Here is a 230,686-nt window from a genome sequence, read left to right as displayed (position 1 = left end):
TCAAGCATTGCACGATGTACTCCATGTCCAGCCGAATAAAAAGCTATTCATTCCTGGAGGAACCGGAGGATTTGGCGCTATGGCAATCCCCATTGCCAAATCACTGGGGTTATTTGTTATTACAAGTGGAAGTGAAAGAGGCAGGTTACGTATACTGTCGATCGGGGCTGATCAGTTCATCAATTATAAGACAGAGAATTATGCTAACATACTGTCCGATATCGATTATGTGATCGACACCTTGGGTACCAAAGAGATCAAAGCTGAACTGGGTATTTTAAAACCACAAGGGAAATTGGTATCATTGAAAGCCGGACCTAATTATCGCTTTGCGGTTGACAATCGTTTTCCCCTGTGGAAAAAAGCATTATTTGGTCTGGTGGGTGCTCGTTTAGATTCTTTAGCGCGCAAGAATCAAAATGAATATCGTTTTTTATTTGTGCAAGCCAATGGAAGTCAATTACAAGAAATCACTAAACTTGTTGAAAAAGAAAATATAAAGCCCTCTATAGATTCAACTTATACGTTTGGTGACATTAACAAGGCGCTGATTAATGTGTCGACGGGCCACTCCCAGGGCAAAGTGATTGTGACCTTCTAAGTAATTTCTAGTTCACATACTTTTCTATCGTGCTTCGGACTGCTCCGGGACCTGCCAGCATTTCATGAAACATGGCTTCAATCTTGTCGCCCAGACCAATTTCATATAATCGGACACCGAACAGTTTGTCATCTTCGAGGAGGCAGCGAACCTTGGAGGTCTGATCGCCCAGCTTCGTATTCTTCAAATATCCCTGCAACGTATCCAGTAACGGGTCCGGACTGAGTGTGAAGGGTTCTCCTTGATCATCCACTCCCAGCAAATAGCGACACCAGATCGCAATGGTCAAGGGAATAGCAGTCAAGTTCGCAGGATCAAGTCCTACTGTGCCAACATAAGACTTTATGGTTTCACCAAAACGGATGTTCATCTTTTGAGAGGTATCTGTTGCAATCCGCTGTGGCGTATCCGGAATATAGGGATTGGCGAAGCGTTCCTGCAATACCTCGTCAATAAATGGTTTCGGTTGAATAATACCGGGATCAACTACAACAGGCAACCCTTCCTTGTAGCCGATAGTTTCCACCAGACGACGTAATGTGTGATCCTTCATTTCATCTGCAATAAGCTCATACCCAAGCAGACACCCAGCTAGCGCCAGCGCTGTATGCAGCGGATTGAGACAGGTAGTGACTTTCATCTTCTCCACTTTGTCCACCGTATCCCGATTTGTGAAGATGATACCAGCTTCCTCCAGTGCAGGTCTCCCGTTCGTAAACTTGTCTTCAATGACCAAATACTCGCTAACCTCAGCATTGACAAAGGGAGCCGTATACGTATGCCTGGAGGTAACGATTAACTCCATATCGGCTAACCCCAGTTCCTGAAGAGCAGACTGTACTTGCAAGGAAGGGCGGGGGGTAATTTTGTCGATCATGGTCAGGGGGAAGGTTATTTTCTCTTCATTCTGCAGATAGTCTGCAAATCCTTCCTTTACCAGGTCTCTGAGAGTCCACTCCTTGGCGATGGCAATCATACTATCCTTTAACAGATCGCCGTTATGGGAGCAATTATCCATGCTCACAAAAGTCATTGGATGCTGCCCCTTCAGATAACGCCGATAGGCAAGCGAAGTAGCTATGCTCATCACATGCACTGGCTGTTCGGGACCATTCGTCAAATCCCTCTCCACAACAGCCAGATACTTGCCATCGGGCCCGGTCAGAGCGTATCCTTTTTCCGTGACGGTAAAGCTGGCCATCTGGAGGGACGGATTCTCAAATGTTTCAATCAGACGGAGGTAGTCGCCTGGACGATTCTGCTCTGCCGCGATTTCCTCAACGATGCTTGCGACCACGCTCTTGTGAAATCTTCCGTCTGCACTCATCAACACCAGTAAGGTTAAATTGTCGTAAGGCTTATAGGCTTTGTCGATCATTTCAAAATCAAAGGCTTCGGCTGCAATAATACCTGTATCCGCTTTCAAGTTATTCAGTAGTTGTTGCTGCGCATTGGCTATCAACCCTCGAAAAATATTGCCTGCTCCGAAATGCACCCATTGCGGTCGAAGTCGGGTGTTATGGGCTACAAGCTCCAGATCATATTTCGGCAATTCAATACCTGCTGCTTCCCAGGCCGCCTTATCTAAAAGGCCTTTCCGGTCAAGTTGGAGCATTTATTTCACTCCTTTGCCTTGAGAGAGACTATCCCAGACACCAAGCAAGTACATAACTCCCAGTGCACGGTCATACAAACCATAGCCTGGCCGACAATTCTTTTCTTCCCCCCATAGATGTCTGCCGTGATCTGGACGTACATATCCCTGATAGCCGTTCTCGTGATAAGCTCTAACTATTTCCGGTACATCGACGCTTCCGTCCTTCCCGCGATGTGACACTTCAATAAAGTCTCCATTCTCAAACACCTTGACATTACGAATATGCGCAAAATGAATACGATCATGAAACTCCCGAATCATGGCTGGTAAATCATTCTCAGGATTACTTCCCAGTGAGCCTGTGCAGAAGGTTAGACCATTATATGGACTGCTCACTGCGTCTAGGATGCGCCGGATGGTCTCACGACTCCGGACAATTCTCGGCAATCCGAAGATGGGCCATGCTGGATCATCAGGATGAATGGCCATCTTGATGTCAGACTCCTCGCAGACCGGGATGATGCGCTCAAGAAAATACTTTAGGTTGTCAAACAACTTGTCTTCTGTGACATCCGCATAAGCAGCAAAAAGTTCATCCAGTCTCGCCAACCGTTCCGGTTCCCAGCCAGGCATGGTGAACTTCCCAGCTCCCTTGAGAATCCGATCCACCATTTGGCGGGGATCATCAGTAATGGCAGCCTTTTCATAAAAGAGGGCATTGGACCCGTCAGGCAGTTCCTTGTACAGCTCTGTTCTGGTCCAGTCAAAGACAGGCATAAAGTTATAGCAAATCACCTTAACTCCCACTTTGGCTAATTTTCGAATGGTGTCGATATAAATGTCAATATATTGATCGCGGGATGGTAGGCCGATTTTGATATCATCGTGGACATTTACACTTTCTACGACCGCCGAACTAAAGCCCTTGCTCGTAATCTGATCAGCTACCTCCTGAATTCGCTCCATTTCCCATACTTCACCAGCTACCTTATCATGTAAAGACCAGACAATGCCCATAACTCCAGGAATTTGCCGGATATGGTCCAGCGTAATATTGTCGTTGCCTTCTCCATACCATCTCCAGGTCATATTCATAACGATACCTCCCTGATTATATTTCGTCTGTCTTGTATACAAGATTGAGTTGATCATAAATTATAGGGTTTGTTCTTGTCAATGATAATTATAAAGGGATTTATCACCTCAAAATGCTTTATAATAGTTCTAGATTTATAAAGTGAAGGTAGGAATGAAATGTTGACGAAAGAAGAAATCAAGCAGCTTTTGAAAAATGATATTTTGTCACTGACTTTAAAGCCGGGTACTCTACTGAGTGAGACGACTTTGTCAGAACGCTTCCAGCTGTCCAGAACTCCGCTACGCGATGTATTAAAGTGGCTTGCGCTCGAGTCCTACATTGATATTTATCCCAAGAAGGGGAACATTGTGTCCTATATTGATCTGGAGTCCGTTGAGCAAATTATTTACTTAAGAAGCGCATTGGAAAAGGAGATTATGAAGGAGCTTTCTTCGCAAATTACATTAAGCGATGTGCAGGAGCTGAGCGATATTCTGGACAGACAGAGAGCTGTGATCGAAGAAGATCATGCGACGGATCAATTTCTCAGTTTGGATGATCAGTTCCACCAAACCATGTTCCAATTGGTGGGGCGGGAGTTTCTTTGGCAGCTCATTCAGCAGTCAAATGTTCACTATATCAGATATCGCAAGCTGCATATGCTGGAAACAGGGAAGCTGATGGGCATCTGGCATGAGCACCAAGCTATGCTTGAATACATGCTGAATAAGGAAACAACCAAAATGGATGATCTGGTTCATCATCATCTTAGAGAGGATATCCATTCGCTCGATTTTCTTCGGAAGTTCGCTGATTATATCAAGAAATAAGGCGGCTAGCTTAAATTAACTTGTATGAATATTGAGGAAGTGGGGGAGTCATGGAGGCTGTTCTACGAGTTGGATATATCGGTGAAAGAGCGAGTAAGAAATGCGAGACTGCAGCAAAATTTATGGGCGGAAACGAGCTGGCCTTTGTCATTCCGTTTTTGCTCGTGAGTATTGTTATTTACCGTCAGGCGGTGGCCAAACTGGAGGAATTCTCACAGGAGTTTTCAGACTTGTATACATGTCAATTGAAAAAATACTGAAATATTTCTATGATTTAAGTGAAAAATGCCAGACCAATTCTAGATTATAAAGGGGGTAACCGTATGTGTAGATATGCAATATGCGGCCCATATAAAGATATCTTTGCCTGCTTTACCTGCAGGAAAGTATATAAGCAGACATCACGGTTTGAAATGCCGAAGGATGAATATGAACGGATTGTCCATGTCTGTCCGCAATGCCAGGCATCCATGCATGACATGGGTCATGATTTTCAGGCCCCGAAGCAAACGGATATCAAACAGTGGAAAAAGGTAGAGCTACTATATCAACAAGGATACACTTACCACTCCTGCGGCTGTGGTGGCCCCGGGTACAGACCCTCTCGGCTGATAGAGGTGCCTGAATTTCTGGAAACACAGCGAACGTTTGAGAATAAGGGAGAGGCGCTGCTGTACCGGCTTTTGCAAAGCTAGAACAAACGTATTTTGAAGCGTATCCAACAATTCGAAGAAGTCTACTCGTGGACAGGTTTTCTATCGGAATTTGTTTGATCGAGCAAAGCAGGTGTTGTAAGGTAGATCGACTTGGAATGAGATAATATTCTATGTCATGCAGCACCTGTCGGGTAATAAGAATTTCATCCCATTCATTGCTGCGAAATCGCGGCTTTTTTTATTTTAAGAAGTGATAGCGGAAATCAAAAAAGAACCTGGATAGTTTTATCAGGTTCTTTTATATTGCATATAAAACAGACACGATGATATAATCAGATTATCTTTTATAAAGATGTAGTAGACATAAATAACACATCTTACAATTAAATCTTACCATGCCGCTAAACTCTTGTCAAGTGTTTTTTTCTCAATTTAATGGTTAGGAGAGATGTTGAATGAATTCACTGGTTCTCGATTTTCAAGAAATGGATAACACTCAGCTTTTGCTTGTTGGTGGAAAAGGGCTACACTTAGGGGCATTAACCAAAATGGAAGGAATACAAGTGCCAGAAGGGTTTTGTGTTACAACAGTGGGATATCAAAAAGCGATCGAACAAAACGAAATGATTCATGCTTTGTTGGATCGGCTAACTACGCTTAAAGTAGAAGATCGAGAACAAATTTATGAAATCAGCAAGAAGATTCGACAGGCCATTATGGAAGTAGCCATTCCTTCCGATGTTGTGAAAGCAGTTGCTCACTATCTCTCCCAGTTTGGCGATGAATATGCTTATGCCGTGCGTTCTAGTGCGACCGCTGAGGATTTGCCGCATGCTTCTTTTGCTGGTCAACAAGACACTTATTTAAATATTATCGGCAAAGAATCCATCTTGGAGCATATCCGCAAATGTTGGGCTTCTTTATTTACGGAACGCGCGGTAATTTACCGAATGCAGAATGGATTTGATCACAGCCAAGTTTATTTATCTGTTATCGTTCAAAGAATGGTGTTCCCACAGGCTTCAGGGATTTTATTTACCGCTGATCCCATCACTTGCAACCGAAAGCTGCTCTCTATCGATGCCAGTTTCGGACTTGGAGAAGCACTGGTCTCTGGCTTAGTCTCTGCCGATTGTTATCAAGTACAGGAAGGGGAAATCGTCGATAAGAGGATAGCAACCAAAAAATTGGCTATCTATGGACGAAGAGAAGGCGGAACAGAGACTCAACAAATTGATCTCGATCAGCAAAGGACTCAAACCCTTACGGAACAACAAATTTTACAACTGGCACGAATTGGAAGACAGATCGAAGAACACTTCGGCTGCCCCCAAGACATCGAATGGTGTTTGGCTGATGATACATTTTATATTGTCCAGAGCCGGCCGATCACCACTTTATATCCCATTCCTGAAGCAAATGACCAGGAGAATCACGTGTATGTATCTGTCGGCCATCAGCAAATGATGACTGATCCTATTAAACCACTGGGGATATCTGTTTGGATATTAACAGGTGCCACGCCCATGTTTAGAACTGGTGGCGGAAGGCTGTTTGTGGATATCACGATGGGCCTGGCTTCACCGGCTGGCAGGCAAAATTTATTGGATGTTCTAGGGCACTCCGATCCGCTCATAAAAGACGCGCTTATTACCATCATAGAGCGGGGAGATTTTATAAAATCGGACCCATATGACACAAGCGAACCGGGGCCCGTTAAAAGCCATAAGGGTATGTCGTCTGCGGATATTTTGGAAGAAGCAGGAAACGACCCGGAAATTGTTGCTGTTTTGATTAAGAGTAGTGAGACATCGTTATCAGCATTAAAACATAATATCCAAACGAAATCAGGATTGGATGTATTTGATTGTATCCTGGAAGATATGCAGCAACGGAGGCAGCGAGCGTCAGAACTGAAAAATTTGAATGTGATTATGGCCGCCATGCATGCTTCAGCATGGATCAATGAAAAAATGAATGAATGGTTAGGTGAAAAAAACGTAGCAGACACACTTTCCCTATCTGTACCTAACAACGTCACTTCGGAAATGGGTATGGAGCTACTGGATGTTGCAGATGTGATTCGTCCTTATCCGGAAATAATTGAGTATTTACAACAGGTAAAGGATGATAACTTTTTGGATGAACTGGTTCAATTCGAAGGTGGGCAGCAGGTGCGTGATGCTATTGCTGTTTATCTCGACAAATATGGAATGCGATGTGCCGGGGAGATCGATATTACAAGAACACGCTGGAGTGAAAAACCAAGTACACTGGTACCTATGATCCTCAGTAACATCAAAAACCTTGATCCTGGCGCCAGTAAACGAAAGTTTGAGCAAGGGCGACAGGAAGCTTTGAACAAAGAACAGGACTTATTAGCCCGATTGAAACAATTACCGGGTGGTGAACAAAAAGCCGAAGAGACAAAACAAATGATCGACCTGATCCGGAACTTCATCGGTTATCGTGAATATCCGAAATACGACATTGTTAGTCGCTACTTTATTTATAAACAGGCTTTACTAAAGGAAGCGGAACGACTCGTACAAGCCAACGTTCTTCATGAAAAAGAAGATATTTACTATCTCGCTTTTGAAGAATTGCAGGAAACCATACGCACAAATAAACTGGATTACCAGGTCATCGACAAACGAAAAGATGAGTACAGATTATATGAAAAACTAACTCCGCCACGTGTTATCACGTCTGATGGGGAAATCATTACGGGTCAGTACAAACGAGAAAATATCCCTGCCGAAGCTATTGTAGGCCTCGCTGTTTCTTCGGGTATTGTAGAGGGGCGGGCACGTGTGATCCTGAATATAGAAGGGGCTGATCTGGAAGATGGCGATATACTAGTCACCGCCTTTACCGATCCTAGCTGGACTCCATTGTTTTTATCCATAAAAGGCTTGGTTACGGAGGTGGGTGGACTGATGACCCATGGAGCCGTTATCGCACGTGAATATGGCTTGCCAGCCGTTGTCGGAGTGGAGAATGCGACCAAACTGATAAAAGATGGGCAACGAATTCGCGTGCATGGAACCGAAGGGTATATCGAAATATTGTAATGGCTGAATACGCTAAGTAATAGCCTCTGTCATAATGGACGGTATTAAATGCAACCTGTCATGGATAAAAGGGCGATTATCCTGTCGTCCTTTTTATCCATGACACAAAGTACTCCCCAAAAATATCAACTGATTTTAATTTTGGGGGGGAATAATTTAAGAACTTATTTATTTGATGATCGAAAAAACACATTATTTAATGTGTAACAATAATCAGGAACCTTTAGGAGTTATCAATGGTTTCCCTTGCTGCGATCAACACAATGATTTATACATAGCTGATCCGATCTAAATCTCTTGTACTGCTGTGTGATTATTTATGATGATCTAATTTATGCGTGCATGCAGAGGAAGACACACCGAATTGTTTTTATTCAACAAAATCCAAAAGTGATTTCTATGATGTCCTACGTTATTGGGGTAAAGTGACAGACTTGACTTGAGCAGAGGTATTTCCGTAAATATCTTTAGCCAGCACGAGAATATGCAGCGTATCGGCCTGGGAGGCACCATCCTGTTTATATTTAGTAGTTGGAAGCGTTGCTGACCAATTGATTTTATCTTCTGTAATAACGACACGAATGCCATTGACATAAACTTTAAGCTGTGCGATATCGCTTTGATCTGTGACTGAACCTTCCAAAGCGAGAACATCATCCGTGATTAAAGCATTCAACTTAAGTTCAGGGGTTCCTGTTTCCTTGCGTTTAGAGGGTGGGAGAGAAGTTTGCGGGTTATAGGAAAAGGTTTCATCCTCAAGCGCTGGCGTGCGTGCTGCAATAGGACGGTTTTTGGTAGCCTGCTCATAGGAATAAGCGTAACGAAGCAGGTCGTTATCGCTGTATGCGGCACCTGCCATTGTCAGATTAACGGGCATTCCGGTATCCTTCATAGCGCCCATACTCACAGACACACTTGGGATCCCGTACTCGCGTAGAATAAAATTCGTATTGGAGAAATAGTTGCCATTCTCCCAAGCCTCCTCATAGGATGTTTCATTCACATCGGAGTCAGCTTTACCGATATTCGAATTTGCCGGGAATACAATAAAATCAAGGTTGTTTTGCTTCATCCAATTTTCAAAATCAATCTTTCGTACATTTTCAAGCCCCCGTAGTCCTTCTTGAAACTGAGGAATTTGTTCGTAAGGGGTGACGCCTTTCTTTATGGTTTCAATAAATATGTCATAGTGGCCAAGGTCTCTGCCACGTTTGGCATCTACCGAATCGGGTGGATTCGGGAAGACGGTTGCAGGGTCTATATTAGCCCATGACGGGAAATTCGGATCGTCCACACTTTTAAGGAATTCCTCAGCTGCATAGGGATTAAGCAGCCCGAATTCCTTTTCAGCCCACTTTGCCGGCATTAAACCACGTTCTTCAGGTGTTTTCGCTGTTGCCCGGTCCTTCTCGCTGTTGGCCTGCAAGGGGAAGTCAACTTCCACAACCTCAGCTCCAAGAGCAGTTAAATCCTTTACAGCTTTTTCCCATAATGCCTGTATCGAAGGTCTGAATTTGATCGGAGTTGAGGTTTCATGGTCCTTACCGATATAGATTTTCGGAACGCCAATGCGTTTGCCTTGCAAAGCTTGAATGTCTCGTAGCTCTAAATAGGACTTGGGACGGACACTGTTGACAGAAGGGAGCCGAACGGCTTTCTGTTCTCGCCAGAAATCACCCTTGGTAATCTTATCTTCTACAACGATCACGTCAAGCAAGCGGAGCATGTCCTCGACAGTCCTCGTATGTGGGACAACGACATCCCGTATAGGGAAGAGCGGCCAATTCCCCCGAATGGAGATTAGGCCTCGCGATGGCGTGTAGGCAATTAAACCATTGTTCGATGCTGGTGATCTTCCAGAGGATACCGTTTCTTCCCCCATGCCGAAGGCAGCGAAGTTGGCGGCTGTTGATACACCAGATCCGTTAGAGGAGCCGGAGTACCAGGCTGCAGCCAAATAATTTGGATTGTACGGACTTTCAGCACGGCCATAAACACCTCTTTGCATTCCCCCTGCTGCCATTGGCGGCATGTTGGTTTTACCAATGAGCACCCCACCGGATTTACGTATCTTCTCTACTGTAAAGGCATCCTCTTTTGCCATCAGGTTTTTGAAAGCCGGAGATCCAGAAGCGACAGTGAGTCCCTTAACCTTGTAACTGTCTTTAACCGTGTAGGGGATGCCTTGCAGAGGCCCGGTCTTAATACCTTGTGCCCTTAGTTGATCAGCCTGAGCAGCTTCTTTTAGTACGTCGGGGTTCAGAACAGGGATGGAATTCAGTCGAATGCCACTAGAATCATAGGCATATACCCGGTTAAGGTACAGGGCGGTGAGCTCGACACTTGATAGTGCTCCTGACTTCATTGCTTCCTGCATTTGAGCAATTGTAGCCTCTTGCAATTGAAATGTGACTAGAGAGGAGGCGGGGTCACTAGTTTTACTAGAGGATGAGGGTGAAGGAGCGGCGGATGCAAGCGGGCATCCCGTGAAAGTTAAAATCATACCAACTGCAATCCATTTGCAATAGTTGCTGACTACATTCCTTTTATTCGCTTTTAGCGTTCGTGCGCACATAGCATTTCACTCCTTAAAATTAGGTAGTATCAGGAATTTAAAAAGAGGGGGATGAGAAGGGCACCTTACAGTATAAATGTTTCTAATTATATTACTTATTTTCATATGAAATGTCAATTTTTGTAATGAGAAACACAAGGGAATTCGCTACTTTAAATGTGAAATCTAGTAATCCATGATTCAGATTGTTGCATCATCGCTGATTCAAGTTTTGAAATGAAAACGACACCGTTTTGGTGCCGTTTTTTCGCGGGAGGAGGCAATAGAGGCTTAATTCTAACTTAAATGTGTTGTAATAGTAGCATAAAGACGAAGAAACTTGAGATGAACATAAAAGCAAAGAGTTAAAGCAAAATACGCCTGTAATGACATAAATTCACCAACCAATAAACCCTTATAAAACAACAGAGATGTCGAGGGACAAGAACATATTCCCATTGAAGTCGCTATTTTAGCGGCTTTTTTATGTTATCGGTACAAGTTCTTGTCCCGAGCCAAGGACAAGAACTTGTACCGATTGCCGCAATGGACAAGAACATCATCCGATTGCCGATTAGGTGAATATCTAAATAATGTAGTTAAAACCTCAACAAGCAGTATATAGCCCCACTAACGCGTCCGAAGCTTTTTTTGCCGAGGCAGGAAATTCAGGGAAAATGGCGATAGCTTTACAGTCGAAAGTCGGTTAGCAAGATTCGTAAAAAGGGGAACATGAGGGGAGAAAAACAATGAAAGGAAGCAAACGCAGCAAGAACGACAGGCTGAATTGGGGGATTGGCCGGAGATCGAGGCGCAGGTGGGCAGCCTGTCTGCGCGCCGCGGTTCTGGCCCTTACGGTCATCGTACCGGTTTATCCGGCAGAACGCGCATCGGCGGCCTCGGCTACGATGGCCTCGCAAGGAGGGTTTACGCAGGATCAACTCGACGGATTGGCTTATCTGAACGAGACCCGGGCGAAGGTAGGCGTAGGCCCGTTGGAGCTGGATGCGAGATTGACGCAGGCGTCTCAGGCTCACGCGGCTTATTACAATACCACCCACTTCGAAGGATTGTCGGCCCATCGGGAGGAGCTTTTTAAACAATCCTGAAAATGAACCTTTAGGTGATTTAAGTATTTTATCCATGGAAGTTTTAGAAGGGTTCATTCATACCACTGCCTTGGGACTGAAACAGCTATTTACCGGATGGACCTATCAAAGTGAAAGTCGAGATGGATCCCTATGGAAAATCTGATACGTCTCACTATACATCATAAACAATATAATGAGGCATTGGCTAATTTTCACTGACCGGAGAACAGTTCGGATTTACTGCGCTGCCTGCAGAAGTCATTGAGGAGGCCATTTCGAACCCCGATAAGTATCCCATTGTTATTGTAAAAGAGGAGACGCCGGTTGGATTCTTTATTTTACATAAAAATTCCGAATACGCTAAAGGAAAGAGATACTCCCGTGCTATCTTAATAGGAGCTTTATCTATTACGCTGTAACATCAGGGCAAAGGCTATGCGCTGGCTTCTATGAACGCACTCACCCCGTTGCTTCAGCAGCTGGAACCAGAGATCAAGGAAGTAATGCTCGCTGTAAACGAGCAGAATGTTGCGACACAAAGGCTGTATATAAAAGCGGGTTTTTCGCGACACGGTAATTTGGAGGATTGGGACACACGGCATCCAGTTTGTTTTTCATAGAAGAATGGATTAAGGATGGGTGATATATACAGCGGAGAAATAATACAAATAAATTCTCTGATCTCGAGGTCAGACGTATGTATGCTGTCATTGCAAATGTAATAGAGGACAATCAACTGCGAACAGGAGCCAAGGTATACATTTTATATTGTCATGGAATGGCTGAAAGTCCCTTGGTATGGCATGGCCAAGGGAGGAAAAAGAATCGAGAAGGATATTTCCTACAAAACTCAGGTCACAGTGGGTACCAACATATCAGGCATCGGGTGCGCTGGTCATATAAACATCGGGCAGATGAGGATCGAAGAGCACAGACATCAGACATTGGATTTCATGTGGACCAACGTACAGGCTTTCGATCCTGCGGGTCACCTCAACAAAGAAGGCCTGACGAAGAACGAAGTCTATCACATTGCCAGCAACATCAAGTTTATTGAACAGAGAACCATGTTGGGTGAAAAGGAGAAGTGAAGTGAGGAATTCAGAAGGTAAGATATAAGGCCGAGATCGATGGGGAGTCTATCGTATTTATTATTGGCATGCGAGTAAATCGTCTGTGGGCGATAAATAAGTGGTTACCTGTTTCCAAAGCAATGGGACCGATTAGAGAACTATACATGAACAAAGAAAAGATCTGGGGTTTCTCGGGATTGGCTGGCGAGGTGAACCAGTACAACAGCAGCACGTTGATGTCCGCCCACCATCATCTGAAGTAGGAGCAGTTCATGCATATGTTATCAAGGACAAAAAGGAAGTCTATCAAGCGCTGAAGAGGTTTTGGCCAAAAGCACACCGTGCAATAAAAGACATGCGCCCTATCTGCGGAGAAGTAGGCCCCGTAAATATTGTCTAGACAAAACAGCGGTTCTCCGATATTGGAGAACCGCTGTTTAAAAATTGTAGCCGGCTGCGGATCGACCGTCGGATTATACAAAAATGAGGGCTATGATATTAATACAATGCTAAGTATCAACATAAATAAAGGAATTCCACTGTCGGATAACGCTACCGAATTTGCCATGTCAGCTGCCGTTGGGATTAGCGACAATTGTAATTTCATTTTGCAAGATAGCTCTTCTTAAGTCAGTTTCTTATCCGGTCTATAAATAAAACAGGGCGAACGAGTCTGGAACTGTAATCTTGAAAATAAATCGAGTCTTCCTTGTGTTGTCGCTTGCCAGCTCTTTAACCGTCTCCTTCTGCACCTTATGCTCCATCGTTTCTAACGCGTCACTTTCCACAAGCAGACATGGAATCGAGCCAGCGGTCATGAGGTAGCTTTCGCCGCATGACGTACAGTCGAATGAGAACTCCCTCGTCACAAGCGTTTGCTTGCACTGCGGACACGCCCAGTTAACGTCTGTTAATGGTCAAGTATTACTCACCGCTGCTCCTCCTTCAACCATGGCTAGGCTCTCCTTCGGTGCCGGAGGCATCTTCACCAAATGGACAATTTTGAATACTCTTCTACCTGCGACCATATCGGTATGATTTTGCGTGCCGGGTGCCTCCAGCCATTCCCATACTCGATCTTCCCCTTCTAAGGAGCCTTCAAGCGCATGCAGGCGGGTATCCAGAGCATCGTCTCCCGATTGTAATACATTGCCTGTAATATCCCGGATCAACGAGGTGTGAAAGCCTAGTCTTTGCCACTGCTCTTCATAGCGCGGCACGTCGGAAGCGCTCATAATATCCGCATACAAAAATGTCCCACCTGGCTTTAATACACGGTAGGTCTCCGTAAAGAACAGCTCAATATGAGGGTACAAATGCGAGGACTCGATGTTCAGCACAATGTCGCAGCTTTCCGTTTTAACAGGCAGCTGCTCCGCGTCGCCAATACAATAGTAAGCCTGCTCATATCGGTTATTCCTTTGGCAAAATTGAATATTGGACGGTGTCAGATCAATGCCGACCACGCTGCCGGTCCCATAGTTTTTGCATAGCTCGCTCACGTTGCCTCCCCGTCCACAACCGATTTCCAGAATATCCTTGCCTGAAACATCCAGGCCGCCAATAATTTCGCGAAGCAGCTGGATACTGCTGTGGTTAATACCTTGAGGGCCGCCCGGTAGTTCGTTATCGGATGCATAACCCCAGTTAATAAAGGTGGAAAATCTGGACAGTCTTTTCTCCTCAAGCGACCGGTTAATAGAGTCAAACATGCCGATGATCGCTTCCTTTTGCGCCGCGCCTTCGGCAAGCTTCTCCGCTACAGGACGGTCAATTAACATACTTGCGAGGCCCTCTTCCCAGGCGTATTCGAGGCCGCAGGTCTCGCAGATCAAACAGTTGTCCGTCTCATAAAGATCACTCTTGCATTCAGTGCATACCAGGGTAATACCGGACAAAGGCCAAGTCGTTTTCATATCTACATCTCCTCATCGTTTTAGCCGCTTGCGCTGCTATAATTATTTATCGCCTTTCTCCAAATCAAACGGACATTTACCAGAAGAAGGATCGGGACGAGCGCCGCCCCATAGCATAAGCCCTTCATCCAGCCTATTCATAAAGAAAAGTGGACCAAAATTCGTAATAATTTTCTGCATTCATAATCTTTACTCCCCATTTGTTGCTTTTTCTGATGCGCGATATTTTATCCTTACTTACCTGGCGCTAGGATGAACACTTTACCACGATCAATCCCCCCCTTTAAAATTTAGAATTAATTTCAAGAATATGAATTAAATATACAACTTTTATGCATATGTTTCCAGTTATTTTACAATAGTGATGAATAATCTCTGCCAACGTGTCGAGGGACAAGAACATTGCACCGTTTAAAGTCACTATTATATCGGCTTTTCGTATTATTAGGACAGCCAGAAAGAAATTTTCTGGTTTGCCTATTTTAATGGGTGTTTTACGATGGTGGTAGCCCGGAGAACGAGGGCGGCTTAGGGACAAAGAACCTGTACAAAATCCATCCAACGACCATGTTTGAGCTGGTTGTGGGCTATGACCTCGTATCACAAGCTAAGCTATGGGTTTGGAAACCAGGTGGGAATGCCGGTAAATCGAATTAGGGAGGTTTTTATGCAACCCGTTGTTGGAATTGATGTGGCGAAAGGATGTAGTGTTATTCAGGTCTTCAAAAAGCGTAACGAACCATATGGAAGGATGGAGACCCTCCAGCATGGTGAAGAAGGTTTCGAGCGGCTAGAGGAAGTGCCTAGCAAACTGAAAGAGGCAAGTGGTGTGGAGCCTGTCGTTGTCTTCGAGGCAACCGAACATTACCATCGAGGTTTGGCAGGATATCTGAAACGTAGCGGATGGATTCACTACATCATCAATCCTTTGCAAGCGAAACGATCCAAAGGCACACAACTTCGAAAAGTGAAAACCGATGCAGCAGATGCTTGGCATATTGCCGAGATGTATTACCGTGGGGATGTTAAAGCGCATCGCGAGTGGGAAGAGTCCTACAGTGAGCTTCAGCACTTGACCAGGCAGCATGAGTTTGTGACCGCTATGTACGTGCAGGCGAAGCTAAACAGCTAGAATTATTGAAAAATAAAAAAAAGTCCACTCCTAAGTCATGAACTGTGACCCGTAAGATGGACACTTTGAAAAAAGTACCCTCTTACGGGTCTTTTGCGTTTTAATCAGATTATAAAAGTTTGTGGGGATGTAGATTATGAAGAAAATCGGACGGGTTTTTACGGAGAAAGAGATCAAGGTACTGGAGTCGAATCCATCCGTTCTTCGCGTATCAGAGAATATCACGTATTCCCCTGCCTTTAAGATTGTGGCTGTACAGGCCAATCAAGCGGGGCATACACCCATGGAAATCTTCGTACAGACAGGATTTTACTTGGAACTGATCGGACAGGAGACGCCAAAAAGATGTCTGGAGCGTTGGTGGAAAACATATGCTTCTTCAGGTGAAGCTGGGCTGCTGGAAGAGCGTAGGGGAAGGGAAGCTCAGAAAGACCGGTTAGTCGTGAGCTATCGGCTGAGGAAAAGCTCCGTCTTGCCGAGGCTCGTATCAAGCTTTTGGAAGCCGAGAATGAACTCTTAAAAAAAGCTAGAAGCGCTCGAAAGGCACAAAGTTTGTAAGCTTGCTGAGGTAAGTACAAGCGGGTATTATCGCTGGTGTGCGGCGGAAGAACACCGCCAGCTTCGAGAGGCTGCCGATGAACGAGACTTTTTACTTCTGAAGGCGCACTTTGATGCACTTAGAGGGATGGCTGGCGCGCTGGTCATCAAAATGAGGTTAGAACGGCTTCATGGAATCGTTATGAATCATAAGAAAATTCGCCGTTTGATGCGGAAATTCAGACTCGTTGCTGTGATTCGTCAAGCGAATCCCTACCGTAAAATGGCTAAAGCGACGCAAGAGCACCGCACCTGCCCGAACCTCCTGAAGCGTCGGTTTGACCGGGGAGAGCCTAAAATGGTATTGCTCACCGACATTACTTATATGCATTATGGAAATGGCCAACGGGCTTATTTGTCCTGTGTAAAGGATGGTGCAACAAAAGAAATTTTAGCTCACTACCTGTCCTCTTCATTTGAATTGTCTCTTGTTCAACGAACACTGAAGCGGCTGTTTAATCGTTTGGAAGTACATCCGAAGGCTATCTTTCACTCTGATCAGGGATTCCATTACACACATCCTGAAGTTCGTTCCATTATCGCTAAAGCTGGGTTTAAACAATCGATGTCACGAAAAGGAAACTGTTGGAATAATGCTTCGATGGAGACGTTCTTCGGGCATATGAAGGATGAATTAGAGTTCAAGGATTGCTTATCCCTACAAGAGCTGCGAGTTCGTGTCAACGAATACATCACCTATTACAATACCGAACGGTTCCAATGGACATTAAAAAAGATGACTCCTGATGATTGATGAATAGGGACCCATTTCAAAAGGATCCACAAATGGGGTCACAGTTCATCACCAATAAAGATATGTTAATTCTATATATAGTAAATGTAACTTGACTAAATACATATGGATGGATTTGATAGATAAAAAAATCATGAGTTTTAACAATGAAAAAAATGACCTCTAAATCATTGCGGAGGGTTGGGACTGGCTATAAAAGCATTACAAAGCACAAACGCATAAAGCCAAAAGGCACCTGAAACCGTAATTTGGTTTTTGGTGCCTTTTGTATTAAGACTGTAGTGAGCCACCTCTTCGACGATATCACCTTACCGTAGACGCGATGAACTCCAAAATCAGCGAAGTGTCCACCATGATGGATCATATTGTTTAGTAGACCTCGCACGTGGTGGTAAGCGATCTAGAGATACAACCTGTGTTCTCCAGGAGAATGTCAAAGAGATAATAAAGCTTTAGAAAGCTAAAAGGAACTGCTTTTCCTATTTATTCATTTCAAAAACGAAAAATTATTCAGAGAATTAGTCAAAAAATCCAAATGTCTAAATTTTATTTGATAAATTGGATAGTTTATTGAAAATCATAACATCATTTGGGTATTCAATGGTTTACATTTTATTTACTGAATAATTAAATGCGATAAGGAGAACTCAAATAAAAACAGCCGTTTTCAGATGAAACACTATTAAAATGTGCATATGTAAACTAAAAGGTTTATTTTAATTTAAAAAATAATGCGAATGTGAAAAAAAGTTTGACATTTGTACACATGTGGTTTATTTTGTTAAATATGGGCATGTTGTTTTGAGTGCTCTTGTAGTTTTTCTTGGTTGCTTCTATAGAAAGGTGGACGTAATATGTCCCGAACGAGTTGAATCAATTCTAATATGGATCTTATTTAAACCCAAAGGAGCGTGAGCAACATTAACAAAATGCACTTATCAGATGATATTAGCAGCAGAAAAGGATCAGGAAATCTGTATTACTGGTAGACATATAGGCCCCAATTTCATTCAACATACCCCACATGATACACAGCCTGACTTCGGCAGCATGCATTGGGGGCATGCGGTAAGTGAGGATTTGGTGCATTGGGGGGGAACTTCCACCAGCCATCCCGCCGGGGGAAGGCGGAGCGATCTTTTCGGGAAGTACAGTGGTTGATAAGAACAACACAAGCGGTTTCTTCAGCGAAGAAGGATCAGGATTAGTTGCAATTTATACGAATGAGGGCAACGTGGCTAAGCCCGGCAAACCACAGGTGCAGAGCATCGCTTACAGCAGGGATAAAGGTCGAACTTGGATAAAATATGAAGGTAACCCTGTTTTGTTCCCAACGAAAACGCTAGACTTTCGTGATCCGAAGGTGTTTTGGTATGAAGAATCGTCAATGTGGGTTATGGTTCTTGCCGTAAGAGACCGCGTCGACTTTTACACGTCTTCGAATCTGAAGGAATGTTCTTTTGCAAGCGATTTCGGTTCCGATATTCCGGGTATCCATCGAGGGATATTTGAATGTCCTGAGGTATTTAAAATCCAAGTGGATGAGGATCCCAATATCACTAAGTGGGTTCTGATGCTAAGTGTCGGGGATAGAAATGGTGTGAATCCAAACGATTCAGAACCACCAGCAGGCGGTTCTGGCATGATGTATTTTATAGGCAACTTTGACGGTAAGGTATTTACAAGGGATGAAACGTTGGAATCATTCGATACGATCAAATGGATAGATTACGGGTCTGACTTTTACGCGGCCGTGACATGGGATGGTATTCCGAAAGAAGACGGACGAAAGATCTGGGTCGGCTGGATGAACAACTGGCGTTATGCCTCTAACCTTCCTTCAAAGGAATGGCGTGGCCACATGTCAATCCCCCGAGAGATTCAGCTTAAGACATATCCGGAAGGAATTCGCTTAATCCAAGTACCTATAAGAGAGTTAAGTCAACTCAGAAGACCGATTATGTCTCTGCAAGACTTAACGATTAAGCCAGGTAGCAACCGTCTTATCTGATATTTCTACTGCAAAGGCCGAAATTATTGCGGAATTTGAGATCGGTACTGCCGTGGAATTCGGGTTCAAGGTGCGTTCCTCTTCTACTCAGGAGACAACCATCGGATATGATGTCTTGAATGAGGAGCTGTTTGTCGATAGGACGAAGTCAAGCGCAATTGATTTCCATCCTGATTTTGCTGCAAAGCACCAAGCCCCCATGAAGCCAGAGCATGAACGGATAACCTTGAGCATTTACGTTGATTGGTCTAGTGTCGAGGTCTTCGGCAATAAAGGAAAAACAAATCGTTTCAGACATGATTTTCCCGGACTTGGAAAGTAGAGGACTAGAACTCTATGCCCTTGGCGGAAAGAACTAAAGGTCGCTTCAAATCAATGATCTGGTAAGCATCTGGGAAAATGAGACGGTTTTGACTTTAGCAATGGCTTGATTCGAAGAAATGGTTACAGTCCGGTTTTGGGCACCCGGATCTGAACTTGGTGCCCCAAACTAATTAACGAAGAATCACTCCTGAAAACGAATAAGGACTACAGCGTTGCGGTGGTCCAGGAAGTTTGACTCTATCTGTGCTGTCAGTCTGTAGTTCTTAGCTAATTGACACTAAATCAAATTCTCTCCCAAGGGGGTGTCTAATTGCGATCCAAGATATTACCGATGCAGTATCCGGCAATCACCTCGTGGCAGTGGCAGGCAAATACGTTTGCCGTCCTAGCCAATTACCCGCAAGCAAAGCCGTGGATTATGACACATTTCATTCCGCTGCAGCTCACCTTAAATGAGGGAAGTTCCTACGTGGACTTCTACCGTACTCCTACCTTTGAATTTTGTCCTTGGCTGCTTCGCCAACATTTAAGTCGTCAGTTGGTCCGAAATTTCAACAAGGATATATGCACTTTTCTGATGGATTGTATAGACATGAATAATTATATTTATTTGCTTCTTGATCAAGCGCAGTTTTTGGATATTGAATCTTTCTTCTCACATGACTCATTTATTTTTGGTTATGACGAGGAGAGGGATATATTTCATATCGCCGATTTTACATTCATGGGGGGGAAATACTCATTTAACGAAATAACATTTGAGCAAATGAGACGTGCCTACGAGGGAATCGATGATGATGGAGATTGGTTGTATGCGTGGAAGGGTGGTCTCTCTCTGTTACAATTCAACGAGCGAGCAGCTTATGACTTTAATCTAAACTATGTTATTGAGCACCTTAAGGACTATTTAAATGGAGAAAATCCCGCCGACAAATACAGAGAGTTGGGTTATATAACAAATCCATGTGTATGGGGAATTCGTGTTTATGACGAGCTGATTTTGGATATAACCCGCATACGCAGTGGACAAATTGAGGAAGATAATCGCCCGTTTCAAATGATCTATGATCACAAGATCTTGATGTTGGAACGAATTGACTTCATGAATCAAACTGGTGTTCTAGGGGAAAGTAAACAGCTCAAGGTTCGCTATCAGACGATTGCCGACGATGCTCTATTAGCGCGAAATTTGATTATCAAATATTCACTGACGAAAAACGAAGATAACCTCAAAAAAGTGGAAGTGTTAATTAGGCGTATTCAAGCCTGTGAGCGCGAGACTATCGAACTTATGATCTACAACTTGAGCCTTGTGTCAAACATAACTCCAATGGGCGTAGAGGAGGAGGTCTAACGTTGAGAAAACAAACCTGTTTGGAACGCATCCAAAACCTTATTCATCAAAAGATTCCGGACTACGATAAACAACGTATAAACGCTAATGCGTTACTTGAAGAGATATGGATCCAAATGAATTCTATGCAGATGATTACATTCGTCGTGGAGCTCGAAACCGAATTCGGTCTAGAGCTCCCGGACGAACTGGTAGGTAACATGGCAGGCAGTCATCTAACCCTTGGCGACTTGGCTGATCTTATTAAAAGTTACCAGGAACGCTTATAGCAAGCGGCACTTGATCATGCACACTCACAACATGCAGTCTGAAGCAATATGAGTTTGGATCAGGCTGATGCTCTGGCGAACGGCACGAATGCGCATGTTGAATCACTTGTCTAAGCATCTCCCATCGGGAGTGCCATAATAGACGGATCTGGGAGCGGTATTCCAGGATGGCCGCAGTCTTCTGTTTCAAACTGCACTTGGGAAGTGAAATGTAGACTGGATGTAGATTCCGAGCTAGGTCAATTTCCCATTTTATATCTTGACCATAGTTTAAATACGGTAGATCTTCGTAGTAAATCAAACGGGCAGAGACTTCCAGATCACTAATACTTCGTACAGCCTGTTCGGCCGCAACCCGCACGATACCGTGATCCACATGTCTTCCGATTGCAAGCGGAATATAAATATGATCGTAGTCTGTAAGACAGAGTCGTGTCAAAAGCACTTTTGTTGCCTCAGAAATCACGTCCAGCTCGGTCTCGTAGTCACTACGGAACAGATCGTCCAGCTTTTCATATGAGGGGGCACCGCTGCGATCTTTACGATAGATACATTCCTGCATGTTCAGATGAATCGTGTCCACATCGAGAAGATCACATGCACTAATGTCCTCTTCTCGCCGTACCTTCATCACGTCGGAGCTTAGTCCGAACTTTTTGTGCAGGATGCGAGCAAGTAGGGATAGATCTGTGCCAGTACCAGTGAAAACAGTTGCTATGGTCACATGATAGCCAGCACGAACAAGCAAATCGATATAATCGCCGCAAGAAATAATAGCATCGTCCAGATGGGCGGAGACAAACAGACAGTGGTGATTCAAGGCTTCAAACCCTCCCTTTAACAGTGATAAGTAATATATTACTATTATACCTTTCATTTATTTTTTTTGGAATTAAATAAAAAATCGAAACTACAAGTTGAAAGGATGACGTTTATGTTTGAAACATTAAAAAATATCATTGCAACTGTGCTCGAGGATGACTCGCTTCGTGAAACTCTCACAATGGAGAGCGACCTGATTAACGACGTCGAGTTAGATTCCCTACAGATGATAACGTTTATTCTCGGAGTTGAAGATGCTTTTGGGGTGGAGATCGTTTACGAGGACCTGGACTTGGCTTGTCTGCGCTCAATCGGTGCCTTCATGGCATTCCTAAAAGGCATGAATCAAGAGGTCGGGTAGTATGTTGCTTGCCAGCACCTTTGATTCGGAAACCTATTGGCGTGAAGAAGGGAGTAGCAGGTTGCCTTTTATTCCTGATCCTTCACGGTCGCGGGTCGTAATGGCTATGGATGAATTGCTGGCTTCCTTATGTGGCCCGGAGGACACACTGTTGACCCGCTTTGAGATGGATGAGGCGCACATGGATTATTTGGCGCACATCGGCTTTCATTTTACACAGCTTAGTGCGAATGTCCCAAGCCATGTACCAAATCTATTTCGCGCTTTGTACGAAGTTTCAGAGACCGACGAGCGGCTGAAGCAGTTTAGTGAAATGACTCCCTTTTCAGTCGTACCTTACGTTCACGAGCTTCTCGACAGGTACAACTATTCCAACAAGCTGCCCACCCTTCAAGACGTTAAACGGGTAAATTCTAAGTTGTATTCCGCCGATCTTGCTAAGAGACTTCTGGGCAGCTCCTATAGCCAGCCAGTGTTCAGCGCGGATGAATTGGCTGCAGTAGGGCTAGAGCTTATGGGGTTGTCGAATGGGGTCCTGTTAAAAGACCCCTTTGGCGTAGCTGGAAAAGGCAATATGCTGTTTAAAAACCTATCATCCTTGGAACGTGTAGTAAGCTATTTGCGCAAACAAGAGCAAGCCGGTTCCTCAACGGCGTTTCTTGTCGAGCCGTTCCTTGACGTGAAATATGATTTTTCCTGCCAATTTTCAATTGATGAGAGCGGGTCGTACCAGATCGTCGGCTTGCAGCAAATCATCAATCGACAGTTTGCTTATGTGGGGTCACAAGCGATGCAGGAGGAGAACAGTCATTCGCTAATACGGAACGGTTATTTCGATGTCATTGAGAAGCTTGCTTCCTCACTATACAAGGACAGGTACTTCGGCCATGTTTGTGTTGACTCCATGATACTAAAGGACGGGACAATCGTGCCGATTGTAGAAATCAACGCCCGTCAATCGATGGGACTGGTCAGTCATCGACTGGGCGAACGGCTGGAAAATGGGAAGCACGGGACATTTACGTTTCGAACGGTAGGCAGTCGCCATCGGTTTGATTACGGGCAGTGGCTGCGACAGCTGGATGATGACGGCGTTTTATACCCTAATCATACCGGTGAGGGCATCATTCCGCTTTCCCCGGCGTGCATGTTTGCTGGCTATGGGGAATCAGATTACCCACAGACATTAAGCGAAGGCAGTTTCATCAAGGGCAGGCTTTATCTGTTTGTAATCGCGCGAGATGTGCAGGAGCAGAAAAGTTTAATCGACAAGCTAAAGGAACGTTTTGAAGTCCAGGGAGGCAAGTGGTATGGATAGTCATTTGAAGCCTTGTGTCACTATACTTGGATCCGGTAACTCACTAGGTGTGTACATGCCCGCCGTACAGCTAGGCATTTACCTGGAGCGTTCCGGCATTTCAAACGAAGTCTGTGTGCTCGAAAATGTGTATGTCGACGGCTTAAAGAACAAAGTGCCGGCTTATCGTAAAGCCTTTCATGATAATTTCGCTATCGCTCGGAAGAGTGTGGAGTTGGCTCGCGATATTTCAGATTGCCTGGATCCCACCAAGGTACAGCTGCTGCTGGAAGAATGGTCCCGTGAGCGCCGGACGTCGTTCATTGCGTTGACTGGGTTCTGGATCCCGATTTTGGAACAATATGAACGGTTTGTTGGAACTCGGCTCGAGGTCGACATGCTTCATCTCGATGCTACGCTTTCGCCATCTTATTTGGTCTATGGATCTCGAAGCGAGCGGTACAACCACATTTGGTTTTACGAACCGACCAAGAAACGTTTTGAATTACAACTTCCGATGACGGACGAAGCACCGATCCCGTTTCGCCAGCGAGAAGAGAGAATGGTGGTCCATGGTGGCGGCTGGGGGATTGGGACCTACCCGCAGGCTGTTAGAGACCTGCTTGAAGGCGGTATGGAGCTGGATGTTCTGGCTTATTTTGACGAGGATATCCAGCCTGATCCACGCATTTGCTATTATCGGAACGACCCCTCGTGGAGTCCGTGGCTGAGGAATAGACGAGGGGAGTTCGGTTTTCCTCCATTTGCTCAGATCCAACATGGAGAGACTCCCATTTACTTAGACAGCGGAACTGTTCCCCTGCTATTTGAACGAATTCGCCGTTGCACAGCCATTGTCAGTAAGCCGGGGGGCTATTCCTTGATGGAATCGTTCGCCGCTGCGACGCCTATGGTTTTTCTTGAGCCCTTTGGAAGACACGAAACCGCCAATGCTGAATATTGGATTAAGCAAGGATTTGGCGTGTCCTTTACGGATTGGAAGACGCAGGGATTCAACATCGAGATATTGGAACGTGCTCATTGTAACCTACTACATGCCCGCGAGCGTTGCAAAACTTATGGAGGTGTAAATTATGCAACCCAAAACGAGTCGAAAGTTTGATGAGCGTGTGTTTAACGATCTGAAGCGTACAATTATGAATATGTCCCGGGTCAGTCGGCTTCGAGCGACCGATAGTCGCTATGCGATGGAGATCCCGGAAGATATCGGGATCAAGCTGAACAACGGGTGCAACTTGCGTTGCAAGCATTGCTACGAGTGGAACTCGGACGGCTTTCACTGGGACATGTCCAAGGAGGAGCAAGGTAAAGAAATCGATGTCGCGTTGGTCGATAAGCTCCTTGCCTTTACCCATGAGAAGAAGTCGAAAGTCTATCTTTGGGGCGGAGAACCGCTGTACCATAGCAAGTTCGATCAGATTGCGAATCTGCTGGAACGCGATCAGCGGACGACGACGATTTGTACAAACGCGATTCTTCTGGAGGAAAAGTTAGATTCACTGCTTAAGATCGGTGAGGGACTTGTTGTACTAGCCAGTCTGGAGGGATTCGAGGCTGAGAACGACGCGATTAGGGGCAGAGGGACTTACAAAAAGGTGGTTAGTGCCATAGAGCGTCTGCTGGAGTTGCAACGGCAGGGCATTTTCAAGGGCAGAGTATCCGTCAGCTTGACGATGAATGATCTCATGATTCCCAAAATGTTTGATTTTATGAAGTTTTTCGAGGAGATGGGCGTGGATTCGGTCTACTTTGTATATCCGTGGTATATCGCACCTGAGTCTGCTCAGGAAATGGACAATTTCTTCATCAAAGAGTTTGACTGGCTTGATCCAATCCGTCAGGGTAGCTGCAGTTGGAATTCATTCACTTATCATATCTCCGGCGAGAAGGTGGGGGCACTCAAGGAGGAGGTTCTCCGCATCTCCGAGCAAACATGGGGAAGCCGGGTTCGATTTATGCCCGCATTGGAGCAAGACGAGATAGAGGATTTTGTCACTGGCGTGCAGAGAACCGGGATGAATCGGAAGGAATGCTTGGCGATCTCCACCCGAATGGACGTATTGCCGAGCGGAAACGTCACTCCGTGCAAGTTCTTTCCTGAGATGGCGGTCGGCAACATTAGTGATGTGGATGTGAAGGAGGTTTGGAAGGGAGAAAATTTTGCCAAACACCGAGAGGTATTAGCTTGCGGACTGATGCCGGTCTGTTCCCGATGCGGGTTACTTTATCATTATGGCCGGTAAACGTTATCGTCCACCTTCTAGTTCGATTTAATTGTTAAGGAGGAGCGCAATTGACAGCGATCCATGTGGTGCAGTTAGCTAAAAACTTCACCTATTACACCAAAGAGGTCGGAATGCTTCATTCCATTAAAAACCTCTTTTATCGGAAAAGTTTGACGAAGGAAGCGGTGAAAAATATCTCCTTTTCGATCGAAGAGGGGGAAATGGTTGCTTTCCTTGGGCCTAATGGGGCAGGCAAAACGACGACGCTAAAGATGCTCTCTGGCATCTTACATCCAACTAGCGGCGAACTTACTGTACTGGGCTTCAAGCCTTATGAGCGAAATAAGGAATTCAAGAAGCAGTTCGCTATTGTAATGGGGCAGAAGAGCCAACTATGGGTTGACTTGCCTGCGGCGGAATCCATTTTGCTAAACAAATATATCTATCAGGTTGACGATCGGCATTACAAACAAACACTGAACGAACTCATCGAACTGTTGGACGTCAAGCACATTATGAATGTTCAGGTAAGGCGTTTATCGCTAGGTGAGCGTATGAAGATGGAGCTCCTTGCAGCGCTTATTCATAAACCGAACCTGCTTTTCCTGGATGAGCCGACGATCGGGCTCGATATTGTTACACAGAAAAAGGTGCGGGAGTTTTTGAAGTATTACAATGAACAGCATAGGACAACGATTATTTTGACAAGTCATTACATGAAGGACATCGAGGATCTGTGCAAGCGGACGATCATTATTAATGATGGCAGGCTCGTCTTCGACGGGGATCTGAAGCGAATCGACGATGTTTTGAACGACACGAAAATCATACAGTTAAAATTTAAGCAACACGTAGCGACTGGACAGCTGCAGTTGTACGGGAAGGTGCGTCAATCGGACGGATTTCATGCCACGCTGGAGATAAGTAAGGAGCGCATTAGCATGGCTTCCAGGGATTTGCTTGAACACTACCCGATTGAAGATATTACGATCGAAGATATTCCTATCGAGGAAGTCGTTGTATCCTTGTATCAGCGGGATGATCGGGTATCCGGATGAGTGCCTTTCCCAAATACGGACGCGTGTTCCAGTTAGGCGTTCAGTCTTCACTCGAATATCGATTTGACTTTCTCTTTTCCTTGATCAGTGCATTCTTTCCGATTCTGATCCAATATTATATTTGGTCAGCGGTCTATGGAAGATCGGAATCGTCGGAATTTTTCGGATATACCTACGGCCAAATGATTTTATACACGATAACGGCAGCCATCGTGACGAAAATTGTGACAACGGATATAGGTCAAAACGTGGCCACCGAGATCAAGGATGGTGGGTTGAATAAATATTTGGTTCAACCGGTCAGTTTTTTCGCTCTGAAGCTATTTACTATGCTGGGGCAAAAGATTTTCTTTTTTTCAGCCATGCTATGTATCTTGCTGTTTACACTCGTTTACTTGACCGGAACTTATGGTATACGGATTCCCTTGGCACATATTCTACTCTTTATGGTGGCAATGGTCATGTCTTTGTTGTTAAACTTTCTTATCTCTTATACGCTCGCGGCTGTTGCATTTATATTGTCTGAAATCTCCTATTTTTTTGAAATGACCGGCTTATTTGTCATCATTTTAAGTGGTGGTGTTTTTCCGATTGAGGTGTTTGGTAAGACCATAAATAAGATTTTAGACTACTTGCCATTCAAGTATACGATCCATTTTCCTGCGAATGTTATTAATGGCAGATTGTCAATGGACGAGGCAGTACAAGGAATCGGGATGCAGTTCTTCTGGATGATCGCGCTGCTTGCCTTTTCACGGATCGTATGGCGCGCCGGAATGAAGAAGTATCTCGGATTGGGGGGCTGACCGGTGAGAGGATGGCTGGGAACGCTTCGCAACTACCTAATGATTTACTTTTTGTTCATTAAGAACTGCTTTATTGCTCAAATGGAATACAGGACGAACTTCATACTCGGGATTGCTGTGGAAATCGCATACTTGTTTGCCAAGCTACTTTACGTCGTAGTAGTCTATGAGACGGACTTGCATATCGGATCGATCACGCCTGATGGTATCTTGATGTTTGTCGGCACATACACGATTATGACCGGTCTTTATTCCGGGCTCTTTTTCCCTAATTTCGTCAGGGTATCCGAGTATATACGCAGCGGGACGTTGGATCTACTCATGGTTAAGCCAATTTCACTACAGTTTTTGGTTTCGCTTCGATACATCGATCTTGGGATGCCAATTCCGAATTTCATCGCGGGTGGAACGATGGTTGTGATCAGTTGGAATGCATTAAATATCCCGGTAACGGCATGGAGTTTATTCTCATTTTTGTTTTACTTGGGGACAGCGTTGATCATTACTTACTGTCTCATGTTCATCCCAGCCTTGTTATCCTTCTGGCTTGTTAATACGGGAGGGCTGGCGGGAATTTTCTATTCCATTTGGGACGCCAATAATATGCCAATGCCGATCTATTCACGTTTCATCCAACGAATCGGCGTGTATTTATTGCCTTTTCTCGTCATTACGAATTTTGCGCCTATGATGGTGATGAATCAGCTGACACCTGCTTTGGCGGTATGGGGCGCTATCGTACCAATTGTGCTCCTTGTAATCGTTCGCTTCGTTTGGAGCCGGGCAATACGTAATTATAACAGTGCAAGTGGCTAAAGGCTGACAACTTAATTGAGGGAGGGAGGAATGACATGCATATGCTTCGTTGGCCGGCAACCGGCATTGCCTTAGTATGTCCTATTTGCAAGTCAAAGCTAAACACATCGGATCAGATGTTGGTGTGCGGGGAGTGCGCGGTCAGTTACTTCTTCGGTGATGGTGGTGTTCCGTTTATGCTGGCTGATCTGCAAGGGCAGGAAAGCGGGGAAACTGCAGTCCTCAAAAAGGATATCATGAAGATGTTCACTAACTATAATCGGTCCTTGGACGAGAGTGGCTTTTCCCGTTTCTCGACATTTATCAATTGGGGGTTCGCCTCCGAGTTCAACCAGGCCCCAGCAAGTGTCAATCGAAACTCCATCCGGCTTCTGCAGGAGTGCTTGGATGGTTTATATCTCGAGGATAAGAACATTTTGGAGGTAGCCTGTGGCAGGGGGGGAGGCGTAAGAGAGCTCTGTCGAAGTTACGGTGTGAGAAGCGTTGTTGGCTTAGATCTGACCGAAGCCAATATTGCATTTTGCCAATTGACCAATCGTTTCCCAAATGCCTATTTTTGTGTTGGGGATGCTGAGAGGCTTCCTATCGGTTCGTCATGCTGTGATTTTGTCCTCAACATGGAAGCGTCTGATCTATATCCATCGATTAAGTCTTTTTATGACGAGGTCTTCCGGGTGCTGAAACCGGGCGGGACTTTCGTTTATGCGGACGATTTGCCAACCTGGAAGTTTGACGATGGTGAACGGTATTTGCTTGAACTGGGCTTCGAGCTGCTTATATCACGCGATATCACGGGGGAAGTTTTGCTTTCAAGTGATCAAGTTCTAAAGAATCGCATAGCCGCTTTTGGAACTGAAGATCAGATGGATACTGCGATTTGGAAAACAATTGGTGTGCCAGGCACGTCCTTGTACGATGAAATGAAAAGCGGGGAACGCCAGTACAAGATCATGCATTTCCGAAAGCGGGCTCATCACAATGTATGAGAACCACGTGACGATCGTCGATTATTCCGTCTATCTCCCGAAGTCCCGTATCCATGTCACGAAAGCGATTCAGCAGGTGAAGGCTGACGGCGTTGAATTTCGAATGAGCGATTCGGAATACTTGAACAAAGGCTTTGAGCTGGTGCCCATAGAAGAGGAACTTGAATTGGAACAGATGATTGCTACCGTGTGTAGGCCAATTCTGCGCCGGGCTCTGCAAATGAATGTACAGATCGCGGCTGTCATGTTTGCTAGTGTAACGAATAATGAAAACGGTGAACGGAATCTTTTTGATCGCCTAGCAGATGAATTCGCCCTTGAGACAGTCCCATTTATCCCTTTGGAGGAATATTCTTGTTCCACGATGCACTTATCGTTGAGCCTGGCGTCGAACTACTTCATGGCCCCGCGTCAGCAAGGTGCAGGAATCTTGTTCATCACTGCCGACAGAGCTATGAATTCTTATGAACGGAGCGATCCGTTCATGGTGTTCGGTGACGGCGCGAGTGCTGCTTTATATATGATGGGGCAGCGTCAAGGACAGCAGACACTTGCTTCGGTTATGAGAGTCGACGGTCTCGTATACGATCTGTCTCCAGATCGTATTCAATTATATTACTCAACGTTTTATTTAGGGGTCAGACAGGCAGTAAGAGCAGCATTAAGCGAGTCCGGTATTCACATTGCTCAGATCGCCGTGATCTTTTGCACCAATCTGGGGCTACACGTATGGAGTATGCTGGCTCAAGTGCTGAGGGTGTCCCTGGAACGCTTCTACAATCTAACCCTCTCCAAGGACGGACATATTCATAACACCGATATCCTAAATAATATCGATCACGCTATCCGTTCAGGTTTCTTGAAAGAAGGGGACTTGTATATGACGATTTCCGTTGGCTTTGGAGGCTATTACGGTTGTGCGATTCATCGGTATTCCAAGAAGGTGAACGAGCTATGTATTTGACATTTCATCATGCTGAGGCAACTTTGGGATTAGAAAAGCCATGGGGACGGATAACCGATCTAATTGAAACGAATAGGAATTGGACCGAAGGAATTGACTTGCTCTGTTACTGTCATCAGACGGACTTTGAAACTGGTGTTAATGGCTGTGCTAAACTGAGACAAGAATTAGGGCTAAATGAGGTTATGCCCATTTCCGTCGGGCAGTCGGGTAGCCTTTCTCTATCTAATGCATTAACATTATTAGACTGGATGTTCAATAGCGTTACAAAAAATCATGCTCTTTGCGTCATTGCCGACTCATTCATTCCGGATCATATGGACAAACAAGGGAGTTGCTTGAGTATGACCGCACTGATCGGTGTATCGACTATGGCCGGTGATTATCGAGTTGAAAGCTGCCGTAAGCTTCCAGGCACCAACGTTAAAGCAGGAGCAAAAAGCGCAGTTGAACCGATCCTAAAGCTTGGACTGCACCAATCAGAGTTTACAAGCGATCTGGAGATGGAAGTCGTCACGTTCGATGCTGGAGTCTTCGGTGCAAGCCAACTGAAGTTACGACGAACATAATTTCCTCGTACCCACCATCTTACCAAGGCCATTTAGGAGAAGGATTGGTTTTTTCCATGCGCTCCATCGTGACCTCGGGATATTGCTTCTTGTCGAGGGACAAGAACATTGTGTCATTGAAGTCGCTATTTTAGCGGCTTTTTTATTTTATCGGTAAAAGTTCGTGTCCCGAGCCAAGGACAAGAACTTTTACCGATTGCCGGAATGGACAAGAACATAGTCCGATTGCCGATTAGATGTGTATCTAAACGAAAAGTGATTTAGTGAGAACCTCAATAGGCAACATAATGCAGGACAGTTTTCACATTTCTTATGGATTAAACGACTCGATAAAAGCTAAAAACGAGCGGTTAGGAATTAAGAAAGCGAAATATTGATAGTGGAACTACCTGCTGAGTTTCATATTGTTATACCTGACGGTCGAAGATTAGTCATTTTGGCCAATCACTTCAAGAGTAAAGGTAATCTGCCGACATGAACATAATACTTATTCGTCAGCAGGACCACTTAACATTGCCGGCTCTAAACAAGGTCATTCGGTCGTATTTCAGGCCGGTTCTTCTGACTCTGGAAAGAGATTAGCGGCAAAGACGGCAGATATAGTGTTTACTGGTCAAGAGAACCTGGCTACACGTTAAGCAATTAGGAGCTGTAACTACTCTTAAAAGTAATGACTGATCAAATTCGTTAAATCAGTCTAAAAATTAAATGGGGTTTTATCATCGTCACTGGATTAGTGGCTTTTATTTCAATTCAGTGTCGAGAAATGCTGAACGGCAAAATACTGGGGTTGTAACAAGTGTTATTTTAGGAGGATAGGACGACTTTTATTGTGGGATGAAGTTACAGGGAGTTGAAAGTGCTTTTTACCGATCAAGGGGTTCGGTGAATTTTAAAGTCAGATTTTGAATATTGAGAGTTAGTAAAAAAGGACCTCAGAAACTGAAAAATTTCGAGGTCCTTTACTGCGGATTTGGATTGAAAACGACGTTGACGGCAAGCATCATCTAAGAGGACTCCCAGCGGGTGACCTTTTTTTGTAAAATATTTACAAAAATGCGTAACAGGCAGGAAGCCCTTGATTGGGAGAAAGCGAATGCTATGAGTCTATGGAAAAAAGGCAATTCATCAACAACCACGTCCATGGGAAGAATAGAGGGAGATGAGCGTATTGTATCTAAAAGCATTTGATCTAGATTTACCTTATATAATTAATGATGAAAATGTTGAATCAATGAAGTGGGGCTTTTATAAAGTTTTATTTATCATGAAATAAATTAGAGATGTATAATTTATCAAATAATCTTGAAAATCGCAATGCTCGTTATGAGTGAATGCGTCGCTAGATATTTAGTCAAAATACGGGTTTTGTGAATATGTATAAGGAGAACCGCGTAGCAACGCGGGTTTATCGGTCCATATTATTCACAGCATTACGCATCTCTTCATCTGTTAAGTGTGTGTATACCATTGTTGTTTGAATGGATGAATGCCCTAATTGATTCTTTAATCTTGGGACATCGTTATTTTCAAGATGATATCGCGTTGCAAATGAATGCCTAAGCGAATGTGCTGTTAGAGAGGGCTTCCCAAAGGCAGTTGCATATTTTTCAATCAGCTTTTCAATTGATCGTTGTGTCAGACGCCGGCTTTTTCCTTTACGGCCTACAGGAGCTGCAATGAATAAATAATTTTCTTGTTTATCTGGTAAATATCTTGCTTCTCTGATCTCCAGGTAACTTTCTAGATCCATTAAAGCCTGCTTGCTAAAGTAAACGTATTGTTCTTTATCACCTTTACGTATCACTCGAACTAAAGCTTTATTCATATCTAAGTCATCCATATTAATCCCTGCAACCTCAGACAATCTAAGCCCTGAACCTAATATCAGCGAAACGATCGCCGTATCACGCTCACGATTAAACTGATGAAACGTAAAAATACGCTTGTTGTCTTTATATTTTTCACCAAAATCATAAGCTACAAATTTCCTAAATAATTCGAAATCATCTTTTCTTAGGATTTTTCCTTCAATACGGTTTGCAATGGTTTCTTGGCTTTCTTTGATAGCATTCAAATCCATTTTGGCCATTACATTTCGTTGAATATATGGCTTCAAGTCACTTGTTTCAGCCTTATTCTGAAGATAATCAAACAACGATTTTAGCGAGGATAATTTGCGATTTATCGTAAGTTTCTTGTTTCCAAGTTGATAATCCAGGAATGACAAGAAATTCTCCACTTCACGTATTGTTAATAACTCCAATGTTTCTAAGTTTATTTCTTTCCGACTTGATGAAGTTAGATTCTCGGCAATAAGCCAATCGAAAAAAATAATGTAATCATGGCAATAATTAAGAAGTGTTGTTGGAGATAACTTGCGTTTTTTGCTATCTATAAACTCTGTAACATACCAAGGTAAATCGGACAATTTTTCATCAATTCGTTGCATGTAGTGACTTTTCATCAGTTTATCCATTTATGTACGAACCTCCATGGTTCCATCATATCTTATTATTATTTATTCGTCAAATTATTATTTTACGTAATTATATTAACTTTAACTCAGTATTGCCCCTTCAGCAATCTTCTTGTAACCTCGAATAAATTTATCTTTTTCATTTGTCCTTGCTTAATGATGCTTATGAAACAATCGTTTCTGTGAGCATCAGCATAATAAAGCTCATCGTCATACTAATGTAGCTCTCAATCTAGTATTTCAGGGCGAGGGTTATAGTATCGTGGATGGAGAAAAGATTGAATTGAAAAAAGGCGACCTATTCTTAGCTCCTCCTTGCTCTGCTCATGAGCATTGCAACACTTAGCAAACAGAGGATGCTATTATTTACACGTTTCAAAATGTACCGGTTCTTACTTCAATGGGCACTTGGTTTTTAGAGAAACCGGTGGGTAATACACCTCGTCACATAGTCAAACCAGATACACAAATAAAGAATAACTAGAAAAGATTAGTTAATACTTTTGACCTGAAGAATGTAACCAAACTTTAAACAACATGAACATAGAACAATTTAGTCATTCAAATATACCTTTTAAAAATTATCTGAAAGGATTTAGTATTTGACGTTATGTACAAATTAGTTCTTGTAATGTATATACACTGGAGGATATAACTGATGAAAAATTTTAATGTTGCTATTCCAACTCCCTTTCGTGATGATGAGAGCTTATATTTAGAAGGATTCAATCCTATTGTTAAACATTTAACAGATAACGGGATAGATTCACTACTTGTGTCTGCTACGACAGGCGAACAAAATTCAATGAGCATTGAAGAGCGTATCCATATTATTGATTATTTTAATCAACAAAAATTTGAAAATGTTGAACTGATGTTTGGCGTATCAGCTACAACAACAAGAAATGCAATAAAACTGGTTAAAAAGCTTGAGGAATCTGTTTTTGATTCTATTCTAATTCAGTTTCCACCTTACATTCAGCCGACACAACAACAAGCTATTTCTTATATCAATGAGCTGCTACAACATACCACCAAAAACGTTGTCCTTTATAATAATCCTTTCCGAACAGGATTTGAGCTAAGTGCTGAATCATTAAAGACTGTTATTAACCAGAAGTACTCTAACCTTGTAGGACTTAAAGAAGAGAGTGATGCCAAACGTCACCATAATACTGACTTACCAGATGATTTCATCATGTTCGCTGGTGGAGATGTAAATCTTACAGAAAAGATAATGAATGGATGTAATGGACTTTCTAGTATGGTAGGAAATGTTTACCCACAAGAAATCAAACAAATTTTTAATGACTTATTAATGAATAAACCAGTAGACCTTTGGAAGATAAAACAATTAATTAATAAAGTTACAAGTGGTCAAGCCATCATAAACATAAAAAATCACTATAATTCTTTAGGTATAAAAGTAGGTGCTTGTCGTTCTCCTATTAACTAACGGGAGAAGTCCAAAAATTCGCTTAATTTAATTAAAATGTTTAAAAGTAACCGTCAAGTAGAAAACAACATTTTATTATGTTCTCTGCTTTACGGTTACTATTGTGGAACAATATGGAAGTGTGGCAATCCAAACAATAAATGAATTGATTACCTAATTTAGAAAAGCTTTAGTATTAAATACGGAGGATCTATAGCGATCATGGGTATTTCACAAAAAACCAATCAACTAGGACAACCGAAACCGGATCTAAAGCCTAGAATAGGATTACTTATTATAGGTATCATCCTAATGGGAGCCAATCTCAGAGCCCCACTAACATCAGTGGGTCCACTAATAAATTCTATACGTGACAGTTTAGGCATATCTAATATACTAGCAGGGACAATAACTACAGTACCTTTACTTACTTTTGCATTCTTATCCCCTTTTGCCCCTAAGTTAGCTCAACGTTTTAGTACGGAGTTTATCCTATTTATTTCTTTAATCTTATTAACCATTGGAATTGGAATACGTTCTTTTGGTGGTGTAATAACCTTATTTATAGGAACAATCTTAATTGGTTCATGTATTGCCATTGGTAATGTATTACTCCCCAGTCTTATTAAACATAACTTTGCACAAAATGTAGGAATGATAACAGGGATTTATATAGTCTCTATGAATTTATGTGGAGCTATTGGATCCGGTATAAGTATTTCCATCTCCTCATTATCAGGGTTAGGATGGTCAGGAGGTCTCGGATGCTGGGGAATCTTATCTCTTCTTACACTTTTCTTTTGGTTACCACTAATACAAAATCAACATAAATCTATTAGATTTGTACAAACTAAAAAGAAAGTTAAATCTATAAACTTATGGCATTCTAAACTAGCATGGAATGTCACGTTATTTATGGGTTTTCAATCCTTAATCTTTTATACCATGATAACGTGGCTTCCTGAAATTCTTGAACAAAAAGGGCTGAACACTCATGAAGCTGGCTGGATGTTGTCTTTAATGCAATTTGCTATGCTTCCTACTACGTTTATTGTCTCTATTTTAGCTGGACGTTTAAAGAAGCAGCATCCATTAGTACTGGTTTCAGTCATCTTGCTTATTGGAGGGGTATTCGGTATCTTACACGGAAGCACGATCCTTATTCCAATATGGATAATTATGGTTGGAATTGGAGTGGGATTTGCCTTTAGTTTAGCTATGATGTTTTTTAGTTTACGCACTCAAGATACGAATGAGGCAGCAGAATTATCCGGTATGGCTCAATCATTAGGTTATCTTTTGTCTGCTATCGGCCCTGTCTTATTTGGATGGTTGCATGATGTGACACATAATTGGAATACTTCCTTACTGATGTTAGTTTTAACTTCTGTTATTATCTTTATCACGGGTATAGGCGCAGGAAAAAATGAATATGTAGCATAGGGTACCAGTTAGTAAACAAGAAAACTTGGTTTTTAACCCAGTCTCAAAAACATTTGTTTTTGGGACTTTTTTGTAATTGGTATTAATATATAAAGGGGAATGGATAGTTGAAAACAAGAGAACTTCTTACTGACTGTCGCTATTTTATTGAACTAACGTTTCCCGTGAGTTGGACAAGATTATTAGAACTGAATGCTAATCCGTTGAATTTATGAATCCCAGTTCCAAATTTGGCGAGATCATTTCTTTATTTCCTGGGATCTTTCGAATTGATCCACTTAATCATTAAGTTCCCTGGAAATGATTTAGTTTCCTCACTCAAGCTCATGGAAGCGCTGCATGCTATTGTGCCGAACGGTACGACATATTTCTTGCAAATTACAATTAATATCTATTTTACATTACTTTCTCATAACCTCTTATCTACGAATTTCGCAAATTTCTTTCAAATGTAAAGTATTTGTGAAAAAATTGACTATCCTGCCCTTTAGTTTAATAAAAGGGCCTCTGTCGCCGTCGATGAAATCCTATCGGGAATGTAACAATGTTCTTGTCACCCGACAAATGATAAATTGTCAATTAGCTGGAGAAGATTATTTAAAAACACACCTAAAACAAAATGCAACTCACCTCCATCTAGAAGTAAATGAACTTTGCCAAATTATTTTCTGATCTTACTGATGAAAAATGGATATTTAGGGACCTTTTCGTATGATTTCCTATGTGAATGTGATATTTAGTATACTTATATATTCATTAAACTTGATTTTTGATGCGCATAATAAGAACGTGCATCGCTAATCCCTTCTGCTCTTCTGCATTACAGGTAAATAAGCTCTTCACTACAAATCCAGACGACCAAACTCCCAACCTAACTTTCCTCATCTCTTTTGTAATCTGTCGTGCTGATTGAGCACAACAAAAAAGAGATCAACGGTCGGAACACGTTGATCTCTTTTTGTCGTCTCACTCTGCTTTTCTTTTTCTACCGTTCTCGTCACTCGCAGACCGAGAAGATACAAACTCAGTATCCTCAGGGTTATGTGTCCCCCTCTGTTCTATTTCTAATGCCTACAGTTTTTTGGTGTTTGGATATACAATGTCACTGGATCATTTCAAACGGACAAAATGTATTTCTCCAAGCCTATTTTCAAACCGTCTTCATCATTACTCAATGTGACCCAGTCGGCAATTTTCTTAACTTCCTCTGGCGCATTCCCCATTGCAATTCCTAGGCCTGCGTACAAAATCATATCCATGTCATTATAGTTGTCTCCAATGGCCATCGATTCACGATAAGTAATATTAAATATCCCCTCGAGTTCCTGAATGGCATACGATTTGGACACCATCTCATCCATAATTTCCAGATAGGTTCCCTTGGATTTATAGACACTGATACCAGTAACTTCATTTTTGATTTGTTGTACAAGCCGCTCAACGTCTTCGGGAGGTCCCATGCATAAAATTTTGTGAGTATCATGATCTTCTTCTATATATGAGGAAAGCACCCTCTGTATGGGAGAGCCATTAATAATTCCCGCTTCCTGAATTACCCAAGGATTTTGAGTGTTATCAACGATCCACTGGTCATAGCCATATAAGTTAAAACTAATAGAAGGATAATGATCCGATACAATATCGTATATTTGTTTAATGCTCTTTTTCGATAAACAGATGCTATGGAGGATTTCCCTATTACAGCCCAATATTAGACCACCGCTATAACAAATGACGGGAGCGTTAATATTGAGCTCTTGCTGAAGAGGAAAAATGCTGCTTGGCATTCTCGCTGAAACGAGTACAAAAGGGATATTTCCTCCCACAACCTTTTGGATTGTATTTTTGGTGTCGAATGTAATTTGATGTTTTGAATTTAACAACGTCCCGTCAATATCGCTAAAGATTGCTTGTATCATGGCCCATGCTCCCTTGCGATTTTTTATCACTTTTCTTCCTCAAGCACCTTGATAACTTCTACTCCGCTATCCTGCAACATCAGCAATGAATGCTTCGGGGCATCCTGATTTGTAATTAGAATATCAATTTCGGAAAAATTCAGACCTTTAAACGGGCTTGTTAAATTAAATTTTTTGAAATCGGCAAGTAAAAATACTTCTCTGGCACGCCTCGATACCAGCTTTTTAACTAAAGCATCATCACGGTTCGCAAAATACACTCCGTCTTCCATAATGGCGGCAGCTCCTAAAAAAGCTTTGTCAAAAAAAACATCGTTCAACTGCATAGCCGTGTCGTAGTCATAAAAAAAACGGTTTTCATGATTAAATTTGCCCCCGAGCAAATTTATGTTAATTTCACTTTTTGCTGATAAAGCTTCTGCATTATCCAACGAGTGTGTGTAAACCGTCAGATTCTTGTCCAATTGCCCACAGAGCAGTTGAATGGTAGTCGATACATCCATGAAGCATACATCTCCGTCAGCGATATGCTCAGAAGCTGCTTTTGCAATAAGCATCTTTTGCTTTGTTGCTGAGGTTACACGTTCCTTATAGGCTCTTATTTCTTCTTTTAATAAGGGTAAGGCAATACCTCCATGGGTTCTGATAACCCCCCCTTCATGAACAAGCTTAATAATATCCCTTCTTGCCGTATCTCTCGAGATGTTCAATAAATCGCAAATTTCCGAATTTGATAATTGGTTACGGCTTTGGAGATACTCCATAATTTTTAAAAGTCGTTCCTCTTGGTAAATATAACCCCTCCCCCTTTCCCTATATTCATCATAAGCGATTACACGCTTTTTGTTAAGTGTTTATAAGTGTTTTTTAAAAGATAAGCAAATTGCTTATATTGTGTATTTCACATAGCAAGTCCCCGGTCCGCATGCACATCGCATTAAGAGTCCAGGGACTTTATTCATTTTGCCTATTTATTGATAAATTCAATCTTTTGACATCTGCAGTGTCGGTTTTTACTTTTCGTAGTTGCGTGTTTCTCGCACGTTTAGTTTGAAGTGGATTGATTATAAAATGCTTGCACTCCTCGCGTATTAAAATAGGAAACTAATCCACATCTAATCCTACAACCGGCTCCATAACACACTCCCTAATATTAAAGTTGCGGCCACTCCCACGATGGTTCCCTCATAGCTTCGCTTGTGATACGAGATCCCTGTCTCAACCAGCTCAAACATGGTCATTGAGGGCAGTGAGAGAACTGTTTTCACGACGGGCCCGCCCCAATAAAGTCAACGTTCTCTCGGCTACCGCCATCATATGGTGCCTAAGAAAAAAGGCCAACCAGAAATCTCTGATTGACCTAATAACACGAAATAAAGTCCTAGACTGTCGCTATTTTATTGAGCTAACGTTTCCCGTTAGTTTGACAAGATTATTAGAACTGAACACTAAATCCGTTGAATTTATGAATCCCAGTTCCAAATTTGACGAGATCATGTTCCCTCAGAAATTTAACTGCAATTTTTACTTCATCTAAAATTATTGGATTAAGTCCTAATGTATTGTGAGAACCGTATACCATTTTGACGTTGGGTATTCTTGCAATCTTTTCTAATGAATTCACTAAATCAACAGGGTTCGTTGAAGGATAAAAGGCATATATTGGCACTTCATCATAGAGCAGATCGCCAGTAAATAAATACCCTTTTGTTTCATCGAAAACTGAAATATGGCCAGGAGAATGTCCTGGAGTGTGATATATAATTAATCTTCTGTCCCCTAGATCGAATATATCATCATCCTTCAACAAACCTGTCGGCTTTCCTTTAAAGGGTTGGTATGTATCCGGATTAAACCTTTCTGGAGTAGGCAAGGTTATATCTCTTCTAATATTCTTCCTGATTTGCTCTATTGTTAAGCCTTGAATCCCGTTAATTAGCCAGTCTTCATCTCCTTTATGGACAAAGATCCGTTCAAATTCGCCATGGTTACCTATGTGGTCAGTGTGGACATGTGTCGTAATAACTTTTAGAGGTAAAGATGTCAACTGCTCTGTTATTCTTTTGATACTATCAATCCCAAGCCCTGTATCAATTAATACCCCTTCTTGATCTCCCAATAATAAAAATGAATGTACTTTCTCCCAATGTCCGTATTCACTAATTGCGCATGTATTATCATCAATCCGTTGCACTGTAAACCAACGATCTCTAATCATAGAAGCCTCCAAATTAGATTCTTTACGTCTTCTAAATTATACACTTAGCATTGAAATTTTGCCCGTTAGCTTAATGAAGCATCGTCAGTCTAAAACTTTATTTTCTTTTACCCGCCGCGATCTAATAACTAACTCCATTTGCTTATTCGTCAGGGGCTACACTAATCTGCAGTGGGTCGATCTGAAAATCCTCTCCCTCCTGGGAAAATTGTTAAAAAACTTTTCCAATGTTCCCTTGTAAGACAGGTAGGATAATAGAAATTCCAGTCGCTCTCCCCCTGTTAACGCTCTCCTGATCATAGTGTAGCCTTCCTCTCGCAAAAACCTACAACTTAAAATGGTTGCAATATGTCGAATGCTGAAGTAAAGTTTTTTTAAGCTCATTTCATATAGGAGGATAACAATGATTTATAGAAACGCTACTGTTGATGATATATCTGCTATAGTGGAATTACAAAAAAAATATCACATTACAACCATTAGTGAAAAAGACAAACCTGATGGCTTCGTAACAACCTTATTTACAGAAGAACAATTTAAGGAATTAATTGAAAAAGAAAATGGAATTACAATTGCATGTCATGACCAGAAGATTGTTGCTTATGTGATGGCTGCCTCATGGAAGTATTGGGCTAAGTGGCCTTTTTTTCAATTTATGATTGACGATTTGAAAGATACAGAATATAAGGGAACTACGCTTTCTACTGAAAACACTTATCAGTATGGGCCAATTTGCATTGATATGGATTACAGGGGGACGGTAGTACTCCGAAAGGTTTTTGATTTTTCCAGAATGCAAATGAGTAAAAAATATCCGATATTGATAACTTTTATAAACCACATCAATCACAGATCATACGCTGCCCACACCAAAAAGCTTGGTCTTGACGTGATTAAAAGCTTTGATTACAACAATAATACTTACTATGAATTGGGTTGTTACACATCAGAATGATTGGATGTAATTGTAATTTTGGACCATCCATAAGCCTATTTTACCATCTCAATACCAAACCTCATGGAAATCGCCCTTCAACTAGCCTACCAGGCCAGTTGAAGGGCGATTAGAATTAGAGATATTACCGATTAAGATCGAAACGACTAGCATTGAATCAGCTTAACTTACCGGTCAAAAATTGTGCCTCCCCCAGTCCAAAACTCCAATCATCATCATTATTTTCAACAATAGATACCATTAAATCGGTTGGTGCGATGCCGCATTCAGATTCTAACCTTTCAGCCAGCAAGGAATAGAGCTTTTGTTTCTTCTCTTTTGGCCGGGCTTTGCTTATTATGGAGAGAATAACTAGACTATCGGTACGGTTAAATCCTAGCCCAGTATCCTCAATAATCATATGGTCCGCCGGGTGTTCGTGAATGATTTGGTAACGATCTCGCTCAGGAACGTCAAAAGCTTCCACAACAACTTGGTGAGCAACATCCAAAAGTTTTTTCAGGCTTGCTTTATCTCGTCCTTTAATAAGATCAAAACGAAGTAATGGCATTTTAACTTCCTCCCTTTAATGAAAATTATTTTTCCCTATTTATTATCACCCATTCTAAATAAAAGAAAATTTCCGGACAAGAACACTGGCTTGATCAATGGTTTGTTTTACAATTGAAGCGGCAGGTTGGTCGCCTGCTAACCGAAGACCTTGGCCCGCCCAAAGTGACATATACTCGGGGTCGTTCGCTTTTGCAGCTGCCTGACGAATGTCCCGGGTCATCGCGTTTTGAATGGGGTAAGTCGGGATTGTTCCGGGGTACTGATGCATGTCAATCATAAATTTTGTTTGAATGCCTCTTGAAGCTCTTCCAGAGTAAGCACGTGTAATTTCAGTGGAGTCCTCATTTGACGAGAGGATTTTCTGGTTGTACGTTTCATGGGCGCCGCTCTCGGGGCAGGCTAGAAACGCAGTGCCCATCTGTACTGCGGCGGCTCCTAATGTAAGGCTTGCTACAAGTCCACGCCCATCCATGATTCCTCCTGCTGCGATGACCGGGATCGACACATGGTCAACGATCTGCGGAACAATAGCCATAGTGCCTATCAAAGCATGGGAAGGGTCTTTCATGAAGGTCCCCCTATGCCCGCCTGCTTCGCTCCCTTGAGCCACAATTGCATCTGCGCCAGCTGCTTCCAATTGCTTGGCTTCATCAACAGTTGTTGCAGTTCCAATGATGAATATTCCATGCTGTTTCATGGTTTGGATCACGTCTTGGGATGGTACGCCAAAAGTGAAACTAAATACAGGTACACGCTCCTCCAACACTACCTGTAGCTGCTCCTCAAATGATTCTGAAAACTTCATAAGAGATGGATTTTGAGCCGTGCCAAGTTTGATGCGGTATTTATTCAGATAATCTGTCATCTGGTAAATTGCTTCTTCCGAATCTTCTGATTGCTCAGGCACAAACAAGTTTACTCCAAAAGGCTGGTCCGTTCGTTGCTTGATCTTTTGGATCTCGCTACGGAGCTGCTCCGGTGTTAAGTATCCGCCCCCTAGGTTGCCTAGCCCACCGGCATTTGAAACAGCCTCTACTAATTCGGGCGTCGAAACGCCACCAGCCATCGGCGCTTGAAAAATCGGGTATCGAATTTTAAGAGCACGCGTCAAATCAGTCTCAAACACCTTTAAAAACCTCCTTTTATTGAAAATTAGATGAACTCGTGCCTTCAAAAAAGAACAGACCCTAACCTCATGCCGAATATATTGGGAAGGTCATACTGGCAGCATGACACCAACGACTTGCAGGATCAGCGCAATAATCAATGATAATAAAATCTCAGACTTTTCAATTATATTCGTTAATAGCATCCAATCTTTTGAACAGTTTATTAAACTCTTTTAATTTAGCCTTATCCTCGACTTTGATCCCTGAACAATAGAAAGAAATATTACCGTTGCCTTCATCTAAAGAATTCATTTCTTCCAGTGCTTTTTTTAGATTTTTTGCAGTACCATTATTTCCATCAATTATATTAACATCCGATGAAAATAATTTTCTAAATATATCTTTATAGTAAGAAAAGTGAGTACATCCTAAAACAATAGTTTCATACTTACTTAAATCATATATAGATAATTGTTCTTGAAGATAAGGCAGCACTATTTGCTCGTTAAACTCAAAACTTTCTGCAAACTGAACTAATTTCGGAAGAGGTAATAAATCAACAACATGTTCGTTATCTAATTTAGTAATAAGATTTTGAAGTCTTTCTTCCCTTAGAGTCAAAGCAGTAGCAGTTACTAAAACTCGTTTATCTATATTTTTTTTGTTTTAACAGCTGGTTTTACGGCAGGCTCCATACCAATGATTTGAATACTGTATTTTGCCCTTATTTCTTCGATTGCTGCGCTTGTGGCAGTATTACAAGCAATCACTATCGCTTTTACTTTTTGCTGGCTAATAATTTCTATAGCATCTAAAACATACTTTTTAACTTCATCTTTCGTTTTGTGCCCATATGGAACATTTATTGTATCTGCGTAATACATATAATCTTCATTAGGTAAAACTTTTAATGTATCATACAATACAGTAATGCCTCCAATACCAGAATCAAAAAACCTATTTGCATTTCTATTCCTCCAATAAAGGAATCAATTTATATATCTAACGGTTAATTCAAAATTAATTCACCAATTCCATTTGTATCTGGTTCCAATGTAAATTACCCAGGATCTAACTAAGCTCTTGATTAGGATGAATACGAGCATGGTTTAAATTTCCTATCGCTCCTTTTTGACTTGAAATGACTGCACCGGATAGCAATATTATAGCAGCAACAACAAGCACTAAAGTGGCAAGAAGTAGTGATAGGCTCTTCGGGATCCCCAGGTTATGAAACCTGCACCAAAGGCAGCGATAAGGTAACCCAAGTTATTACTCCCTGCCAAATATCCGGATTCCGTAGCGGATAGATGAGCTTGTGATTGCATCAATGGAAGTATGGAAGTATATGAAAAACGTCCGATTCCCATTGCAATAATGAGCATAACTAAACCACCGATCATGGTCTTTGTGGAATTAAACAATTTCGCATTTTTAGCTCCTGAATTCTCCATGAGACTGACCTGTCACCCTTCTAAATTCAATTTACCTCTCAATACATCAATTAATATGAACATAAATCCTAGTTAACATTAAAAAAATCAATTCCTATAACAAGAAATGACGGTAGAAACCATCCGGGATTTACCAACTTTTGAATCTTCAAATTCTATTGTTTTCCTAAAAAATCCAACATTAGTTCTCCATTTTCATATGCATGTGTTTCCAATGCAAAGTGCCCAGTATCTAATAAATGAATCTCGGCTTTAGGTAAATCTTTCTTAAAAGCCTCAGCACCAGCCGGAATAAAGGAAACATCATTTTCACCCCAGACTGCTAGCAAGGGCGGCTGATATTCACGGAGATACTGTTGAAACTCCGGGTACATTTTTACATTATTTTGGTAATCAAAAATTAAATCCAATTGTTTCTCATCATTTCCCGGCCGGGACATATAAGCAATATCTAGAGTATAGCCATCTGGGGAAACTTGACTTTCCTTTGTTCCATCAACATATTGGCCCTTGATTGTGTTAGGCGCAAATGCTGTCCTATAACTTTCCCTTTTTTCTTTAATGGAAAGTTCGCATATGCATGTTGTGAAAAAACCTTTTATATGTCCTACTCCGTTTAATCCAACGACATCTAATAACTTCATAACTTCACTCCTCGCATAGGGATTTTTTCGTCTTTTAGAGAGCTGGATTAAACCAGTTAAAGGATACATAGAATCAAATGCATATTTATACATTTTGAGTTGTAGTACTTGAGTCATAATGACGCACGCTTTTCAATAAAAAAAGAGCAACTTAAAAGAAATCATACGGGACTCGATTGAATCCTGTAATGAAATCTTACAAGTGCTCTTTTGCCGCCTGGCTAGAGCTCGATGCAACTCTTGTCACATCTCGCATAATGATTCATAGTCATACGTTTAATTTAATTATTTTACCTAGTCTTGTCAAGATAATATCCTTACTTCGGTTTAAATTCAAAACCGACCCTACCTTCTTCCTTTTTCCAGACAAGTGCGGCCTCGAAAGTTTTGTCACCTTTTTTGAATCCCTTAATAAGGTTTGTCCTCCCTTTCCCCAAAAACCTCTTGATCTGCGTTTCTGTTATGGTTTTACCCAATACTTTTTTAGAAAATGAAAAATCGCATCGCGGCCTTGCCGAGCAACTATAAGCCGCCCCTTTATCTATAACATCCTCTTTGCATTTCGGACACGGACCAAGACCTAAACCTCCAGAAACCTTATCCGCTTTTTCAGTCTGCTCTTTACTCTCCATACTTTTTGCTGTAAAAGTCCAAGTCATCGAGTTTCGAATTGCATCATCGACAATTTTTTGCGACAATCTTTTAGCCTGCTCCATAAACGATTGCGGGGACGCATTGCCTTGCCCGACATCATGAAGTCGTTGTTCCCACTTGGCTGTCATTTCTGCGGATGCTAATATGTTGTCGCCTAAAGCATCGATCAATACAATCCCCTTGCTTGTAGCATAAACCATGTTTTTCTTTACCTCAATATACTTGCGGTCTTTAAGAACTGAGATGATACCGGCACGCGTGGCCTCCGTGCCCAATCCTTCTGTTTTTTCAAGAATTTTCTCTAACTCTGTGTCTTCAAGATGCTTTCCAGCCGTCTTCATTAAAGTAATCAATTGCCCTTCGGTGTATCGCTTTGGAGCCTGAGTTTTTCCTTCTTTTACAAGTAATTCTTCAACTGTTCCTGAGTCGCCTTGCTCCAATGGAGGTAATACATCTGGTTCGGATTCTTCCTGAGAATCAGAATCATACAGAACTTTTCGCCAACCTTCCTGCACAATAAGTCTTCCTTTGGTGAGAAATGTTTCTTGATCACCTACGACTGTAATTAAGCGCGAATAATCAATAATAGCCTTATCATAATGCGCAGCTATCAGCCTCTTGACAATCAGCTCGTATAAATTACGCTCTTCTGGTTTCAATCGTCCGATTTGGGGGATCACTTCTGTTGGAATGATCGCATAGTGATCACTTACTTTTGCCGCATTGACAAATCTCTTATTATTGGCAATAGATTGTATGGGCAAAGGAAAGAAATCCTTGAATGATTCTTGACGACTTAACTTTGAAAGAATCTCAGGAAATTGCCTGGCTTCTTCAGGTGTTACATAAGCCGAATCCGATCTCGGATAGGAAATGTATCCTTCCAGATAAAGCTGCTGCAGCGCATTTAAACAATTTTGAGGCGAATATTTATAAATTTGATTGGCAACTGCTTGCAATGAAGATAAGTTAAAGAGCTGTGGCGGTTGAAATTCTTTTCGCTCTCTCTCAATTTCATTGACTGATGCCAGCTTATTTTCACAGTTTCTTTTGACGGACTCCGCTTCATCCCGACTTGCAAACCGTGTTTGCTCCTCCCGAAACCATGTGCCTTCATAGACAGTATCATTTATTAGGAATTTGGCTTTTAATTCCCAGAACGGTTCCGGTTTGAAATTCTGAATTTCTTTCTCGCGTGCTACGATTAGCGCCAATGTCGGACTTTGTACACGCCCAGTTGAGAATACTTCTCTAATTCCTCTACGCTGGAACAGAAGTGAATATACCCGTGAACCATTCATTCCTACGAGCCAATCAGCGCAAGAACGGCTAACGGCTTCATAATATAAGGACCGGGTATCCTCTTCACCTTTCAAATTCATAAAACCTTGTTCGACGGCTTTGGGTGTTAACGATGATATCCATAGCCGTTTCATAGGTTTGTTCACTCCAACAAGCTGAACCGCTATGCGGACTATGTACTCTCCTTCCCTCCCGGCATCCCCGGCATGGACGATTTCTTTGATATCTGGACGCATTAAAAGGGATTTAATCACTTGAAATTGCTTGGCTTTAGAAGGAGAAACGCGATGTCTAAATTATTCGGGTAATATCGGCAAAGTGTCTAGACTCCACTTCTTAAGACTAGGATCGTATTCCTCTGGAGGCACCAATTCGCAAACATGACCAACAGCCCAAGTCACTAGGGCTCCTTTTGGAAATGTATCGTTCGGTGAGATTTCAATATACCCTTGTTGTTTTTTTATGTTTAAAAGGTGAAGCCAACTTCGCCCCTTGATCCGGTTTTTCCGCAATAATAAGTTTCAATATGTCACGGACCTTTCTGAGAGAACTATAAATTGATTATATCAGCAAATCGGTTCAATTTCATGACTTAGAATTATATACAGCAAAATGATAATAAGTGGTATGAAATAGTTGCTGGGCTTCACTCCCTCTTTTTTTATATCCATTCTTAGGTAAATTCAATTTTCTTTTCAGACATCACATTGAATCTTGATAATTAGGGCTTTCTTAGCGGATCATGTTTTACGATGTTACGAGCAAATGAACGGCGAGCCTTGACAAAAACCATTGCAAAAGAGGCAAAAAGAGACCCCGAAGTCTCTTTTCAGGTTCATCACCAGCAGTTGTGTAAGCGCAAAATAGCCCCCACCTTGTTCCCAAGATGAGGGCCTGTTAGTCTTAGTTTGATTGAAATAGGCGGCACGTCAGTGGGAGCGAAGGCGACCATGGCAACAATTCGTCTAGCTCAACCGGATCTTTCGGATTCGCAAGCTGCGGAAGCTGTTCGAGCAGGTCCGTCAAATACTTGAAAGGATTTAGCCCGTTTTTCTTCGCTGTTTCAATGACACTGTAGATCGTTGCACTGGCTTTTGCTCCGTGTGGCGCATTGGAAAAAAACCATTTTTTTCAATGATAACGAGCGAATACCAGCCGCTTCCGTCCGGTGAAGAATAGACGGTCGAGTACGCAAACCACATCGCCCCGGCATCGTGTCCGCTGTCGATATGCAATTTCACCTTCAATTTGTCATTAGTCCTATTGGCGATCCGCCAACATTTTAACTTTATCTTGACTAGCTTAAACCATGCTATTAATAGTAAACAAAGTAACGAATTTCACCGATAATGTTACTTTGTTTACGGGATATCTTAACTCTGTAAACAACGTATTCAGCGTAGTGGTGCCTTTACAATGAGAGGCATCGGATAACCTTGCTAGGTAGGGCTTGCTGAACGGGTCACATTTTACAGTGGAACGAGCAAGCGGACCGCGAGTCTCAACCACAGCCATTGCAAAATAGACAAAAAGAGAACCCGAAGTCTCTTTTCGAGGTTCATCACCAGCAGTTGCAGCCCGATCACGGTCTCGCTCGTCGTCTGAAGGTGTGCTCGAATACGGCCAAACCCATAACTGCGCTTGCCTTCGCCGAACTTGCCTTCCACCGCATTGCGTGCGGCTGCATCCGTCTTGGCGATTTTCTTTTTCTCCTGCTGATCGGCTGACGGACGACCCAACTGCGGTCCGCTTAAGCGAATTCCCTCTTTGCAGAAGCGCAAGTTGTCGCGGGTTCGATAGATCTGGTCGGCCAGCACCGCTTTGGGATAATAACCAAATCTGGCGCGGTAACGCTCTACGGCGTCCTGCAATGTCTGCCCTTCGTTGTAGCTATCCCACGACAGATGCTCGCGGAAAGCGTAGCCGTTCACCACGCTAATCGCCAGCTTCTCTCCGAACTCGACGTTTGCCCTGGCTTTGCCGCGCACGATCGGTCTGACATGTGGCTGTGCGATACTGACAATCCGATCCGATATGCTGTGTGTCCGCTTGTCATACATCGTTTGCTGCTGACGATAAAGCTCTTGAATGGCCAGCAGTTCCTTGTACAAACGCCGCGGCAGGCCGCTCGTCATATCGGCGAGTTCGGCGATCATGCGCAGATCACGGGAAACGAACCTGAGCTGCTTGCCGATCGCTTTTCGCATCGCGCGCGGCTTCACGCGCCGCTGCTTGGCAACCGCCAGATAGGCTTTGCGGGCACGCTCTCGGTATGTTCTGGGCTTGCGGGTCTTTCCACGTTCCGGTTCGTGCAGGATGTCGATGATCTTCTCCAGCTTTTCTCTGGCCTGATTCAGTAACGACAAATCCGTCGGGTAGGCGATATCCGCCGGCGCGCAGGTAGCGTCCGGCAGCAGTTCGCCCTCGTTCGTCAGTTCCATCTGCTGTAGCTGCGTTTCTGAAGGCTTACCGGACGCTGCGTCAGTTCCGCTGCCAGGTTCATCGTCGTCCGATGAATCATCCGACACTTGCGCGCTTCTTCCAGAGCGATCCATTCATTCACTTCATCCAGAATTTCGCCACCCAATCGCTTGCGGAAATGCGTCATGAGAGAATGATGAAACGGACGGCGGTACCGATATTCCGGCAGACCGAGGAAGTACTGCAGATACGGGTTCTCCAGAATCTGACGAAGTGTCTCCCGATCATCGGTGCCAAGCCGCTCCTGGATGATGAGTGCGCCGAGCGCGATACGGATCGAAACGGCTTTTTGGCCCTTGAGGCTTTTCTTGAAGTTTTTCGCATACTTCTCTTCGAGCATCCACCACGGAATCATCTGGGCCAGCAGCACCCAGCGGTTATCTTCTGCGAGCTTTCCGCCGAACGGCAGAAAAAAGTCGACGGGCAGGTTCATCTGGTTCTCGGTTCGCTGATACAATCCTGACGCCTCCAAGTGCACGGTTTTTCACGGGGCTGCCCCGTTTTCCTTCGACATAAGAGGCCCTAAACCCTTGTGCCTGTTGGAGTTTTGATTCGTTCAGCAAGCCCTAGGTAAACCGTGTCCTATGGGCATCGGCGCACGTGTTTAGACTCCGATGCCGCGAGGCTCATTGTCAAGGCGAATACGTTGTTTACATGTCTTCGATGTACACGCCCTTGATAATCAAGGATTTTCTAAAAGCGAGTTGAGATAATTAACGAAAATATACGCTAAGTATTAAACGGATTAATGACCCTTTGGCGGCTCAAACATCATATTGTTTAACTGGTTCACAAAAATACCTTCGTTCGGGCCCGGGTTGTTTCGAAATACTTTCACTTCTTCCACTAGAACCTCGTCCGCATCCGTACCAAGTACCTTCATCGTTTCATCAATGAATGATGCTAGTAGCATAGAGCTCGGATCGTTATTGAAATACGTTTGAACCCCTGGCGGCGCAATTTCCAGGATTTTCACCGATGTGTCTTTAAGCATGTACCGTTGGGATAGCGTATAGGAATGGAGCGCTGCTTTCGTCGCACTATAAACAGCAGCACCCGCCAGTGGCACGAATCCAAGTGACGAAGTCGTGTTGATAATAACCGCTTCTTCTTTGGACTTCAAATGCTCGAGTATCTACATAACTTTTCACAAATAGTATATTGTACATATTTTTTAGAGAGAATGCCTGTTTTAGAACCTTCTCTTTGTTCTTATTCAAAAATTTAATTGTACAATTCTCTAGGGCCTGTACGCAAACCTATTTGAGCCATAAACGAATTGAAAGCAGCGTCAAAAAAGCCATGAACATGTTCGCTGTTTTTTCATAGCGAGTGGCCAAGCGTCGATAGTTTTTTACTTTGTTGAAAAAGCATTCAATTAAGTGTCGCTCTTTATACGTTTCAGAATCTAACGGGCGCTTTACCCGCCGATTGCGTTTGCTTGGGATAACCGGAGTGATCGCTCGGCTTTGCAAAAGCTCCAGAATGGCATTGGTATCGTAGGCGCGATCAGCCAACACTTCGCCCGGGCAGAAGTCCAGTTCATGAAGAAGGCGATAGCCGGTGACAGAATCGTGGTCTTGTCCTGGCGTCAATTCGAAACGCAGCGGATAGCCGAGCGCATCCACCATCGCATGAATTTTGGTAGTTAATCCTCCGCGCGAACGTCCGATTGCTTGCCGGTCCTGCCCCCTTTGCGCCCGCTCCATGTTGATGGACGCGGACGATGGTGGCATCGACCATGACCTGCTCCCAATCCGGCTCGATGGCGACATGCTTCAGTATTTCACCCCAAATATTCGCTTTTTGTAGCCGCCAGAAAAAGCTGTAGGCTGAAAACCAAGGGCCATAGTAACTCGGTAAATCCCGCCATGGCGCGCCCGTTCGAGCAACCCAAAGCACGGCATTGAGCATCTGGCGCCGATCCTTGGGCGGACGTCCTCCCTGTTTTTTTCGGGCTGGGGGCAACAGGGGGTCAACTATATTCCATTCTTCATCCGTTAACTCGTATCTTCGTCTCATGTGCCTTATTTTACTAGATTTCTACGAGTTGTACAGTTTGCGTACAGGCCCTAAAAAAATCGGGCTGAAAAAACGCATTTTTCAGCCCGATTTTGCTTATCTTTTTTTAAAATCCACCTTAGTTCTTACCGCCATAGCCCTTATAAGTAGAGTAAACTGCATCTGCATATTGATTGGCCAGAATAGGACGGCCATAAGAATCTGTAGCTCCCGGATACCAGTAATCTCCTCCGTTATAGTGTAATAAGCCGTTATATATATTGCCGAATTTAATAATCTTTTCATTTAAAATCAGGGCGCCCAAGTATACCTGATCTTGTTCACTGCCGTGATTATAAGCAGGGACAAATTTTGAACTGAATTGAGATAAATAAGCATTACGTGTGTTTGGTTCTACCTGCATCAATCCGTCGCCGGCTGATGGACTGCCTGGTAAGCCTGCTCCAAAGCTGCTTTCCTTTTTGATCACAGCACTCAGCAATAAAGCAAAATCTCCGCCTTTACCGAATTTATCGCCCGCATTCATTGTGTATGTCCATATGTGGCTTGGAACTTCGGAAGGCTTTGTTACTGAAGGACCTGTTGGCGGTGTTGTAGGTGGCGTAGTTCCGCTGCCGCCTTTCTCCCATAAAGCAGGAACAATAGGTGGTTCCCAACCTACGAGGGAAGTATGTGCCTGACGACAGGTATAAGTACTTCCACTATATGTTACTGTCTCATTTACTGCATAGGCAGTATTTGGTGCCCATGCTCCCCTAGCGGCTGCGCTCACCGGCAAGACTGCGCAAAAGGTGGATAAGAATACTGCTAAAACTACCAAAAGTGATGTGGCTTTAAAAGAAAACTTTTTGCTAGTCATTTTCAAACCTCCTTGTATTTTTCTTCTGATATTTTCCTGTGTTGCTCATTTTCAACATTTATCAGCACTATTTCCCCCTTTGTTTTCACAAATACTTCAAGTTCATTCCATAATTAAAGCGCTTAAACAAATGATTACAATTCTGGTAATACAGAAACATGGAAATAATTCCAATAGGACGTAGGTTCTACTTTCTTGAAATTTTTGATTAGACTGGAAAGAGGCTAAGTCTACAGGTCATTAAAGTCAACCTAAAAACTTAGCCTCTTGATTTCATATTAAATTTTAAATAAACTTCAGTCTTCACATACCATTGTCTGCAAAGTCGATGAGACTACTATTTATTATTGCTGCTACATCCTTTTTGTAATCGTGTATAAAAAAATGATCCCCGTCAAACATATGAATTTTACAACTTTTGGACGTATAATCATGCCATTTTGCAACGTCAAAAATAGTGGCTCCCTTTTCTCTTTTTCCCCACAATACACTTATATCGCAGTCAAGCTTAGTGTTTTTTTCAATGTGCCTGTATGTGTCAGTAATTCTAAAATCCGCTCTGAGTATCGGTAAAAACAACTCCATTAATTCATTGCTTTTCAGAACCTCTTTGGGCGTGCCTCCCAGCTTAAATACCTCATCCACAAACTCCTTATCCGGCAAATCATAGAGTACCTTCTTCTTACTTACAAAACCCGGAGGATATCTGCCGGAAATAAACATATGGACAGGATATGGATGTCCGAGCTCCTTTATTCTATAGGCAAGTTCATATACAAGTACACTGCCCATACTGTGGCCAAACAACGCATAAGGTTGTTCTTCAAGGTTGCTTATGATAATACGTTGTATATCTTCAAGCGCTTCCTCAACACTTCCGTAAAACGGTTCACCAATCCTGCTGCCTCTTCCCGCAAGCTCAATCGGGAAAAGCTCAATCCTATCATGCAAGTATTGTTCCCAATATTTATATACTGCTGCAGAACCTCCTGCATACGGCAGACAAAACAATTTAATCTTATCCATTATATCTACCCCTTATATCTGAACTATTGGTTGATCTCTTCCAATATTTCTTTAATAATAGCCGCATTTTTATCTATATATCCTGTACTTAACATATCAAAATGACTGCCAAATCCGTTATATACTTTGAACTCTCCCGTTGTTGCCTCTCTCCATCCTTCACATAAATCAGCTTCACCTTCATTGTCTTGCTGCTGTGATATAATAAGATGGATATTGGAGTTTATCTGTCCCGAGTTTATAACACTTCTAGTGTATTTATGATAATTTCTCATTCTTTCAATGGCCTTTTCAATAACTGCCTGGTTATCTCCAAACATGCCTTTTATAAGTTTCTCATTTTCTTCTATAAATTCTTTATCCTGTTGCTCAGCAAGTTTCTTAGCATCTTCGCTTTCTTCCTCAATAAGGACAAATGATTTAGCCGAATCCAGAAAGATTATATCGGATACATGATGTCCAGTTTCAAATAATACTTTAGCAACTTCAAATGCCAGATTACCTCCTGCCGAGTAACCAAATAGAATATATGGGCCCTCGGGTTTGACAGAAGTAATTGCCTTCACATACTCCTCCATCCTGCTCTCATTTTCTATAAAGTCAAAGGAATATATGGAATAAGCATTCATTTGTTTTGATAAACTACCATAAGCTATTCCATTTCCTCCTCCTGGAGGGAATGCAAACATAAGACTCTCCATTGCTGAATTAAAATGAATTGCCGGACTTGGTGTAATATAATCATTGGCGTACGTATTGTGTATAAAACGGGCAATTTCCTTTATGGTTGGGGCCATATAAAAGTCTTTTAGTGGTACCTCAACATTTAACTGTTCATAAATTCTGCTTATAAGGGATATTGCCTTCAGTGAGTATCCTCCCAGTTCAAAGAAGTTATCATTCACACCAATTTTTTGTACTCCAAGGGCATCATGCCACAGCAGTGCAAGCTTCTCCTCAACTTCACCGCAAGGCTCTACATACTCTACTGATGTAGCTAAAGTACCGTCATTTTGGGGTAAATTATTCCGATCTATTTTGCCATTGGCTGTCAAAGGCAGCTTTTCCAGCTGAACAAAGTATTGTGGTATCATGTAATCGGGAAGTTCTTTTAAGAGAAGCGCCCTTAAATCTGATATTGTAAATTCACTTTCCCCTGCTATATAAGCACACAAATACTTGTTGCCCTCCTGGTCTGTCTTTGCAATTACCGCAGCTTCTTTTATTGAAGGATGCTTTAATAGCTGCACTTCTATTTCCCCAAGCTCTATCCTAAAGCCCCTAATCTTTACCTGATGGTCTACTCTGCCTATAAATTCGATGTTTCCGTCAGGAAGCCACCTTCCAAGATCACCGGTACGATACATTCTTTCTCCAGAGCTGAAAGGATTAGCTACAAATTTTTCCGTAGTCAATTCAAGTTTGTTCAAATAGCCTTTTGCCAGCCCATCTCCAGATATATATATTTCACCAGTTGTATTAACCGGTAAGATATTCATGTCTTCATTAAGTATATATATCTTATAATTCTGCAATGGCATACCTATAGGTATACTTGTTAGATTTCTCACCTTCTCACGGCTTAAATGGTAATAAGTTGAATCTACGCAGCATTCTGTTGGACCATAAACGTTTGTTATAGTAGGGTTATTATCTTTAAACCGATCATAGAAACCTTGTATACCTTTACATGAAAGTTCTTCCCCTCCGATAATAAACTGCATAACTGAAAGACTTTCGCCAGGACTGGCAGTATCTGTTAAAAGCTTTATATGTGCTGGTGTTCCGTCTGAAACAGCAATTGAATTCCTGTTATAGTACTTTAGAAGGCCCTCACCATCTAGCCTTGTATCCTCAGGAACTATAAACAGCGTATGGCCAAGGAGAGAAGCCGCAAATATTTGTTTTACAGATGCGTCAAAAAAGTAAGGGGACACAAGGGCAACATTTAAATAATTATCATAATTTTCATAGACAAGCTTTCTTAGTCCATAAACCAAGTTAACTACACTTCGATGCTCTATCATTGAACCCTTCGGAACTCCAGTAGATCCCGATGTATAAATGATATAAGCTAAGTCCTCTGGTTTATTTATTTTATCAAGGTTTTCAGCACTTCCAATGTATATTTCAGGGGAATCAAGCAGTAATATATTACCGTAAAACTCTGCTTTATCCGCTAAATGTGATTGCGTCAACAGCATAGTTGCATTACTATCTTCCAGTAATTTTTTTATTCTTAGTTCAGGAAGTTTGGTTGAAATTGGTAAATAGACACCTCCTGCTTTTAAAATTCCCAGTATTCCAACCTGCATATCTACGGATCTTTCTACCATTATTCCAACTATGCTGTTTTGCTTTACACCATTACTTCTTAGTGCTCTGGCAAGCTGATTTGCCTTTTCATTGAGCTGCCTGTAGGTTAATTGCTTGTCCTCAAACACTACAGCTACATTATCAGGTGTCCTTTCCACTTGGTCTTGGAACAGCTCATGTAGAGTCTTATCCCTAGGGTATTCTGCCTTTGTATCATTAAAACTATTTAGTATTTGCTGTTTTTCATCCTGAGATAGTATATTTATTTCGGACAGCATCTTTTCGGGGTAAGCTGTGATCTCTTCCAGTACATTGATGAAATGGACCCCAAGTTTTTCTATTGTCTCTTTCTTAAACAGACGAGTAGCATACTTTAACCCAAATACAATATTATTCTGGGTCTCTTGGGCGTTTAGGGTCAAATCAAATTTGGACGCCCTGAACTCATTATCATAGGGCATGAACCTTAGCCCATTCATCTTAAATTCTGATGCCTCTTTATTTTGCAAGACAAACATAGTATCAAACAGCGGATTTCTGCTCAAATCCCGCTTAATGCTAAGCTTCTCCACAAGTTCCTCAAATGGGTAATCCTGGTTTTCATAAGCCCTTAGAGCATTTTCTTTTACTACCATCAAAAACTCGCTGAAATTCTTTTTACCTTGAGGGTAATTCCTCATAGCTAGGGTATTGACAAACATGCCTATGATGTCCTGCAAATCTGTATGTGGCCTTCCTGCTATAGGGCTTCCAATTACGACATCTTCCTGTCCGGTGTATTTGAAAAGAAGCACATTGTATGAAGCTAGAAGCACCATATACAGTGTTGCTCCATGATCCACGGCAAGCTTGTTCAGTTTATGTGCAAGTTCCCGGCCTGTTTCAAAACTGACCATATCGCCTTCAAAACTCTGTATAGCCGGCCTTGGGTAGTCTACCGGCATATCAAGTACTGGTATTTCTCCCCTAAATGCCTGGAGCCAGTATTCTTCTTGTTTACTGATTGTGCCGTCAGCAAACAATTTATTCTGCCATACGGAATAGTCCTTGTACTGAATCTGAAGTGCTGGAAGATTCATTCCTTCATACAAGCTTATGAATTCTCTTACCAGTATTTCATCCGACACCCCGTCAGATATGATATGGTGTTTATCAAGCATCATGACATGCCTGTCTTCTCTAATTTTTACGAGCCCTGCTCTTAGTAAAGGAGCCTTGCCAAGGTCAAATGGCCTTATGAATTCATTTGCTGCTTCTGAGGCTTTTTCTTCGCCGGTTTCCATGTACATGATACTAAATTCCACCTCATCATGGACCTTCTGCACCGGTTCACCATCTACCATATGGAAGGAGGTCCGGAAAGCCTCATGCCTTTTTACCAGCTGATCTAAGGCTTTCTCAAAACGTTCTATATCAATACTGCCTTCTAACAACATAAACTCTGGCATATTGTATGCCACCCTTGCTCCTTCAAGCTGATTTAATATATACAGCCTTCTTTGGGAAGACGACATAGGATAGTATTCCATTTCTCCAGTGGGCTGGATAGATTGATAAATACTCTCTTGGGCTTCCTGGATGTACTTGGCAATTTCTGCAATTGTCGGCAGCTTGAATATCTCCTTAAGAGATATATTTACATTGAACTCTTTGTGAATTTTGGCTGCAAAGTTTATTGCTTTTAATGAGTGCCCCCCAAGCACAAAGAAATTATCATTTCTCCCTATTTTCTCAACCCCCAGGATATCCTGCCACAATTGTACAAGCTTCTCTTCCACTTCACCTGAAGGTGCTTCATACTCTACTCCAGTATTTAAATGAGCAGCAGGGTGGGACAAGTTCTTCCGGTCTATCTTACCATTGGCTGTCAAAGGCATTTCATCCAGCTGCATGAAGTATGCCGGGATCATATACTCGGGCAATTCTTTTGAAAGGCATTCCCTTAGTTCAGTTATTGTCAGTTCATTTTCCCCAACGAAATATGCACACAGATCCTTGTTCTTCTGTTGGTCTTCCTTTACAATAACCACAGCTTCTTTTATTGAAGCATGTCTTAATAGCTGAGCCTCTATTTCTCCAAGTTCTATTCTAAATCCCCTTATCTTTACCTGGTGGTCCATCCTGCCTAAAAATTCTATATTCCCGTCAGGCAGCCATCTTGCCAAGTCCCCAGTACGATACATTCTTTCTCCCTTTATAAACGGGTTAGATACAAATCTTTCTGCAGTAAGCCCCGTCTTGTTTAAATAGCCTTTGGCAAGACCATCCCCAGATATATATAATTCCCCAGCGATACCTATAGGATTTACTTCTAATTTCTTACCAAGTAAGTATGCTCTGGTGTTTGGCAAAGGACGGCCTATGGGGATATTATCCAATCTACTAAGCCCCGCCGCAGTAATCAAATATTCCGTAGAATCCACACAGCATTCGGTAGGACCATAAACATTTGTGATGCAAGGTTGCACATCCTCAAATCTGCTTAGGAAGTCTTTTACTGCATCAAATGGAAGAACATCTCCGCCTATAATAAAATGTCTCACTTTTAGGTTATTATCTATAGGAGGAGAATTTAACATCATATTTACGTGTATGGGCGTTCCATCCGAAATATCAATCCTATTTTCACTATAGAAGTCCAGCAGCTTTTTACCGTCTTTCCTTGCTTCCTCCGGTACAATGTACAATGCATGCCCCATTAGCAGTGCTGCGAAAATCTGCTGCACCGAAGCATCAAAAACATAAGGGGCAATGAGGCAAACATTCAACGGTGATTCATATTTGCTATATATTCTCTGGAACAGACCCTCTACCAGGTTTAATACACTCTTATTATCAATGCAAACACCTTTAGGGTTTCCCGTTGAGCCAGAGGTATAGATGATGTACGCTGTATCACCAGGCTTATTTATACATTTTATATTCACATCGTTTATAAAATTATAATCATAATCAGATAAATCAATAATCTCACCATCGAAATCATCACGATCCATAAGATGATTTTGTGTGAGTAAAATTTTGGCCTTGCTGTCCTCCATCATATACCTTTTTCTTTCCAATGGATAATTAGGATCTACAGGAAGGTACGCCCCCCCAGCCTTGATTACTGACATTATACCTATAACCATTTCAGGCGAGCGGTCCACCATTATGCCTACAATATCATCAGGCTTTACTCCCTTTTCTCTTAATGCCCTGGCCAATTGGTTTGCCTTTTGATTCAGTTCTCGGTAGGTTAATTGTTTACCTTCAAAAACCACTGCAATATGATCAGGAGTCTTTTTCACTTGCTCCTCAAACATTTGGTGTATGGTTTTATCCAGGGGATATTTGAGAGCAGTATCGTTAAAGCTGTATAATACTTGCTGTTTTTCTTCCTGTGATAACATTTCGATTTCATAAAGCCTTTTTTCGGGGTATGCTGCAATTTCTTCCAGCAAATTGATGTAATGAGCCCCAAGTCTTTCAACTGTTTCTTTCTTAAACAGTCTTGTACAGTATTCGAGTTCAAAGGCTATACCATCCTCAGTCTCAAATGCATTTAAGGTGATGTCAAATTTTGATATTCTGCCTTCTATCCCTTTGTTGTACGGCTTGAAGCTTAGATCAGACGTTATGAGCTCTGCTTTTCCAACATTGTATATGGTAAACATGGTATCAAAGAGGGGATTCCTGCTCATATCCCTCCTTATGTCCAGCTTATCCACTAATTCTTCAAACTGATAGTCCTGATTGTCGTATGCTTTCAAAGCATTTTCTTTAACTTCTTTCAAGAATTCAATAAAAGTCTTTTCTCCTTGCGGGTGGTTTCTCATGGCCAGAGTGTTTACAAACATACCTATGATGTCTTGAAGGTCAGCATGAGGCCTTCCAGCTATAGGACTTCCCACAATAATATCTTCCTGTCCAGTGTATCTAGATAACAGCACATTGTATGCAGCAAGAAGCGTCATATATAATGTAGCTCCATTGTCTGATCCAAGCTTGTTAAGTCTAACCGCAAGCTCGCTATCAGCTTCAAAGCTGATGTAGTCTCCTTCAAAGCTTTGTACTGCGGGTCTTGGGTAGTCGGTGGATAAATCCAGCACAGGGATCTCTCCCTGAAAGGTCTGGAGCCAGAATTCCTCCTGCTTACTTATGGCAGCTCCTGCAAACAATTCCCTCTGCCAAACTGAGTAGTCCTTGTACTGTATACGCAGTGGAGGAAGTATTTTCCCTTCATATAAGCTTATAAACTCTCTTACCAGTATGTCGTTGGACACTCCATCCGATATGATATGATGCATGTCAAACACCATAATATGTCTGGCTTCTCCAATCTTTACAAGTCCAACTCTTAATAGTGGAGCCTTTCCAAGGTCAAAGGGCCTTATGAATTTCTCCACTATTTCGGGAATCTTCTCTTCACTGGTTTCCAGGTACATGATACTTAGGTCCGCCTTGTCATGGACTTTCTGAGACAGCTCTTCCTCGATCATATGGAAGGAGGTTCGAAAGCTCTCATGCCTTTCTATTAGACTATGAAAAGCCTGCTCAAAACGTGCTTTATCAACAGTACCTTCCAGCAATATTATGCCAGGTATATGGTAGGCGATTCCAGCTCCTTCAAGCTGGTTTAATATATATAGTCTTTTCTGGGCGGAAGGTATGGGATAATATTCCATATCCCCAGCACGTTGAATGGACTGATATAGGCTCTCCTTTGAGTCTTCAATGTAGCTGGCAATTTCTAAGATGGTTGGTGTCTTGAATATTTCCTTAAGAGGTATGTCTACATTGAACTCTTTGTGAATTCTTGCTACAAGGCTTGTTGCCTTTAACGAGTGTCCTCCGAGCATAAAGAAGTTATCATTTCTTCCTACCTTCTCTATTCCCAGGATGTCCTGCCACAGCAGCGCAAGCCTTTCCTCCACTTCACCTGAAGGCGCTGCATACTCTGTTCCTGTATCTATTCTTCCATCAGGCAGCGGCAGCGCCTTTCTGTCCAATTTTCCATTTATGGTTAACGGTACTTTTGCTATCCTCATAAAATAGGATGGAATCATATAATCGGGCAGCTCTTTAGATATAAGCTCCCTTATTTCGGTCACTGTCACTTCTCGGTCAGACACTATATAAGCGCAAAGATACCTGCCTACACTTGAATCTTCCCGGTCAATGATCACCGCCTCATTTATATCAGCATGCTTCAAAAGGGCTGCTTCTATTTCCTCAAGCTCGATTCTATACCCTCTTATTTTAACCTGGTGGTCTTTTCTGCCGGCAAATGCAATATTCCCGTCAGGAAGCCACTTTGCAAGATCTCCTGTTTTATACATCAGTTCTCCAGGCATAAATGGGTTCGGTACAAACTTTTCCCTGGTAAGTTCCGGTTTTTTCAAGTATCCTCTCGCCAATCCTGCCCCGGAAACACAGAGTTCACCCTCAACACCTATGGGCTTAAGATTATTGTTTTCATCAACTATAAACACCCGGGTATTGGTAATAGGTTTACCAATAGGTACCGACTTATCGGCCGTCTCACAATCATCTGCTTTCCATACCGTTGCACATACGGTTGTCTCAGTAGGTCCATAAGCATTTATATATGAAATCCTGTTGCTCCATTTCTTTAAAAGTTCGGGAGTGGAAGCCGAACCTGCTGCAATTACCTTCTTTAAGGAAGTTACTTTTTCCGGGTCCAGATTTGCCAGATACGGAGGTGGTAAAGTAGCAATAGTTATCTCATTTTCATTTAGGTATTCTTCAAATCTTCGATAGTCATTGATAATATCGCTTGAAGATATATATAGTGTTGCTCCTGCCAATAGTCCCATAAATATTTCCCAAACTGCAGCGTCGAATGAAATTGATGCAAATTGAATAATCCTATCGCTTTCACTTACATTTAAGCGGGTCTTGAAAAACGCCTCCAGATTTGCTACCCCTTTATGTTCTACCATAACCCCTTTAGGTTTTCCTGTAGACCCAGATGTATAAATGATATATGCCAAATTTTGCGGTGAACATACCACTTCCAGGTTCATAGGGTTTCCGGCATAAAGGCTTTCATCTTCTATGTCTATATACTTCCCGTAAAACTCCACTTTCTCCAGGAATTGCTTTTGGGAAATCAGCCCCCCTATCTCGCTGTCCTCGAGTAAATATTCGATTCTTGCCTTAGGGTAGTCAGGATCTATAGGCATATATGCCCCTCCGGCTTTAAGTATGCCAAATATACCTATGACCATCTCCAGTGAGCGTTCTACCATAATACCCACTATGCTGTCTGGTTTAACTCCCTTATCCCTCAACACTCTTGCAAGCTGATTTGACTTCTCATTGAGTTCCCTATAGGTTAGCTGCTTACCCTCAAACACCACTGCCGCATTGTCAGGTGTCTTCACCGCTTGTTCCTCAAATAGTTGGTGAATGGTCTTTTCCCTGTGGTATTCCTCCGTTGTATTATTGAAGCAGTGTACTATTTCTTTCTTTTCCACTTCGGTGAGTATATCAATATTCCTAATATGCATATCGGGACTATCGGTTACAATTTCTATTACCGACTGAAAATGTCCCTTGATTTTTTCTATGAAATTACCATCATATACCAGTGAGTTGTAACTGAATTTAATAGATAATTCCTTACCGCCATCAACGAGTATCCCAAAATCATAATTCGTCTGCTCGAATATTTCCATTCCAACTACATTTAAAATGCCATTACTGGATGAAGCATTAACCGCTTCATCCATAGGGTAATTTTCAAAAGCCATAACATGATGTATCAAGGCATCTTTCAAGCATGTTTTTGACTGCACATCCGCCAGAGGATAGAAACTGTACCGGTCAGATTCAAGCACCGATTGCTGCATCTCTTTGATCAGTTCGGTAAAAGTTTTATCCTCATCACAACTCACCCTTACTGCAACGGTATTTATAAATAAACCCACCATGCTCTCAATTCCCTGTATTTCATGAGGCCTTCCCGATACCACCTCACCAAACACCACATCATCGGTATTGTTATACCGCTGTAATAATATCCCCCATATGGTCTTTATAATGGTACTCATGGTTGTATTGTTTTTGGCTGCAAACTTCTCAAGATCGCTAGTTATTTGTTCAGATATTTTAAACTCCGTTTCTTCAATCCTGAAATCATCACTTGCAGACCTGCCGTTTTGGGGAAGGACTGTCTGATGCTCGTAACCTTTAAGATAGGTTTCCCAGTAATCTGCGGCCTCGTTCTGATTTCTGCCTTCCAACCATTTGATATAGCGGCTGTAAGGATATACCTTTCCTGACTCCGGCTCCCGGCTATTCATCAGGGCTTCATAGTTTTCCATAAATTCTCTAAATATATTTGCGAGACTCCACCCATCAATAATGATGTGATGAAAGCTCCATACCATGTTATAAGATTGGTAGCCTGTTTTAATTACACTTAATCTTGTTAAAATATCCCTTGATAAGTCAAAGCCCTTTTTTCTGTCTTTAACCCTGTATTCTTCTATATACCTATCCCTTAGTTCTTCGGCAAGGGAGGTAATATCCTCATAGCTGACAGACAGCTTTCTTTCCTTCATGACTACTTGTAAGGGCTTGGCTACATTTTCATACAAAAAAATTGTTCTCAAAGCGTCATACTTTTCAATAATGATATTAACGCTCTTTTCAACACAATCAATGTCCAGGATGCCTTTTATAGAAAGTGATATCTGCTCAAAGTAGGCGTCTGAATTTTTATCCATCATATAGTGGTACAATATCCCTTGCTGCATAGGAGTGAGCCGGTACATATCTTTTATGTTTTGTTTCTTCAAATCACTCATAAGTACTCCTCCTTAAATACAAACTCTTTTTATTCGAAGTTATTCAATACGTCTTCAAACTCATCCATATTCAGATCGTCTACTGTAAAATCACTGAGTGTAGCTTCTGAATAGTCCATTTCTGCACAATGGGTTATTATGTTTACTAAATGCTTTTTAAAACTCACCGCTACCCCTTCAATAGTACTCTTCTCATACTCGCCCTGGTTGTAGCTAAAGTTTAATTCCAGCTTCCCGCCTTCTACAGTTCCGCCGTTAATATCAATACAATACTCACTTTTATAGTTTGGTCCTGTAGACTCTCCGGCAGGAATATCAGACACTCCAAATAAATTGTCTACATTATCCTGGTTGAATTGACCGAGGTAATTGAAGCTTATTTCAGGGTTTAGATTAAAATTTAAATCGGCTTTGTTTTCCGGCAAGGTAAGATATTTTAGTATGCCGTAACCTATCCCTTTGTTAGGTATCTGCCTGATGTTTTCTTTTACCGATTTGATCATGCGGGAAATATCGAGTTGTCCGCTGACATCTAACACCACGGGATACTGGGTGGTGAACCATCCCACGGTCCTGCTTATGTCAATGTCTTTAATGATTTCCTCCCTGCCGTGCCCCTCCAGACTGATCAGAACCTTATCATTTCCGGTCCATTCCCTCACTGCTAATCCCAAGGCGGTAAGCAATATGTCGTTTACTTCTGTGTTATAAGCATGGTTTACCCGCTTTAGCATCTTCTCAGTCTCTTCAATACTCAGCTCGATCTTGACGCTATTGTTATTCATATACCTTCTTTCTTCAATCTCTCGGTCTTTTGGAAGCGGTATTGTTTCAGTTTTTTCCAAATTGGTCCAGTAATTTATTTCTTTTAATAGTTCAGGGCTATTGGCATACTCATCAAGCCTCTGTGCCCAATCTTTGAAAGAGTCGGTCTTGTTGCTGAATTTTATTTCATCATTGTTTAGCGCCTGTCTGTATCCTATGTCCAAATCTTCCAGTATGATTCTCCACGATACCCCATCAACTACAAGGTGGTGAATAGCTATTAGCAGGTGGTCCCCTTCTTTAGTCTTAAACAGACCAACCTTAACTAAAGGACCGTTATACAAGTCCATGCTCCTCTGAATCCTCGACGCTTCCAGCTCTATTTTTTCCCGGTAATTATAGCTGTCCCTAAGGTCTACAATTTCCAATGAAAAATGTTCACCTTCAAGGTTTTTGTTGTATTGGAGTATATTTTGATCCTCTATTTTTACCACTGTTCTAAAAATATCGTGGTGCTCTACAAGCTTTGACAATACTTTTCGAATAATAGCTTCTTCAAATCCGTTACGCCCATATATCATTATTTCCTGATTAAAATGATGGATATCCTTGCTGTCTTGTTTATACAACCATCTTTGTATAGGTGTTATCGGTACTATGCCTTCTACCGGGCCTTGATGAATTCTTCGGCTTGTAGATTGTATATATTCGACGAGTTCCTCAATTACAGGATGTTTGAATAAGTCCCGCATTTCGAGCTTTAGCCCATGGACGTTAAGACGCGACATTACCTGTATGGCTTTTATTGAGTCTCCTCCAAGGCTGAAGAAATTATCTTTTACCCCGATGTTTTCAGTTTTTAGTACGTCTTCCCATACTTTGGCCAGTATTTCTTCTCTTTCGTTTCTAGGAACTACATGCTCTACTCCGGTATTAATATTCCCCTGTGGTTCAGGCAATGCTTTCCGATCAATTTTACCGTTGGCATTAAATGGCAGCTGTTCCAGCTGCATGAAATATGCTGGTACCATGTAGTCAGGTAGTTCGTTTAAGAGATGCTCCCTTAGCTCGGAAATGGTCAATTCATTTTCCCCTACAATATATGCACACAGGTACTTCTTCCCTTGCTGCTCTTCCTTTGCAATAACCACTGCTTCCTTAATAGCAGTGTGCTTCACCAGATGTGCTTCAATTTCTCCAAGCTCTATTCTAAAGCCTCTTATCTTTACCTGGTGGTCGATCCTGCCCATGAATTCGATGTTCCCATCAGGAAGCCGCCTTACTAAGTCCCCTGTGCGGTACACTTTTTCGCCGGGAATAAACGGGTTAGGTACAAATTTTTCTGCTGTCAGTTCAGGTCTATTCAAATAGCCCCTTGCAAGACCGCTTCCACCTATCACAAGTTCACCGGCCACTCCTACAGGAGTTAATTGGTTGTGCTTGTCCAGTATATAAAGGTATACATTCTGTAAAGCTTTCCCTATAGGTACTGTTATAAGTTCTTCTGCTATTTTCTTTGTTATACTGTAACCCGCTGCATATATCGTGGACTCTGTAGGCCCATAGATATTTTCCAGAGATGTGTTCTCTGAGACATCGAAAAGCTCATGGACAAGCTTTTTGGGCAGCGCTTCTCCAGCAGCAAAAATATACCTGAGAGTTGATGGCAGTTTTATACCATTATCTTTTAAAGTTTGTACCATTATATTCAGCATTGATGGTACAAAGTTTACATGGGTTATCTTATGCTTGTTTATTACCTCTACTAACTCCATAGCTTCCTTTTCCACACCTTGGCGTGATATTACAAGCTTTCCTCCGTTGAGGAACCAGCCAAATATCTCAGCTACGGATACGTCAAAGGTATAAGTTGTTTTAAATAGAAAAGCGTCTTCCGCTTTAAGCGGATACATGGCCTGGAGGGCTGTAATTATGTTTACAACGCTAGTATGCTCAATCATTCCACCTTTGGGCTTCCCTGTCGAACCTGATGTATAAATGACGTACGCAAGGTCCGAGGGTTTGTTTACATTTTCAAGCTTTGAGTTCTCTTCATTTAAATATTCTTCCTCCAGATATATAATATCCGCATCAATCTGCTTATTTTCCATAAAGGTCCTGGAGGTCAAAAGGATCTGGGAACCACTATCGTCCAACAAATACTTTATCCTTGTATCAGGATAATTAGGATCTATCGGCAGATACGCCCCTCCAGCTTTCAATATGGCAAATATCCCCACAATCATCTCAAATGAACGTTCGGCCATAATTCCTACAATACGGTCAGGCTTTACCCCTTTGTTCCTCAATACTCTGGCCAAATGATTTGCCTTTCCGTTCAATTCCCTGTAAGTCAAGTGCTTGTCTTCATATACCACAGCTATGTTGTCAGGTGTCCTTTCCACCTGCTCAGCAAACAGCTCATGTATGGTTTTGTCCTGCGGATAGTCTTTCTTAGTATCATTAAAGTCTATCAGCAACTGCTTTCTTTCTTCATGACTTAATATAATAAGCTTGTCAACTGACCCTTTGGGGTTATGGATAAACATATTTAAAATATTAATAAAATAGTCTATACACTCTTCTGCCTGTTTTCTTTCCAATACTTTGTCCGAGTAGATCAAGCTTATATTAAGATCATCGAATGTATTACTTACTGTAAAGTCAAGACTTGTATTGGTTGCTTCATATTCATCAACTGAAATTCTATCTTTAACATCACCGATTTCTTTGTTTATTATCTCGTTATATATATGAAAATCCACATAATTGAATATGGTATCAAATAAAGGATTTTCCTCTTTGTTTTCTTTTCCGCCCAGGATATTTATGATCTCAAATAAAGGCAGTCTTCCATAAAGCTTTAAGTTTATTAATTTCTTTTCTGCAACTTTTATCAATTCCTCCCATATATCGATTTTATCAAAACACATTTTGACGGGAACCGTATTTAAGAAGCACCCCAGCATCTTATCTCCATCTTCGCATACAGGTCTGTTATTTTCTACCAAACCTACGACAAAGTCATCCTCGTATGAAAGCATATTGAGCATATAAGTGTATGCAGCAAAGCAAAGTGTCTTTAAGCTTACATCATATCTTCTGGCAGTACTTCTTAAATCACCTAAAAATTCCTGACTTAAATGGCGTGTTACATGGTCTACTTTATAAGATTTTTTTGTTTTTCCATGAATATTTGCAGGCATATTCAACCTTTTATATTCACTTAATTCCTCTCTCCAATAATTAATTACTTCCTGGTTGTCCTTAATTGTCATTTGGTCTGCTATATAATCTTTATAGCTGCATTTAAGCCGTGTTGGTATATAATCTTTTTCTTGCTTAAGCTTAGAGTATAGGTTTGAAACTTCCGTAATCAATGAAGCAACACTCCAGCCATCCAGGATAGCATGGTGGAATATCAGAACCAGACAAATATGGTTTGCGTCAAGTTTGAATATTCTTATCCTCCAAAGGGGCTTTGATATATCAAACGGATTCGCTCTGTCATTTTCCAAATATTTGTTTATATACTCAACCTGCCCTGTCCTGCTAAAATTCATGATATCTATCTGCTCAATATCAAGACTACTGCCCTTGTAAACAATTTGCACAGGAGTTTCAAAATCTTCTAAATTAAAAACCGTCCTTAAAATATCATGTTTTGACGTCATTAGAAGCATCGCTTCTTTAAATGCTGGGAAATCAAAGTCTTTGTCATTCAGATGAAATGCAAATTGGTCATGATAAACTGCATTTTCATAGTCTTTTTTGGAATGATAAATCATACCCAGCTCTATGTGACTCATCGGATATATATCTTCCATGTCCGAAGGTAACTTTTCTGAGAGAGTTTCATTCATCAATATTCGCTGTTTAAATAACTCCAGTTCTTCCCTTGCTTTACCCATCTTACTGTTAAAAGCTTCCGTATCTTTTACTTTTAAGAATGCAGACAATCTCTCAATATCAGGATTCATGTATATATCCCTGACTTGGATGTTTATATCCAACTTTTTGCATATTGTGCTGACTAATGATATTGCACGTATAGAATCTCCGCCTATTTTAAAGAAGTTGTCCCTTATTCCTACCTGTTTTGCTCCAAGCACTTCCTGCCATATTTCAACCAGTTTCTCTTCCACTTCATTCCGCGGCGCTACATATTCTGTTCCCGTACTCATACTTCCGTCAGGCTCGGGCAATGCTTTCCTGTCTATTTTTCCATTAGGGGTCAATGGCAGCTTTTCCATCTGCATAAAGTAAGAAGGGATCATGTAGTCCGGGAGCTCTTTTGACAAGTGTTCCCTCATCCCCTGTACGGTTATTTCTTGATCCGGTACGACGTACGCACAAAGATACTTATTTCCGTCAGCTCCTTCTTTGTCCAATACCACTGCTTCTTTTATTGTTTCATGCTTTAATAACCGGTTCTCTATTTCACCCAGTTCTATCCTGTAGCCTCTTATCTTTACCTGATGGTCGATCCTGCCCAGGTATTCTAGGTTGCCGTCAGGCAGCCACCTTGCCAGGTCACCTGTCCTGTACATCCTTTCACCCGGTGCGAATGGGTTTGCTGCGAATTTTTCTTCTGTAAGTTCCGGTCTGTTCAAGTACCCTCTTGCCAGTCCATCCCCTGCTATACATAGTTCTCCCGCTACTCCTATCGGCTGCAGGCCCTTTTCCTTACTCACAACATATAACTTAATGTTATCTATGGGCTTTCCTATTGGTACAAGCTCCAATTCTTCTTCCGTGGAGCAGCCAAAGTAGGATACATCTACTGTTGCTTCTGTTGGTCCGTACAGGTTATGCAGGCTTGTTCCTTTTTCTTTGTACAGCAGCTTGTTGAACTTTTCTACTTGCTTCAGGTTCAGTGCTTCTCCACTGGCAAATACCTGCTTTAAGCTTGCTATTTCCTCTATTATCCCCTTTTCCTCTACATACTCTAAAAATACACTCAACATGGATGGTACAAAGTGCATTGTGGTAACTTTATTTTTTTCGATTGCCTTCACGATTTCTTCCGGATTTTTTTCTCCTCCCGGTATCAGCAGGCAGACTTTGGCCCCAGTAAAGCTCCACCACAATAATTCCCATACCGATACGTCAAAGGTATAGGGAGTTTTCTGCAGGATCACATCACCTTCAGCTATCGGGTATTGCTTCTGCATCCAGTTGATCCGGTTGATTACGGAGTAGTTCTCTATCATTACCCCTTTGGGTTTGCCGGTAGAACCGGATGTATATATTACATAAGCCAAGTTTTCAGGTTTACTAATTAACTTTGGATTTGATACATCCCCAGTAAATAGTTCCTGATTTTCTATGCTAATAAATTCAGCATTTCTGTAACTACCTTTAGCATTTATAAATTTATCCTGTATCAGAATAATTTGGCTGCCACTGTCATCAAGCATAAACTGGATCCTGTCTTCAGGGTATTCAGGAGCTATGGGTAAATAAGCCCCCCCAGCTTTTAGGACAGCCATGATCCCTATGATCATTTCCGGGGAACGTTCTACCATAATTCCCACTACACTATCAGGTTTTATTCCCTTTTCTCTTAATTTTCTGGCCAGTTGGTTTGCCTTTTCGTTTAGCTCCCTATAAGTCAGCTGTTTATCTTCAAACACTACAGCAATATTATTGGGTGTCCGTTCCACCTGTTCCTCAAAAATCTGATGGATGGTCTTTTCCCGAGGGTATCCTGCTTTTGTATTATTAAATTCATATAATATTTGATGTTTTTCGTCTTGTGACAGCATATCAATTTCTAATAGCCTTTTTTCAGGAAAGGCTGCTGCCTCTTCCAATACATTAAGGTAATGGGCAATAAGCCTTATAACTGACTCTTTCTTAAACAACCTGGTAGCATACTCCAATTCAAATGCAATACCGTCCTCTGTTTCCTCAGCGTTTAAAGTCAAGTCAAACTTGGATATTCTTACTTCACTGTCATAGGGCATAAACCTTAGCCCATCCATCTTCACTTCTGATGCCTCGATATTTTGCAGTACAAACATAGTATCGAAAAGTGGATTTCTACCCAGATCCCTTTCCAGGTTAAGCTTATCTACCAGTTCTTCAAATTGGTAATCTTGGTTTTCGTAAGCCCTTAAGGAGTTTTCTCTTACTTCATTAAGGAAGTCCACAAAAGTCTTTCCACCTTGAGGGTGATTCCTCATGGCTAGCGTGTTTACAAACATACCAATAACGTCCTGAAGATCAGTATGCGGCCTTCCTGCAACGGGACTTCCAACTATAATATCTTCCTGTCCGGTGTACTTGGATAAAAGGACATTGTATGAAGCTAAAAGTACCATGTAGAGCGTGGCACCATTATTCACTGCAAGTTTGTTCAGTTTAACAGCAAGCTCCTTGCCTGCTTTGAAACTGATCACATCTCCCTCAAAACTCTGTATAGCTGGCCTAGGGTAGTCTAGCGGCATATTAAGCAAAGGAATTTCTCCTTTGAATACTTGGAGCCAGTATTCTTCCTGCTTACTAATTGTCCCATCAGCAAACAGCCTGTTCTGCCATACGGAAAAATCCTTGTACTGAATCTTAAGTTCCGGAAGTTCCTTACCTTCATACAGGCTCATAAATTCTCTTACCAGTATGTCGTCAGACACCCCGTCAGATATAATATGGTGCTTATCAAACATCATAATATATCTGTCTTCTCCAACTTTTATAAGCCCAACCCTAAGTAAAGGAGCCTCATCAAGGTCAAAGGTCCTAATAAATTCACTGGCTATTTTCGCAGCTCTTTCCTCATCGGTTTCCATATACATAACACTAAAATCCACATTGCTATGGACCTTTTGTACCGGTTTACCATCTATCATATGGAATGAGGTACGGAAAGACTCATGTCTGTCAACAAGCTCCCTAAAAGCCTGTTCAAAGCGCAGTTTATCGAGTTTGCCTTCAATTAGCATAATACCAGGCATGTTGTATGCCATCCCAACTGCGTCAAGCTGGTTTAGAATATACAGCCTTTTCTGGGCGGATGAAATTGGATAGTACTCCATCTCCCCAGCCGGCCCAATAGAATGAAATACACTCTCCTTTGCAATCTTGATGCACTCGGCAACTTCAGACATATTTGGGCTCTTAAATATTTCTTTAAGCGGTATGTTTACATTGAACTCTTTGTGAATCCTGGCAATAAGATTTGCTGCCCTTAAGGAATGTCCCCCCAGCTCAAAGAAATTGTCGTTTCTTCCCACTTTCTCTATACTAAGGATATCCTGCCACAACCCCGCAAGTTTCTCCTCCACTTCACCCAAGGGTGCGACATACTCTATTCCAGCATCGATATTGCCGTCAGGTTCGGGCAATGCCTTCCTATCTATTTTGCCATTGGGAGTCAGCGGCAGCTTTTTTAACTGCATAAAATAGGATGGTATCATATAGTCTGGAAGGTCCTTTAAGAGATGTCCCCTTAGTTCTGCTATTGTTAATTCATTTTCCCCTGCCACATAGGCACACAGATACTTGTTTCCCTTCTGATCTTCCCTTGCAATAACCACTGCTTCCTTTATTGAAACGTGCTTTAGCAGTTGTGCTTCTATTTCCCCCAGCTCTATTCTAAATCCCCTTATCTTTACCTGATGATCTACTCTTCCTAAAAATTCCATATTCCCATCAGACAGCCATCTGGCCAGATCCCCTGTACGATACATCCTTTCCCCTGGTATAAACGGGTTAGGTACAAATTTTTCAGCTGTCAGTTCGGACCGGTTTAGATATCCCCTTGCAAGCCCTTCTCCCCCTATGCACAACTCACCCAAAACCCCTGTAGGCTGAGGTCTCAAGTGTTTGTCAACAACGTAGTATTTTATATTTTGCATTGGCTTTCCGATAGGTACACTCCCGGATTCCAAATAGCTTCCCTGTCTCTTTTCGTAATAACTGGAATCTATGGTGGACTCAGTAACCCCATAGCTATTAACAACCCGCAGTTTCTCTCCATACCAGGATTGTAATCTTTCATAATCTTCCACAGAGAGAGTATCTGATCCAAGTATAAGCAACTTGAGGCTATCAATAATCAAAGCATTATCATGGATATAATCCATAAGAGGAATAATCAGTGCCGGTGTGGATTCAAAGATGGTTATTTTATGGGTTTTAATAAGTGAATATAATCGTGCAGGATCGTATCTCTCCTCGGATGAACAAATAACCATTTGGCCTCCGTTGAGCAGCGTTCTCGAAACATCTCCCACAAATACATCAAAAGAAAAACTTGCGATTTGCAACAGCTTTACATCCATATCCGCAAGCCTATATTCCTTTTTCCATGCGTAAGATATGTTGACAAGACTTCTATGCTCTATCATGATCCCCTTTGGCTTTCCTGTGGTTCCTGATGTATAAATGACATATGCTAAATTACAAGATTTATTAATGACAGGAAGATTTTCTGTTCTCCCGTTGTAATTCACACAGTCATCAAAGCTTATAATATCAAGATCAAATTTAATTTTTTCTTTATGATGTTCTTGCGTAAGAATAATTCCAGCCAAGCTGTCATCGATCATATATCTGATTCGTTCTTCAGGATATTCGGTGTCTATGGGTAAATACGCGCCTCCTGCTTTAAATACAGCAATTACACCTATTATCATTTCTATGGACCGGTCTACCATTATAGCTACTACACTGTCAGGTTTTAATCCCTTGTCCCTTAAGATCCAAGCCAGTTGATTGGCCTTTTCATTAAGTTCTCCGTAAGTCAAGTATTTATCTTCAAATACTACTGCTATGTTATCAGGCGTCTTTTCCACTTGTTCTTCAAATAGCTCTTGTATGGTCTTATCCTTAGGATATTCTACTTTTGTATCATTGAAGCCATAGATTATTTGCTGTTTTTCCTCCTGGGACAACATATTTATTTCCGACAACCTTTTAAACGGATTTGCGGTTATCTCTTCCAACACGTTAAGGTAATGAGCCGCCAACCTTTTTATAGTCTCTTTTTTGAAAAGCCGAGTACAATATTCAAAGCTAAAAGCCATACCATCTTCACGCTCTATTGCATCAATGGATAGGTCAAATTTTGATATTCTATACTCTAGCCCGTTATTAAAAGGTCTGAAGCTTATACCAGGTACTGCAAATTCTACCTTAGAGGCATTTTGCATGGTAAACATAGTATCAAACAGTGGGTTTCTGCTCATGTCCCTCTTCAAGTTAAGCTTCTCAACCAGTTCTTCAAATTGGTAATCCTGATTGTCATAAGCCCTTAGAGCGTTTTCTCTTACTTCATTCAAGAATTCTACAAAGGTACTATCTCCCTTGGGGTAATTTCTCATAGCCAAGGTATTTACAAACATACCAAGGATATCCTGCAGGTCTGAATGTGGCCTTCCGGCTATAGGGCTTCCAACGATTATGTCTTCCTGTCCGGTGTGCTTAGACAGCAATATGTTGTATGCCGCGAGCAGTGTCATGTAAAGCGTAGCCCCATTATCCCTTGCAAGCTTGTTTAATTTATTCGTAAGCTCACTGCCTGCTTCAAAGCTAAAAAAATCCCCTTCAAAGCTTTGTATTACAGGCCTTGGATAGTCTAGCGGCATATTCAGTACAGGTATTTCTCCCTGGAATGCTTGGAGCCAGTATTCCTCCTGGCTGCTAATTCCGCCCTCATCAAACAGTTTATTCTGCCATACAGCGTAGTCCTTGTACTGTATCCGAAGTGCTGGAGGGTTGTTTCCTTCATAAAGATCCATAAACTCACGAATCAGTATGTCCATGGAGACACCATCGGATATAATGTGATGCATATCAAACATCATAAGATGCCTGTCTTCTCCCGTTTTTACAAGCTCTACCCTTAGCAGAGGAGCCTTGCCAAGATCAAAAGGTCTGGCAAATTCCCCAGCATACTCTGCGGCTTTTTCTTCGTTAGTTTCAAAGTACATCACGCTGAATTCCACATGGTCATGAACCTTCTGGACCGGGTTACCATCGATCATGTGGAACGATGTTCTAAGAGTCTCATGCCTTTTTACCAACTGCCTGAAGACTTCCTGGAAACGCGCTGTATCAATGCTTCCTTCCAGCAGCATAATACCAGGCATGTTGTATGCTGTCCCTGCCCCTTCAAGCTGGTTTAGTATATACAGCCTTCTTTGTGCAGATGACATAGGGTAGTATTCCATTTCTCCTGCCGGTTGGATTGACTGATATAGGCTCTCCTTTGAGTCTTTAATATATCTGGCAATTTCTAAGATGGTTGGTGTCTTGAATATTTCCTTAAGAGGTATGTCTATATTGAACTCTTTGTGAATTCTTGCTACAAGGCTTGTTGCCTTTAACGAGTGTCCCCCAAGCATAAAAAAGTTATCATTTCTTCCTACCTTCTCTATTCCAAGGATATCCCGCCACAACAGCGCAAGTTTCTCCTCTATTTCTCCCGAAGGTACTACGTATTCTACGCCGGTATTAACATTGCTATCGAGCACAGGCAATGCTTTCCTGTCTATTTTTCCATTAGGGGTCAATGGCAGCTTTTCCATCCGCACAAAGTAGGAAGGGATCATGTAGTCCGGGAGCTCTTTTGACAAGTGTTCCCTCATCCCCTGTACGGTTATTTCTTGATCCGGTACGACGTATCCACAAAGATACTTATTTCCGTCAGCTCCTTCTTTGTCCAATACCACCGCTTCTTTTATTGCTTCATGCTTTAATAACCGGTTCTCTATTTCACCCAGTTCTATCCTGTAGCCTCTTATCTTTACCTGATGGTCGATCCTGCCCAGATATTCTAGGTTGCCGTCAGGCAGCCACCTTGCCAGGTCACCTGTCCTGTACATCCTTTCACCCGGTGCGAATGGGTTTGCTGCGAATTTTTCTTCTGTAAGTTCCGGTCTGTTCAAGTACCCTCTTGCCAGTCCATCCCCTGCTATGCATAGTTCTCCCGCTACTCCTATCGGCTGCAGGCCCTTTTCCTTACTGACAACATACAACTTAATGTTATCTATGGGCTTTCCTATAGGTACAAGCTCCAATTCTTCTTCCGTAGAGCAGCCAAAGTAGGATACATCTACTGTTGCTTCTGTTGGTCCGTACAGGTTATGCAGGCTTGTTCCTTTTTCTTTGTACAGCAGCTTGTTGAACTTTTCTACTTGCTTCAGGTTCAGTGCTTCTCCACTGGCAAATACCTGCTTTAAGCTTGCTATTTCCTCTATTATCCCCTTTTCCTCTACATACTCTAAAAATACACTCAACATGGATGGTACAAAGTGCATTGTGGTAACTTTATTTTTTTCGATTGCCTTCACGATTTCTTCCGGATTTTTTTCTCCTCCCGGTATCAGCAGGCAGACTTTGGCCCCAGTAAAGCTCCACCACAATAATTCCCATACCGATACGTCAAAGGTATAGGGAGTTTTCTGCAGGATCACATCACCTTCAGCTATCGGGTATTGCTTCTGCATCCAGTTGATCCGGTTGATTACGGAGTAGTTCTCTATCATTACCCCTTTGGGTTTGCCGGTAGAACCGGATGTATATATTACATAAGCCAAGTTTTCAGGTTTACTAATTAACTTTGGATTTGATACATCCCCAGTAAATAGTTCCTGATTTTCTATGCTAATAAATTCAGCATTTCTGTAACTACCTTTAGCATTTATAAATTTATCCTGTATCAGAATAATTTGGCTGCCACTGTCATCAAGCATAAACTGGATCCTGTCTTCAGGGTATTCAGGAGCTATGGGTAAATAAGCCCCCCCAGCTTTTAGGACAGCCATGATCCCTATGATCATTTCCGGGGAACGTTCTACCATAATTCCCACTACACTATCAGGTTTTATTCCCTTTTCTCTTAATTTTCTGGCCAGTTGGTTTGCCTTTTCGTTTACTTCCTTATAAGTCAGCTGTTTATCTTCAAACACTACAGCAATATTATTGGGTGTCTTTTCTACCTGCTCTTCAAACAGTTGATGTATAGTCTTATCCTTAGGATACCGGACCTTTGTATCGTTAAAGTCATATAGTATTTTCTGCTTTTCTTCCTGTGAAAGCATATCAATTTCTGACAACCTTTTTCCAGGATAAACCGTTATCTCTTCCAGAACATTAAGGTAATGGGCTGCAAACCTTTCTACAGTCTCTTTCTTGAACAGCCTTGTGGCATATTCCAAATCAAATGCAATACCTTCCTGGGTTTCCCGAGCATTTAATGTCAAGTCAAATTTGGATATTCTAAATTCATTTGTATAGGGTATAAACTTAAGCCTATCTATCTTCAATTCTGATGAGCCGGTATTTTGCAATACAAACATAGTATCAAAAAGAGGATTCCTGCTCATATCCCTCTTTACATTAAGCTTTTCCACCAGTTCTTCAAACTGGTAGTCCTGATTTTCATAAGCCCTTATAGAGTTTTCCCTTACTTCCTTTAGAAACTCAGCAAAGGTCTTTTCTCCCTGGGGATAGTTCCTCATGGCTAAAGTATTTACAAACATACCTATTATGTCTTGTAAATCTGTATGAGGTCTTCCAGCTATAGGGCTTCCCACTATAATATCTTCCTGCCCCGTATACTTAGACAGCAGTATGTTGTATGAAGCAAGCAATGTCATGTAAAGAGTAGCCCCATTATCCCTTGCAAGCTTAATAAGTTTTCCCGTAAGCTCACTGCCTGCTTCAAAACGGATAAAACCTCCGTCAAAGCTTTGAACCGCAGGCCTTTGGTAATCTACTGGCATATTCAGCACAGGAATTTCTCCATTAAATTCCTGGAGCCAGTATTCCTCCTGCTTCTTTATTTTGTCCCCAGCAAATAGTTCCTTCTGCCAAACAGAATAGTCCTTGTACTGTATACGGAGGGAAGAAGGGTTATTTCCTCCATACATATCCATGAACTCATGTACCAGTATATCCATGGACGTACCGTCAGATATGATATGGTGCATGTCAAACATCATGACATGCTTGTCTTTTCCCGTTTTCACAAGGCCTACTCTTAGCAGCGGAGCAATTCCAAGATCAAACGGCTTTATAAATTCTTTTACGATTTCCCCCACTTTTTCTTCGTCAGATTCTAGATACACTACACTAAAACCCACAGGATCATTGATCTTCTGGACGGGTTCACCCTCTATGAAATGGAAAGATGTTCGAAGGGTCTCATGCCTATTTATAAGCTGTTGGAAGGTCTTCTGAAAAAGCTCCAGATCAATACTGCCTTCAACCAGCAAGCTGCCTGGCATATTGTATGCTGTCCCTGCTCCTTCAAACTGATTTAATATATACAGCCTTCTTTGGGCTGATGACATAGGGTAGTATTCCATCTCTTTAGCAGTTTGGATGGATTGATATATACTCTCCTTTGCTTCCTTCATATACCTTGCTATTTCCGCTATAATTGGAGCCTTAAATATTTCCTTAAGAGGCATGTCTATATTGAACTCTTTGTGAATTCTCGCTACAAGGCTTGTAGCCTTTAAAGAGTGTCCACCTAACATAAAGAAGTTGTCATTTCTTCCTATCTTCTTAATTCCAAGGATGTCTTGCCAAATCAGTGCAAGCTTCTCTTCAAATTCGCCTATAGGCGCTTCATACTCTATTCCCGTATTTATATTACCTTCGGGTTCAGGCAATGCCTTCCTGTCTATCTTGCCATTAGCTGTCAATGGCATTTTTTCAAGCTGCACAAAGTATGATGGTACCATGTATTCGGGCAGTTCTTTTAAGAGATGCTCCCTTAGTTCTGATATTGTCAGCTCATTTTCTCCCGCTATATATGCACACAGGTATTTACTGCCCTGATGGTCTTCCTTTGCAATCACCAAAGATTCCTCAATTGAAGGATGCTTTAGCAGTTGTGCTTCTATTTCACCAAGCTCTATCCTAAAGCCTCTTATCTTTACCTGGTGGTCTATTCTACCCAGGTATTCCATTTCTCCATCAGATAATAACCGGACCAGGTCTCCAGATCTATATAACCTCTCTTCCGGCTTGTACGGATTTTGAACGAACTTTTCCTTTGTAAGCTCCGGTCTTCCAAGATATCCTCTGCAAACTCCGTCTCCTCCTACACAAAGCTCTCCGGCTACTCCAATGGGAACAACTTTCATGTTCTTATCCATTACATATGTTGTAAGGGTTGGTATAGGCCTTCCTATGCTGCTCACATTAGATCTAATTTCTTCCTCTTCTATCTCTTTATATGTGACATGCACTGTTGTCTCGGTTATTCCATACATATTGATGAGTCTAGTCTGCGGGTACTTCTTTCTCCATTCCTTCAACAATGCAGGCTTTAATGCTTCCCCTCCGAATATGACATATCTTATCTTAAGTTCTTTTTCTTCATATGATACTTCTTCATTGGCTATATTATAGAAGGCTGAAGGTGTCTGATTTAATACGGTCACCTTCTCATTCCTTAGAAGTCTCAGATACTCTACATTGCTGCGTGCTGTCATTTTAGGAACTACCACCAATCTGCCCCCATATAACAACGCCCCGTACATCTCCCATACGGAAAAATCGAAACTCATAGAATGAAACATAGTCCATACATCATTTTCGTTAAAATCAAACTGCATTTTACTGTTAAATAACAGCCTTACTATGTTTCTATGCTCTATCATTGCCCCTTTGGGTTTACCTGTAGAGCCTGAGGTATATATTAAGTAAGCTAGATCGGAAGGTTTATTTACCTCCGATAAGTTATATTGTTCATCTGAATATTCCTGCTCATCTTCTAAATTTATTACTGTACCTATTGATGTATATTTGTCTATAAAATGTGATTGGGTCAACAGGATCACTGCCCGGCTGTCTTCCAGCATATGTCTTATTCTTTCCTCAGGATAATCTGGATCTATGGGAAGATATGCCCCTCCTGCTTTTAATACCCCTAGGATTGCTACTATCATCTCAAGTGAGCGTTCTGCCAGAATACCTACGATACTGTCCGGTTTGACTCCTTTAGCCCTTAATACATGGGCCAACCCATTTGATTTTTTATTGAGTTCACTATATGTAAGCTTTTTACCCTCAAATACCACAGCTACATGATCAGGGTTCTTCTCTGCCTGCTCTTCAAAAAGCTGATGGATAGTCTTGTTTTTAGGATACTGTGCCTCTGTAGCGTTAAAGGTATATAGGATTTGCTGTTTTTCTTCCTGTAACAGTACATCAATTTCCCACAACCTTTTTTCAGGGCATGCCGTTATCTCTTCAAGAACGGAAATGTAATGGGTACCAAACCTTTTTATTGTCTCCTTCTTAAACAGCCTGGTACAATATTCAAGGTTAAATGTTATACCTTCTGGACCCTCTACCACTTCAAGCATAAGGTCAAATTTTGCCTTTCTGCCTTCCAGCCAGTTGTTGTATTGTTTGAAGTTTATACCCGATGCTGCAAATTCTGTCTTGTTTGAAGTGCGCAGTGCAAACATAGTGTCAAAAAGAGGATTCCTGCTCATGTCCCTCATGAGATTAAGTTTTTCTACAAGTTCTTCAAACTGGTAGTTCTGATTTTCAAAAGCCAAAAACGCATTTTCCCTTACTTCCTGCAAGAATTGGACGAAGGTCTTTTCTCCCTCAGGATAGTTCCTTATGGCCAAGGTATTTATAAACATACCAATGATACCCTGCAGGTCAGCATGGGGCCTTCCGGCTACAGGACTTCCAACTATGATGTCTTCCTGTCCAGTGTATCTGGACAGGAGTACGTTATATGCAGCCATCAGTACCATGTATAAGGTAGCTCCATTATCTGTTGCAAGCTTATTTAGTTTGACTGAAAGTTCAGGGTTTATTTCAAAGCTTACAGCATCTCCTTCAAAACTTTGTACCGCCGGTCTTGGATAGTCAGTAGGCATATCCAGTACCGGTATATCACCCTTAAATGTCTGGAGCCAGTATTCTTCCTGCTTCTTTATTGAGTCTCCGGCAAACATCTCCTTCTGCCATACAGAAAAATCCTTGTACTGTATCCGTAGTGGCAAAAGGGTCTTCCCTTGGTACAAATCCAAAAACTCACTCATAAGTATATTGACTGATATACCATCTGATACTATGTGGTGCATGTCAAACATCATAACACGCCTGTCTTCGTTCGTTTTTACAAGTCCTAATCTCAGTAATGGAACTTGGCTAAGATCAAAGGGCGTTATGAATTCTTTGACTATTTCTGCTGCTTTTTCTTCATCCAGTTCCAGGTACGTAATACTGAAATCCACGTAATCATGAACCTTTTGTACTGGTTCACCCTCAACCATATGAAATGATGTGCGCAGAGCCTCATGTCTTTTTACTAGCTCCTTGAATGCCTGTTCGAAGCGTACTGCATCAATGTTTCCTTCCAGCAGTACGACGCCTGGCATGTTATATGCAGTACCTGCTCCTTCAAGCTCGTTTAGTATATACAGCCTTTTCTGGGCAGATGACATAGGGTAAAATTCCTGCTCTCTGGCAGAAGGTATTCCAGAAAAGGCATTTGGCGTATATTTTGAAACATCTTTTCCTTTTTCTTTTAGCATCGTCTCAAATAGCTTTCTTTTTTCTGGAGAAAGAGATTCTATTCTTTTCATCAAATTATCCATAACTTCGTCCCTCTTCTCTATTTCATCTCTTTTAATTCCTATTTATAGATTTTCAATCATGCTTAAAATTTCTTCGATTTCCACTGTATCGTTAAGTCTATTTTTAATACTTTTTGCTATTGCCGAAATTGTAGGACCCATAAACACTTCTTTTAATGCAAATTCTATGTCAAATTCTTTATGAACCCTTGATACAAGATTGGTTGCCTTTAATGAGTCTCCTCCTAATTCAAAGAAGTTATCATTTACTCCAATCTTCTGGACTCCAAGGATTTGGCTCCATATCAGTACAAGCTTCTCCTCAATTTCACCGAATGGTGCAGCATAGTCTACCCCTGTATTAATATTTCCATCAGGGGCAGGCAGGGCATTTCTATCTACCTTGCCATTCGCTGATAAAGGCAGTTTTTCCAACTGTACAAAATATGAAGGGATCATGTAGTCTGGCAGATCTTTGGAGAGATACTCCCTTAATTCCGGTATTGTCAATTCACTTTCTCCAACTATATATGCACAGATGTACTTGTTCCCTTGGGGGTCTTCCCTTGTTGCTGCCACAACTTCTTTTATTGAAGAATGTTTTAGAAGCTGAGCTTCTATTTCTCCAAGCTCTATTCGGTATCCGCGGATCTTAACCTGATGGTCTATTCTGCCCAGGAATTCGATATTCCCGTCAGGCAGCCATCTTCCCAGGTCTCCTGTTTTGTACAGCCTTATCCCCTTTTCTTCTCTGAAAGGATCTTCAAGGAATACATGGGCTGTTTTTTCAGGGTCATTTAAATAACCCCTTCCTACACCTGTTCCAGAGACGCAGATCTCTCCTTTTACTCCGATAGGGCACAGGTTCATGTTTTTATCTGTTATATATAGATTCATATTTTGTATAGGCTTGCCTACAGGAATGTTCTCTCCTTCATGAGCAGCTTCCATAGTATATAGAGTAATATCGTCCGCTGCCTCTGCAGGTCCGTAGGCATTAACTACTTTAGTATTTGGACATAGGTCAAACCATTTCCTTACTATGCCGGATTTTACGGTTTCTCCCGTTATCAGCAAGTAATGAAGTTTTTCCAGTTTATTCCCTGTGTTTTCCACATACTCAAGCATTAAAGCAAGGTATGAAGGTACCACCTCAAGGACCGTTATGCCATCTTCTATGATCCGATTCGTAAACCTTGCAACATCCTTTACTATTTCATCTGGATAGATGATAATTTGAGCTCCTATGGTTAGGGCTGCAAAGAACTGCCATACAGATACATCAAAGTATTGAGGCGAGTTCTGGGATATTATGCTGTTGTTAGTTATACAAAGTTCCTTTATTTCCGCATGGATGTGGTTTATCATGCCAAGATGCTCTATCATAGCTCCCTTTGGTACACCAGTTGAACCAGATGTATATATAACATAGGCCAAACTATTTATGTCTATATCTAGATCTAGGTTTTCGCCACTTTCAGCCTCAATCTCTTTTTCACACTGGTCAAGGTATATAATTCGGCCTTTATAGTTCTCACTAAGCTGCTGGGTCACATAATCTGATAAGGTCAACACATAGGCAGCTTTAGATTCCTTAAATATATCAAGCACCCTTTGTGTAGGGTATTTTGGATTTACAGGTATGTAAGCCCCCCCTGCTTTCCATATACCAAGTACCGATTCTACAAATAAGGGTCCCCTCTCCAGCATGACAACTACGGCTTCTTCTCTACCAGTGCCAGCCTTTAGCATGTACCTTGCTATCCTGTTTGCCCTTTGGTTGATCTGGCCATATGTAAATCTACGGCCTTCATACGCTACTGCTATATTGTCTGGACGTACTTTCGTCTGCTGCTCAAACAGGTGGTGTACCGTCAGGTGATGTTCAAATTCAACCTTCGTATCGTTAAAGCCGTATATTATTCGCTCCTTTTCTTCTTGGGATAACATATTGATTTCTGATAGTTTTTTTTCAGGGTTTGAGGTTATCTCTTCAAGGATATTAAAGTAATGCTGAACAAGCCTTTCTACCGTCTCCTTCTTAAACAGACGTGTAGCATATTCCATCCATAATATTATATTATGACCATCTGGTATCAACTGGAATGTTAGGTCAAATTTTGATGTTTTACTTTCAACCGGATATTTGGAATACTTTAATTCACCACGATGTTCCATAATATGCTCATCAGAAGGAACAATATTAAACATAACAGTAAATAAAGGATTTCTGCTTGAATCTCTCTTTACGTTAAGTTTTGTCACAAACTGATCAAACCTGTATTCCTGATTTTCATATGCTTCTAAGGAGCTTTCTTTTACTTCTTCCAAGAACTCAGTAAAGGCCTTATTTCCCTCTGGGAAATTCCTTAATGCCAGGGTATTTATAAACATCCCCAGTATTCTTTCAGTATCAAAATGAGTTCTTGCCGCTATAGGAGTACCAATAATTATGTCTTCCTGTCCTGAGTATTTATACATTAGTGTATTTAATGCCGCAAGAAGTATCATATACACGGTGGCTCCTGTTTGGGAGGAAAGTACATTTAATTTATCCATCAAATGACTGTCTAAATCAAATAGCAACCTATTTCCTTCAAAGCTTTGAAGGACAGGCCTAGGATAATCTGTAGGCATATCAAGGATAGGAATTTCACCCTTGAACCTATTAAGCCAGTATTCTTCCTGCTTTTTGTAAACCTCAGTGCTAAACAAGCCATTCTGCCACTGGGCAAAATCCTTATATTGCACCTCCATTGCCGGAAGGCTTTCACCACTTAATATAGAAACTATTTCATCAAAAGTCCTGATTATTGAAGTTCCATCCGAGACTATATGATGTACATCAAGCAAAAGTATTTGCCTGCTAGCATGGATTTCTATAAGACCTACTCTTATTAAGGGTGCTTTGCTTAAATCGAACGGTCTTACAAATTCATCGATTATTTTCTCTACTCCGTCTTCCTCAGACTCAAAATATTCTATAGTAAAATCAACTTCATCTTGTATCCTTTGCACAAGCTCCCCATCAATCATCTCAAAGGATGTCCTAAATGCTTCATGCCTTTGTATCAATGTTTTTAATGCTTCCCCAAGGGCAACCCTTTCAATCCCACCTTCAAATAAAATTCCCACAGGTATGTTATACCCAATGTTGTTACCCTCAAGATTATTAATGATATACATCATCTTTTGTGCAGATGAGGTTTCATAGTACTCTTTTTCAGAAACTTTAGGTATTCTTTCAAGCTCAGCCTTACCCATATTTAGGGAACCCTGTTCTGAAATCTTTCCCGATTCGTATAGCTTTGATATCATTTGCTCGGAAAGATCGTATATGCTGGAACCCTTAAGAAGTTCTACTATGGAAACAGGTGTTTTAAAGGCAACCTCCATCCTGTTTTTTATTTCGGTGGCCATTAATGAATCCATCCCAAAAACAGTTAGTGGTTGTTTGGTACTTAGATCCTCAGGATTATAACGCAAAACCTTCGCTACTATTGTTTTAATATGCATTTCAACGATATTCTGCCTGCTCTGTATTGGAGATGAAATAATATCCTCCAGGATATCAACATCCACCTTTGATTTATTTATATTCTCTTGTTGTCCTGACTCATCTTGCAAAAGAGTTTTAAGCACATGTGGAGAACTCATGGGTGAGAACCATTTTTCCCCAAACGTTTGCCACGAGAGTATAGGTAGAACCACAGACTGTGCAACAGCTTCTCCAACAAGGTGCTCCATAGCCCTAATTCCCTTTTCTACCGTTACAGATTCTATGGATTTTTGTATATAATACTCCGGATCACGTTCCATAAACCTTGCAGCCATTCCAACCTCTGACCATGGTCCCCAATTGATACTCAGTGCAGGAAGTCCTCTCGATAAACGATAATGTGCAAGTGAGTCCAAAAAGGCATTCCCAGTTGCATATGCTCCCTGGCCTGGTGAACCAAATACAGAAGCAACTGAAGAAAATAAAATAAAGAAGTCAATAGGCCGTCCCTCTGTCATACGGTGAAGGTTCCATGCACCATTTACCTTAGGCGAAAGGACCCTATAAAAAGTCTCATCTTTACTAACCTCAAGAAATTGATCATCCGTAATACCAGCAGAATGTACAACACCTCGAATAGGAGGCCTTTCTTCCTTATCAAAATCTTTAAAAAATCCAGCAAGCTTTTCCTCATCAGTTACATCCACTGATCCAATATATACTGTTGCCCCCTGGGACTCCAGCTTACGAACAAACTCAATCCTCTCTGCAAGGCTGCTGCCTGGCTCTACATTGTTCCATTCAGAACGTTTTGGAAATTCTCCGCGTCCAAGCAGTACCAGATGTCTTGCTCCCTTGGCAACCATCCACTGGGCTGTAATCATACCTATGCCACCAAAAGCACCTGTAATAACATAACTTCCATCGGGGCGAAGATGTACGGGTACTTGATGCTGCATATCAATCCGCAGTTTATCGATTCTTGCTGCAAGTCTATTCCCATTACGGAAAGCAATTTGGTTCTCTCCATTACCTAAGACTTCTTTTAACAGCATTTCCATTTCACCCGCATTGGCCTCTATGTCAAGGTCTACAAGGCCTCCCCAATTTGAAGGCAACTCATGGTAACCTATGACGGTGCCAAGGCCCCATACCAACGACTGTAAGAATGCAGAATTTGGAGTAGCCCTGTTGATCATTTGGGCTCCTCTTGTAATAACCCACAGCTTAAAATTTAATCCCAGATTTGTGGTTGCTTGTACCAGGTGTTTTAATACAAACAGGTTTTCAAAACAAGCTTTTTCTATAGCTGTATTGCTAACTTCCTGGATCTCAAGGATATTGAGGCTCCACATATATACAATACCTGTTAGCTTCGTTTTAATTTTTGAGAATTCATCAAACAACGCTCTAAGATCCTCAATGCTTCGAGGGTTTATATATATCTCACGCTCTTCATACTGCCAACCAAAATCCTCACCAGGATATACCATAAAGCATTCTTCTCCCCTTTTTTCAAGGAGATTTGCCAGTTCTTTTCCTGCTGCTTTATGATCCACAAAAATAAGCCATGCTCCAGAGTTAGCAGCAGCTGTGCGGGTATCAACTTCTTCACTTTTTAGAAGCTCCCAGTTTATCTCATAAAGATAATCCTTAACTCTTCCAGCATCAGACCCTCCACTATTTCCAAGTTCCTTAGTTCTTATGCCCAGTATTTCGGCGATTAGATTTCCGTCCTCACTATATAGACGGATGTTGGCGTTCAAATTATTATCTTTCCTATCTACCAACTGCGTATGACAAAGCATGACAGGCTCCGGCCTTCCATAAAGCTGCACCCTGTCTATTCCTACAGGTAGGAATGATTGGCCTTCGTTATTTTCATCTTCATTAAGTGGTGCAACTGCCGCAATGGTAACCTGGAAACAGGCGTCCAATACCGCCGGGTGAAGACCGTAGATAGAGCTATCAATCTCCAGTATTTTAGGGATCTCGATCCTGCCAAGAGCTTCGTTATCACCTTTCCATATCTTGTCTATACCTTGGAAATAAGGACCATAATGGAAACCCATTTGATAGAAGGTTTTATAACATACTTCTTTTCCGTATTCTTTGGTACAATTGCCAAGTATTTGAATCAACTCATCTTTAGCAGTGATCTTTATGTTTTGCCGTTTTCTTATTGTGCCGGATGCATTGCATGTCCAAGTCTTATCTTGTCCCGGTATCCTGCTTGAAATCTCGAATTTTGCGGTTTTTGGATCCAAAACCACCTGCACCACAGGTGATACTCCTTGATTTAAAAATAAAGCATTTTCAAACTTTATATCTTCAACTGTATAAAAACCCTCTCCAAAATAGCTTCTGGCACAAGCCATTCCCAGCTCTACATACCCTGCTCCGGGGAAAACTTCTATACCTTGTATTTTATGATCAGAAAGATACGTCATATAGGTAGTATTAAGTTCAATCTCCCATATAGGGCTGGAAGTTTTCAAACGGCGTCCTAAAAACTTGTGCTTATTTTTTCCCTGCCTAAATTCACTTGATTCCTGCGTTTCCATCCAGTATTTATCCCATTGCCATGGATAAAGAGGGAGACTTACAAACTCACCTTGGTACCGGTAAATCTTGTTCCAATCTATAGGGTATCCCAGTGCATATAGATTCCCTAAGTTCTCCAGTATTGAAACCTGTTCGTTTTCATTTCTTTTTATAGAGAACAACTTCTTACCTTCAACGTTTTTAGCTGACAGACAATTAGAAATAGAAGCTGCTAAAACAGGGTGAGGGCCCACCTCAATAAATAAGTTATAATTCAACGAAATCATTTCATACATTGCTGCTTCAAAACGTACCGGCTCTCTTACATTTTTATACCAGTAATGTCCATCACACTCTGTACCCGTCAGCATTTTCCCTGTAACCGTGGAATATATCGGTATCCCGGCAGGCTGGGACTTTATTCCTTTTAATGCCCCCAATAGCTCCTGCTCATATGGTTCCATTTGGTAACTGTGATACGCTACATTGACCTTTAAAAGCCGCGCAAAAACCCCCTTATCCTGCAACTGTTTTTGGATCTGCTCAAGGGCATCAGGATCACCTGACAAAGTTACCGAATTTGGGCTATTGATTGCTGCCATTGAAACACCTTTTATGTTCTCATCCAGCAGGGCCACAACTTCTTTTTCTGGTAAACCTACCGCCAGCATTGTGCCCTTGTTTACTGCTTTTTGCTGTGCACGGCTTCTGTGAATACTTACCAACATTGCATCTTCAAGGCTGTAAATTCCTGCAACATATGTAGAAGCCACTTCTCCAACACTGTGTCCTACCACCGCATGGGGTATAATACCCAAGGATTTCCATACTTCAGTCAAACCCACCTGAACAGCAAAATTGGCAGGTTGAGCAAACTGGGGCTGGTCCAGACGTGAATTCTCCTCATCGGCGAGAAGTTCCTCCAGTAGAGACCATCCAGCATACTGACGTGTAAGTTTATCGCATTTTTCTATCATATTTCTAAACACAGGGTCTTTTTCAAGGAGCTGTCTGCCCATAGCCCACCATATGGGCCCCATACCTGTATATACAAAAACAGCTTTATTGTACTTTCCTGCCTCAACATTTCCCGCAGACATCCCCTGGCGTGCTTGTCCTTTAATATACGCTTCCAGGTTTCCTGCAAGTTCTTCCTTTGAAGATGCCGAAACTGCTAGTCTATAGTCATGATGGGTGCGCTTTTTGCTCATCATGCTTCCAATATCATATAAAGAAATACTTTCTCCACTTCCATTAATAAAATCAACATACTTTTGCGCATAGTTTTTTAGCGCCTTTTCTGAGCGCGCAGATATGGGAATCATATATGGCCATCCGGTATTTACATTAACTTCAGGAGTACCCTGTTTTTGGAGATCTGTAGCTTCCTCCAAGAGGATATGGGCATTTGTTCCTCCAAAACCGAATGAATTTATGCCAACCAATGCGGGTTGCGGCAAAGGCTCCAGGGTCTGAGGAATTCGTATACATAAATCGTCAAAGGGAATTTTAGGGTTTGGATTCTTAAAGTGCAGATGTGGAGGTATTTGCTTATGCTTTATGATTAGTGAAGCTTTTATCAGTGCGGCAACTCCTGCAGCGGCCTCAAGGTGGGCAATGTTTGTCTTAACAGATCCGACAATACACTTTTTATCTTTTGGCCTGTCTGTTGAAACCACTCGTGCTATTGCATTAGCCTCAATAGGGTCTCCAACCGGAGTGCCGGTGCCGTGAGCTTCAATATATGTTATATCTGAAGGTGATATTCCTGCCTTTTTGTATACCTCCTTCATTAAGTTTTCCTGAGCCTGCCCGTTTGGAACAGTAATCCCGTCTGTGTGGCCGTCCTGGTTTACACCCGATCCACTTATTACGGCATAAATCCTATCTCCGTCTTCGATAGCATCTGACAGGCGTTTTAAAACCACAACGCCGGCTCCTTCTCCTCTTGCATAACCGTTTGCACTGGAATCGAAAGTTTTGCACCGTCCATCGGGAGATAAAAAACCACCCTTACTTTCCGCTATGGTATACTCAGGTGTAGCTATAACACTTACTCCGCCTGCTATTGCGAGATTACATTCATTATTCAATAAACTCCCGCATGCAAGGTGTGTTGCAACCAAAGAGCCCGAACACGCTGTATCTACAGACAAACTTGGACCTCTGAAATCATATATATATGAAATCCTGTTGGACAACATTGTCATCATCATACCCGTTGCCGAATGTGTATCTAAACTTTCAACCGATTCGTTTTTAAATTGTATTGCTTGATAGTCAAGGGTGAAGCCCGCTACAAAGACACCGGTATTGGTTCCTGCTAGCTTGGCCGGATCCAAGCCTCCATCTTCCATTGCTTCCCATGATGTCTCCAGCATCAGTCTTTGCTGTGGATCAAGAAAGGCCGCTTCCCTTGGAGAAATACCAAAAAACAAAGGGTCAAACTCATCTATTTTATCTAAAAATCCACCATGACAGGTGTAATGCTTGCCTGGCTTTGATTTGTCAGGATCATAAAACTTTTCTAAATCCCAGCGGCCTTCGGGTAAATCGGAAGTCATATCTTTTCCCGCAGTCAATGCTTCCCAGAACTCCTCAGGCCCCCTTATTCCTCCTGGCAAACGGCATCCTATTCCTATAATGGCTATTTTATCCATAACTTTCGACCTCCAATACTTTATTTATATTCTCTTGAATAGCTTGTCTGATAATTGAACAACCCTGCTGCAAAAGTTCAAGCTCGATGGTTAACGGAGGCATAAGTTTTATAACACTGTCTTTTCTTCCTGCGCTTTCGATGATTAAACCGTTTTGGTAACATTCCTCTACTACTTTTTGCGTGATTCGCTCATCCTCCACATTGGAAAAATCAATACCCCAAATCAAACCTGCACCCCGAATGGTCAGGCCCTTATGTAATGACAAAATCTGCTTGGTTAAATATTCTCTTACAAATGCTTCCTTATATTTCACAGACTGTTCCAAATTATTCATTTCCCAATATTCCAACGCAGCTGTAGCTCCAATGAAAGCAAGCTGGTTTCCCCGGAACGTACCGTTATGCTCACCAGGCTTCCAGACATCAAGTTCCGGTTTCATCAGCAGAATAGACATGGGAAGGCCATACCCGCTGATTGACTTGGAAAGCAGTACAATATCAGGGATCATCCCGGCACGTTCAAATGAAAAGAACGGTCCGGTGCGTCCGCAGCCAGCCTGAATGTCATCGCAAATCAGTAGAATACCGTGTCTGTCGCTAAGTTCCCTCAGCCTGAGCATCCATTCGGGTGAAGCTATATTTACGCCGCCTTCCGCCTGAATGGTTTCAAATATAATAGCCGCCGGTTTTTCGATTCCCGAGTGACCGTCGTTTAGAACGGCTTCCATGTATTCAATAGTATCGAATGAGTCAATTGGACTCTCGGAGTATGGGAAAAAGGTAACATCGGATAATACTATGCCGGAGGAAGATCTTTTCTGAATGTTGCTGGTAACAGCCAGACTCCCCAGCGACATTCCGTGAAATCCTCCCATAAACGCAAATATACCAGTCCGTTTAGTGAATGGCAGTACCAAGATACGGAAAAATTTCTTCCCCAATTACTTCATGTCTTGAGAAATAAGTGATGAGTCTTTCGTATCCGTATTTATCCTTTATGTGTTCTTTTAAAAAGTCCTGATCGATCATGTTTACACTCAATGATAATACAGTAATATGAAAATAATTCCAATAGGTCATAAGTTCTACTTTACTTGAAATTTTTATCAGGCTGGAAATCTTAAAATGAGAGCAACGTATTATAGCAAGGAAGCCACCTACATTTTTTGAGCGTGTATCGGGTTTGTAGAAGTAAAAAGGTATCCTTCTAATAAAAACTTCTTTAGTTACAGGTTGGTAAGCAATATTATCGTCAACGCTCCACTACCCGCCGGATATATATCGCTAGCTCCAGAAGTTTGGGCTTACCGGACGCGCTGGGGTTATGGCGGCAGCCGCAGGACCGATCGATGAGGATCGGACGGATTGACGCGGCATCAATGCGTCAAAGTCAAGAGGCCGCTGAAGAGCTTTCGTAAGCTTTTTTCTGTTGCGGACGGAACCACGAGGCAGCAAGAGCGAGTAGAGAAGTCCCTATTAGTGCGATGATGACCCAGCGGTAACCGTGAATGACGAAAGCAAAATCAACGGCAGAAATCACATTGTTCTTTCCGGAATACAGCACGTTCTTCAGGTGGGCTGGCAGCGCTGCGCCGACGATGGTTAAAGAAAGAGCCGTACTCAGCACTTGACCCAAGTTATATAGCATGGACCGCAGTCCATTCGCCACCCCGCGGCTTTGCTCCGGAACGCTTGACATGATCTCCGTCGTATTGGGGGTAAGGAATAAACCGGTCCCGACCCCGATTAACAACATGCCGCAAGCGGTGACCCCGTAAGAGAAATTTCCACCGACCACGAATAGGAGTAGTAGTAGTCCTGCTATAGAAATAAGAATTCCAAGTGAGGCCAGAACTCGAATGGCCGCCTTCTTAGTCAACATGCCAGCAATCGGAGAAATGACCAACATCCCTATCGTAATTGGAAGGATCCTTAGACCGGCATTAAGCGCGTTTTGGTGGAAGGCAAATTGGTAATAGAGAGCGAAGAGCAGAGCAACCGCCGTACGGGCAAAAGAATTAAAGAATGTAGCGATGTTCCCCATACTGAACGTCCAGCTTTCAAAAAGGCTTAAATCTAGTAGAGGTGATGCTGAACGATGCTCATGCCATAAAAATATAGTAGTAAATATGGCGAATATCGCAAAACCTCCGATCACCTGCTTGTCTCCCCAGCCCAGTTCTCCCCCCTTGGATAAAGCAATGATTAGACCCGCTAAAGCGACAAAGATCATGATGCCTCCATATCCGTCCACTTTTTTATGGAGCTGCGCTAGGGGCTTCACCCTTAGAATCCAGAGCCCCCAGATGAGAGCAATGATCCCGAAGGGAACATTAGACCAGAACACCCACCTCCAGCCTCAGGCGGTCGTGACCACGCCGCCGACGACCGGGCCAAGCACCTGCGCGACGGAAGCGGACAATAAATTCAGACCGAGACCGGTGCCCAGCTGCGATTGGGGAAACGCATCGGTAATCAGCGGTGTTGTGTTCGTCACTACGAGCGCTCCTCCGGCAGCCTGTACGATCCGAAGAAGGATTAGTACCTCTACATTAAAAGCATAACCGAGTAGTAAACTGGATACGGTAAAGATGGCCATTCCTATTAAATACATTCGGCTTCTTCCGAAAATATCCGAAATTTGTCCGAAGATTAAAATCAGGATAGTGTTTACCAGCATATAGGAAAGTAAAATCCAGCTGGAAGCTGCCGCATTCGCATGAAATTGCTGGCTTAATTCCGGCAATGCGACATTAAGCGTTCCGATATTGACCAGAACCAGGAACGCTCCGAGACTGGTTACAGATAAGACATACCAGGGGTACATCCTGTCGGACTTGGGACTTCTCTTTTGGGTCATAGAGACCAACCTCCTGAAATAAAAAAACGACCCCTGGAACCTGATAAATCCAAGGGCACATCTCCTTTGGGTTCAAACTTCAGCAAAGGCAGAAATGATTTCCTGTGTTGTCCGAACACGCCCGATGCGTGGAAAAATAAAATTTTTCACGTGATCGTGCTCGGCTTGAGAAAACCCGGTCATGGCATCGATCGCCAAAATCAGCTGATACCCATTCATAAACGCTTCCCGCGCGGTCGTATCCACGCCAAGCCCGGTAGCGATGCCGCATAAGACGATGGTGTCGATTCCCCGGCGACGCAACTGCAGGTCGAGCTCCGTTCCGTAAAAAGCTCCCCATTGCTTTTTAGTAATGATGTGGTCTGTTTCGGCGACCCGCATTTCCGGGACGATTTGATCCCATCCTTCAGGCAGATTCAGTGGTGGTGCAGGCGAATCCAACTTCGGTCTCGGGATATCCTTCAGATCTTTGCTAGATACCCGGACCAGGGCAACCATTGAGCCTTGCTCACGGAAAGCATCTGCCAAGGCGGCAGCGTTAGATACTACCTGCTCGGCGGAATAAGGGGCGTATTGATTACCAAGCCATTTTTGCAAATCAATGACAACTAACGCTGTTTTTTGCGGATCCAATAATTTTTCCATTCTATATGTTCTCCTCACCCTTTGGATTTGACCTGAAGTTTAAAATATTAAACATTTGGTCATTTGACTTGATGTCTTATATTTTGTACTATGATTCAAAAATAGTCAAGTGGGGAGACATTGTTTATGAGTGTGACAAGGGAAGAGGTTTTAAAATCGGCGACGAGGCTTTTTAAGGAACGGGGTTTTCTTTTAACGACGATACAGGATATTGCCGAGGATTGCGGTATTGCCAAAGGATCCGTCTATAAATTTTTCCCTTCCAAGGAAGACCTATTCAGCGAGGTGTTTGATCAATGCCATAACGACTATTTTGATCAAGTCGATGAGCTGACGCGCCTTCCTGGACTCTCGCCGGAAGAGCAGTTTATACAGCAGATCATTCTTCGATTCCGTTATTTTATAGAATACAAGCATATTCTGGTCGAATTTACGGAGCTCCCTATCCAACAGGATCCCAAGTTCCACCCCCTTAGACACAAGGTTAGAGGGCGGCTCATCCGATGGCATAGTGAGTGTTTGCTGCATGTGTACGGCGAAGAAATCCATCCGTATCTGTGGGATTTGGTTTCCATCTATCGAGCGATTCTGAAGGAGTATCTATTTTGGATTGTTTATGAAGAAAAGTCGTTATCGCTCGAGGAAACGGCAAAGTTTATTTTTGACAAGCTCAACGTGCTCGTTAAGCATATGATGGCTTCCGATCCGAAGCCTCTGCTGAAACAAGCTTCGTTCGAGAGGTATTTAAACTGGGGGCTCGGGAACCGCCAAGGGGAGAAAGAGCAGATCCTTACCGAACTGTTCCGGGAGATGGATTCGGCCCTTAACATTCTTTCGTCCAGCGCCAAGCATCGTTCGGAGCTGAGTGAGCTTTGCCATTTTATCCAGACGGAGGTTAGAAAAGCGGAACCGAATCTCCCGTTGCTGCAAGCTTCGCTCTATTATTTGGAAAGAGAGAAAGAGCTCAAAAGTCTGGTCATCCAGTTGAGGAATATTATTTATTCGGGTATTTAGAACGATTCGAAGTCCAGCACAGATTCAGGGCGACGGTTATGCACTTACTGACACCGACCGTCGCTCTATTGTTTGGCTCATTAGGTGTGGTTAGTTCCAATTATTATTTTCCTAAGATGTAACGGTCAATTCCTTTGCTTTTTGTTATTAAGGAGAAGATTGCTGATATGATAGCTAAAATAACAATCAGTCCGCCAACCCAGGAATTTGTCGTGACAGAATAATGGTTTACGATCAGTCCCCCAACCATTGAACCTGCTGACAATCCTAGAAAAACATCTATTTTTATAAATATTCCTGTATATTTATTGATTTTCCATTTTGTGATACTTGGAATTTACAGGACAATTGACTATCTGTTGTTAATGCATCAAAACTGATGCCGGCAATTTTATATTCAGTTGGCACAACGGTTGAATCATCATCGCACAATGGTGCCATAAACAAAACAGACTCTCCATCTTTTTCAACCAACTTGAAAATTTTAATTTCGTTATAGTGACGTAAAATACAATAAAATTGGTCATTCTCTCTATAATGGTCAATAAAATGAAATGGCTGGAGATTCCCCTCTGGATCTACTATGACTAGCGACTCAACTCTCCTATTCGTCCCAGACATGTATACACCTCTATCAAATTATTTTAGCATTTGTTCCTTAAGTTCTTCTGCTAAACTCCTTGATCCTGGGAGCCCTTTAAGATATTTCAGCGGGCCATTCATCGACCAGTCCACTCTCTTTAATTTTCTTACGGCTTTTTCTATTAAGGCGTAGTCGAACCGCTTATTTTGATTGTGTACTGCCCTATCCAATATTCCAGATCCTGCGATCGACAAAGCATCCAAACAAACGATATGTGTCAGTCGATAGTCCTTGTAATTGCTCCATTCGTTTTCAAATGTTTGTCTAATAGAATCAAAATAACTCAAAGATAAAGATAGTTTTTCTTCTTTGGATAAAGAAGCAATTCGCGGTTCTTTTGTCAGATAATGAAGCGTCTTATATAAGTTTTGGAGCGTGATATGCCTATCTTTATTTCGTTTCCCGATTATACTCCCAATACTAAAAAAGGGGCTACTATTCTGAACCATTAATTCGGTAGCGACCCAACTTAGCTCATCTGAATCTCTGCGCAGAAATCGACTTAAAGACGAACCAATTCCTTTTGCTTTCGTATTGATGACATCAAACAAACGAATTTCTTCGTCTTCGTCTAAGCAATGAAATGCTAGAAATGGCACATTAAGCTCAGAATTGGTTTCTTTAATGTACTTTGTTATCCCACCCAAGCGATGTTGGCCGTCCATTAAAGATGCTTTACCTTTGCAAATTAATCTTCCATACGAAGATCTAAATTTATCATACGCTACAAATTCTCATTGTGAATTGGCATTGAGTAGAACGGGAGTAAATAAAGCATCGTCCCCTTTTGATAAATAAAGCGAAAAATCGTGGCACCGTTTGGGATCTACTGGTCTCTGATATCCTTTCCCAGATGGATCGTTATACGGCTTGACATATGTTAAATTAACAGCAACTGAAGCCGTTACATGACCTAGGTATGCTACCTTACCGCGCATTTTATACTGCAGAACATTTTCGATGACTGACTGTGTCGGTAAAACATTCATATTTTAACTTAGCTCCTTACCACTTAAATTAAATTATACCCTAAATATAGATGTTTTAGTTATTAAAATCAATATTTCAGATGTTATAACAGTATGTTAGTTTTTGGTGTTCTTGCCTAACCTAATATTGGAGGCGAGTAACATGTCTGAACTGAAGACAATTATTGGTTATAAAATCCGCGAAATCAGAAGAGCGAGATCATTGTCACAGGAGCAACTTGGCGAAAAAGTAGATATGTCACAATCCTATATCGGCGAAATCGAGCGTGGAGAAGTGAACGTTTCTTTAGAGACATTGGATAAATTAACGAGGGCTTTGGATGTGACGATGCTGGAGTTACTAAGATTGGAGAATATTCAACTAGACAGCATACGTTCAAATAAAATGACCGTCATTCAACTGCTTCAGGAACTGCTAATTCAAAAAAGCTTAGAGGAAATCAGCATGATTTATCGGATTACAAATGACATTTTTGAAACAACCGGGGGTACAAAGAATAAATAAAAGAAGATGTCATGGTCTTGGAGAATCGCGTGCTGTTTATTGTTGGTGTCTAGGGACAAGCTTACCGCCGGTGTCAGCACACGATCACGCTTTGATCGCTTGCTGTAGCCGGGAACTGAGAATGTAGTCTGCAACTGGCTCTTCATCCCCCATTTAAATAAGCCGCCAAGATACCCAGACGTTACCTTGCTCTACACCAACCTGGTAACAACCTTGTTTCCTTGATCGGCCAGTTACGGATTTACTTGCATTTTTATGGTAAAAATAGAAGGCTCAATTTTGATTTTTGTCCCAGTCCAAGAAAACAACTAATAACAATAAATGAAAAAAGCCGCAAAAGTCGCGGCTATTGTGAAATACACTGTCAATACAAAGTATTACCACGAATCTTATAGAATTCGGCAACAACCAGTGGCTGAAATACAGTTTATAATAATATAGCTTCTTGCTCTAAACGCTTGCCCGTACACAACATCTCTCGAATTAATCCGTGAAACTAGGAATTATCCGTGTTTTCCAGTAGCTGCTCCAATTTGACTTGATAATCTGCAGTGAAGGTTTCTGCCCAATCCAAATGCTGATGGAAAGTAGTCTTATCCATACGATAGGGTCGTAGTTGTGGAAACACTGATTTTTGCAAATGCCGGAATATTTGGAACCCTCCCCAATCGATGTCGCCCCAAAACTGAACTTCAATCTGAAGACCATTTTTATCAAATTTATCTTGGATTTGCCGAAGAAAAAATCGTTTATCCGGTCCTGGAAAACCTCCAAGATAAACAACAATGATCTTCTTCTCTAACAAATTACCAATTCTCGATAACGATTGGATATATTCATGAAATACAGTTTTATTTCCAATGATAAGAATGCGTTCAGCCCTCAAATCTATCACGCGGCCTGCTTTCATTAATTGCGAGTGAACCGTCACACCAAAGAATAGTCGCTCCGGGAGAGATTCACCCATTTGTAATTCAATTCCGTACAAGGCTTGAAGTAACAATTTAGTTTGGACATAATCTTTACTTCAACTGAGATAAATTTGTCAATACTGACTACTAGATCAAAGTTGGAGGAATAAGCACATGGTGACCTGAAGCGGATTATTGTCAAAACAAGAATTACGTCAATTCGTAAAAGAGCATAATTTTCAATCGGCAGAAGATATTCAATGGACATTAAAGGAATTATTTGCAGATGTACTTCAAGAAGCATTAGAAGCCGAACTGGATACGCATCCCGGTTATGAGAAACATGATGTAAAAACAAACAAACGAGAAACAGCCGCGACGGCTACAACAGTAAGAAAACCGTAACCTCCGAATACGGTGATGTAGAATTTGAACCTGTAGTCGTGAAGAAAAATCAAACGAATGTGACCGGCATTGAGGAGCACATATGTATGCGAAGGGTATCAGTACACGGGACATTCAGGATCATTAGAATAAGTCAATATCTCCGAAACGCTGGCTGATTAATTCTCGGTACTGTCCGTTCTCTATGCGTAATTCGTCCAAAGCATCTTTATACGTACTTATAAGCTGTGTTAAATGAGTAACCTTGGCTTGCAATTCCCGGTGCTCCTGGGCTACAATCTCAGGACTTGTAATCGTTGGTTCTCCTTCAGAGGCCGAGTCTAGGATTAATTGTATTTCCTCATTCAATTTGGTGAACCATTTTTCCAAATATTCCTTATAGGAACCCGTCCACAACATTCGCGAGCTTTTCAATCTGATTCGCGGGCGTTTTGCAATCATATCGTACACATCTGATTTTGAAAGACGCGATAATCGCCCCTTTTTGACATCATTTAAAAGCTTTCTTTTTACTTGTGCACATTCCCATGCCAAGTCGCTGCTACTGAAAGAAACCGGACGAGCCAATTTACTTTACCTCCCCACTTAAAATATAACAAAGCACTTCTGCATTAGTTGGATTAGGCTTCTCTTTAGACTGTTCACGAAAGTATGCCTTTGCTTTCTTAAAGAGCAATGAATGCAGTTTTTTCGCCTCATTTGGCGGCATTTTAAATTTATTTACCCAGAGACTTCTTTCTGTTTTGTTCAACCGTTCCTTTATATCCTCAGCCTTCTGAAAAACCATTTTTCGTTGTCCTGTGGACTTGAAATTTTTCTCTGCATCGAGACAATAGTAATAATACAACATTTCACGAAATATGTCGGCCTTGTGCACATCTTCTGTATCCTCATCAGGACTATAATCATCACATGCTCTACAATGCCCGGGTGTATGACCACAGTTTAGCAAGACATGTGCATTACAATTATGCGTATAACCACCTACGTTAACCTCGTGTAACTCACCTTCCAAATCAATAACTTTACCTTGGAAACGTGGTGATTCCTCTATAATTTTCTGGGTTAATTTATATGCTTCATCTAGCTTTTGAGGCGTGACCTCAAACTTAGATGAAATTTCGGTTATCTCATCAATGGCTACATATTCAGTAGACGAAATTCCAGCCCCTTCTGTCTTATCAGCATCCTCCCCTTCCGGTTTCTTTCTCCAAACGCCTTTTTGAAGTAGATGACCAAACTTTGCAACTTCTTCTGCAGGCATTGTTTCCGTATAAGGCTTTTTTGAGGAAGGATGACTATGTCCGGCCTGCCTCTCTAGTAGCTCATCATTGTCTCCTAAGATACGCCGATAAGTAAGATGGAGCGCTCTTAGATTATGGGGTGTGAAATATGGCTTCCTAAGTTCAGGCCATAACTTCGATTGAATGCGAGTTAAAAAATTATACAGTCCGCTAGTTCGTATAGGGCCATCATTATGTTTTGAAGCCAGTAAACGAAGTTCCGTAAGGCCATCCCCACCCCACTCTCTTGGAAAAAATATAGGTTCTGATGGGGCAAAATGAATCAATTCGTTAAACCATCTTGCAGCATCGCTCTTCACTAGAGCGTGATGAACCCATTCATAGCCGTTTCGATCGGGTTGATTGCGAATGGTCTTGGTTTTGTGAAAACGAATCCAGGAATTATCCTGCGAATCTATAAATAAAGCATTCTGAAGCAAATTAACTATTTCATGAGGCCTTGCTGCAGTTGATAACATCAACAGGCAAGCCCGCCTATGACGAAAGTCCATCAGAATGTTCTCGTTAATTAAAGGAGTTTGATCGTTCATTAAGGTCTGCACAAGAATATAAGCTTTGGACATACTAAATACTCGTCCATGATCTTTTGACATAACACGTCTAGGTCTTGGCATAATCCGTTCTATGTTGTATGAAGCATTTGTAGTTCTTATAAGCCACCTAAGCCAATGTCGAAGCGCCACTCGGAAAAACGTCTTATCTTCTTGTCCCTTCATCTGGCCAAAAATCTCTGTGTATACTTCTGATATTGAATTCTCGCTTATGTCAGTAAGACCTTTTGATCGACATTTGATTGCAAAATACCGGATGTACTTGACTATCGCTTTCCAATAATTTATGCTGATAGTTTTTTTACCGTATCTGAAAAGTAAATTTCCTTCATCGTCGTAATAATCATCAGTTATTGAATCATTCACACGTTGCCTCAAGTAAGAAAATGCAAAGGTATAGAGACTCTCCTCAAACGGCGTTTGGGTTGGATATATTCCCGCGGCTATCCAGAGACTTCTTTCCGCTTCATCGCAAGGTATGACCGGTTTATTTTCAATCAAGGAATCTGTTTCTTTAGCTAACATCTTACCTAGGAGGGTTAAACTACTTCTATGATATTTTAGCGATCTTACTTGCTTTTGCTAATACAGAGGAAGTAATAATATGATTACCCTCTAACCCTTCCTTAAGGGCGTAACCTGCGAACCATAAGCAAACTACAGTTCGAAGCAAAGGAATCCTTTTCTTTGCCTTTTGTAGTTGTTATTCGCTATCCATCGGATACAATACCGGATAGTATTTATCGTAAAGCGCATCAAAGTACTCAAAATTCGGTAACTCGGGAAAAGGAAATTTATTGAATTCGGTCTTGGTTGGAAATACGATCTCTAAAGGCAAACTGATCCGTTGTAAAAAGGCAAGCAGTAATACGTAATCTCTTTGGGTGCCGGGTAACTTGAAAAATATTGTGGGTTGTACCAAATCCGTTAAGGAGCTTGATAAAATAGGTTCAACCCGTCCCCAAGTCTCTGCCGATCTGTATTGTTCATACTCCGATCTTGTCAGATGCTCTCTACTCTCGAATTGTCCCTTTCGCCTTACAGTAATGGGTCCAAATCTCAGGGATTGCCAAGCTAATATTTGCGACACGATTTCACCTCTTTCCAATCTAAGCTCAGACTAGTCGACTGATAACCTCTATTTGAATCTGTTCGTCACTATAGCCGAAATGCCGAATCATATCCCCAAGCAACGCTATTTGCGTAGCTAATCCGGCCGCCTTGGCGTTTTTGGTTGTAAAATCCCGACTGCCTCGCATCATGTTCCACATGTCCTTGGTTAATCTGGCCAAAGTATGAAATGCCTGTGCTGCTTCACTTTTTCGTATGGCGAAATGATGACAGGAAAAACACTTTGCCTCAAAAAGGCAAGCCCCCTGTATTAAACATCTTCCTACACCTGTAGGAGCTGGAAGCCCGAATTTTGCAAAGAATTCATCTAAAGATAGCTCTTCAGATCCCAAAGCTTTTATCAATTCGTCAGGCTCAGTTTGTTCGCTGGCAAGTGCTTCGAAGATTCGCCAAATAAACCGTCCCGCAATCTCACCATCCTGATATTTCTTAATAGTAGCAAATAACAATGCTTGACGGGAGAGATTACTTCGTAAGTATCGATTCAGCATGGTTTGATTTTCATGACCTGCAGCAAGTCGTGCTAACTCACTGTTCCCGGTTTCGATTGCAATGTGAGTTATGAGATAGTGTCTGTAACCATGAGCCTTCCCTTTTTTATCTCCATGTCCAATAAATTCTGCTATCTTGTCAAAAAACCTATATATTTGTCTTTCATTCAAAATACAGGGATATTTCTCCAATTGAAAAAGATGCACATACGATGCATCCGCTCTTTCGTTCCGTATCGGTCGGAAGGCTTTATCGCTCGATCTTTTCTGTAAAAATTCGACCGCTCTAAGACCTGCAGAATCAATTATAGGAAATTGGCCGTTACGATGTTTAGCTTTCTCAATACCTGAATATGGGCTGTATAATCCTACCGCTGATGGAGCATTAGGCAATGGCAGCATACATTCTTCAGCCTGAAGATTGAGCAGATACGTTTTACGCACCGGTGATGAGGCAATAATTAACCAAAAAGCGCGACATAAAACTTCAACATCATCTTCGGGATGATAATTTTCAATTGCTTCCTTCATGAGCATCGGGAAGTTTGGGTCATCAAAAGCGAGGCCATCACCGGAATATGTTTCTTCTTGGGCCTCACGATGAATTCCAGAATATAAATCACTGGGCCAGTCAACGTATGTTGGAAAAAATGTATGAGAACCTTTCCCCCAATCAAAGAATAACTTTATGTGTAGAAGATTGTTCCCGGTATACTTAGCTGAAAACTCCTCTCCATCGTTATTCTTTGAAATGTAATCAAACAAATCGAGAAAATCTTCATACTCGAGAGATGAAGCATCCGACTCCCCGTGCTGGTCAAGCCATTTGAAAAATTTATGCAAAGCACTGCCCGCTTTACGAATATAATAGTCTAGCGAATTACTTCGTTTTAAATGCTCGCGAAACTCACGTGCGATATCCCCCCACTTTGGATGCTCACAGCAATCGTCAAACAGTATTCTTTGCCTACGTCTTCCTGGTTCATCCGAATATCCAAGCTCAAAAAGAATGTCCTTTAAACACTTGGCGTTATAACGTTTGTCGTTCGGACGCATTACATCCGCTAACGCTATATCTTCTTCCGTGAAATCGCCCAGCGGTTTCATAACACCTAGAAGGTGTATAGATAGTTTGTTGAACAAACCTATACGGTTTGAGTCTTTTTTGCGGATGTTTTCTGCTTCTGAATTTTTGAGGAGGCCCATTTTGACGGGGAAATCCGACAGATTAACACGACCTCTGGTTGACAGGTAACAAACCAAGTCGTTTCGACGATATTGTGCTACTACATCATTTCCCTTGCAAAAACCTGTATGCCAAGCCCAGAAAATGACATACCATAGGTCTCGACTGTCGCGATGCCGAAAGGTTGGTCTCTCTTCAGGCGGTACAGCTAACCAGTTATCCGGGGCCGGAAATGTAGTAAATAATTGAAGGACGGGATTTTTTATAGAAGAAAATACTTGATTCACATGATTCAAACGCAGCGTGTTTTTTAAAAATTTGCGAAATTCCGATAATGGAGTCCATTCTAGTGTCATTCCGAGTCCTCCTCATGCGCGTGGATTCCCTCTGAGATCTCCGCCTGTCGCATAAATACCCTCCCTAAATGATCTACTTTACCTTTTTCTGTGTCATTATTTGACTCAGGTATCTAATGAATATATGTATCGCGCGTAATCACGACAGAAGAATGCCCCAACCACTTGCTGATCTCTTCGAATGGTCTGCGATATCTTAGGAGAAGTGATGTCGCGAATAAGTGTCGGAAGGTGTGTGGATAGTAGGAACGTAGGTCTACGCTTCCCCCAGTTCGTTGAAATAAGTCATCAGCCAAATTATTATACTTACTGTAAACGCCTTTCTTACTTAATGGCTTCCCTTTTGAATTGTTTGACTCTGATACAAATAGATAGCCATGATCTTCACTTGTGTAATAAGACAAAAGTTCCCGCCGCTGAAGAAGTGCCCAATACAGAAGATCAGTGAACTCCTCTTGTGTTGGAAATCGGATATTTTTCCTGCTAAATGGATCAATTGTTTTGTGAGTTATCAACGCCACGTCCCTGCAGGAAGCCTTCGTTTTCCATCCCGTATCAATGACCCAATTCCCCCGCAACCCGCGTTCTTTTACAAACTGCAAGTTCCCGGAAAGAGACTCGGTTAATTCCTCTCTTGCTGTATGATACACGTTTAAGTTGGAAGGAATTGTTGACGGCTCAATTCGAATCTCAGCTGCTTCACCAGGGCGTAATCCAAAGTAACGCAATATCGCAAAGAGAAGAAGATCCAAAGCATTTTCATACGGATCGATCAATTCAAAGAACATGTCTGCTTCGGTCTCACTAAAGACCTTGTCGTGGTTAATGGGAGAGGCTTGCCTGCTCTTCCCTCCTCCAGGTCCTGCAGTACCGGAATCTCGAGCAATATTTTCCACATCAAACACTATCCGCACCCTACTACCCGCAGTACCCGCTATTAATGAATGATTATCTCTTATTTCTTTTCTCGGAACCTGCTCTAATGGCAGGTATTTAAATCTTGTTGTTCTATCACGCAAGAACTTCAGATATGCACATGCAGTATAGATGATCGGAGCAAGTGCACCAGACGGGTACTCACACCAGTTGGTTTTCTTTAAATCGTTATGACTGCTTCGAATTACGGTTGATAGCTTCCCTTCTGCCATTGCATGTTTGTTAAGGGGGATATTCTTTAACATAGACCAATGAATCCCGTGAGTCGCCACCTTTAAATCTTCAAATGGCTTGTAACCTTTTGGAAAACATCGAAGGTAATCCGCAAATCCCAGTAATATTACTTCAATAGGATACGGTCTTACCTGCTTTTACTTCGATATTATGGATATGTTCAAAATCTTCCTCTAGCCTCCAGAACATCATGTAATCCAAGAACTTTTTCAGATTCTGGGCATGCCCTGTAACCGTATTCATTTTTAGCTTTTCCGTTAATAATAGATTCATTAAAAATGTTGTAGCTTCATGATGAGTACTATGATTTGGTTTAACAATAGCGATCACTTGGGTACCTTCTACTTGATGTATGTAATGTAAACCATCAATGTTAAGGGATTTGTAGTATCGGGCATACCCAACCAATCGCATTGTTTCCCCCATTAGCTGTGCTATGCTCAGAAGCTCTTTATACACACACTCCCCCCCTCTCCCAAGCATTTTTATTCATTCCTCTGTATAAGTTGAGTATAGAGGGACCACCCCCACCTCAATTGTGTTTCCATAATTTTCTTTAATTCTACACAATACGTTGCATTCTGACAACAATAATTCACCCCCTATCCATAGATAAGATAAGGGGTTTCGAGATTTACATTATTTACTTCCCATTTATCAAAAGCTCAATTCCAGAATCAGATACAATACCGATGCCATTTCGAATGATAAGCTATTTGACTATTCGATTTGCTTGGAGTGACTACAGGACTCACGGGTATTCTGTATTAACAAGAGTCAGTTGTTAGTTTTCTTCTTTACCTGAACAGGTACATTAAAATCATCGACGTTAATATGTCCAAACCCGCCTTTGGAGTGGTCAACCACCTTTATATAAAGCTCCTCCCCGATATAATCCGTCGCATCCCAAATCTTACGTTGATATTCCTCATAATTGGTCGCTGTCTCTTTAAATAACTCTTTGTCGTCCGACGCCCGAACCAGCGCAACATACAGACGATCTATATCCCGGCCTCCGCTGATAAGGAAGTTGATCTTACCGTTCCCACCAAGGACGAAATTTTGAGATCTTAGCGCTCCTGTTAAGCTGTCGCCGCCGGCTTGCTCGTTGAAGCCCCACAAATGGTAGCTGCCCGGAATTTTATGCGACGGGTTGAAGAAAATGTTGTCCCAGAAGAACTGGGTATTGGTCACATGGACATTCTGGAAGGCGTCTCCTTCCGTCATCCATCCTGTTAAGTCGCCCGTAGCAAAATCATGGTTAGGCAGCTCTGTAATATCCTTATACACAGAATTATCCCACTTATCGGGTACATAGACCGGAGCAGCCGGTTTACCCGTTAAGGCATTCATATCCCATACTTGCATGGATTTGATATTGATATCGCCATCGGCCCAGATCTGTAAGCCTAAGGAGTCGTATCTGCCTACATAGACACGAGTTGTCAGCTTCTTCTTGTAATTTGCAAAGGCTTCAATGACCGAGCGATCAAGAAAGATATGGAGTTTCAAGTTCTCTCCTTCAAGATCTACATATCCTCCTTGAATGCCGTCTACACGCACATCCGGATCAATGCTGCTCTTGGTTCGATCCACATTAAACGTCCCGTTCTTCTTGTCGTAGTAAATGAGCGTCTCTTCTTGGCCTTTTTCCGAGCGTCGCACCTTGAGACCAAATTTCTGGGCTTCACGCGGATCAATCTCCATCACAATCTCTAGCATGTCGCCTTTGACATTCTTAATCAATTGATTGGCACTCTCCAAATTTTTGTCCGAAAAATCAACCCATTTTTCCCCTCGAAGGCTCTGCAGTTCTTTAATCGGTTCGATATGCAATTTATCATACTTATCGAGGCTTAGGGAAACCGGCAAAGATAAATTATGAGCCCATCCAGATTGATATTCGGCTTGCGGTGTTCTTACATTTTGCACCATAGAGAATACGACCGTTCTTCCGTCGGGTGTGACCAGACCGCTCTCTGCGGTTAAATAGCCGTCACCTACATCCATTTTGGAGGGTGCCTCCTGATCAGGAATAAATTTAAAGTTATCCCGGTCCCAGGTCCCGATCCAGTAAAAGACCTCAACATCTCTTTGCACATCGTTCGCTGGAGGAACATGCTCCGGCTTTTCATGGGGATTAATCATGAAAATATATTTTTGCTTGCCCGTACTATCCGTGCCTAACGGCAATAACACTGGTAGCTCCCATACCGTACCCAACTCCGGATAACGGCTTCTGTCACTAACGTATAACGGCCCCTTATATTTCCAATTGTACATATCATCGGATACATACACCAAAGCTGTGCCGCTGCTGAAGTCTGGAAGACCAGATGTCACTAACTGATACCACTTGTCCACCTCTTTGTCGTACCATATAAACGGATCGCGGAACTCGTTGTGGATGCCTTTTCCGTTCTGCTCCGTTACCGGTTTAGGATATTTCTCCCATTTTTCCAAATAGGGATCGGACAAATCCGCCGGAGTTGCCAACCCTGTTCTTTGGTTCGGCGACAAGGAGTCGTTGCCAGCGGTATAGAACAGAACAGGATTGCCGTTTCGATCATACGCTGCACTGCCTGACCACGTGCCGTCCGGATCTAGGGTGCCCGCTTCGGGCGCAAGAGCAGGTCTTACATTTTCCCAGTTCACCATATCGTCACTCACCCAATGCCCCCAGTGGATTTGATGCCAGAATGGACCTTGCGGGTTATGTTGATAAAATAAATGGTATTTGCCGTTATAGTAAATCGGTGCATGTGCTTCATTCATCCAGTTTTGCGGAGGCATCGCGTGGTACTGGGGTCGGTGCTGATCTCCGTCAAACACACTTGGATCCTCATCAATGTCCGCAATCGGAATTTTCGGAATTGAACCTCCATGAAGCGCCTTCACGCTCTCATATCCAGCAAGTATCTCCTGGTTCGTAAGGGCTTTATTATGCAGCTTCACTTCATCTAGGAGTCCGCTGAACATATTGAAGGAGAACACCCCTGCTAACTCTACAGGTTTATTATTTTTCCCGATGATCAGGCTTTCGGTAGATGGTGTGATCGGAACGTTGACGGGGGTTGCTTGGGAAGCCACTTCCTCACCGTTTAGATATAACTTAATTTTTCCATCTTCTTTACTGAAAGTAGCGGCCACATAATTCCACTTGTATTTTTCCAACGGGTGATCCTTTACCCATACCTGAATCCACTGACCGCCGATGCCTACTTGCATCGACCATGTACCGTGCCGATACATACCAAGAGAAAAGCCTTCCGCTTTATCCTGGTCGGATTGGTTTACGATCGCAGACAGCTTGTTTCCGTCTCCCCACTCATAGCTACGCGGTGCAACCCAAGCTTCGATGGTTAACGCGTCGCTTACAGGCACAGTAACGTTTGCATTGACCTCAATATAATTCGAGGATCCATCGAACAATAAGGCGCCGCCTTTTATTCCACGCGGAGTCCATCTCGGATCCTTCGATGCCATATACCTGGCGTTGTTAAATACATAGTTCACATCGTGCCTAAGATTGTGTACTTTCTCCAACGCTTTCTTTCCTGCGCCTTCATCAAGGTTTAAGTAGAAAATAGTCCCCCTACCACTTGCTTGGAAACTATCAACGGCAATGCTGGCTTCATTGGAATGATCGACAACCTTTACATAGAGCTTCTTGTTGTAGTGTTCTTGCACTTTCCATGAGATTTTCTCGTTCGCGCTGACATTCCCGGTTTTCATAAGCAATGTGTTGCTGTTCGCATCGAAAAGTGCAACATATGCATTTTCCGGTTTGAGGATATCCAAAACAGTAAAATTAATTGTTCCTGTTCCCTGAAGCGTGAAAGTATTAGAAGTGATGGAGCCCTTTCCTTGCAAGGAGGATTTGGCATAAAAGTTCCCTTCTTTGCTCGCATGAGCTTCATCAGTCACTTCAAAAGCATCTTCCTCAACCGTCCAGCCATCGAGATTTCCGGTTTCAAAGCTTGGATTATCGATTTCATAGCGCTTGAAATCCGGCTTGATATCCGTCGCAACAATTCCTTCAGCTGGCTCCGACTCATGGTACATGGAGAATGCGTCCGCAAAAATGACTCCCCAATCCGAGGTTGCATTATCGACGACCTCCACATACAGTTTCTTGCCCAATTGTGTGGAAAGATCCGCCTTGTATTGCACCATATTGGCAAGCCGCATGCCCTGCGCAGGATCCGGGAAGCCAACGTCGGCGAATGCGCTATTTCCGTATCGGGCAATAACTTGTCCCGTATCGACTTCCACAATATTTATAAATACCTTGTCTGGGTTCTTTGCACCGCCAAGCTTGAAGCTGATCCAGCCGCTTCCGCCCAGCTCGAAAGTGCTGGAACGAAGTACACCTGTCGCAGATTCGTCATACTTCCAGCCGTTTAAATGATAAGCTCCTTCCTGGTTATACGGTATTTTTTCTGCCCACCAAGTCGTTTCGTCGGTTACGCTATTCGGACCGAACGCATCGCCTTTGATAACGGTCCATCCCGTCAAATCTCCTGTTTCAAATCCAGGATTCCGGATTTGATAGACTGAATCTGTAACTGACAATCCCATGTCATTCTTAGGAATATTCTTGATTTGATAAATCGCATCCGTAACCGATGATTTCACATCATTCTTAGGAATGAGCGTTTCTCCAGCAACAGTTCTATTTTCGGACGCGACAGAGATTCCCGGAACAACAAGCTGGAGCACCATAGCCCATATAACCATTCCCGATATCCAACATTTTCCTCTTTTGACTTTCCTCATTCTCGAGCCTCCTTCGAAACTTGTTATACTTGCGAACATCGATACCTCATTTCGAAATGCTCTCCTTGTACAAAGATGAATAGTCATGAAGAAGGGAGAATATGAATGAAACGTTTCCAAACGGAGGAATGCAAAGTTTCTTGATCATTTGTGCATACCCCATTCGTAAGGAGCGCCTAAACAACCGTCTTACCAAACGGACTGCATATCCCATATATCCAAGGATTTAACAAACGGTTCTCCATCTCCCCAAATCTCGAGTCCCAAAGCATCCATACGGCTCGGATATACCCGGGTTGTCAGGCTTTTCAATCCGCTTGCATAAGCTTCGACCATGGAGCGGTCCAAATAAATGTGAAGCTTCAGATTCTCCCCAAGCAGCTCCAACTTACCGCCTTGAATCCCTCCGCACTTTTCTCCAGGATGCAGGGTCGTTTTCGAGCGGTCGACCATGAGCAACGCTTGATTCCAATCATAATACAGCAGAGTTTCTTCCTCTCCGTCCGGCGTACAACGGACCTTGATTCCGAATTTTTTGGCGCTGCCGGGCTCCAATTCCAATTGAATCTCAAGCATGTCACCATGAACATTCCTAAGCTGCACATTAGTTTCAGCCAATGACTGGTCCCGAAGCGATAGCCGCTTAGGGCCACGCAGCGATTGAAGCTCCTGAATCGGCTCTATTCCCAGACGTCCGTCATCCCTCAAATACACGCTTAACGGCAAGCCTCCGTTATGAGCCCAACCCGACTTATATTCCATCTCGGAGGTCCGGTCGCCTTGGGCTATCGTAAAGACGATATTTCTGCCGGTCTTCGGATCAACCATTCCGCTCGGTCCGGTAAAATGGAAATCCCCGACATCAATCAATTGAGGCTCTTCTTGATCGGGGATGAACGAAAGATTTTGCTTGTCAAGTTGTCCGATCCAATAGAACACCTCGACATCCGCTCCCTTCCCCACAGGGCTGACAAGCAGCAGATGTTTGTTCACTCCCTGCTTGTCACTGCCAAGGGGAAGAAGCACAGGGAGCTCCCAGATGGGTCCAAGGTAAGGAAACTTCTGAATATCCGCTTTAAAAAACGGCCCTTTATACGTCCAATTCAGCATATCCTGTGACGCAAATGCCAGTGCTGCTCCACCTTCAATTCCGGACCCGACCAGAGCATACCAGCCGTCATCGTCCTTCCATACGAATGGATCTCGGAAATCCCCAAATGCGCCCATTCCCTTCTTCTGCACGATCAACGGCTCTGGATGTTTGACCCACTGAACCAGATCCGGGTTTCCGTCAAGGGTATAAGTGCTTCGGGCAAGCGCTACGCTCTGATTCGGAGAAGCGCTGTCATTACCTGCCGTAAAGAACAAGACAGGAAGTCCGTCAGCATCATAGGTTGCGCTTCCCGACCAGATCCCGTCCGGTGCGAGCTGATCCTTTTCGGGCGCCAGGGCCACGGGTAGATCACGCCAATGCACCAAATCCTGACTTACCCAATGTCCCCAATGGATCTGATGAAAGAACGGCCCCTGCGGGTTATGCTGATAGAACAAATGATATTGCCCGTCAAAATAGATCGGTGCATGAGGTTCGTTCATCCAATGGGCCGGCGGGCTAACATGATATTGCGGTCTGTGCCGATCAAGTAGCAGTGGCGTTCGGTCCAGCTTGATCTCGTCATAGTTTAATTGTGGCCGGATACCTTCATGAAAGGTATCCAGCACATGCCGATAAGAAGCGGCCACTTCTTCCGCGCTCAGCGCCCGATTATAAATCTTGAGTTCATCAATGATACCGCTAAACATGTGCAGGCTGAACACTTCCGCCAGCAGGCTGCTATGGTTATTCTTGCCGATAAGAAGATCCGTGTCCGCCGCCTCAGCCAGGCGGGAACCACGAGGCACGGCAGCTGAAGCGATTTCACTGCCGTTTAAATACAGCTTGATTTCCCCTTGGTTCCCATCGAACACAGCATTCACGTATGACCATTCATTCTTGGGCAGTTCATGGCCGTCCGGCGACCAAAGTTCCTTCCAGTCTCCTCCTTCCAGCCCGACTTGGAAGGACCAGGAACCGTGACGGAACATGCCGAGCAGATAACCCTGCTTGCGATCCAGGTTGTAGCGGTTCACGATGGCGGACAATTTGCCATCATCCCCCCATTCATAGGAGCGTGGGGCTACCCATACTCCTATGCTTAACGCTGATCGATACTCTGGCTCGGTGTTCTGATTTCCCTCATCGAACGAATGCGCAATGTAAGTCGAATAACCATCGAACAGAAGCCCATTTCCAATTACCCCCTGTCTCCACCGTGGAGGGCAAGGTTGAGTAAACTCCGCTTGGTTAAACACGTACTGGATATTATCCTGGACTTGGGATACGCTCTCCAGAGCGCTTGTACCGGTTCCTTCATTGAAGGCCCAATACATAATCAATCCCCGATTATCGGTTGCATGGCTCATACTTCAACCCTCCTGGATGTCTGCTCCGTTGGACCATTAGGAATATGAATGGAGTTAAGAGCATGCATATAAAACGAGTTCACTACAACTTCCCCTGATTTCGCACTTATCTCAAAACGATCCATCGGAGCATCAGGGAATATTTGATCCGTCAGTGCAACCAAGCCCTCATTCGCGTACACTTCAACCGCGTTGCGATCCAGCCAGATATGCAGCTTGATCTTCCCATTCTCCGAAACCATTCTAGCACCGTGCTTGCACGCAAACGACGGGTGGAAATCACTCAGGCCCGATTTCGAGCGGTCGATGAATAGCCATTGGCGCACAGGGTCATAACCGATAATAGTCTCACTTTGCCCAGAGGACTTCATTTTAATATGAACCTCGTCTTCGGAACGAATGTCGATATCCGCTTCAATTTCAAGCAGAACATCATTCGTTTTTTGCGTAAACGGCACCTCTGGCGTAACCTTAACCTCATTCCAGCAGAGCGTTCCTTTCCGCAGCTGCTCTATTTCCCGAACAGGCATTTGGGTCAGAACTACGCCCTCGTCTCGACTGGTCAATGACAAGACGCGAGGCAGAGTCATTGTGCCTCTCCAGGCCCCGGTAGGCGTTTGGTTAGCATATTTCCAGTTGCTCATCCATCCGATGATCACACGCCGTCCGTCCTGCTCAGCTATATCCGACCAGGTGACCCCCGCATAATTGTCCCGGCCATAATCCAGCCACAGGATATGATCGGCCGGATGGTCATTGATGAACGTATTTCCGTCGAACTCTCCGATAAAGTATTGCGTGCGTGAGCCTTCTGGACAGTTGGGATTATCTCCGATGCTTATGATAAGTACCCATTTGGAATGTCCGCTGTCATCAACCGGCAATTCAAAGAGATCAGGGCATTCCCAAACTCCGTCATGCGAGCCTTCACTCTTTCCGAATTCGCCTGACAACGACCATTCACGCAAATTGTCGGAACGATAAAACCGAACGTGGTCTCCCGCGACAAGAGCCATAATCCAGGATGCACTTGGCGAATGCCAGAACACCTTGGGGTCCCGGAAGTCGACCAGATCATGCTCGTCGAGTATTGGGTTCTCCTCATATTTGTGCCAAGTTCGGCCTTTATCGCTGCTGTAAGCCAGGCTTTGCCGCTGGCGAGGTTGTTCGGTCTCCGGACAGCTGTCTGCATGAGTGAAGAGTGCGATCAATCCATGGGAACCATCGAACAGTCCGCTGCTATTATTCCAGTCAACCACACAGCAACCGGAGAAAATAGCGCCATGCTCATCCGGGAACAGAGCGATAGGCATATGCTCCCAATGAACCAGGTCTTGGCTTACAGCATGACCCCAGTGCATTGGTCCCCATTGGTTACTATAAGGATGGTGCTGATAAAACAGATGATAGACTCCCTCGTAATAGACTAATCCGTTGGGATCATTCAACCAATGGGAGTGAGGTGAAAAATGAAAACCCGGCCTAAATCTATCATCATCGTGCTGTTTATTTGTCTCGATTATCTGGGTAATTTCATCTGTCGTCGGCATAGATTGAAGAGCCCCTTTCCGTGTGGTTACTAATGCACCGCCGGCATTAGCAAAAGTTAGCATACCGATGATTTGCTGTTTGGTCAGCTGATTCAAATAAACACCGGCTTTCAGTATCTTATATAACAAGCAGCCCAGAAAAGCGTCGCCGGCTCCTGTCGTATCAGTGGCCTCTACTTGAAAACCCGGCACATATCCGTCATGATCAGCTAATCGGTAATAGCAGCCTTTTTCCGCTAAAGTTACGAAGATCCCGGCGATGCCGAATTGCTGTTGCAGCTCTAGCGAGCCTTTTTCCACATCAGTTGTACCCATTATAAAGTGGAGCTCATCTTCCGATATTTTCAGGATATCTGCATACTTCATGCCCCAAAGGATATTCTGTTTCGCTTCCTCTTTACTCTCCCATAAAGCAAACCGGATATTCGGATCGAATGAAAGCAGGACTCCTGCCTCTTTAGTCTTCACAACTGCCGCTCTTGTTGCCGTACGGGCCGGCTCATGGGTCATCGACAAAGAACCAAAGTGCAGTGCATGGCAGTTTTCAATCCTATCGAACGGGACATCCTGCGTGCGCAAGTATGTATCCGCTCCTGGTTTCCGGTAGAAGCTGAACGATCGGTCTCCGTTGTCATCCAGATGAACAAATGCCAGCGTTGTATTGGCTTCATCTGTAAACGTAAGCGCAGACACGTCGATGCCGCCGTTCATCAAGGTATCGTGCAGCAAGGAACCGAATTGATCATCCCCAACTTTGCTAATCAATGTCGCTCTAGCTCCTAAACGGGATAGAGCAGCTGCTACGTTAGCCGGAGCCCCTCCAGGATTGCATTCAAACTGCTCGTTGCCTCCCGTGGTACGACCTGATGGCGTAAAGTCTATCAATACTTCCCCAATGGTTATTACATCAAGCACAGTTTTCTCCCCACCTATCGTTTGATTATTTATTTTTTAAATTTGCATTATATCGATCCAACCCTTTTTGATAGATCTCCATTAATTCGTTCAGCCCCATCTTCTCGAGTGTCTTCACATAGCTGTCCCACTTTTCATCTACCTCGCCATCGACGATGAACTTGCCTCTTTGGGTATTTACATATTTAATAAGTTCTGGCTCAATCCGATTGATTTTATCTAGTTCATCCGGTTCAAAGAAGATGCTCGGATAGTTTTCCTTTTTCATATATGGAATGTAATATTTCTCCAAATACTCAGCACGCTTCTGAGCTCGGGGTTCCATATCAACAACTTTTCCGAAGTCATCGAAAGTAATGACGCCCGGATTTCCTGTGCCTGGAGCCACTTTTTGACGGAATTCACCTGCGGAGACTCCCTTGGGAAGCGGCAGGTTCACCAATTTTCCTTTTTCGTCCTTCTTGAATACGACATCCAACGGACCCCAGTGAATTTGAGCCGCCATGTAAGGGTCATACTGTTGATCGATCCAACGCATCGTCATTGCCGGATAACGGTTCTCCTTTGTAATCACGAAGCTACCTCGTCCCGGACCGCCGCCGTTGTTGCGACCAATCATTTGATCTCCATTTGGGCCTTTAAGCGGGGGCAGCAGAGCATAATCCTTACTACGCTCCGGTCCGACAACTTCTTCGACTTCCCACCAAACGTAGGAGCCGAGCGTTTCATCTGGTGTTTTGCCTTTTGCTAAATACTGAGCGGCATCCTGGGTGAACGATTCAGGGTCAATCAGCCCCTGCTTATACCAGTTATCATGAATATATTTTAATGCTTCCTTATATTGAGGTTGCGTAGCGGTAAAGATCACTTTACCTTCGCGGACGATCCGATGTTCCAAATTATCCGGAAGACCGAAAGCTCCGAATATGCCAGCAATGTCACTACACCACTGCATATGCATAAAGCTTAATGGGATTTCATCAGCCTTGCCATTGCCGTTCGGGTCCTTCGTTTTAAAGGCAATCAAAGCCTGCGTGTATTCGTCCAGCGTTTGAGGTAATTTTAAGCCCAGTTTATCGAGCCAATTTTTATTGATGACGTGAAAGAAGGGGTTGGTATCGAGCTTATTCTCTTCCCACGACGGCAGCCCATAGATGTGACCGTCTGGCGCTGTGATGGCTAGTTTAATATCAGGCCGTCGATCGAGAAGCGCTTTCAAATTAGGCGCATATTGATCAATTAAATTCTCCAGCGGAATAATGGTTCCGTCTTTACCGTAATTGATTAGAACGTAATCTGTGAATCCGGCTCCGTAAAAGGCATCTGGCAAATCTCCGCTGGCCAATAACAAATTTTTCTTCTCTGCAAAGTCAGTGTCTGGAATGTTTTCCCAATCAATTTTTACGTTTGTTTGTTTTTCCAGCCGCTTAAATATTTCCATTTTTGAGTAATCTGGCGCTAAAGCAGCTTTTGGGGATACCATCTTTAATGTCACCGCTTCTTTAACAATCGGAAGACCGGTTTTATTAAAATTTGCATCCTGATCCGGATTCACCGTCTGATTTTTTGACTCGCCACCGCCTCCCGAACATCCGCTAAGAGCAAACACTCCAGCCAGCATTAGAATTCCAGCCCTTTTGAATAATTTCATCGTACATAACCTCCTTATGTCAGTCCACAAGCTGAGAACTTCCCTTGTCCTTGTTATTTACTTGTCTGAATGCTGAATTTAGGTATTCTGTTGCACATTCCCCCCTTTCAGGCACCATGACAATGTTAGCCTTTGATCGAGCCGATCATCACGCCTTTAACAAAGTATTTTTGCAGGAAAGGATACAAAATCAGCAACGGTAGGCTGGATACCATGATGACACCATATTTGATAAGCTCTGTAACGCGCATCTTCGCTGCATAGGATTCCACGTCTATCATCATGCTCGAGTTGGCCTGATTCTGGACAAGAATGTTGCGAAGGACCAGTTGTAATGGATACTTGCTTTCATCGTTCAAGTAAATCAAAGCGTCAAAGAAACCATTCCAGAACCCGACAACATGATACAGTACCATTACGGCTATAACGGACTTAGACAAAGGTAATACGATGCTCCAAAAAAATCTGGTATTGGAACAACCATCAATGGAAGCGGCCTCCCACATTTCATCCGGGATGGTCGACTGAAAAAAAGTCCTTACGATAATGACATTGAACACACCTCCCGCTCCAGGAATAACAAGTGCCCAGATCGTATTCAGCATGTGAAGATCTTTAATCAGCAAATAGGTCGGGATCAACCCCCCACTAAAAAACATGGAAATCAGTAAAAACCACATTATTACCGACTTTCCTGCCAGTCCTTTACGAGCTAACGGGTAAGCTGCACATACGGTCACGGCAACTCCGATTAATGTTCCTAGACTCGCATATAAGATCGAATTGGCATATCCAATCCATATAGATGAATCGCTGAATATTCGCCCGTATCCATCCAGCGTAAAACCCTTTGGAAAGAACCATACTTCACCTGAGTAGATGAGATTGGGGTCACTGAGTGAAGCAATCAATACAAAATACAGCGGGAATAATACAAGCAACATAACTATGGTCAGCATGACGTAGTTGACGATGTCAAACCACATGTCTCCCTTGCTTTTTCTCTTTAATAATTGATTCAAAATGAACTCCCCCTTACCACAGGCTGGTTTCTGTCAATTTTTTTGCGATCCGGTTGACGGTGACTATCAGGATAATATTTACAACTGAATTAAACAGGCCAACTGCTGTAGAAAAGCTGTATTGTGCTTTTTGAATCCCGATTTCATAAACATAGGTCGGAATAATATTGGAGGTGGCATAATTCAAATCGTTCTGCATAAGGAAAGCCTTTTCAAAACCGATACCCATAATGTTACCGAGTGCGAGAATCAATAAGATGACGATCGTCGGCAAAATGCTTGGAATATCCACATGCATTACGCGCTTCCATTTGCTTGCTCCATCCATGATCGCGGCTTCATGCAATTCTGGATTGACCCCTGCCAGCGCAGCAAGGTAAATGATGGTAGCAAAACCTGTCTCTTGCCAAACCCCTGATAAAATATACAAAGGGCGGAACCACCCTTCGTCGGCCAAGAACATAATGGGGTCCCCTCCAAACCAAGTGATGATGTGATTCACAATTCCGCTGTTTGGAGACAGAAAAACATTAAGCATACCGACGAGCACTACGGTCGAAATAAAGTGTGGTGCATAAATTACAGTTTGTACAATTTTCTTGTATCTCTTGGCCAGCATCTGATTGAGCATAATCGCTATAATAATCGGAGCTGGGAAGCTAAATACAAGCGATAGAACACTGAGTGTAAGCGTATTAGTCATGATCGTCCAGAAGTTATAGGAATCGAAAAAATCAATAAAGTGCTTAAAGCCTACCCACTCGCTTCCCCAGATTCCCCGACTTGGTGAAAAATCCTTAAAAGCAATTTGTATTCCATACATTGGATAGTACTTAAATACGAGATAAATAATAATGATTGGCAGCAAAAACAGATATAGTTCATAGTCACGTTTGATCTGGTTCCATATTTTGCGATTTGGCTTGATCGTAGAATGATCCCACTCACTAGTTCTTGAATCCACCATTACACTCCCTTTCTTGTAAAAGAATATTTTCATTTTTGAAACGTTTCCAATTTATTAAAAGAAAAACGTCAGCCGGTGATCCATACCATAAATCCACCGAATGAGCTAAAGTTTTTCCAAAGTCAAAAACAACCTTGCCTAAGATAGCAGGAGACGATACATTTGCTGATCCAAACTTATTCCTTGGATCTTTTAACAGAGTAGTCTGATTGTCAAATGAAACGTTTCCAATTTATTATAAAAAAAAAGGCGAATTTGCAGATCCAGACTGAGATCCAACTGAATGAGCTGATATTTATACAATAAAACTCATGTCGTTTCGCCTTGCCTGAAGATAACGGGGAGACGATACACTTGCTGATCTAAAGTTATACCATCCATCTTTTGATACAGTAGTCTGATTGTCAGACGTGCCATCTCCTCCACTGGCTGCCTAATTGTAGACAATATCGGATGAAAATAACGATGATCCTGAATGCCGTCATAACCGATGACCTTTACATCTTCTGGAACTCGAATACCCTGCCTACCTGCTCTTTCTATATATTTGGCGGCAAACATATCGGTAATAGCGAAAATGCCATCCACATCCCGATGCTTAGATAGAAATTCGCCAAAATAGGCTTCGTCGTCCACAATAGGATCTGGTTTCTCGTATACAACATGGTCTACACCCAATTTTTTCGCCTCATCAATGAAACCTTTTCTTCGATTCATGGTTTCACTAAAAATTGAAGTTACACTTCCTATAAAGGCCGGTTTTTGGGCCCCTGCCTTAACAAGTTCCCTCAAAGCTAGACGGCCTCCCTCATAATTATCTGAGGTCACACAAGTGATTTTTTTGTTGAAATGTCTGTCAATACTTAGAATCGGAATGTCATTGCTTACGCTATTTTCTATATCATTGTAAGTAATGCCGACAATACCAGCCACTTTGTTTTGACGTAGCATATCCAGGTAATACAGTTCCTTTTCTGGCTTGCCGCCGCTATTACATAACATGAGCTTAAAGCCTTCCCGATCTAACTCATCCTCAATGTAATAAGCCAGTTCAGAAAAAAAAGGATGCCAGATACTTGGAAGCAGCAAGGCTACCATCTTGGATTTCCTCATTTTAAAATTTCGAGCGACTTCATTAGGAAAATAATTCAGTTCTTGTATAGCTTTCTCCACTTTCCTTCGTGTATCTGGTTTTACAGAGCCCGAGTTATTAATAACGCGGGACACCGTTCCCACAGCAACACCAGCTATCTTAGCTACATCTCTAATACTTGGCATTTAACCCCCCCATATCTCTTATGGGAATTATAATAGCACGAAGTTGGAAACGTTTCAATAATCTTTGAAGCGCTTTTTTTCTGACTTTTTTCACCCTATTTTCATTGATCGCTCCGGATCAACCGCCGAATTTGATACAAATCGCCCTCCATGCGGAATTCGCCTGGGGCCATTCCTGTATACTTTCGGAACACTTTGCCGAAATAATTCGCATTCGAGAAACCGGACTGTTCCGCCACCTGCTCCAATGTCAGATTTGCGGGCTCCAGCAGAAGCGCAGCCGCTCTTTCCAACCTCATACGAGTTAAATAGCGGCCGGGAGAGAGGCCAAGCTTGTGCTCAAACTCACGGGTGAGATGAAATTTAGAACATCCGGAGACCTCCGCCATGTCCTGAAGGCCAATGCTTCGATGCAGATTACTGTCAATGAAGGTCTTACAGCGTTCTACAATCGGAGGCAATGGGACGCTGCTGGCAAGAGTGACAAGATGACTCGCCAGTGACATGGCCAGTGAATAAGCAGCCCGTGAGCACTGATACATATCGCGGTAGCTGTTCTCAATAGCTTCCCGATAAGTGGCCCACAGGAGATGCTCCAAATCGGTCCCCGGCTCAATCTTGAAAATGTAGCCGTTTATGTCCAGCCATTCCTTGAGGAGATGCAGCGCCAAGTGTGACAGTTCGAAGTAAAGCACTTCCCATCTGGGAGAATCAGAGGGGAGACGGTAGATATGGTCGCCCGGAACATCAGCCAGAAAAGCATCCCCCGGCTCGAGGGAATGTCTCCTCCCCCCCGTTTCAATCTCACCGCGACCATTCAATGTATATTGAAGCACACAATGGTCTCCGGTACGGTTCCGTCCATCCCAGATATAATCATGCGAAGTAATCAGCTCATATCCAGCACCTTTTAACAAGATATAGGGCATAGGTGTTATAAAGTGAAAAGATATCGAGGACTGCTTCTCTTTCCCGTTTCCCTCCCCATGATTCACAGCAATATTTCACCCTCCTCAATTTATAAAGTTACTCTTGTTTCGGTTCTTCTGCACCTTTACGCTAATGATGAAGACGAATTTTCTATAATCAGTTATTTCATACGCTTACTAAATTATAACACTAAAAGGAGCACGATTTCACTTATGGGCATTCATTACGATGAGAAACGCATGGTATTTCACCTGCAAACCCCCGGTTCCAGCTACTGCATTCAGATTGTTCGCGACGGCTACCTTGGGCATTTATACTGGGGACGACGAATCGCCATCTACCAGGATTCTGTACCTTTTGATTTTATCGATCGGGGCTTTTCGCCGAATCCTGACCCTGCTGACCGAAGGTTCTCCTTGGACAACCTTCCGCAGGAGTATCCGGGTTACGGGAACGGCGATTTTGGCATACCCGCCTATCAGGTCGGCCAGTCTAATGGATCTGAAATCTGTGATTTCCGTTACCAGACTCATCGGATATTCGCCGGCAAGCCAAAGCTTCCAGGTCTTCCTGCCACTTACATCGAGAGGGAAGACGAAGCGGATACGCTGGAGTTTGTGCTTGAAGATGCACTGACCGGTCTGCGTGCTACCTTAATTTATACTGTCTTTAACAAATACGACGCCATCGCTCGGTCGGTTCGTTTCGACCATACCGGCTCCGACAATCTGGTCCTTCTTCGCGCGCTCAGCGCCAGTATCGATTTCAGAGATGACGAGTATGACATGTTGACCTTCTACGGTACGCATACCAATGAGCGAAATATTGCGCGGAGACCCCTTATGCCCGGCATCCAGAATGCGGAAAGCCGGCGAGGTGCCAGCAGTCCCCAGCAGAATCCGTTTCTGGCCCTGCTTCGTCCTGGCGCTGATGAAGACAATGGCGAGGTATACGCGCTCAATCTCGTTTACAGCGGAAACTTCATAGCCCAGGCCGAGGTTCAGCAGTACCGGACGACTCGGTTGTCGATCGGCATCAATCCGTTTGGCTTCTCCTGGCAGTTGGCTCCCGGAGAAAGCTTTCAAACGCCCGAGACCGTCATGGTATACTCTGCACAAGGCTTGGGCGGGATGTCCCGCGTCTTTAATAGGCTCTACCGCACGCGGCTCAGTCGCGGCAAATTTCGTGACGCCGAACGGCCGATTCTAATTAATAACTGGGAGGCCACCTACTTTGACTTTAACGCCGACAAGATCGAAGCGATCGCCCGCGAAGGGAAAGAACTTGGTATGGAGCTCTTTGTCCTGGACGACGGTTGGTTCGGCAAGCGGGACAATGATTTGAGTTCCCTGGGCGACTGGACCGTTGACCGTCGCAAGCTTCCGGAGGGGCTGGACAATCTGGCCCGGCGGATAACCGGAATGGGCATGCAGTTCGGTCTGTGGTTCGAACCGGAGATGGTCTCACCGGACAGCGAACTCTACCGGCGCCATCCCGACTGGTGTCTTCATGTGACAGATCGTCCCCACACGGTGGGGCGAAATCAGCTTGTTCTCGATCTGTCGCGGCGGGATGTATGCGACTATATTGTTGGAGCGCTGTCCGATATTCTGTCTTCCGCACCGATTACTTATGTCAAATGGGACATGAACCGCCATTTGACGGAGATCGGCTCTGCCCTGCTTCCGGCGGAGCGCCAGCGCGAAACGGGACACCGGTATATCCTCGGTCTGTACAGGGTATTGGACGAGCTCACTTCCGTCTTTCCGGATGTACTGTTCGAGAGCTGTTCCAGCGGAGGAGGGCGCTATGATCCCGGCATGCTCTATTACATGCCGCAAACGTGGACAAGCGACAATACCGATGCGATCAGTCGGCTAAAAATCCAGTACGGCAACAGTATGGTCTATCCGGCTGTGTCTATGGGCGCTCATGTTTCGGGTGTACCGAATCATCAAGTCAACCGGGTTACTCCTCTTGACACCCGAGGACATGTCGCGATGTCGGGAAACCTTGGCTACGAACTCGATCTTACCAAGATGTCGCCGCAGGAAAAGATAGCGATCAAGTCCCAAGTTGCGCTATATAAAGCAATTCGCCCCCTTATCCAATTCGGAGAATTTTATCGCATTTTAAGTCCGTTCGAGGGCAACGAGGTGGCCTGGGCCTTTGTTTCTGATGACCAGAGCGAAGCTGTACTTGCTTTCTTCCGAGTGCTGAGCCAGCCGGGTGAAAGGGTGCCTATTCTGAAATGCAAAGGATTGAATTCGCGTTACCTGTACCGCCATCACGAAACTGGAAAGATATACGGAGGTGACGAGCTGATGTACGCCGGTTTGACACTTCCAAGAATAAAAGGGGATTTTATCAGCCTGTTCTGGCGGTTTAGTAAGATCGACGAGCAATGAATGTATCAAAGCAAAAAAATTAGAAGTCCAACAGAAAGCAGGGCCTGAAATCATGAGATTTCAGGCCCTGCTCGCTATGCCCCTTCGCCGTGGTTATATTATTTTGAGAAGCAAAAATCAACTGGCAAATGTGCTGTAACAGCTTGCCGGTTCTCCGATAAATCCAAGCTACACCATCATTTTAAGTGAACACGAAGCAGTGGGGACACCGTCTACCACCCCAGCGCCTTCCATCGTCTCCACCGGTTTCACCATTTCCTGGTCGTCCGGGACCAACACTGGTGTGATCACCGGAAAGCCCGCCTGCTCGATTTCGGAAATATCAAATTCCAGTAGCTGTCCTTTCTTGATTTTGTCACCGGTCTGAACTCGTAGAGTAAACCCTCTTCCCATTTGTAAAGATCAATGGAGCGATAGAGCATGGCTCAGCCGGTAAGATTGGAACGTTGCGCTCCAAACGGCATAAAAGCAATCTTTCTGTTTCCATACTTTGGGGTCGCGACAATGATCGGTATACCCGGACGGAGGTCCGCTTATAACCGGGGAGGAGAACTTGTGTATACGTCCATCTCTCTCCATTTGAGCCATACACTGATAAGGCACTCGCTCCCAACTCTTATCATGTGTATTGCCGGTGTACCTGAGGTACAATCGCCCATTGTGTTCGATTGCACTGCCCGAGTATACTCCATGACTGTCAAAATCCCGGTCCGGTTTTAACGCCACTCCCCGGTTCGTCCAGTGAACGAGATCCCGAGAGCTGGTATGATACCAATATTTGAGACCATGCACAGTACCGAGAGGAAAACATTGATAGAACAAATGATACTCTTCATGAAAAAAAGCAAATCCATTCGGGTCGTTCAGCAACCCTGTCTCAGGCTGGATATGATACCCCTGGCGCCAGGGGCACCTTGCCACTCTGGCGGCCAGACCGGAGATTTCCTCCGTATTGGTATCTTCTAATCTTCTGTATCTCTCTTCTTTTATCCACTCCACAGCAACCTCCTTACTGCAAAATAGTTCCAAGCATGCTTAAACTTACGGTCGATCCGCTGCTTCGCTTGAAGTCTCCCCTGAGGCTGACGCATTTTTCCGCTTGCCCCAGAGCAGGGTGATGAGAAACGTAACCAGAAAGCTGATGCCCATGCCGATACAGAAATCAGCGATGGACTGTGGACGGATTGCGATAATACCGGGTAGCGCCGCCGGTCCCATTGAAATGGACAGCACATGTGCGTAAGCAATATAGGCGGAAGCCAGGCCGGAACCGATCATCGCAGCAATGAACGGGTAGCGAAGCTTCAGGTTGATTCCGAACATTGCAGGTTCGGTAATACCGAGCAGCGCGGATATGCCGGCAGCTGAGGCGATACTCTTCGTCTTGCTGTTGCGTGTGATGAGAAAGACGGCCAGCGTAGCCGCGCCCTGAGCGATATTCGCCATCGAGGCAATCGGAAGCAAGAAGGATCCGCCCGTCTTAGCAACGTCCGACAATAGTTGGGTATCCACAGCGAGGAAACTGTGATGCATTCCCGTTATGGCAATCGAAGAATAGAAAAAACCGAAAATACCTCCTCCAATGAAACCCGTCGTATCATAGAGCCAGAAGAGACCATCTGTCAGTCCGTTGCCCGCGGCGCGAAGGACCGGTCCAACAACAGCAAAGGTCAAGAGGCCGGTAACGAGGACAGACAGCAAGGGAGTCAACAGATTATCAAGATAAGATGGAATTACCTTTCGCAAATTTTTCTCGATTACCGATAAAATATAGGATACGGCCAGTACTGGCAGAACCGTTCCCTGATAGCCAACCTTTTCGATTGAGAAACCGAACAGTTGCCAGGTGGGTACTGTCCCATCTACAAGTGCCTGGCCGTAGCTGTAACCATTAAGCAGATCGGGATGAACCATAATCATGGCCAGCGCCGCACCCAAATAAGGATTTCCACCAAACTTGCGAGTGGCCGAGAAGCCGATCAGGATGGGAAGGAAAACAAAAGGAGCGTTGGCGAATAAATTAATAATGCTTGCCCAATCGGCAATACCAGGGTACATTTCGACCAGAGACCTGGGACCAAACAGATTGCTGGCAGTCAGAACATTGTTGATCCCCATTAATAGACCCCCGGCAACAATCGCCGGAATGATCGGAACAAAAATGTCGGAAAGTGCTTTCACAAGTCGTTGAAGCGGATTCATTTTAGCTGCTCCTGCCGTCTTTACATCGCCGGTGGACATTTCTCCGAGACCCGTAAGTTTGGCGAACTCGCCATACACGTTATTTACAATCCCGGCTCCAAGGATAATTTGATATTGCCCTGCTATAGAAAAAGTCCCTTTAACAACGTCCATTTGATCAAGCGCTTTTTGATCAAGCAAAGATTCATCTTCAAGAACGAGCCGCAATCGCGTCGCACAATGAGCAGCTGCCGTTATGTTTTCCTTACCTCCCAAGGCATCCAGGATGTCAGCTGCAACTTGCTTGTAATCCATATTTCTCTCCTCCTAATATTATGAAACCGGTTCCAATTTAATTAAAAAAATGCTCGTTACCGACATTGGCCGGTAATTTTTGTTCGAAAACAACTGCCCTCCTATTACTTTCTCCGAAGAAGGTTATTGCCCTACTTCACCACTTCTCGCTCCCTTCAATAAGCCCCTTTTGACCACCCGTAGGATTGGATAGACATACAACCCTTGCCATAGGAAAAAAATTGCTCAATTCAAAATGTTTGTTTTATATTAAATTTTGTAAGGGGGCTGTTATTTGATAATAAAACACTATCCATGTCATCCTCAATGGTAAGTTAATGCGATGGCAGGGTAAAAAATTGCCCCTTCATTAACACAAAAATCCACCGCAGAAAATAAAGGGTCGTTGCTGCTTCCAGCCCGGTTTTCCCTACACCCTGACCTGAACAGACTGAAACACGAGGATTAAATCCATAAGAGTGCTTGCCTGCCAATCGTCAATTAGATCATCTTTCTCCCGTGACCTTTGCCCTTTCAAGCTCAAGTTTCTCACGCTGCATCTTAAGTTTTTTCGTCTTCAACCATCCGTTTATGTTTATCTGGTAACAAATCCATATATTTACTCAGTACGTCCAACGCCTTAGTTTTATCGTGTAGCTCTACACTTACTTCATCCTTACCCTGCTCGACTTCTGAAACCAGAGTCCATCAATTTCATCACTGTTCTTAAAGAGACATAATTATATCTGTACTCCTTCGTTTCTCCAGTCTCTGAATCAAGAACCGGTTCTCCTTCTAATCCAAGAACGTTTCTTCCTTTTGACCAAACTCCACGTAATCTGTAATGTCTGCAAAAGCTATCTTCATGTACTCCATCAGTACGCGCTGAGCATTGAATCCTACCTCATCAATCATAGATTCCTTAGTAAAGTTTTCTGAAACTAACCAATCAAAAAACATAATATAGTCATGGCAATAGTTCAGAAGCACTGATAAACCTCCCCACCTATAAGTTCATCACTTTGGTCGTTTGATCAATGATGAAACTGAAATCACCTCTTGCAAGTGGTGAATTATATATTATTATACAATTTTATCTATGTATTCCATAAAAGAATTCTCCTTGGACGCAAACCATCATTCTGAATCCATTACTATAGAAAAAAGCCGCCATTAAGGGCGACTTTCTACATCCTATGTTCTGTCCTCCAAGAGCTTCAATCTTAATTTGATCGCCCACCATCAATAAAGGTTGTTTTTCAATCTGGGCACATTAATGTTCTCTAGGTGATAACGGGTTGCAAATGAATGTCTCAGAGAATGCACGGATAAAGCTGGTTTTCCAAAAGCTGAAGCATATTTTTCAATCAGTTTCTCATTGGTTAAGCAGAGATGCTCTTCATGAACAGCTATTATTGTCATCAGAAATTTTCGTCCATATCGAAATAGAAATCAGGTTCTCTCCCGTTTCCGGTAACTGTTTCTGGAACGGTACTGCTGCGGAGATCTTGCCGGATAACGTGCGGGAAAAGAAAACATATGGACCAGATGGGTAAACGGTATGGAAGCGAACAGAAGAAACGCCAGGATGATGTGAAGCTGAAACACGAAAGGAACCATGTGCATCAACCCGTATTGCGGATTAAAGGTGAACAGGCTGCGAAACCAAGGCCCGATGGTCGTACGGTATTCATAGGCCACCACAGTCGTATTATACACGATGGTCATATAGGTACCGATGGCTGCGATGATCAGGACTAAAATCACTGCAAAATAATCACCAAAACCCGCATGGGCCCTTACCCGACGGTTAAGGATTTTGCGCATAAGCAGAAGAACCAGACCGATGACGACCATCAGACCGGCAAAGCCGCCCCCCGCGATCGCAAATATATGATAGGTCTCATCGGATATGCCGAAGAAATGATAAACACTGCGCGGGATCAACACACCCATGATATGGCCAACAAACGCGAAAATGATCCCGTAATGGAACACAGTCGAACCGATTCTGAGCCATCTTTTTTCAAAAATCTCCGTGGAAGGCGCCGTCCAGCTGACCTGACGAAAAGCAAACCGATAGAGCAAGCCAAAGATCATCACCGTCAAGGTGAGATAGGGAAACACGACCCACCAAAAGATACCAGTCATCATTATACCTCCATTCCATCGCACGTTTTGTAGACAGGTAAGCCCGAATCGCTACGAGCCGTACCGTCCATGCCAAACAGGATAGGATAAGGCAGTTCATCCAGATCGGCGCTCTCCCGCTTGCTCTCCAGCATGCGAATTTCTTCTTCCGTAGGGACCTCGAAAACATCGGTCATCAGAAAGTTCAACAACCTGGAATAGGGACTGTCTTCAGACAGATGCTTCCGAATCCGCTCTGTGGCTGCGGCCAGCCGGAGTTCAAGCGCGCGTACATGAACATTGTCGGACCTTACGGCCAGTAGCTCGTACAACAGCGGAATGAAGTCGCACAGCTCCCCGCTCGGCATCATAAAGCCCGCATCCCGGACAATATGCTGAAGCAAAATCAGAGCTGCCCCACGTTCCCGACTGTCACCCAATTCATGAGCGGTCAGATAGAGTCCGGTCTTTTCCTTCCAATCGAACGTCCAAACATAAATTTCCTGAAGCTCCTTGGGAGGAACCGAGAAGATAGCCTCGGCCGCCTGGCCAAACCTGCTCGCCAGCTCATTATCTTTCATTTCCTCTTGGACAGCTGCAAGCAGTTCCTCCTTCATTTCCTGAAAATCCTCACCGGGATATCCTAGCAATCTGGCGCAGGCCGCCAGCAAAACGGGCTTATGTTCCATCATCCATGTCCTCCCTTGCGAAAAGATGTGACGTGACCGCGCTTGACGGGGTAATGGATTCAATGCTGCAGGCCCCCTGCTTGTAATGAAGCTCTTTCGCGCCATCCATTTCCCTCCGAGCGGTTGGGATCACAAACCTTTCGTTATATTTGGCAACAGCGAACAATCGGGTCATCTCTTCAATTTCCTCCACTGTAATTCCCGCCTCTCCCAAAAGCTGGCTGTGTCTGAGATCATCCATGCCGCCAACGGCTTGCTGCCGCCTATGTACACGCATGGCGGTCATTTTAAGCAACACTCTACGGATGACGGAGGTATCCCCTGCCGTAAGCAGAGATGCCAGATACTCCATTGGAATCCGCATTTGATCGACGGCGGGAATATAGTGATCGGTCTGAAGCTCGTCTTCTTCAATATGGTTCATAATCGGGCTAAGCGGTGGAACATACCACACCATAGGGAGCGTGCGGTATTCCGGATGAAGTGGCAGAGCAACCTTCCACTTCATGGCAAGCTTGTAGATCGGCGAGCGCTGTGCCGCATCGATCCAGGAATCGTTGATCCCGCTTCTTCTCGCCTCCTTGATCACTTCCGGCTCGAAGGGGTCAAGGAACACCGAAAGCTGGGATTCATACAAATCCTGCGGATTCTCCACGGAAGCTGCCGCCTTGGCTCGATCTGCGTCATAGAAGACGACACCGATATAGCGAATCCGGCCCACACAGGTTTCCGAGCAAATCGTGGCCATGCCCGCTTCTGTCCGCGGGTAGCAGAAATTGCATTTTTCCGCCTTGTGCGTATTCCAGTTGTAGTATACCTTGTGGTAGGGGCAGCCGTTGGTACAAAATCTCCACCCCCGGCAGGCGTCTTGATCCACAAGTACAATACCGTCCTCCTCCCGCTTGTACAAAGCTCCGGATGGACAGGAAGCCACGCAGGAAGGGTTCAGACAGTGCTCGCAAATGCGGGGCAGGTACATCATGAACGTCTTCTCATACTCCATGGCGATCTGTTCCTGAAGCTGCTTGACATTTGGGTCCAGCGGTACGATCTCGCTTCCGCCAGCCAGGTCGTCATCCCAGTTCGGGCCCCATTCCGGCTTGTCCATATATTCGCCGGTAATCAGTGATACAGGCCGGGCGACCGGAAGATGCTTCCGCTTGGGGCTATGAATCAAGTTATCGTAATCATAGGTCCACGGCTCATAGAAGTTGTCCAGACTGGCCATATTCGGATTGTAAAAAATATTCGCCAGCTTGGTGATTGGCCCCCCCGCCCGGAGTGCCAGCTTTCCGTTGCGCAGAACCCACCCGCCTTTAAATTTCCTCAGGTCTTCCCATGCCCGAGGGTAACCGGGACCCGGCCGGGTTTCCACATTGTTGTACCACATGTATTCCGTTCCGGGCCGATTGGTCCACGTGTTCTTGCAGGTCACCGAACAGGTATGGCAGCCGATGCATTTGTCCAAGTTCATGACCATGGCGACTTGCGCTTTAATCCTCAAGCCAGTCAACCTCCTTCAACGGTCGGATGATTGTCATCGTATCTCTCTGACTTCCTGTCGGCCCGTAGTAATTAAACCCGTAGCTCAGTTGGGCATAGCCTCCGATCATATGTGTCGGCTTCATCGTAATTCGAGTCACACTGTTATGGGTACCGCCGCGCTGCTTGGTGATAGAGGTACCCGGCACGCCAAGCGTGCGATCCTGGGCATGATACATATAAGCGATCCCCTCTGGAATCCGGTAAGTCAGCACCGCTCTTGCTGCGATGACTCCATTCCGGTTATATACCTCAATCCAATCGTTATCCTTGATCCCGATCGAAGCCCCGTCTTTTTCGTTCAGCCAGACGACCTGCCATCCGCGGAACAGCGTCGACATTTGATTGGTGTCGATGAACATCGTATGAATTCCCCATTTTTGGTGCGGGGTCAAATAACGGATCGTCATCGTTTTTCCATTCGCTGGCACTTCTTTCTCACCCTTAAAAAAAGGAACGTGCTCCAGCGGCGGCAAATAAAGCGGCAGCCCTTCACCGAAATCCAAAATCATCTCATGGTCCAGATAAAAGCTTTGTCTGCCTGTTAAAGTGCGCCATGGAATGCTGTACTCCGTATTTAAGGTAAAGGGCGAGTATCTCCGATTGTCCTTCTCCAAGCCACTCCAGACCGGAGTTGAGATCGTATGCCGGGGCTGAGCAGTAATATCCAGAAGTGTGAAAGCCTCTTCTTCCCGAGGTTTTGAGATGTCCTCCAGCTTTTTGCCGGTTTTGGTCTCTAACGAACGCCAGCCTTCCACGGCCCGTTCTCCGTTCGTGGCGCCAGACATCAGCAGAATCGCTTCGATTACCTGTTTATCCCGGAATAGATCCGGCTGTCCTTTGCCAATCCCCTCATGTTTCGATGCCCCCAGCCGCTCCATGAGCTGGCCGTACACCTTGTCGCCGGGAATTTTAATCCCCTTTGTTCCATAGCCCTTTTTAATGTTCGGTCCGATGGTAATCATTTTTCCATACACGTTCGGATAGTCACGCTTCACCAATAAAAAATGGGGCATCGTTTTGCCGGGCACTGCCTCCGTCTCTCCCTTGCGCCAATCGCGGATTTTTCCGTGAACTTGGGCGATTTCATCTGGACTGTCATGTCCGAGCGGAGTCATGAGAACATCCTCGCAGGCTGGCAAATGTTTCTCTGCCAATTGGGAGAACGTTTTGGCGATTTCCCGAAAAGCGTCCCAATCGCTTTTGCTTTGCCAAGGTGGTTCAATAGCTGGATTAAACGGATGGACAAACGGATGCATATCGGTCGTGCTTAAATCGTATTTTTCGTACCAGGTCGCTGCTGGCAGCACGATATCCGAAAACAGCCCTGAACTCGTCATTCTAAAATCCATGCTGATGAACAAATCGGTTTTGCCTTCCGGCGGAACATCATCCGTCTTCACCGTCTCCGGCCGCCACGAATGGCTCGGGTCCGTCAACACCTGATTGTCCGTCCCGATCAAATGCTTGGCAAAGTATTCATGCCCTTTACCGCTATCGCCAAGCAGATTGGACCGCCAGTTGAAAAAGACACGCGGGAAATTGTTCGGATCATTGGGGTGCTCCACCGCAAAATCTAGCTCTCCCTCTTTAACCATTCTCGCAATTTCCTGTACGGCCTCCTGATCGTCCGAAAACCCTTTTTCTCGAACCTGTCTGGCCACATCGATGGAGTTCTGGTTGAATTGCGGGAATGAAGGCAGCCACCCGAGCCTTACGGCCAGAGCATTGACATCCGCAGGATGCATATGGTTAAACCGCCCGCCCCAGGATGGTTTCTGCTCCTCATTGACCTTGGCCTCATAGCGGAACTGCTCCGTCGCGAAGTAGAAGAAGGAGGTTCCGTTTTGTAAGCGGGGAGGCTTGATCCAATCTCCTGCAAATGCGATCTGCTGCCACCCCTCCACTGGCCTCACCTTTTCCTGACCTACGTAATGGGCCCATCCGCCGCCATTTACTCCCTGGGAGCCCGTGAGCAGAACCAAATTCAGAATGGAACGGTAGATTTGGTCGCTGTGATACCAATGATTCGTTCCTCCGCCCATGGCGATCATCGATTTTCCACCTGTCTTGGCCGCATTTTCGGCAAACTCCCTCGCTACCTGAATGCAATGAGATTTCTTGACGCCAGTAATCGCCTCCTGCCAAGCCGGAGTGTAAGGCTTCGGATCGTTATAATCGACCGGATAATCGCCTTGCAGTTGCTGTCTGGGTACACCCACATGAGCCATCATAAGGTCATAAACCGTCACGACTTTGAGCGTCCTGCCTTCCACACTCGGCAAATGCTTTACAGGAACTCCACGCCGAACTGTCCCTCCCTCCGATTCCACGAAATAAGGAAAGTCAACGAGAGCCACTTCATCCGCCGCATCAATAAATGACAGCAGAGGATCCACTACTGTCCCGTCGGGATTTTCGAGATCCAGGTTCCACCTGTTGTCCTGATCCCAACGGAAGCCCTGACTGCCGCTCGGAACCATCGGCGCTCCAGATACGGCGTCCCAGACTACCGTTTTCCATTCAGCCAACTCCTGGGCATCGCCCAAGTCGGAGGCCCGGAGAAAGCGGCCCGAGCGAAGCGCATCGCCATGTTTCTCTAGTATCACGAGGAAAGGCAGGTCTGTAAATTTTTTCACGTAATCCGTAAAATAAGGGACTTGCTGATCCACGTAGAATTCTTTAAGAATGACGTGGGTCATAGCCATGGCAAGCGCGGCATCGGTTCCGGCTTTAGCCGGCAGCCAAATGTCCGCAAACTTTTCATATTCGGCATAATCGGGGCTGACTCCGACCACCTTGGTGCCGTTATAACGGGCTTCCACCATGAAATGCGCATCAGGAGACCGGGTTTGCGGAATGTTGGTCCCCCAGATAATAAAATACTTGGAGTTATACCAGTCGCCGCTTTCCGGCACATCTGTTTGTTCTCCCCAAACCTGCGGCGAGGCAGGGGGAAGGTCTGCATACCAATCATAAAAACTGAGGATGGTCCCGCCAATCAGCGATAGGAAGCGTGTCCCTGCCGAATAACTCACCATGGACATGGCCGGGATCGGGCTAAAGCCGACGACACGATCCGGACCGTATTGTTGAATGGTATGGATAATAGAACTGGCGATCATCTGACAGGCATCATCCCAATCCGCCCGGACGAAGCCGCCTTTCCCTCTGGCCTTGACATATCTGTCACGCTTTTTGGGATCACTGACGATGTTTTTCCAGGCCCTGACCGGGTCCTCCACAACTGCCAACTCCTCACGCCACATGTCGTACAAATCGCCGCGGATATAGGGATACTTCACCCGGATCGGGCTATAGGTATACCAGGAAAAGCTAGCCCCGCGCGGACAGCCCCGAGGTTCATACTCGGGGCTGTCGACCCCCGTGGTCGGATAGTCCGTTTTTTGTGTTTCCCAGGTGATAATGCCGTCCTTGACGTAAACATTCCAACTGCAGGAACCGGTACAGTTGACACCATGTGTCGACCGGACGACCTTGTCATGCTGCCAGCGGCCGCGGTATAGGCTCTCCCAATCCCGGGATCTGGGGCTCTCCTCGGTCCATCCCTCGTTAATGGCCTCTCCGCGTTTTAAGTATTTCAACGCTTCAAGCAGCTTGTTTTTATGTTCAGCCATTGCACAGATGCTCCTTTCCCTGCTGGTTTACCGGGTTAAACCTTTCCCCCGTCAGTTTAAAGCTGTCTTGTCCCAACTGAAGCTCTTCCATAAACACTTCCCAATCCGCTGCGTTGCAAGCCGCGATAATCAGGCGCTGAAGCTCGTTCAGATCCTGCAGCCGGCAGATTTGTTCTTGCACAGGCTGCGGCACTCCGCCGAATCTCATCTCAAGCAAGGCAAGCAAATCATTCCGATCATCCCGGACAAACTGTTCCGTTTCCACCTGATTCATCTGGTTCGCCTTCTTTCGTAGCTACTTTTCTACACTCATCTGCCGACCCTTGTCAGAATTTCATCATTTTAAAATAATCGGCAATCATCGATTTCTTAATCTTTTCCGCCGACTGTTTAAAAAAGGCCAAGACCTCCTCGTCGCCACCTTCCACCAATGCCCATAAAAATTTCCTGCTGGTGACCTGTCCCAATTCCTCTCCAAATCGGAGGTAGACGGTGATACCTTGAGCATCAGCCCGGCCACCCGCCTTCACATCATAAGGATGAAGGTGGAGCCTCTCGAGCTCTTGTACCAGTAGCCGATACAGCCTCGGCTCCACGGATTGAAGCGGTTTGTCGGGAAGCATCGCCGCCAGTGTATAGGTCTCATTTATCATGAAGCAGCCCCTCCACTTCTTTTTCCAGCATGTTCATTTCATCCCGGTTATGCAGTTCATCAACGACAATCAAAGCCTGAAAACGGGCAAGAAGCTCGCCTCCCACCTTGCCCTGCACCAGCAGTTCCTTAATCTCAGCGACAATTTCTCGCATTATTTGATGATCGCGAGTCAGAGAAATAATGACGTTCTTCAACTCCGGCTTGATGCCCACAGCTTCTACATATAATCCTTCCTCTTCGCTGGCCGCGTGCTGAAGCGTACGCCCCTCCCAATGCTCCACCGTGATGTAGGCAATTTCCTCCGCTTTGTCCAATTCACCTTTTTTTATACTTCGATTCAACAGCTCGGTAAGCTCTCTTGCTTCGCCTAAGGCCGCCTCATGAATCATCGAATGACTGTCCACATGTCTCAATGCGGGTCCTGACATGAAGCCCCCGCCTCCTTTCCTGTTGCTTTTTTTGAGAATTGATTTTCCAGCCTGTCGCCTTCACCTTCCCCGATTACGGAGTCAGAATGCGAAAGGTCGCTGAATATAGCCACATAATGGGTGGCATTTTGCTCGTTCGTGATCGCCGTTACGGAGAGCCACTCCCGAAAAACCTCCCCATTTGCCTTGCGGTTGACGATCTTTCCCTGCCATTTTCCGGTGGTCAGTAAAGTGTCCCAAAAGGCATTATAGAAAGAGCGATCATGGAAGCCGGAGCTGAGTATATTGGGAGTTTTTCCGATCACCGCTTCTTTGGGATATCCGGTGACCTCGGTGAAGGCAGCGTTTACGGTATGGATCACGCCCTTGGCATCAGTGACCATCACGGCATCGGCTGTGGACTTGATAATATCCGACGCAAACTCCAGCTTGTTGCTGAAAAATACCCACAGAACAAGTATCAGGCTGGCCAGCGAGGCTTCGGACAAGGCCATAAAGCCGATTGCGTAGTGGCCCGTCCACCCAAACAGCAGGGTAAGCAGCAGTGGAGGAAAAAAACCGCCCAGACCGCCCGCTGCAGAGACGATCCCGCTGGCGATGCCCCCCTGTTTGGAAAAGTAAAGCGGGACCAGTTTGAACACCGCGCCGTTCCCGATACCGGCGCACACGGCTACCATCAAACAACCCAACGTAAAAAGAGGCATGGTCAATCCGAAAGAGAGTAAAACTCCTGACAAGGTTAGGCCGGCAAACACGAACATAAGAACTACAAAAGGATTGGACTTGTCGGACAGTATCCCGCCTACTGGACGGAGAAAGGTAGCCAAGGCGATAAAACCCGCCGTCCTGAGTCCGGCATCCACCTTGCTTAATTCAAAATAGCTGACCAGAAAACTGGGGAGATAGATTGTAAAAGCTACGAAGGAGCCGAAGGTAATGAAGTAAAATATGCTGAAAAACCACAGCTTTTCGTTGCGATAAACCTGCTTGAGTTGATTCTTCCAGGAGCTTCGTACACGCTCTTCGCGCTTATCCCCTAAAAACAGATTCAGCAGAGCGAAAAGGGCAAGCAAAATCAAAAAAAGCTGAAGGGCTCTTGACCAGCCGATCGCATCAGCCACCCACGGTGCGCCAAAGGTAGAGATGGCCGTACCCAGGTTCCCGATCCCGTATATCCCATTGATGGTGCCCTGCTTTTCTTTGGGATAATATTGAGGCAGTGAAGTCACACCGATCGAGAACGTAGCCCCGCCTATCCCAAGAAAGAAGCCCCCAACCGCCAAATCCAGAAAAGTATTGGCCTGGCTCAAATAGTAGACAGGAACAAGCAAAATCAAGAAACTGACTGTATTCATCAGCCTTGCCCCGAAGCGGTTGGTCAGAATCCCCGCCGGAATTCGCAGCAAAGAGCCCAAGATTACCGGGATCGCGGTAGACCACGCTCTTTGCCCAGGCGTCAGCGGAATATCCTGACTTATGTAAGAAATCAGGGAAGAGATCAAGACCCAGGCCATAAAGGAGACAACCAGACTAAGGGTTTGCAATGGCAACTGAATTTTTTTTACCATGTATAGCTCCCCTTTGGAGATTATTCGAATTGCAACTATAGGATATAATATCCATTTTTGACAAACTTCTGGCCTTTCAAACATTTGATTTGGGGAGATAACAAATGACGGCTCACTTGCAACCTGTGATGGAAGGATGCTTGCCATGATCGGCTACGATGTGGAAAAATATTTTCGGAAGATGCTGTAGCTGGCGGGCAAAAATCAGGTCAACTTTTTATGTAGAGCAATTGCATTTGTATTTTATGAAGCTCAAGCGATTAATAGTTTTTCCACGTCCATGACCAGTTCTTCGCCTGTCATATTTGAATACTTTTGGCCAAATAGAAATTCTAAACCACTGTCTTTTTCTATTGTACAGGATGAAAAACTCCAACTTGACATGGTTAATCAAAATAGTAGGTTTCTATTGATTGTTACGCTGGAAAGATAAGCATCGTTTGCAGAAATGGGCATATACCCAGGTGATTTTCAAAATAAAAAAACGCTCTAGGTTATCCTAAAACGTCTTTTGAAAATAGAAATATTATCCATAGAGGTCAACATCAAATGATTAAAGTTTGAGCTTGTACCCGATGCTCTCTAACGGGTAACATCAAACTGTAATTAAGATGCATATTGTCAGAATAGTAACTAGCAGCAGTCCATCTTGTTCTGCCCCAATTAAAATATTATTATCGCTGTGTAGATATGGTTGCAATAATGTCGTTATCACCTTCTTTAGACTTGGAGACCTTAGCGCCCTTTTTGATCGCTTTAAGCGTGATTATGGCGTAAAGACGAGGCTGAAACTAATGAACGATCGAAATAGATAAACAGACTCATAGATTCATTTATTGGAATAAAGCAAGCAATTTGGCGGTCTTTTTAGACCACCTTTTTTATTCTCAGAAGGTCTTTTAAAACAATTTTTTTGAATGGCTGCTGAAGTCTGAAACTTCAAAGTAGAACCTATAAATCCTTGCGGACAAAGCGGCGCAGCCCGAGTCCAAAGAGCACAGCCGTGTAAAATGCCGCGTATATCAAAAAGGCTGTTGAAGGAATCTCGCCGATACCAAACGGTCCACTTGTGCTTACCGGGATGAGTCCATTAATATTCTCAAAGCTGAACAACACTGCCTGCATTTTACGCTGCAGTCCATCGGCAGGCATGATCAGGGACAGGACACCCGTTATATTGTTCAGGGTCTGCATGGGACCTGACTCCAGACCCACAGAGCCGATGATTTTTCCAACCATGCCACCGAGCCAACCAGCCCCATAAAGCATCGTCATGACGACACCATTCGCAACCGATGACAAATAGCCGGATCCGAACATGGACACGGTTACAAGCAAGGGAACGACTGAAGCAAATAGCAAAAAAGACTGCACCAGCACTACCGGATCACGCGGGATCGAAGCATGCACATCGGTGATCCACAAAATCAGGCTGTACAATACCAAGGCATAGATTACACCAAGCGAAACATAGCCCAGCCAGCGGCCCGTATACCATTTCCACCTCGGAATCGGCCGTGGCAGCATCGCCTGCATGACCCCCTGCTCCGCCTCACCCGCAATCGTGGAAAATGAGCTGAAAATCGCTAAAAAGGCGAGTACAAAACTTGCGAAGAAAAAACCGAGCATCAAAATGAACATCCCGAGCGTAAATTCCTGGATCATAGTTTCATTATTCGTACCGCCTGTGATCACCCTAGAGGTAGAATCTCCTGCGATGGCGCCGGCAATAAACCAAAATCCCAGCAGGAATACAACAGTTAATAAAAGTGTCAGCAGGAGGACCCGTTTGCGCAGTAGCTCCTTCCAGGTCATGGTCCAAATAATCCTCATTCCAGTTCCCCCCTATGATTCAGCCCTGCAACAGCCTTCATGAACCACTCTTCAAGCCGTTCTCGAACTTTGGTGACTTCATATAACGTCATCCCCTGTCCGATCAGCAACGTATTGATCCAGCCTGCCTGTTCTTCGCTCTCCAGTTCCGCTTCAAGCCAGACGGTATCATCTATGCCCCTCTCTCCTGTAAATCCGCCTTCGGCTTTTCCATCTGTTATTACTCGAAAGCTGAGCTCTGTCGTATCCATAAGCCAGGACAGCAAAAAAGGCGAAAATCCGCCGACTTTAAAACGCCAGCAGACTCGCTTCTGGAGCATTTCGGCTACCCGCCCATGGCGGAGAACCTGTCCGTTATTCAAGAGTGCCATTCTGTCGCATAATACTTCCACATCCTCAAGCAGATGGGAGTTTAAGAAAATCGTTTTCCCCTGCTGCTTCAGTTCCTCAAGTATATTACGTACATGCATTCGTCCAACCGGGTCCATGGCGGAAGAAGGCTCGTCAAGAAAAATCACGGCCGGATCATTCACCAGCGCGCAAGCCAGTCCAAGCCGCTGCTGCATGCCTTTGGAATAATGCTTAACACGGTCCTTCCCCCGCTGACCCACACCTACCATGTGCAATAGCTCAGGAACTCTCTTGTCGATCACCTGCTTGTCCAAACCGCATAATCGCCCATGCAACCGGACGACCTCATCACCTGTAAGCCATTCCTGATACCGGTACAGCTCGGGAAGATACCCGATTTGCCGTTTCGCTTCGAGCGTTCCGATGGGTGCACCCATCAGGGTTGCTCCTCCGGCCGTCGGATGGATGAGCCCGACCAGCATTTTCACAAATGTGCTTTTCCCGGCTCCATTGGGGCCGAGGAAGCCAAAGGCTTCCCCTTTCCCTACGGTGATGGTCACGTTGCGGCAGCCGCGCCCGTTGCTGTATTCCTTGGTTAATCCTTTAGCGTCGATTGTCGGCTTACTCATGCCTCAACCAGCTCCTTAAGCTTGTTCATGAAATCAAACTCTGACTCATAGGCGCTCCCACCTTCAAAGGAAAAGAACTGTCCGTCTTTGATCCAGATAGCGGTACGATTCGTCATTGAGCTGTACTTCATGTTTGTAACCAGAACCTTGGTTCCTCCAACGGTAATCTCAGAAGTTTCAGCACTTTTATTAACCACATATGGCATAGGAATGGAACCTGCCAGAATGCGGCTGCGCTTTACCTTCTCTTTCAGATCGGAAGGCAGAATCGGAAGCTGAAGAACGGCATCCACCGCTTTTTCTGTATCAACGGACGGATCTACCGTAATTTCTGGAGCCTGCATCTGTGTCAGAGTTGCCCAGTGGTCCTGATCGGTACCCAAATCGTAATTTACGCTTTCATGTGTACTAAACGCTATTTCTTTACCGTCCATCGACTCCGGCAGCAGCTTCGTTGCCCCTACACGCTGCATAGCTTTATTGAGCTCATCCACATTCAGCATCATTGTAATTTTTTGCGAAGGAGTAACGTACACACTTTCCTTCGTTCCGGCCACATTTACTGGAAGAAGCTGATATCCGAGCTTAGAGACGGCTTGTTCACGCGTAAAATCCCCCTGTACGTTTCCGCTTTCCGATGTAAACTGGCCAAAGGTGTTTTCTATGTCGGCCGATTTTCCCGGAACCAGCTGATTAAACATACCTTCGAGCGTGCTTTCGTCAACTGTAGCGATATCCTGCACCCGGAATTGATTTAAAAATGCCGCCAGCGCGTTATTTCCCACAGGGGTTGTAAGTACGACGCCAAAGATAACGGCTGTCGCCACCGCTGCGGCCCACTTTCGGCCCTTGCCTGCTCGCCGGCGGAAAGAAGCAACCGGAGCCGGAGCATCAACTTTCAAACTGGATTCCGAATCCTGAATTGCAACTGAGTCCGCTGGCGGCCTAAGGGCATCGGCAAGCCTCAGAACGTCCTCTTTGTCATTTGCGTCCCTGGTCTCCCACTTGGCGTTTACCGGCTCCATGGCCAGCTTCTGTAGCAACCTCTCCCAGGCTTCATGTGTACTTTTGTCAGCTTCTGAATGCTGCAATTTAGTTGTCATATCATTTCAATCCTTTCCGAATATTTGATTAGTCCTGCCTTGCTATAGCCTTGCTGGATGTGGCCTGCAGCTTGCGTGTCGCTCTTTGGAGCAGACTGCCTATTAGCGGCGACCTGACATTAAGCTCTTCCGCGATCTCCGCATAGCTGTAGCCGGAGTAGCGCAGAAGCAGCGCTTGGCGGTCTCGTTCGGGCAGTCTGTCCAGCCAAGCCTGAACCTCTTCCTGATCCAATCGACGCATCAGCGCCTCTTCGCCGGATTCAGAAGCGACTTCCCCTTCATACATTATCTCCTGCTTATTCTGCAGCTTTCTCTCTCTTGCTCTCTTCTCTAAATAATCGTATCCGATTCTTGTCAGTACCCGGTGTAGCCATGCCCCCAGGGTTGCCGGGTTGTCCGGCGGATTTCTGTACAGCCGCAGAAATACTTCTTGCGCCAGATCGTCGGCTGCTGCTTCATCTCGCACAAGCGCAGCCAGTTTTCTGCGTACGGTTGGATAATGCTCATAAAATATGTTGCGGAATGGTGAGGATTCCGGAATACTCATTTTGTAATTGCCTCCTTTTAAGCTGCAGCTATTAGGAAGACGAACCTTCTTCCTTTTTTGTATCATGCTCGGGAGATTTTCTTCGAATTTTTTTAGGCTGCACTTAATTGGACAGTCCGATGACATCAGGATTAAGAAATTGTTAGACATTAGAAAACAACTTTATTGTACAAAGAACTATTGTATTTCAGCAAAACCTATGCTAGTCGCTCTAACGAAATTTGTGTATGTACGTCGTACCGACTACATCCATCATTGTATTAATGATTCATTAAACCGGTAAAAAAGCTTTCCATAGCCACCTTTTCGGGTGATTATAAAAAGCTAATCTGCTTTGGAGCGTCTATAACGATCGCTTAAAATTTCCCAGGAAACTGTTTGACAATGCCTTTTGTCAGGTCCGCTAGAACTAAATACTGAACGACACTTAACTTTTCATTATTTAGTATGCATGGGGTTAATTGATATTGAACCTATGACTGGAATAGGAATGGAGGGAATATTATCAGTAACGATTACTAGTCAGTGTTATCACGTTGAGCGCCCTCCATCGTTTTTATTGCAATGTAAAACGCCCAATGTAACCGATAGATTTGAATTGACGGCCGAGACATTAAGTCTTTGTGCTGCTGAAATGGCTTTATGAGGGCACGAAGCACCCCCTGCCTCGACACGTCTCTCCTCAATGATAGTGTTCTGTGAATTGAGGGGAAATCCTTCAGAAAAATCAGTAGATTTCTAGAAGATTGTTATGATTCTTTGGAACTATTCTGCCAAATTAAAACCCCTTCTTTGTAGAAGGGGTTTCAAATATACGAACCTAGCTATTCATGCCATGATTGTTAAGTTGTTGGAAGCTATTCATGCCGTGATTGTTAGGTTGGATCGTTGCTGCACCAGTAGGGATGATTACGTTACCTAACAGAAACAATACTACTGCCATCATACCTAATGCCTTTTTCATCTTTTAACACCCTTTCTAGGATAGTTTTGTTCAATACATTATATTCATTCAGCTGTTCTTTAGTTGCATGAACACTAAATGAAACAAATAATGCATTGATTTTTTTATATCCAGTATCATCCTTAAGTTTATCAGACATTCGCAATCCCTTGAGGGATATATTTAATGCATTGTAAATATTACCATTAGTAAAGTGGTAAAGGGACATAAGATATAAATGATCTATATAATAACGAATATTGGCTTCCGTTTCGTACTCTCCATCCAGAGCGTCCAAATTAGGTTCAAATTCTTTTAATGCCCAATCAACGTTACAGTTATGTTTTAAAGCTGACTCCAGTATCGTAATAATCCCCGGCAACAACTCTTCTTCCTCGGCATTGTGTATAAATTGCACATATTCAGGAAGCGTCTCCATATTACCTTCCAGCAAATTCAAAACATATGTATTGGCATTTGCAATCATCCTCAAATGTGTTACATCCTCCTTCCCCTCATCGTCCAATCCAGATATCCATCCCAATTCAGAGTACTTTTCAATACAATCCCTTGCTGCTGAGTAATCGCCCATCTTTTGCAATGCGATACCTTTCGCCACCATAGAATATCCAAAATAAAAAGCAACACTTCGTTTAAGTCTTTTAGTATCAATTCTCGGCTGCCCTTTTGCTTGTCTAAGTTGGTCTTCCTCATAGAATGCGTTGATTGAGTGGTGGAGTTTATCCGCAATATGTACCATAGCATCCCAACCATCTAGTGAAAACTCTGCTTGCAGCATTTCATACAAAAGGTTTATGTCACTTATTGATTCTAAAACTGCCGAGTTAAACATATAGCTGCCTCCTGATTACATTTTTAACCAATAGTATATTATAATTGGGCAATGGTCAATTACGTAGTTAAGTGAGCTATTCACAAGTTGAATCTTCTCTGAATTTTCTCATATGATGTGAGACACTGAATCGGCTTAGCCCAAGTATTTTTGCATACTGTGCCTGTTTAAGTCTTGGACGCAGTTCCATTAAATCTTTCAGTCTGCCCCTTGTTATTTCAGACTTACGTTTCTTTACATTCTAATCTCTGTAGTAGTCAATTCTACCGCTGGCGTGGGGTGCTGCCCTCCTTTTAATCATGTGTACATACGATGCATAGAAAGCTTTCCCGAAAGTGCGTTAGCTGATCGACTGATCCCGCAAAAAGGTAAATACATACATTGGGAAGATCAGTCCGAGAACTAAGTTACCCAGACGGTTCGACTCATGTTTGAAACAACGCTACCATTTTATGATCTTTTACGATGCGTTCAGTGCTGTTATTTAGTGTAAAAACAGAGGATTTGAACGAAGGCAATGGGTCCATTTGGCCTGCTGCCTTCTCGTTATGATTAAGTTATCGTCTCTCGTTAGTCCAATCTAGACTGTTCTGAATCTTGTTCATCCTAAGCCAACCAGGAATTTAAAACAGAGGATTTTCTTCGAGTGGTTGTGTCTCACGTAGATCTCTAGCCTTCCGAACAGAGGGCGAGTAAAAAACGTCACTATGCATATGCTGAATTTTATCCCAGTTGCCAGGATTGGTCGTGTCTGGAGAGCGGTGCTCCAGAATGGCCTGATATAGAGCCGTTTTTTGTTCCAAATGGGCAACGTGCTGTTTGGCTTCTTCGAGCTTAATGAGCGCCGCTTCCTTATGCTCCATCATGAGTGTGTAGCGTTGCGGAATGGTCGAATCCCCTTCGAGACAGAAATCGACGTACATTTTAATGACTTCAATCGGCATCCCGGATTGCTTGAGACATTTGACGCCATGCAACCAGTTGATCGATTCTTCGTCGAACATCCGAATGTTGTTTTGATTGCGCTGTACGCTTGGTACCAGGCCTTTATCCGTGTAAAAGCGTACAGCGTGCTCGGTGAGTCCCGTTATCTGGGCAGCTTCTTTGACTGTATGCATGTGGAATCCTCCTTGGAAAAATAAAAATTTTTGAAGATGGCTTGACTTCGTGTAACACGAAGGCGTTAGGCTTATTGTAATGCAAGTCGACCGTAAGCGGAAGCCCACTGAGGTGCCCGATTTCCGAGTTTTGCGGCCGTTTGCGTTTTACATTTGGACAATGGGAGGAAATACAATGCAAACCGTAACATTAAACAATGGTGTGAAAATGCCGATCATCGGCTTTGGTGTCTACCAAGTTCCAGATGCTGAAGAATGCGAGAACGCTGTATATGAAGCGCTGATGGCTGGTTACCGCCTGATCGACACCGCCTCCGGTTATTTGAATGAGGAAGCGGTCGGTCGTGCGATTAACCGCAGCGGCGTACCGCGTGAGCAGTTGTTCATCACGACCAAGCTCTGGGTTCAGGATGCCGGCTACGAGAGTACCAAGCACGCATTTGCCAAATCCTTGAAGAAGCTTCAACTCGACTATCTCGATCTGTACCTTATTCACCAGCCATTTGGCGATTACTACGGTGCATGGCGTGCGATGGAAGACCTGTACCGCGAAGGCAAGATTAGGGCGATCGGTGTCAGCAACTTCCTACCCGACCGCCTGATGGACCTCATCGTTCATAACGAAATCGTACCCGCCGTCAACCAGATCGAAACGCACCCGTTCTACCAGCAAACAGAGAGCGCAGCTTTTATGAAAGAGCACGGAGTTCAACACCAGTCGTGGGCCCCATTCGCTGAGGGACTTAACAACATGTTCAAAAACGAAGTGTTGCTCTCGATCGCAGAAAAATACAACAAGTCCGTCGCTCAGGTCGTATTGCGCTGGCTTGTTCAGCGTGAAGTCGTTGTAATTCCAAAATCGGTGAGAAAAGAGCGGATCGTCGAAAACTTTGACATTTTCGATTTTGAGTTGAGCGCGGATCATATCGAACAAATCTCGGCCCTCGATACGCGGGAAAGTCTTTTCTTATCGTATCGCGACCCGGAAGTCGCCAAGATGATGGGCAACTGGAGAATCGATCTGTAAACCTTGATCGAACCATAAACTTATCACTCGTTTATCCTCATCTATAAAGAAAGGGCAGAGCGGTTTAAAGTGAACCCTGTCCTTTCTTTACTTGAATTGACCCTTGGATTCGCTTTTCCGCTTTATAAGATGCCACCTTTCGCTTAATCATAATCCCCCCTATTAAAGCAATAATTCTAGTCTGTTTCTAATAGAAGATTTAGACTAATTTATTCAACGAGCATCTCTGTTAGCGCAATTCTCAGCTTGTGTTCGTAACTAGATATTTTCGGTTTTGTCAGTTGGAAGCTGGGACACACAAATATCTACGCGAAGTGCCGAGGATTCCAAGGGAATTTTCCAAGCTTGGTGCACGCTGTTTGAGTTTGGCTAAAATGTCATAGTACTGTCTAATTCCCGCATCCAGATTCCTGCGTGTCTCTGTGCAAATTGTTGGAAGGAGACAGGCGCCTTCCCAGTCACCCTCATTACAGTATCAGTACTTAGATCTTCCGCTCCTTCCTCGCGAATTTTACGGTCGAGTCCGGTCATGATCTCAGCATAATCCTTGCTTATCCCTGCTGCTAACCAGCTGCGGGTGAATTCATCATCTGATATTGATTAGTCAAATTGAGAAAGGAAATGCGATGCCCTCTTTTGAGATCATTAGCAAGCTTGCGGAGCGATTAAATTGCTCTATTACTTTTCTCTTAGAAGAAGTGGCCTCGGAAACCGTTTCTCCTCCTCCCTCCATTCCTACTCAATTGGTAAGGGCGGAACAATATCTTGAAAGCAATTTGTTAAATGAGTTTCTAAACATAATAAAGAGTATAGAAATCACAGAGGAAGAAGCTGATTTAAAAGCCCAACTCAATAACAAAAGCAAGCGCACAAAAAAATGAGTGAATTGTATATTCTTATAGCTGAAGCTTATTATCACCAAAAAGATTTTGAGACCGCTTCGTATTACTACAGGCAAGACCTCCCTGCTCAATAACAAAAAACCTCAGGGCTTCTTCCAGATGGATAAGGTCCCTGGGGTTTAACCATTATATTTCCACTTATGGCTCATAGCGCTCCATAATGATGACCGCATTGTGGCCGCCAAAACAAAGGAATTGCCTTAAGTATCAAGGATTGTAATAATGCAACTTATTTGGGTAACGTACATCAGGTGTAACAACAATACATTCCCCCATCATGGTCAAAAAAGAGAAAGAAAAACCAGAAAAAAATCCTGGAATTTTTCCGCTTTTTCTTTAGGCTGTCACATCAAAACGCTTTGGCTGCCAATATGGCTTGCCGGATTGCTGATTCCTTTATGCTCTGCGCTTGGTCCGGCTGCTCACTGATACCTTCAACAAAGATAGCCTGCACATCGTCAATGCCCAGTAAATTCATGATAGCTTTTACATAACTATGGCTGTACTCTACATCTTTGAACTTCCCATGGGAGAGAACCGTGCCGGAAGCCTGAATGTGCATCACTTTTTTGTCCTGCTGCGTCCCAATCAAACCGGACAAACCCCGCAGCCCATTATCGGCTCGCTTAATAGTTTTTCCCGGAACTATAACCGCGTCAATGTACGCTTTCAGAACCGACGGGAAAGAATAATTCCATACCGGATTGACAATGACGATTTTATCCGCAGTCATGAATTGGTCCGTAATCTCGCGCATTCGCACCGCTTTGACCTTCGATCCCTCGCTCAGTTCATCGAAAGAAAGACCACTTGGTGGCTGCCCCCAGCGTCTTAGAAGATCGGCGTCGATTTGCGGAAGATCCATGCGATACAGGTCCAAATGAATGACCTCATCTCCTGGATTGGCCTCCTGATAGGTTTCGATAAACTGTTTGCCGACTGATAGGCTGTATGTACCGTCTTTTAAAGGATGAGCGGTTACGTACAATACAGTTGCCATGATAAATCCACTCCTATGTTATGATTAAAATAATTGAGGATACAATGCTATTAATAGCAATTCTAGCTATGCTGTTCGTGGATATGAAAGAGCTTCCCCTACTCCATGACTTCCACTGTCTGGTAAACATTCAGCAGTGGAACTTTTTCGAGTCCTATTGAAAATCGCTGAATATTATCATTACTAACTCCCTTCTTAATGTAATCATTATAGTTACAGAAAAAAATGAGTGTCAAGAAGGATCATGAAATGCAGACACCAATTTTTTGACTTTTATTGGCCGTTCATAAACTGCATGCCCCACAGGAAGACCGCTTTTCTCAAAGATGTAAAACAAAAAGAAACCGTCTTGGTAAATGGAAGTGCGACCCACCATTTACGAAAGGAACGGTTTCTTTGTACTATCACCTTGTTCGTGTTGTCAATGAGGCTGTCCATCGTTTGGACGATCAGATTTTCAGGGAGGCTTGCACACCTAAGTTTCTAAAGAATATGCGAGAATCTGGTCTTTCGTTAGACTCTTTCCTTTGTTCCAAATATCGCGTATTTCCTGTTCAATTAAAACATGTTGAAGATCAAGAAGCACTGCATTATGCTCCACGGGAAAATTCGGAACGGCAGCACCTCCGAAGCTTTCGCGACATTTCTCAGCAGCACTCAGAAGGATGACCGCTTCTGGATAAGCCTTCTTTGCCCATAAAGCTATAGCCAACCCTTCTATTCCGCGAGAGAGAATCCATGTCCCTTTGTAAATTTGGCTGATCGCAATGCTATTTTTGAAGCATTCAATGGATTGATCGGTCTGCCCAAGTTTCAAGGCAGCATAACCGAGGCTTTCGTACGGACCGGATACTTCCCATTTATCCTGAACCGATTCGAAGAAGTACACGCTCTCTTTTAGAAGCATGGATGCTTCATGATACTCCTTTTGTTCCAGCTTTAGCTTTCCGTAAGCATGCAACGAAGCCGCCAAATTCCACATGTCCTTCGTTTTCCTGGCAATATCAACGCTCTCCTTAACGAGAGGCTCGGCATCTTTCAAAAGTAGCTGGTTGATATAAATAAATGCCATGAGACGAAGAGAAGAGGCTAATTGTGCAGAATGGTTCAGATCACGGGCGAGCTCAGCGCTGCGTGCAGCTGAAACCATGGCTTCTTCAACGTTTCCTTGAACCAATTGAATGACGCCCCGCCCATGCAATGCTTTGGCAAAATCTCCACCAGGCAGTTCTTTATGAACGGTACTTTCCAGAAAACGATTAAGCCAAAAAATCCCCTCCTTTAATCTGCCTTCATGAAGCCAGAACCAGTAAAGGTTTGAAACCATATGAAATCCAATTGAGTTGGTATGTGCATCATTCTGATAACACCATTGCATGGCTGAGCGCAGGTTTGCATATTCTTGTCTCACTTCATCAAGGCAGGCATCACGCTCTCGAGTCCTGAACTTGGCCTCGGCACGATTCAAAATTTGGCTGTAATATTGAGCATGACGTTCAAGAAGAACATGTCTGTTACGGCCGTCAGTTTCTTCCCGCATCTTCTCGCCAGCATATTCCTTAATGGCTTCCAGCATGAAATAACGGATGTAGCGGTAGTCATCACTGGTTTCGATTGAGACGAGTGACTTGTTGACCAGTCCGGATAACAGATCAAGCATATCTTCCCGAGCAAGTTTATCATCACGGGTGGGCAATGTGGGTTCGCAGCTACAGATCCGCTCCACTGCCTCCAACGTAAACCCTCCCGAAAATACACTGAGCCTTCTCAGAAGCAGTTGCTCCTTGCCGGTTAGTAGATCGTAGCTCCAATCGATTGTAGATTTCAGCGTTTTTTGCCGAGGCACAGCATTTCGTTTTCCAGCAGTCAATAATGTCAGCAGACTCGCCAGACGTTCTTCCATCTGTTCTAATGTCAACATACTCATTCTGGAAGCCGCAAGCTCAATGGCTAACGGAATCCCTTCTAATTTTTTGCATATGGCACCTACAAGCTGCAAGTTTGCCAGCGTGGGTTGAAGCTTAGGAGCAACCAAAAGCGCACGTTCCATAAACAGTTGCACGGCTTCAAATTCCTTGATTTCTTCTTCGGAAAGCACCTCCAGCGAATACTCCTCACCTGGAAAGGATAACGGGGGAATCCGATAGACGTATTCCCCCGAAATGTTCAAGGCTTCTCGGCTCGTGACCATGATGCTTAGTGTTGGCGCAGCCATCAGGAGTGATTCAGCTAAAGCCGCGCATGCATCAATGATGTGTTCGCAGTTGTCGAAAATAAACATCATTCTTTTCTCGGAGATTACATCTAATATGGTTTGGAGATCAGTTCGATTCCCTTGATTTTGCAGTCCCATAGTGGATAACAGATACTGGCCCAAAAAATGATGATCCTTTACGGCGCCGAATTCGAACATCCAAATACCGTCCGGATACGTTTCAGCAAGCGTTGAAGCGACTCGAACAGCAAGTGATGTTTTCCCTATCCCTCCGGGTCCTACGATTGACACAAGGGAATGGAACTTCAGCTGTTCTTTCAGGTCAGCCATGGATTGGTTTCTTCCTATAAAGAGAGAAGGAGGCTTCGGTAACTGACTTTGCCTTGCAAGTGAAACGGCTTGCGTGGCAACCCGACCTTCCTGCGCGGAACCTTCGAACGAAGCAACGGTTTCAAACCAAGTGACATCAAAATCCGGAAACTCCCGTTTTGTTGCAGAGCGCACTTCCGAAAAGCGTTTTACTGCAAGCCAAAGCTCCTCAGCCTCTTTCCGCTGGGCTCCCTCCAGGAAGAGTCCTTCCTCCAAAAAGACTTGAATCAAACGTTTGAGGCTGCCAACGCTGGGAAGACGATCTCCGTTCTCCCACTGTTGAACGGTTCGTGGATCGACGCCAACTTGCCTTGCCAAGTCAACTTGCCGTGTTCGTTTGGAAAGGTTATGTCTAGCGGGCCTGGAACGAATTTTTTTAATCCAATCATGGGGCCAATCTTTCAAAGATTTTTCGTCTTCCATCTTATCACCTGGCTTCAATAGTTTGAGCATCTCTGACACGAACTAACACGAACTCATGTACATTCGTGTTCTGGATTTTAACAGATAGAATAAAGCATATCAACAAAAAGAGGAGGTAATCTACATGCCTTTAACGCGTATCGTCACGTTGGAAGGACGTTCGAGCGAAGCTAAAGCCCGTATTAAAGAGGTCGTCTCGCAAACGATCGTGGACAAACTGCAAGTGCCTGAAAATGATCGTTTTTTGATTATCGAGGAACACAACCGAGAGAACTTCAACTTTGATCCAAACTGTCTGGACATTGAAAGAAGCGATGGATTTCTCATTGTTCAAATCATTTTGAATGTCGGCAAATCGTCTGAAGTAAAAAAAGAGTTCTATGCGGCATTAGCTGAACAACTGCATGAGCAGTGCAACATTAGAACCGAGGATGTTTTTATCAATTTAATTGAAGTCACGAAAGACAACTGGTCTTATGGCAACGGCATCGCCCCTTTTATTGTTTAAATCGTAATTTTATTTAAGAAGGAGAGAAAATATAATTATGTCGACTATTCTTTATATCACTGCGCATCCTGGTAATCCTGAAGCATCTTACAGCCTTTCCGTTGGCGAGCAATTTGTACAAGCCTATCAAGAAAGTCACCCAGAAGATAAGATTGTGCACGTAGATCTGTATCAACGAGACATTCCGCATATCGATGCAGATGTATTGGAGGCATGGGGCAAGCTTCAAACGGGAGCATCGTTTGATCAATTGACTGCCGCGCAGCAAGAAAAAATAACCCAACTGAATCATTTGCTCGAAGAGTTTGTCACTGCGGACAAGTACGTGTTCGTTACACCCATGTGGAACTTTTCTTACCCTCCGGTATTGAAGGCATACATTGATTCCTTTTGCGTCAGAGCCAAAACATTCAAATACACGGAGAATGGCCCCGTTGGACTGCTGCATAACAAAAAAGCATTCCACATTCAAGCTAGCGGCGGCATCTATTCGGAAGGTCCTGTGGCAGAACGCGAGAATGGAAGCCGTCATCTGAAGACTGTTTTGAATTTTGTCGGCGTAACAGACTTTGATAGCCTGTTTGTGGAAGGTCTGTCCACGGCGGGAGACCGCGCTCCCCAAATCAAAGCCGAAGCAATTGAAAAAGCGCGCAATGCTGCGAAGAATTTCTAAGAGTATGTTTCGATAGCGATTGGAGATTAGTCAATATCGTGGCAATGGTTTGTTACATCACATTAATCTGAATAAACCCGGCACCGCCGATTTGACCAAGGGGGAAGAAAAATGAAAGTATCTTATCATGGACATTCCGTTGTAAAAATCGAAACCCACGGCACAATTATTCTTATTGATCCTTTTATTACAGGCAACTCCAACACCGATCTGGAAGCAGCCGACGTGCAGGCTGATGTAATCCTTCTGACCCATGGCCACGGGGATCATGTTGGAGATACTGTGGAAATTGCAAAACGAAATGACGCGCTGGTAATCGCATCGGCAGAGCTAGCGGATGTTCTCAGTTGGCAAGGTGTACGAACCCACGCCATGAGCATTGGGGGAGCTTATCAATTCGAATTTGGAAAAGTGAAATTAACCCAGGCTTTTCATAGCTCAAGCCTCGTTAATCTGGAGACTAAAACAATCATCTATACGGGAATGCCTACAGGGATTCTGTTCACAGCAGAGGGCAGAACGATTTACCACGCAGGAGACACAGGTTTGTTCTACGATATGAAGGTGATTGGAGAACTCAGCAATATCGATTTGGCATTTCTGCCGATCGGAGACAACCATACTATGGGTCCAGAAGATGCTGCGCTGGCAACTGAATGGCTTCAAGCGAAACAAGTTGTGCCGATCCATTTCAATACGTTCCCTCATATCAAACAAGACCCTCACTACTTCGCCTCGCTTCTAAAGGAAGGGGTAGGGAAAGTGTTGGAACCGGGAGAAGGGCTCGAGTTGATTCCCTGACCTGCTAGTTGAATTTAGTTATTTCCAAAAAATCAAAAGCGGGCGCTCTCCTCTGTTGGACGGCGCCCGCTTTTGATTTTTTGGATTTTAATGGTTAACTTTGGAATCAACTGCTCTTAAGAAGTATATTTTAGGTCTTAGAGGATAAAATATGCTTTATCAATAAAGCAAGGGGGTTAACTTGTGTTGTTAGGTTGGTTTAGAAACGTTCTGAGACCTGAAAGAAGGCGTAGACAAGATAGTGAAAAGTCCAATCAGCAAACAACTGACCCCATTAATCCGTCATTGCCCCAAACTCTGTCTTTACTCAAATCGAAACTCGGACAAGGTCCTGATTTTATCATTCGTAATTTTTCCGAAAATCCTGCCCATGCCGGTCATCTCGCAGTATGTTATATCGAGGGATTAATTGATCAAAACTTACTTTCCGATTTAATGGAAGGTTTAATTACAGAAAAACTCTCTGAATCTTCCTCTAAGCTTGGTGAAAATAGCACGGTCTCTCTATTAAAGAAGACAATTCCAGCAGGAAATATTCAAATGATACATTCGCAAAATGAGGTATATCAAGCCATTCTCTCCGGGAATGCTGTCATTGTCATCAACGGAAACAACTATGCTTTGGCAGTTTCCATCGCAGGCGGAGTAAGACGGGCTATTCAGGAACCCAGTACTCAGACCGTAGTACGGGGTCCTAAAGAAGGATTTACAGAGGATGTCTCAACTAACATTACACTGATCAGAAGAAAATTGCGGACACCTGACCTTAAATTTGAAAGTCACGTTATTGGACGATATACACAAACTAAAGTCATATTAGCTTACATTGAAAATGTCGCTAATCCAGAAGTAATACGGGAAATTACAAAACGGCTTCAATCCATTGATACAGACAGCATACTTGAAAGTGGCTATATCGAAGAATTCATACAGGATGAACCACTTAGTCTCTTTCCCACCATGCTAAACTCAGAGCGTCCGGATACTGTCGCAGGTAGCCTTTTAGACGGACAAGTAGCTGTTCTGGTTGATGGGACGCCATTCGCTCTGATTGCACCTGTAACTTTCTTCAATTTCTTTCAAACGGCCGAAGACTACTACCAGAGATATGACATTTCAACTTTTTTAAGGGCTCTTCGTGTGGTATCTTTTCTAGTCTCATTGTTGCTTCCCTCTCTATTTATAGCCTTGACGACTTTCCAACAGGAAATGATCCCCACCACGCTGTTAATTACGCTGATGGCTCAACGGGAAGGAACTCCTTTTCCTGCATTAATTGAAGCATTAATGATGGAATTGATGTTTGAAGTGATTCGTGAAGCAGGTGTGCGAATGCCACGGGTCATCGGACCAGCCGTTTCCATTGTAGGAGCTCTGGTTATCGGGCAGGCAGCGGTGCAAGCCGGACTGGTCTCAGGTGCAATGGTTATCGTTGTTGCCTTCACTGCTATATCGAACTTTGTCATCCCGTATTTTGGTATGGCTTCAGCAGTCAGGTTGTTGCGTTTTGCACTTATGCTACTGGCGGGGGCTCTGGGCTTATTCGGTATTCTGATAGGAATTATCCCCCTTCTTGTTCATCTTGTATCTCTCAAATCATTCGGAGTTGATTATTTTGTGCCCTACAGCCCCACCTTTAAATCTAATATGAAGGACCTTATCATCAGAGCTCCGTGGTGGGCTATGAAAACCAGACCTAGCGAAAAATCAGGCCATAACCAGACAAGACAGGCAGCTCACCAATACCCTGCTAGTTCGGATGAAATCAAAAATAATGACAAGTCTGATACCCAAAAATAGGAGAGATCAATGGTGCGGCAATTAAGAGTTAGTTATGTTCTGTTTATTGCAGGGTTATTACTTACAGGGTGCGTAGATCGTACAGAATTGAACGAATTAGCCATCACAACAGCAACTGGAATTGATGGCCATAAGGGCGACTGGATCAATACCTATCAAATCATAATTCCATCAGCTATGACGACTGGATCAGGTGGTTCTTCCACCGGGGCATCGCAAAGCGCTGTACATACCTTTTCTACACATGGAAAAACATTGAGAGAAACCGTTACGAAGAGTAGCCTGGAATACCCGCGTAAACTATATTTTGCCCAAAATAATATACTCGTTATTGGAAAAAAAGCAGCAGAACAAGGCATTGAAGAGATTATTGATATTTACCTCCGCAACCTTGATTCACGAGAAACTGTAAAAGTATTCATTGCCAACGGAGAGGCTCGTGATTTTTTAAAAAAGCTTGTACCACCAGAGAAAATTCCTGGTCAAGCTTTAGAAAAGATTATAGAAAGAGATAGCAAATTAGGATCAATCTACCCCGCAATATCCATGTATGAATTTATTTCGAAAATTAGCTCCGATAGTGGCGCAGCCGGAGTTCCAGAAATATCTCTTGAGGGTTCAGAGCCGGAGAAACTAGACTCTGTTGATGTTTTCAAGGAAACCTCCGCCAAAAATAAACTCAAGTTATCGGGTTTAAGCATTTTTCAGAAAGACAAGAGAGTCGGCTTTCTAAATGAAAAGGAAAGTATGGGGGTTTCATGGTTAAACAACCAGATTAAAAACACTACTGTAAACTATGTAGATGGGAATGTTACGTCCGCTTTCCTCATCCGGAAAGCCAAGATTAAGGTTACGCCAATCAAGAATTTAAATCATTATTACCTAAACGTTGACGTTAAAGCTACCGGTGATCTTCTGTCAGCCTCTTCCCAAAGAGAAATGAAAAATATGCAAAGTACACATCAATTGCAGATGCAAGCAGCAGAAACGATCAAATTGCAAATTCAGGAAGGCTGGAAAGCCTTACAGCAAAAGAATATCGACCTTATCGGTATTGGAAATAAAATCCATCACAAGTATCCAAAAGACTGGAAAAAAATAAAAGAGACGTGGCCTGGAGAGTTAGCAAACATGGATATAAAAATAGATGTAAAAATGAAGCTTGCACGTCCAGGATTATTCGAAAAATCTTTTAACGAACTGTTGAAATAAGATAAACAGGGAGAGGTGAATTGAAGCCATGCGTCAAAATACAATCCGACTATCCGAGTTGATCATTTGTATGTCTTTATTTGAAGTTGGAAGTACAACTTTGTTTTTAATGGGGGCTGAAGCAAATCAAGATGCTTGGTTAGTCATGTTGATAGGAGCTTTAGCAGGACTACTTCTGCTAAAGCTCCATCTTGTTATTCACCATCAAGATCCTGAATTAGATTTGTTCATGTTGTTTCGCCGTTACACTGGGAAATATGTGGGCACACTCATCAATTTACTTTTTGTGCTGTATTTTACATATGAAGCTTCTCGGAACATACGCGATTTAGGCGAGGTGACAGTAATGACATTGCTCCGCCAAACCCCTTTGTGGATCATCATCTTGATCACAATCGTGGTTGTATCCAACACGGTTCGTTACGGCTACAAAGCATTTTTCTTATTTTGCTTGTTCCTTTTCCCTTTTTTTGTACTTGGATACGCCATAATTAGTATATTAATTCCGGCAACTGGTCTCTTTCACTTGGAAAATTCCCTTCCAGTTTTAGAGGAAGGATGGAAACCCATATTTAAAGCCGCTATTCCTGAGCTTATCTCCTTTCCATTCGGACAAACTGTGTTATTTCTTGTATTTTATCCGCTCGTACATAAAGGCCGGAATCTCACAAAACCCGTTTTCTTTGCCTATATAGTGACCGCACTTGCTCTAACATTTATTAATCAATTGGATATTTTTGTTCTCGGACCTAAGATCGCCGCTAATAGCACACTTCCACTTTTGGAAACCGTTCAGTTGATTGAATTAGCAGATCTGTTCGAACGAATGGATGCCCTTTTCACCTTGCTTCTTTTTCTTGGCTTGATCATCAAAATGTCTTTATTTTTTAACGGTGCAGTGATAGGACTTGAAAAAATAACTGGAGTCGGATTTAAAAAATGGATTCTTCCCCTTGCTGCACTTATTTATGGGCTTTCTTTTTTGTCGCCTAACTATACTCATCACATGGTAATCGGTCGGAAATTTGTTCTTAATTCCTGGTTTCCTATTTTTCAAATTCTCCTCCCTTTGTTACTATTTGTGGTTATTGTCATCAAAAAAAGAAATCTAAAAAGCTGAGACCTTTTCATTTATGGAGTGTATCGATAAGGTACATCCTCGCTTCATAAGGACGCATTTCTATTTCAGACATGTTATTTGGATAATTGGATATTAGCAACTGCTTAGTCTCTGCCAGCTCTTTCTGAAGTGGGAGATGGGTTGTGTATTTTTGAAAATTACATACTACAAGTAGTTTGGCTCCTTTCAGCGTTCGAGTGTAAGCGAACAAATCTTTATTCTCGGGATACATCAGCTCATAATCCCCATATATGATCACTTCATGATCTTTCCTTAATCGGATTAGTTTCCGATAATAATGGAATATGGATTCAGGGTTATTTAAACTTTCTTGTGCATGGATATCCTTATAATTCGGGTTTATTTTAATCCAAGGGTTCCCTAATGTAAAACCAGCGTTGTCGGAAGCGTCCCACTGCATTGGTGTTCGAGCGTTATCACGCCCCTTTGCAAAGACTGACTCCATAACTTTATCTTCAGGGTATCCTTTCTCAATTCTATCTTTGTAGAAATTTAGTAACTCAATATCCCGATAGTCTTCAATTGGATATTGAACATTCGTCATTCCTAATTCTTCCCCCTGATAAATGTATGGTGTGCCTCGCATGCCATGAAGAAGGGTTGCCAACATTTTAGCCGATTCTATCCTGTATTCTCCGTCATCTCCCCAACGAGAAACGATTCGGGGTAAGTCGTGATTATTCCAAAACAAACTGTTCCAGGCATCCCCCTTCAGCTCTGTCTGCCATTTAGACAACACTTTTTTTAATTCTAGAAAATCTGGAGGCTTAAGATCCCACTTCCCTTTCCCCTCTTGTTCGTCCAAACTAATATGTTCAAATTGAAATACCATTGAGAACTCACTGCCGTCCGGGTTGCTATACAATTTGGCGATCTCTGGCGTAGCGCCCCATGTTTCTCCAACCGTCAGCAGGTCTCCAGCTTTTTGAAACGTCTCCTTGCTGAGTTCCCTGATATACTTATGCAGATTCGGCCCGTTGCTGGTAATTTTCAAATCTGGCTCTTTTCCGATTAAGTCAATTACGTCAAGTCGAAAACCGCCTACACCCTTGCTTATCCACCAATTGATCATTTCGTAAATCTCTTGTCGGACTTTTGGGTTTTCCCAGTTGAGATCCGGCTGTTTTACAGAAAAAAGATGTAAATAATATTGCCCTATCTCGGGTACCCATTCCCAAGCTGAACCACCAAAGATGGAACCCAAATCGTTTGGTGGTATTCCTTCAACGCCATCTCTCCAGACATAATAGTCATGGTACGGATTTTCTTTGCTTTTTTTTGCTTCTTGAAACCAGGGATGCTCATCGGAAGTATGGTTTAACACCAAATCCATTATGATTCGAATGTCACGCTTCCCAGCTTCATCAATTAACATCCCCATATCATCCAAAGACCCGAACATCGGATCAATATCCCGATAGTCCGAAATATCATAACCAAAATCATCCTGAGGGGATTTACAAACTGGTGATAGCCAAATTGCACCGACACCAAGTTGCTGCAAATAGTCCAGACGGGAAACAATTCCTTTCAAATCGCCGATTCCATCACCATTACTATCTTGAAAGCTCCGTGGATATATCTGGTATACAACGATTTCTTTCCACCAATTTTTATTTTCCATTGTTCATTACAACCCTTCCAATACACAAATAGTATTTTTATCTTAAGCAAGTCACAGCATATAATTACTCTTTTACCGATCCTACAACAATTCCAGTCACAAAATATTTTTGAAGCAGCGGATAAATCAGCAGCAGCGGGATGACAGCGACTACGATTTTGGCCGCATTTAAATTTTTGTTTGAAATTTCAGTCAAGTTGCTGAGTTGTGCTGAGTTGGTGCCGGATTGAAGAAGTTCCGCAATGTTCACATTAAGGGACTGAATATAAGTCATTAGCGGATAATTGCTAACTTGGGTCATATAGATCAAACCGCTGAAGAAATCATTCCACGTTCCCACGATACTGAATAGTGCTACCGTCGCCAGCGCAGGGATGGACACGGGAACATACACTTTAAACAGGACCTGGAGCGGATTCGCCCCATCGATGAATGCTGCTTCTTCTAGCGCCTTAGGTACAGCAGAGAAGAAGTTCATGACAAGGATGACACTGAATATAGGGACCGCACCCGGCAGAACAAGCGACCAAATTGTATTAAGCATATCGAGGTTTTTGATCAGTAGATAACTCGGGATCATCCCGCCGCTGAACAGCATGGCAAAAATCATGACATTCATATAAATGTTTCTGCCTCTAAATTCCCTTTTCGACTTGGAGAGCGGGTATGCCATTAAAATAATAAGAATCATGTTGAGAATAAGTGTAAGCACAACACGTAGAACAGATATGCCAAAGGAACGCCAGAACTGAGCATCATCAATAATTTTCGTATACGCTGCTGTTGTAAAATTGACCGGTACGAGACCTACAGCATTAGCTGACACGGCCTCGCTGCTGCTGAATGAAATCGCAACGATATTCCATAAAGGAAGAAGGCAGATCAATGCCAGCAATATGACGATGGTATTGATGACAAACCGGCCAATTCGATCTTTTAGGCTTACAGAATACGGCATAGGCTTTGCCTCCTTAGAATATTTTTCGGTCGGTGTATTTCTTGGCCAAATGGTTGGCGGATAATAGCAAAACAATACCGATCACTGACTTAAACAGACCAACAGCCGTACCGAAGCTATACTGTCGCCCAACGAGTCCAATCCGATATACATAAGTATCCAGAATATCCCCCGATTCATAGACAACCGGATTATACAGATTATAAATTTGATCGAAGCCGGCACTCAAAATATTGGTCAGACTCATCACTCCCATGAGCAGGATAATAGGCAGCATACCTGGCAATGTAATATGCCATACTTTTCTCCACCAGCTGGCTCCATCCATTCCTGCCGCTTCATACAGACCCGGATCAATCGAAGTAATTGCAGCCAAATAGACGATGGAACTGTAACCGAACTCCTTCCACACGTCTGTCCCAATAATCAGCGGCTGGAACCAGGTGTTGCTGCCGAGAAAATTAATATTCTCCAGACCGAAAAAAGCCAAAATTTGATTCACTATTCCATCCAAACTGAACATGTTAACAACCACGGATGCTAGAACTACCCAGGATAAAAAGTGTGGCAAATAAACAATTGTCTGTACGGATTTTTTAACGAATTTGATGCGGATCTCATTTAACAAGATGGAAAAAATGATAGCCATCATTGTTCCCAATAGAATCTTGGCAATGGCAATCACCAACGTATTACTAAAAACCTGTGCGATGTCCGGCAGCTTAAACATATAAATAAAATGCTTCAGCCCTACAAATTTGGAGCCAAACATCCCCTTGGCTGGTATATAATCCTGAAACGCCGTAATGACACCGACCATCGGAACATAGCTGAATACCAGTAAAAATAAAATCCCCGGAAGCATCATCAAATGATACATGGCACCCGTGCCCAACCGACCTTTTGCTCTATCATTTCCCTGTTTCATGGATGGACCCCTTTCCTGAAGAAAGGCTGCTTATCGCAGCCCTTCTAGCAGTTCATGATTGTTTATTTTTCGGATGTAGCTTCGTCTTCAATTTCCTGAATTACCTGGTCACCACCTTGTTTCTTCCAATTGCTAACGAAAGTATCGAAGTAATCCAGAGATTCTGCACCAGTCACGATTTTGATGAAAGATTCCTGCTCCATCTTGGTCAGATTAGCCCATGTCTGTTTCATGCTTGGTGTAGTGCCAGAGAAGGCGGGTGTCATCCAAACGAATTTGTTTTCCCGTGTCAGTTTGTCGATGAGTCCCACTCCGTTGATACGCGAGTGATATTTCGCCCAGGATGTTACGTTATCCGTATCCATATCGCTCAAGTAGGTTTGAATACTTTTAATATTGTTCTTTGATTCTGTTGTCCGGACCTGATCCAAACTAATCTCCCCTTTAATTCCGCGAACAATGTCAGAGTAATCATCCAGCAGCGAGGTAGCCGAGTTGACTTCAATATTAAAAGGTCTGGTAGAACCGTCTACGCCGTTCTCTTGATACTTGGCGGCTTCTGGCATAGATGTTTCCACATTTTTATCATTTGCCAATTTATCGTAGAAAAGGTTTACTATTTTAACGGCGAGTTCCGGGTGTTCATATCCTTTTCTCACAACGATAAACTGATTAGCTGGATTGGCGTGTGCCACGTTTACCTTTCCGTCTGCATCCTCCAAAGTGTAAGCCGTGAATTTCGCATTCTTATCCATCTGCTTCACGCTGCTCAGACCCCAGTCAGGAATATGCCATGGTCCAAAAGCAATACCACTTTGGCCGTTGGTGTACAGTGCCGTAATATCATCAAATGTGCGTGTTCCAAATTGCGGGTCGATGAGGCCTCTCTTGAACCAATCTGCCATGACGCCTAACATCTGCTTGGTTTCCTTTGTTGTCGAGCCATAAATAATGCTGCCGTCCTTCCCCTTCATCCAGTATTGAGGGAATGCACCCTTGGTGGAGGCAACTCCCAGCATGGTATAGGCAGAAGCATTATAGTCACTTGTATTCAGGGTGTTCACAAAGGGAATACCTACCGGTTTCCCGGATTGGCCAGGATCTCTTTTCAGGAATTCCTCAGCCGTTTTCTCCACATCATCCAGCTTGATGGCCCCGTCTCCGTCTGCGTCAAGTTGGATTCCCAGTAGATCCAGCCAATCCTGACGAACCCAGACCATGGTTGGCGCGGAATCTAGGGAAGTAGCCGGAAGTCCCATTAAACGTCCATCTATCGTTGCACTGTCTAATGCACGGCCCTCATAAGAGTCGTAAATGTTCTTGATGTTATCTGTGGCATATTGTTTGTAAATTTCCGTCATATCTTCAATCAGATCATTATCAACCAGTTCTTTGAGTTCATCCTTGGAATCAACACGCATCATGTCAGGCAGTTCCCCAGAGGCGATGGCGAGAGAAACCTGACGGCTGTAATCTTCTCCGTTGGCTTCAAATTGGTCTTTAATCTTAGCGTTAAACGTTTCTTTAACTAGCCGAGTATACGCGTTGTTCTCATACGTATCTCCAGCCGGCAGTTTCGGGTTGGCTGTAGTTACACGACCCATCGTTACGGTTATTTCGTCTTTATAGGCACTGAATGGGTCTCCCGGTGTTGCCTCATACTTGCCCGCTTCCTCCGCAGTGGGAGGGTTGGAGGAGCCCCCACAGGCTGCAAGGGTTGAAATCACCAGGGCAGACATCGACAGCGCAGCCAGACGTCTCGTCAACAATTTGCTTTTTATGAACCATTTAGTTCTCATCACATTCGATTCCCCTTCGTTCTGAATATTTCTCTATCATTGTTGTTTGCGCTTTCATTATAAAGCTCGGAGAAGACAAATCGAGATAGGGATTGAACGTCTGTTTGGATAGAGGAATGTATGCGGTTTCATTTGGGATCAAAAAGCCAATGTTGGCTTGTAAGCATTTATCCTACCTACCGACATACATTTGTCTATCCTTACTTACTAATCAAAGTGAAGAACAAAAAAAACCGGCAGCTCCTGAAACAGGAATCGTCGGCTTGATTAATGGAATTATAAACGTGCTTATAGAATTTATCGTATCACATTCATGATGGTCTTCAGCGATGGTTATGGAGTGCAGTCACCTCCACAGTCACTTGATCGCCCCCTTGTTTCTTCCATTCCTCGACAAATTGATCAAATGAATCGGTCGGTTCAGCGCCTAAAATAATTTTTAAAAATGTATCATGTTCCAGTTTTGATAGTTCACCCCAAGCCTTCTCCATCGTTGGAGTTCGTATATAGGTAAGGCTTCGAACTTTATGGATGTTTGGATCGAAAAAATTTCTTCCGCCTACTAGAAGCGAATAACCCCGCATAAAGCTGTTGCTGTGTTCATTCCAATAGGAAATACCATATTGATCATAAGGCTTCAATTTGGTTTGTTTTATTGTCGAAACCAAATTTTCCAGCAATTTGTATTCAGACTTGTCCTTGAAATCGGCGGGTGTTTTGGTTCCCATCAGAATATCCTGCGCGGCCTTTGTTTCAAATCGTGCTTCATCTGTCGGAGCTAAGAAATTGCGGCCCAGCATAAAACGCGTACCGTACTTGAACTCATCACGAAGGTACAGATTGTTAATTTTTATGATCGCTTCGGGATGAGCATATCCTTTTCGTACCACCAAGAATGAACTTGACGGATTATCCACCTTCACATGGTATGCACCGTTTGCATCCAGTGGGAGTGCGTATGCTTGCCAGTTCGCCTCCGGCTCGTTCTGCCAAGCGCTCGGAAGGGGCCAGTACCCAGCATAAAAACCTTGAAAGAACATCCCCGCCTGACCGTTAATAACTGTTTCTTCCGCTTCTTTGCGGAGACCCAGTTCTGGATCGAGAAGGCCTTTGGCGTACATTTCACGCAGTTTGACCAAGGCGTCCTTCGTTTCCGGTAGAACCGAACCGTATACAGGTTTTCCATCTTTGCTCAGCCAATATCCCGGAAAAGATCCATATGCTGCGAAGATTGGCGTTAGATCAAAAGAAAAAGCACTGTTGTTGAAATCGTTATACAGTCCAGTGCTTGAAGCAAGGCCAATCGTATCCCGCTTACTGTTTCCATCTGGGTCATTCTCCACAAAGGCCTTGGCGATAGCTTCCAGATCATCTACCGTTTTCGGCGGTTTCAGTCCAAGACGGTCCAGCCAATCCTGTCGAATCCAGAGCATGCTGAAGTCTTCCGCTGTCACAGAAGGAACAGCCATTATCTTGCCAGCGAAGGTCACTTGTTCCATAGCCAATCCGTTTGTGCTATCAATAATTTTTTTTATTTCCGGTGATGCGCTGCTATTGTATGCCTCGGTTAGATCTTCAATTTCACCAGCCTTGATCATCTCGTTCAGCTGCAGCTGATTTACAATCATGGCATCCGGCAGATCATTGCTGGCGATAGCCAGGTCGATTTTCTGACTCAGATTTTCCTTCGATACCTGCCATAATACCTGGACATCAATGTTAAGGTTTTGTTTAATCACCGTTTTCCATATATTCTTCTCAAGTGTTTCTCCTCCAGAGAGATCCGCGCCTGTTGGGTCTACCGCAAATCCCAGTCGGATGGAAACGGGATGTTCATATTTCCCAAATGGATCGGCAGCGGCAGTGTCCGAGATTGTTTTCGTTGGTCCCATTGGTGATTCCCGGAAGTATGGTTTGCTGAAATATACGGTCACTGCAATTAAGCTGACGACAAGAACACATGCAGCCATCTTCTTAATCATCGCTTTCCCCTCTTTCGCCCGGTTTATTGGTCATCTGGGAGAGTACGCTATTTATCCCCTCTGCCGAGGTGTCGATATTCGCTTGGCAGCAGACCTGTCAATTCGCGAAAAATTCGGCTGAAATATTTTTCATCCGTATAACCCACTCGCTCCGCAATCCAGAAAATCGTGTTGTTTGTATTCAATAAATACTCTTTAGACTTCTCTATTCGTATAAATCGGGAGTACTCATTAAAGGTTTTCCCCATCAGATCCTTGAAGCATTGACTGAAATAGCTTCGGCTGATGTTCAGTTGCTGGGACAGACCTGAAGCTGTAAAAGCTTGGTCCAAATCATTGTGCATGATCATAATCGCTTTTTTCACGGCGTCTACAATTTCCTGTGAATACGAAGTCTGTTCATCTGACTTACGAATGCCCTCAGAGGTCTGCTTGATCCACTCTTCTACCTCGTACCAGGATTGAAAAGAATGGATCATTGAGATTCTACCCAGCGTAGTCTGGGCAAAAAGGTGATTCCATTCCATAACTATAGAGTATAGCAATCCCATCAGCTGGCCTTTATGCAGTCTTAGTGATTTGAGCTGTTCAATCAGTTGGTTGTAGTAACTATCGTTGTGGGTCCATGGTGATAGGAACCAACTTTGCTTAATACGATCCATGTCTTCATCCTTCGGTTCTATTGGAAAAGAGTCCTCCACATCCATCGAAACGGCAATGACAGGATCATAAGGGTTGTATGCATAGAATAAGGACGTTTCTGTATAATTCATAATCCAGTTTTGGATTTGCGACCATGTTCGGTCTTGTACATCGGATATAACCAGCAAGGCGCCTTGGGGAACTTGATCCAGGGATTCCTTCAGTTTATGGAACAGCTGATCCTCTACGTCCATGGGTGCCGTCCACATCCAACAGTTCCGTTCAACCTCCCATCGGATCTCGTCTACATTGGATGTCAGTTCAATCGGCCAGCTCTGTCCTGACTTGCGATCCAGTGAAACAAGTGCATACACATGGCGATAATGGACATTGGTCTCACTTAGCAGAGGCAGCTTTCGTCTTGTATTCGCCAGTTCGTCAATCCGAGCATGTATTCGATGCAGCACGTGTTCGAATTGCTCCTTCTCGAGCTGAACTTTGGCTATATAGTCGATGGCTCCAAGTCTGAGCGCTTCTTGGATATAATCGAAATCTTGATGCAGTGTTAATACGACAATATGTAGTTCTGGATAGAGCTGCCTTGCAGCTCGCATCAGTTCAATACCTGACATCACCGGCATCGCGAGATCGGTCAACATCAGATCGACCGGTTGGGCTTTCAGAAAATCCAGTGCTTTCAACCCGTTACTTGCTTCTCCTACAACCTCCATATTGAACTCGTTCCACGGCATCGCAGAGCTTATTCCTTTTCGTACTAATTTATCGTCATCCACTATCAATACCTTAATCATCCTCAGACATCTTCTCCTTTGATAGGAAGTATGAGCAGTATACTTGTCCCTGTACCCAATTCACTTTCGATCACCAGTTGTGCTTGATCTCCGTACTGTGCCCTCAACATGCGGTGGACATAATTGAGTCCAATGCCCATCCCTACTTTTTTATGTTCAGTTATACGATTATTCAGAAGTCTTTGAATCGCTTCCTCGGTCATGCCTGCTCCATTATCCTGTATTAAAATATTCAGCGTTTTAGCAAGTGTAACTTCAATTTGAATAAAACCTTCGTCACTCAGTCCATGATAAAGTGAATTTTCAACCAACGGTTGCAAAATAAAACGAGGCACAGGTATTTGAAGCACTTGATCATCCGCTGAAATACGTACGTCAAATTCAAAGTCATATCGAATTTGCTGCAGGATTAGGTACTGTCTTAGCGCATCAATTTCCTCTTCCATCGTGGATACTTGCCCTAATTTACCCAAATTGTAATACAACAGCTTGTTTAAGGATTGCACCAACTTGTCAATCTCCCCTTGTCCGTTCATGACGGCCAGCCAGTGCACAGTATCCAGCGTATTCATCAGAAAGTGAGGATTGATCTGATATAACAATTTTTCCACTTCCAAATCTGCACGAATCTTCTCTTTCTGCTGCACTTCCTTGAACAGGTCGCCGATTTGATGCTGCATATTTGAGAATTCCCCCAATAGAAAATCAAACTCGGGAATTTGAGTGCGGGTCTGGCTGCCTGCCTTTTGTGGATTCTGAGACATTCCGTTAATTTCCGAATGGAACAGACCTAATGGTTTGTAAACCATCTTCCACAGAAGCCAAGCCAGAAATACGGTAAAGCCGAGAAAGAATAAAGCGACCAGTAATATTTGAAGCAACCACTGGTTTTTCTCCTGTTGATACTTAGCCTGCGAAATTACCGATATGACGCTCCAGTTCTGAGTGGAGTCCTCCTTAAACCAATGGTAATCACGGGATATTCCATCTTTTGCAGTACCTTTCGATATGCTGGAAAAATTCTCTCCGACCTTCATCGCTTCTGGAATTTCACTGTAAACAATGTTGCCCTCACCATTCAGGATTAAATGCGATAAAGCTCCTTTGTATTGATTGTAACCCAGTATATCCTGTGTAAGACGAAAGCCGGATTCGATGTAAATATATACATCGTCCCTTTGAGGCAGCTGTACCTTTCGCATAGCAGATAAAACAAGCTGATCATCAAATCGGTTCATACTCATATGGGGACCATAGTACGCAATGCCATATGATTTGGAAAGCACAGGCAAAGACTCGGGAGAAAAACGATCTTTGATGGGAAAGTTAGCGAACTGTGTAGTGCCTTCTTTCTGGAAATAGTATAAGGTCAGACCTATATTCGGATTAGTAAACGTTACGACATTTAACTCATTCTTTAATTCATCTCTAGCCTCAATCAATTCAAATATATTGGAGGAAGGCTTCAAGACTTCATCCAGTTTTTTGCCTAATGTACCACTATAGGATAATTGCTGAGTAACATGATTCAGGTTGGTAATTGAATTTTCCAGTGATGAAGTTACCTGCTGTAGATTGCTCCTAATTCCATCATTGATTTTATTCGCAAAAATGGAATCAATGGTATAGTAAGAAATTGCAAATATACTGATAAAGGGAATAAATGCGCTGAGAAAAAACAATAAAAAGATTCTTTTTTTAAGTGTCATTCCGACCCATTCTCCTTAGGTAAATGAAAGAGCAAGCCCCTGGTTATGAGCTTGCTGTTTATGAATAACAGCTCTATCAATTATCGTCTTCCTCATAGGCAGCGACCTATTTGAAAATTGGCGACATCTTAATCCGATTCAGATTGAAAAAATCAGGATACCTCCATCTCGGGGAGGTCCAATTCTGTTCATAATTATAGATTGATATTCAAATATGTCAAACGCTTTCATGGAATTCATAGAACTTATTCTCTCTTCCTCTTTGCATACATCGACTTGCCGTTTTTAATTGCTTATTGTAGTTGAATTTTCTGCATGTAAAAAAGACTCACTCCGTCTTCAACAAGTGGAATAAGCCTTCTAAGCTTTCAATAACATTTTCTACTCCTAATTCTTACAAATGTTGTTGTTGATCAGGATTGGATGCCAAAGCAACAAATAATTTCTCTCCTTCACTCAGCACTTGTAGAAATTGTTCTCTGGCCAAGTTGGGAGCAAACACCAGTAACGCGGCCTAACGATTCATATTTTTCCTTCTTACTAACGTTTAGCTGTAAACCTCTTGTTCCAGCACCCGATTTACAGCCTTGATAAAGGCAAGATAACCACCATCTGTATCGTGCCGATGAGGAAGAGCCAAAAGCATTGTCTCTTCAACCTGGTTATCGTCTAACTCATAGCTGTTTGTCAGGATTTCTCTGATCTCATCGACGGGTGTACCGAGAGCAAACTTCTGAGCTGCTTTATAGATATCATAGTTCTCATAGATATCATAGTTCTCATAGATATCCTTCCGTGTCAACTTCTGCAAATCGATAAAATCATATATTTTTTTAACGAAATACAGCACCGCCAGCACAATTGAGATCAGACCCGCAATTGTTAAAATTTCATTCATTCCCCATACCTCTTTCCCTTTCCACTCAGTTGACAGCTTAGCCGATGAAACAGACGAACATGGGAGTGCCCATCTCACATGCCAAACCTCCTTATCCTCTCTACTTCCGAATTCAGCGTAACATTTTCACCATTAGTTTAGGATTAGGGTTTTCATATAGGTATAAAGATCACCTTAAGATTTAGATGACAGATGAAAAATAAAGAGACCATGCTCCAAAAGAGCATGATCTCTAATTACATCATTATAATATGATTACCTAGCCATCATCTCCAACCTGAAGCATACGATAACCAACTCCGATATGTGTTTGAATAAACTTAGTTTGTGATGATGTTTTTTCTATTTTTTTTCTCAGCGTTGCCATAAACACACGCAGGGCAGGAATGTCATAGCTGTGGCTGCCCCAGATTTCATGCAGAATAAAATTATGGGTCAGTACTTTGCCTACATGTTTTGCCAGCAGGCAAAGCAGTTTATATTCGCTTGGGGTCAGGTGAATTTCTTCTTCACCAATCCATACGCATCCTGCTGCATAATCAATTCTCAAATTTCCATTAATAAAGCTGGAAGCATCCTTCAGGAGCTTATCACTGTCATTTCGAATTCTTCGTAAACTGACTCGAAGTCTGGCCAGCAGTTCTTCTACACTGAAGGGCTTTGTTAGATAATCGTCCGCTCCAGCATCCAGCGCATCTATTTTATCCCGATCTTCGCTGCGTGCGCTGACCACGATAATAGGCATATTCGACCATGCACGAAGCTTTTTTATGATATCTACACCGTCCATATCCGGCAGCCCCAAATCCAGAATCATTAGGTCCGGCTGCTTGGATACTGCTTCTAAAATCGATGCTTCCCCTGTTTCAGCCGTATGGTATTTATAACCCTGTGTCTCCAGGGTTGTCGTAATCAGCTTGCGGATGGGTTTATCGTCCTCCACAACAAGGATAAAAGGTTTATTCATGAACATTCACTTCCTCAGCTTGCAGGGTAAAATAAAAAATCGTCCCTTTAGGGACATTGTCCTTAACACCAATAGTACCTCCATGAGCATTCACAATTGATTTGCACAGAGAAAGCCCCAGCCCTAATCCACGGCGTCCGTCCCCATGAATGTTGTCTGCCGTATAAAACATCTCAAACAGTCTGACCTTGACTTCTTCTGAAGAAATACCGGGGCCATCATCTGAGATTTCTACAACGACTATATGTCTTTCGTGTCTTGCGGAAATCGTGATGTGAGAGCCATCTTGGGTATACTTGATTGCATTATCAATCATATTGATCAATACCTGAACAATAAGTCGGGAGTCCATTCGAGCCATCATCAATTCATCATCCAATTCCGTCTGAATGACATGCTTCACACTGTTGCGATTCACATGAAGCAGAGCCTCCGAAATGACTTCCTCCATTAATTCTGCCTGAAAATTAAGATTTAGAGTACCACCTTCGATTCGACTAATGGACAGCAAATTTTCTACTAAATTGATCAGCCACATGGAATCGTCATATATATCCGTATATAGACCTTTTTTTTGTTCCTCGTTTAGTACCTCTGAGTTTCCAAGAAGAATCCCCGCATTGCCTGAGATGCTGGTAAGAGGAGTGCGTAAATCATGAGAAATGGACCGAAGCAGACTGGCACGGAGTTGCTCCTGCTGGATTTGCATGGAGATCTCTTGTTGTCTTTCGTTCAGTTTTTCTTTCTCCAGCGCCAGCGCGCATTCTCCCAGCATGGCAAGCATTAGGCTATTTTCAAAAACTTCTAAAGGTTCTTCCTCATCCATTACAATAGCTGCCACCGCAAGAACCTGATCTCCTCCACGCACCGCATGATATAGACACTTAGCGCCAAAAAAAGTATCCGTCGTAGCTCCTGCACGCTTGTTGTTTTTATATACCCACTCTGCAACTGCACGTTCGTAGCCTCCTGTGTAGACCCCTGGATCAACTGCAGATTCTTTCTTTGGAAAAAACTGCGGCGCCAACAGTACCCCTTGGTCAACTGAATAGAAAATGACCATTCTGTCCAACAACTTCACCATTTGATGCGCCATTTCATTAATAATAGCCGGAGAGTCTTTGGCCTGTTGCAATTTCCGGCTTGTTTCCAGAAGCACCTCGGTACGGTAAGCTTTTTGCGCGGATTGCCGAGCCTGCTCTCTTACTCGCATAGTTAGTGTACTCGTCATGAAAGAAGCAGCCAGCATGACCAGAAAGGTGACCGGATAGCCTGAATCATAAGCCTGTAAAGAATAATAAGGCTCGGTAAAGAAATAATTAAACACAAGTACACTCATAACCGAAGAAATGGCGCTATACATTCTGCCCTTGGTCACAATTGCATTTAACAAAACCCCTAGAATGTACACGGTGATAATGTTAGCTTCTCGGAATTCCAAATACTTAAACCACAAGCCAATAATTGTGCACACAGCCAAGATAACAATGGTCTTGATAGTATCTGCCAACGACAGCATTGGGTATTTTTCGTAAAAAGGCAATCTTTTATATAAGGAGGACTGAGTATAGGGGATAATATAGATTTCAATATTAGGAAGCAAGGCCGTTAGTTTATCCATTACATTGGATTTTGCAAGCCCTCTCCTCTTGTAAGGGGAGCGTCCTAGGACAATTTTCGATACATGGCTTGTTTTGACATATTCGGCAATCTGTCCTGGAATATCGTCTCCATACATCGTTGCGATTTGTGCACCCATTTGCTCAGCCAGCCTAAGGTTTTCCCTTAACTCCGCTTTATTTTTTGATGTCAATTCTCTCACTTCTGGTGTTTCCACAAACAACGCGGTGAAATGACCATGAAAAGCTGCCGCCATTCTTGCTGCTGTTCGGATCACTTTCTTATTGGAAGCAGCCGAAGACAGGCAGACCAGAATATGTTCTTTCGTATCAGATTCATTTGTTATCGCCTGCTCACTGATTTGCTCCGCAATTCGGTTTAACTGACTTGCTGTATTACGCAAAGCAATTTCACGTAGAGCCGTCAGCTTCTCCTTGGTAAATAAATGAGCCTGTGTATTCTCCCCCTCAGGATAAATCTTTCCCCTATTCAAACGTCCTATTAAATCATCCGGTTCAATATCGACTAATTCCACCTGATCAGCACTGTCAAATACACTGTCCGGTATGCGTTCGTCAACGGAAATGCCAGTAATGGAGTAAACAATATCCGTTAGGCTTTCGAGCTGTTGAACATTCATCGTCGTATATACATGAATTCCTGCGCGAAGAAGCTCCTCGACATCTTGATATCTTTTTTTATGTCGGCATCCTGCCGCGTTGGTATGGGCCAAATCGTCCAATAATATAAGGTCAGGGCTTCTCTGGAGCGCTTGGTCCAGATCAAATTCCTTAGTTGAGGATTCTTTATTTGAAATTTTGATGTAAGGAAGAAGTTCAAGTCCTTCCAACAGCGCCGCAGTGTATGGCCGGGCATAATGTTCAATATATCCAACTACGATATCTATACCCTCTTTTTGCTCTTCGTGGGCGTCGCTAAGCATCGCACAGGTCTTCCCAACACCTGGTGCATATCCAACATAAACCTTCAATCTTCCTCTTCTTTTCCTTACCGGCAAGTCAGTAATTTGATCAAATATGGACTCGGCATCGTTCTGTTTTGCTGCCATCCTGTGCCCACCCTCTATTATATATCTCTCAATCCTTAGTATATCATGGGCAAAATCAGTACCGTATTACGAATTTGCCTACAGCATTAAGATTGTATTAAGATCCGTTCTTATGTAATAACATCCTTAAAGAAGCCTCAAAATCCTGATTCTATACTAGCTTTCTCAGTGGAAGGATAGCAGCAAAATAATATAAAAAACTTTCTAAAGCTGGCTAAGTGCGAACTTAAATAAGTTTCAGTTTTTTTGAAAAGCCTATACAACAAAAAAAGCCGCCAAAATAGCGACTTTTAATAGGACTATGTTCTTGTCCCTCGACAAATGCTGATCTGAACCGCCAAGCTCAATATTGCATTGCAAAACGACCGAGCCGCAACCTTGCATTAGCGGGTAAAAGAATTCATGCAATGAGATAGGTTTCCCAAAAGCCATTCATACAAGCCGCTCCCCTGGACCTCCCGACCCAGCTGTATTTTCTTTCTTGGAAGTCAACATCTTCTCGCTTGGGCTTTGTGCTTTGGCGAAAGTATAGCTATTGTTCGTTTTCCCTATAGCGTTGCTAGCTGTCACTTCCAGCGTATAGCGGGCACCGGGCAGATCACCCGTGCCTATCGTTAGTTTGTGGTCGGTAGTAAAAAACCGCCGTTCAGTCTCTAAGTACCACTGTCGACATCGGTGTAATTGAGCGTGATTTCCTGACTATCCCCTTGGAATGTTCCTTCCGGTTTATCGATCGTAACCGTCGGTTTTGTCCCATCGGGATTTTGCGGAGTAATCCGTCCTTCCTTGATCCATCTCTCGCCACTTACGGCATATCCAGGCATTTGCGATCCGGGTATCTGATTTCCATTTGAGTTGAATATGACCTTCGCCTGCGTCCAGTCCGGGGCTCTATACACATACCAGCCGTTGCCTTCATTCTGCATGGCCACGCCCGGCCAAGCTGAGCCTTCCCTGAGCGGAGTCACGGAATCATCGTAGTAGTAGATGTTCGGTACTCCCCAGCCGGAAGGCTTGTAGAAATGAACGGTCATGCCCGAGCTCGGTTCCTCCTTCGTATATCTGAACATCTTCTCTGTTTGACCAGACAAATTCGCGGCGACTATTTTCAGAACAAACGTCGATCCGATTGGAGTTCCAGCGCCAATGCTGACCATATCTCCCGAACTGAACGGAGTCACCGGCCCCCCGTTCAAAGTGTAGGTTGCCGAGTCTGCATTGGAATAGTTCATTCTCACGTTAACAGAATCTGCAAAGAAGGTACCTTCCCCAGGATCGACGGATACTGACGGAGTTTGTTGCGCTGCGCTATACAGTACGGCGATCCTGCCTCCATCCAGATGGCCGGTAATTCTGCCGTTCGACACCGTAAACGATCCACCGCCATTGGCCTTGTTCTGGTAAACGCCGTCCTCCAGTCTGGTAGGGGAGTTGATTTGAGCATTGCCTCCAAGATTCACAATCGTCATGCCTTTGGTACCGCGTTCAACCTGCATAATTTGATTCCCTTGCGTCCTAATGTATTCGTCTTGACCTACCATGGCATTGTGGAACTTGTTAATGGCAACGACGTCCGGGTCCTTCCAGAGCGTATTCCCCGCATCGCCGAGCCGATTCGCAAATTTCCCACCTCCTGTCGGTCTGTTGAAGAACAGAGAGGTCGTCTCCGCCCGGGAGGCGATGATTGCCCAGCCCATTTTGATTTGCCAATCGTTCAACCCCGTCGATTCGCTGTTGTCGTTGGCATAAGTGTCATGCGATTCGACCCAGGTAACTAATTTGGAGGGGCTTACATTATTAGCGTTAAAAGATTTGGCCGCATCAACATTGATGCCACCGTGATAACCAACGGCGCTTCTGACACTGTCCCCATAGCTGGAGGCGGCCAAGCTGAGGTAATTGGCATAGCCGGCAAAGTTGTCAGCTCCACCTTGAAGCACTTCTCCGTAATTAAACAGTCTATCTTTATTGTTTAACGAACCCAGTACCCGGGGCCAGAAGTTGGAGCCCCCCGGATCGTTGGGCAACTCAATATGCTTGGCGGCGTCGAATCTGAAGCCGTCGGCGCCCAAGGAAATGGCGTCATTCAGGAAGCCGATAATGATATCTTGCAATTCCTGGTTAGACGTGTTGAGGTCGGGCAGACCAATTCCCCACTGTGTGACTTGCCAACGGTCATTCCAGTTTTCCACACCTCTGGCCTCATGCCAGAAATAGCTGTTATTCTTGATTGCCGAATCAACATTATGCGCCGGCTGATACTGCTGATTTCCACCGCCCGCATTCCCCGTATGATTGGCGACAACATCAACAATGATACTTATGCCGTATTTATCCGCTTCCTGGCAAAGCTGTCTGAAATCATCCCTGCTTCCCAATTGAGAGTTGCCGATTTTAAAGTTGATGGGCTGGTACAAAATCCACCACTTGCTGCCTTCTGTCAACCCTTCCTTGCTGGCTTGGATTGGCGAAGTTTGCACCGCTTTAAATCCCGCCTGAGCCAGTTCCGGAAGGTTCCTGGTGATGTTGTCAAAAGACCAGTTCCACGCATGAAAAATAAGACCATCCTTCGTTCTTTCCGGGAGTTCGTAGTTTGCGACAGCCGATAGCTTCGCATCCGAACCTCCTAACTGCCGAACATCGGCATTCGCCTGTGCTTCGGGAGTAAAGCCAATCGTTTGCAACAACAATACGACAAAAAGAACGATACTCCAGGTACGCCTCAAGATGGGGCTTGTCTTCCTCCTCATACTAAACTCTCCTTTTAAATTTTATTTTACAACCAACCTCTCTTGAGAGATTAGGAGTAAATAAAAGAGGGCAAAACAACATGTATACGCTTCCAAAATGGGCAATCGTTTGCATATAATTGAGCTCAATGACATGATTTCATTTATTTGACAACTTGTCAATGCTTATATTAAAGATAAATTTCCAACGGCCTTTTTTCTCCCTCATTATTATTCACTGTGCCTTCAAGACTTTTTGGACGTTGACTTCAATTACGAACTGGTTTTCTTAGATTTGAATAATGTCCCTGCAATTGCATTGACTAGTAAAAGTATGGTTGATATAATCATAAAAGGAAAAATCATTGGTATAGTGCCCTGTGGATTTTTTTTTATATTTTCTTTTGTAAGCGCGTACAATGATTATTTCCCTACATACCATAGAGGAGGCGATCAATGAATCTATTTTATCCAAATAAATGCCTTTCTTTTTTTTACTTTTAATGCAACCGGTTGCAAAATCCATTCCACTAAATATTATCAGGAGGTTGTTAACTTGCTAAGAAAAAAAACTGGGAGTTTTATTTCTTGGTTGATTATTTTATCGCTTTGCTTCAACTTCTTCGGCTTACCCGGCGTAGCTTCGAGTAACAACGATTATACAGCCACCTACACGAATTCCACAGCGACTGCTCTTCCATCGACAACCGCTTCGATCACGTCTACCGTTACCGCAACGTATACACCTACCACAACAACTAAATCAACTCAAACTGGGTTAACGGTTCACTTTAAGAAACCTTCAAGCTGGAATTCAGCGATTCGAATCCATTACTGGAACCTGAATCCGGCAAGCGTTCCGATAAGCGGGGCGTGGCCGGGAATCCTGATGAAGTCGGATGGAAATGACTGGTACAGCTACACCATTGCCGATGCCACAGGCTCAAGCCTCATTTTCAATGACAGTAGCGGCAAACAAACGGCCGACTTGTCCCGCAGTGTGAAAGAGGGCTGGTATTACACAGATAACACATGGTATGATGTCAGCCCGGAAATGCCTAAAATTCCGGCGATTTCCGCCTCTCCTGTACCCAAAACATATGATTCGTCCCAAACGGTGACGCTTTCCAGCACCAACAGTGATGATAAGATTTACTATACGATAGATGGTTCGACACCTACGACATCCTCGACCTTGTATACCTCTCCAATCCAAGTTGCTTCCTCTTTGACCATTAAGGCCTTCGGTATCAACTCAATCGGTCAAACTGGAAATGCATCCTCTTTTGATTATGTAATTGACCTGAATGCAGATCTGCAAGCTCCGACAATCACAGCGAATTTGCCTGCCGGGCATTCTGATTCCTCGGTGACTGTATCCTTTAACCTGAAAGATAACAAGGCGGCAACGACCAAGGCATACTATACGGAGGATGGTACAGAACCAACCACAAGCTCAAAAGTCTATATTCTCGGCAACGCGCTGACCGGATTGACTGGACCGTCTATTCTTATCTCCAAGACTACGACATTAAAATTTCTCGTTATAGACGGCGCTGGTAATCAAACCAAGCAGAGCTTTGTTTATAATATTGGAAATAAGAAGGATTTTCGGGAAGACACCATCTATTTCGTGATTACTTCTCGGTTCTATGACGGTGATCCGAGCAACAACGTGCACGCATGGGATGATGGAAAGGCGCGCAATCCAGATTCGGACCCGGCTTGGAGAGGAGACTTTAAGGGGCTGATTCAAAAGCTCGATTATATCAAAGCCCTCGGATTCAGCGCCATCTGGATTACACCTGTTGTGCAAAATGCCAGCGGTTATGATTACCATGGTTACCATGCTTTAAATTTTGCCAAAGTAGACCCACGGTATGAATCGGCGGGAGCTTCTTATCAGGATTTGATCAATGCAGCCCATGCCAAAGGGCTGAAGGTTATTCAGGACATCGTCGTCAATCATACGGGTAATTTCGGTGAAGAGAATCTGTACCCCATGTTCAAGAAAGATCCGGCTAAACCGGATACTGCTAACAACTTGGTGAAAACTACGGATAAGCTGCCACCAAACTATGATACTATGACACCCGATCAGCAGTATCAGGCAAGGCTCGCCTTAATGAAGAACGAGGGAACGAACAATAACATTTACCATACAGAGAAAAGTCTTTCCTGGGAATCCTATACGGTTCAGACTGGTCAGATAGCGGGAGATTGCGTGGATTTGAACACGGAAAACCCTGCAGTTAACAAATATTTAATTGATACCTACAATCACTATATTGACATGGGTGTTGACGCTTTCCGTGTCGATACGGTGAAGCATGTGAGCCGGTATATTTTCAATAAATACTATATTCCTGCCTGGAAAACAAGAGGCGGCTCGGATTTCTATATTTTTGGAGAAGTAGCCACACGTTACAGAGATGTTTGGAACAGTGGAATTCCGGCGATCTCGACGCCATTCTATACTTGGAAAAGCTCGAAATCGTATCCGGGCGATGGAAAGAATGACTACGCCTCCAATAAAGCGTCAGTTGAACAAGAGTGGACGGACAACTCTACTACAGCAGGACAGCCAACCTCGAACAATGCTCTCTTAAACGGAAATACCTATCATACGCCTGACTATTCGATGAAATCGGGCATGGATGTGATTGATTTTCCAATGCATTGGGCATTCAAGACCGCGCATGAAGCATTCAATATGAGAAGTGGCGACCAATACTATAATGATGCTACGTGGAATGTAACCTATGTCGACTCGCATGACTATGCTCCTGACCAGGCTCCGGAAAATCAAAGATTCGCGGGCACACAGGACACTTGGGCTGAGAATCTCGATCTGATGTTCACCTTCCGCGGAATACCCGCTATCTTCTACGGCTCCGAAATCGAGTTTCAAAAAGGGGCAACTATTGATACAGGTCCAAACGCACCGCTAAGCAAAACGGGACGAGCATATTTCGGCGATCACGTGGAAGGCAATGTTACGGTACAAGATTACGGCAAATACACAAATGCTACTGGCACGCTTGCGGAATCGCTCAACCATCCTCTGGCGAAACATATCAGACAGCTTAATTTAATCAGAAGAGCTGTTCCCGCCTTGCAAAAAGGCCAGTATTCCACAGAGAATGTGTCGGGCAATCTGGCGTTTAAGAGAAGATATACCGACAGTGCCAAAGGCATTGACAGCTTTGCATTGGTCACGATTTCAGGAAACGCCACGTTTACCGGAATTCCGAACGGAACCTATGTGGATGCGGTGACCGGTGATTCCAAAACCGTTACTGATGGCAAGATTACCCTGACATGCTCCGGCAAAGGAAATGCAAGGGTATATGTATTGAATGGTAGAGGTGGAATTGGAGAAACGGGAACCTATCTGAAGTAAACGGTAGTATGTCTTAGATAACTGAAGCAACCTCAGTTCGGTATTGCACTGTGCTAAGGTTGCTTCCAATTAAAAAGTATATCTAAGAGAGAGAGGCAGGATATTGCTCTGAACTAAATTTTTAACGGATGGGAGTGAACCAAGATGCCCCAACGACAGCTTCTATGTGCGTAAATTCTTCCGTATATTTAATGACCAACAACCATCAAGTATTAGTGGGTTATCCCGCCCCTAGAACTTATAAAGCGTGAGCACGTACCCTGCTCTCTTGTCCATTCCGTTGTTGTTTATCCCCCCTGCATTGCTCCCCGAAGGATAGAGGCTATCAGACGCTTAATGAATGAAAAAAAATGATTTAGATGGTCGGCAAACAATTTAGGATTTTCCATAGCGGCGAAATGACCGCCTTTATTCGCTTTCTCCCAGTACGTAATATTATAGACGCGTTCTACCCAGCTTCGGGGAGGCGTGGGCAGCTCCTTGGGAAATAAGGAAACCCCTGTTGGAACAGTAACGCGCTGACCTTCGGTGAAATGCAGTTTATTATTCACGCGATCCCGAGACCAACGACTGTTGGATAACAGCTTTGGTGTACGTACATGGTATAGAATTCGCGCAGGTCAGTGTTATGGAACTGGATCGTAAATTTACAGATATTGATTTTGAACTAGTGCAATTTCTTTGTGAGCTGGTTTCGGTAGAATTGCAAAAGAACGACTTTTATAATTGTAGTCAAGGAATGATGCATAGCTTTTTGCTTTCCGAACTGCTCACAGGCGAGCTCAATGATGCTAATGTCATCGCAATGCGACTGGCTCATCTGGACTGGACGCTTACACCTACCTAAGAGTGATGACCTTGACAGACCTGAAGAACAGCTTTTTTGACGGGAAAGTTCAGTTAGTTGCACAGCATATGATCCAATTGCTACCGGATAGCCGCTGGATCGTATATCAGGGACGCATTGTATTTCTCATTTCCCTCGTTGATTCATCCTGTAAAATCATTGCTGAAGACAAACGATTTCTAGAATTTCTCCAAGTAAACGGTCTAACTGCTTCGCTGAGTAACTGCTTTAGTCATTTAACTTTTTTGCGAAAATATTATAAGCAATGCCTAACCGCCGTCGAGATTGATTTCCAACTTAATTCAAACAAGCCAGTGTATATGTATGAGGACTATCTCTGCGAGCATATTGGAAAGATCATATCGGAACAGAACGATCTCGCTGACTTCTGCCATCCAGTTATCCAAAAGTTAATTGCTTATGACAATGGCCACAAAACAAGTTTACTGCCCACCCTTGAAGCCTATCTTCAATATGTGGACACTCCAAATCTTGCTGCTAAAACACTTTTTATTCATAGAAATACTTTGTTCTATCGAATCAACAGGATACGTGAGCTTTTCGAGGTTGATCTAAGCGATGGTGATATTCGCCTGAAGCTTCAAATGACTCTTCATTTTCTAAAACTGAAAACACAACGCGGCGATCCTGAAGATCAGAGATAGAAGGCTAAGAGTATGCAAAAAAACATGCAGACAAAATTTCTTATCGATACTTTGTCTGCACGCTGGTCTTTTCTAGCTACCATAAGCATTCAGATAGTTCGCTGCTGTTCTAAGATGAGCAGCAGTTTTTCTAATTCCATCATTATTCAGCTTACCAGCTTTAGGCCAACTGCTGAACCGAGTACCATCGCGATGAACAGAATCCTCGCGGTATTACGCGGTTCACTGTAGAAGATCATGCCCAATATGGCTCCGCCAGAAGCTCCAATACCGGTCCAGACAGCGTAGGCCGTTCCCATTGGTAGTGTTTCCATGGCCAGGGATAGAAACAAAAAGCTCAATCCAAAGCCTGCAAGCAAGTAAAAAGCAGACAGGAAATTCCGGTCTTTATGGAGCTTATTAATCATGAGAACTCCCATCATCTCAAATACGCCTGCCAAAATAAGAAATACCCAGTTCATACGTCAGTGCACCTCTTTTCCTTGTTTCTTCTCTTTACTCTGTATTTTGAGTCCTACAACTCCGAGCAGAAGCACCCCGATTAGCAACAATTTAGATCCCTTTACCTCAGCACCAAACAACAAAATTTCTGCTAATACAGTGCCGGCCGTTCCCAACCCGACAAATACTGCATACACCGTACCTACCGGAAGCGTACGGGAAGCCATAATCATGAGTATGAAACTTACTAAAATGGCAACTAAAGTGCCCCCCCATTCTAACCAGCCGCTGGCATGTTTCAGGCCGATGACCCATCCAACTTCGAATAATGCCGCAACTACAACAGATAACCATGTCTTGTTCATTCTGTGCTTCCTCCTTTTAGATAATGCTGGAAATGTAGTATGAATTTATAGCAGCAATAAAAAAAAGCCTGAGAGAATACTGCATACAGCAGTTTTTCTCCCAGGCTTTTATCCCTCCGTGGCACAGTACGACGACTGTGAGTTTTCTCTCGGACCAGCCGATATTACATCGCGGAACCCTAGAAAACATTTTTGAATTCAATTTTAGTTAACATTATACACAGTAGTGAATCAATCACAATATAAAATCAATAAAAATTCGTATATCTCCCTAAACTTATATCATTGTTTTGGTCATTATGAAATCAATTTGTTCTTCATCACCCATATAAAAAGAGTGTACACCAGTTTGAACAAACCCCATTTTCTTATAAAAAGCAATGGCGTTTTCATTTTTTTCCCATACACCAAGCCAGATTTTCTTTTTATTATGTTCCATTGCAATTTCCATAGCTTTATTTAGCAGATATTTACCAAGCCCATGTTTTTGAGAACTGTTTTTTATATAAACTCTCTCAATTTCGAGCGACTCATTACCCATTTTTTCGGATTGGGCATTGTTCATATTTACCTTTAAATATCCAGCAAGTTCTTCATTGAAATAGATGAAAAAGAATTCTGAAGAGTCGTTGGACAATTCCTCCTCCAACTGTTTAAAATTAAATGCTTTTTCCAGATAGGCATTCATATTTTCAGGTGAATTCTGATCCTTAAAAGTATCGTTGAATGTTTCAATACTTATTTCTTGGAGTATTTGTAGATCTTCACGGCTGCACTTTATTATTTTTACAGTCACTTTAAATTATCGCCCTTTCATATAAATCAGTAATTTCTCTTGTTCCCCTTTTTTACAAATTCCCATTCATCACCTATATTTTTTCTTACTCTTTGAAGAAGATTAAAAATGGTGTTTACTTCACTTTCCGAAAATCCCGCTAATGCAACATTATCCGAATAATCATGTTCTCTTTTTATAAAAGGATAGACTTTATTCCCTTTTTCTGTTGGAAAGAGTTTATTAATTTTTTTGTTATGCTGATCCTCTTCCTTTTCAATAAATCCGTTAATAACAAGTTTTTTTATAGCACGAGATGCGGTTGTTCGATCTACTTTTATCATCTCGGCTAACTTTTCTTGAATGATTCCTGGGTTTTCACATATTCGTACAAGGTATAAATATTGTCCTTTTGTAAGGTCATATTCTTTAAATTCGATATTGCTTATAGAATCTAATGCTCTTGCGATCATTCCAATTTCACGAAGTACTTCCTTCATAATGGACTCCTTTACCCCTGTTTTGTTGCAAATGCAATAAAAATGATATATATTGAATTTACCTTATTTTTATTGCATTTGCAACAAAAAATATTTTAAAGAGGTCGAGTAAATTGAAATATATTTTTTTCGTATTAGGAATTTTTATATTATCCCTTGGAATTTCGTTCACTATACAATCAGACCTTGGGGCTTCACCTTTTGATGCACTTTTAGTAGGACTGTCTATAAATGTGGGGCTTACTGTGGGAAGTTGGGAAATCATAATAGCTATAATATTGATAGGTTGTAATTCGCTTTTAAAAAGACAAACACCAGAAGTTTTGGGGTTGTTAACAGCATTTATAACGGGTATTGGTATTGATATGTGGCTTTTTTTACTGCACAATTTGATAACACCTGAACTATGGTACAGCAAAGTTGTTTGTTTTGGAATTGGTTTAGTTGTTGTAGGATTAGGAACTGCAACATATTTACAGACAAATTTTGCACCCATTCCAGTTGATCGATTAACATTAATCATAAAGGAATTAACTAAAACAAATCTATTTTTTTCGAGAACATTCATCTACCTTATATTCTTGATCATAGCAGTCCTTTTAAACGGACCCATTGGCATTGGAACCTTGTTAACCGTTTGTTTAGGGGGGCTAATACTCAATTACTTTATGCCATTTACTAAAAAAATACTTGACCGCATATTAACACACTCTGCTACATCACCAAATCATGAGAAAGATAAAAGATGTAATATCCAAGTTGAGACTGAAGCTTGATGCTCATATCTCTTTGTTTCGATCTTAAGTTTCTCTTGGTCGAGCTTCAGTCATAGCATTTTTTCGGGACTAACGCCTGTGCTTGTTATCCTGCCTAGCTGCTTTGTTTTGGGAAGAGACGCCGTTTTAGTGCAGCTAGTCGGATTCTGCATCATTATCCTCTCTTAGCGTCGTTAGATACAAGCGAGATCTGCAAGTAGGACAGTATCAAGACTGGCAATGGGGCATACTGGCCATCTTGTTTTATAGCCTTTGTAATTAAGATTAGACAAGTTCCTTCTTCAACAGATGTAACTTTTAATGAGCAAAACAAAAAATCAAAAAAATGAAGGGACACTTTTAGAACGTGTCTCAATTCTATCTAAAAGAAAAAATGAGTCGTCAAGAGATATTCGGCTTAATTCTTGCATTGATTGGAATTATCGTAATTAAAATGATGGTTTAATCAAATTGGTCTTTAAACTGCATATGAATCAAACCAGCAATTTCTAACAAAAGAAGACCCGCGTTATTGAAATGCGGGTCTTCTTTTGTTAGAGTTCATTGAGCTTATTCAAAGTGGTACCTTTTAAATAATCTAAACAATTCGGAGCATAAAATGGAGCTAATCCATCTTATACTCTTCCCCTAATATATAATGTGCATAATCAACCTAAACTCGACGAATTGTTTTATAATACTTAAATTTTCAAATGGAATTGTTTTTGCTATTTTTTTAATGTTAGTAGATGATCATTGTGTCGGAAAAAGAATACTTTGCAGGCAAGGGCAGTCGGACAAGCCGCCACCCTCTGCACACGCAAAGTGAAATCATTGCATTTTAGAAAACAAAGTCGATGGAATCCGGTGAGAAGCCTTCCGGCTGCTCGTCCGAGTTCACCTGAATATCGCTTAACAGCAAATCTGGATCGATTCCAATCTGGGACAGGATCGCTATCAAATCTCTGGTTAATCTCTCAATAGCGTCAGCCCCAAATAGCTTCGTGCAATATTCAAACGAACCCTTCATCTCCCCATCTTCATCACTCATAGACAAAGTCAAATCGAATTTGGAAATACGATGCTCCCGAACATACGGGCTGAAGGACAACGTTTCAAGCTGCGCTTCCGGCGACTCTGTGTTTTCCAGTACAAACATGGTGTCGAATAACGGGTTACGGCTTGCATCCCGTGTTACATCCAGCTTTTCCACCAACTCTTCCAGTGGATAATCCTGATGCTCGAAGGCTTGCAGCGTACGATCTCTGGCTTCCTGCAAGTAGCTGTGGAACGTTTGGTTGCCCCTCGGCTGATGCCGGATGGCTAGCGTGTTGACGAACATTCCGATCAGTGGCTCCAGTTCAGGCAACAAGCGGCCTGCTACCGGCGTACCGATGATCAAATCGTCCTGACCGCTGTATTTGGACAGCAGAACGGTGTAGGCGCTCAACAGCACCATGTACAGTGTACTTCCGGTTTGTGTCGCAATTCGGTGCAGTTGCTCGGATACATTCGCGTCCACTGTAAATTCATACATCGCACCCTCGAAGCTGCGAACAGCAGGTCTAGGATAAGCAATTGGCAAATCCAGTACCGGCAATTCTCCGGCTAAATGCTCCAGCCAGAAGTGTTCCCGGCGTTGGTATGACTCACGCTGCATCTCCTGCTGCTGCCACACGGCGTAGTCCTTGTACTGAATTTGCAGCGGCTCCAATTCCTGCCCTTCGTACAGTTGTACCAGCTCCTGCACGATATTGTTCGACGATACACCGTCTGAAATAATATGATGCATGTCGTACATCAGGAGGTGACGCTCTGGTCCGGTTTGAATAAGACGGACACGCAGCAGTGGTGCCTGGCGAAGATCAAAGCTGCGTACAAAGGACTCGATATAGGCTTCGGCTTCAGACTCCCTAACCTGCAAGTGCTCTACTGCAAACTCCACTTGATCATACACCCGCTGAACGACCTCGCCTTCCACCATTTCAAAGGAAGTCCGCAACGTTTCATGGCGGGCTATTAACTGACGGAACGCATCCTCCAGCCGATCGGCCTGAAGCGGTCCCTCCACGGTTAATACACCCGGCATATTGTAGCTGAGATCCCCACCTTCCAGATGGCTCAAAATGTACAGTCTTTTTTGAGCCGAGGAAACCGGGTAGTATGCCTGTTTCGCCGCCGCAGGGATCACCGTATAGGTGTCTGTGCCGTGCGTAGCTATGAGCTGGGCTTGCTGCTCAATCGTAAAGTGTTGGAACACCTCACGCAGCGTAATCCGGCTGTCCAGTTCCTGATGGATTTTGGCCACCAGCGTCGTTGCCCGCAGGGAGTGCCCACCCACGTCAAAGAATGAGTCGGTGACTCCTACGCTGGACAGCTTCAAAACATCCTGCCAGATTTGGGCTAGCTTGGCTTCCAGCGGCGTCCGCGGTGCAACGTACTCCAGGCCTCCTTCGAGGCGTGCTTCCGGCGCCGGCAGCGCCTTGCGGTCGATTTTCCCGTTCGGTGTCAGCGGGAAACGATCCAGTTGTACCACATACGTCGGGATCATGTAATCCGGCAGCTTCGGCTGCAGCGCATTGCGCAGCTCCGGCAAACTCAGGGACGCTGCAGCTATGATATAGGCACACAGATCCTTGTGTCCGTCTTCGTTTTCCCATGCTGTGACCACGGCTTTCTGAATACCGTCCACGGTCAGCAGCTGCGCTTCCACCTCACCCAGCTCGATCCGGTAACCCCGGATTTTCACCTGGTGGTCGATCCGGCCCAAATACTCAATACTGCCGTCTGGCATCCACCGTGCCAAGTCGCCCGTGCGGTACATCCGGTTTGCGTGAGTGCTGTCCGCTGGATCGGTTGCTGCCGCATCAGCGAACGGATTCAGGACGAACTTCTCTGCCGTCAGCTCCGGCAGGTTCAGGTAACCTCGTCCGACACCTGCACCCCCGATATAAAGCTCACCTGCGATACCGATCGGCACCAGCTGTTGCTGGCTGTTCAAGATGTACACCGACTGGTTCGCGATCGGCGTTCCGATGGATACCGTATGCTCCCCTTTTTCCAGCAGTGCGTTCAGGGACTCCACATCTTCAATCGTATAAGCGGTCGCATCTACCGTCGTTTCGGTCGGACCGTACACGTTCGTAATCACCGGACGATACCCGGACCACTTGTGCAGGAACACTTGTACCAGCTGCACGGATAATGCTTCGCCACCGATCAGGTAATGCTTCACTTCCGGTGCTTCCGTCACACTGACACTTTCGTTCAAAATATGCAGATGCGCAGGTGTGCCGTCCGACAAATCAATCCGGTGTGTGCGGTAGTAGGCGATCAAATGCTCTCCGCTCAGACTGACGTCACGGGACACCACGTGCAGGGTGTGGCCTAACAGCAAGCTGGCAAAGATTTGCTTCACCGAAGCGTCAAATACAAATGCTGACAGCCATGCGACATGAAGCGGCTGTTCATAACGGCTGTATACTCGTTCCCATAAAGCATCTACCAGATTGCTGACACTGCCCTGCTCAATCATGACCCCTTTCGGCTGACCGGTGGTACCTGACGTATAAATCATATAGGCCAGGTTATGCGGACGGGCGACAGGGATGAGATTGCTCGCATCCTGTGCTCCCAGTTGAGCTTGAACATCCTCGTCATCCAAGACTACAGCTCGAACTGTGGATGGCAAGCTGAGCGACAGGTTGGCAACTCTGCTTGTAATCACGACCTTGGCCCCACTGTCTTGGAGCATGTAGTCAACGCGCTCCTGTGGATACATCGTATCCATCGGCACATACGCACCTCCGGCCTTAAGTACCCCCAGAATGCTCACCAGAATATCCGCAGAACGTTCCAGCAATACGCCCACCGGTTGATCTGCTTCGACCCCTTCCGCTCGTAACACACGAGCCAATTGGTTCGCACGCTCATTTAGCTCAGTGTAGGTCAGCGCGGTGTTCCCAGACACAACGGCTATCCGCTCAGGGTTGCGCTCAGCTTGCTCTTCAAAGCGTTCGCTGAGCGAATGGCCTTGCACCTGTCTGTGTTCAGCACAACGCACGCTATGTGCATTCGGATCATTGAACACCTTCAGAATCTGCTCGGTTTCTTCCGCCGTAATCAACTCCAGCTCTCCCAGCTTCGCATCCGGATTCGCCGCCACGGCTTCGACCAAGCGAACAAAGTGACGCGTCATCCGTTCTACCGTTTCGCGCTCGTACAACGCAGTTGCATACTGCAATCCAAACTGAATGCCTGCCTCTTCCTCTCTAGCTTCCATCATCAAATCAAACTTGACTGGCGTTTGTTCCAGGCCGTATGGACGGAAGCTCAGGTTTGCCAGTTGCAGTTCGCCTTCCTCAGTCGTTTGCAGCGTAAACATCGTATCGAACAGCGGATGGCGGCTCATATCCCGCTTCACGTTCAGCTTTTCCACTAGCTCCTCAAACGGATAGTCCTGGTGCTCGTAAGCTTGCAGGGCACGCGTCTTCACATCCTCCACAAAGCTTCGGAAGCTTTGCTCTGACGTCGGATAGTTCCGCAATGCCAGCGTTCCGACGAACATCCCAATCATCGGCTCCAGATCGGCATGCGGCCGTCCGGCAATTGGTGTGCCGACTACGATATCTTCTTGCCCGCTGTATTGGTGTAGGAGTGCAGTGTACGCTGCCAGCAGCACCATATACAGCGTGGAGCCTGTGTACGCCGCCAGTTCTTTCAGCCGTTCGCTGACTTCACGTTCCAGTCCGAACACCACCGTATCGCCTGCCGTACTTCGCACCGCCGGACGGGCAAAGTCCGTAGGTACATCCAGCACTGGCAGCTCACCCTGCAAGGTGCCCAGCCAGTACGCTTCCTGACGTTGCATCCACTCTTGATGGGCTTCGCTTTGCTGCCATACCGCATAATCCTTGTATTGTATCCGCAATGGTAATAGCTCTTCACCGTCGTACAAGCGGACAAATTCATCGGTCAGTACACCCATGGACACGCCATCCGAAACGATGTGGTGCATATCGAGCATGAGTAAATGCTGCGGTTCCTGCTCGGTTCCTTGTACGCCCAAATCTACCAAGCCTACTCGCAGCAGCGGAGCAGCTTGCAGATCGAACGGTCGTACAAACTGCCGCACCCGTTCTTGTACTTCCTGGCTGACCATCGTGTCCGCATCCGTGGTTGTGTCCTGGTCTGTACCCATAGTCGCAGCTTCTGCCTGTACCTTTGTATATTCCAATTCAAACGGCACAGTGTCCTCAATCCATTGCATTGGCTCACTGTCCACTAGTGCAAAGCGGGTACGCAAGGTCGCATGACGGGCGATTAATTGATGGAACGCGTTTTCTACCCGCTTCACATCCAGGGGTCCGCTCACTTGCAGCACCGACGGCATGTTGTAGTTCACATCATACGGGTCGAACTGATGCAGCACATACAGTCGTTTTTGCGCCGACGATAACGGGTAGAAGTTGCGTTCTTCCGTTACTGGAATGGACGCATATGTTACTTGATCCAGATATTCCAGTACGACTGCCAATTGCTCAATCGTTGGTGCTTCAAAAATACTGCGCAATGGAAGCGGCTTGTTCAGCTCCTTGTGAATCCTCGAGGCGAGCGTCGTCGCCCGCAGTGAATGTCCACCAATCTCGAAGAAGTTTTCCTTCACGCCGACCTGCGCCAGGCCCAGCACATCCTGCCAGATTTGCGCCAACTTCACTTCCACCCACGTCCGCGGTGCGACATAGTCGGCTACGCTTTGCAGGCTGTCTTCTGGTGCTGGTAGAGCCTTGCGGTCGATTTTACCGTTCGGTGTCAGCGGCATTTGTTCCAGCTGTACCAGATAGGAAGGGATCATGTAACCCGGCAGCTTCTGGCTCAAATCGCTGCGTAGCTCACTTGCGACAACTTCCTCATCGGCGACCACATAAGCGCAGAGCTGCTTCTGCCCTTGCTCATCTTCCCGTGCGATGACCACAGCTTCTCGCACTGCCTCCAGCTTCAACAGCTGCGTTTCTACCTCGCCCAGTTCGATCCGGTAGCCCCGAATTTTCACCTGCGCATCGATCCGCCCCTTATATTCAAGCGTACCGTCCACATTTAAGCGTACCGTGTCACCTGTGCGATAGCAGCGTTCTCCGCTGCGGAACGGGCTATCAATGAACTTTTCGGATGTCAGGTCCGGACGGTTGCGGTATCCACGTGCCACCCCGTCACCGCCTACCAGCAGTTCACCCCATACCCCGACGGGTTGAAGCCGCATCGAACGGTCCACGACGTACGCTGTTGAATTATGGATCGGTCTACCAATTGGCACCGATTCCGATTGCACACCGGTGATCGCATGCACTGTGGAAAAAGTCGTATTTTCAGTCGGGCCATAGATGTTACTGATTCGAAGGGACGGATGGGCCTCCAGCACCCGGTTCATATGTGGTACGGACATCACATCACCGCCGACCAGCAGTTCCCGTATCCCCTCGAACAGCGCCAAATCCTGCTGAGACAACTGGTTAAAGAGCGGTGTGGTCAGAAACATCGTGGTAATACCGTGACTGCGCACTGCTTCCTTAAGCTTGAGCACGTCCAAAATGATATCCTGACTCACTAGCACCAGCTGTCCACCGTTTAATAGAGCGCCCCAAATTTCGAAGGTGGATGCGTCGAAAACAATAGCCCCTGTCTGCAAAATGCGCGTGTCAGCATCCAACTGCGCGTAGTTTGTATTTTTCACCAAACGTACGACATTACGATGCTCTACCATGACACCCTTCGGCTGCCCCGTCGTACCTGACGTATAAATGACATACGTTAGATCGTTCGGACCGGACAACGGCTCCAGGTTGGAACCATCCTCGTGATACACACTTTGTGCTCCATTCAGCACCAGTACCTGACCATCAAAAGCTACTTTGTCCACCAGATGGCTTTGCGTTAACAACAGCTCTACTCCCGAGTCGTCCAGCATGTAGCGGATACGCTCCTCCGGATACGTCGGATCGATGGGGACATATGCGCCCCCAGCTTTCAAAATGCCTAAGATCCCCACGATCAAGTCTACCGAACGCTCGGTCATCAGTCCCACCAAACGATCCTTCGTCACACCTTGACTACGCAAGGTGCGCGCCAGACGATTCGCACGTTCATTCAGCTCGCGATAGGTCAGCTGCTCTCCTTCAAAGAACAACGCTGGCTGTTCCGGTGTCTGCGCCGTTTGTGTCTCGAACAAGCCATGAATCGTTTGCTCGCTTGGATACTCAGCAGCTGTATTGCCCCATACGGTGAGAATTTGCTCACGCTCCTGCTCACTTACCATATCCAGCTCCTGCACCCGAATGTCCGGCTTCGCTACCACCTGCTCCAACAGCTGTATCAGATGACCCTGAGTCCGTTCAACGGCTTCCCGATCATATAACTTCGCATTGTATTCAAATCGGATTTTCATCGCTTCCTGCGGCATAACGACCAGATTGAAATCATAGTTGGTTTGTTCAATCATGCCGGCATTGCGAATTTCAAAATCCGACGCTGCACCTTCCCCAAGTTGCTCGACCTGCTCCTCCACCGGATAGTTTTCAAACACGATAATGTGGTTGATCAGGTCTTGCTTTTGCTCGGTCAAGGCTTGAATTTCATACAGCGGATACGTTTCATAATCTTGAGAAGTCAGCGCCTGCTGCTGATTCGTTCTGATCAGGTCGGCAAAGGTATCGTCAGCCCCACTGCGGATACGTATTGGAATGGTGTTAATGAACAAGCCCACCATGTTTTCGATCCCCGAAATATCCGCTGGACGACCCGACACTACACCACCAAAAACAGCGTCATCACTACCGTTGTACTTTTGGAGCAGCAAGCCCCAAGCTGTTTGCAGCAATGTATTCGGGGTCACGTGGTGCTGCTTGGCCACCATTTCCATACGTCCAGTCAAATCCTTGCCCAGATCACACAGGATATGCTCAAATTGGGCATCGTCCGCTTTCACGCCTACTTTTCCGGTCGGAATCGAAGTTTGCTGCTCATAGTCGAGCAAATAATCCTTCCAGTAGGAAGCTGCTGCTTCTACATCTTGTGCTTCAAGCCACTCAATATACTGACTGTATGGAGTCACGGGGGCAAGCTTCGGCTGTCTATGCTCCACGGCTGCAAAGTAAGCCTCAAACACCTCATCCGTGACTAAAGCCACACACCAGCCATCCATCAAGATGTGATGCGAGCTCCATACAAAATAATAATCCTCATCACCTGTTCGTAAAATCGCCACACGCATCAACGCATCCCGAGACAAGTCGAATCCAGCTGCCTTGTCCTTGCGAATAAACTCCTTCACATACGCGTCACGTTCCTGCTCATCCAAATGACGCAAATCTTCACATCTGAAACCAACCTCCTTGCGGCGGAAAATAACCTGCACAGGCTCATCCTGCCAACCGCTGATGAAATTGGCTCTAAAGATCTCATGCCGCTGCGCCAAATGATTCAAGCTATCCTGGAAAATATCCGCTTGGAAACGTCCGTGCAAATCAAAGGTCGTTTGTTCAAAATAAGCACCTGATGCTGCATCCATCAGACTATGGAACAACATGCCTTTTTGCATCGGCGTCAACGCATAGACATTCTCCAGTTCCCCGATGTCACGAGTCCGTTCTACCAATTGATCCAGCTCGGCCATCGTTACATGTTTAAGCATGACATCGCTTGGCGTCAGTTCTTGCTGTTTGCGGCCTGTGCAATGCGTAATGATTTCCTGCAAGCTGGTTCTGAACTGTTCAGCTAACTGCTCCATCGTTTCATGGCGATATTCCTGCTTGCTGTAGCTGATTGTCAATTGCAGCTTGCCTTCCGAAATCAGTCCGTTCATATCCAGCGTGTGCGTTCTGGCTGCATGGGCGCTAAGCTCTGCACCGCTAGAGTAAGGAGATACGCCAAAGGACTGACTTTGCATATCTTGATCAAATTGTCCCAAATAGTTAAAGCTGATTTCAGGTTCGGTTACAAAACGCTCTGGCTCACATGCTGCGGACAGATATCTCAACATCCCGTAGCCAATGCCCTTTTGCGGAATGCGGCGGAGTCCTTCTTTCACCTGTTTGATGCGCTGTGAAAGGTCTTGCCCCACGCTCATATCCAGCACAACCGGGAACTGCGTCGTAAACCAGCCCACCGTCCGCGTAATATCCAGTTCTGGCAGAATGGATTCCCGCCCATGGCCTTCCAGGCTCACGAGCACTCGTTCCAGGCCCGCCCAGCGATGAATCGTCAGTCCCAATGCGGTAAGCAGCAAATCATTCATCTCCGTGTTGTAGGCACGATGCGCCTGTTTTAACAACTGCTCCGTTTCCTGAGCTGTCCACGTAACTGTCATGTTCTCGCTGTCCCTATTCAAGGAATGAGAAGGGGACTCGTCTTTTGGAAGCGGCTGATATACGCCCTGTTCCATTTCCCTCCAGAATTCAAGTTCTGCTGCCATAGCCGGACTATTCGCATATTGAGACTGCCCATCCGCCCAGGTGCGGAACGAATCCGTTTTGTGCGGAAGGCGAGCCGTTTGTCCGTTCAATGCCTGCTCGTAGGCGGTTGTAATATCCTCGAACAAAATGCGCCAAGATACGGTATCCACCACCAAGTGATGAATCGCCATCAGCAAATGATCACCATCTGGGCAATGGAACAGCCCCAGTTTCACCAGCGGTCCTTCGCTTAACTGAATACCCGCCTGAATTTCATTCACTTTAGCCTCGATCGCCGCTGACACCTCAGTCTCATGGCTGAGGTCTATACGTTCCAGCGTATACAGCTCGCCCTCCCCAATTGCGCGATTCCAGGCTTCATATCCGTGCTCCGTAGGACGGAAAACGATCCGCAGTGTGTCGTGATGGCTAACGATTTGATCCATCGCCGTGCGCAGGGCCGGTTCATCAAAACCATCCTTGCTATGCAGCATGATGGACTGGTTATGATGATGAGCATCCGTCAGGTTTTGCTCAAAGAACCAGTGTTGAACAGGTGTCAGCTTCACAGCGCCCACCACTTCGCTCTGATCCGCCAATCGGGTCACCGATTGAACTTTCAGTGCCAAGGCGGACACGGTTGGATGACTGAACAGGTCTTTCATCTCCAGTCGATAACCTGCTTGCAGCAATCGGGAGGATACTTGCAAGGCCTTAATCGAATCGCCACCCAGCTCAAAGAAGTTATCCTGCGCACCTACCGCTTCCACGCCGAGCACCCCGGCCCATACCGCAGCCAGTACTTGCTCCACCGTGGTACGCGGTGCCACATAGGCTGCACCCGTATGGATGCTTCCTTCCGGTTCCGGCAAGGCCTTACGGTCGATTTTACCGTTGCTGGTCAGCGGGATCGTCTCCAGTCGCATCAAACGTGCAGGCACCATGTGCGCTGGCAGTCCGGCTTCCAGTTCGGCCTGTACCTCCTCGATCCGCAGCTCAGCTTCTCCTGTGATGTATCCGCACAAGTACTTGTGTCCACGCTCATCCGTCCGGTCGATGACTACCGCTTGACGTACACCCGGCACCCGCTGGATCGCCGTTTCGATCTCGCCCAGCTCGATCCGATAGCCCCGGATTTTCACCTGATAGTCCATCCGGCCGATAAAGTCCACATTGCCGTCCGGCATCCATCGCGCCAAGTCACCTGTGCGGTATAATCGTTCACCTGGCACGAACGGATTGGCTACGAATTTCTCGGCCGTCAGGTCCGCACGGTTCAGGTATCCCCGTGCTACCCCAATTCCACCGATGCACAACTCGCCCAGTACGCCGATCGGCACCGGATTCAGCTGGCTGTCCACGATGTAGAAGCGTGCGTTCAGCCATGCCTGTCCAATCGGTACACTGCCACTGTCCGGCAGCTTCAACAGTTCTTCGTCGTAGAAGCTGGAGTCGATCGCCGCTTCCGTGACGCCGTAGCTGTTCATAATGCGGATATCCGCACCAAATCGTTCTTGCAGCACCCGATAATCCGTCACGCTGCAGCTATCCGAGCTGGTAATCAGCAATTCCAGACTGCTCATGTCCAGTCCCTGCTCATATACATGCTGCATAAACGGTACGATCAGGGCTGGAGTCGATTCGAACACGGTAATCTGATAGTCGCGAATCCAGCCATACAGACGGCTCGGATCAATGCGGTCGTCTTTCGGACAGATAACCATTGTGCCGCCGTTATAAAGCGTCCGCGCGATATCCCCGACGAACACGTCGAAGGAGAAGCTCGCCAGTTGCAGCAGTCGTACCGGGAACTGGTTCAGACGGTAATCCCGGCGATAGGCCGCAGCCGTATTCACCAAGCTGCGATGCTCAATCATGACGCCCTTCGGACGTCCCGTTGTCCCTGAGGTGTAGATCACATACGCCAGATCCTGCGGTTCGTTGATGTGATTGACGTCTGTGGTATCTCCGGTGTACAGCGACTCATCGTCCAGTGCCAGTACGGTGTGCAGACGCAGCCCTGTTGCGGGTTCGGATGTAGGTTGGCTTTCCTCGAGCCATGCCTGTGCACGCTCCTGCAAGCCGATTTGGGTCAACAGTACCGTCGCACCACTGTCCTCCAGCATGAAACGAATACGTTCGGACGGATAATCTGCATCCAGCGGCACATAGGCGCCTCCTGCCTTCCACACCGCCAGTACGCCAACCAGCATGTCGACCGAACGTTCACTCAAAATGCCAACAATCGACTCGCGTCCAATGCCTTCATTTCGCAGTCTACGGGCTAATTGGTTCGCACGCTCGTTCAGTGTGCGGTACGTCAGTTGTTGTTCCTCGTACACCACCGCCACATGATCTGGTATAAGCTGGGTCTGTTCTTCCACATAAGTATGGAATAAGCCTCCTGCTTCAGCAGTAACATCCGATACTCCCACATCTCCAAAACCGTAGATGATTTGTGCCTTCTCCTCGACAGTTACCATATCCAAAGCTGCCAGTGGCTGCTGCGGATGAAGGGTAATGGCACGTACGAGCTCGGTAAAATGCTGTGCCAATCGCGCGATGGTCTCAGGCTTGTACAGCGCCGTGCTGTATTCCAGACTGCACAGAATGCCTTCCGGCTGCTCCACGGCATCCAAGGTCAGATCAAATTTGGCCGTATGATTATCCGTCGGATACGTCTTAAAGGTCAGACCTTCCAGCTCGAACTCCTGCTGCTCAAATGTTTTCAACTCAAACATCGTGTCAAACAGCGCATTCCGGCTCGTATCCCGCGTTAAATTCAGTTTTTCAACCAGTTCTTCAAAAGGATATTCCTGATGTTCGTAAGCACTAAGCGCATGCTCTTTGATCTCTTGCAAGTAATCCAGGAACGTTTTGTCACCAGACGGATAATTGCGGATTGCCAGCGTGTTGAGGAATACGCCTACCAAGCCCTCCAGTTCCGCATGTGGTCTTCCGGCAATCGGCGTGCCGACGATAATGTCTTCCTGTCCCGAATATTTATGCAAAAGCGTGCTATACGCGGCCAGCAACACCATGTACAAGGTGGAACCGGTTTGCGCGGCCAGCTGTTTCAACTTCTCACTGTCCTCCATACGGATCGCAAACTCAAATCGAGTTCCTTCCAGACGCTGTACAGCAGGTCTTGTAAAATCTGTTGGCATATCCAACGCCGGGATTTCTCCAGACATGGTTTTCAGCCAATAGCTTTCTTGCTCACGAAGCCGCTCACTTTGCATATCTGCATGCTGCCAAACCGCATAGTCCTTGTACTGAATACGGAGTGGCGGCAGTTCCTTGCCTTCATACAATTGAGAGAACTCCTGCACGATAATTCCTTCCGTGACGCCATCCGAAATAATATGGTGCATGTCATAGAGCATGACGTGACGCTCCGGTCCGGTTTCCACCAGCTGAACCCGCAGCAATGGTGCTTGTGCGAGATCAAATGCGCGTACAAAGTCTTGGGCATACTGCTGGGTCTCTTCTTCGCTTGCCTGCACATGCTCCACGCTGAATGCGACGCCCGATTCAATCCGTTGAATCACCTCACCATCCACCATCTCGAATCGGGTTCGCAGGGCTTCATGACGGGCAATCAGCTGGCGGAAGGCTTGTTCCAGTCGCATTTTATCCAAGGAACCTTCGATAATCAACGCTCCTGGCATGTTGTAGCTAACCTCTCCACCTTCCAGGTGACTCAGCACGTACATCCGTTTTTGCGCCGAGGAAACAGGATAATATTCACGCTCCTCCGCCACAGGAATAGATACATACGTTTGCTGGGTCTGATCTTCACCCATCACCTGCACCAATTGTTCAATCGTCGGATATTGGAAAATATCTCGCAGAGCCAGCTTGTAATTCAGCTCCTGATGGATTTTCGCCATCAGTGTTGTCGCGCGCAAAGAATGTCCTCCGACTTCAAAGAAATGGTCCTTAATACCGATCTGCGGATGATTCAGAACACTTTGCCAAATACGTACCAACTGCTCTTCCAGCGGTGTGCGCGGTGCCACGTACGCCGTGCCTCCTTCGAGGCGCGCTTCTGGCGCAGGCAACGCTTTGCGGTCAATTTTTCCGTTCGGTGTCAGCGGGAAACGATCCAGTTGTACGACATAGGTCGGGATCATATAGCCCGGCAGTTTGGGCTGGAGTGTGCTGCGCAGATCCGGCAAATTCAGCGCCTCCGAGGCTACGACATACGCACACAGATCCTTGTCTCCGTCTTCGTTTTCCCAGGCGGTGACGATGGCTTTCTGAATGCCGTCCACGGTCAGCAGCTGCGCTTCCACCTCGCCCAGTTCAATCCGGAAGCCCCGGATTTTGACTTGATCATCCATCCGGCCGATAAAGTCTACATTGCCGTCCGGCATCCATCGCGCCAAATCGCCTGTACGGTACAACCGTTCACCTGGTACATACGGATTCGCTACGAATTTCTCGGCTGTCAGGTCTGCACGATTCAGGTAGCCTCGTGCCACCCCGGCTCCGCCAATGCACAGCTCACCCAGTACGCCGATCGGCACCGGATTCAGCTGGCTGTCCACAATGTAGAAGCGTGCGTTCAGCCACGCCTGACCAATCGGCACATGGCCGCTGCTTGGCAGCTTCGACAGCTCTTCGTCGTAGAAGCTGGAGTCAATCGCCGCTTCTGTGACACCATAGCTGTTCATAATGCGGATATCCGCACCAAACCGCTCTTGCAGCACTCGGTAGTCCGTCACGCTGCAACTATCCGAGCTCGTGATCAGCAGCTCCAGACTGCTCATGTCCAGCCCCTGTTCATGCACATGCTGCATAAACGGTACGATCAGGGCCGGAGTCGATTCGAACACGGTAATCTGGACATCGCGAATCCATCCGTGCAGACGGCTAAAATCAATCCGGTCGTCTTTCGGACAAATGACCATCGTGCCGCCGTTATAGAGCGTCCGCGCGATATCCCCGACGAATACGTCGAAAGAGAAGCTCGCCAGTTGCAGCAGTCGGACTGGGAATTGGTTCAGGCGATAATCCCTGCGATACGCCGCAGCCGTATTCACCAAGCTGTGATGCTCGATCATGACGCCCTTCGGCCGTCCGGTTGTCCCGGATGTATAGATCACATACGCCAAATCGTGCGGTTCGTTGATGTGATCGACGTCTGTCGTATCTCCGGTGTACAGTGACTCATCGTCCAATGCCAATACGGTATGCAGACGCAGCCCTGTTGCCGGTTCGGATGCTGCTTCGCTGTCAGACTTCGAATCTGATTTCGAGCCTAAGTTTTCATTTAGGCTGTCTCTTTCCATCGTTTCAGCACCAGCCGCTGTTTCCAACTCACCCTCAGTCTGCCCTCCGGCCAAGGCCTGTCGGCTTTCCCCAAGCCATATCTGTGCTTGCTCCTGTAAGCCGATTTGGGTCAACAATACCGTCGCACCACTGTCCTCCAGCATGAAACGAATCCGTTCAGACGGATAGTCTGCATCCAGCGGCACATAGGCGCCTCCAGCCTTCCACACCGCCAGTACGCCGACCAGCATGTCTACCGAGCGTTCACTCAAAATGCCGACAATCGACTCGCGTCCAACGCCTTCATTCCGCAATCTCCGCGCCAATTGGTTCGCGCGCTCGTTCAGTTTCCGGTAAGTGAGCTGCTCCTCCTCGTATACCACCGCCACATGATCTGGTACAAGCTGTGCCTGTTCTTCCACATAGGTATGGAACAGGGCTCCTGCTTCAACTGCGGCACCATCCGTTACTCCCACTTCTCCAAAACCGTAGATGAGTTGCTCCTTTTCCTCAACGGTTACCATATTCAAAGTTGCCAGGGGCTGTTGTGGATGGTATGCAATAGCTCGAACGATTTCCGCAAAATGCTGTGCCAATCGCGTCATGGTCTCAGGCTTGTACAACGCCGTGCTATATTCCAGACTGCACAGAATGCCTTCTGGCTGCTCCACTGCATCTAAAGTCAGATCAAACTTGGCCGTATGATTTTCCAGCGGATACGAATTCAGGGTCAGACCTTCCAACTGCAACGCCTGCTGCTCCAAGGTTTTCAACTCAAACATCGTGTCAAACAGCGCATTTCGGCTCGTATCCCGCGTCAAATTCAGCTGTTCAACCAGTTCTTCAAAAGGATAGTCTTGATGCTCATAAGCACTGAGCGCATGCTCCTTCACCTCTTGCAGATAATCCAGGAACGTTTTGTCGCTGGACGGATAATTGCGAATCGCCAGCGTGTTAATGAAGACACCCACCAGATTACTGAGCTCCGCATGCGGTCGTCCTGCAATCGGCGTGCCGACGACAATGTCCTCTTGGCCTGTATATTTGTGCAAGAGCGTAGTGTACGCCGCCAGCAGCACCATATACAGGGTTGAACCTGTTTGCGAAGCCAGTTCTTTCAGGCGTTCGCTCACTTCACGTTCCAGTCCGAATTCGATCGTAGCCCCTGCCGTACTTTGCACCGCCGGACGGGCAAAGTCGGTTGACAGATCCAGCACAGGCACTCCGCCCTGGAAGGTGCTCAGCCAGTACGCTTCCTGACGCTGCATCCACTCCTGATGGGCTTCGCTTTGCTGCCATACCGCATAGTCTTTGTACTGTATCCGCAATGGCGATAGCTCTTCACCGCCATACAAGCGGACAAATTCATCGGTCAGTACCTCCATCGACACACCATCCGAAACGATATGATGCATGTCGAGCATGAGCAGATGCTGTGATTCTTTCTCTGCTCCTTGGACACCCAGATCCACCAAGCCTACCCGTAGCAGCGGTGCAGCTTTTAGATCGAACGGACGGACAAACTGTCGGACCCGTTCTTGTGCTTCCTGGTTAACCCTCGTGTACGTAGCTGTAGTTGTATCCAATCCTGTAGCTGTGTCCTGATCCGTATCCGTAGCCGTAGTCGTACTCTCTACCTGTACCTTCGTATATTCCACCTCGAATGGCACGGTATCCTCAATCCATTGCATCGGCTCATTGTCTACCAGCTCAAAGCGGGTACGCAAGGTTGCATGACGATCGATTAGTTGACGGAACACGTCTTCTACTCGTTTCACATCCAGCGGACCGCTCACTTGCAGCACTGACGGCATGTTGTAGTTCACATCACTTGGATCAAACTGATGCAGTACATACAGTCGTTTTTGTGCTGAAGATAACGGGTAGAAGCTGCGTTCTTCTGTTACCGGAATGGACGCGTACACCACTTGATCCAGACCTTCCAGAACGGCTGCCAGTTGTTCAATCGTGGGTGCTTCAAAAATACTGCGCAGGGGAAGCGGCTTGTTCAGCTCCTTGTGAATCTTCGAGGCCAGTGTCGTCGCCCGCAGCGAGTGTCCGCCAATCTCGAAGAAGTTTTCCTTCACACCGACCTGCGTGAGGCCCAGCACCTCCTGCCAAATGTGTGCCAGTTTCACTTCCACCCACGTTCGCGGCGGGATATAATCGGCTCCGCTTTGCAGGCTGCCTTCCGGTGCTGGTAGGGCCTTACGGTCAATTTTGCCATTTGGACTCAGCGGCATTTGCTCCAGTTGTACAAAGTAGGACGGCACCATGTAGCTTGGCAGTTCCCGGCCCAGCTCACTTCTCAGCTCGCTGGCTCCTAGCTCTTGCCCGGCGACATAGTAGGCCACCATGTGTTTTTGGCCCGTTTCGTCTGCACGAGCCATGACAACCGCTTCTCGCACGGACGCTACTTGGAGCAGCTGCGTTTCGACCTCGCCGAGCTCAATCCGGTACCCCCGGATTTTCACCTGATGGTCGATCCGGCCCAAATATTCAATGTTGCCGTCCGGCATCCATCTCGCCAAATCGCCGGTGCGGTACATCCGCTCATACCCGTCTTCCCCGCCGGCAAACGGATCTTTCACAAATTTCTCGGCCGTCAGCTCCGGACGGTTCAGATACCCACGTGCCACACCGACACCACCGATGCACAACTCCCCTGCAACCCCAATCGGCTGCAATTGCTCCGTGCCTTCCTTCACGATGTACAGGCGAATGTTTTGAATCGGTTTTCCGATCGGAATGACTGCATATTCTTCCGTCGGCTCGCAATCAAAGTACGATACGTCCACCGTCGCTTCGGTTGGACCGTACAGGTTGATCAGCTTCGCTCCGGTCAGGCTCGACACGAGCCGCTGGAAGCGAGCCACATGCTGTGGCGGCAAGGCTTCACCACTGGCAAAGACATGACGCAGCGTTGCCAGTTTCGCTTGCATTACTTCCCGTGGCTGCTGCTCCACATACTCCAGGAACGCATGCAGCATGGCAGGTACAAAGTGCATCGTGCTCACGCCATCGCGGACAATGGCGTCGACGATCTCTTCCGGGTTCTTTTCCCCGCCCACGGACAACAGGCTCACCTTCGAGCCGACCAGCGACCACCAGAACAGCTCCCACACCGACACGTCGAACGTGAAGGCGGTCTTTTGCAGGATCGTATCTTCCGCACTCAAGCCGTACCGATCATGCATCCACAAAATCCGGTTCAGAACGGAATGGTGCTCCACCATCACGCCCTTCGGTTTTCCCGTGGAGCCAGACGTATAGATGACATAGGCGACATGATGCGGCCCGGCCAGTGGCTCCAGATTCGAACCGTCTTCGTGGTAAATGTCCTTGCCAGCCTGCTCATGACGATCCAGCACCAGCACCTTGCCGTCGAAGCTCAAGGATGCTTGCTCTGCCAGATGCGATTGCGTCAGCACCAGCTTCGCTCCCGAATCCTCCAGCATGAAGCGGATGCGGTCGGCCGGATATTCTGGATCAATTGGCACGTAGGCTCCGCCTGCCTTGAGGATCGCGTAGATGCCTACGATCATCTCTAGCGAGCGCTGAACCAGTATGCCTACCGGCTGATCCGGTTCAACACCTTCCGCACGCAACGTCCGAGCCAAACGGTTCGCGCGCTCATTCAGCTCCGCGTAGGTCAACGATTCCGCTCCACACAGCACTGCCACTTGCCCCGGTGTGCTCGCTACCTGCTGCTCGAACAGTGAACTTAACGTCTGATCTTGCGGATAATCTGCCGCCGTATCTCCCCACACCTGAACGATCTGCGCCTGCTCTTCCGGTGTCACCAATTCCAGCTCATTCACACGGATATGCGGATTATTCACGATTTGCTCGATGACATGCAGTACATGTCCCTGCATCCGCTCGATCGTAGACCGATCGTATACATTGGCGTTATATCTGAACATGATGCGGAAAAGCTCATCTGGCATCACAATCAAGTCCAGATCATAATTCGTTTGCTCAACAACCTCTACATTCGTAATTTCAAAAGCGGATGGACGAACTTCACCCAACTGCTCGACTTGCTCCTCAACCGGATAATTCTCAAATACCATAATGTGGTTAATCAGATGCTGCTTCTGCTCGGTCAGCGCCTGAATTTCATACAGCGGGAAGCTGTCATAGGCTCCTGAGGCCAGTGCCTGCTCCTGCGTTTTGCGCATGATGTCCACAAACGTGGCATTCTGTTCACTTTGAATCCGCACTGGGATCGTATTAATGAACAGACCGATCATATGCTCTACACCCGCAATATCCGTCGGACGTCCAGATACCACACTGCCGAATACAACATCCTCATTGTTGTTATATTTCTGCAAAATAAGGCCCCACACGCTCTGCATCAGCGTATTAATCGTGACCTGCTGCTGCTTTGCAATCCGGTACATCGCTTCGCTCCACGCTGGATCCAGATCTACCGTTATTTTTTCAGAAACATATTCCCTGGTTTCGTTTGCTGTAGCGAATACAGTATTAGCCGCTTGGTCTTTTGATGCGGTATCCGATCCAGGTAACAACGTCTGCTGTTCAAAGCCCGCCAAATAGCTGCTCCAATACTCTTTTGCCGCACGTTCATCCTGACGCTCCAGCCATTCAATATATTGACCATATGATGTAACAGGAGCAAGCTCCGGCTGCTTCTGCTCCAGCAGCGCAAAGTACGTACCAAACACTTCGCCTGTAACAAGCGATAAGCACCAGCCATCCATGACAATGTGATGGAAGCTCCAGACCAAGTGATACGTTTCTTCATCGGTCTGCAATACCTGTACGCGCATGAGCGCATCCGTACCGAGATCAAAGCCTCTAGCCTGGTCTTCCTGCTTAAACGTCTGGATATACGCCTGTTGCTCCGCTTCCTGCATTTCGCGTATATCCTGGAAGGACAGATCGCTATCTTTGTGACGGAACACGATTTGCAATGGCTCCGGACCATGTCCTGTTTCAAATCGATGGAAATTCGTCCGCAGTGCTTCATGACGCTGTGTCAGTACATCTAGACTCTTGCGGAAAATTTCAACATCAAAGCTGCCTTTTTGATCAAACGACGCTTGCTGGAAGTATGCACCTGAGTCCGGCTCCATCAGACTATGGAACAGCATCCCCTTCTGCATCGGCGAAAGAGCATACACATTTTCCAGTTCGCCCACAGAAGCCGTTTGCTCCGTCAATTGCTCCAGTTGTTCCAACGACAAGCCTTTGAACAAGACATCGCTTGGGGTTAGTTCGCTCCGCTCTTGGGAGGCACAATGCGCGATCACTTCCTGCAGGCTTTCCTGCAGCAACTGCGCAAAGTTCTCTACATTTTGCTGTTGATATACCTTACTGTCATAGCGAATGTCCAGTGTCAGCCCGCCTGCTGTAATCATGCCGTTCACATTCAGCGGCTGCTCCAGAACGGTATGATCACTCATCGGCTCTCCACCTGGATGCGAAGACAGCCTGATATCCCCATTTTCCAAGTCCTGATCAAACTGTCCCAAATAGTTAAAGCTAATTTCAGGCTGCAAGGTCAAGGAAGGATGGACATCATGCTGAGACATATATTTCAAAATGCCGTAGCCAATGCCCTTATGCGGTACATGGCGCAGGTCTTCCTTCACCCGCTTGATTCGCTGCCCTACTTCTGCCTTCCCATCCACATCAAGCAGCACCGGATATTGGCTCGTAAACCAGCCCACGGTACGTGTGATGTCGATATCTGGAACAATGGCTTCCCGGCCATGGCCCTCCAGATTGACCAGTACGCGCTCCTGACCGCTCCAGTTATATAACGCGGTGCCGAGTGCAGTTAACAGCAGATCATTGACCTCGGTGTTGTACGCACGATGCGATTCCTGAAGCAGTAGCCGGGTTTCCTGTTCGCTCCAAGCCACGCTCACCGTCGCAGTGTCTCTGATTAGAGAATGTTGTCCCTCCGCTCTCTCTTGATCCTTAGGCAACGATGCAACTTCCATTTGGGCAAGATGCTGCCAATATTCGCGTTCGTTGTCGATCGCCGGACTGTTCGCATATTGAGACAACTGCTCTGCCCAAGCAGAGAAAGAGTCCGTTTTATATGGCAAGCGAATCGCTTCTCCCCGCACGGCCTGCTCATACCCAGTGGCAAAATCCTCAAACACAATCCGCCATGAAATCCCGTCTACGACCAAATGGTGGATCGCAATCAGTAAATGATCTCCATCCATGCAGCGGAAAAGTCCCAGCTTCACCAGCGGTCCTTCATCTAGACGAATAGAGCTTTGGATGGCATTGGCTTTCGTTTCAATCGCCATCGCCACCTCTGCCGTGTCTTCGACGCCTGTCAAATCAACAACGTCCAGACTGTACAGCTCGCCTTCGTTCACACCGCGATTCCACGCTTCATAGCCCTGTTCGGTCTGACGGAAGACCATACGCAATGCATCATGATGCTCCGTCACCTGGGTCACCGTTTGATGCAATGCGGCTTCATCGAATCCTTGTGCTCTATACAGCATCACCGATTGGTTGAAATAATGTGGCTCTGCTGAGGATTGTCCAAAGAACCATTGCTGTATTGGGGTCAATTTAACTGCTCCCGAGACCACCCGCTGATCGGCTGTGCGGCTAACTTTGTGTACATGACTGCTCAGCAGTGAAATGGACGGATATTGGAACAAATCCTTCATCTCCAGCTTGTAGCCCGCTTGCAGCAAGCGGGACGATACCTGGATCGCTTTGATCGAATCGCCGCCCAGATCAAAGAAATTATCCAAAATGCCGACTCTCTTTGCTCCTAATACAGCCTGCCAAATGGACACTAACGTCTGCTCCAGTGCTGTGCGCGGCTCTACATAATCCGCTCCGCTTTGCAAGCTGCCCTCCGGTGCTGGCAGTGCCTTGCGGTCGATTTTACCGTTCGGTGTCAGTGGCATCTGCTCCAGCTGGATGAAATACGAAGGCACCATATAGTTGGGCAGATCCTCACCCAGTAAGCTACGCAGCTCCCCAGCGCTTACGTCTCTTTCAGCGACATAGTACGCCACCAGTTGGTTTTGCCCCTGTTCGTCCGCTTGGGCCAGTACGATGACCTCTTGCACGTCTTCCACTTTCAAGATTTGTGCCTCGACCTCACCCAGCTCGATCCGGTAGCCCCGGATTTTCACCTGATGGTCAATCCGGCCCAAATATTCGATGTTGCCGTCTGGCATCCATCTCGCCAAGTCCCCCGTACGGTACATTCGTTCATAGCCTGCTTCACCAACCGCAAACGGGTTCGCTACAAATTTCTCCGCCGTCAGCTCTGGACGATCCAGATATCCACGCGCCAGACCTGGACCAGACACGCACAGCTCACCTGCTACGCCTACCGGAGCCAAATGTCCATGCCCATCCACCATGTATACCCGATGATTCGGCACAGGACGTCCAATGGAAATGAGTTGTCCAGCCCTTGCATCCTCGGACACCGGCCAGATGGACGTTGCAACTGAGTTTTCAGTTGGACCGTAGCCGTTGTAGTACGCCACTTGATCCTTCCACTTGTATACCAGTTCGGTGGAAGATGCTGAACCCGCCGTGAACAGAATACGCAGGTGTGGCATCCGCTCTGGCTCCAGATACACCGCATAGGTCGGCGGCAAAGCGGCCACCGTAATCCGGTGATTCGCCATATATTGCTCAAACCGCTCGTAGTTCAAAATCGTCTCTGTCGTTGGCACATATAACGTGGCTCCGCAGAACAGCGCTTGGAAGATTTCCCAGCAAGCCGCATCAAACGAATAGCTAGCGAACAGCAACGCATGATCCGACGTGCGGATTCGAAGCGTCTGATCAAAATACGTTTTCAGATTGCACAGCCCGTGATGCTCCAGCATAACGCCCTTCGGCTGCCCTGTTGTACCCGATGTATAAATCACATACGCCAAATCATTTGGACCGGACCACGGCTCCAGGTTGGAACCATCCTCGTGATACACCGTTTGCGTTCCATCCAGCACCAGCACTTGGCCATCGATAACTGCTTTGTCCACCAGATGACTTTGTGTCAACAGTAGCTTCGCACCCGAGTCGTCCAGCATATAGCGGATACGCTCTTCCGGGTAGGTTGGATCGATGGGGACATATGCGCCTCCGGCTTTTAAAATCCCGAAGATGCCCACGATCATATCCACCGACCGCTCGGTCATCAGACCCACCAAACGATCTTTCGTCACGCCTTGACTGCGCAAGGTACGAGCCAGGCGATTGGCGCGTTCATTCAACTCGCGATAAGTCAGCGTTTCTCCTTCAAAGAACAAGGCTGTCTGCTCCGGTGTCTGCGCCGTTTGCGTCTCGAACAAGCCATGGATCGTTTGCTCGCTTGCATAGGTTGCTGCTGTATTCCCCCAAACCTTAACGATTTGCTCGCGCTCCTGCTCGCTTAACATATCCAGCTCATGTACACGGATGTCCGGATTCGCAGTCACCTGCTCCAGCAGTTGCACCAGATGGCCTCGGACTTGCTCTACACTTTCCCGTTCAAAGGCCAGGGCATTATAGCCAAAGCTCATGTGAATGGTGTTCCCGGGCAGTACCACCAGGTTAAAGTCATAGTTGGTCTGCTCGACAGACTCGGCTCCGGTGATCGTGAAGCTGGACTCATCACCGCTGCCTAATTGCTCGATTTGTTCCTCGACCGGATAGTTCTCAAAAATAAGAATATGATTGATCAAATCCTGCTTAAGCTCCGACAGTCCCTGAATTTCATACAACGGATACGTATCATAGACATGGGAATCGATCGATTGCTCCTGGGTTTGCTTCATCACATCGGAGAATAAACTGTCCACTTGACTGCGGATACGCACCGGAATCGTATTGATAAACAGACCAATGATGTGCTCCACATTCGGAATGTCTGCCGGACGTCCAGATACCACGCTGCCAAACACGACATCATCGGTGCCATTATATTTTTGCAGCAAAAGGCCCCAAACGGTCTGCATCAACGTATTGATCGTCACCTGATAACGCTTGGCTATGCGCTGAATACCAGCTGTGAGATCCGCGCCCAAATCAAAATCTAAACGCTCCGACTGATACCCCGTTTTGCCCTGAATTTTAGCCTGTGGCAAACGAGACTGCTCCTCATATCCTTCCAGAACCTTGCTCCAGTAGCTTGATGCGGCCTGACGATCCTGCTGCTCCAGCCATTCGATATATTGACTGTACGGCGTTACAGGGGCCAGTTCCGGTTGTTTATGGGCCAGGATCGCAAAATAGCTCGCAAACACTTCGTTGGTCACCAGCGACAAGCACCAGCCATCCATCACGATATGATGGAAGCTCCATACAAAACGGTACGTCTCCTCACCTGTGCGCAACACAGCGACACGCATCAAGGCGTCTTGTGCTAGGTCAAAGCCTCTTTGCTTGTCTTTACGCGTAAATTCGAGCATGTATTCGTTTTGCTGCTCGTCCTTCATATCCCGCAAATCTTCCACATACAGTTCACTGCGCTTATTGCGGTACACAACCTGAAGCGGTTCATCCTGCCAGCCGCTGTAGAAGTTCGTGCGCAGTACCGTATGCCGCTGCATTAAAACATCCAAACTGGCCGCAAATGCAGCGATATTAAAATGTCCTCGCAGATCAAAGGAGGCCTGTTCAAAATAAGCTCCCGATTGCGAATCCATCAGATTATAAAAGAGCATCCCCTTTTGCATCGGCGTCAGTGCGTATACATTTTCCAAATCACCGGTATGTGCCGCCTGTTTCGCAATTTGTTCCAGTTCTCTAGTCGTCAGACCTTTGAAGGATACATCACTCGGGGTCAGTTCCGGCTGTTCCTGAGCGACGCAATGCGTAATCACCTCTTGCAAAGCGGATTGAAGCAGTCCTGCCACACGTTCCAGCGTTTCTTTACGATACTGCTTACGGCTGTAAGCAATCGTCAAGCGCAGCGTGCCTTCCGAGATCATCGCGTTTAAATCCAGCGTATATTGCAGCGGTGAATGTGCATCCTCTGTCTCCCCTGCACTATAGGGTGACAATGCGATTCCACTGTTTTGTAGATCCTGATCGACCTGACCCAAATAGTTAAAGCTGATTTCCGGTTCTGCTGCAATCGTATGCGCTTCATCCGATGCAGACGCAGGAGACAAGTAGCGCCAAGTTCCATAGGTCAGCCCTTTATGTGGAATCCGGCGCAGACCTTCCTTCGTTTCTTTAATCCGCTGAGCCAGTGTCATTTCCTTGCCGGTCTCCAGCAGCACTGGATACAAGCTCGTAAACCAACCTACGGTACGTGTCATATCCATCTCTTGCAGGATCGCTTCCCGGCCATGGCCCTCCAGGTTCACCAGTACCTGTCCGGCGCCTGTCCAATTGTGCACCGCCAGTCCCAGCGCGGTCAGCAGCAAATCATTGACCTCGGTGTTGTAGGCGCGATGGACCTGCTTTAACAGCTGCTGCGTTTCAGCTTCGGTCCATTCTACCGTCAGCACTTCGCTGTCTGCATTCAAAGAGCCCTCATAGGCAAAATCCTTAGGCAGCGGCGCCGCTTCGGCTTTGGCCTGTTCCAGCTGCTTCCAATAAACTTCATCCGAGGCAGCCTCAGGGCGGTTGGCGTAAGACGACAACTCCCGTGCCCATGCTTGGAAGGAATCCGTTTTATACGGCAATCGTACAGGCTCGCCTTTGATCGCTTGCTCGTAGCCTGTCGAGAAATCTTCGAACAGAATCCGCCACGACACTCCGTCCACCACCAAGTGGTGAATGGCGATTAGCAGATGGTCGCCTTCGGCTGTGCGGAACCATCCGAGTTTGACTAAAGGTCCTGCGGACAGGTCCATGCTGCTTTGAATTTCCGTTACCTTCGCTTCCAGCGCTTCTGCATAAGTTTCCTGTTCACGGTAATCCACCGTTTCCAGCGTATACAGCATGCCTTCCTCTACAGGGCGTGTCCAAGCCGTATAACCTGCGGGAGCCTGATGGAAAACCGTACGAAGCGCATCATGATGCTTCACAAGGTGATCCATGACTTGCCGAACCACTGCCTCGTTAAAGCCCTCAGCGCGATAGAGCATGACCGCTTGATTAAAGTGCTGCGGACGCTCGCGCTCCTGCGCAAAGAACCAATGCTGGATCGGTAGCAACGCGGTTTCCCCGCTCACTTCTCCTTGATCTGCCATACGGCTGACCTCATGCATATGCGGTGCCAGTGTTGCAACCGTTGGATACTGGAACAAATCCTTCATGTCCAGCTTATAACCGGCCTGGAACGTACGCGATGCGATTTGGATGGCTTTGATGGAATCGCCGCCTAGATCAAAGAAATTGTCCAAAATACCGACTGTCTGCAGCCCCAGTACCGACTGCCAGACCGCTACCAGTGCGCGTTCTTGCGCCGTACGCGGCTCTGCATAATCAGCTCCAGTTTGCAGGCTGCCTTCCGGTGCCGGCAAGGCCTTGCGGTCAATTTTGCCATTTGGACTCAGCGGCATCTGCTCCAGCTGTACAAAGTACGATGGCACCATGTAGCTTGGCAGCTCCCGGCCTAGCTCACTTCTCAGCTCGCTGGCACCGATCTCTTGCCCAGCGACATAGTAGGCCACCATTTGTTTTTGTCCCGTTTCATCCGCACGAGCCATGACGACGGCTTCGCGTACCGATTCCACTTGGAGCAGCTGCGATTCCACCTCGCCCAGCTCAATCCGGTAGCCCCGGATTTTCACCTGATGGTCGATCCGGCCCAGATATTCAATGTTGCCGTCCGGCATCCATCTCGCCAAATCGCCGGTGCGATACATCCGTTCATACCCGGCTTCCCCTCCGGCAAACGGGTCTTTCACAAATTTCTCGGCCGTCAGCTCTGGACGGTTCAGATAACCTCGGGCTACGCCGACACCGCCGATACACAGCTCACCCGCAACCCCAATCGGCTGCATTTGTTCCGTGCCTTCCTTCACAATGTATAGACGAATATTCTGAATCGGTTTCCCGATGGGAATCACCGCATATTCCTCATCCGGCTCGCAATCGAAGTACGATACGTCCACCGTCGCTTCGGTTGGTCCATACAGGTTGATCAGCTTCGCTCCGGTCAGGCTCGACACGAGTCGTTGGAACCGGGCCACATGCTGTGGCGGTAAAGCTTCACCACTGACAAAGACATGGCGCAGCGTGCCCAGCTTCGCTTGCATCACTTCCCGAGGCTGCTGCTCCACGTACTCCAGAAACGCATGCAGCATAGCGGGTACAAAGTGCATCGTGGTTACGCCATCGCGGGCAATCGTGTCCACGATCTCTTCCGGGTTCTTTTCCCCGCCCACGGACAACAGGCTTACCTTCGAGCCGACCATTGACCACCAGAACAGCTCCCACACCGACACGTCGAACGTGAAGGCGGTCTTTTGCAGGATCGTATCCTCCGCACTCAAGCCGTAACGATCATGCATCCACAAAATCCGGTTCAGCACGGAATGATGCTCCACCATCACGCCCTTCGGTTTTCCTGTGGAGCCGGAGGTATAGATGACATAGGCTACATGATGCGGCCCCGCCAGAGGCTCCAGATTCGAGCCATCTTCGTGATAGATGTTCTCGCGGTCCAGTACCAGCACCTGGCCGTTGAAACTCAGCGATGTTTGCTCCGCCAGATGCGCTTGCGTCAGCACCAGCTTCGCGCCCGAGTCCTCCAGCATAAAGCGGATGCGGTCGGCCGGATATTCCGGATCGATTGGCACATAGGCTCCGCCTGCCTTGAGGATCGCGTAGATGCCTACGATCATCTCCAGCGAACGGCGGACCAGAATACCGACTGGTTGATCCGGTTCAACACCTTCCGCACGCAGCGTCCGAGCCAAACGGTTCGCTCGCTCATTCAACTCAGCGTAGGTCAACGATTCCGCTCCACACAGCACTGCCACCTGATCCGGCGTGTTCGCTGCCTGCTGCTCGAACAACGCACTTAGCGTCTGATCCTGCGGATAGGCTACCGCCGTATCGCCCCAGACCTGAACGATCTGTGCCTGTTCTTCCGCTGTCACCAATGCCAGCTCATTCACACAGATATGCGGGTTGTCTACGATTTGCCTGATGACATGGTCGATATGACCCTGGATACGCTCCATTGCAGACCGGTTATACACCAGCGCATTGTATTCAAGTAGGATAGAGATATCTTCGTCAGGCACGACAATCAGGTTGAAATCGTAGTTGGTTTGCTCTGTAAGTGCCACATTGGCAATCGAGAAGCCGGTTTGTGCCTTGGTCTCACCGGAGCCGCCCATCTGCTTCATCTGCTGCCCAATCGGGTAGTTTTCAAAGACCATGATGTGATTGATCAGGTCTTGTTTTTGTTCAGTCCGTGCCTGAATATCGTAGAGCGGAAACGTATCATAGACACTGGAGGCCAAAGCCTGTTCCTGTGTGCGCTGCAATACTTCAGCAAATGTAGCATTCCGTTCACTTTGAATCCGAACCGGTATGGTATTGATAAACAATCCAATCATGTTCTCCACACCTGGAATGTCTGCCGGACGACCGGATACCACACCACCAAACACAACATCCTGATTATTATTGTATTGCTGTAAAATAACGCCCCACACACTTTGCAGCAAGGTGTTAATCGTGACATGTTGTTGCTTGGCTATTTGCTTTAATGCGGCACTCCGTTCTTTACCCAACATAAATGGCAGCTTTTCCGAAACATAGCCAGAATTTGAACTTCCACCACTTCCGTCTGGTTCTTCATCCCGTGCGGCTACAGAAGCTTGCGCATTCTCACCAGGCAACAAGGTTTGCTGCTCAAAGCCTGCCAAATAGTCACTCCAATAACGGGTCGCTTCCTGTGCATCCTGATCTTGCAACCATTCGATATAGTCACTATACGGCTTGACAGGTTCGAGCTCTGGCTGCTTGTTCTCCAGCAAGGCAAAATATGCACCAAATACTTCGTCCGTCATCAGGGACAGGCACCAGCCGTCCATCACAATATGATGGAAGCTCCATACAAAACGGTATGAGCGATCACCCGTGCGGAAGACAGCTACACGCATGAGCGCATCCTTGCTTAAATCAAAGCCTCGAGCTTTGTCCTGGGCCACAAATTCAGCTACAGCCTGTTCACACCCTCTGACATCCTCATAAAAGAAGCTCGGATTTTTATGACGATAGACAATCTGCAACGGTTGACCATGCCAGCCACTATAGAAATTCGTCCGTAATATAGCATGCCGGCTCACCAGCAGCTTCAAGCTTTCCTCGAATAGGGAAGGCTCCAAGTGGCCCTCCAGATCAAAGGTCGCCTGCTCAAAATACACGCCTGTTTCTGCATTCATCAAACTGTGGAACAGCATACCCTTTTGCATGGGGGTTAACGGATATACATTTTCCAATTCCCCAACCGTCTGGGTCTGCTCCTTAATCGTATCTAATTGCTCCAGGGTCAGACCTTTGAACAGTACATCACTTGGAGTTAATTCGATCCGATCTCGTGTGACACAATGCTCGATAATCTCAAGCAGATTGGATTTCAACAGATTAGCCAGCATTTGGACGGTGTCCTTACGGAAGGCTTTGCTGTTATACCGAATGTCCAGTTCCAGGATGCCGTTCGTTACGATCCCGCTCACATCGAGCGCATATTTCATCTTCGTCCGGTCACTAACGACCGATCCCATCGAGTAAGGAGACATACGAATATCGCTGTTTTGCAAGTCCTGATCCAGCTGTCCGAGATAGTTAAAGCTCACTTGTGGCTCGGCAAAAGCTTGATGTTGACCAAGATGCAGTGCATCTGCTTGCTGAGCCATGGCTTGGCCGGATTCACTCAAATATCTCCAGATTCCGTAGCCCATTCCTTGATTCGGAATATGACGCAGACTTTCTTTTACCTGTTTGATGCATCCCGACAAAGCCTGATCACGACCGATGTCTAGCCATACCGGATATGGTCTCGTAAACCAGCCTACCGTACGAGAAATGTCCGTATCCGGCAAAATGTTCTCACGTCCGTGTCCCTCTAAATGAATCAGACTGCGTTCATGACCCGTCCACGTATACAGCGTCATGCCCAAAGCCGTCAGAAGCAGATCGTTCATTTCCGTGTTATACGCACGGTGTGCTTGCTTCAATAATCTTTCTGTCTCTTCTTCCGTAAGCTGGAAGGCCACTGTATCCGTGTCAGCTAAGGTAAATGTTTCGGCCTGCGCTTGATCCTCAGGCAAACGTACTTGGTCAGCCAAAGCAGCTGCGTTCCATTGTTCCCAGTAGGCGTGTTCACTGTCCATGGCTGCGCTATTCGCATACTCGGAAAGTTTTTGTGACCAGGAACGGAATGAATCCGTTTTGTCCGGCAGCTGAAGCACTTTCTGATGAACGGCCTGTTCATAGGCAGTAGCCAAATCCTCAAACAAGATACGCCAGGATACCCCGTCCACGACCAAATGGTGAATCGCCATCAGGAGATGATCGCCATCTACACAGTGGAACAAACCTGCTTTAAACAGCGGCCCTTCATGCAGTTGGATACTCCTTTGAATTTCACTGGCTTTCGCCTCAATGGCTGCGCTGAGCGTGGCTTTATCCGTCAAGTTCGTAAAGTCCACCACATCCAGATGATACAGCTCACCTTCCTGTATTCCGCGATTCCATGCTTGATAGCCTTGCTCGGTCTTGCTGAACACCATTCGCAAAGCATCATGATGCTTTGTCAGCTTGCCAAGCGCCTGACGCAGAGCAGACTCGTCAAAACCCTGCTCCCGGTGCAGTATCACCGCCTGATTAAAGTGATGCACGTCTACTTGCTCCTGCGCAAAGAACTCGTGCTGGATCGGAAGCAACGCCGTTTCTCCGCTTACTTCTCCCTGATCTGCCCTACGACTGACCTCGTGCATATGCGGTGCCAGGGTTGCGACGATGGGATAGCGGAACAAATCCTTCATGTCCAGCTTGTAGCCGGCCTGGAACGCACGGGACACAATCTGAATCGCCTTGATCGAATCGCCACCCAGATCAAAGAAATTGTCCAACATACCGACGGTTGGCACGCCCAGGACGGACTGCCAGACCGCTACAAGCGCTCGTTCCGGTGCAGTGCGTGGCTCTACATAATCCGCACCGCTGTGCAGATTGCCTTCCGGTGCTGGCAGGGACTTGCGGTCGATTTTACCGTTCGGTGTCAGCGGCATCTGCTCCAACCAGATGAAATACGACGGCATCATATAGCTTGGCAGTTCTTGTCCCAGCTCATGTCTCAGCTCACCGGCTCCCAGTTCTTGACTCGCCACATAGTACGCCACGAGCTGTGTTTGACCCGTTTCGTCCCCACGAGCCATGATGACCGCTTCTTGCACCGACTCCACCTGCAACAGCTGCGATTCGATCTCGCCCAGTTCGATTCGGTAGCCCCGAATTTTCACCTGATGGTCCATCCGCCCCAAATATTCAATGTTGCCGTCCGGCATCCATCTTGCCAAATCGCCTGTACGATACATCCGCTCATGGCCTGCCTTGCCACCAGCAAACGGATTATTTACAAATTTCTCAGCCGTCAGTTCTTCACGTTTCCAATACCCACGGGCCAAGCCTTCCCCTGCAATACATAACTCGCCCGGCACGCCGACGGGCTGCAATTCCCCATTCGCATTCATGATATAGATTTGTGTATTCGCAATAGGACGTCCAATATTAATATGTTGAGCATGGGTCAGTTCCTGCACGGTCGACCACACCGTCGTTTCTGTAGGTCCGTACATGTTATAAATACGGGGACCGTTTATTTCTTGCAATGCTGCGAGCAGCTTGGATGGAAGTGCTTCGCCCCCAACCATAATTGCCTTCACGCTTTGCAGCGCGCGGGAACCTGCTTCATGACCCAACAGCATTTGCAGCCGAGATGGTGTCATTTGCAACATCTCAATCGAATGTTGAGTAATCAACTCACCAAGTGCCTGAGGATTCACCTGATGCTGGCTGTCGCCAAGCACAACCGTCATTCCACCCAACAGGGGGAGAATGGTTTCCAATACGAAAATATCGAATGAAATGGTCGTGAGTGACAACATGGTTTGGCTCGCTTCAAAATCAATGACTTCGCGCATCCCAGTAATAAAGTTGAGGACCGAGCGATGCTGGAGCATAACTCCTTTCGGATTTCCAGTCGAACCCGACGTATAGATGACATAAGCCAAATGTTCTGGGCGGGCAATCGTCTCCAGGTTGCTACTTTCTCCCTGATACAATGCGGCATCCTCAAGAAACAGGGTATTGGCATGGCAATGGTGTTCTTCTGCCAGTTCACGACGGGTTAGAAGCACTGCGGCCTCGCTGTCTTCCAGCATGTATGCAATACGAGAGGATGGAAATTCGGGATCAATCGGCACATAAGCACCGCCTGCTTTTAGCACGGCCAGCAGACCTACGATCATTTCCACGGAGCGCTGTACCATCAGACCGACCAGCTTGTCTGGTCCTACTCCCTGGGCTTGAAGCATTCGAGCCAATGAATTCGCCCGTTCATTCAGCTCCTGATACGTCAGACGCTGATGTCCAAACACCAATGCCACCTGATCCGGCGTACACTCCACCTGCTCCTCAAACAGCTGATGGATCGTCTGATGGGACGGAAATGCACAAGCGGTATCATTAAAGGCCGCTGTAATCTGTTGTTTTTCTGCTGCTGTGAGTAGTTCCAGCTCTTCCACCCGAACATGCGGGTTGAGCGAAATTTGCTCCAGCAAACGTGCAAAATGTCCATACAAACGCTCGATGCCTGCTTGATCAAAGCTGAGCGTGTTATACATAAAACGAATCTTGATGCCTTCACCCGGCATCACGACGACGTTCAGATCGTAGTTGGTTTCCTCTGTAGACACCACGTTTGAAATCGTAAATTTATCCTGTCCATCACTGCCCAACTGCTCTACCTGCTGCTCCACCGGATAATTTTCAAAAATCATAATATGATTGATTAAATCCTGCTTCTGTTCGGTCAGTGCTTGAATTTCATACAGCGGGAACGCATCGTAGGCATTGGAAGCCAGCGCCTGCCGCTGTGTTCGTTTCATCAGCTCGACAAAGGTTTCACCTTGTTCAGACTGCACACGCACTGGAATTGTATTGATAAATAGCCCGATCATGTGCTCCACGCCTGGAATATCTCCCGGGCGACCGGACACAACGCTGCCGAACACGACATCCGTACTGTTGTTATATTTTTGCAACAGAACGCCCCATACGGTTTGAATTAGCGTATTGATCGTCACCTGATTTTGTTTTGCCATCCGTTCGATCTGCGCAACCAACTCTGGCTGGAATTCGCAATCCAGATCTTCAGCGACATATTCCCCGGTGTGCATCGATTTCGGCTGTGTTTTTTGCTGGGGAAGCGTAATTTGCTGCTCATAGTCCGCCAGATACCCACGCCAGTATTGCAAGGCTGCCTCACGGTCTTGACGTTCCAGCCATTCAATAAATCGACTGAACGGCGTGACAGGCTCTAGTGCTGGCTCATGACCCGCGCGCAGTGCCAGATAGCTACCAAATACCTCCTGTGTCATAAAGGACAAACACCAGCCATCCATCAAAATGTGATGGAAGCTCCAAACAAAGTGATACGTTTCATCCCCCGTTTGCAAAATGGAGACACGAATGAGTGCATTCTCTGCGAGATTGAATCCTTTCGCTTTGTCCTCGATGGCAAAAGCTTCAACACGAGCTTCTCGTTCCTCTTTTTCTAGTCCGCGCAAGTCTTCATAATATATTTGTCCGCTACGGTTGCGGAAGACGACCTGTACAGGCTCATCCTTCCATGAACTGATAAAGTTCGTCCGCAATGCCTCATGACGCTGCACGAGCAGATCAAAGCTTTTACCAAAAGCAACCACATCAAAACGACCGTTCAACTCAAAGGTGGCCTGTTCAAAATAAGCTGCCGAATTTTCATCCATCAGACTGAAGAAGAGCATGCCCTTTTGCATCGGCGTCAAAGCATACACATTTTCCAGCTCACCCATATCTTGCGTATCCTTCACCAATTGCTCCAGCTCATCCAGTGTTACATGGTTTAACAGGACATCACTTGGGGTCAGCACCGTTCTTTCTTGAGCGACACAATGATGAATCACCTCACGCAAGCCGGATGCCAGCAGCTCTCCAAGTCGTGCAATCGTCTCATGACGGAATTGCGTTGTACCGTAGCGAATCGTGAAAATCAGTTCTCCATCCTCGATGACTCCATTGATATCCAGTGCAAAATCCATAGCCGCATTCGTGCTGACAGGCACACCGATGGAATAGGAGGAAGGCTCCAGATCATTGCCTTTATAATCCTGATCGAATTGGCCCAAATAGTTAAAACTGATCTCAGGCTGAGCCTTTAACTGCACGCCTGCTTTCTCCAGCACATTCGTATCCGACAGGTATCGTAAAATACCATAGCCGATGCCTTTCTGCGGAATATGACGCAGCCCTTCCTTGACCCGTTTGATCAGACGAGCCGTATTCCCCCCTTGTCCCAGACTTCCATCCAGTACAACCGGGAACTGGCTCGTAAACCAACCGACTGTCCGCGTAATATCCACATCCGGTACAATAGCTTCCCGTCCATGGCCCTCCAGGTTGACCAGCACCCGTTCAGAACCAGACCAGTCATATACGGCTTTTCCGAGCGCAGCCAGCAGCAGGTCATTCATTTCCGTGTTGTATGCGCGATGAGCTTGTTTGAGCAACTGCTCGGTTTCCTGCTTCGTCCAGCGGACCGTCACAACCTCACTGTCCCCAAGCAGTGCATTGTCATTCGCAAAATCCTTCGGCAAAGGCTTCGCAAGACTGGCTTCTGCTTGTTCGATATGCTGCCAGTAAGCAAGCTCCCGCTCCATCGTCGCGCTATTCGCATAGGCCGACAGCTGCTCGGCCCATACCTGGAATGAATCTGTTTTATGCGGCAGCCGAATAGCTGTGCCTGTTTTACCTGCAACAGCCTGCTCATAACCGGATGCCAAATCCTCCAGCAAAATACGCCACGATACGCCGTCCACAACCAAATGATGAATGACGATTAGCAAATGGTCGCCCTCAGCGCAGTGGAACAGACCGAGCTTCACCAGCGGCCCCTCGCTCAAATGAATGCTGGCTTGAATTTCACTCGCCTTAGCTTCTACAGCGGTGGATTCGTCTTCAACTCCACTAAAATCTACAATGTCCAGCGTGTATAGCTCGCCTTCCTCTACACTGCGGTTCCAAGCTGCATAGCCTTGCTCCATCTCACGGAATACCGTGCGCAATGCGTCATGATGCTGGACAATACGGTCCATTGTACGGCGTAGCGCGTTGACGTCAAAGCGCCCAGCTCGGTACAGCATCATCGCCTGATTGCTGTGGTGCAGATCAGCAGGCTGCTGCTCGAAGAACCATCGCTGAATGGGTGTCAGATCTACCTTGCCTACTGCTTCTTCCTGACTGGCCATCTTACCATCTGTACGAAGCAAAGGACTGAGCGCCGCTACCGTCGGATTGCTGAAGAGATCCTTCATGTTCAATCGATAGCCTGCTTGCAGCAAGCGGGACGATACTTGCAGTGCTTTGATCGAATCGCCGCCCAGTTCAAAGAAGTTATCCTGCGTGCCTACCGCTTCCACGCCGAGTACTCCGGCCCACACTGCAGCCAGTACTTGCTCTGCCGTAGTACGTGGTGCCACATAGGCTGCACCCGTATGGATGCTTCCCTCCGGTTCCGGCAAGGCCTTGCGATCGATTTTGCCGTTGCTGGTCAGCGGAATCGTCTCCAGTCGCATCAAGCGTGCTGGCACCATGTGCGCTGGTAACCCGGATTCCAGTTCTGCTTGTACTTCCTCGATCCGCAGCTCAGCTTCTCCCGTGATGTACCCGCACAAGTACTTGTGTCCACGCTCATCCGTCCGGTCGATGACTACGGCTTGACGCACACCCGGTACCCGCTGGATCGCCGTTTCAATCTCGCCCAGCTCAATCCGGTAGCCCCGGATTTTGACCTGGTAGTCCATCCGACCGATAAAGTCCACATTGCCGTCTGGCATCCACCGCGCCAGGTCACCTGTGCGGTACAATCGTTCACCGGCTACATACGGATTCGCCACGAATTTCTCGGCCGTCAGGTCTGGGCGGTTCAGGTATCCACGTGCCACTCCAGCACCGCCAATGCACAGCTCGCCCAGTACGCCGATCGGCACCGGATTCAGCTGGCTGTCCACGATGTAGAAGCGTGCGTTCAGCCATGCCTGACCAATCGGCACACTGCCGCTACTTGGCAGCTTTGACAGTTCTTCGTCGTAGAAGCTGGAGTCAATCGCCGCTTCCGTGACGCCATAGCTGTTCATAATGCGAATATCTGCGCCAAACCGTTCTTGCAGCACCCGATAATCCGTCACGCTGCAGCTATCCGAGCTGGTGATCAGCAGTTCCAGACTGCTCATGTCAAGGCCCTGTTCATGCACATGCTGCATAAACGGTACGATTAAAGCCGGTGTGGATTCGAACACCGTAATCTGATAATCGTGAATCCAGCCATACAGACGGCTTGGATCAATGCGGTCGTCTTTCGGGCAGATGACCATCGTGCCACCGTTATAGAGCGCCCGCGCGATATCGCCGACGAACACGTCGAAGGAGAAGCTTGCCAGTTGCAGCAGCCGTACCGGGAACTGGTTCAAACGGTAATCCCGTCGGTATGCCACAGCTGTGTTTACCAAACTGTGATGCTCGATCATGACACCCTTCGGACGTCCCGTTGTACCGGACGTGTAGATCACATATGCCAGATCCTGCGGCTCGTTGATAGGTTCCACATCCGTGGCATCTCCGGTGTACAACGACTCATCGTCCAGCGCCAATACAGTACGCAGACGCAGCCCTGTTGCCGGTTCGGATGCTTCTTCGTTGTCAGAACTCGAATCTAATTTAAAACTTACGCCTTCACTCAGGCTGCCTCTTTCCATCGTTTCAGCGCCAGCCGCTATTTCCAACTCGCCCTCAGACTGCCCACCGGCCAAGACCTGTCGGCTCTCCTCCAGCCATGCTTGCGCGCGTTCCTGCAAACCTGTTTGCGTAAGCAGCACCGTAGCGCCGCTGTCCTCGAGCATAAAGCGGATACGTTCGGATGGATAATCTGCATCCAGTGGCACGTATGCACCGCCGGCCTTCCATACCGCCAGTACGCCGACCATCATGTCCACCGATCGCTCGCTCAAAATACCAACAATGGATTCACGCCCAATGCCTTCATTCCGCAATCTACGAGCAAGTTGATTCCCACGCTCGTTCAGCTCGCGGTACGTAAGCTGCCGCTCCTCGTATACCACTGCCACATGATCCGGCACAAGCTGCGCTTGTTCTTCCACATAGACGTGGAACAACCCTTCTGATTGCTTTTCATCACTCCATGCAGCTACGCCCACGGATCCAAAACCATCGATGATTTTTGCTTTTTCCGCAGCAGTCACCAGCTCAAGTTCATCTACCAGCGCATCTGGTCGGTTAATCGCTTCTTCAATCATATGCAGCAAATGCTCGCGGATTTGCTCTACAGCTGTGCGTTCCAATACTCGCGCATTGTACTCCAAATGGACATGAATTTCATCGCCCGGCACAACCGTAATGTTGAAATCATAGTTCGTTTGCTCCGACACGGAAGCATTTGCAATCGTAAAGCCATTCGTGCCACGACTGCCCATTTGCTCCATGCGCTGTTCCACCGGGTAGTTTTCAAACACCATAATATGGTTCACCAGGTCCTGTTTCTGCTCTGTTAGGGCCTGAATTTCATACAACGGATAGGTTTCATAGGCACGGGAAGCCAGTGCCTGCTCCTGTATCTGCTTCATTAACGCAGCAAACGTCATATCTTTCTCACTGTGAACTCGTACAGGAACCGTATTAATGAACAAACCAATCATTTTATCGATGCCCGGAATATCCGCTGATCTGCCGGATACGACACTGCCAAATACAACATCCCGACTGTTGTTATACCGTTGCAGCACAACGCCCCACGCTGCTTGCAGAAGGGTATTGACCGTTACTTGCTTCTGCTTAACCAGCTTGTTCATCCGTTCCGTCACTTCGTGGCCCAGTGTAAACGAAAGCTTGTCCGCTTCATATTCTTTAGCGTGACTGTCCAGCTGTTTTACCTGCGGTAATACGGTCTGCTGCTCAAAGCCAGCAAAATAATCACTCCAGAACCGTTCAGCCTCCACGTTGTCCTGCCGATCCAGCCATTCAATGTATTCGCTGTATGATGTTACCGGGGCGAGCTCCGGCTTGCGGTCTTCGAGTATGGCAAAGTACGTATTAAATGCTTCCCCTACAACAAGGAACAAGCACCAACCGTCCATCAAAATATGATGGAAGCTCCACACAAAACGATACGACTCCTCGCCTGTACGTAAAATAGACACCCGCATCAGCTCGCCTGAGCTGAAATGAAAGCCTTCGGCTTTGTCGCGTTCAGCAAAATCAGCAATGTATGCGTCCTGCTCACCTTGTTCCATCGAACGTACATCTTCAAAACGGAACCCGGCGTGCTTGTGACGGTACACCACCTGTAAAGGCTGCTCATTCCATCCGCTATAAAAATTCGTTCTGAATATTTGATGGCGATCCACCAGCTGATTTAGGCTTTCGGCAAAAGCCTCCACTTGAAAGCTGCCTTGCAGATCAAATGTCGCCTGCTCAAAGTACGCCCCGGATTTCGGCTCCATTAAGCCGTGGAACAGAATGCCTTTTTGCATGGGTGTGAGCGAATAAATGTTTTCCAGTTCTCCCGCATTAGCCGTCTGCTCTACAATATGATCCAGCTCTCCAGCCGTCAGTCCTTGGAAGGACAAGTCGCTTGGTGTCAGCTCCGGCAACTCTTTACCCACACAGTGAGCCAATATCTCACGTAAGCCCTCCTGCAACAGATCAGCCAGCTTTTTGATTGATTTTTTCATAAACATTTTGTTGCTGTAGCTGATCGTCAGTTCCAGTGCACCGTCCGTGATCATGCCGTTGATATCCAGAGCATACCGCTTGGTCAACGTGTCACTCATGGAAGCTCCGATGGAATAAGGAGACATGCGGAAGGCATTATTCTTTAAATCCTGATCGAATTGTCCGAGATAGTTAAAGCTGATTTCTGGCTCGGCAACAAAAGCTGCTTCTCCTTCACCGCTAGCAAGATATCTCAAAATCCCGTATCCAATCCCTTTATGCGGCAAACGGCGCAGCCCTTCTTTGACGTTCTTGACACGCCGTCCTACATTCCGATCCTCGCCCATATTGAGTACAACCGGGAATTGACTGGTAAACCAACCGACTGTGCGCGTAATATCCATATCCGGCAAAATGGCTTCCCGTCCATGACCCTCCAGATTTACAAGCACCTGACGGATGCCCGCCCACTCCTGAATTGCAGTGCCCAGAGCTGTCAGCAGCAGGTCGTTTGCTTCCGTATTGTAGGCCCGATGAGCTTGTTTCAAGAATTGTTCTGTTTCTTCTACCGTCCACGCTACGGTCAGCGTCCGATCATCGCGAAGCTGTGGCTTGGCCTGAGATTTACGATTGTAATCCTTAGGCAAGGATGCCTGGCTTTTCCCTGCTTCCTCAATTTGCTCCCAATACGCACGCTCCTTCTCCAATGCTGTGCTGTTCGCATAAGCTGACAGCTGATTAGCCCAAAGGCGGAAGGAATCCGTTTTATTTGGCAAACGGACAGACTCGCCCCGTAAAGCCTGTTCATAGCCGGTTGCCAAATCCTCCAACAAAATACGCCAAGACACACCGTCAACCACAAAATGATGGATTGCTACCAACAAATGGTCTCCATCGTTGCAACGGAACAGACCCAGCTTTACCAGCGGTCCTTCATCTAGACGGATGCTGCTTTGGATTTCGTTGGCTTTGTTCTCCAGCAAATGAGCAAAGTCAGACTCCCTTGTATAATCCACCACTTCGAGGCTATACAGCTCTCCTTCTTGCACGCCTCGGTTCCATGCTTCATACCCACCGTCTGCATTCTGGCGGAATACGATGCGCAAAGCATCATGATGCTCGACAATGCTTTGCAGTGCCTGACGAAGCGCCGTTTCGTCCAGTCGATCCTCACGATGCAGCATCAGAGCCTGGTTATAGTGCTCAGGATTGGATGGCTGCTGTTCAATGAACCAGTGTTGAATCGGTGTCAATGCCACGGTTCCACTAACTTCTCCTTGATCGGAAACGCGGGTCACCCGCTGCACCCGTCCATTCAGCTCAGCAATCGTCGGATACTGGAACAACTCCCTCATTTCCAGCTTGTAACCATTTTGCAGCAGTCTTGAAGACACTTGGATGGCCTTGATCGAGTCGCCGCCCAAATGGAAAAAGTTATCCAGAACACCAATCTGTTCGATTCCCAGTACAGATTGCCATACCGATACCAATGTCCGCTCTACCTCATTACGGGCTGCTACATAATCCTCGCCGGAATCCACGCTTCCCTCCGGTTGCGGCAACGCCCGACGATCCACTTTGCCATTTGGTGTTAACGGCAATTGCTCCATCTGCACAAAATACGACGGCACCATATAACCCGGCAATTCTTGGCTCAAGGTGCTTCGCAACTCACTAGCCGCGATATCCACAAGGGTGACTACATATGCGCAGAGCTGTTTCTGTCCCTGCTCATCCTCACGTGCAATGACGACAGCTTCTTGTACCGCATCTAGCTTCAAGAGCTGCGCTTCCACCTCGCCCAGCTCAATCCGATAGCCCCGGATTTTCACCTGTGCGTCGATCCGTCCTTTGTATTCCAGCGTTCCATCCTCATTCCAGCGAACCAAATCGCCTGTACGGTAGCAGCGCTCTCCGCTACGGAACGGACTATCTACGAACTTTTCAGCCGTTAAATCAGGACGGTTCCGGTAGCCACGTGCCACCCCATCACCGCCGACGATTAGCTCACCCCATGCCCCTACAGGCTGAAGCTGCATGGAACGATCTACAACATACGCTGTGGAGTTGTGGATCGGACGCCCAATCGGCACCGCTTCTGATTGCACTCCAGCAATCGCATGAGTTGTAGAAAAAGTTGTATTTTCCGTCGGACCATAGCCGTTAATAATCCGCAGAGACGGATAAGCCTCCAGCACCCGGTTAATATGCGGTACGGACAGCACATCACCACCGACCAGCAGTTCTTCTACCCCCTCGAACAGCTCCAAGTCCTGCTGAGATAGCTGGTTAAAGAGCGGCGCAGTCAGCCACATTGTCGTGATACCATGGTTGCGCACGGCTTCCTTGAGCTTGGGAGCGTCCAAAATAACATCCTGACTCACCAGCACGAGCTGTCCACCATTCAATAGTGCACCCCAAATTTCGAAGGTGGACGCGTCAAAGACAACGGCGCCAGTTTGCAAAATGCGCGTGTCAGCACCCAGTTGCGCATAGTTTGTATGCTTTACCAAGCGCACGACATTGCGATGTTCTACCATAACCCCTTTGGGCTGTCCGGTCGTGCCCGAAGTATACATCAAATAAGCTAGTCGGTTTCCAAATTTCCATTCTTGTGTCCCAGCAGTGCTGTCTACGACAGACGAGGACGATTCCTTTAAAATCTCATTTAAAATCTCATTTTTCGGATTTGTATAATCGGCATAATCCACATGATAAGCCTCGTTTTGCTCCCCATGTACGGTATTCAAGCCTTGGTCATCCTCTGCCGCGTACACCTTAGCATCGCTCAGATCCAGTACGATTCCGGTGTATTCCTCCGGTTGCTGTTCTGCACGCTGCACCAGCAACAACTTCGCTCCCGAATCTTCCAACAGGTAACGTACACGTTCAGCCGGATAATCAGGGTCAATGGGTACATATGCACCGCCCGCTTTGAGAATCGCCAACATGCCGACGATCATATCCGTGGAACGCTCAGCAACGATACCTACAGTTTGCTCGGCGGTAACACCGTGTCCGCGCAACGTGTGAGCCAGTTGATTTGCTTTTACATTCAGTTCGCCATAAGTTAAACGGGCATTTCCAAACACAACTGCTGTCTGATTCGGTGTATGTTCAGCCTGTTCCTCAAACAACTCATGAATGCCTGCTTCGTGTGGATATTCCACCGCTGTAGCATTGAATACGTCGACGATTTGCGCCCGTTCTTCCTCACTGATCAGCGACAATTCCTGTATCCGCTTGTGTGGGCCCTGCACCATATGCTCCGCCACACTCAAAAATTGCCGAATAATTCGAGCAATTTCCTGTTCACTAAACAGCTCGGTACGATAATCCAGATACAGCACGAGTCTATCATCATCCAGCATTTCAACCATGTGAATATCGAAGTCGTTCACCGTATCTCCGCAGAAATCGTTATCCACCTGCTGAATCGCTTCATCAAACCGGGAGAAACTCAAGGTGCGGTACTGAATGGAAGCACCAAACAGACGCTGAATGTCCAGGCTGCTTTGCTGTTCACGCAAATCCTGAATAATTTTGTTGTACGGGTAACGCTGATGCCGCAAAATGGACGCCTGCTCCTTCCCTACACCTTGCAGAAAGGTCAGCAGTTCGGATTCTGGTTCGACCAACAGACGCGTAGCCACGGTGCTGACGAACATACCGATGGTATCCTTTTCCTTCTTAGACGTACGGTTGGCATAGAGTGTCCCCACGGTTAAGTCCTGCTCCCCCGTCACTTTATGCAAATAAATATACAGAGCCGCCAGGAAGAACGTGAAAATACTAATTTTATGCTCTTCGCAAAAAGCCGTAACACCACGATACAACTCATGTTCCAGTATAAAGCTCTCCCGGCGTGCAGCTGTACTCAGTGTCAGCGGGTTATATGATTTCAAACCTGTAGTCTCAGGCAAATCGGCAAACTTTTCCGTCCAGTACGTTTTGTCCTTTTGATAACGGTCTGATTGCTCATAACTTTGCTCTACCTGGATAAAATCCAGATAGGGATTGCCTTTGGTCGGCGCATCTTGGCCTGTACCATGCACAATATCCATATAATGTCCTGTGATTTCATTAATGGCCTGATTCATGGACACGCCGTCTGAAATAATATGATGCATTTTAAAATTAAACCAGGTTTCTTCTGTTCCGAGCTGCAAGATAACAAATCGGTACAGCTGCGAATCCAACAATGAGAACGGCTGTGGATTATGATGCTTTAACCATACATTCGCTTCTTCCGGGGTAACTTGGATCGTTTCTATACTTTCTGCCGTAAATGGCTCTACATATTGATATGGAATCCCATCCTGAGCAGTAATTTTGATACGAAAAGAATCATTTTGGGCAATTACCCGATTCATTGCTTGCTGCAAGGCATCTATGCGAACAGTTCCCCTGATCTTTACAGTAGCAATAATTGTTGAAGTGTTCCGATGAGGATACAAAAGCTCCGTATACCAAATACGTTGCTGTGGCTGGCTTAAGGAAAACAATTGAACATCTTGCTGTGTCATCCGTCTCTCTCCTCACAAAATAGATATTTGGTAAAAAGGAAATTCGCATATTCATGCGGTTTGTTCCTCGGGATGCTTTCGAAATTGAAGCTCATACAGCTCTGCATAATGGCCGCCCTCGGCAAGGAGCTGATCATGGGTACCTTGCTCTTTCAGTTCGCCATCGGCAAGGACACAGATCGTATCCGCCCGTTCAATCGTAGACAATCGATGGGCAATAACTAATGTCGTACGATCCTTCATCAACTCATTTAAGCCCTGCTGGACTTCATATTCCGATTCTGCATCCAAAGCCGAGGTCGCTTCATCCAATAGCAAAATCGGTGCATTTTTGAGCAAAGCACGGGCAATTGCAATCCGCTGTCTTTGACCGCCGGACAAATTGGCTCCGCGTTCACCGACAATCGTGTCGTACCCCTCTGGCAACTCGGCTATGAAGCCGCTGGCATAGGCTGTTTTGGCTGCAGCCTCCACTTCCTCATCCGTGGCAGTCGGTGAGCCAAAACGGATATTATCCGCTACTGTACCGTGGAACAGCGTAGCCTCCTGTGGTACATAGGCCATCAAATCCCTGACCTCATCCAACGGAAATTCTTCTGCCAAACGACCACGAACCCGCAGCACACCTTCATCCGGTGGGTAAAATCCCAGCAACAACTTCATGACTGTGCTTTTGCCACCACCACTCGGACCGACAAGTGCAGTGACCTGCCCTTCCGGCACGACCAAGTTTAACCTTTGCAGCGTTGGATGGTCAGGCTGATAGCCAAAGGTGATGTCGTGCAGCTCCAGCGCAGCCGGAGTCTGTTCAATGGCGTGGTCTGAACGTAAGGTTTCAACATCGCCATAGAATTCCCCAGATTCACGGGCTGATAAAGCTGCCGTCTCGGGATCGCTAAGCCTAGTCAGCGGTCCCTTCTTTTTAGCCGCGGGGAACTGCTCCTCTTCCTTCGACTCATCCAGAATTTCGCGGATACGCGCCAAGCCTGCCAAGGAGTTTTGTAACAGTGTTACAGCCGCCCCTAGCTCCAAAAACACCGTTGAAATACCGGTTTGCAGTTGTACAATCTGTCCCAATACTCCCAGTTCCATTTGCTTCTGCGATACCAGAATCAATCCGGCGACAAGCACACCGCCCAGCGTAATGAACTCTATGACAAAATTGCACATATCCTGCAAGCCCATATGACGTCCCTGCCGGATGCTGATGCGATTGATGTCCTCGCTTGCATCGTTACATAGTCCACCTACCTTCGTCCTCAACCCAAACAACTTCACCGTCTGCAAACCGGAAAGCAAATCACTCAATCGTTCCGTGAACCTGCTCATCCGTCCCTGTAACTCTTCACTCGTCTTTCGCATTTTCTTCGCGAAATGAGCATTTATCCAGGCTGAAGCCAGCCCAAGTACAACCGCCATAATCCCAAATCGCCAATCCAAAGCCATCAAAATGACCAACGAGCCCAAGAAAAGCGAAATTTCCAGTATAATCGAGCGAATATGAACGGTGTAAGCCTGCTCTAGCGCCTGTACATCGTTCGTCATACGGGATACAAGATCACCCGAATGGTGTTTTTCGGCTTTTTCGTACGATAGCTTGACAATGTGGCCAAATAGTTTCATTCGTACATCAGCAATCGCCAGCTTTACACACCGTTTATACATATAGCTGCACAGGGGGGAGATAAGACTTAATGCCAAAAATGTACCACTGACCAAATAGACCGCTCGGTATAGCTCCTGTACATTGCCATTAACCGCGAAATTCAGCAAATAATGCACCACAAAAGAAAGTAAAATCGTGATGCTGGCATTGGTCAGACTATTGCCAACCAGCCCGGTAAAATACCATTTTTGGTGCGGCTTCATCAGGGACATCAACTGCTTAAATTCATAAAACCCCTGCTTGAAGGTCACGACGCTCACCCCTTTCCTCAGGCAACGAATTACCGTTTTCCGCCGTATGCTGTTCTTCTTCAAAATTTTTCAAATACAGCTTTCGGTACACACCATCACGACCCAGTAATTCCTCATGAGAACCCGATTCCACAATGCTCCCCTGATCGAGTACAATAATGCGGTTCGCCTGACGTACGGTTGACAGTCGATGAGCAATGACCAGTACCGTCCGGTTTTGCATTACCGCATTCATCGCATTCTGCACCTGAGCCTCCGACTGACTATCGAGTGCTGAAGTCGGCTCGTCCAATAGAAGTAGCGGAGCATTTTTCAATAATGCTCTTGCTATGGAAATACGCTGTTTTTGACCGCCAGACAATCCGCCTCCCCGCTCGCTCAACAGGGTTTCATAGCCCTCGGGAAGTTGAACAATAAAATCATGCGCATGTGCCGCTTTCGCCGCCTCGACAATTTCTTCTCGAGTCGCCTCCAAACGTCCATATCCGATATTTTCTGCAATGGTGGCCGGAAAAAGCGACGGCTCCTGAGATACCATCGAAATATGACTGCGCAGGCTTGTTAAATTCCAATCTGTCAAACTCTTTCCAAATAGTTGAATGGTTCCAGCATGCTCTCCAGGTTCATTAAATCCGCAAAGCAGCTTGAAAATCGTGCTTTTACCCCCACCGCTGGCACCGACAATCGCGACCATATCCCCTTGCCCTGCCTGGAAGCTGATATCCTTCAGCACTGTGTTCCCTTCATCGTAGCCAAAGGTCAAATGCTCAAAGCTGACTACAGCAACACTATCAACGTCATCATCACTTTCTGCTCCGCCTTCACTCATTCGGTTGGCTTCCCCATCTGCATCGTCTTTCAAATGAGGCGCCCTATTCTCTCGCTTCTGATCTACCAAGGTCATTTCGCCGTCCTGACGTTCATTCTGCCAATCCAGCACCTCAAACAAATGCTTTGCGGCTCCACCCGCTTCCTTCATTTGCGAAATGATCGTCGGCAGCATGGCAATCGGCTGCAATATGAACGAAATCAGGTATAAAAAAAGTACAATGCCTCCAGCATTCAACTCTCCATGTTGTATCAGGTATCCTCCGTATACAATGACCAAAATAATCGGTGTTGCTAGCATCATCACACCTACCGGAGTAATGGCTGCATAGCGCTTTTCTAGCCGTAAGCCGCGCTTGACGACCTCCTCCATAATCACCATATACTTCTTCAACAGCACAGCTTGCATATTGAATGCCTTGACGATAGGGATTCCTCCGATTGCATCTTGCCCCACAGCGTTCAAATGAGCAATTTTCTCCTGAAGATCCGCGGAGTATTTTTCAATTGGCTTGCTCATTAGTGATGTTATGATCATTCCTATTGGCATGAGCGCAAGACTTGCCAATATCAGTTTCCAGCTTGTCAGTAAAAGCAATATGAGTGATGCCGTAAACACGAGCGGTAAATAGAACAGATTGGCAAACTGCTGGATAAAAAAGTTCTGTAATACTGCCGTATTATTGGTTAGACGGGATACCAAATCTCCGGTAAATTTCCTTTCCACGCTGGAAACCGGTAAATCGCAAAACTTATGTACGAGATCGCCTCTCAAGTCGCGCAGAGCACTAACACTAAATCGCGCTGAAGCGTACCTCATCACAAACTTACAGGGCATTCCAATTAGCGTCATACCAACAACCAGATAGATCATGTTCTGGGTAGAGGAGAATGTCCCCTGTGCCATTTGCTCAATGGCCTTACCCAAAATAATGTCAATAGCTGCCAAACACAAGGAGGTGATCACCGTTATGAAAACCCATAGATTATACGGCCTTACATAACGTGCGAGTCTCCGAAAAGCAGAATTTAATCGAAACAAGGGCATCCCTCTTTTCGCTGCCCACACTTTTTCAGTGCGAACTTTTTATATTGGCTGTGGACGTCGTTGAGATAAACTCTGGGTTTGGATGCATGAGTATCCGTACAGAATAAAATGCGATTTTGAACTATGCTGGAATTTGCATCTTGGTGTGGGTTGGTTGTTGATTGTTGCTGAGATGGTAATAACGAAGTGTATCGTGATGTGTGGGACATTTAACTCTGTCTGAATCGTGGTTGTAGGGTGCTTGTGTTGTAAGCTGTATGAGCTCCCGCCGCGTGGGCCATCGGCGAGGATGTAGAAAGAATGTTCTCGACTGTGCTCATAACCTCTTGTTCTTGTTCATGGATGAAAAAGTGATTACCTTCGAACATTCGAACATCCATAGGTGATGTCGTATGCTGTTGCCAGGCATGCAGTGAATCTGTGCTAACCTCAAAATCCTTCATTCCGCCTAAAACAGTCATCGGACATATCAATGGATTTCCCGGCTGATAAACATAAGTTTCACATACCTTAAAATCTGCACGCAGACGAGGCATAATAATTTGCATCAATTCTGCATTTTGCAGCACCTCTTCAGGTGTTCCCTGCATCAAACGAAGCTCTTCGGTGAAAGAATCGTCTGCTAAATCATGGAGTCGTTTTTTGGAATATGGAATATGTGGTGCGGATTTACCGGATATGATGATATGCTCAGGTAGCTTTCCAGTTTTGCTGTACAATTGCCGTGCTGTTTCAAATGCAATCAGTGCCCCCATACTGTGTCCAAAAAAAGCGAACGGCTTATGTATGTATGGAGCCATAGCTGGAACCAACGATTGAACGATGTCTTGAAGAGTATCCATTGGAGCTTCTGTTGAGCGGCTTTCACGTCCTGGAAGTTGTATAGGCAACACGGTAATGTCAGGTGCAAACCTGGACTTCCAAGAGTTAAATATATAAGCACCACCACCGGCGTAGGGAAAGCAAAATAGTTGGAGCTTCGTAGTCGGTTGGACCTCTGTTTTCGCGAACCAAGATTGTGATCGAGTTGTCATAAGAATTCCTCCATCCTCTATGTAGTTCATAATTTTACAGTAAATCCTTATATCTCTTTTTTTCTTCCAACACTTTCTAACTGTTTTTAAATATACAAACTTTAAAACCACTTGGCATGGGACAAAAGGGCTAAATTGATAGAGCTCATAAAAATAAAATAAAATCCATATTATGTTATTTGTTTCCAAACTTCAAAAGCAACAATTTCACTTTTTGTATGAGTTATCTGTCAATCATGATCTGTTAATTTAGTTTAAAACAAGATTTCAGGTTTTCACGAATTTTGTAAAACTAAACTCATTTTGATTTACATTGAGGTCCCAACCCCTTATCCTACAACAATTTTATCTTTACTTGCCATTAACATAAATGTAACAAATTCAACCTGATATCATCCGACAAATTCCGACTTTTTCCGCAGCTCTCTTCAATCACCTAAATATTGGATTGGATTTGTATCAAGCTCACATAAGACAAAATTAATAACTCTTTATTTTTGTAATAAATATTGTTATTCCATAGTCATAAAGAATCATTTTTTTCATATTTTTTTCTGACTCTTCGTCTAAAAAATCCAGTTCGAATTGAATTTTTCTCTCCTAAATCTATGAATTTTCTTTTCAAACTCTAATAAAAACGTTTCTATCTCGCTTCAAAAGTACCTGTTCTCTAGAAATTTATAGCCTTACTTTTAATCTTTCACCCTCTCAAAAAACAGTAACGGCAAACAGCAAGGCTCCCCGTTGTTGGAGACTTGCTGCTTTATAAATTTCATTATGTTTGACTTCACTATCGGTCGATATGCAGAGTGTTGTAAGCTTTATTGTAGTTATCCCCCAATCTTATTAATTTAGTGGAATGGAGTATATGTATGGGTTCATGTATATATAATTTCCAAAATGCGAAAGCCTTATGGTATACAAAAAGAGCACAGCCCATTAAGGCTGTGCTCTTTTTATCGTGCTTGGCGACGTCCTATTCTCCCAGGACCCTGCGGTCCAAGTACCATCGGCGCTGGAGGGCTTAACGGTCGTGTTCGGGATGGGTACGTGTGGAACCCCTCCGCTATCGCCACCAAACATGAATTTGCTATGCAAATTCTACCGTATTGAAACTCGGTTCATCACAGCTGTGTGAATGAATTTCAATGCGTATTTCGTATGTATTTCTACATACCTTCAAGGTTACACCCTGAAAACTGGATCCGAAACTCATTTGCGTCTTATCTTAGGATAAGCCCTCGACCGATTAGTATTGGTCAGCTCCATGCATTACTGCACTTCCACCCCCAACCTATCTACCTCGTCGTCTTCAAGGGGTCTTACTAATTGGGAAATCTCATCTTGAGGGGGGCTTCACGCTTAGATGCTTTCAGCGCTTATCCCTTCCGTACATAGCTACCCAGCGGTGCTCCTGGCGGAACAACTGGTACACCAGCGGTACGTCCATCCCGGTCCTCTCGTACTAAGGACAGCTCCTCTCAAATTTCCTACGCCCACGACAGATAGGGACCGAACTGTCTCACGACGTTCTGAACCCAGCTCGCGTACCGCTTTAATGGGCGAACAGCCCAACCCTTGGGACCTACTTCAGCCCCAGGATGCGATGAGCCGACATCGAGGTGCCAAACCTCCCCGTCGATGTGGACTCTTGGGGGAGATAAGCCTGTTATCCCCAGGGTAGCTTTTATCCGTTGAGCGATGGCCCTTCCATGCGGTACCACCGGATCACTAAGCCCGACTTTCGTCCCTGCTCGACTTGTAGGTCTCGCAGTCAAGCTCCCTTCTGCCTTTGCACTCTTCGAATGATTTCCAACCATTCTGAGGGAACCTTGGGGCGCCTCCGTTACTCTTTAGGAGGCGACCGCCCCAGTCAAACTGCCCACCTGACACTGTCCTCGCACCGGTTTACGGTACCAAGTTAGAACCTAGATACGATCAGGGTGGTATCCCAAGGATGCCTCCCTTCAAGCTGGCGCTCAAAGTTCGACGGCTCCCACCTATCCTGTACAGATCGTACCCAAATTCAATATCAAGCTGCAGTAAAGCTCCATGGGGTCTTTCCGTCTTGTCGCGGGTAACCTGCATCTTCACAGGTATTAAAATTTCACCGGATCTCTCGTTGAGACAGCGCCCAAGTCGTTACGCCATTCGTGCGGGTCAGAATTTACCTGACAAGGAATTTCGCTACCTTAGGACCGTTATAGTTACGGCCGCCGTTTACTGGGGCTTCGGTTCATAGCTTCGCTCTTGCGAGCTTACCACTCCCCTTAACCTTCCAGCACCGGGCAGGCGTCAGCCCGTATACTTCGCCTTGCGGCTTCGCACAGACCTGTGTTTTTGCTAAACAGTCGCTTGGGCCTTTTCACTGCGGCCCCCTCGGGCTATTCACCCTACCGAGGCACCCCTTCTCCCGAAGTTACGGGGTCATTTTGCCGAGTTCCTTAACGAGAGTTCTTCCGCGCGCCTTAGAATTCTCTTCTCGCCTACCTGTGTCGGTTTGCGGTACGGGCACCTTCTCCTGGCTAGAGGCTTTTCTTGGCAGTCTGAGATCATGACCTTCGCTACTACAATTTTCGCTCCCCATCACAGCCCAGCCTTAACGATGTGCGGATTTGCCTACACACCAGCCTCACTGCTTAGACGGACATCCATCCGTCCGCGTCACTACCCTACTGCGTCACCCCATCGCTCATAACGGATTACGGTGGTACAGGAATTTCGACCTGTTGTCCTTCGACTACGCCTATCGGCCTCGCCTTAGGTCCCGACTTACCCTGAGCGGACGAACCTTCCTCAGGAACCCTTAGGCTTTCGGCGGATCTGATTCTCACAGATCTTTTCGTTACTCATACCGGCATTCTCACTTGAATGCAGTCCAGCGCTCCTTACGGTACACCTTCAACCCGCATTCAACGCTCCCCTACCCCTGATGCAAGCATCAAGCCATAGCTTC

General features: G+C 45.1%; 124 protein-coding genes, 2 rRNA genes, 17 pseudogenes and 1 riboswitch (2 of these 144 running past the window's edge). Of the genes and pseudogenes, 49 read left to right on the top strand and 94 right to left on the bottom strand.

The features are described 5' to 3' along the window. On the top strand, positions 1-601 hold the 3' portion of the coding sequence (locus tag NSS94_RS12435; RefSeq protein ID WP_341039386.1) for an NADP-dependent oxidoreductase. 398 nt of this gene lie to the left of the window's left edge; only the last 601 of its 999 coding nucleotides appear in the window; the start codon falls outside the window, past its left edge; its stop codon occupies positions 599-601. A gap of 7 nt (positions 602-608) precedes the next feature. Here the strand turns inward: NSS94_RS12435 and NSS94_RS12430 are convergent, their stop codons facing one another. After that, positions 609-2,216, bottom strand: a complete 1,608-nt coding sequence (locus NSS94_RS12430; protein ID WP_341039385.1) for a mannitol dehydrogenase family protein — start codon at positions 2,214-2,216, stop codon at positions 609-611. Next, positions 2,217-3,293 carry a mannonate dehydratase gene (gene uxuA, locus NSS94_RS12425; protein ID WP_209947500.1) on the bottom strand — a complete coding sequence of 359 codons (1,077 nt, stop codon included), beginning with the start codon at positions 3,291-3,293 and terminating at the stop codon, positions 2,217-2,219. It abuts the gene before it with no gap. Positions 3,294-3,452: 159 nt separating this feature from the next. On the opposite strand from uxuA, the gene NSS94_RS12420 reads away from it, so the two are divergent. The 4 genes from NSS94_RS12420 (at position 3,453) to ppsA (ending at position 7,836) form a co-directional block, all read left to right on the top strand. Next, positions 3,453-4,106, top strand: coding sequence for a GntR family transcriptional regulator (locus tag NSS94_RS12420; protein ID WP_029515188.1), 654 nt, complete (start codon positions 3,453-3,455; stop codon positions 4,104-4,106). 50 nt (positions 4,107-4,156) lie between these two features. Further along, on the top strand, positions 4,157-4,366 hold the full coding sequence (locus NSS94_RS12415) for a hypothetical protein (RefSeq protein ID WP_029515189.1): 210 nt from the start codon (positions 4,157-4,159) through the stop codon (positions 4,364-4,366). A gap of 63 nt (positions 4,367-4,429) precedes the next feature. Next, positions 4,430-4,801 (top strand): hypothetical protein, encoded by a 372-nt coding sequence (locus NSS94_RS12410; protein WP_029515195.1) that lies wholly within the window; start codon positions 4,430-4,432, stop codon positions 4,799-4,801. A gap of 416 nt (positions 4,802-5,217) precedes the next feature. After that, the gene (ppsA, locus tag NSS94_RS12405; RefSeq protein WP_341039384.1) at positions 5,218-7,836 is read left to right on the top strand and encodes a phosphoenolpyruvate synthase; all 2,619 of its coding nucleotides are present in this window, start codon (positions 5,218-5,220) and stop codon (positions 7,834-7,836) included. Positions 7,837-8,248: 412 nt separating this feature from the next. On the opposite strand, the gene NSS94_RS12400 is transcribed toward ppsA, so the two are convergent. Then, complete coding sequence (locus NSS94_RS12400; RefSeq protein ID WP_341039383.1) at positions 8,249-10,411, bottom strand: amidase; 2,163 nt, start codon at positions 10,409-10,411, stop codon at positions 8,249-8,251. 887 nt (positions 10,412-11,298) lie between these two features. On the opposite strand from NSS94_RS12400, the gene NSS94_RS12395 reads away from it, so the two are divergent. The 5 genes and pseudogenes from NSS94_RS12395 to NSS94_RS12375 all read left to right on the top strand — a co-directional run bounded on the left by NSS94_RS12395 (position 11,299) and on the right by NSS94_RS12375 (position 13,183). Continuing rightward, positions 11,299-11,499 (top strand): CAP domain-containing protein, encoded by a 201-nt coding sequence (locus NSS94_RS12395; RefSeq protein ID WP_340955467.1) that lies wholly within the window; start codon positions 11,299-11,301, stop codon positions 11,497-11,499. A gap of 413 nt (positions 11,500-11,912) precedes the next feature. Then, a pseudogene (locus NSS94_RS12390) lies at positions 11,913-12,101 on the top strand (hypothetical protein); the annotation flags it as partial. Between the two features lie 153 nt (positions 12,102-12,254). Continuing rightward, positions 12,255-12,572, top strand: a complete 318-nt coding sequence (locus NSS94_RS12385; protein ID WP_340955465.1) for a hypothetical protein — start codon at positions 12,255-12,257, stop codon at positions 12,570-12,572. A gap of 68 nt (positions 12,573-12,640) precedes the next feature. Continuing rightward, positions 12,641-12,817, top strand: a complete 177-nt coding sequence (locus NSS94_RS12380; protein ID WP_340955463.1) for a hypothetical protein — start codon at positions 12,641-12,643, stop codon at positions 12,815-12,817. Between the two features lie 129 nt (positions 12,818-12,946). Beyond that, entirely contained in the window at positions 12,947-13,183 is a 237-nt protein-coding gene (locus tag NSS94_RS12375) for a hypothetical protein (protein WP_340955461.1), read from the top strand. A gap of 18 nt (positions 13,184-13,201) precedes the next feature. On the opposite strand, the gene NSS94_RS12370 is transcribed toward NSS94_RS12375, so the two are convergent. The 3 genes from NSS94_RS12370 to NSS94_RS12360 all read right to left on the bottom strand — a co-directional run bounded on the left by NSS94_RS12370 (position 13,202) and on the right by NSS94_RS12360 (position 14,650). Beyond that, the gene (locus tag NSS94_RS12370; RefSeq protein WP_341039382.1) at positions 13,202-13,372 is read right to left on the bottom strand and encodes a hypothetical protein; all 171 of its coding nucleotides are present in this window, start codon (positions 13,370-13,372) and stop codon (positions 13,202-13,204) included. Positions 13,373-13,471: 99 nt separating this feature from the next. Further along, complete coding sequence (locus NSS94_RS12365) at positions 13,472-14,470, bottom strand: methyltransferase domain-containing protein (RefSeq protein WP_340955460.1); 999 nt, start codon at positions 14,468-14,470, stop codon at positions 13,472-13,474. Between the two features lie 42 nt (positions 14,471-14,512). Beyond that, on the bottom strand, positions 14,513-14,650 hold the full coding sequence (locus NSS94_RS12360) for a hypothetical protein (RefSeq protein WP_250261288.1): 138 nt from the start codon (positions 14,648-14,650) through the stop codon (positions 14,513-14,515). A gap of 487 nt (positions 14,651-15,137) precedes the next feature. On the opposite strand from NSS94_RS12360, the gene NSS94_RS12355 reads away from it, so the two are divergent. The 7 genes and pseudogenes from NSS94_RS12355 to NSS94_RS12325 all read left to right on the top strand — a co-directional run bounded on the left by NSS94_RS12355 (position 15,138) and on the right by NSS94_RS12325 (position 20,911). Continuing rightward, a complete protein-coding gene (locus NSS94_RS12355; protein WP_341039381.1) occupies positions 15,138-15,602 on the top strand; it encodes an IS110 family transposase in 465 nt (154 codons plus the stop codon). A gap of 136 nt (positions 15,603-15,738) precedes the next feature. Beyond that, positions 15,739-16,953 (top strand): annotated as a pseudogene (locus NSS94_RS12350) (IS3 family transposase). A gap of 942 nt (positions 16,954-17,895) precedes the next feature. Continuing rightward, entirely contained in the window at positions 17,896-18,114 is a 219-nt protein-coding gene (locus NSS94_RS12345) for a hypothetical protein (RefSeq protein ID WP_341039380.1), read from the top strand. After that, positions 18,026-18,964 carry a glycoside hydrolase family 32 protein gene (locus NSS94_RS12340; protein WP_341039379.1) on the top strand — a complete coding sequence of 313 codons (939 nt, stop codon included), beginning with the start codon at positions 18,026-18,028 and terminating at the stop codon, positions 18,962-18,964. Before NSS94_RS12345 ends, NSS94_RS12340 begins: the two co-directional genes overlap by 89 nt. 52 nt (positions 18,965-19,016) lie before the next feature. Next, the gene (locus NSS94_RS12335; RefSeq protein ID WP_340955456.1) at positions 19,017-19,286 is read left to right on the top strand and encodes a GH32 C-terminal domain-containing protein; all 270 of its coding nucleotides are present in this window, start codon (positions 19,017-19,019) and stop codon (positions 19,284-19,286) included. 333 nt (positions 19,287-19,619) lie between these two features. After that, positions 19,620-20,642 carry a hypothetical protein gene (locus NSS94_RS12330; protein ID WP_340955455.1) on the top strand — a complete coding sequence of 341 codons (1,023 nt, stop codon included), beginning with the start codon at positions 19,620-19,622 and terminating at the stop codon, positions 20,640-20,642. Between the two features lie 2 nt (positions 20,643-20,644). Continuing rightward, positions 20,645-20,911 carry an acyl carrier protein gene (locus NSS94_RS12325; protein WP_322172237.1) on the top strand — a complete coding sequence of 89 codons (267 nt, stop codon included), beginning with the start codon at positions 20,645-20,647 and terminating at the stop codon, positions 20,909-20,911. On the opposite strand, the gene NSS94_RS12320 is transcribed toward NSS94_RS12325, so the two are convergent. Continuing rightward, positions 20,886-21,731, bottom strand: a complete 846-nt coding sequence (locus tag NSS94_RS12320; protein WP_341039378.1) for a PIG-L deacetylase family protein — start codon at positions 21,729-21,731, stop codon at positions 20,886-20,888. The two genes, NSS94_RS12325 and NSS94_RS12320, sit on opposite strands and share 26 nt — an antisense overlap. Positions 21,732-21,845: 114 nt before the next feature. On the opposite strand from NSS94_RS12320, the gene NSS94_RS12315 reads away from it, so the two are divergent. The 12 genes and pseudogenes from NSS94_RS12315 to NSS94_RS12260 all read left to right on the top strand — a co-directional run bounded on the left by NSS94_RS12315 (position 21,846) and on the right by NSS94_RS12260 (position 32,027). Next, complete coding sequence (locus tag NSS94_RS12315) at positions 21,846-22,094, top strand: acyl carrier protein (protein ID WP_061828348.1); 249 nt, start codon at positions 21,846-21,848, stop codon at positions 22,092-22,094. Between the two features lies 1 nt (position 22,095). Continuing rightward, on the top strand, positions 22,096-23,412 hold the full coding sequence (locus NSS94_RS12310; RefSeq protein ID WP_340955449.1) for a hypothetical protein: 1,317 nt from the start codon (positions 22,096-22,098) through the stop codon (positions 23,410-23,412). Then, positions 23,405-24,514 (top strand): hypothetical protein, encoded by a 1,110-nt coding sequence (locus NSS94_RS12305; RefSeq protein WP_340955447.1) that lies wholly within the window; start codon positions 23,405-23,407, stop codon positions 24,512-24,514. The genes NSS94_RS12310 and NSS94_RS12305 overlap by 8 nt, the downstream gene beginning before the upstream one ends. Then, complete coding sequence (locus NSS94_RS12300) at positions 24,486-25,655, top strand: radical SAM protein (RefSeq protein ID WP_341039377.1); 1,170 nt, start codon at positions 24,486-24,488, stop codon at positions 25,653-25,655. Before NSS94_RS12305 ends, NSS94_RS12300 begins: the two co-directional genes overlap by 29 nt. A gap of 50 nt (positions 25,656-25,705) precedes the next feature. Beyond that, the gene (locus tag NSS94_RS12295; protein WP_340955444.1) at positions 25,706-26,695 is read left to right on the top strand and encodes an ABC transporter ATP-binding protein; all 990 of its coding nucleotides are present in this window, start codon (positions 25,706-25,708) and stop codon (positions 26,693-26,695) included. Further along, a complete protein-coding gene (locus NSS94_RS12290; protein WP_340955442.1) occupies positions 26,692-27,501 on the top strand; it encodes an ABC transporter permease in 810 nt (269 codons plus the stop codon). Before NSS94_RS12295 ends, NSS94_RS12290 begins: the two co-directional genes overlap by 4 nt. 3 nt (positions 27,502-27,504) lie before the next feature. Beyond that, complete coding sequence (locus NSS94_RS12285; RefSeq protein ID WP_231109362.1) at positions 27,505-28,317, top strand: ABC transporter permease; 813 nt, start codon at positions 27,505-27,507, stop codon at positions 28,315-28,317. A gap of 35 nt (positions 28,318-28,352) precedes the next feature. Next, complete coding sequence (locus NSS94_RS12280) at positions 28,353-29,303, top strand: methyltransferase domain-containing protein (RefSeq protein WP_340955440.1); 951 nt, start codon at positions 28,353-28,355, stop codon at positions 29,301-29,303. Beyond that, complete coding sequence (locus NSS94_RS12275) at positions 29,296-30,267, top strand: 3-oxoacyl-[acyl-carrier-protein] synthase III C-terminal domain-containing protein (RefSeq protein WP_341039376.1); 972 nt, start codon at positions 29,296-29,298, stop codon at positions 30,265-30,267. The genes NSS94_RS12280 and NSS94_RS12275 overlap by 8 nt, the downstream gene beginning before the upstream one ends. Continuing rightward, positions 30,219-30,836 carry a hypothetical protein gene (locus NSS94_RS12270; protein WP_340955436.1) on the top strand — a complete coding sequence of 206 codons (618 nt, stop codon included), beginning with the start codon at positions 30,219-30,221 and terminating at the stop codon, positions 30,834-30,836. Before NSS94_RS12275 ends, NSS94_RS12270 begins: the two co-directional genes overlap by 49 nt. 491 nt (positions 30,837-31,327) lie before the next feature. Next, positions 31,328-31,462 (top strand): annotated as a pseudogene (locus tag NSS94_RS12265) (LLM class flavin-dependent oxidoreductase); the annotation flags it as partial. 430 nt (positions 31,463-31,892) lie between these two features. Beyond that, a complete protein-coding gene (locus NSS94_RS12260; protein WP_341039375.1) occupies positions 31,893-32,027 on the top strand; it encodes a hypothetical protein in 135 nt (44 codons plus the stop codon). Positions 32,028-32,244: 217 nt separating this feature from the next. Here the strand turns inward: NSS94_RS12260 and xerS are convergent, their stop codons facing one another. Beyond that, positions 32,245-33,315 carry a tyrosine recombinase XerS gene (xerS, locus tag NSS94_RS12255; RefSeq protein WP_341039374.1) on the bottom strand — a complete coding sequence of 357 codons (1,071 nt, stop codon included), beginning with the start codon at positions 33,313-33,315 and terminating at the stop codon, positions 32,245-32,247. 196 nt (positions 33,316-33,511) lie between these two features. On the opposite strand from xerS, the pseudogene NSS94_RS26240 reads away from it, so the two are divergent. From NSS94_RS26240 to NSS94_RS12245, 3 genes and pseudogenes are all read left to right on the top strand, one after another. Continuing rightward, a pseudogene (locus NSS94_RS26240) lies at positions 33,512-33,661 on the top strand (cupin domain-containing protein); the annotation flags it as partial. A gap of 312 nt (positions 33,662-33,973) precedes the next feature. Next, positions 33,974-34,771 carry a dihydrodipicolinate synthase family protein gene (locus tag NSS94_RS12250; protein ID WP_102163732.1) on the top strand — a complete coding sequence of 266 codons (798 nt, stop codon included), beginning with the start codon at positions 33,974-33,976 and terminating at the stop codon, positions 34,769-34,771. A 201-nt stretch (positions 34,772-34,972) separates the two neighbouring features. Then, on the top strand, positions 34,973-36,193 hold the full coding sequence (locus NSS94_RS12245; protein ID WP_341039373.1) for a CynX/NimT family MFS transporter: 1,221 nt from the start codon (positions 34,973-34,975) through the stop codon (positions 36,191-36,193). 1,115 nt (positions 36,194-37,308) lie between these two features. Here NSS94_RS12245 and NSS94_RS12240 read toward each other — a convergent pair. The 4 genes and pseudogenes from NSS94_RS12240 to NSS94_RS12230 all read right to left on the bottom strand — a co-directional run bounded on the left by NSS94_RS12240 (position 37,309) and on the right by NSS94_RS12230 (position 40,330). Further along, on the bottom strand, positions 37,309-38,112 hold the full coding sequence (locus NSS94_RS12240; protein ID WP_318628277.1) for a Cof-type HAD-IIB family hydrolase: 804 nt from the start codon (positions 38,110-38,112) through the stop codon (positions 37,309-37,311). A 26-nt stretch (positions 38,113-38,138) separates the two neighbouring features. Further along, positions 38,139-38,669 carry a DeoR/GlpR family DNA-binding transcription regulator gene (locus tag NSS94_RS12235; protein ID WP_230585219.1) on the bottom strand — a complete coding sequence of 177 codons (531 nt, stop codon included), beginning with the start codon at positions 38,667-38,669 and terminating at the stop codon, positions 38,139-38,141. 75 nt (positions 38,670-38,744) lie between these two features. Next, positions 38,745-38,879 (bottom strand): annotated as a pseudogene (locus NSS94_RS26235) (DeoR family transcriptional regulator); the annotation flags it as partial. A 668-nt stretch (positions 38,880-39,547) separates the two neighbouring features. Next, positions 39,548-40,330: an MBL fold metallo-hydrolase gene (locus NSS94_RS12230; protein WP_341039372.1), complete on the bottom strand. Its 783-nt coding sequence runs from the start codon at positions 40,328-40,330 to the stop codon at positions 39,548-39,550. A gap of 403 nt (positions 40,331-40,733) precedes the next feature. Between NSS94_RS12230 and NSS94_RS12225 the strand changes: the two genes are divergently transcribed. Then, positions 40,734-41,285: a GNAT family acetyltransferase gene (locus tag NSS94_RS12225; protein WP_029515242.1), complete on the top strand. Its 552-nt coding sequence runs from the start codon at positions 40,734-40,736 to the stop codon at positions 41,283-41,285. A gap of 157 nt (positions 41,286-41,442) precedes the next feature. Here the strand turns inward: NSS94_RS12225 and NSS94_RS12220 are convergent, their stop codons facing one another. The 19 genes and pseudogenes from NSS94_RS12220 to NSS94_RS12130 all read right to left on the bottom strand — a co-directional run bounded on the left by NSS94_RS12220 (position 41,443) and on the right by NSS94_RS12130 (position 93,058). Continuing rightward, positions 41,443-41,835 (bottom strand): tautomerase family protein, encoded by a 393-nt coding sequence (locus tag NSS94_RS12220; RefSeq protein WP_341039371.1) that lies wholly within the window; start codon positions 41,833-41,835, stop codon positions 41,443-41,445. 54 nt (positions 41,836-41,889) lie between these two features. Then, on the bottom strand, positions 41,890-42,963 hold the full coding sequence (locus NSS94_RS12215; RefSeq protein ID WP_341039370.1) for an NAD(P)H-dependent flavin oxidoreductase: 1,074 nt from the start codon (positions 42,961-42,963) through the stop codon (positions 41,890-41,892). A 163-nt stretch (positions 42,964-43,126) separates the two neighbouring features. Then, positions 43,127-43,869 (bottom strand): annotated as a pseudogene (gene murI / locus NSS94_RS12210) (glutamate racemase). 261 nt (positions 43,870-44,130) lie between these two features. Further along, entirely contained in the window at positions 44,131-44,400 is a 270-nt protein-coding gene (locus tag NSS94_RS12205; RefSeq protein WP_029515245.1) for a YbfB/YjiJ family MFS transporter, read from the bottom strand. A 155-nt stretch (positions 44,401-44,555) separates the two neighbouring features. Continuing rightward, positions 44,556-45,044: an alpha/beta fold hydrolase gene (locus NSS94_RS12200; protein WP_029515246.1), complete on the bottom strand. Its 489-nt coding sequence runs from the start codon at positions 45,042-45,044 to the stop codon at positions 44,556-44,558. Between the two features lie 317 nt (positions 45,045-45,361). Continuing rightward, a pseudogene (locus NSS94_RS12195) lies at positions 45,362-47,525 on the bottom strand (DNA topoisomerase III). 378 nt (positions 47,526-47,903) lie between these two features. Further along, positions 47,904-48,131: pseudogene (locus NSS94_RS26230) on the bottom strand (transposase domain-containing protein); the annotation flags it as partial. After that, positions 48,041-48,241, bottom strand: a complete 201-nt coding sequence (locus NSS94_RS12185) for a hypothetical protein (RefSeq protein ID WP_264218275.1) — start codon at positions 48,239-48,241, stop codon at positions 48,041-48,043. The gene NSS94_RS12185 and the pseudogene NSS94_RS26230, both read right to left, overlap by 91 nt. A gap of 228 nt (positions 48,242-48,469) precedes the next feature. Beyond that, positions 48,470-49,938: pseudogene (locus NSS94_RS12180) on the bottom strand (IS5 family transposase). Between the two features lie 288 nt (positions 49,939-50,226). After that, positions 50,227-50,613 (bottom strand): annotated as a pseudogene (locus tag NSS94_RS12175) (SDR family NAD(P)-dependent oxidoreductase); the annotation flags it as partial. A 130-nt stretch (positions 50,614-50,743) separates the two neighbouring features. Next, positions 50,744-51,478: pseudogene (locus NSS94_RS12170) on the bottom strand (IS5 family transposase); the annotation flags it as partial. Between the two features lie 143 nt (positions 51,479-51,621). Then, on the bottom strand, positions 51,622-52,362 hold the full coding sequence (locus NSS94_RS12165) for a carbohydrate-binding protein (protein ID WP_341039369.1): 741 nt from the start codon (positions 52,360-52,362) through the stop codon (positions 51,622-51,624). Positions 52,363-52,665: 303 nt separating this feature from the next. Then, a complete protein-coding gene (locus NSS94_RS12160; protein WP_081317595.1) occupies positions 52,666-53,388 on the bottom strand; it encodes a thioesterase II family protein in 723 nt (240 codons plus the stop codon). Between the two features lie 23 nt (positions 53,389-53,411). Next, positions 53,412-63,521, bottom strand: coding sequence for a non-ribosomal peptide synthetase (locus tag NSS94_RS12155; RefSeq protein ID WP_341039368.1), 10,110 nt, complete (start codon positions 63,519-63,521; stop codon positions 53,412-53,414). Between the two features lie 29 nt (positions 63,522-63,550). Next, positions 63,551-80,869, bottom strand: coding sequence for a non-ribosomal peptide synthase/polyketide synthase (locus NSS94_RS12150; RefSeq protein ID WP_341039367.1), 17,319 nt, complete (start codon positions 80,867-80,869; stop codon positions 63,551-63,553). 42 nt (positions 80,870-80,911) lie between these two features. Beyond that, positions 80,912-89,551: a non-ribosomal peptide synthetase/type I polyketide synthase gene (locus NSS94_RS12145; RefSeq protein ID WP_341039366.1), complete on the bottom strand. Its 8,640-nt coding sequence runs from the start codon at positions 89,549-89,551 to the stop codon at positions 80,912-80,914. Further along, positions 89,544-90,452 (bottom strand): annotated as a pseudogene (locus NSS94_RS12140) (aminotransferase class III-fold pyridoxal phosphate-dependent enzyme); the annotation flags it as partial. The gene NSS94_RS12145 and the pseudogene NSS94_RS12140, both read right to left, overlap by 8 nt. 491 nt (positions 90,453-90,943) lie before the next feature. Further along, a pseudogene (locus NSS94_RS12135) lies at positions 90,944-92,380 on the bottom strand (MFS transporter). A gap of 105 nt (positions 92,381-92,485) precedes the next feature. Continuing rightward, positions 92,486-93,058 carry a hydrolase gene (locus NSS94_RS12130; RefSeq protein WP_025723565.1) on the bottom strand — a complete coding sequence of 191 codons (573 nt, stop codon included), beginning with the start codon at positions 93,056-93,058 and terminating at the stop codon, positions 92,486-92,488. Positions 93,059-93,184: 126 nt separating this feature from the next. Between NSS94_RS12130 and NSS94_RS12125 the strand changes: the two genes are divergently transcribed. Further along, positions 93,185-94,072, top strand: a complete 888-nt coding sequence (locus NSS94_RS12125) for a TetR/AcrR family transcriptional regulator (protein WP_208332719.1) — start codon at positions 93,185-93,187, stop codon at positions 94,070-94,072. Positions 94,073-94,357: 285 nt separating this feature from the next. On the opposite strand, the gene NSS94_RS12120 is transcribed toward NSS94_RS12125, so the two are convergent. Continuing rightward, a complete protein-coding gene (locus NSS94_RS12120) occupies positions 94,358-94,693 on the bottom strand; it encodes a hypothetical protein (RefSeq protein WP_069012400.1) in 336 nt (111 codons plus the stop codon). Positions 94,694-94,711: 18 nt separating this feature from the next. Further along, positions 94,712-95,410, bottom strand: a pseudogene (locus NSS94_RS12115) (DGQHR domain-containing protein); the annotation flags it as partial. Positions 95,411-95,846: 436 nt separating this feature from the next. On the opposite strand from NSS94_RS12115, the gene NSS94_RS12110 reads away from it, so the two are divergent. Then, a complete protein-coding gene (locus NSS94_RS12110; protein ID WP_069012401.1) occupies positions 95,847-96,209 on the top strand; it encodes a helix-turn-helix domain-containing protein in 363 nt (120 codons plus the stop codon). A 496-nt stretch (positions 96,210-96,705) separates the two neighbouring features. On the opposite strand, the gene NSS94_RS12105 is transcribed toward NSS94_RS12110, so the two are convergent. Further along, positions 96,706-97,197, bottom strand: a complete 492-nt coding sequence (locus tag NSS94_RS12105; protein ID WP_141695516.1) for a Wadjet anti-phage system protein JetD domain-containing protein — start codon at positions 97,195-97,197, stop codon at positions 96,706-96,708. A 118-nt stretch (positions 97,198-97,315) separates the two neighbouring features. On the opposite strand from NSS94_RS12105, the pseudogene NSS94_RS12100 reads away from it, so the two are divergent. Continuing rightward, positions 97,316-97,649: pseudogene (locus NSS94_RS12100) on the top strand (transposase); the annotation flags it as partial. Here NSS94_RS12100 and NSS94_RS12095 read toward each other — a convergent pair. The 14 genes from NSS94_RS12095 to NSS94_RS12030 form a co-directional block, all read right to left on the bottom strand. Then, positions 97,649-98,092, bottom strand: a complete 444-nt coding sequence (locus NSS94_RS12095; protein ID WP_023988780.1) for a hypothetical protein — start codon at positions 98,090-98,092, stop codon at positions 97,649-97,651. The pseudogene NSS94_RS12100 and the gene NSS94_RS12095 overlap by 1 nt on opposite strands. 1 nt (position 98,093) lies before the next feature. After that, on the bottom strand, positions 98,094-99,905 hold the full coding sequence (locus tag NSS94_RS12090) for a site-specific integrase (protein WP_341039365.1): 1,812 nt from the start codon (positions 99,903-99,905) through the stop codon (positions 98,094-98,096). 178 nt (positions 99,906-100,083) lie between these two features. Beyond that, positions 100,084-100,470, bottom strand: coding sequence for a hypothetical protein (locus tag NSS94_RS12085; protein WP_341039364.1), 387 nt, complete (start codon positions 100,468-100,470; stop codon positions 100,084-100,086). A gap of 25 nt (positions 100,471-100,495) precedes the next feature. Beyond that, complete coding sequence (locus tag NSS94_RS12080) at positions 100,496-102,544, bottom strand: hypothetical protein (protein ID WP_341039363.1); 2,049 nt, start codon at positions 102,542-102,544, stop codon at positions 100,496-100,498. Positions 102,545-102,657: 113 nt separating this feature from the next. After that, on the bottom strand, positions 102,658-103,725 hold the full coding sequence (locus NSS94_RS12075; protein ID WP_340955414.1) for a tyrosine-type recombinase/integrase: 1,068 nt from the start codon (positions 103,723-103,725) through the stop codon (positions 102,658-102,660). 100 nt (positions 103,726-103,825) lie between these two features. Then, positions 103,826-104,173: a hypothetical protein gene (locus NSS94_RS12070; protein ID WP_029515269.1), complete on the bottom strand. Its 348-nt coding sequence runs from the start codon at positions 104,171-104,173 to the stop codon at positions 103,826-103,828. 318 nt (positions 104,174-104,491) lie between these two features. Continuing rightward, the gene (locus NSS94_RS12065) at positions 104,492-108,493 is read right to left on the bottom strand and encodes a GH32 C-terminal domain-containing protein (protein WP_341039362.1); all 4,002 of its coding nucleotides are present in this window, start codon (positions 108,491-108,493) and stop codon (positions 104,492-104,494) included. Positions 108,494-108,682: 189 nt separating this feature from the next. Beyond that, positions 108,683-110,956 (bottom strand): GH32 C-terminal domain-containing protein, encoded by a 2,274-nt coding sequence (locus NSS94_RS12060; RefSeq protein ID WP_241113510.1) that lies wholly within the window; start codon positions 110,954-110,956, stop codon positions 108,683-108,685. Then, positions 110,953-113,421 (bottom strand): PfkB family carbohydrate kinase, encoded by a 2,469-nt coding sequence (locus NSS94_RS12055; RefSeq protein WP_341039360.1) that lies wholly within the window; start codon positions 113,419-113,421, stop codon positions 110,953-110,955. The genes NSS94_RS12060 and NSS94_RS12055 overlap by 4 nt, the downstream gene beginning before the upstream one ends. 25 nt (positions 113,422-113,446) lie before the next feature. Then, on the bottom strand, positions 113,447-115,072 hold the full coding sequence (locus NSS94_RS12050; protein ID WP_341039359.1) for an ABC transporter substrate-binding protein: 1,626 nt from the start codon (positions 115,070-115,072) through the stop codon (positions 113,447-113,449). Positions 115,073-115,197: 125 nt separating this feature from the next. Beyond that, positions 115,198-116,094: a carbohydrate ABC transporter permease gene (locus NSS94_RS12045; protein WP_029515275.1), complete on the bottom strand. Its 897-nt coding sequence runs from the start codon at positions 116,092-116,094 to the stop codon at positions 115,198-115,200. Between the two features lie 13 nt (positions 116,095-116,107). Then, the gene (locus NSS94_RS12040) at positions 116,108-117,061 is read right to left on the bottom strand and encodes an ABC transporter permease (RefSeq protein WP_239645119.1); all 954 of its coding nucleotides are present in this window, start codon (positions 117,059-117,061) and stop codon (positions 116,108-116,110) included. A gap of 309 nt (positions 117,062-117,370) precedes the next feature. Beyond that, complete coding sequence (locus NSS94_RS12035) at positions 117,371-118,339, bottom strand: LacI family DNA-binding transcriptional regulator (RefSeq protein WP_029515279.1); 969 nt, start codon at positions 118,337-118,339, stop codon at positions 117,371-117,373. A 101-nt stretch (positions 118,340-118,440) separates the two neighbouring features. Beyond that, the gene (locus NSS94_RS12030; protein ID WP_341039358.1) at positions 118,441-119,268 is read right to left on the bottom strand and encodes a helix-turn-helix transcriptional regulator; all 828 of its coding nucleotides are present in this window, start codon (positions 119,266-119,268) and stop codon (positions 118,441-118,443) included. A gap of 213 nt (positions 119,269-119,481) precedes the next feature. Here NSS94_RS12030 and NSS94_RS12025 point away from each other — a divergent pair, with 213 nt between their 5' ends. Continuing rightward, on the top strand, positions 119,482-121,677 hold the full coding sequence (locus NSS94_RS12025; protein ID WP_341039357.1) for an alpha-galactosidase: 2,196 nt from the start codon (positions 119,482-119,484) through the stop codon (positions 121,675-121,677). Between the two features lie 168 nt (positions 121,678-121,845). Here the strand turns inward: NSS94_RS12025 and NSS94_RS12020 are convergent, their stop codons facing one another. The 20 genes and pseudogenes from NSS94_RS12020 to NSS94_RS11925 form a co-directional block, all read right to left on the bottom strand. Beyond that, positions 121,846-122,070, bottom strand: a complete 225-nt coding sequence (locus NSS94_RS12020) for a PTS glucose transporter subunit IIA (protein ID WP_069011442.1) — start codon at positions 122,068-122,070, stop codon at positions 121,846-121,848. Between the two features lie 9 nt (positions 122,071-122,079). After that, complete coding sequence (locus tag NSS94_RS12015) at positions 122,080-122,676, bottom strand: hypothetical protein (protein ID WP_340955401.1); 597 nt, start codon at positions 122,674-122,676, stop codon at positions 122,080-122,082. A gap of 42 nt (positions 122,677-122,718) precedes the next feature. Beyond that, on the bottom strand, positions 122,719-124,173 hold the full coding sequence (locus NSS94_RS12010; protein WP_209950298.1) for a sucrose-specific PTS transporter subunit IIBC: 1,455 nt from the start codon (positions 124,171-124,173) through the stop codon (positions 122,719-122,721). Positions 124,174-124,713: 540 nt separating this feature from the next. After that, positions 124,714-124,854 (bottom strand): terminase small subunit, encoded by a 141-nt coding sequence (locus NSS94_RS12005; protein WP_341040408.1) that lies wholly within the window; start codon positions 124,852-124,854, stop codon positions 124,714-124,716. Between the two features lie 93 nt (positions 124,855-124,947). Beyond that, positions 124,948-125,142, bottom strand: a complete 195-nt coding sequence (locus tag NSS94_RS12000) for a terminase small subunit (protein WP_341039356.1) — start codon at positions 125,140-125,142, stop codon at positions 124,948-124,950. Positions 125,143-125,400: 258 nt separating this feature from the next. After that, positions 125,401-125,529: pseudogene (locus tag NSS94_RS11995) on the bottom strand (tyrosine recombinase XerS); the annotation flags it as partial. A 75-nt stretch (positions 125,530-125,604) separates the two neighbouring features. After that, positions 125,605-126,303 carry a respiratory nitrate reductase subunit gamma gene (narI, locus tag NSS94_RS11990; protein ID WP_069011446.1) on the bottom strand — a complete coding sequence of 233 codons (699 nt, stop codon included), beginning with the start codon at positions 126,301-126,303 and terminating at the stop codon, positions 125,605-125,607. Positions 126,304-126,305: 2 nt separating this feature from the next. Continuing rightward, a complete protein-coding gene (gene narJ, locus NSS94_RS11985) occupies positions 126,306-126,974 on the bottom strand; it encodes a nitrate reductase molybdenum cofactor assembly chaperone (RefSeq protein ID WP_340955397.1) in 669 nt (222 codons plus the stop codon). Then, entirely contained in the window at positions 126,961-128,475 is a 1,515-nt protein-coding gene (narH, locus tag NSS94_RS11980) for a nitrate reductase subunit beta (RefSeq protein WP_069011448.1), read from the bottom strand. Before narH ends, narJ begins: the two co-directional genes overlap by 14 nt. Next, entirely contained in the window at positions 128,465-132,151 is a 3,687-nt protein-coding gene (locus NSS94_RS11975; protein ID WP_341039355.1) for a nitrate reductase subunit alpha, read from the bottom strand. The genes narH and NSS94_RS11975 overlap by 11 nt, the downstream gene beginning before the upstream one ends. Continuing rightward, positions 132,144-132,425 (bottom strand): hypothetical protein, encoded by a 282-nt coding sequence (locus NSS94_RS11970; protein ID WP_029515295.1) that lies wholly within the window; start codon positions 132,423-132,425, stop codon positions 132,144-132,146. Before NSS94_RS11970 ends, NSS94_RS11975 begins: the two co-directional genes overlap by 8 nt. 52 nt (positions 132,426-132,477) lie before the next feature. Further along, positions 132,478-132,804, bottom strand: coding sequence for a hypothetical protein (locus NSS94_RS11965; protein ID WP_069011450.1), 327 nt, complete (start codon positions 132,802-132,804; stop codon positions 132,478-132,480). Continuing rightward, positions 132,794-133,234 carry a hemerythrin domain-containing protein gene (locus NSS94_RS11960; protein ID WP_069011451.1) on the bottom strand — a complete coding sequence of 147 codons (441 nt, stop codon included), beginning with the start codon at positions 133,232-133,234 and terminating at the stop codon, positions 132,794-132,796. Before NSS94_RS11960 ends, NSS94_RS11965 begins: the two co-directional genes overlap by 11 nt. Then, positions 133,216-134,802, bottom strand: a complete 1,587-nt coding sequence (locus NSS94_RS11955) for a nitrate/nitrite transporter (protein WP_341039354.1) — start codon at positions 134,800-134,802, stop codon at positions 133,216-133,218. Before NSS94_RS11955 ends, NSS94_RS11960 begins: the two co-directional genes overlap by 19 nt. 951 nt (positions 134,803-135,753) lie before the next feature. Then, positions 135,754-136,635 carry an ABC transporter permease subunit gene (locus NSS94_RS11950; protein ID WP_069011453.1) on the bottom strand — a complete coding sequence of 294 codons (882 nt, stop codon included), beginning with the start codon at positions 136,633-136,635 and terminating at the stop codon, positions 135,754-135,756. Next, a complete protein-coding gene (locus NSS94_RS11945; protein WP_318628308.1) occupies positions 136,632-137,615 on the bottom strand; it encodes an ABC transporter ATP-binding protein in 984 nt (327 codons plus the stop codon). The genes NSS94_RS11950 and NSS94_RS11945 overlap by 4 nt, the downstream gene beginning before the upstream one ends. Further along, a complete protein-coding gene (locus NSS94_RS11940) occupies positions 137,612-138,718 on the bottom strand; it encodes a hypothetical protein (protein ID WP_341039353.1) in 1,107 nt (368 codons plus the stop codon). The genes NSS94_RS11945 and NSS94_RS11940 overlap by 4 nt, the downstream gene beginning before the upstream one ends. A 28-nt stretch (positions 138,719-138,746) precedes the next feature. After that, entirely contained in the window at positions 138,747-139,265 is a 519-nt protein-coding gene (locus NSS94_RS11935; protein WP_029515305.1) for a sigma-70 family RNA polymerase sigma factor, read from the bottom strand. A 914-nt stretch (positions 139,266-140,179) separates the two neighbouring features. Further along, positions 140,180-141,061: a DNA-binding protein gene (locus NSS94_RS11930; protein ID WP_341039352.1), complete on the bottom strand. Its 882-nt coding sequence runs from the start codon at positions 141,059-141,061 to the stop codon at positions 140,180-140,182. A gap of 623 nt (positions 141,062-141,684) precedes the next feature. Further along, the gene (locus NSS94_RS11925) at positions 141,685-142,179 is read right to left on the bottom strand and encodes a MerR family transcriptional regulator (protein WP_029515307.1); all 495 of its coding nucleotides are present in this window, start codon (positions 142,177-142,179) and stop codon (positions 141,685-141,687) included. Positions 142,180-142,354: 175 nt separating this feature from the next. On the opposite strand from NSS94_RS11925, the gene NSS94_RS11920 reads away from it, so the two are divergent. Both NSS94_RS11920 and NSS94_RS11915 read left to right on the top strand, forming a co-directional pair. After that, positions 142,355-143,206 (top strand): aldo/keto reductase, encoded by an 852-nt coding sequence (locus NSS94_RS11920; RefSeq protein WP_341039351.1) that lies wholly within the window; start codon positions 142,355-142,357, stop codon positions 143,204-143,206. Between the two features lie 596 nt (positions 143,207-143,802). Continuing rightward, on the top strand, positions 143,803-144,087 hold the full coding sequence (locus NSS94_RS11915; RefSeq protein ID WP_141695491.1) for a helix-turn-helix domain-containing protein: 285 nt from the start codon (positions 143,803-143,805) through the stop codon (positions 144,085-144,087). A 370-nt stretch (positions 144,088-144,457) separates the two neighbouring features. Here the strand turns inward: NSS94_RS11915 and NSS94_RS11910 are convergent, their stop codons facing one another. Further along, positions 144,458-145,108 (bottom strand): FMN-dependent NADH-azoreductase, encoded by a 651-nt coding sequence (locus tag NSS94_RS11910; protein ID WP_341039350.1) that lies wholly within the window; start codon positions 145,106-145,108, stop codon positions 144,458-144,460. 475 nt (positions 145,109-145,583) lie between these two features. Next, a complete protein-coding gene (locus NSS94_RS11905; RefSeq protein WP_318628312.1) occupies positions 145,584-148,145 on the bottom strand; it encodes an NB-ARC domain-containing protein in 2,562 nt (853 codons plus the stop codon). Positions 148,146-148,239: 94 nt separating this feature from the next. Here NSS94_RS11905 and NSS94_RS11900 point away from each other — a divergent pair, with 94 nt between their 5' ends. The 6 genes from NSS94_RS11900 to NSS94_RS11875 all read left to right on the top strand — a co-directional run bounded on the left by NSS94_RS11900 (position 148,240) and on the right by NSS94_RS11875 (position 154,229). After that, positions 148,240-148,623, top strand: coding sequence for a tautomerase family protein (locus NSS94_RS11900; protein ID WP_341039349.1), 384 nt, complete (start codon positions 148,240-148,242; stop codon positions 148,621-148,623). Between the two features lie 37 nt (positions 148,624-148,660). Next, entirely contained in the window at positions 148,661-149,296 is a 636-nt protein-coding gene (locus NSS94_RS11895; protein WP_341039348.1) for an FMN-dependent NADH-azoreductase, read from the top strand. A 111-nt stretch (positions 149,297-149,407) separates the two neighbouring features. Continuing rightward, entirely contained in the window at positions 149,408-150,097 is a 690-nt protein-coding gene (locus NSS94_RS11890) for a metal-dependent hydrolase (protein ID WP_069011459.1), read from the top strand. A gap of 183 nt (positions 150,098-150,280) precedes the next feature. Next, a complete protein-coding gene (locus tag NSS94_RS11885; RefSeq protein ID WP_029515313.1) occupies positions 150,281-151,897 on the top strand; it encodes a spore germination protein in 1,617 nt (538 codons plus the stop codon). Positions 151,898-151,906: 9 nt separating this feature from the next. After that, the gene (locus NSS94_RS11880) at positions 151,907-153,109 is read left to right on the top strand and encodes a Ger(x)C family spore germination protein (protein WP_165150641.1); all 1,203 of its coding nucleotides are present in this window, start codon (positions 151,907-151,909) and stop codon (positions 153,107-153,109) included. A 28-nt stretch (positions 153,110-153,137) separates the two neighbouring features. Then, entirely contained in the window at positions 153,138-154,229 is a 1,092-nt protein-coding gene (locus NSS94_RS11875) for a GerAB/ArcD/ProY family transporter (protein ID WP_165150639.1), read from the top strand. A 7-nt stretch (positions 154,230-154,236) separates the two neighbouring features. On the opposite strand, the gene NSS94_RS11870 is transcribed toward NSS94_RS11875, so the two are convergent. From NSS94_RS11870 to NSS94_RS11810, 13 genes and pseudogenes are all read right to left on the bottom strand, one after another. Further along, positions 154,237-155,874: a glycoside hydrolase family 13 protein gene (locus NSS94_RS11870; protein WP_341039347.1), complete on the bottom strand. Its 1,638-nt coding sequence runs from the start codon at positions 155,872-155,874 to the stop codon at positions 154,237-154,239. Between the two features lie 64 nt (positions 155,875-155,938). Further along, complete coding sequence (locus NSS94_RS11865; RefSeq protein WP_039274896.1) at positions 155,939-156,832, bottom strand: carbohydrate ABC transporter permease; 894 nt, start codon at positions 156,830-156,832, stop codon at positions 155,939-155,941. A 13-nt stretch (positions 156,833-156,845) separates the two neighbouring features. Continuing rightward, positions 156,846-157,760 (bottom strand): ABC transporter permease, encoded by a 915-nt coding sequence (locus NSS94_RS11860; protein ID WP_029515318.1) that lies wholly within the window; start codon positions 157,758-157,760, stop codon positions 156,846-156,848. A gap of 62 nt (positions 157,761-157,822) precedes the next feature. Continuing rightward, on the bottom strand, positions 157,823-159,559 hold the full coding sequence (locus NSS94_RS11855; RefSeq protein WP_341039346.1) for a sugar ABC transporter substrate-binding protein: 1,737 nt from the start codon (positions 159,557-159,559) through the stop codon (positions 157,823-157,825). A 323-nt stretch (positions 159,560-159,882) separates the two neighbouring features. Beyond that, positions 159,883-161,541, bottom strand: coding sequence for an extracellular solute-binding protein (locus NSS94_RS11850; protein WP_341039345.1), 1,659 nt, complete (start codon positions 161,539-161,541; stop codon positions 159,883-159,885). A 47-nt stretch (positions 161,542-161,588) separates the two neighbouring features. After that, positions 161,589-162,995, bottom strand: a complete 1,407-nt coding sequence (locus NSS94_RS11845) for a response regulator transcription factor (protein WP_165150634.1) — start codon at positions 162,993-162,995, stop codon at positions 161,589-161,591. Between the two features lie 2 nt (positions 162,996-162,997). After that, positions 162,998-164,704, bottom strand: a complete 1,707-nt coding sequence (locus tag NSS94_RS11840; RefSeq protein WP_069011467.1) for a sensor histidine kinase — start codon at positions 164,702-164,704, stop codon at positions 162,998-163,000. A gap of 547 nt (positions 164,705-165,251) precedes the next feature. Further along, the gene (locus NSS94_RS11835) at positions 165,252-165,602 is read right to left on the bottom strand and encodes a hypothetical protein (RefSeq protein WP_341039344.1); all 351 of its coding nucleotides are present in this window, start codon (positions 165,600-165,602) and stop codon (positions 165,252-165,254) included. Between the two features lie 259 nt (positions 165,603-165,861). After that, on the bottom strand, positions 165,862-166,569 hold the full coding sequence (locus tag NSS94_RS11830; RefSeq protein ID WP_029515325.1) for a response regulator: 708 nt from the start codon (positions 166,567-166,569) through the stop codon (positions 165,862-165,864). Next, positions 166,562-169,258, bottom strand: a complete 2,697-nt coding sequence (locus tag NSS94_RS11825; protein WP_341039343.1) for a sensor histidine kinase KdpD — start codon at positions 169,256-169,258, stop codon at positions 166,562-166,564. Before NSS94_RS11825 ends, NSS94_RS11830 begins: the two co-directional genes overlap by 8 nt. Before the next feature lie 315 nt (positions 169,259-169,573). Continuing rightward, positions 169,574-169,690: pseudogene (locus tag NSS94_RS11820) on the bottom strand (hypothetical protein); the annotation flags it as partial. Beyond that, positions 169,691-169,828 carry a hypothetical protein gene (locus NSS94_RS11815; protein ID WP_341039342.1) on the bottom strand — a complete coding sequence of 46 codons (138 nt, stop codon included), beginning with the start codon at positions 169,826-169,828 and terminating at the stop codon, positions 169,691-169,693. Between the two features lie 83 nt (positions 169,829-169,911). Then, a complete protein-coding gene (locus NSS94_RS11810) occupies positions 169,912-172,008 on the bottom strand; it encodes a starch-binding protein (protein WP_341039340.1) in 2,097 nt (698 codons plus the stop codon). A 535-nt stretch (positions 172,009-172,543) separates the two neighbouring features. Here NSS94_RS11810 and NSS94_RS11805 point away from each other — a divergent pair. Further along, entirely contained in the window at positions 172,544-175,390 is a 2,847-nt protein-coding gene (locus NSS94_RS11805) for an alpha-amylase family glycosyl hydrolase (RefSeq protein WP_069011470.1), read from the top strand. A gap of 287 nt (positions 175,391-175,677) precedes the next feature. On the opposite strand, the gene NSS94_RS11800 is transcribed toward NSS94_RS11805, so the two are convergent. Continuing rightward, positions 175,678-175,941, bottom strand: coding sequence for a hypothetical protein (locus NSS94_RS11800; protein ID WP_341039338.1), 264 nt, complete (start codon positions 175,939-175,941; stop codon positions 175,678-175,680). A gap of 38 nt (positions 175,942-175,979) precedes the next feature. Here NSS94_RS11800 and NSS94_RS11795 point away from each other — a divergent pair, with 38 nt between their 5' ends. Together NSS94_RS11795 and NSS94_RS11790 are read left to right on the top strand one after the other, a co-directional pair. Next, complete coding sequence (locus NSS94_RS11795; RefSeq protein WP_341039337.1) at positions 175,980-176,237, top strand: hypothetical protein; 258 nt, start codon at positions 175,980-175,982, stop codon at positions 176,235-176,237. An 11-nt stretch (positions 176,238-176,248) separates the two neighbouring features. Continuing rightward, positions 176,249-176,902, top strand: coding sequence for a helix-turn-helix domain-containing protein (locus NSS94_RS11790; protein ID WP_341039335.1), 654 nt, complete (start codon positions 176,249-176,251; stop codon positions 176,900-176,902). 146 nt (positions 176,903-177,048) lie between these two features. Here the strand turns inward: NSS94_RS11790 and NSS94_RS11785 are convergent, their stop codons facing one another. The 4 genes from NSS94_RS11785 to NSS94_RS11770 all read right to left on the bottom strand — a co-directional run bounded on the left by NSS94_RS11785 (position 177,049) and on the right by NSS94_RS11770 (position 178,983). Next, the gene (locus tag NSS94_RS11785) at positions 177,049-177,363 is read right to left on the bottom strand and encodes a DMT family transporter (RefSeq protein ID WP_023988641.1); all 315 of its coding nucleotides are present in this window, start codon (positions 177,361-177,363) and stop codon (positions 177,049-177,051) included. Positions 177,364-177,366: 3 nt separating this feature from the next. Beyond that, positions 177,367-177,708, bottom strand: coding sequence for a DMT family transporter (locus tag NSS94_RS11780; RefSeq protein ID WP_029515332.1), 342 nt, complete (start codon positions 177,706-177,708; stop codon positions 177,367-177,369). A 95-nt stretch (positions 177,709-177,803) separates the two neighbouring features. Further along, positions 177,804-177,902: riboswitch (guanidine-I (ykkC/yxkD leader) on the bottom strand. A gap of 83 nt (positions 177,903-177,985) precedes the next feature. Continuing rightward, complete coding sequence (locus tag NSS94_RS11775) at positions 177,986-178,504, bottom strand: GNAT family N-acetyltransferase (protein WP_341039332.1); 519 nt, start codon at positions 178,502-178,504, stop codon at positions 177,986-177,988. Between the two features lie 26 nt (positions 178,505-178,530). Further along, positions 178,531-178,983 (bottom strand): MarR family winged helix-turn-helix transcriptional regulator, encoded by a 453-nt coding sequence (locus NSS94_RS11770; RefSeq protein ID WP_029515334.1) that lies wholly within the window; start codon positions 178,981-178,983, stop codon positions 178,531-178,533. Between the two features lie 113 nt (positions 178,984-179,096). On the opposite strand from NSS94_RS11770, the gene NSS94_RS11765 reads away from it, so the two are divergent. Beyond that, on the top strand, positions 179,097-179,759 hold the full coding sequence (locus NSS94_RS11765; RefSeq protein WP_340885403.1) for a YczE/YyaS/YitT family protein: 663 nt from the start codon (positions 179,097-179,099) through the stop codon (positions 179,757-179,759). A gap of 820 nt (positions 179,760-180,579) precedes the next feature. Here the strand turns inward: NSS94_RS11765 and NSS94_RS11760 are convergent. From NSS94_RS11760 to NSS94_RS11735, 6 genes are all read right to left on the bottom strand, one after another. Then, the gene (locus tag NSS94_RS11760; RefSeq protein ID WP_341039331.1) at positions 180,580-222,903 is read right to left on the bottom strand and encodes a non-ribosomal peptide synthase/polyketide synthase; all 42,324 of its coding nucleotides are present in this window, start codon (positions 222,901-222,903) and stop codon (positions 180,580-180,582) included. A gap of 51 nt (positions 222,904-222,954) precedes the next feature. After that, positions 222,955-224,820 carry an ABC transporter ATP-binding protein gene (locus tag NSS94_RS11755; protein WP_340955368.1) on the bottom strand — a complete coding sequence of 622 codons (1,866 nt, stop codon included), beginning with the start codon at positions 224,818-224,820 and terminating at the stop codon, positions 222,955-222,957. Next, complete coding sequence (locus tag NSS94_RS11750; protein WP_081317618.1) at positions 224,795-226,690, bottom strand: ABC transporter ATP-binding protein; 1,896 nt, start codon at positions 226,688-226,690, stop codon at positions 224,795-224,797. The genes NSS94_RS11755 and NSS94_RS11750 overlap by 26 nt, the downstream gene beginning before the upstream one ends. A gap of 215 nt (positions 226,691-226,905) precedes the next feature. Further along, entirely contained in the window at positions 226,906-227,730 is an 825-nt protein-coding gene (locus NSS94_RS11745) for a thioesterase II family protein (protein ID WP_029517088.1), read from the bottom strand. 963 nt (positions 227,731-228,693) lie between these two features. Beyond that, positions 228,694-228,810: ribosomal RNA gene (gene rrf, locus NSS94_RS11740) — 5S ribosomal RNA — on the bottom strand. A gap of 149 nt (positions 228,811-228,959) precedes the next feature. Next, a 23S ribosomal RNA gene (locus NSS94_RS11735) occupies positions 228,960-230,686 on the bottom strand (it continues 1,222 nt past the right edge of the window).

The organism is Paenibacillus sp. FSL L8-0644, assembly GCF_038008165.1.
GTDB classification, from domain to species: domain Bacteria; phylum Bacillota; class Bacilli; order Paenibacillales; family Paenibacillaceae; genus Paenibacillus; species Paenibacillus polymyxa_D.
The sequence above is the reverse complement of the archived record's forward strand: the minus strand, read 5'-3'. Positions and strand labels throughout refer to the sequence as shown.

Excerpts from the sequence above, each read along its gene's own strand:
- NSS94_RS11875 (WP_165150639.1), top strand. The coding sequence starts at position 153,138 with ATGCGTCAAAATACAATCCGACTATCCGAGTTGATCATTTGTATGTCT.
- NSS94_RS12360 (WP_250261288.1), bottom strand. The coding sequence starts at position 14,650 with ATGCAGAAAATTATTACGAATTTTGGTCCACTTTTCTTTATGAATAGG.
- NSS94_RS12125 (WP_208332719.1), top strand. The coding sequence starts at position 93,185 with ATGAGTGTGACAAGGGAAGAGGTTTTAAAATCGGCGACGAGGCTTTTT.
- NSS94_RS12040 (WP_239645119.1), bottom strand. The coding sequence starts at position 117,061 with ATGGTGGATTCAAGAACTAGTGAGTGGGATCATTCTACGATCAAGCCA.
- NSS94_RS11830 (WP_029515325.1), bottom strand. The coding sequence starts at position 166,569 with ATGAATAAACCTTTTATCCTTGTTGTGGAGGACGATAAACCCATCCGC.
- NSS94_RS12165 (WP_341039369.1), bottom strand. The coding sequence starts at position 52,362 with ATGACTAGCAAAAAGTTTTCTTTTAAAGCCACATCACTTTTGGTAGTT.
- NSS94_RS12300 (WP_341039377.1), top strand. The coding sequence starts at position 24,486 with ATGCAACCCAAAACGAGTCGAAAGTTTGATGAGCGTGTGTTTAACGAT.
- NSS94_RS11835 (WP_341039344.1), bottom strand. The coding sequence starts at position 165,602 with ATGAATGAAATTTTAACAATTGCGGGTCTGATCTCAATTGTGCTGGCG.
- NSS94_RS11865 (WP_039274896.1), bottom strand. The coding sequence starts at position 156,832 with ATGCCGTATTCTGTAAGCCTAAAAGATCGAATTGGCCGGTTTGTCATC.
- NSS94_RS11955 (WP_341039354.1), bottom strand. The coding sequence starts at position 134,802 with ATGGTAAAAAAAATTCAGTTGCCATTGCAAACCCTTAGTCTGGTTGTC.
- NSS94_RS11910 (WP_341039350.1), bottom strand. The coding sequence starts at position 145,108 with ATGGCAACTGTATTGTACGTAACCGCTCATCCTTTAAAAGACGGTACA.
- NSS94_RS12355 (WP_341039381.1), top strand. The coding sequence starts at position 15,138 with ATGCAACCCGTTGTTGGAATTGATGTGGCGAAAGGATGTAGTGTTATT.
- NSS94_RS11930 (WP_341039352.1), bottom strand. The coding sequence starts at position 141,061 with ATGTTTAACTCGGCAGTTTTAGAATCAATAAGTGACATAAACCTTTTG.
- NSS94_RS12130 (WP_025723565.1), bottom strand. The coding sequence starts at position 93,058 with ATGGAAAAATTATTGGATCCGCAAAAAACAGCGTTAGTTGTCATTGAT.
- NSS94_RS12220 (WP_341039371.1), bottom strand. The coding sequence starts at position 41,835 with ATGCCATTACTTCGTTTTGATCTTATTAAAGGACGAGATAAAGCAAGC.
- NSS94_RS12200 (WP_029515246.1), bottom strand. The coding sequence starts at position 45,044 with ATGAAGTTATTAGATGTCGTTGGATTAAACGGAGTAGGACATATAAAA.
- NSS94_RS12020 (WP_069011442.1), bottom strand. The coding sequence starts at position 122,070 with ATGGGAAGAGGGTTTACTCTACGAGTTCAGACCGGTGACAAAATCAAG.
- NSS94_RS11825 (WP_341039343.1), bottom strand. The coding sequence starts at position 169,258 with ATGGCAGCAAAACAGAACGATGCCGAGTCCATATTTGATCAAATTACT.
- NSS94_RS12275 (WP_341039376.1), top strand. The coding sequence starts at position 29,296 with ATGTATGAGAACCACGTGACGATCGTCGATTATTCCGTCTATCTCCCG.
- NSS94_RS12345 (WP_341039380.1), top strand. The coding sequence starts at position 17,896 with ATGATATTAGCAGCAGAAAAGGATCAGGAAATCTGTATTACTGGTAGA.
- NSS94_RS11850 (WP_341039345.1), bottom strand. The coding sequence starts at position 161,541 with ATGATTAAGAAGATGGCTGCATGTGTTCTTGTCGTCAGCTTAATTGCA.
- NSS94_RS12400 (WP_341039383.1), bottom strand. The coding sequence starts at position 10,411 with ATGTGCGCACGAACGCTAAAAGCGAATAAAAGGAATGTAGTCAGCAAC.
- NSS94_RS11950 (WP_069011453.1), bottom strand. The coding sequence starts at position 136,635 with ATGAGGATTATTTGGACCATGACCTGGAAGGAGCTACTGCGCAAACGG.
- NSS94_RS12315 (WP_061828348.1), top strand. The coding sequence starts at position 21,846 with ATGTTTGAAACATTAAAAAATATCATTGCAACTGTGCTCGAGGATGAC.
- NSS94_RS12025 (WP_341039357.1), top strand. The coding sequence starts at position 119,482 with ATGGGCATTCATTACGATGAGAAACGCATGGTATTTCACCTGCAAACC.
- NSS94_RS11780 (WP_029515332.1), bottom strand. The coding sequence starts at position 177,708 with ATGAACAAGACATGGTTATCTGTTGTAGTTGCGGCATTATTCGAAGTT.
- NSS94_RS12245 (WP_341039373.1), top strand. The coding sequence starts at position 34,973 with ATGGGTATTTCACAAAAAACCAATCAACTAGGACAACCGAAACCGGAT.
- NSS94_RS12415 (WP_029515189.1), top strand. The coding sequence starts at position 4,157 with ATGGAGGCTGTTCTACGAGTTGGATATATCGGTGAAAGAGCGAGTAAG.
- NSS94_RS11965 (WP_069011450.1), bottom strand. The coding sequence starts at position 132,804 with ATGATAAATGAGACCTATACACTGGCGGCGATGCTTCCCGACAAACCG.
- NSS94_RS11935 (WP_029515305.1), bottom strand. The coding sequence starts at position 139,265 with ATGAGTATTCCGGAATCCTCACCATTCCGCAACATATTTTATGAGCAT.
- NSS94_RS12410 (WP_029515195.1), top strand. The coding sequence starts at position 4,430 with ATGTGTAGATATGCAATATGCGGCCCATATAAAGATATCTTTGCCTGC.
- NSS94_RS12250 (WP_102163732.1), top strand. The coding sequence starts at position 33,974 with ATGAAAAATTTTAATGTTGCTATTCCAACTCCCTTTCGTGATGATGAG.
- NSS94_RS11925 (WP_029515307.1), bottom strand. The coding sequence starts at position 142,179 with ATGCATACAGTCAAAGAAGCTGCCCAGATAACGGGACTCACCGAGCAC.
- NSS94_RS12385 (WP_340955465.1), top strand. The coding sequence starts at position 12,255 with ATGGAATGGCTGAAAGTCCCTTGGTATGGCATGGCCAAGGGAGGAAAA.
- NSS94_RS11855 (WP_341039346.1), bottom strand. The coding sequence starts at position 159,559 with ATGAGAACTAAATGGTTCATAAAAAGCAAATTGTTGACGAGACGTCTG.
- NSS94_RS11970 (WP_029515295.1), bottom strand. The coding sequence starts at position 132,425 with ATGAATCAGGTGGAAACGGAACAGTTTGTCCGGGATGATCGGAATGAT.
- NSS94_RS11945 (WP_318628308.1), bottom strand. The coding sequence starts at position 137,615 with ATGAGTAAGCCGACAATCGACGCTAAAGGATTAACCAAGGAATACAGC.
- narJ (WP_340955397.1), bottom strand. The coding sequence starts at position 126,974 with ATGATGGAACATAAGCCCGTTTTGCTGGCGGCCTGCGCCAGATTGCTA.
- NSS94_RS11940 (WP_341039353.1), bottom strand. The coding sequence starts at position 138,718 with ATGACAACTAAATTGCAGCATTCAGAAGCTGACAAAAGTACACATGAA.
- NSS94_RS12370 (WP_341039382.1), bottom strand. The coding sequence starts at position 13,372 with ATGACCGCTGGCTCGATTCCATGTCTGCTTGTGGAAAGTGACGCGTTA.
- NSS94_RS12305 (WP_340955447.1), top strand. The coding sequence starts at position 23,405 with ATGGATAGTCATTTGAAGCCTTGTGTCACTATACTTGGATCCGGTAAC.
- uxuA (WP_209947500.1), bottom strand. The coding sequence starts at position 3,293 with ATGAATATGACCTGGAGATGGTATGGAGAAGGCAACGACAATATTACG.
- NSS94_RS11860 (WP_029515318.1), bottom strand. The coding sequence starts at position 157,760 with ATGAAACAGGGAAATGATAGAGCAAAAGGTCGGTTGGGCACGGGTGCC.
- NSS94_RS12110 (WP_069012401.1), top strand. The coding sequence starts at position 95,847 with ATGTCTGAACTGAAGACAATTATTGGTTATAAAATCCGCGAAATCAGA.
- NSS94_RS12030 (WP_341039358.1), bottom strand. The coding sequence starts at position 119,268 with ATGCCCTATATCTTGTTAAAAGGTGCTGGATATGAGCTGATTACTTCG.
- NSS94_RS12090 (WP_341039365.1), bottom strand. The coding sequence starts at position 99,905 with ATGTTAGCTAAAGAAACAGATTCCTTGATTGAAAATAAACCGGTCATA.
- NSS94_RS12240 (WP_318628277.1), bottom strand. The coding sequence starts at position 38,112 with ATGATACAAGCAATCTTTAGCGATATTGACGGGACGTTGTTAAATTCA.
- NSS94_RS12290 (WP_340955442.1), top strand. The coding sequence starts at position 26,692 with ATGAGTGCCTTTCCCAAATACGGACGCGTGTTCCAGTTAGGCGTTCAG.
- NSS94_RS12050 (WP_341039359.1), bottom strand. The coding sequence starts at position 115,072 with ATGAAATTATTCAAAAGGGCTGGAATTCTAATGCTGGCTGGAGTGTTT.
- NSS94_RS11920 (WP_341039351.1), top strand. The coding sequence starts at position 142,355 with ATGCAAACCGTAACATTAAACAATGGTGTGAAAATGCCGATCATCGGC.
- NSS94_RS11870 (WP_341039347.1), bottom strand. The coding sequence starts at position 155,874 with ATGGAAAATAAAAATTGGTGGAAAGAAATCGTTGTATACCAGATATAT.
- NSS94_RS11895 (WP_341039348.1), top strand. The coding sequence starts at position 148,661 with ATGTCGACTATTCTTTATATCACTGCGCATCCTGGTAATCCTGAAGCA.
- xerS (WP_341039374.1), bottom strand. The coding sequence starts at position 33,315 with ATGGATAAACTGATGAAAAGTCACTACATGCAACGAATTGATGAAAAA.
- NSS94_RS12120 (WP_069012400.1), bottom strand. The coding sequence starts at position 94,693 with ATGTCTGGGACGAATAGGAGAGTTGAGTCGCTAGTCATAGTAGATCCA.
- NSS94_RS11770 (WP_029515334.1), bottom strand. The coding sequence starts at position 178,983 with ATGAAGGAAGTACTTCGTGAAATTGGAATGATCGCAAGAGCATTAGAT.
- NSS94_RS12225 (WP_029515242.1), top strand. The coding sequence starts at position 40,734 with ATGATTTATAGAAACGCTACTGTTGATGATATATCTGCTATAGTGGAA.
- NSS94_RS12065 (WP_341039362.1), bottom strand. The coding sequence starts at position 108,493 with ATGAGGAAAGTCAAAAGAGGAAAATGTTGGATATCGGGAATGGTTATA.
- NSS94_RS12230 (WP_341039372.1), bottom strand. The coding sequence starts at position 40,330 with ATGATTAGAGATCGTTGGTTTACAGTGCAACGGATTGATGATAATACA.
- NSS94_RS12150 (WP_341039367.1), bottom strand. The coding sequence starts at position 80,869 with ATGGATAATTTGATGAAAAGAATAGAATCTCTTTCTCCAGAAAAAAGA.
- NSS94_RS12395 (WP_340955467.1), top strand. The coding sequence starts at position 11,299 with ATGGCCTCGCAAGGAGGGTTTACGCAGGATCAACTCGACGGATTGGCT.
- NSS94_RS12280 (WP_340955440.1), top strand. The coding sequence starts at position 28,353 with ATGCATATGCTTCGTTGGCCGGCAACCGGCATTGCCTTAGTATGTCCT.
- narI (WP_069011446.1), bottom strand. The coding sequence starts at position 126,303 with ATGACTGGTATCTTTTGGTGGGTCGTGTTTCCCTATCTCACCTTGACG.
- NSS94_RS12080 (WP_341039363.1), bottom strand. The coding sequence starts at position 102,544 with ATGACACTAGAATGGACTCCATTATCGGAATTTCGCAAATTTTTAAAA.
- NSS94_RS12145 (WP_341039366.1), bottom strand. The coding sequence starts at position 89,551 with ATGGATAAAATAGCCATTATAGGAATAGGATGCCGTTTGCCAGGAGGA.
- NSS94_RS12380 (WP_340955463.1), top strand. The coding sequence starts at position 12,641 with ATGCGAGTAAATCGTCTGTGGGCGATAAATAAGTGGTTACCTGTTTCC.
- NSS94_RS12330 (WP_340955455.1), top strand. The coding sequence starts at position 19,620 with ATGCAGTATCCGGCAATCACCTCGTGGCAGTGGCAGGCAAATACGTTT.
- NSS94_RS11975 (WP_341039355.1), bottom strand. The coding sequence starts at position 132,151 with ATGGCTGAACATAAAAACAAGCTGCTTGAAGCGTTGAAATACTTAAAA.
- NSS94_RS11760 (WP_341039331.1), bottom strand. The coding sequence starts at position 222,903 with ATGACACAGCAAGATGTTCAATTGTTTTCCTTAAGCCAGCCACAGCAA.
- NSS94_RS12035 (WP_029515279.1), bottom strand. The coding sequence starts at position 118,339 with ATGCCAAGTATTAGAGATGTAGCTAAGATAGCTGGTGTTGCTGTGGGA.
- NSS94_RS11905 (WP_318628312.1), bottom strand. The coding sequence starts at position 148,145 with ATGCTCAAACTATTGAAGCCAGGTGATAAGATGGAAGACGAAAAATCT.
- NSS94_RS12010 (WP_209950298.1), bottom strand. The coding sequence starts at position 124,173 with ATGGATTACAAGCAAGTTGCAGCTGACATCCTGGATGCCTTGGGAGGT.
- NSS94_RS12310 (WP_340955449.1), top strand. The coding sequence starts at position 22,096 with ATGTTGCTTGCCAGCACCTTTGATTCGGAAACCTATTGGCGTGAAGAA.
- NSS94_RS12260 (WP_341039375.1), top strand. The coding sequence starts at position 31,893 with ATGCGTAACAGGCAGGAAGCCCTTGATTGGGAGAAAGCGAATGCTATG.
- NSS94_RS12365 (WP_340955460.1), bottom strand. The coding sequence starts at position 14,470 with ATGAAAACGACTTGGCCTTTGTCCGGTATTACCCTGGTATGCACTGAA.
- NSS94_RS12205 (WP_029515245.1), bottom strand. The coding sequence starts at position 44,400 with ATGGAGAATTCAGGAGCTAAAAATGCGAAATTGTTTAATTCCACAAAG.
- NSS94_RS11890 (WP_069011459.1), top strand. The coding sequence starts at position 149,408 with ATGAAAGTATCTTATCATGGACATTCCGTTGTAAAAATCGAAACCCAC.
- NSS94_RS12075 (WP_340955414.1), bottom strand. The coding sequence starts at position 103,725 with ATGTTAAAGAATATCCCCCTTAACAAACATGCAATGGCAGAAGGGAAG.
- ppsA (WP_341039384.1), top strand. The coding sequence starts at position 5,218 with ATGAATTCACTGGTTCTCGATTTTCAAGAAATGGATAACACTCAGCTT.
- NSS94_RS11900 (WP_341039349.1), top strand. The coding sequence starts at position 148,240 with ATGCCTTTAACGCGTATCGTCACGTTGGAAGGACGTTCGAGCGAAGCT.
- NSS94_RS12160 (WP_081317595.1), bottom strand. The coding sequence starts at position 53,388 with ATGGATAAGATTAAATTGTTTTGTCTGCCGTATGCAGGAGGTTCTGCA.
- NSS94_RS12155 (WP_341039368.1), bottom strand. The coding sequence starts at position 63,521 with ATGAGTGATTTGAAGAAACAAAACATAAAAGATATGTACCGGCTCACT.
- NSS94_RS12420 (WP_029515188.1), top strand. The coding sequence starts at position 3,453 with ATGTTGACGAAAGAAGAAATCAAGCAGCTTTTGAAAAATGATATTTTG.
- NSS94_RS12430 (WP_341039385.1), bottom strand. The coding sequence starts at position 2,216 with ATGCTCCAACTTGACCGGAAAGGCCTTTTAGATAAGGCGGCCTGGGAA.
- NSS94_RS12235 (WP_230585219.1), bottom strand. The coding sequence starts at position 38,669 with ATGCTTATTGCAAAAGCAGCTTCTGAGCATATCGCTGACGGAGATGTA.
- NSS94_RS11880 (WP_165150641.1), top strand. The coding sequence starts at position 151,907 with ATGGTGCGGCAATTAAGAGTTAGTTATGTTCTGTTTATTGCAGGGTTA.
- NSS94_RS11785 (WP_023988641.1), bottom strand. The coding sequence starts at position 177,363 with ATGAACTGGGTATTTCTTATTTTGGCAGGCGTATTTGAGATGATGGGA.
- NSS94_RS11840 (WP_069011467.1), bottom strand. The coding sequence starts at position 164,704 with ATGACACTTAAAAAAAGAATCTTTTTATTGTTTTTTCTCAGCGCATTT.
- NSS94_RS11810 (WP_341039340.1), bottom strand. The coding sequence starts at position 172,008 with ATGAGGAGGAAGACAAGCCCCATCTTGAGGCGTACCTGGAGTATCGTT.
- NSS94_RS12060 (WP_241113510.1), bottom strand. The coding sequence starts at position 110,956 with ATGAGCCATGCAACCGATAATCGGGGATTGATTATGTATTGGGCCTTC.
- NSS94_RS11745 (WP_029517088.1), bottom strand. The coding sequence starts at position 227,730 with ATGACAACTCGATCACAATCTTGGTTCGCGAAAACAGAGGTCCAACCG.
- NSS94_RS11845 (WP_165150634.1), bottom strand. The coding sequence starts at position 162,995 with ATGATTAAGGTATTGATAGTGGATGACGATAAATTAGTACGAAAAGGA.
- NSS94_RS11960 (WP_069011451.1), bottom strand. The coding sequence starts at position 133,234 with ATGTCAGGACCCGCATTGAGACATGTGGACAGTCATTCGATGATTCAT.